The sequence below is a fragment of the Adlercreutzia sp. ZJ141 genome, from assembly GCF_011038965.1.
Lineage (GTDB): Bacteria > Actinomycetota > Coriobacteriia > Coriobacteriales > Eggerthellaceae > ZJ141.
Genome location: NZ_JAAKEB010000001.1, coordinates 115343 through 277049 on the forward strand (window position 1 = coordinate 115343; position 161707 = coordinate 277049).

150 protein-coding genes, 2 tRNA genes and 1 other RNA gene (1 of these 153 only partly in view) are annotated in these 161707 nt (G+C 55.5%); 85 read left to right on the forward strand and 68 right to left on the reverse strand.

What is annotated here, in order from left to right:
• On the forward strand, nucleotides 1-292 hold the 3' portion of the coding sequence (gene metK / locus G7Y44_RS00500) for a methionine adenosyltransferase (protein ID WP_165246678.1). Its footprint begins 974 nt before the window's first position; the window shows 292 of its 1266 coding nt (coding positions 975-1266); the start codon falls outside the window, past its left edge; it ends in the stop codon at nucleotides 290-292.
• 47 nt (nucleotides 293-339) lie between these two features.
• Nucleotides 340-1599 carry a putative ABC transporter permease gene (locus tag G7Y44_RS00505; RefSeq protein ID WP_165045279.1) on the forward strand — a complete coding sequence of 420 codons (1260 nt, stop codon included), beginning with the start codon at nucleotides 340-342 and terminating at the stop codon, nucleotides 1597-1599.
• On the opposite strand, the gene G7Y44_RS00510 is transcribed toward G7Y44_RS00505, so the two are convergent.
• The 4 genes from G7Y44_RS00510 to rnpB all read right to left on the reverse strand — a co-directional run bounded on the left by G7Y44_RS00510 (nucleotide 1571) and on the right by rnpB (nucleotide 4980).
• Nucleotides 1571-2257, reverse strand: coding sequence for an MBL fold metallo-hydrolase (locus tag G7Y44_RS00510; RefSeq protein ID WP_165246680.1), 687 nt, complete (start codon nucleotides 2255-2257; stop codon nucleotides 1571-1573). The genes G7Y44_RS00505 and G7Y44_RS00510 overlap by 29 nt on opposite strands.
• A gap of 126 nt (nucleotides 2258-2383) precedes the next feature.
• A complete protein-coding gene (locus G7Y44_RS00515) occupies nucleotides 2384-2992 on the reverse strand; it encodes an RloB family protein (RefSeq protein ID WP_165246682.1) in 609 nt (202 codons plus the stop codon).
• A 1-nt stretch (nucleotide 2993) separates the two neighbouring features.
• Nucleotides 2994-4202, reverse strand: a complete 1209-nt coding sequence (locus tag G7Y44_RS00520) for an AAA family ATPase (protein ID WP_165246684.1) — start codon at nucleotides 4200-4202, stop codon at nucleotides 2994-2996.
• Between the two features lie 416 nt (nucleotides 4203-4618).
• Nucleotides 4619-4980: RNase P RNA component class A (gene rnpB, locus G7Y44_RS00525), an RNA gene on the reverse strand.
• Between the two features lie 147 nt (nucleotides 4981-5127).
• On the opposite strand from rnpB, the gene G7Y44_RS00530 reads away from it, so the two are divergent.
• From G7Y44_RS00530 to G7Y44_RS00550, 5 genes are all read left to right on the forward strand, one after another.
• Nucleotides 5128-6279, forward strand: a complete 1152-nt coding sequence (locus G7Y44_RS00530) for a PDDEXK nuclease domain-containing protein (protein ID WP_165246686.1) — start codon at nucleotides 5128-5130, stop codon at nucleotides 6277-6279.
• 167 nt (nucleotides 6280-6446) lie between these two features.
• Nucleotides 6447-7091 carry a thiamine diphosphokinase gene (locus G7Y44_RS00535; protein ID WP_165246688.1) on the forward strand — a complete coding sequence of 215 codons (645 nt, stop codon included), beginning with the start codon at nucleotides 6447-6449 and terminating at the stop codon, nucleotides 7089-7091.
• 168 nt (nucleotides 7092-7259) lie between these two features.
• Nucleotides 7260-8000, forward strand: coding sequence for a hypothetical protein (locus G7Y44_RS00540; RefSeq protein WP_165246690.1), 741 nt, complete (start codon nucleotides 7260-7262; stop codon nucleotides 7998-8000).
• A gap of 405 nt (nucleotides 8001-8405) precedes the next feature.
• Entirely contained in the window at nucleotides 8406-8618 is a 213-nt protein-coding gene (locus tag G7Y44_RS00545) for a hypothetical protein (RefSeq protein WP_165246692.1), read from the forward strand.
• Between the two features lie 124 nt (nucleotides 8619-8742).
• Nucleotides 8743-10782, forward strand: coding sequence for a protein kinase domain-containing protein (locus G7Y44_RS00550; protein WP_165246693.1), 2040 nt, complete (start codon nucleotides 8743-8745; stop codon nucleotides 10780-10782).
• Nucleotides 10783-10799: 17 nt separating this feature from the next.
• Here the strand turns inward: G7Y44_RS00550 and G7Y44_RS00555 are convergent, their stop codons facing one another.
• Nucleotides 10800-12185, reverse strand: coding sequence for a hypothetical protein (locus G7Y44_RS00555; RefSeq protein ID WP_165246694.1), 1386 nt, complete (start codon nucleotides 12183-12185; stop codon nucleotides 10800-10802).
• 640 nt (nucleotides 12186-12825) lie between these two features.
• Between G7Y44_RS00555 and G7Y44_RS00560 the strand changes: the two genes are divergently transcribed.
• Entirely contained in the window at nucleotides 12826-13275 is a 450-nt protein-coding gene (locus tag G7Y44_RS00560; RefSeq protein WP_165246695.1) for a hypothetical protein, read from the forward strand.
• A 538-nt stretch (nucleotides 13276-13813) separates the two neighbouring features.
• On the opposite strand, the gene G7Y44_RS00565 is transcribed toward G7Y44_RS00560, so the two are convergent.
• On the reverse strand, nucleotides 13814-14371 hold the full coding sequence (locus G7Y44_RS00565) for a hypothetical protein (RefSeq protein WP_165246696.1): 558 nt from the start codon (nucleotides 14369-14371) through the stop codon (nucleotides 13814-13816).
• A gap of 7 nt (nucleotides 14372-14378) precedes the next feature.
• Nucleotides 14379-15989, reverse strand: coding sequence for a protein kinase domain-containing protein (locus G7Y44_RS00570; protein WP_165246697.1), 1611 nt, complete (start codon nucleotides 15987-15989; stop codon nucleotides 14379-14381).
• Nucleotides 15990-16154: 165 nt separating this feature from the next.
• Here G7Y44_RS00570 and G7Y44_RS00575 point away from each other — a divergent pair, with 165 nt between their 5' ends.
• From G7Y44_RS00575 to thiD, 7 genes are all read left to right on the forward strand, one after another.
• Nucleotides 16155-17354 (forward strand): hypothetical protein, encoded by a 1200-nt coding sequence (locus G7Y44_RS00575; RefSeq protein WP_165246698.1) that lies wholly within the window; start codon nucleotides 16155-16157, stop codon nucleotides 17352-17354.
• Nucleotides 17355-17629: 275 nt separating this feature from the next.
• The gene (locus G7Y44_RS00580) at nucleotides 17630-18196 is read left to right on the forward strand and encodes a hypothetical protein (RefSeq protein ID WP_165246699.1); all 567 of its coding nucleotides are present in this window, start codon (nucleotides 17630-17632) and stop codon (nucleotides 18194-18196) included.
• 248 nt (nucleotides 18197-18444) lie between these two features.
• Nucleotides 18445-18753 carry a hypothetical protein gene (locus tag G7Y44_RS00585; RefSeq protein WP_165246700.1) on the forward strand — a complete coding sequence of 103 codons (309 nt, stop codon included), beginning with the start codon at nucleotides 18445-18447 and terminating at the stop codon, nucleotides 18751-18753.
• Between the two features lie 188 nt (nucleotides 18754-18941).
• A complete protein-coding gene (locus tag G7Y44_RS00590) occupies nucleotides 18942-20111 on the forward strand; it encodes an ATP-binding protein (protein WP_165246701.1) in 1170 nt (389 codons plus the stop codon).
• Between the two features lie 287 nt (nucleotides 20112-20398).
• Entirely contained in the window at nucleotides 20399-21889 is a 1491-nt protein-coding gene (gene thiC, locus G7Y44_RS00595; protein WP_165246702.1) for a phosphomethylpyrimidine synthase ThiC, read from the forward strand.
• Nucleotides 21890-22031: 142 nt separating this feature from the next.
• Nucleotides 22032-22631: a cysteine hydrolase family protein gene (locus tag G7Y44_RS00600; protein WP_165045293.1), complete on the forward strand. Its 600-nt coding sequence runs from the start codon at nucleotides 22032-22034 to the stop codon at nucleotides 22629-22631.
• A 72-nt stretch (nucleotides 22632-22703) separates the two neighbouring features.
• Nucleotides 22704-23495, forward strand: coding sequence for a bifunctional hydroxymethylpyrimidine kinase/phosphomethylpyrimidine kinase (gene thiD / locus G7Y44_RS00605; protein ID WP_165246912.1), 792 nt, complete (start codon nucleotides 22704-22706; stop codon nucleotides 23493-23495).
• 101 nt (nucleotides 23496-23596) lie between these two features.
• On the opposite strand, the gene G7Y44_RS00610 is transcribed toward thiD, so the two are convergent.
• A complete protein-coding gene (locus G7Y44_RS00610) occupies nucleotides 23597-24214 on the reverse strand; it encodes a response regulator (protein WP_165246703.1) in 618 nt (205 codons plus the stop codon).
• Nucleotides 24211-25380, reverse strand: a complete 1170-nt coding sequence (locus G7Y44_RS00615; protein ID WP_165246704.1) for a sensor histidine kinase — start codon at nucleotides 25378-25380, stop codon at nucleotides 24211-24213. Before G7Y44_RS00615 ends, G7Y44_RS00610 begins: the two co-directional genes overlap by 4 nt.
• Nucleotides 25381-25551: 171 nt before the next feature.
• On the opposite strand from G7Y44_RS00615, the gene G7Y44_RS00620 reads away from it, so the two are divergent.
• Genes G7Y44_RS00620 through G7Y44_RS00630 form a run of 3 tightly spaced genes read left to right on the forward strand, consistent with a single transcriptional unit; the run spans nucleotide 25552 to nucleotide 29216 of the window.
• Nucleotides 25552-26592 carry an ABC transporter ATP-binding protein gene (locus G7Y44_RS00620; RefSeq protein WP_165246705.1) on the forward strand — a complete coding sequence of 347 codons (1041 nt, stop codon included), beginning with the start codon at nucleotides 25552-25554 and terminating at the stop codon, nucleotides 26590-26592.
• Nucleotides 26593-26611: 19 nt separating this feature from the next.
• Nucleotides 26612-27967, forward strand: coding sequence for an ABC transporter permease (locus G7Y44_RS00625; RefSeq protein WP_165246706.1), 1356 nt, complete (start codon nucleotides 26612-26614; stop codon nucleotides 27965-27967).
• The gene (locus G7Y44_RS00630) at nucleotides 27954-29216 is read left to right on the forward strand and encodes an ABC transporter permease (RefSeq protein WP_165246707.1); all 1263 of its coding nucleotides are present in this window, start codon (nucleotides 27954-27956) and stop codon (nucleotides 29214-29216) included. Before G7Y44_RS00625 ends, G7Y44_RS00630 begins: the two co-directional genes overlap by 14 nt.
• Nucleotides 29217-29303: 87 nt before the next feature.
• On the opposite strand, the gene G7Y44_RS00635 is transcribed toward G7Y44_RS00630, so the two are convergent.
• The 3 genes from G7Y44_RS00635 to ahcY form a co-directional block, all read right to left on the reverse strand.
• Nucleotides 29304-30962, reverse strand: a complete 1659-nt coding sequence (locus G7Y44_RS00635; RefSeq protein WP_165246709.1) for an amidohydrolase — start codon at nucleotides 30960-30962, stop codon at nucleotides 29304-29306.
• A 136-nt stretch (nucleotides 30963-31098) separates the two neighbouring features.
• The gene (locus tag G7Y44_RS00640) at nucleotides 31099-32064 is read right to left on the reverse strand and encodes an alpha/beta hydrolase (RefSeq protein ID WP_165246711.1); all 966 of its coding nucleotides are present in this window, start codon (nucleotides 32062-32064) and stop codon (nucleotides 31099-31101) included.
• A 36-nt stretch (nucleotides 32065-32100) separates the two neighbouring features.
• The gene (ahcY, locus tag G7Y44_RS00645; RefSeq protein ID WP_165246713.1) at nucleotides 32101-33387 is read right to left on the reverse strand and encodes an adenosylhomocysteinase; all 1287 of its coding nucleotides are present in this window, start codon (nucleotides 33385-33387) and stop codon (nucleotides 32101-32103) included.
• A gap of 213 nt (nucleotides 33388-33600) precedes the next feature.
• Between ahcY and G7Y44_RS00650 the strand changes: the two genes are divergently transcribed.
• Complete coding sequence (locus tag G7Y44_RS00650) at nucleotides 33601-34944, forward strand: glycosyltransferase family 2 protein (RefSeq protein ID WP_165246715.1); 1344 nt, start codon at nucleotides 33601-33603, stop codon at nucleotides 34942-34944.
• A 201-nt stretch (nucleotides 34945-35145) separates the two neighbouring features.
• Here G7Y44_RS00650 and G7Y44_RS00655 read toward each other — a convergent pair whose 3' ends face one another.
• Complete coding sequence (locus tag G7Y44_RS00655; RefSeq protein WP_165246717.1) at nucleotides 35146-35898, reverse strand: double zinc ribbon domain-containing protein; 753 nt, start codon at nucleotides 35896-35898, stop codon at nucleotides 35146-35148.
• A 425-nt stretch (nucleotides 35899-36323) separates the two neighbouring features.
• Between G7Y44_RS00655 and G7Y44_RS00660 the strand changes: the two genes are divergently transcribed.
• Nucleotides 36324-37361, forward strand: coding sequence for a substrate-binding periplasmic protein (locus G7Y44_RS00660; protein WP_165246719.1), 1038 nt, complete (start codon nucleotides 36324-36326; stop codon nucleotides 37359-37361).
• 190 nt (nucleotides 37362-37551) lie between these two features.
• Here G7Y44_RS00660 and G7Y44_RS00665 read toward each other — a convergent pair whose 3' ends face one another.
• The 3 genes from G7Y44_RS00665 to G7Y44_RS00675 form a co-directional block, all read right to left on the reverse strand.
• A complete protein-coding gene (locus G7Y44_RS00665; RefSeq protein WP_165246721.1) occupies nucleotides 37552-38481 on the reverse strand; it encodes a SufB/SufD family protein in 930 nt (309 codons plus the stop codon).
• A 17-nt stretch (nucleotides 38482-38498) separates the two neighbouring features.
• Nucleotides 38499-39275: an ABC transporter ATP-binding protein gene (locus G7Y44_RS00670; RefSeq protein WP_165246723.1), complete on the reverse strand. Its 777-nt coding sequence runs from the start codon at nucleotides 39273-39275 to the stop codon at nucleotides 38499-38501.
• A 101-nt stretch (nucleotides 39276-39376) separates the two neighbouring features.
• The gene (locus tag G7Y44_RS00675) at nucleotides 39377-42382 is read right to left on the reverse strand and encodes an insulinase family protein (RefSeq protein ID WP_165246725.1); all 3006 of its coding nucleotides are present in this window, start codon (nucleotides 42380-42382) and stop codon (nucleotides 39377-39379) included.
• A gap of 103 nt (nucleotides 42383-42485) precedes the next feature.
• Between G7Y44_RS00675 and G7Y44_RS10360 the strand changes: the two genes are divergently transcribed.
• The 5 genes from G7Y44_RS10360 to rplT all read left to right on the forward strand — a co-directional run bounded on the left by G7Y44_RS10360 (nucleotide 42486) and on the right by rplT (nucleotide 45511).
• Nucleotides 42486-42956, forward strand: a complete 471-nt coding sequence (locus G7Y44_RS10360; RefSeq protein WP_241159110.1) for a hypothetical protein — start codon at nucleotides 42486-42488, stop codon at nucleotides 42954-42956.
• An 88-nt stretch (nucleotides 42957-43044) separates the two neighbouring features.
• On the forward strand, nucleotides 43045-44166 hold the full coding sequence (locus G7Y44_RS00685; protein WP_241159111.1) for a histone-lysine N-methyltransferase: 1122 nt from the start codon (nucleotides 43045-43047) through the stop codon (nucleotides 44164-44166).
• A gap of 202 nt (nucleotides 44167-44368) precedes the next feature.
• Entirely contained in the window at nucleotides 44369-44941 is a 573-nt protein-coding gene (infC, locus tag G7Y44_RS00690) for a translation initiation factor IF-3 (RefSeq protein WP_241159113.1), read from the forward strand.
• Complete coding sequence (gene rpmI / locus G7Y44_RS00695; RefSeq protein WP_165045330.1) at nucleotides 44941-45138, forward strand: 50S ribosomal protein L35; 198 nt, start codon at nucleotides 44941-44943, stop codon at nucleotides 45136-45138. Before infC ends, rpmI begins: the two co-directional genes overlap by 1 nt.
• A gap of 19 nt (nucleotides 45139-45157) precedes the next feature.
• Nucleotides 45158-45511, forward strand: a complete 354-nt coding sequence (gene rplT, locus G7Y44_RS00700) for a 50S ribosomal protein L20 (protein WP_165246729.1) — start codon at nucleotides 45158-45160, stop codon at nucleotides 45509-45511.
• 178 nt (nucleotides 45512-45689) lie between these two features.
• Here rplT and G7Y44_RS00705 read toward each other — a convergent pair whose 3' ends face one another.
• Nucleotides 45690-46484, reverse strand: a complete 795-nt coding sequence (locus G7Y44_RS00705) for a teichoic acid transporter (RefSeq protein ID WP_165246731.1) — start codon at nucleotides 46482-46484, stop codon at nucleotides 45690-45692.
• A gap of 268 nt (nucleotides 46485-46752) precedes the next feature.
• Here G7Y44_RS00705 and G7Y44_RS00710 point away from each other — a divergent pair, with 268 nt between their 5' ends.
• The gene (locus G7Y44_RS00710) at nucleotides 46753-47841 is read left to right on the forward strand and encodes a TerC family protein (RefSeq protein ID WP_165246733.1); all 1089 of its coding nucleotides are present in this window, start codon (nucleotides 46753-46755) and stop codon (nucleotides 47839-47841) included.
• Here G7Y44_RS00710 and G7Y44_RS00715 read toward each other — a convergent pair.
• Nucleotides 47838-48911 carry a diacylglycerol/lipid kinase family protein gene (locus tag G7Y44_RS00715; protein ID WP_165246735.1) on the reverse strand — a complete coding sequence of 358 codons (1074 nt, stop codon included), beginning with the start codon at nucleotides 48909-48911 and terminating at the stop codon, nucleotides 47838-47840. The genes G7Y44_RS00710 and G7Y44_RS00715 overlap by 4 nt on opposite strands.
• A gap of 78 nt (nucleotides 48912-48989) precedes the next feature.
• On the opposite strand from G7Y44_RS00715, the gene rnd reads away from it, so the two are divergent.
• The 4 genes from rnd (at nucleotide 48990) to xseB (ending at nucleotide 52661) form a co-directional block, all read left to right on the forward strand.
• Nucleotides 48990-50147: a ribonuclease D gene (rnd, locus tag G7Y44_RS00720; protein ID WP_165045339.1), complete on the forward strand. Its 1158-nt coding sequence runs from the start codon at nucleotides 48990-48992 to the stop codon at nucleotides 50145-50147.
• Between the two features lie 110 nt (nucleotides 50148-50257).
• Nucleotides 50258-50923, forward strand: a complete 666-nt coding sequence (locus tag G7Y44_RS00725) for a zinc metallopeptidase (protein ID WP_165246737.1) — start codon at nucleotides 50258-50260, stop codon at nucleotides 50921-50923.
• Nucleotides 50924-50952: 29 nt separating this feature from the next.
• On the forward strand, nucleotides 50953-52425 hold the full coding sequence (gene xseA / locus G7Y44_RS00730; RefSeq protein ID WP_241159114.1) for an exodeoxyribonuclease VII large subunit: 1473 nt from the start codon (nucleotides 50953-50955) through the stop codon (nucleotides 52423-52425).
• Nucleotides 52413-52661 (forward strand): exodeoxyribonuclease VII small subunit, encoded by a 249-nt coding sequence (gene xseB / locus G7Y44_RS00735; protein WP_165045345.1) that lies wholly within the window; start codon nucleotides 52413-52415, stop codon nucleotides 52659-52661. The genes xseA and xseB overlap by 13 nt, the downstream gene beginning before the upstream one ends.
• Nucleotides 52662-52742: 81 nt before the next feature.
• On the opposite strand, the gene pta is transcribed toward xseB, so the two are convergent.
• Nucleotides 52743-53756 carry a phosphate acetyltransferase gene (gene pta, locus G7Y44_RS00740; protein WP_165045347.1) on the reverse strand — a complete coding sequence of 338 codons (1014 nt, stop codon included), beginning with the start codon at nucleotides 53754-53756 and terminating at the stop codon, nucleotides 52743-52745.
• Nucleotides 53757-53904: 148 nt separating this feature from the next.
• On the opposite strand from pta, the gene glf reads away from it, so the two are divergent.
• Both glf and G7Y44_RS00750 read left to right on the forward strand, forming a co-directional pair.
• Entirely contained in the window at nucleotides 53905-55119 is a 1215-nt protein-coding gene (gene glf, locus G7Y44_RS00745) for a UDP-galactopyranose mutase (RefSeq protein WP_165045349.1), read from the forward strand.
• 13 nt (nucleotides 55120-55132) lie between these two features.
• Nucleotides 55133-56155, forward strand: a complete 1023-nt coding sequence (locus G7Y44_RS00750) for a glycosyltransferase (RefSeq protein WP_165246741.1) — start codon at nucleotides 55133-55135, stop codon at nucleotides 56153-56155.
• 15 nt (nucleotides 56156-56170) lie between these two features.
• Here the strand turns inward: G7Y44_RS00750 and G7Y44_RS00755 are convergent, their stop codons facing one another.
• Nucleotides 56171-57490: a deoxyguanosinetriphosphate triphosphohydrolase family protein gene (locus G7Y44_RS00755; RefSeq protein ID WP_241159124.1), complete on the reverse strand. Its 1320-nt coding sequence runs from the start codon at nucleotides 57488-57490 to the stop codon at nucleotides 56171-56173.
• Nucleotides 57491-57561: 71 nt separating this feature from the next.
• On the opposite strand from G7Y44_RS00755, the gene dnaG reads away from it, so the two are divergent.
• The 3 genes from dnaG to trpS all read left to right on the forward strand — a co-directional run bounded on the left by dnaG (nucleotide 57562) and on the right by trpS (nucleotide 62172).
• Nucleotides 57562-59391 carry a DNA primase gene (gene dnaG / locus G7Y44_RS00760; protein WP_165246743.1) on the forward strand — a complete coding sequence of 610 codons (1830 nt, stop codon included), beginning with the start codon at nucleotides 57562-57564 and terminating at the stop codon, nucleotides 59389-59391.
• Between the two features lie 24 nt (nucleotides 59392-59415).
• Nucleotides 59416-60993, forward strand: coding sequence for a phospholipase D-like domain-containing protein (locus G7Y44_RS00765; protein WP_165246745.1), 1578 nt, complete (start codon nucleotides 59416-59418; stop codon nucleotides 60991-60993).
• Nucleotides 60994-61116: 123 nt separating this feature from the next.
• The gene (gene trpS, locus G7Y44_RS00770; protein ID WP_165246747.1) at nucleotides 61117-62172 is read left to right on the forward strand and encodes a tryptophan--tRNA ligase; all 1056 of its coding nucleotides are present in this window, start codon (nucleotides 61117-61119) and stop codon (nucleotides 62170-62172) included.
• A 126-nt stretch (nucleotides 62173-62298) separates the two neighbouring features.
• Here the strand turns inward: trpS and G7Y44_RS00775 are convergent, their stop codons facing one another.
• The 4 genes from G7Y44_RS00775 to G7Y44_RS00790 form a co-directional block, all read right to left on the reverse strand.
• Complete coding sequence (locus tag G7Y44_RS00775) at nucleotides 62299-62895, reverse strand: Asp23/Gls24 family envelope stress response protein (RefSeq protein ID WP_165246749.1); 597 nt, start codon at nucleotides 62893-62895, stop codon at nucleotides 62299-62301.
• Between the two features lie 86 nt (nucleotides 62896-62981).
• Complete coding sequence (locus tag G7Y44_RS00780; protein ID WP_165246751.1) at nucleotides 62982-63440, reverse strand: DUF2273 domain-containing protein; 459 nt, start codon at nucleotides 63438-63440, stop codon at nucleotides 62982-62984.
• 49 nt (nucleotides 63441-63489) lie between these two features.
• Nucleotides 63490-64101: an alkaline shock response membrane anchor protein AmaP gene (gene amaP / locus G7Y44_RS00785; RefSeq protein ID WP_165246753.1), complete on the reverse strand. Its 612-nt coding sequence runs from the start codon at nucleotides 64099-64101 to the stop codon at nucleotides 63490-63492.
• Nucleotides 64102-64514: 413 nt separating this feature from the next.
• Complete coding sequence (locus G7Y44_RS00790; protein WP_165246755.1) at nucleotides 64515-65618, reverse strand: glycosyltransferase family 4 protein; 1104 nt, start codon at nucleotides 65616-65618, stop codon at nucleotides 64515-64517.
• Between the two features lie 150 nt (nucleotides 65619-65768).
• On the opposite strand from G7Y44_RS00790, the gene G7Y44_RS00795 reads away from it, so the two are divergent.
• From G7Y44_RS00795 to G7Y44_RS00830, 8 genes are all read left to right on the forward strand, one after another.
• Nucleotides 65769-66746, forward strand: a complete 978-nt coding sequence (locus G7Y44_RS00795) for a glycosyltransferase family 2 protein (RefSeq protein ID WP_165246757.1) — start codon at nucleotides 65769-65771, stop codon at nucleotides 66744-66746.
• A 128-nt stretch (nucleotides 66747-66874) separates the two neighbouring features.
• Nucleotides 66875-68218 (forward strand): immunoglobulin-like domain-containing protein, encoded by a 1344-nt coding sequence (locus G7Y44_RS00800; RefSeq protein ID WP_165246759.1) that lies wholly within the window; start codon nucleotides 66875-66877, stop codon nucleotides 68216-68218.
• 194 nt (nucleotides 68219-68412) lie between these two features.
• Nucleotides 68413-69756, forward strand: a complete 1344-nt coding sequence (locus G7Y44_RS00805) for an OFA family MFS transporter (protein ID WP_165246761.1) — start codon at nucleotides 68413-68415, stop codon at nucleotides 69754-69756.
• Between the two features lie 160 nt (nucleotides 69757-69916).
• Entirely contained in the window at nucleotides 69917-70726 is an 810-nt protein-coding gene (locus G7Y44_RS00810) for a lantibiotic protection ABC transporter ATP-binding protein (protein ID WP_165246763.1), read from the forward strand.
• Nucleotides 70727-70804: 78 nt separating this feature from the next.
• Nucleotides 70805-71566, forward strand: a complete 762-nt coding sequence (locus G7Y44_RS00815) for a hypothetical protein (protein ID WP_165246765.1) — start codon at nucleotides 70805-70807, stop codon at nucleotides 71564-71566.
• Nucleotides 71563-72375 carry an ABC transporter permease gene (locus G7Y44_RS00820; RefSeq protein ID WP_165246767.1) on the forward strand — a complete coding sequence of 271 codons (813 nt, stop codon included), beginning with the start codon at nucleotides 71563-71565 and terminating at the stop codon, nucleotides 72373-72375. Before G7Y44_RS00815 ends, G7Y44_RS00820 begins: the two co-directional genes overlap by 4 nt.
• Before the next feature lie 184 nt (nucleotides 72376-72559).
• On the forward strand, nucleotides 72560-73222 hold the full coding sequence (locus G7Y44_RS00825; protein WP_165246769.1) for a response regulator transcription factor: 663 nt from the start codon (nucleotides 72560-72562) through the stop codon (nucleotides 73220-73222).
• Nucleotides 73210-74802: a HAMP domain-containing sensor histidine kinase gene (locus tag G7Y44_RS00830; RefSeq protein WP_165246771.1), complete on the forward strand. Its 1593-nt coding sequence runs from the start codon at nucleotides 73210-73212 to the stop codon at nucleotides 74800-74802. The genes G7Y44_RS00825 and G7Y44_RS00830 overlap by 13 nt, the downstream gene beginning before the upstream one ends.
• Nucleotides 74803-74909: 107 nt before the next feature.
• On the opposite strand, the gene G7Y44_RS00835 is transcribed toward G7Y44_RS00830, so the two are convergent.
• A tRNA-Ile gene (locus tag G7Y44_RS00835) sits at nucleotides 74910-74984 on the reverse strand.
• Nucleotides 74985-75116: 132 nt separating this feature from the next.
• Here G7Y44_RS00835 and G7Y44_RS00840 point away from each other — a divergent pair.
• The 34 genes from G7Y44_RS00840 (at nucleotide 75117) to gluQRS (ending at nucleotide 112339) form a co-directional block, all read left to right on the forward strand.
• A tRNA-Asn gene (locus G7Y44_RS00840) sits at nucleotides 75117-75191 on the forward strand.
• Nucleotides 75192-75251: 60 nt separating this feature from the next.
• Nucleotides 75252-76322, forward strand: coding sequence for a peptide chain release factor 1 (gene prfA / locus G7Y44_RS00845; RefSeq protein WP_165044258.1), 1071 nt, complete (start codon nucleotides 75252-75254; stop codon nucleotides 76320-76322).
• The gene (locus G7Y44_RS00850; protein WP_165246773.1) at nucleotides 76315-77403 is read left to right on the forward strand and encodes a N5-glutamine methyltransferase family protein; all 1089 of its coding nucleotides are present in this window, start codon (nucleotides 76315-76317) and stop codon (nucleotides 77401-77403) included. Before prfA ends, G7Y44_RS00850 begins: the two co-directional genes overlap by 8 nt.
• 140 nt (nucleotides 77404-77543) lie before the next feature.
• Nucleotides 77544-78380 (forward strand): purine-nucleoside phosphorylase, encoded by an 837-nt coding sequence (locus tag G7Y44_RS00855; protein ID WP_165246775.1) that lies wholly within the window; start codon nucleotides 77544-77546, stop codon nucleotides 78378-78380.
• Between the two features lie 50 nt (nucleotides 78381-78430).
• Complete coding sequence (locus tag G7Y44_RS00860; RefSeq protein ID WP_165246777.1) at nucleotides 78431-78973, forward strand: gamma carbonic anhydrase family protein; 543 nt, start codon at nucleotides 78431-78433, stop codon at nucleotides 78971-78973.
• A 399-nt stretch (nucleotides 78974-79372) separates the two neighbouring features.
• Complete coding sequence (gene ilvD, locus G7Y44_RS00865) at nucleotides 79373-81046, forward strand: dihydroxy-acid dehydratase (RefSeq protein ID WP_165246779.1); 1674 nt, start codon at nucleotides 79373-79375, stop codon at nucleotides 81044-81046.
• Nucleotides 81043-83061, forward strand: a complete 2019-nt coding sequence (ilvB, locus tag G7Y44_RS00870) for a biosynthetic-type acetolactate synthase large subunit (RefSeq protein WP_305793579.1) — start codon at nucleotides 81043-81045, stop codon at nucleotides 83059-83061. Before ilvD ends, ilvB begins: the two co-directional genes overlap by 4 nt.
• 2 nt (nucleotides 83062-83063) lie before the next feature.
• Nucleotides 83064-83546, forward strand: a complete 483-nt coding sequence (ilvN, locus tag G7Y44_RS00875; protein ID WP_165044097.1) for an acetolactate synthase small subunit — start codon at nucleotides 83064-83066, stop codon at nucleotides 83544-83546.
• Nucleotides 83547-83642: 96 nt separating this feature from the next.
• Complete coding sequence (ilvC, locus tag G7Y44_RS00880) at nucleotides 83643-84638, forward strand: ketol-acid reductoisomerase (RefSeq protein ID WP_165044099.1); 996 nt, start codon at nucleotides 83643-83645, stop codon at nucleotides 84636-84638.
• A 112-nt stretch (nucleotides 84639-84750) separates the two neighbouring features.
• Nucleotides 84751-85125 carry a fluoride efflux transporter CrcB gene (gene crcB / locus G7Y44_RS00885; RefSeq protein ID WP_241158135.1) on the forward strand — a complete coding sequence of 125 codons (375 nt, stop codon included), beginning with the start codon at nucleotides 84751-84753 and terminating at the stop codon, nucleotides 85123-85125.
• A 186-nt stretch (nucleotides 85126-85311) separates the two neighbouring features.
• Nucleotides 85312-86892, forward strand: a complete 1581-nt coding sequence (gene serA, locus G7Y44_RS00890) for a phosphoglycerate dehydrogenase (RefSeq protein WP_165246781.1) — start codon at nucleotides 85312-85314, stop codon at nucleotides 86890-86892.
• 78 nt (nucleotides 86893-86970) lie between these two features.
• Nucleotides 86971-88509 (forward strand): 2-isopropylmalate synthase, encoded by a 1539-nt coding sequence (locus G7Y44_RS00895; protein ID WP_165044103.1) that lies wholly within the window; start codon nucleotides 86971-86973, stop codon nucleotides 88507-88509.
• Between the two features lie 94 nt (nucleotides 88510-88603).
• Entirely contained in the window at nucleotides 88604-89569 is a 966-nt protein-coding gene (murB, locus tag G7Y44_RS00900) for a UDP-N-acetylmuramate dehydrogenase (protein WP_165246783.1), read from the forward strand.
• A gap of 263 nt (nucleotides 89570-89832) precedes the next feature.
• Nucleotides 89833-90303: a ribosome maturation factor RimP gene (rimP, locus tag G7Y44_RS00905; protein WP_165246785.1), complete on the forward strand. Its 471-nt coding sequence runs from the start codon at nucleotides 89833-89835 to the stop codon at nucleotides 90301-90303.
• Between the two features lie 43 nt (nucleotides 90304-90346).
• Nucleotides 90347-91573 (forward strand): transcription termination factor NusA, encoded by a 1227-nt coding sequence (gene nusA, locus G7Y44_RS00910; RefSeq protein ID WP_165044108.1) that lies wholly within the window; start codon nucleotides 90347-90349, stop codon nucleotides 91571-91573.
• Nucleotides 91574-91586: 13 nt separating this feature from the next.
• Nucleotides 91587-91865: a YlxR family protein gene (locus tag G7Y44_RS00915; RefSeq protein WP_165044110.1), complete on the forward strand. Its 279-nt coding sequence runs from the start codon at nucleotides 91587-91589 to the stop codon at nucleotides 91863-91865.
• Between the two features lie 14 nt (nucleotides 91866-91879).
• Nucleotides 91880-94642 carry a translation initiation factor IF-2 gene (infB, locus tag G7Y44_RS00920; RefSeq protein WP_165246787.1) on the forward strand — a complete coding sequence of 921 codons (2763 nt, stop codon included), beginning with the start codon at nucleotides 91880-91882 and terminating at the stop codon, nucleotides 94640-94642.
• Between the two features lie 238 nt (nucleotides 94643-94880).
• Nucleotides 94881-95264, forward strand: a complete 384-nt coding sequence (gene rbfA / locus G7Y44_RS00925) for a 30S ribosome-binding factor RbfA (protein WP_165246789.1) — start codon at nucleotides 94881-94883, stop codon at nucleotides 95262-95264.
• 8 nt (nucleotides 95265-95272) lie between these two features.
• The gene (locus G7Y44_RS00930) at nucleotides 95273-96280 is read left to right on the forward strand and encodes a DHH family phosphoesterase (RefSeq protein ID WP_165246791.1); all 1008 of its coding nucleotides are present in this window, start codon (nucleotides 95273-95275) and stop codon (nucleotides 96278-96280) included.
• A 5-nt stretch (nucleotides 96281-96285) separates the two neighbouring features.
• Complete coding sequence (gene truB, locus G7Y44_RS00935; RefSeq protein WP_165246793.1) at nucleotides 96286-97284, forward strand: tRNA pseudouridine(55) synthase TruB; 999 nt, start codon at nucleotides 96286-96288, stop codon at nucleotides 97282-97284.
• Nucleotides 97277-98200 carry a riboflavin biosynthesis protein RibF gene (gene ribF, locus G7Y44_RS00940; protein ID WP_165246795.1) on the forward strand — a complete coding sequence of 308 codons (924 nt, stop codon included), beginning with the start codon at nucleotides 97277-97279 and terminating at the stop codon, nucleotides 98198-98200. The genes truB and ribF overlap by 8 nt, the downstream gene beginning before the upstream one ends.
• A gap of 116 nt (nucleotides 98201-98316) precedes the next feature.
• Complete coding sequence (locus G7Y44_RS00945; RefSeq protein WP_165246797.1) at nucleotides 98317-100272, forward strand: NADH-quinone oxidoreductase subunit 5 family protein; 1956 nt, start codon at nucleotides 98317-98319, stop codon at nucleotides 100270-100272.
• A gap of 15 nt (nucleotides 100273-100287) precedes the next feature.
• The gene (locus G7Y44_RS00950) at nucleotides 100288-101157 is read left to right on the forward strand and encodes a complex I subunit 1 family protein (protein WP_165246799.1); all 870 of its coding nucleotides are present in this window, start codon (nucleotides 100288-100290) and stop codon (nucleotides 101155-101157) included.
• Nucleotides 101158-101168: 11 nt separating this feature from the next.
• Nucleotides 101169-101612, forward strand: a complete 444-nt coding sequence (locus tag G7Y44_RS00955) for an NADH-quinone oxidoreductase subunit B family protein (protein ID WP_241158136.1) — start codon at nucleotides 101169-101171, stop codon at nucleotides 101610-101612.
• Nucleotides 101613-101616: 4 nt separating this feature from the next.
• The gene (locus G7Y44_RS00960; protein ID WP_165246801.1) at nucleotides 101617-102300 is read left to right on the forward strand and encodes an NADH-quinone oxidoreductase subunit C; all 684 of its coding nucleotides are present in this window, start codon (nucleotides 101617-101619) and stop codon (nucleotides 102298-102300) included.
• Nucleotide 102301: 1 nt separating this feature from the next.
• On the forward strand, nucleotides 102302-103390 hold the full coding sequence (locus tag G7Y44_RS00965) for a hydrogenase large subunit (RefSeq protein ID WP_165246803.1): 1089 nt from the start codon (nucleotides 102302-102304) through the stop codon (nucleotides 103388-103390).
• Nucleotides 103391-103396: 6 nt separating this feature from the next.
• Complete coding sequence (locus tag G7Y44_RS00970; RefSeq protein ID WP_165044132.1) at nucleotides 103397-103771, forward strand: 4Fe-4S binding protein; 375 nt, start codon at nucleotides 103397-103399, stop codon at nucleotides 103769-103771.
• 149 nt (nucleotides 103772-103920) lie between these two features.
• On the forward strand, nucleotides 103921-104583 hold the full coding sequence (locus tag G7Y44_RS00975; protein ID WP_165246804.1) for a CDP-alcohol phosphatidyltransferase family protein: 663 nt from the start codon (nucleotides 103921-103923) through the stop codon (nucleotides 104581-104583).
• A gap of 202 nt (nucleotides 104584-104785) precedes the next feature.
• Entirely contained in the window at nucleotides 104786-107002 is a 2217-nt protein-coding gene (locus G7Y44_RS00980) for a VanW family protein (RefSeq protein WP_165246806.1), read from the forward strand.
• A 9-nt stretch (nucleotides 107003-107011) separates the two neighbouring features.
• The gene (locus G7Y44_RS00985; RefSeq protein ID WP_241159115.1) at nucleotides 107012-108421 is read left to right on the forward strand and encodes a D-alanyl-D-alanine carboxypeptidase family protein; all 1410 of its coding nucleotides are present in this window, start codon (nucleotides 107012-107014) and stop codon (nucleotides 108419-108421) included.
• A 20-nt stretch (nucleotides 108422-108441) separates the two neighbouring features.
• Nucleotides 108442-108888, forward strand: a complete 447-nt coding sequence (locus tag G7Y44_RS00990; RefSeq protein ID WP_165246808.1) for an FHA domain-containing protein — start codon at nucleotides 108442-108444, stop codon at nucleotides 108886-108888.
• Between the two features lie 88 nt (nucleotides 108889-108976).
• A complete protein-coding gene (locus G7Y44_RS00995) occupies nucleotides 108977-110710 on the forward strand; it encodes a thiamine pyrophosphate-dependent enzyme (protein WP_165246810.1) in 1734 nt (577 codons plus the stop codon).
• 12 nt (nucleotides 110711-110722) lie between these two features.
• The gene (locus G7Y44_RS01000) at nucleotides 110723-111358 is read left to right on the forward strand and encodes an indolepyruvate oxidoreductase subunit beta (protein ID WP_241159116.1); all 636 of its coding nucleotides are present in this window, start codon (nucleotides 110723-110725) and stop codon (nucleotides 111356-111358) included.
• A gap of 24 nt (nucleotides 111359-111382) precedes the next feature.
• Nucleotides 111383-112339, forward strand: a complete 957-nt coding sequence (gene gluQRS / locus G7Y44_RS01005; RefSeq protein WP_165246812.1) for a tRNA glutamyl-Q(34) synthetase GluQRS — start codon at nucleotides 111383-111385, stop codon at nucleotides 112337-112339.
• Between the two features lie 8 nt (nucleotides 112340-112347).
• Here the strand turns inward: gluQRS and G7Y44_RS01010 are convergent, their stop codons facing one another.
• The 5 genes from G7Y44_RS01010 to G7Y44_RS01030 all read right to left on the reverse strand — a co-directional run bounded on the left by G7Y44_RS01010 (nucleotide 112348) and on the right by G7Y44_RS01030 (nucleotide 115571).
• Complete coding sequence (locus G7Y44_RS01010) at nucleotides 112348-113247, reverse strand: prenyltransferase (RefSeq protein WP_165246814.1); 900 nt, start codon at nucleotides 113245-113247, stop codon at nucleotides 112348-112350.
• Nucleotides 113248-113288: 41 nt separating this feature from the next.
• Nucleotides 113289-113795 carry a hypothetical protein gene (locus G7Y44_RS01015; RefSeq protein WP_165246816.1) on the reverse strand — a complete coding sequence of 169 codons (507 nt, stop codon included), beginning with the start codon at nucleotides 113793-113795 and terminating at the stop codon, nucleotides 113289-113291.
• Between the two features lie 425 nt (nucleotides 113796-114220).
• The gene (dut, locus tag G7Y44_RS01020) at nucleotides 114221-114697 is read right to left on the reverse strand and encodes a dUTP diphosphatase (RefSeq protein ID WP_165246818.1); all 477 of its coding nucleotides are present in this window, start codon (nucleotides 114695-114697) and stop codon (nucleotides 114221-114223) included.
• Between the two features lie 22 nt (nucleotides 114698-114719).
• Nucleotides 114720-115166, reverse strand: coding sequence for a transcriptional regulator NrdR (nrdR, locus tag G7Y44_RS01025; RefSeq protein WP_165044150.1), 447 nt, complete (start codon nucleotides 115164-115166; stop codon nucleotides 114720-114722).
• Nucleotides 115167-115244: 78 nt separating this feature from the next.
• On the reverse strand, nucleotides 115245-115571 hold the full coding sequence (locus G7Y44_RS01030) for a hypothetical protein (RefSeq protein WP_165246820.1): 327 nt from the start codon (nucleotides 115569-115571) through the stop codon (nucleotides 115245-115247).
• A 114-nt stretch (nucleotides 115572-115685) separates the two neighbouring features.
• On the opposite strand from G7Y44_RS01030, the gene lexA reads away from it, so the two are divergent.
• Nucleotides 115686-116324 carry a transcriptional repressor LexA gene (lexA, locus tag G7Y44_RS01035; RefSeq protein ID WP_165044151.1) on the forward strand — a complete coding sequence of 213 codons (639 nt, stop codon included), beginning with the start codon at nucleotides 115686-115688 and terminating at the stop codon, nucleotides 116322-116324.
• A 10-nt stretch (nucleotides 116325-116334) separates the two neighbouring features.
• On the opposite strand, the gene hflX is transcribed toward lexA, so the two are convergent.
• The 10 genes from hflX to G7Y44_RS01085 all read right to left on the reverse strand — a co-directional run bounded on the left by hflX (nucleotide 116335) and on the right by G7Y44_RS01085 (nucleotide 126706).
• Nucleotides 116335-117645: a GTPase HflX gene (hflX, locus tag G7Y44_RS01040; RefSeq protein WP_165246822.1), complete on the reverse strand. Its 1311-nt coding sequence runs from the start codon at nucleotides 117643-117645 to the stop codon at nucleotides 116335-116337.
• Nucleotides 117646-117847: 202 nt separating this feature from the next.
• Nucleotides 117848-118768, reverse strand: a complete 921-nt coding sequence (gene dapF / locus G7Y44_RS01045) for a diaminopimelate epimerase (protein WP_165246824.1) — start codon at nucleotides 118766-118768, stop codon at nucleotides 117848-117850.
• Between the two features lie 11 nt (nucleotides 118769-118779).
• Nucleotides 118780-119781 carry a tRNA (adenosine(37)-N6)-dimethylallyltransferase MiaA gene (gene miaA / locus G7Y44_RS01050; protein ID WP_165246826.1) on the reverse strand — a complete coding sequence of 334 codons (1002 nt, stop codon included), beginning with the start codon at nucleotides 119779-119781 and terminating at the stop codon, nucleotides 118780-118782.
• Between the two features lie 9 nt (nucleotides 119782-119790).
• On the reverse strand, nucleotides 119791-121152 hold the full coding sequence (gene miaB, locus G7Y44_RS01055; protein WP_165246828.1) for a tRNA (N6-isopentenyl adenosine(37)-C2)-methylthiotransferase MiaB: 1362 nt from the start codon (nucleotides 121150-121152) through the stop codon (nucleotides 119791-119793).
• Between the two features lie 8 nt (nucleotides 121153-121160).
• Entirely contained in the window at nucleotides 121161-121514 is a 354-nt protein-coding gene (locus G7Y44_RS01060) for a stage V sporulation protein S (protein ID WP_165246830.1), read from the reverse strand.
• 123 nt (nucleotides 121515-121637) lie between these two features.
• Nucleotides 121638-122753, reverse strand: a complete 1116-nt coding sequence (locus G7Y44_RS01065) for an ATP-binding protein (protein ID WP_165246832.1) — start codon at nucleotides 122751-122753, stop codon at nucleotides 121638-121640.
• Nucleotides 122754-122766: 13 nt separating this feature from the next.
• Nucleotides 122767-124299: a ribonuclease Y gene (rny, locus tag G7Y44_RS01070; RefSeq protein WP_165044165.1), complete on the reverse strand. Its 1533-nt coding sequence runs from the start codon at nucleotides 124297-124299 to the stop codon at nucleotides 122767-122769.
• A 237-nt stretch (nucleotides 124300-124536) separates the two neighbouring features.
• A complete protein-coding gene (locus G7Y44_RS01075) occupies nucleotides 124537-125178 on the reverse strand; it encodes a regulatory protein RecX (RefSeq protein ID WP_165246834.1) in 642 nt (213 codons plus the stop codon).
• A 5-nt stretch (nucleotides 125179-125183) separates the two neighbouring features.
• A complete protein-coding gene (gene recA / locus G7Y44_RS01080; protein ID WP_165246836.1) occupies nucleotides 125184-126242 on the reverse strand; it encodes a recombinase RecA in 1059 nt (352 codons plus the stop codon).
• 155 nt (nucleotides 126243-126397) lie between these two features.
• Nucleotides 126398-126706 carry a hypothetical protein gene (locus G7Y44_RS01085; RefSeq protein ID WP_165246838.1) on the reverse strand — a complete coding sequence of 103 codons (309 nt, stop codon included), beginning with the start codon at nucleotides 126704-126706 and terminating at the stop codon, nucleotides 126398-126400.
• Nucleotides 126707-126893: 187 nt separating this feature from the next.
• On the opposite strand from G7Y44_RS01085, the gene G7Y44_RS01090 reads away from it, so the two are divergent.
• The 3 genes from G7Y44_RS01090 (at nucleotide 126894) to nth (ending at nucleotide 128851) form a co-directional block, all read left to right on the forward strand.
• Nucleotides 126894-127523, forward strand: a complete 630-nt coding sequence (locus G7Y44_RS01090; RefSeq protein WP_165246840.1) for a TetR/AcrR family transcriptional regulator — start codon at nucleotides 126894-126896, stop codon at nucleotides 127521-127523.
• A gap of 123 nt (nucleotides 127524-127646) precedes the next feature.
• Nucleotides 127647-128177: a zinc ribbon domain-containing protein gene (locus tag G7Y44_RS01095; protein ID WP_241159117.1), complete on the forward strand. Its 531-nt coding sequence runs from the start codon at nucleotides 127647-127649 to the stop codon at nucleotides 128175-128177.
• A gap of 8 nt (nucleotides 128178-128185) precedes the next feature.
• Entirely contained in the window at nucleotides 128186-128851 is a 666-nt protein-coding gene (gene nth, locus G7Y44_RS01100) for an endonuclease III (protein ID WP_165246842.1), read from the forward strand.
• A gap of 112 nt (nucleotides 128852-128963) precedes the next feature.
• Here nth and G7Y44_RS10365 read toward each other — a convergent pair whose 3' ends face one another.
• Entirely contained in the window at nucleotides 128964-130067 is a 1104-nt protein-coding gene (locus G7Y44_RS10365) for a diacylglycerol/lipid kinase family protein (protein WP_241159118.1), read from the reverse strand.
• Nucleotides 130068-130283: 216 nt separating this feature from the next.
• Between G7Y44_RS10365 and panB the strand changes: the two genes are divergently transcribed.
• The 3 genes from panB to panD all read left to right on the forward strand — a co-directional run bounded on the left by panB (nucleotide 130284) and on the right by panD (nucleotide 132567).
• Nucleotides 130284-131114 (forward strand): 3-methyl-2-oxobutanoate hydroxymethyltransferase, encoded by an 831-nt coding sequence (panB, locus tag G7Y44_RS01115; protein ID WP_165246844.1) that lies wholly within the window; start codon nucleotides 130284-130286, stop codon nucleotides 131112-131114.
• A gap of 103 nt (nucleotides 131115-131217) precedes the next feature.
• A complete protein-coding gene (gene panC, locus G7Y44_RS01120) occupies nucleotides 131218-132072 on the forward strand; it encodes a pantoate--beta-alanine ligase (RefSeq protein ID WP_165246845.1) in 855 nt (284 codons plus the stop codon).
• Nucleotides 132073-132183: 111 nt separating this feature from the next.
• Entirely contained in the window at nucleotides 132184-132567 is a 384-nt protein-coding gene (gene panD / locus G7Y44_RS01125; protein WP_165044181.1) for an aspartate 1-decarboxylase, read from the forward strand.
• A 53-nt stretch (nucleotides 132568-132620) separates the two neighbouring features.
• On the opposite strand, the gene pgsA is transcribed toward panD, so the two are convergent.
• The 11 genes from pgsA to lepA form a co-directional block, all read right to left on the reverse strand.
• Nucleotides 132621-133883, reverse strand: a complete 1263-nt coding sequence (pgsA, locus tag G7Y44_RS01130; protein ID WP_165246847.1) for a CDP-diacylglycerol--glycerol-3-phosphate 3-phosphatidyltransferase — start codon at nucleotides 133881-133883, stop codon at nucleotides 132621-132623.
• Nucleotides 133884-133885: 2 nt separating this feature from the next.
• Nucleotides 133886-135268, reverse strand: coding sequence for a 30S ribosomal protein S12 methylthiotransferase RimO (rimO, locus tag G7Y44_RS01135; RefSeq protein WP_165246849.1), 1383 nt, complete (start codon nucleotides 135266-135268; stop codon nucleotides 133886-133888).
• A 9-nt stretch (nucleotides 135269-135277) separates the two neighbouring features.
• Nucleotides 135278-135775 (reverse strand): YajQ family cyclic di-GMP-binding protein, encoded by a 498-nt coding sequence (locus G7Y44_RS01140; protein ID WP_165246851.1) that lies wholly within the window; start codon nucleotides 135773-135775, stop codon nucleotides 135278-135280.
• Nucleotides 135776-135990: 215 nt separating this feature from the next.
• The gene (gene mtaB / locus G7Y44_RS01145; RefSeq protein ID WP_165246853.1) at nucleotides 135991-137325 is read right to left on the reverse strand and encodes a tRNA (N(6)-L-threonylcarbamoyladenosine(37)-C(2))-methylthiotransferase MtaB; all 1335 of its coding nucleotides are present in this window, start codon (nucleotides 137323-137325) and stop codon (nucleotides 135991-135993) included.
• A complete protein-coding gene (locus G7Y44_RS01150; RefSeq protein WP_165246855.1) occupies nucleotides 137322-138125 on the reverse strand; it encodes an RsmE family RNA methyltransferase in 804 nt (267 codons plus the stop codon). The genes mtaB and G7Y44_RS01150 overlap by 4 nt, the downstream gene beginning before the upstream one ends.
• Before the next feature lie 28 nt (nucleotides 138126-138153).
• A complete protein-coding gene (gene dnaJ, locus G7Y44_RS01155) occupies nucleotides 138154-139287 on the reverse strand; it encodes a molecular chaperone DnaJ (RefSeq protein WP_165246857.1) in 1134 nt (377 codons plus the stop codon).
• 35 nt (nucleotides 139288-139322) lie between these two features.
• Complete coding sequence (gene hrcA / locus G7Y44_RS01160; protein ID WP_165246859.1) at nucleotides 139323-140336, reverse strand: heat-inducible transcriptional repressor HrcA; 1014 nt, start codon at nucleotides 140334-140336, stop codon at nucleotides 139323-139325.
• Nucleotides 140337-140612: 276 nt separating this feature from the next.
• Nucleotides 140613-141725 (reverse strand): radical SAM family heme chaperone HemW, encoded by a 1113-nt coding sequence (hemW, locus tag G7Y44_RS01165; protein WP_165246861.1) that lies wholly within the window; start codon nucleotides 141723-141725, stop codon nucleotides 140613-140615.
• Between the two features lie 69 nt (nucleotides 141726-141794).
• On the reverse strand, nucleotides 141795-142775 hold the full coding sequence (gene dusB, locus G7Y44_RS01170) for a tRNA dihydrouridine synthase DusB (RefSeq protein WP_256367708.1): 981 nt from the start codon (nucleotides 142773-142775) through the stop codon (nucleotides 141795-141797).
• 12 nt (nucleotides 142776-142787) lie between these two features.
• Nucleotides 142788-142985 carry a hypothetical protein gene (locus G7Y44_RS01175; protein WP_165246863.1) on the reverse strand — a complete coding sequence of 66 codons (198 nt, stop codon included), beginning with the start codon at nucleotides 142983-142985 and terminating at the stop codon, nucleotides 142788-142790.
• Between the two features lie 3 nt (nucleotides 142986-142988).
• Nucleotides 142989-144794, reverse strand: a complete 1806-nt coding sequence (lepA, locus tag G7Y44_RS01180; RefSeq protein ID WP_165246865.1) for a translation elongation factor 4 — start codon at nucleotides 144792-144794, stop codon at nucleotides 142989-142991.
• A gap of 492 nt (nucleotides 144795-145286) precedes the next feature.
• Between lepA and rpsT the strand changes: the two genes are divergently transcribed.
• Nucleotides 145287-145775: a 30S ribosomal protein S20 gene (gene rpsT / locus G7Y44_RS01185; RefSeq protein WP_165246867.1), complete on the forward strand. Its 489-nt coding sequence runs from the start codon at nucleotides 145287-145289 to the stop codon at nucleotides 145773-145775.
• 134 nt (nucleotides 145776-145909) lie between these two features.
• Here rpsT and holA read toward each other — a convergent pair whose 3' ends face one another.
• The 16 genes from holA to G7Y44_RS01265 all read right to left on the reverse strand — a co-directional run bounded on the left by holA (nucleotide 145910) and on the right by G7Y44_RS01265 (nucleotide 161315).
• The gene (gene holA, locus G7Y44_RS01190) at nucleotides 145910-146884 is read right to left on the reverse strand and encodes a DNA polymerase III subunit delta (protein ID WP_165246869.1); all 975 of its coding nucleotides are present in this window, start codon (nucleotides 146882-146884) and stop codon (nucleotides 145910-145912) included.
• Nucleotides 146885-146894: 10 nt separating this feature from the next.
• A complete protein-coding gene (locus G7Y44_RS01195) occupies nucleotides 146895-149246 on the reverse strand; it encodes a DNA internalization-related competence protein ComEC/Rec2 (RefSeq protein ID WP_165246871.1) in 2352 nt (783 codons plus the stop codon).
• Nucleotides 149243-149998, reverse strand: coding sequence for a ComEA family DNA-binding protein (locus G7Y44_RS01200; RefSeq protein WP_165246873.1), 756 nt, complete (start codon nucleotides 149996-149998; stop codon nucleotides 149243-149245). The genes G7Y44_RS01195 and G7Y44_RS01200 overlap by 4 nt, the downstream gene beginning before the upstream one ends.
• 279 nt (nucleotides 149999-150277) lie before the next feature.
• A complete protein-coding gene (gene thiI, locus G7Y44_RS01205) occupies nucleotides 150278-151492 on the reverse strand; it encodes a tRNA uracil 4-sulfurtransferase ThiI (RefSeq protein WP_165246875.1) in 1215 nt (404 codons plus the stop codon).
• A gap of 56 nt (nucleotides 151493-151548) precedes the next feature.
• A complete protein-coding gene (locus G7Y44_RS01210) occupies nucleotides 151549-151809 on the reverse strand; it encodes a DNA-directed RNA polymerase subunit omega (RefSeq protein ID WP_165246877.1) in 261 nt (86 codons plus the stop codon).
• Between the two features lie 7 nt (nucleotides 151810-151816).
• Complete coding sequence (gene gmk, locus G7Y44_RS01215) at nucleotides 151817-152389, reverse strand: guanylate kinase (protein ID WP_165246879.1); 573 nt, start codon at nucleotides 152387-152389, stop codon at nucleotides 151817-151819.
• 5 nt (nucleotides 152390-152394) lie between these two features.
• Nucleotides 152395-152703, reverse strand: coding sequence for an integration host factor, actinobacterial type (gene mihF, locus G7Y44_RS01220; protein ID WP_165044217.1), 309 nt, complete (start codon nucleotides 152701-152703; stop codon nucleotides 152395-152397).
• A 173-nt stretch (nucleotides 152704-152876) separates the two neighbouring features.
• Complete coding sequence (pyrF, locus tag G7Y44_RS01225) at nucleotides 152877-153605, reverse strand: orotidine-5'-phosphate decarboxylase (RefSeq protein ID WP_165246881.1); 729 nt, start codon at nucleotides 153603-153605, stop codon at nucleotides 152877-152879.
• On the reverse strand, nucleotides 153599-154543 hold the full coding sequence (locus G7Y44_RS01230; RefSeq protein ID WP_206214371.1) for a dihydroorotate dehydrogenase: 945 nt from the start codon (nucleotides 154541-154543) through the stop codon (nucleotides 153599-153601). Before G7Y44_RS01230 ends, pyrF begins: the two co-directional genes overlap by 7 nt.
• The gene (locus G7Y44_RS01235; RefSeq protein ID WP_165246882.1) at nucleotides 154544-155341 is read right to left on the reverse strand and encodes a dihydroorotate dehydrogenase electron transfer subunit; all 798 of its coding nucleotides are present in this window, start codon (nucleotides 155339-155341) and stop codon (nucleotides 154544-154546) included.
• A gap of 113 nt (nucleotides 155342-155454) precedes the next feature.
• Complete coding sequence (locus tag G7Y44_RS01240; protein ID WP_165246884.1) at nucleotides 155455-156747, reverse strand: dihydroorotase; 1293 nt, start codon at nucleotides 156745-156747, stop codon at nucleotides 155455-155457.
• A complete protein-coding gene (locus G7Y44_RS01245; protein WP_165246886.1) occupies nucleotides 156731-157675 on the reverse strand; it encodes an aspartate carbamoyltransferase catalytic subunit in 945 nt (314 codons plus the stop codon). The genes G7Y44_RS01240 and G7Y44_RS01245 overlap by 17 nt, the downstream gene beginning before the upstream one ends.
• Before the next feature lie 3 nt (nucleotides 157676-157678).
• Nucleotides 157679-158266, reverse strand: a complete 588-nt coding sequence (pyrR, locus tag G7Y44_RS01250; protein ID WP_165044227.1) for a bifunctional pyr operon transcriptional regulator/uracil phosphoribosyltransferase PyrR — start codon at nucleotides 158264-158266, stop codon at nucleotides 157679-157681.
• Between the two features lie 397 nt (nucleotides 158267-158663).
• Nucleotides 158664-159944: a serine/threonine protein kinase gene (locus G7Y44_RS01255; RefSeq protein ID WP_165246888.1), complete on the reverse strand. Its 1281-nt coding sequence runs from the start codon at nucleotides 159942-159944 to the stop codon at nucleotides 158664-158666.
• A gap of 81 nt (nucleotides 159945-160025) precedes the next feature.
• A complete protein-coding gene (locus G7Y44_RS01260; protein WP_165246890.1) occupies nucleotides 160026-160445 on the reverse strand; it encodes an XRE family transcriptional regulator in 420 nt (139 codons plus the stop codon).
• 93 nt (nucleotides 160446-160538) lie between these two features.
• Nucleotides 160539-161315 (reverse strand): DUF5067 domain-containing protein, encoded by a 777-nt coding sequence (locus G7Y44_RS01265; RefSeq protein WP_165246892.1) that lies wholly within the window; start codon nucleotides 161313-161315, stop codon nucleotides 160539-160541.
• Between the last annotated feature and the right edge of the window lie 392 nt (nucleotides 161316-161707).

Below are 161707 nucleotides of genomic sequence, written 5' to 3' on the forward strand. Positions count from 1 at the left end.
AGGACTTGCCGATCGCTGCGAAGTGCAGGTTGCCTATGCTATCGGCGTGGCACGTCCGGTGAGTGTGATGGTGGACACGTTCGGTACGGCACATGTGCCTGAGGTTGACATCGAGCGTGCTGTTGATGAAGTGTTCGATCTGCGCCCTGGTGCTATCATCGACGCACTCGACTTGCGCAGGCCCATCTACCAGAAGACGGCGGCATACGGCCATTTCGGACGTGAGCTTCCCGAGTTCACCTGGGAGCGTACCGATCGCACTGAGGAATTACGCCGCGCCGTTGGATTGTAACAAATGCGCAGACTGGCTGCGCGAACTTGCCATGACAAGGAGATGCCATGACGAATAAAACGGTACGTGACGTGCAATGCGATACGCAATGTGAACCCGACCAAACTGACCCTTCCGCTGCTCACGCTGCAGCGCCTGACGAAGCTGTTGATCCCGCATCGAAGCGCTTCCCGTGGCCGTTCAAGTTGTTCGGTGTCTTGTGTTTGATTCTCGGTGCGAGCACCTTCGTCTTCTTGGGCGTGATCGTGACGGCATTGGTTCTGTTCTTGCTCGACGGATCCATTGATGGCACTGTCGATGCTACCGCTGTTACCATCATGTGTTTGCAGGTGGCTGTTGAGCTATTACTGTCGCTCATGCAGATTCGCATTGGGTATCGCCTGTTGCGCAACCACCGCCGCGATGTGGCACGCACGGCCTACGTCATCAGTGGCCTTTTGGCGGTATCGCTGGTGTTAAGTGTGATGACAAACGGGCCGTCAGAGGCGCTTATTCTGCCCACTATCAACCTTGGGGTATTCGTGCTGCTTTCTTCGTATGCCGATCCGGCCTTGCGCGAGGAACGGCAGCTGCGGCGTAAGCTGCGCTCGATGGAGGATCGGGCCGATGCCGAAGAGGGCGTGCTCGGACGCGACAAAACGGGCGAGGGCTATATTGCACTTGACTTCTTTAACCTGTTCTGGATTTTTGTGGTGTGCTGCTTCTTGGGGTTGGTGATCGAGCTCGTATACCACATGACCGTTGTCGATTTTGGGCACTATCAGGATCGCGCGGGATTACTGTATGGCCCGTTCAGTCCGATCTACGGCGTGGGTGCTACGCTGCTCACCATTGCACTCAACCGCTTCTACGATCGCAACGTGTTTATGATCTTTGTGGTAAGCGCTATCGTGGGTGGTGCGTTCGAGTTCTTCGTCAGCTGGTTCATGCAGTACGCATTCGGTATTCAGGCGTGGGACTATTCGGGCACGTTTTTGAATATCGACGGGCGCACGAACTTCAAGTTCATGTGCATGTGGGGCGTGCTCGGCGTGATATGGATCAAGTTGTGCCTGCCGCGCTTGCTGAAGCTGGTGAACTTGATTCCTTGGAATCTTCGCTACGTGGTTACTGCCGTGTGCGCGGCGCTTATGATTGTCGACTGCACGCTGACGCTGGTGGCATTCGATCGGTGGTACGGGCGCATTGCTGACAGGCCGGCGGAAACGGCGATCGAGTATTTCGTTGACGAACACTACGACAACGACTACATGGCCGAACGCTTCCAGACGATGACGATCAATCCCGACGAAGCGATTCGCGGCTAAGAGCGAAGCGCATGCGCTCAAGTGCCTGAATGTGAGGGTGCGCGCGTTTTACTTCATAAACGAAGCGCGCACCATCCTCGCGATGTCCCACGGCGGTGCCGTAGTGCGTGGGAATGGCTGCTTGCGTGCGTATCTTACCAACGAAATCGGCGGCTTCCTTGGTGTCAAACGTGTAGGTGCCACCAACGGGCACCAGCGCAACGTCGCAGCTGACGAATAGGTTTTCCGGGTGTGCATCGGTGTCGCCGGCTATGTAGTAGCGTGTGGCGTTTGTGGTCAGCACATAGCCAACCCAGTCGTATTCTCGCAGGTGATAGTTCTTACCCACGTTGTAGGCGCGCACGGTTTCTATTGTGGTGTCACCGATTTGCAGCGTTTCCCCGGGCGCCATGAAGTGGACGTTGTGCACAAGATGTCGCCGATGCATGTCGGTAAGCTCGCGATTCTCTTCCATGCTCTTCGGCACAACGAGCACCGTGTCATCGTGCAGTACGCGCCGCAGATCGTCGGGCGAGAAGTGGTCGTAGTGGTCGTGCGTAACGCACACGATGTCGGCGTCGTGGGGTGCATCCGGCATTTCGAATGGGTCGAAATATACCGTTACATCTCCCTGAATGCGGATACAACTATGGGATATGACGTCGATTTCTTCGTACATGCCGCTTCCTTTCTGTGGTTGGCGCACGATATGCGTAACACGATATGCGTAGAAGATTCGCTCTTTGGGCTGGGGAAGATTATAGCTGTTAGCTCGCCTGCGCGGTGGGCAGCGAGGTGCTGACTCTTACAGCGATAACTCCATAATTCGTTTGACAAGTTCTTGGACCGTAAGAAAAGGCCGCTTCGTGGTGTGGTTGCGTATCTCTGAGTTAATGATAGCCGTCTTTACGATCTTAGGCTTCTGGTCAATCGCATCGTTCATCCAAGCGAGATCAGCTTTGGTGTCATCGTCGTAATCGCCCTCGGATCCATGCTTTCTGCGATGAGCGCTGAGCTTCTGAAAGACAACGTTCTTGTCGGTATCGCCAGACTGCTCGAAATGCTGAAGAAGGTACATTTCGAACTGAGGGGCGGAGAACGCCAGGTGTACATCGTGGTCATCTGCGTACTTCAGTAATTCGGTATAGGTGTAAGGCATCTTGTCCTCATCGCATACCGCCCAGCATTCGATTTCGTGTTCGGTGTAGCCCATCTCATTGCAAAGCTCGTTGCGTTTGACAATTGTGTTATTAATGAGCGCGACGTGTTGGCCCTTCTGTCCATACACCTCGACCTCAACAAACGCAGGTGGACGGTAAAAGTCGAAGAGGATGTTGAAGTAAGCTTCCTCAGTCTTGCCCTCGCAATAGACCAGAAGAACGCGCGGTATCTTGAGCTGCCTCCTTGCTGTCATGCTATCTATTCCTTACGCGCGGGACGGCACCATAGAGGCCGCGCAGGTAGCGGCTCTCCAGCGGTTCGGTCGTGCGTGCGCCCCGGTCTTTGAGCGGGATAACGTGAGATTCCTCTGCCATATCCTTCTCGATAAACACAATGTCATCACGCTCAGCGACATCGCCCATCAGAGGGGTTCCTTGAGTGTTGAGGATCAGTCGCGCGCCGGTCTTGTTCTCTTTACTTCTGAAGAGTGATACAAGAGCCTTTGCGAGATTGGGGTGTAGGTACGTGCCATACTCATCGAGATACAGCGTATGTCCGTTATCCAACGCGCTCACGATGGGTACTGCCATTTCGAAGAACTTCCTCGTTCCATTAGACTCTTGCGTCCAAAAGTCCATCGCCCCCATGCCGATGATGCTGAGCTCGTCGTCACGCACCGCGTGGAGCGTGCTGAATGTGGTCCCGCCGTTTGCGGCAAGGGCCTGCTTCACCTCCATAGGGATAGGGAATGCGTTGAGAATCTCTTCGGAGAATTTTGTCTCTCCGATGGCGATGTCTCTGATAGAAAAGTCACAGTTCCTGAGTAGCTTCAGGATTTTGACTCGCAAGTCTTCATTCCGCTTGAGTATCTCGATGAATTGCGGTGTGAAGTTTGCGCCTTGGTCGAGCATGATTGGTGTCGACTCGATGAGATTGAACACCGCCGCCGAGAACGGATTGTTGTCCTCGCGAGCTTTTGTTATGAGGAGCGTTTCGGGTCTCGTCTTGTCCTCGAGTGTCTTGTTGAAGCCATTCTTACTGGCGGCTTTGGAATCCACACCATTCTCCCCGCGATGGAATATCAAGTTCATGCGCCCGGTCTTGGGCGACTCAGCCTTGAGTGTCTCTTCGGTTACTCTGTCTGCAACGTAGCTGAACGAGTAGCTGAACCGTCTCTCGCTATAGGAGAAAACCGCCTCGAAGGTCGTGGGTTTGCCCCTGGCCCCTTCCCTGAGCAGGAAGGGCATGTAGGGTGGCTGCCAGTTGGCGTTTGACGAGTTTATGATGCTTGCTCTAAAGTCCTGTAGAGCACAAGCACTGTTCGACTTGCCGCTTGAGTTTGGTCCATAGATAACCGTCAACGTCCTTGGTAGCCCATCATTGTCCGTGAAGTCAAAGGTCTGCGGGGTGTAGAAGGACCTATAGTTGGCAACAGTAAATGACAGGAGCTTGGCGACCTTCACACTGGCTCCTTTCCATGTAAAGTGACGTGATTGACATGAATTGTGGCATAAAGAACGCCCTATTTCAAGCGAATCTGTCGAAATGCGACACATAACGTCAATATGAGGCCTATTAAACTACCAATTCATCCACTGAAGTTCTCTCGGTGTTTGTAAGGCAGACCTGTATTATGTACTGGTCTCTCGAATGATGTAATAATGCCGCCCTGTTGTCGTTAGTCGCTATGCGTTATTATGTGATCCTTTGGTGCTCAACTTGGTTTTTTGGCCAGATAGAGTCCTGTTAACGCCGTCAACACGTGTTTTTTGGCCACTTTGGTTGTGAGGTGGCCAAAAAACATGCGGTGACGGTGTGCTACCAGTCGGGCCGGTGAGAAACGAGGTGAAAGGCGCTGGGAAAGGCGGCGGTTGGAAAGCATGCGAGTGGGCCGATAAGCCGGGTTCTGTCGAAGGACGATCATTTATCTCGAACGCATGTCGCCATGCGCCTCAAGCGCGCAACCCGAACGCTGGCAAGGGCGGCTTTAGTCGCGTTCCTATTTGCGTTTGCTCCAGATGGGGTTTGCCAAGCCACGCCGTTGCCGACGCGCTGGTGCGCTCTTACCGCACCGTTTCAGCTTTTCTCCTGGTTTGGCGGCACGCAGGCCGTTTCAGCAGGGGAGTCTTCTTTTCTGTGGCACTTTCCGTCGGGTCACCCCGCCCAGCTGTTAGCTGGCATCTTGCCCTTTGGAGCCCGGACTTTCCTCACGCCGAAGCGCGCGATCGCCTGGCCCACTCGCGCGTGCTATTCTAACGTTCCCGCTCATCGTACGCAACGAGCACCGCAAGAAAAGGTGAGGTGTTCAATGCGGCTGGCACGGCGATGTGGTCTGGCGGGTGAGACTAACGTACAATGGAATAGTGAGTTGGTAAGGAGTTGCCAAATATGAATAGAGTTTTAAATTACGGCGATGCTGTCTCCGTCATCAAACGTGCAATCCTTGAGGCGCAGGGTATTGCTGCCAGAAACGTCAACGAGGTTCAGCTCAAGCTTTACTATCTAATCGGTGGCTTCATTTCCAGGAATACTCGTGATGGCAAATGGGGTACAGGAGCTATTGAGGCAATCAGCGCTCAACTAAAAAAAGAGCTTCCTGGACTAAGAGGCTATTCGCCAACAAACTTAAAAAACATGAGGTTATTCTATGAGGCATGGAGTTATGTCTTTAACGATAGTCAGAGCTTGGTTGATATTTCGTCAGTTGCAACTGACGAAATAAAACTTGAATCTTTTCCGAATGATCCTTTGTCAATTCGTCAGTCGCAACTGACGAATTGTACAGAAGAATTTGGCATCGGATTTTTCTCTGTAAGTTTCACCGGCCACATGACGATTATAAATCAAACGAAAGACAAAGACGCCCGCATCTTCTACATCCAGGAAGCCGCACGAAACCACTTCTCTGTCGAAACGCTGAAACGGGCAATTCGAGAGGACGACTACCACCATCAAGGGGCATTACCCAATAACTTCCTGCAAGCCTTAACCTCGGAAGAACAAGCCTTCAGGGCGGTCAACGCATTCAAGGACGAGTACCTGCTTGACTTCATCAATATCGAGGAGCTTGGAGCCAGGGACAAAGATGTAGACGAGCGTCTGCTGGAGCAGCGCATCGTTCACAACATCCGCGACTTCATATTGAAATTCGGGCGTGATTTTGCCTTCTTGGGGAATCAATACCGCATAGAGGCGTTCGGGGAAGAGCAGTTCATCGACCTTCTTTTCTTCAATCGCGAGCTCAACTGTCTGGTTGCCATCGAGCTGAAGACCGGCCCCTTCAAAACCTCCTACCTTGGCCAACTGAACGGGTATTTGAGCCTTCTCGACGAATTCGTTCGCAAGCCCAACGAGAACCAGTCCGTGGGTATCGTGCTTTGCAAAGATGCGAACAAGGCGTTCGTCGATTTCGTCATCCGCGACTACGATAAGCCATTGGGAGTGGCAACCTACAAGACCTCCAAGGACATGCCCCGTGACATTCTGCAAGAGCTTCCGCCCATTGACGAACTGAGGAAGCTATTGGAAAGAAGTGAGTAATGTTTAGATCACGGTATTCAGAGGAAGCCGCCGTTCAGATTCCAGCTGGCGAACTATTGCGGAGCGAGCTGGGGTGGGAAGAATCGAGTGTTTGTTTTCGTAGTATGCGAAAGCAAACGCGAAAAGCATGTGCGAACGGGTGCTTAGACGGGGAAAGAGGTTGACGTATGGCATCGTGTGCGTTGGTGGGGGCAAGTGATTTCAATGAGGCGCACTTTCGTGCGTGCATTGCTGCGAACGGCTTCGATGCGGTGTTTGCAGTTGATGGGGGGCTTGCACACCTTACACGTGCGGGCTTTGATGCTGACGTTGCCGTTGGTGATTTCGACTCGCTGAACTACGTTCCCGAAGGGCTGCCGGTAGAGCGCCATCCTATGTTGAAAGATGCAAGCGATATGGAGCTTGCATTCGAGAGTGCACTTGCGGCTGGCTTCGATGATATTTCGGTATACGGGGGGCTCGGGCGCAGGCTCGATCACACGCTTGCGAACTTGCAGGTGTTCGCGCGCGCTGCCGAACGGGGTGCGCGCGTGCGCGCTATTGGTGATGACGTTGCTGTACAGCTGCTTGCCGGCCCCGGCGAGATTTCGCTTGCCGGTGAACCAGTGGGGGGTGTGGTGTCAGTGTTTTCGATGAGCGATGCGGCGCGTGGCGTGGTGGAGCAAGGGCTTAAGTGGGAACTTGACGGCATAACACTTTCGAACCGCACGTCACTTGGGTTATCGAACGAGTTTTTGGGACGTCCAGCTTCGGTATCGGTAGAAGTAGGCACAATCGTGATCATCACGCCTCTTTCCGCTTTACGGATGTAGCTGTATTAAAACGTGCCAAGGGATATGCTATGCACAAGCGACAAAGAGAACACCCGTCAACATATCCCCCCTCTTACAAAAGCATGAACATCCTGTATAAAATGACAAGTTCCGAGAAAAGCCGTCGCAATATACCACTCGCATCGCACAACGGGAAAGGGGACTAATATGGCAGGAAACGATTATGCACAGGCTGTTGATGCGGCGTTCGTTGTAGTTGAAGCCGTTGTGGATAAGCTTCCCGGCAGCAAAGCGCACGCGGTCGCTCACGCGATCAAGGCAGCGAAACCGGTTGCGAAGAAAGCAGCGAAGGCCGCACCGGCTGTTGCGGTTGTTGCGAAGCCCGCGTTCGACAAGGCAAAGCAGGCCGCCCCCGATGCCGCCCATAAAGCCGGACAAATCGCCGGACAGGCGGGACACGCCGCTGCGAATGCTGCTGGTATGGCAAAGAGAAACGTCGTTCGCGTGGCTTCATCCGCAAAAGGGAAAGCATATGAAGTCGTCAAGCGAGCAGCAGACAAACGCAAGAAAAAGCTCTCGCAGGCCGAGGCACTACAGCAGCTTCTTGAGCGTGCGCCCGTCAAGGTGTCAGCCACTGATCTTTCTCAATCAAACGACACCGATCTCGACATTGCCTTACAAAGGTTTCTGCACTATCCCGGATGTTATGCAGCCATCACGTATGGGGCGGCAAACAAGGAAAAAGGCTTGACCAACTACAACGAGGCTCATGTGCTCTATGCGGAGGATATGGGCAAAGCCATGGTCGCCGATATCGAGGGTCGAGGAAGCTACGATATCTATGCGGATGTTAAGCACGATCAGAACGTGATGTTCTTTCTCTACCCCTGCAACGCAGAAGACGCAGACGATCTTATGAACTCACTCACAAAGGTACTTATCGAATGAATATTACGCGCCAATCGGTGCATGATTCCACGGCGCATCGGTGCGCCGTTCCATAATCCATCGGTGCACACCGATGTACTTTCCTAGCCCGGTATCTCCGGGCTTTTTTCCTAGAATCGATCACAGAGACGCAAGGAGCGTCTCTTAGGTCATCGAGAGAAAGGCCGAGGCCGTTGAAGAGATAGCCCTCAGCGACGTGCTGGTTACCGTAGTGTCCATCAGAAAATGTCTCAGTCAACGACTCTCAGAAATCGCTCCGCAATTTCACTCCATCAAGCAGCCTTCTCTCGAAACTGCGTAAAAAACGAAAGTGGGGTTTCCAAAAACACCCGTGCCCTTTGAGACTATGTAGTCACAGCAAAGACGGCTCTGGAAGATGGGGCCGCAGAAGAGAAGGGATTAATCATGGGTTACGGAAAAGGTTCTTTCGGTGGTCGCTCTTCATACGGGCGCTCCTCTGGGCGCTCTGGATACTCCGGCGGCGGGTTCATCAACAGCCGCACGGGCAGTTATGTATCACCGGTCCGGGCTCACCAGCACGTTGGTCAGAGCTTCGGCGGCTACACCAAGTCTCAGAGCTCCTCAACGGGCAACTTCTACATGCACAAGAGCAGGTAAAGGACGTTGCGGGATGCTTGAGAATACGGACACTTCGCGCCAGATTGCAAGGAACACAATCCTCGCTCATACATCTAGCGAGGGCTTCCTAACTGGAATACTATATAGAGAGGTGGAATCGACAATGGGAAGTCGCATGTATCAGTATGAAAAGATTCCGAGAGTTCCCCTGGAGGGGTCGGCCTCGGCTGAAGGTTGCGTAACCTTGGCGTTTGAGGATTTCTCCTGCACGAACGTCAAGGTCTTGAGCGAAGACGGTGCAAGTGGAATCGTTTACGAAGCAGTATCAAAAGACTTCTACCATTCCGAGGGCATGCCATCGGCTAGGCTGATAGTGAAAGAATGCTATCCCGTTAAGATTGCCGATAGACTGAGACGGGAGAAGGGCGTTCTGTCTTTGTCGCCCGAAGCAGATGAGGACGACGTGCTCTACTTTAATAGGTTTCTCAAGCAGTACAAAGACGCTTTTTCGAGTCACGCCGCACTATATCAAAGCTCCGCGCGTGAGCAGATAGTCGTTCCCGACAAGTCATATTCGCTGAATGGGACGCAATACTTGGTTAGCGACGCGTCCAACGGCGATACGATGACATTTGCGTTTGAGCGCATGAGTCTGAAAGACAAAATCAAGACGCTCGTTCGTGTGTGTGAGGCAATCACCGCGATTCACGAGGCTGGCTACGTTTACCTCGACCTGAAACCTGACAACATCCTCTGCGTGAAGAACTCCGATGCGAGTTCGAACAGGTTGTACACGGGTGAAATCAAATTGTTTGACTTCGATACGGCAACCAAGATCTCGGATTTATCTAAAGCCGATACGCTGATATTTGGATCAGGCGGCTGGTCGGCACACGAGCAGACCCACGAAGGGTATCGCGACAAGATAGGTCCTCGGAGCGACATCTACTCCATTGGAGCGTTGTTGTTCTGGATAGCGGTCGGCCGTCCTCCGAAATCTAATGAAGTCATACATGCTGATGGTAAATGGCCGATTAGCGGTAGGGATTGTTCGAACGCTGAACTTATCAGGGCAGATGAACGCGCTCTCCAATGTGTTCGACATATCCTTAACAGCACGTTAACGGTCGATCCAGCCCTCCGTTATTCGACAACCAAACCATTAATAGACGATCTTTCAATTCTGGGTGATCTTATTTTGCCAGTAGGACCCACCCACGCAACAGATCATATGGCAATGAGAGCAGAACTCGAAAACCTGGCTACCAGCATTTCGGAAGTAAAAGCGCTGTTGGAATCATCGAGAGGGGCGGTTGACTCTACGCCAAACACAAGCGAATCCGAGGCGGAATCTGTCGGCACTGGGTTCGGCGATGCTGCGGACATGATCGCTCCGGCTGACGTTGATATAATAGAATCGGACTTGAGTGACGGAAACCCAGCTGTGGTGGGATATGCGGTATATCAGATCCTTACGTCCCTTACTGACAATTTCGAATATGACATCCAAGACGATATTCGCGCTGTCTTATCAAGTACCGCAGCGAAAATCAAAGACGTGCTGTCAGCTCGGAGTGCGGACGAATCTGAAGACCTTTTTGAAGTGGCAACCGAAATGGCAAACTCTGTTTTGCATCTGCTTGTCTGCAATATGGCCCTCGATATGCCTGAATACTACCATGTTCCGGCTAAAGTCACCCGTATCTGTAAAAGCGTGCTTTCCTCTCTTTCGCATGCGACTGCAGAAAAGGATGTAGATGAGATGCTCCGTTACTGCGCCGATGCGGTGCGCTGCACCTATGCCACTCAGCTCCTTGCCGTAGCAGGATCAATAAGAGGGAACCTCAGCAAGTATCTCTCTGACATCTATCTAGCCGCATTCGACGATGCAACAAACAACGTAGTCTCCGCGCTTGAGGGTGCTGACGCCGAAAAGATAGACGCTGCGGTTGAAGGACTAGAGCGCTGCACCCATGCCACTCAACTCCTTGCTGCAGCGGAGTCAACAAGGGAGAGCCTCGGCGAGTACTTCTCCGACAGTTATCTAGTCGCAATCGACGATGCGGTAGACAACGTGGTTTTCGTACTCGAGGGCGTTGACGTCGAAAAGATAGACGCTGCGGTTGAAGGACTAAATAGAATACTAGCGCAGGCTAATGAGAACGCAATGGCAGGTATGATTTCCAGGCAGCTCGATGACTAGGTTAGTTGCGGTGGTGCTCACATGGAGTAGAACTCGGTGAGCATCTGATTGAGATAGTCGATCGGATGTCTGTTACCCGACCCGGCAATGCTGCGAAGGAAAAGGCCGTCCAGGGGTTTTCTCGGATGCAACGGCATCATGCCGCATTCATCGGTAAGGATGATGTTAGTTTGCTGATAGAAAGAGTCGAAAAGAGTTTCCTTGAGAGCCCCGTTGGCCATCTGGGCGTCGTTTTCGAAGCAGAAGTGGAAGAAGAGCAGGGCCACCATATTGCCCCTTGGAATTCCGTTTTCTCGCATCCGCCCGACTGCGTGCTCCTCGGTTCTAATCTCGCGATCTTGTAAGACATCCAAATCTCGCTCGTTTTCCTCGAGCCAGGCTCTGCGGTTCATCGTCCCCCAAAGCAGACGCTTCCTCTGCGAGTCCTCTTGAACGTATGCGTTGTCGAGGTAGCTTGTCTCAGGGAGCGTGAGGCTGTATTTTTCCTTATACATCTCGACTAGCGAACGAATTCCGACGCCACCTTCTTTGAAGAAGAGATCGTATGTCTCAACCACAGAGCGTTGGATTCCGGTGAAAAGCCTGTGGTTGGATTTCAGGAAGGCACGAAACGCCTCTGCCGCATGGTTCTGGTCTGCGAAATCTGATTCAGAAAGCCCCCTGATCCTCCCGCCAAGCAAGCGGGTAAAGCCAGCCGCTGATTCCGTTTCTTTCGAACCACCCTGGAGGTGGTTTAGTGCTGAGCTTGCTTCGAGTTTATACCACTCAAGCATTTCGATCGCTTTTGCGTACGCATCGTTGCCGAAGATGTTTTGGCAACCGATAAAGAAGATGTATATAGCCTCTTCCGCAACTCTGTAGTTGAGCCAATTCTGATAGAGGCACTCAAAACAAAACCTTTGGGATTCGGCGAGATTAAGGTTCATTGCCAAACACAGCTTGAAGATGCTTCGGGGGCTAACGTATACCTCCCATTTCTCCTTCGTGATCCATTGGCTCAAGTTCGCAGAGGAGAAACCCAGCCCTTTTTCCTTCCCCGACTCGCGCAAGGCCTTCTTGACACCTTTCACGTCATCTGCAATACCAAAACGCCGCGCAACAAAGCTGGTGAGCCGCTCGTTGAACGGCACTATCTCCATCGTCAACTCATTAAGGGCATCTATTGTGGAAAGGGGTTCAATATCCTTGAGGCTTTCGAGCATTTCAACGGTGTACGCACCGTGCTTTTTGGGAAGCAATCGCAGCTCTTCTAAATTCTTATCCTCGGGTGTAATCATTATGTCTCGCAGTTTCCGTTTTAATAATGCTATCGCCTTAATGGTTGAAAACCCCAGGTTCTGTCCATAATGAGATAGCTGGTTTTCCAGGTCATCGTTGTTACATTCTAGCCCATACTCTATCATAGGGGTGGCTGAGGGTCGTAGCTGCTCCCGTGGCAAGCGCAAGCGCGAGGAAACGATAAACAGCAATATGAGTTTAGATCATACGAAGCGGCATTACATCTCATCGTGTGGATACCCAAACATAAGAGGAAGGTTGGCTGCAAGAAGAGTCGCACCGAGACCCGTCATATTTTGGCGAAGAACATGTTTATCTTCGATGACTTATGTGAAGCTCCACATAAGTCATCATTTGTAAGCAACCTGAACCGACAGAAACGGAAACCTAAGAAGTTGCAACGAAAACAGCGATAACGATTGTCTGTTTTTTACTTTACCGAACGGAACAAGCGCTGCGAGCAAAGGGACCATATCAGACAAAGATATAGTTTTCGAATACCATAAGAGTCTTCGAGTTTCGCTCTTTCAACAAGTTCGAATTTAATCCCACCCGACTTCTGCAGCTGATTAGCTGACCTATTTTCACATGTCCCCTAATCAAAGGACGTTCTAGGCCTTCATTTTTGCCGACTGAAATAAAAGCAGTGCTCAGACTATGTGGACACCAACCAATGATATTCTGTATAACTATGGTGATAAATACGTCTCAAAATAATCGATTGCAAGCTTGAATCCAAACCAGCTCCCACTGAAAGGGTAACAGTTGAAACGCTTTGTGCTCCTCTTTTTAACTATATTAGTTGCTATAGGGTTTTATGGCTGTGCTTTCACGGCAGATAAGAGTCTTTACGAGAATAATGTAATAAACAGCGCTCAATATCTTCTCGAGGGGAAGACTCCCGGAAAGTTTATTTCTGACGAATTGCATTTTAATACTATTGCAGACGGAGTGTATTATTCTGACGTGCACGTCAAATCTCATACTGTGGATGCAGTCAAGGATCAGACCTCGATATTTGATAAGGAATACAAGTATGTGATTGGCGGAAATGTGACTTTTACCGGGTCTTTTAACTATTACACAAATGGCGAGTTTGGCAGCAACGACTACGAAGAGGTACGGACTTACGGGCCGTATGAATACCATGCCTGGTGTACGGTTACCGCTGACGGGAAAGTGAATTGGACCGGTTTTCAAATGAACGATTTATAACGTTATTGAATGACGAATGCTTCTATTACTTGACTGTTGACGTACTTTATCGTGTGCTTTCGATACACATAGAAGGCTATAGTCAACATATCTACTGGCACCTAAGGTTAATACCGGTGGTTATGGAGAAAACCAAACTTTACCCATGATGGACTCATTCCTTTCCATTGCATCGGTGATTCGATAATCCTTTACCGTAAAGTCCCACGCTTTGTACGGTACCAATGCGCTAATGACTACTATGGCGATGATTACACCAATGACATACGGTGCTTTCGACTTTGACTGGGTTGACATCAACCCTCCGATGCTCGCACTGTTTTACAGCATTATAGACCAAATAGTTGATGCCTAAGACTTCCAATATGACACCCCCACCCCACTGCGTTTTGGTTAAGGACCTCAGAATGCCCTTGTGTAGTAAACTCATTCCCTGCAAGGGAAACATAGCTAGAATAGCAACATGACGCTCAAAGCCTGCTGTATTCTCGGCGTCTGAGAACCTGCCGGGCTATCGCGCATTGCAAAATGCCCGAACCTATTGCTTCTCAAAAACTATGTCGTAGCTTTCGTCATTAAAGTGGAGGTATAGCGTCCAGGGATCTGCTTCAGAGTTCATGTAGATGTAAAACTCACCAACTTGCATTCCGGATGCTTTCAGTGCGTATTTTAGATAAAGGTCAAGCGTTCCCCTGTCGATTTTATCTACGAGTGACCATTCGTATTTTCGCTCGGCTGTCTCTGTGGTAAGTATACAGCTTCCATCTTCACTGGCGCTAAATGTCATTTCTTTGAGAGTATTACCTGGTGCGGGCACGCTTTTCGTATCAACATGTGCGGTTGACATGAATGAGGTCCATTCCCCAATGACGGGATCGCTGGGAGAAATACCTTTGTCAAAGAACGCGCCGAATACGCCGGTCGTCCATGCAAAAACTGCTATGGCGACTATTGCCAGCATGATGATCACGGTGGCTGCGATACGTGTTCTACCCGTACCCTTTCCGTCTTTCGCGTGTACCTTGTCTGCGAGTTTATCGTCTAACGTCTTGTTAGCTACCTCTAGCTTTGCTTCAAAGGTGTCAACGTCTTCCATCTTGTTCCTATCTGACGAAATATACACCTGTTATGGTGGTGCCGTCGCTGGTGTAAAGGGTACATAACTTCGTGTAGCCCTCAAGAGCCTCGAGCATGCCGGTTTTTTCCGACTCGAGTTTAACTATGGTTTTGTAGTCGATGTCGGATACGACAAGCTTTGTAGTGGCTGTTCCGTTGTTTGTTCCGACGTACGTTCGCGTCAGGTGACCGTCTTCGTCAGCAACCTCCATGGAATACTTCCACGAGAAAGAGACTTCCGTCTGCTCTGTAGCAACGCTACCCGTTCCATCTGTTCTGATGGTAAGAAGGGTCGAGTCGCCTATCAAGAAAGAGTCTTTGTCGCTTATATTGCCCGAACCGTCATCTGGTGCGGTGAATGTCGCAATCGATTGCCAATGACCGACCAGAGGTTCGAGTGTGCTTTTTTGAAAGAAGGTAACTGTCGCAATCGCAACAGAGACGGCAACGATTGCGACCAGAATCGCACACCATCGTACGAGGCGGCTTCTGCGTGCTTCTATTTCTGCCTTACGTATTGCCTCGGCTGCGCTGCCCTCTATCTTCCCGAGCTCTTGCTTTGCTGCTTCTGAAATGGGAGAGACAAGCTCAAGCAACGTCTGGATGTTTAGCTTGAGGTCTTTTGCAGTGGGGTATCTTTTATCGGGGTCGATAACTAAGGTTTTGTCGAGTATTTCAGTTATTTTCTTTCTTGCGCGACTACCGAAGCACGAAAACGTTGGGTCTTTCAGCACCTCGTCGGTATTCCATGACCCGCAGGCGTGGATGACCTCGGTGGCGGTAGGGGGTCGACCGTAGGCCATCCAGAACAAGATGGCACCGATCGAGTACAGATCGGTTCGCATGTCGATGCCTTGCCGTTCTGGGCGAAACACCTCGTACCCCGACCAATTCTTGGTACCCAATACAGGCATTCCGTCTCCGAATCCCTTTTTCTCCGCCAGTGTGCTGTCGAAATCAAAAAGAACCACTTTTGTTCGTTTTCCGGCTGTGTCCTGAAACGTGATGATATTGGTTGGTTTGAGATCTAAGCAGTAGTAACCACAGCTGTGTATGGCTATGACAGCATCGCAAAGGGACGCCAACATCGCAATCCGTTCAGGTCCCGACATGTTGCCGATGGCCCTGTCGAGGGTGAGACCGTCAGATGCGTCACTAACAAGGTATGCTGTATTGTTTTCTTTTAGATAGTGAATGGGCGTGCTGACGAACTCCTTGGCTTTTCCCTGGTGGAGACTGGTGTGTACAGTTATTGCCCAGTCGAAGCGCTCAAGGTTCTGCTCGAAACTAAGTTTTGCGAACGTTGGTGCATCCTGCGTAAGCTGCAGGCACTTACCCAACCTTTGCAGGTAGGGGCTCGTGTCTAGCGGGTAGCACTCTTTGACAATAAGCCGCGCCGGTGTGGCCACTTCCGTACCGTAGAGATCGTGTGATATTGTCTCGTAGACGATTCCGCTTGCGCCATCTACGCTGAGCGTCTTTACCTGCTCGCATGTGAAGGAAGGGAATCGCAGTGTCGCCCCTTGCGTGCTGTTTGCATCGAGAGATATGCGGCTTGGCTTAGCGATGGGCTGGCCTTGCGCAATGGGGAGGTCCACTCGTTTTCTCCATTCATCCGTCGGGAAGGCTTTCAGGTTTGTCTTACTATTCTATACTTTATGAGCGATGAGGTAGCTTCGTTGCTTCGTTGAATGTGGGTAGTTGACGTGGCACAAGCGTGAGAATTGAACTGCTGCCAGCCACTCTGAAGGGATGATGTACGAATGGCAACCGATGCTGCGTTTCCTTACCAGTTCGGATCATTGACGGAAGGCGTACTCGAGGATTACCGATCAGCTTCTTTCATTAGCGCGAAAGCAGCCGCTCGAGAGCTTGCCGCCGAAATGATCCCGTTCAACGAACGCTTGTCATCGTATATTGCGCAACGGCTCGACATTCCCGACAACCCAAAGTCTATAAGGAGGGCTCTTCGAGCGGCAAGTAAGCACAAAGGGCTTGATCTATCCTCTGCGAACCTGAGTCAGTGGATCTCTGAGCCGAAGGGAGAGGTGACTCTGAGTCCAAAAAGCGCGTTTAAGCTATGTGTTGCGCTGGATCTGAACTTGTTAGAGGCCGAGCATTTTGTTTTTGATTGCCTGTACCAGGATTGGTTCAACTTCCGCGATAGGGAGCAGTGCGTTTACGGTTTGTGTTTGGGAGCTAAAGACATACTGAGGGATAACGTCTATCAGATTGCAAAGGAGCTTCTGCAGGAAGAGTCCTCTAGACACAGCACATTTCCTGTTGTATCAGATGATGCGACTAGTTGCACGCAACTCATCAACTGCGGCTTACGAGATTTCGCAGCGCGCAATTATGCATCCCAAAAAGAAGCTGTTTCTTGGATGCGAGACTATTTAAGCGAATGCGCACCTTTGTTCACAGGGGTAAGATTGTCGGCTGCACGTTGCTATCGAACTTACTTCGATGAGGGTGGAGCCGGTATAACTCCTCTGGTGGAACTCTACCGCAGAAAGACGGGCTTAACCCTCCCCTCTACAAGTTATCTGGATATGACAGACACGTGCGTTCTTCCCAACAAGAAGAGGCTTTTATGGGGTATCATCGGCCGCCCTGCATGGGTTGAACGAAACGGTAGAGATTGGGATATTCTTCACGACAGTACAATTAGAACCGAGCGTCATGCAGTGGAGCGAATGGCAAAAACGGGCTATCTGCGTGGAAACATCATTGCTGTACTGTTCTTCCATTTCTGCCTTGAGAATGCATTCTCGAACGATTCCGACCTATTCACTCGCTTCTATGAAACAACGAACCTCATCTTGGTCGACGAGTGTGCCATGGCACCCCTGCATCCACGAAAACCTTTCGACAGGCTGTTTCTAGCAGCGTTGTCAAAGCATGGCAACCAGGATCCCATCCAATACCTCAACGAGATTCTTGAACAATTCTACGCATCATAAGGATCTATGCGGTGGCGACATTAGTGGCTGAGTGCTCCGACAAACGAGATCCCCTTTATCGACGAGATTGCCGACTACCAATCGGAAGATGTACGGATTCTTTTTCCGAGCCCTCCCTCTTGAAGTGGCGTGTTGCCTTTTTGAAAGACGGGTTTCCAAAACTGCTCCATCTGCTCTGAGATAATGAAATAATGGGGATCAAGTTTTAGCGCCTTGTCAAAGGAAAGAAGTGCGTACTACGACAAGCTCCGCACCTTACACATTTAGGAGAAAAGATGAGTGGAAAAACCTGCACTACCTGTGGAGCCGTAATACATGAGGACGAAAAGAACTGTCCCCAGTGCGGAACAGCGCTCATTGCCACTAGCGTACCTACCATTAGTACACCGGATGAAGCAGGAACCGCTGCTCATAATATATCCTCTAGCAAAGCATCAACTCCTGCGATATCGCGCGTTCTTGCAAATTGGAAGACAAGCGTTGGAGCAAGCATCGGTGGCTTTTTTGCATTCTTAGCACTCGGTAGATCAATCGAACTCGTATCTTCCACTTCCTATGGCGGATTTCTCTTATACCTTATAGCTTCGTTTATATGGATCACCTGTAGCATTTGTTATGCATCATCATTCTACCCATCTCTCTTCAGGGCAGATAGTCAATACTCTGCCTCATCTGCCTTCATTTCTTTCATGAACTTGTTCTTTGGCGGTATCATCTTCGGATGCCTTTGGAATAGCAACCTCACGAAGGGTGCCAAAGGCATATCGTATATTGTCTATGTGATTATCGGTGTGATAGAGCTTGTCATAGGTTTTGTGGTTACCGCATCCGTTCTTCTCTAAAACAGTGAGGTTATCTTGACAGTTTCTGGCCTCCAGCTATCAAAGTGTTATACGAGAATCATGCCAAATGACACAAAACCCGGTGACAAGGATCATCTAATGTCAATCTTTGATGCTCAGCTATCTCTCATAACTTCCAGTCTGCAAGGTTGCGATTGATGCTGTGCAGAATATGAAAAGTGCAGGTCTACATACTACAAGGGGTTTAAAGTTTAGTTTCAAGAATAATAGTAGGAAGGGGAGCGATTATGTATAAAATGATAAAGGCAGCTCGGGAATATGAGTTGATGATAATCCAAGCGGAAATTGATCGCTACAGAAGACAAGCTGAAAAAAGCGCTCGGGAACTCGAAAGACTGAAAGAGATCGAAAGGACAGAACGTCAGCGTTATGAAGAAGAGTGTCGGCGACGCGAAGAAGAAATTCTACGTTATACTGAGCTGCGCAAAAGCGACAATGCAGACGATCAGCGTGAAGCTGATGCTATACTCGAAAGACTAGCGCAAGAAATCGAGAAAATCTTTGCCCAATGGGAAAGCGATAAGGGAAGAGTTTGACACGGGATTGCGCATCTTTCAAATGTCATATGGCTCGTGCATCGACGGCGTAACAGTCATGAAAATCATATCGCTATAAGCTCCGTTTGTATCTTCTAGATGTCTGTCCAGATAATCCAGATATTGCACTAGGTAAGTGCAGTATATGCTAAAATGTGCACTCTCATAGTGCACATGAAGGACTTACCATGGAACGACTTTACGAATACATGCAGCGCCAACTTGCTCATACGCCCAATGACTTTCTACGCTACCGTTACGGGCAGATCAACTGGGAAAACCCGATGCTCGGACTCGTGGGTCCGCGAGGTGTGGGTAAAACCACGCTGTTTCTCCAGCACATTGCCAACGAACGCTCGCTTGACGAAACGCTGTACGTTTCCGCAGATCACATGTATTTCGCCAACCATACGCTCTACGACACGGCAGAAACGTTTTACCACAACGGCGGACGTTTCCTCTACATCGACGAGGCTCACAAGTACGAAAACTGGTCGCGTGAGCTGAAGGCCATGTATGACACCTTCCCTGATTTTCACGTTTACTTCACCGGCTCATCGGTGCTCGACATCGAACGCGGTGAGGCCGACCTGAGCCGTCGCGCGCCAAAATACCTCATGCAGGGCCTTTCGTTTCGCGAGTACCTGGCTATACGCTACGGCATCGAAACTCCCGTTCGCAGCCTCGAACAGATTCTCGCCCATGACTACCGTATCGAGGGAATCGATCATCCGATTCCTTTTTTCAAAGACTACCTGTACCTTGGTTACTACCCCTTCGGAACCGATCATGATTTCGAGGTTGAGCTCGATCAAGTTATCACACGTACCTTGGAAGTTGATATCCCCCAATTCGCAAACATGACCACTGCAACTGGGCGCAAGCTCAAACGACTCATGGCTATTGTCAGCACGTTAGCACCTTTCAAACCCAACATGTCGCAGCTCGCGAGCAGAATCGGCGCAAGCCGCAATAACGTGGAGGATTACTTGCTTTACATGGAGAAAGCGGGGATGATCGCGCAGCTACGCACTGAGCGCACGAATCTTGGAGCCCTCGGCAAAACCGAGAAGATCTACCTAGACAACACCAACATTCTCGCGAATCTCAGTGAACAGACCGAGAATATTGGCACCGTTCGAGAAACTTTCTTCTACAACCAGATGCGTGTCAACCACCTGGTGACCGCCTCTACCATCTCCGATTTCGAAATCGACGGGATGACGTTCGAAATCGGTGGCAAGAACAAAGGGAAAGACCAGATAAAAGCGGCTGAACGCGGCTATATCGCAAAAGACGACATCGAGTACGGACACGGCAACGTTATCCCACTTTGGGCTTTCGGGTTGAACTACTGAGCGTGACGAGGGTCACACCAAAACACGAGGATTCCCCGGCAGGTGCCGTTTGTTGCATATGGGTGCGCCCGGTGCCGATTTTCTGCGGGATGTGCCCGTCTGTGCTTCCCGGTACCGTACAATGACCTCACCGGGGAGCTCGCACGCTTTCGTTGCGTTGTGGCAGTCGTTTGCGCTGCAGCATTGCTGTGCGGAAGGCGGTGGGCTGAGAGGAGGCGCGCGGTGTATACCTGTCGCCTCGACCCGAAGAACCTGATGCGGGTAATGCCAACGAAGGGAGAACCATCATGCCAAGTAAGCAGGCATGCGCCATTGCGCCCGAAACCACCGTAGCTCAATCCGTCACGTCCGAACTCACTGCGCTCGAATCTATTGCCTCCGAACCCACTACACCTGATTCTGCTGCCTCCGAACCCACTGCGCCGGAATTCGCCACATTCAAACGCACTGCACCCGAACCTGTCACGCAGATCGACTTCGCCCGCGCTGGTGTTATCACGCCAGCTATGCACATCGTAGCGGAAAAGGAGCATCGCGACCCCGAAACAATCCGCGCAGGCGTTGCTTCGGGACGCATCGCTATCCCCGCGAATATCCATCATACGTCGCTTTCGCCCGAGGGTGTGGGCACGTGCGCAGACGGCGCGGGGCTGCGCACGAAGGTGAATGTGAACCTGGGCATTTCGGGCGATGTTGCTGACGAAGCCGAAGAATGGAAAAAGGTCGACGTAGCGCTCGAACTTGGTGCCGAGGCCATTATGGATCTGTCGAATTCCGGCAAAACACGCGCTTTTCGCACGGCACTCATCGAAAAAAGCCCTGCCATGATTGGCACCGTGCCCATGTACGATGCTATCGGGCACTTAGATAAGGCGCTCGTGGACATTACAGCGGACGACTTTCTGCGTGTGGTGCGTGCGCATGCGGAAGACGGCGTTGATTTCGTTACCATTCATGCGGGTATGAACCGTCGTGTTATCGACAGCTTCAAGGAAACGGGGCGCCTTACCAACATTGTGAGTCGTGGCGGCTCGCTTATCTTTGCATGGATGGAAGCCACCGGCAACGAGAACCCCTTCTACGAACACTACGACGAGGTGCTTGAAATCCTGCACGATCATGACGTGACCATTTCCATTGGCGATGCCATGCGCCCCGGTTCAACGTATGACGCCACCGATGCGGCGCAGATTGCCGAGCTCATTGAAATTGGCAAGCTTACGCGGCGCGCGTGGGACGCTGGCGTACAGGTGATGGTGGAAGGACCGGGGCATATGGCGCTCGATGAAATTGCGGCCAATATGAAGCTGGAAAAGCGGCTGTGCCATAACGCGCCCTTCTATGTGTTGGGACCTTTGGTGACCGATATCGCGCCGGGCTATGATCACATCACCGCCGCCATTGGCGGGGCAATTGCCGCTTCGAGTGGTGCGGACTTTCTATGCTACGTAACGCCAGCGGAGCATTTGCGCCTGCCCGACGCCGACGACGTGCGCGAGGGGCTGGTAGCAACCAAGATAGCCGCACACGCTGCCGACATGGTACGCCGCGTGCCGGGAGCGCGCGATCGCGACAACCGCATGAGCGATGCCCGCCGCCGTGTTGACTGGGACGACATGTTCACCCTCGCGCTCGATCCCGCGAAAGCGCGTCGCTATTTCGAAAGTGCACCGCCTTCCACGGAGGGAACGTGCACCATGTGCGGTAAGATGTGCGCCATGCGAACGGTGAATCAGATCATGGATGGCCTTGTCATCGACTTAGGTGAAGAACGCTGACGAGGTGAGCTTGCGAAGAGCGCTGACGAAAAGCCTGACGAATCGCGCGAAACGAAGTGTGCGAAACGACGTGCGCGAAACGGACGGAAAGACCATTCGATAAGCTGCTCGCGTTTGGGAATCAGAAGAATTTGGAGGAACCATGCTAGGAGACGAGAAGAATACCGCGCTTGTTGACGTTGATGGATTGCGCGCGAGCGACTGCGCGCTGCTGGTCATTGACGAGCTGGGCGATCCGCGCGAAACGCCGTTGGAAGGTGTGCTGCTGCCCGCCATCCAGAACACGGCGCGTTTGTGTGAGGTAGCGCGCGAGCAGGGCATGCCCGTAATCTTTACGAACGACGCTCACCTTCCCGGGCTCGACCGTGAGCTTGAGCTGTGGGGGCCGCATGGCATTGCCAATACGCCCGAAGCACAAACGAGTCCGCTGCTCAATCCACAAAAGAGCGACTTCACAGTGGAGAAGCGCCGCTACAGCGCATTCTTCCAAACAGGGCTTCGTCTGCTGCTCGATGAGCTGGGCGTGCGAGCGCTCATTTGCTGTGGCATGGACACCAACATCTGCGTGCGGCACACGGTGGCTGATGCCTACTTCAACAACTTCGACGTTGTGGTGGTGTCTGACGCGACGGCAACTTTCTTGGTGGGCAACCAAGAGGAAGGTCTCGAGTATATGAAGGCGTGCTACGCGGCAGCGGTGATTAACACCGAGGAAGCGTGTGCGCTTATCGGTCGTGCGTAGGTGCGACACAGGATTGCCGCGCTGGAAAGCGGAATGGCGAGAAAGCAGGAAAGCGAAAGCGAAGGTGCGGGCATGAAGGCCGTTTTGAGCATTGCGGGGTCGGATTCAAGCGGGGGCGCGGGGATTCAGGCCGACATTAAGACCATCGAGGCACACCGGCTGTTCGCCGAGACGGCCATCACCGCACTTACCGCGCAGAATACCACAGGCGTGTTTGGGGTGGAGAATGTACCGCCGGCGTTCGTGGAGCAGCAGATCGACGTGGTGTTTGACGACATTCGACCCGATGCGGTGAAGGTTGGCATGGTGTCATCGGGCGACATTGCGGCTACCATCGCTCGCGCGCTTTCTCGGAACGGGGCTCGAAACATCGTGGTTGATCCGGTGATGGTAGCTACGAGCGGCAGTGCGCTTGCCGAAGGCGGGGCGGTTGCGACGTTAGTCGATAAGCTGTTCCCACTTGCCGCAGTAGTCACACCCAACATTCCCGAAGCATGCGCACTTGCTGGCTTTCCCGTTGAGAGTGAAGCCGACATGGAGCGTGCTGCTGTTGCTATTGCAAGCCTTACGCCGGGAGCCGTGCTGGTGAAAGGCGGTCATGGCAGTAGCGCCACGGCGAGCGATTATCTGCTTTTACCCGATGGGTCGGGTGTGTGGCTTCGCGCCGCGCGTGTGGATAATCCCAATACGCACGGCACTGGATGCACGCTGTCATCGGCTATCGCATGCGGGTTAGCGAAGGGGCTCAGTATAGAAGACGCCGTTCGTGCGGCAAAGGCATACCTGACACGTGCCCTTGAGGCGCAGCTCGATTTAGGGCGGGGAAGTGGCCCCCTCGATCATGGGGTTGAGCCGGGCTGTTAGCGCTGCTTAAAGCCGCCCCATCTGTGTAGACGGTACGTAGATGGGGCGGCAACGTCGCCTGTATGTGTGTCAAGGTTGGCAACGTTGGCTGGCGCTCCGTGTTACTGATGTTGGAAGTAGAAGATTGCGATCTGTGTGCGGTTCTTCAGCGTGAGCTTCTGCAAGATGACGCTAATGTGATTGCGTACGGTTCCTTCTCCCAAATAGAGGGCAGTGGCGATCTGTCGGTTATCAAGCCCCTCGGCGATCTTTTCCACAATGGCGCATTCCCGCTCGGTGAGATTGGGATGCGAAAAGGACGTCGGCGTACGACGCAAAAGGGTGCTTGCCCGCTCAACTACGTCTCCTGCCAGCACGCTTTGGCCAGCCATAACACTGCGAAGCGCTGGCGCTATCTTAGCGGCGTCCTGCTTAATCAGGTAGCCGCGCGCGCCTAACTGCAGTGCTCGCACAATGTACTCGTCGTCGGAAAACGTGGTCAAAAACACGATGCGCGCGCACGGCTGCTCACGCAGGATAGCTTCGGCGGCGGCCAGGCCATCGGTTCCAGGCATCTGAATGTCCATGAGCAGCACGTCGGGCGTAAGTGCGGCGAAGCGCTCGATCGCCTGTGCGCCGCCATGGGCGCGCTCTATTACGTCAATGTCGTTTTCCGCATTTAAGATGGTGCTGAGCGATTCGGTGATGAACGGATCGTCATCAACAATTATGACTTTCATACGGTGCGCCTTTCGTTTGAGGATGAAACGCGTTCTTTCGGAATGGAAGCGAACACGACAAATCCGTGTTTGTTCCGGTCAAACCCTGCGCGGAAGGTGCCGCCAAGCGCGCCGACACGCTCTTCCATGGTACGCAAGCCGATTCCCGCAGAGGTGGTAGTGCGCGCGGAGCCTTCTTCGTCACTGCCGTTGTCGGTGACGGTGAGGTTCCAAAGCGCCGGATACTCAGCTACTCGAACCTGCACGCGTGTCGCGTTGCTGTGTCGTGCCACGTTAGCCAGTGCTTCCCGCGTTACGGCGGCAAAGCAATACGCCACCGCGTTTGGTGCGTTGTCGATCTCGTAGCGCAAGCTAACATTTTCCAGCTCGCTTTGCTCAACCAATCGCTCAAGCTGCGAGCGCAGGTCGAAGGCGTCGTCGTGTAGTGCATGTACGCTTTTGCGCACGGCGTCGAGCGCCTCGCTCACGGTTGCTGCGATAGGGGCGAGCTGCGCCTGCAACTGTTCGTCTTTGGCGTGCGTTACCTGGAGGGCTTGCGTTTGCAGCACTGCCCGGGTAAGCAGGTGCCCTACGTTGTCGTGGATGTCGCGCGCAATACGCCCACGTTCGGTAAGGGTAGCCACGCGCACCTCGTAGTCTTGCCGGTCAAGTAGGTCGCGGTTGCGCGCTTCCAGGGAAAGCGAACGTTCACGCAGCTCATCGCGTGCGGTGCGTTGTTCGTCGTGCTGAAGTAATAGGCGGCTCGTGCGCCAGGCGAGCAAGAGAGATACGGCCATGACAACCGCGATTATGGCACACACGGCAAGCGACAGGCGCACTGCGACACCCACAAAAGCTACAGCACACAGAAGCTGCATGGCGCGTAAACCCCTCACTGCATCTGGCTTTGCTGGCGTGTGGCAATGCTCACCGCGTTTACTGAGTCCGTGAGGAAGGCAATCATAGGCAATCAGGGGCACGAACAGCGCGCAAGGAACCACCACGAGCGCCAGGGCGAGGTAGGCGATGGCTGCGGCGTACCTCGTTTTTTTCGGCAGTACTTCAAGCAGCGACGATGCAATGACGGCTGCAAGCAAGCCGACAACCGTAAGCGATGGGGGCGCAACAAAGCCGAGCGCAAGGCAACACCCCAAAAACACAATAAGCTTGTCGAGCACGCGTTCCATGCAAACATCATACGGCAAGACACCGCTGCACGCGGCGGCAATCGGCACCTCATGAGCGAGGATGGGAAACTCGTGACAAAAGTCACTTCCGCGATAAGCACCCGATGCGGATACTGAAAAAAACGAAGGAAGTGTGCGCAGGGTGCGCATGTGTACAGAAGGGGGACTCGTATGGGCGAAACCGCGCAGCGTACGCCAAACGACGTTGTCGTTGAAGTGTCGAGCTTGGTGAAGCGCTACAAGGAAACCATTGCGCTCGACCATTTCAACCTGTCGATACGTCGCGGCGAAGTATTCGGGCTTTTAGGCCCGAACGGCAGCGGCAAAACCACCGCTATCAACTGCATATTGCAGCTGCTCACCTACGACAAGGGTGCGGTTCGGTTGTTTGGCGAGGCCATGGCGCCAACGCGTTACGACATCAAGCGCCGGATAGGTGTGGTGCCGCAGAATTTGGCAGTGTTTGAAGAACTTACCGTGCGCGAAAATATCGACTACTTCTGTGCGCTGTACGTATCCGACAAACACCGTCGTCGCGAGCTGGTGGATGAGGCCATTTCGTTCGTGGGACTCGAGGGATATGAGCGCTTCCGGCCGAAGAAGCTTTCGGGTGGCTTAGCACGACGCCTGAACATTGCGTGCGGCATCGCGCACAAACCGGAGCTCATCATCTTAGACGAGCCTACGGTGGCGGTTGATCCGCAGAGTCGAAACGCTATTTTGGAGGGCATTCTGCGGCTGAACTCGGAAGGTTCCACCATCATCTATACCAGCCATTATATGGAAGAGGTGGAGGAAATCTGCTCGCGTATTATGATCATGGACAAGGGACGCGGTGTGGCAAACGGCACGAATGCCGAGCTGAAGGCCATGATTGGCACGGGTGAGAAGTTGCGTATCCAACTGGTGGGCGACACCGGTGCTCCCGCTTTCGTAGCGCCGCTTGTGCGGGGTGGTGCGGACGTTGGTGCAGATTCGCCCGCCGAAATGGAACCGGCGTTTATGGCACGTATCCGCAGGTTGCCGCACACGCTGCGCGCCAACATCGAAGGCGACGTGCTGGAAGTCGATTGTGCAGTGGGTGCACACAACCTGGCCGACGTTCTTGCCGTACTTAAGGAGGCGGACGTGGCGTTCGGGCGCATCTATGCCGAGCCGCCCACGTTAAACGACGTATTCCTCGAGATTACCGGCACCGAACTGCGCGACTAGCGCGGGCGGGAGGCACATCATGTGGAACACGTTCAAATATACGACGCTTTATATCTCGCGCGAGCGTGAGATCCTCATCTGGGCACTGGCGTTTCCTATCATCTTGTCCACGCTGTTCTCGCTTATGTTTTCTGGGATGGATGAGTCGGTGTATGCCACCGATTTAGGCGTGGTGGTTGTCGAAGATGAGGCGTGGGAGTCTGATGAAGCTGCCGTGCTGCGCGAGGTGATGGATGCGATAAGTGAGCCAGGCACCGCGGCTGACGAGGTGGGTAGTCTTGTGGCACCGCACTATGTTGAAAGCGAAGAGGATGCACGCCGCACACTCGCCGACACCGATGCCATTGCCTACCTGATAGTTGACGAACAAGGCGCGCCGCAGCTGCATATGAAGCTCGATCCAGCTGACTCGTCGCTCACGCAACGGCAAACCGTGGTGAAGACGGTGCTCGATGGCGCACTGCGTACCAAGGCAGCGGTGAGTGATGCGGTTGAGAGTCATGTTCGTGCCGATGTGGAGCAAGCTGCCCGTTCGGGCGCGTTTTCGCCGGAAACCTTCGACGTGCAGGCGCTGCCTACCTCTGTTGAAAACTGGGATCAGGAAGCTTCCCTTTCTCTCGATGATGCTTCTGCTGCCTCGGATGTGCTTATGTATGTGGGTATCGACGTCGAAGCGCTCGTTGAGCAAGCGCTTGCAGCAACCGATGCTGAGCTTACCGAGCGCGTGTCGATCACGCACAATAAGCCAATGGAATCGGAGCGCTACTACTACGCCCTTTTGGGCATGGCGACGCTGTTCACCGCAAACATTGGCATGCTTGGAATAAACCGGATGCTGGCGAACACGTCGAGTGTGGGTGCACGCCGCACGTTGGGCGCGGCGTCCCGTACTCGCGTAATGGTAGCGACGTGTGCGGCGACATGGGTGCTGTCCTTCGCCTGTCTGCTGGTGGCGTATGTCTATATCCGTTGCGCGATTGGTGTCACGTTTGGTGGGAAAGATGCGGCGTGTGTGCTTGCGTTGGCGGCGTCGTCGCTTGCAGGTTGCATGCTCGGCGCTTTCATCGGCGCGATTCCGGGCGTTTCGGAAGGCGGGAAAGGCGGCATCATTACGGTGATTGCATGCTTTGGGGCGCTGTTTGCAGGGTTGTATGGGCAGGCGTGTATGTCGTTGGCTGACCACATTGCTGCCGTAGCACCGTGGTCGGTGTACGTGAACCCGGCGAGTTTGATCGCTCGGACGTTCTACAGCTTGTACTACTACGACAGCATGGTTCCCTATGCAGAGTCACTCGCGATGCTGCTGGTAATGGCGGTAGTTTTCTTGGCAGGAACCGCACTTTTGGCAAGGAGGCAGCAGCATGAACATCTTTAAGGCCGCCTGTAAGATTTTATTGAACAACAAAATGTACTTTCTCATGTATGTGGTGTTCTTAGGAGCTATAGGTGTGTTCGTGGCGACGGGGAACACGCAGGGAGCCACCTCGGACGAGTTCGTGCAGAACCGCGCCGATGTAGCCGTGATCGACCGCGATGGTGGGGCGCTAGCCTCGGGTGTCACCGAGGCTATGGCTTCGAATGCCACCATGGTCGAGGTGGCCGACACCGAGCGCTCTTTGCAGGATGCGGTGGCGCAAGGCATGGTCGACTGCCTGATCATCGTGCCGGAAGGTTACGGGGAAACATTTGTGGAAGCGGTTCGCGCAGGTGACGAGCCACCATGCGTTCAAACAGTGGCGAGCTTCGACAACATGGCAGGGTTTGAGGTGGAAAACCAGCTGCAGATGTACCTGTCGTGTGTGGCTGCACGTACGGCTTTAAGTGGGGAAGAAACTGCACAAGAGGCTCTGTCTGAGGCTGCAACGGCTGCGCTTGACGATATGGCTGAGCAAACAACAGCGTCGTATGCTATCGAGGAGGGGAAGGCCTCTCCCTTACCCGACGATTTCCTCTTGTATAATCGCTGGTCGGTCTATCCGATCGTGTGCGCCATTGGCGTGCTGGTAACGGTTACTTTGGCGGGTTTCAACCGCACTGACGTGCGCCGGCGTAATTTGTCCGCGCCGGTGAGCAGCTTGTCGCTCAGCTTGGGATTATCCTTAGCGAGTGTGGTGTGCATGCTCATTACGTGGGTATGGTTCGCTGGATTGGGCCTTGTTGCCTTCGGTGGGTCGCTTGAGGGTACCGATACGTGGCGTGTGGTACTGTGCTTGGTTGATTTGTTTGCGTATGCCGTGTTCGCGCTTGCGTTCGGCTTCCTGTTAGCGCAGCTGGGTGCAAGTGTTGCGGTGGCGAACTCGGCGGCGAATATCGTGGGCCTGGTGCTGTCATTTCTGGGTGGCGCATGGATTGATATACGGCTTATGGGGCAAACCCTGGAAACAGTGGGGCACTTCACGCCATCGTACTGGCATGGCCAGGCGCTCGTGAGTATCGCGCAGGCCGATGGGGCAACGTGGGACGCGCTTGCACCTGCGATCGCCGATATGGGCATTGTGTTCCTGTTTGCGGCGGCGCTCTTCGCCGTGGCATTAGTGGTGGGGCGCGTGCGGCTGGGAAATGCGGGTACGAAGGAACGTGCGTCTTCTGACAAGTCGACGCCGAAGGAAGCTTCCGTGGCGTAAGACTATTCGCGCACACGTTCTGAAGAGAAATAAGTTACTGGCCCTGCGCTTACTCGTTTGCGCAGGGCCAGCGGCTCTTGTCGGTTCTTATGCAGTGTATATGCAGCGGCCGCCGGTGAAGGTGGCCAGGGTGCGCGTCTTCTGAATGTCGGCTGCGTCACTGATGAGCAGGTTGCGGTCAACTACAGTGATGTCGGCCAGCATGCCCGGCGCGATTGTTCCCAGTTCGTGCGCTCGGCTTGCTGCTGTGGCGCTTCCCAGCGTGTAGGCGCGGATGGCTTCGGCCATGGTCACACGTTCGGATGGCAGCCAGCCGCCGGCGGGTTCATGTGTGGCGGGGTCTTGTCGTGTGACGGCCACGTAGAGCATGTCCATCGACTTCACGTCGACTACCGGAGAGTCGGTGCCGAACGCCAGCGTGCCGCCGACGTCAAGCAAGGCGCGCAGCGGCCACATGTACGGTACGCGCTCGTTCCCTAAGTCGCGCTCGGGGCCGCCCGGATCAAGCGTGATATGCGGGGGCTGCACGGCAGCGACCACGTTCAGGCTGGCCAGACGGGCGATGTCGTCCGGCAGGAAGTTCTCCACGTGCTCGAGACAGTTCCTGCGCCCCTGCGGCAGCTCGCCGAAGCGTTCACGTGCTTCTTCGAAGAAGTTGAGTGCGGCATGGATGGCGGCATCGCCGATGGTGTGGATGCGCACCGGGTACCCCTTTTCGGCGGCGGCCAGTACATAGTCGCGCATGAGGGCGGGATCAATGGTGGGCCGCCCGCAATCGTCGGCAAAGCGTGCGTTTGTGTAGGGGTCGGTTACCCAGGCGGTGTGCTGACTGGACACTCCGTCGAAGAATTGCTTGAAGCCTCGCGTGCTTAAGAGCGGATGAGTGTAGTCGCGCAGCATGCGTTCAAAGCGGCTCTGGTCGGCTAGTAGCGTGGGGAACATGTGGATGCGCGCGGTTAGTTCGTCCTTTTCTAGCAGTCGAGCGAAGGAATCGTCGCGGATGAAGTCGAGCCCGGGCGACGCCATAAGCGACATATCACACACGCCGGTAATGCCCTCACGGGCTAGCCGGGCAAGGAAGCCCCGGTAGGCGTCATCGATTTCAGCGTCGGTGAAGGCACCCACAATCTTGGGCATGAGCTCCATAGCTGCTGCTTCGCGCACGATGCCGGTTAGCTCGCCGGTATCGTCACGATCGTAGCTGCCGCCGGCGGGTGCTACGCTGTCATTGTTTACGCCCAGCTCGCGCAGTGCGACCGAGTTGAGCCACAGCGTGTGTGCGTCACCTGAGTACAGCGCTACCGGACGGTCAGGGAAAGCGGCGTCGAGCGAATGCTTCGACGGCATGACCGGTGGGTTCCAACGGTATTCGCGCCAGCCCTGTGAGAGTAGCCAGCCGGTGGGTCTACGCAGGGAAAGCTCTTGCATACGCCGTACGCAGTCGGCTTCGTTTTCTCCCAGAAACATCTCGGCGAGGGGCGACGAGTACAGTGCCGAATGGAAAAAGTGCAGATGAGAGTCGTGAAAACCCGGCGTCACAAACGCGTCTTCGAAATCGAACACGCGTGCAGGGGTCTGTCCTGTATTCGCGTTTGCAGCCAAATCGCGCAGGTCACAGGCGTTGCCTACAGCAACTATGCGGTCGCCCGAGAGAGCGATGGCTGCGGGTTTTGCCTCGTCGTTTGTTCCCGTGAAAACGTTTTGACTGATGATGATCGCATCAATGCGTTTCGCTTCGCATCCCATACAAAACCTTCTCTCTTATGCGGTGTTTCCCAAAAGAAACGCTGACTGGCACCGTCTTGCCTTGCGAATTAAGGGCAGGCGGAAGTAACCGATGTTTCTCTCAAGCGGATTATAGCCCTGTTCGGGTGCTCATGTACTACGCGATGAACGCCACCACTTCTTCAAAAGCACGTTGGCTTTCGGGAAGGTGCTCAATGAACGGGAAGATGTGCCACATGCCCTCATACTCGCTCAACGTTACCTGACAGCCTTCTGTGCGGGCTTCAGCGGCAAACGCGCGCATACCCGAGAGCATGATCTCATGCTCGCCGCCGATAACGAGCATTGGCGGCAGCCCCCGCTTCGGCCCGTACAGAGGGTCGGGCGGGAAGCTTCTCGGATCGAGCCCCTCGGCCCAGATTTCGGCAATCTGTTGGCAGCTGTATCGTCCGATCAGTGGGTCGTGCGCGTTATATCCTGTGGCGAGATCAACGTCACCCATCATGTCGAAAAACGGCGAGATCGCCAGTATGCGGTCAGGCAGCGCCGCGTTGCGCTGTACGGCCAGCTGCGCCACGGCAACCGCTAGGCTGCCGCCCGCCGAGTCGCCAAACAACACCAGGCGCGCGACTTCCTGCTCCGCACGCGCGCAGGCAGCTTCATAGGCGGACGTGGTTGCGGCAAGTGTTTCGGCGCAGCGGTGCGTGGGTGCGAGCGGGTAGATGCAGGCAGTGAGTTCGCATCCCGTGCGTTCAACCAAACGCTGGCAAAAACGCCACTGGTCATCGCTGATCCGCTTGAAGAATGCGCCGCCGTGGAAGTAAAGTACGTGGGTGGGCGTGCAGGTGAGCTCGGCGCTTTCCGCATGCTCGTTACTGGCAGAACCTGCGCTAGCTGCCGACCGCACGGTGACAAGCAGTGTTCCGTCGGCTGCATGCGAGCGCTCAACGTGCATCGACTCGCGTAAGAAAGCGGGTGGCTCATACGCGCTTTCCAGCTCGATGCGCTGCTCTTCGCGGCACGCCTCAACCAATTGTGCGAAGGGCACTGGCTCTGACCAAGGAGCCTTCGCGTTCGTGCGAATGAACATGTCGTAGATCGCCGTTGCCTCGCTGCTGCGCATGTGAGAGCCCGCCTTTCGCTTGTTGCTTTGCTTGTTCTAGAAGTTCCAGCTGTTCATGTAGGCAATCTGCTCGTCGGTGAGCTCGTCGATAGCAACGCCTAAGGTTTCCAGTTTCACGCGCGCTACGCCGTCATCAATCTCGGCTGGCACGTCGTATACCCGGTTCTCAAGCTCGTTTTTGTGGTGGTACAAGTACTCGGCGGCAAGCACTTGGTTAGCAAAGCTCATGTCCATCACGCTGGCAGGGTGACCTTCGGCGCAGCTTAAGTTCACCAATCGGCCCTCGGCAAGCACGGTAATGGTGCGCCCGTCGGCAAGTACGTACTCATCGACTAAGTGTTTCAGCGTGCGTTTCTCGGCGGCGTTTTCTTCAAGCCACGTCATGTTGATTTCGGAATCAAAATGACCGGAGTTCGCCAGAATTGCGCCGTCTTTCATGTTCTCGAACGCGGGTGCGTCGATAACCTTGCAATCGCCGGTGACCGTCACCCACACGTCAGCATGTTTGGCTGCCTCAGCTGCGGGCATTACCTCGTAGCCTTCCATGTGCGCTTCAAGTGCCTTGCAGGCATCTACTTCGCACACGATCACGCGCATGCCCATGCCTTTCGCACGCAATGCCAAGCCGCTTCCGCAGTAGCCGTAGCCCGACACCACCATGGTGCGTCCGCACAGCAGGCGGTTCGTGGCGCGCACGATGCCATCAAGGGTGCTTTGACCTGTGCCGTAGTGGTTGTCGAAGCAGTGCTTGGTGTTTGCGTCGTTAATGTTGAACACGGGGTAGGCAAGTGTTCCTTCAGCGGCCATGGAAGCGAGGCGCATCACACCGGTGGTGGTTTCTTCGGTACCGCCGATGACGCCGGCCAGCTTGTCGGCATGGTGTGTATGCAGTGCAGTATCTAAGTCGGCGCCGTCATCCATCACAATCTGCGGGTTGGTGGCGATAACCGCTTCGATATGGGCGTTATAGGAGTCCATGCTCTCGCCGGCGATGGCGTACACATTTACGCCAAAGTCGCGCACAAGCGAGGCGGCGGTGTCGTCTTGCGTGGAAAGGGGGTTGCTCGCGCACAGGGTTACGCTCGCGCCGCCTGCCACTAGTGCTCGCATCAGATTGGCGGTTTCGGTGGTCACGTGCATGCAGGCGCCAACGTGTACGCCTTCTAAGGGGCGCTCTTCGGTGAAGCGCTCGCGAATGCGGCGCAGAACGGGCATATCGCGCTCGGCCCACAGGATGCGTGCCTTGCCCGCATCGGCCAACGTGATGTCTTTGATGTCGCAGCTTGTCGGTTCGGCCGTTTCGATGTCGCAGTTCTTCGGCATAGATGCCCCTATCTTCTCGTATCGTATGCATTTGTGGTTTGCCCGCAGCACAGCGGGCCGGTGAGTTTCGCGTTTGGTTATTATACGGTTCGCCTGTGTGGAGCGCTCAATCGTATTAAGGAAAGTTGACGAATCAGTGCGAAATCAACGGAATCGCGTCCATTTTCTGACAAGCGGCTATAATCATGCAGACTTCGGGGTGAAGGAGTATTCGTGATAGACCAATTGCTGGCCAACATATCGTTCGTTGACGTGATCAACACCTGCATGTTTATCGCGTTCTCCTGTTGCTATGCCTACCAGCTGTTTTACGTGCTTGTAGTGCTGACAAAAAAGCCGCCCGAAATCACGGCGCGGCGCAATCATAAGTACGCCGTTATCGTTGCCGCGCGCAATGAACGAGCTGTTATTGGCGATTTGATGCGCTCCATTCGCGCCCAGAACTACCCGCAAGAGCTCATCGATATCTTCGTGGTGGCCGACAACTGCACCGACGACACTGCGCAGGTGGCTCAAGCGGCGGGCGCGACCAAGGTGTTTACGCGCAAAAATGCCGAGAAGGTGGGAAAGGGTTACGCACTCGAGTACGGCATCGATCGTATTCGTTCCGAGCATGCCGAGGCGGGCTATGAGGCCTACTTCGTGTTCGACGCCGACAACGTGCTTGACGAGAATTACTTCCGCGAGATGAACAAAACGTTCGACGGTGGAGCGAAGGCTTCGACAAGTTACCGCAATTCGAAGAACTTTGCATCGAACTGGATATCGGCGGGTTATGCCGTATGGTTTTTACGCGAGGCGAAGTTCCTTTCTCAGGCGAGGTTGACCTTAAACACAAGCTGCGCCATTTCGGGAACGGGCTTCTTTATTGCTGCTGAAGTCATTGAGGCGCACGACGGTTGGCAGTGGTTTTTACTCACCGAGGACATCGAATTCTCAACTTCTACTATCCTTGACGGCGACCGCATATCGTACTGTCCCACAGCGGTGCTCTACGACGAACAACCCATTACCTTCCGCGATTCGTGGAATCAGCGTTTCCGTTGGGCAAAAGGCTTTTATCAGGTGTTTTGGCGCTACGGGGCGCGGCTTGCCAAAGGTATGGCGAAAAACCCGAAGGGTTCGCGCTTCGCGTGCTATGACATGCTGATGACCATATCGCCGGCGATGCTGGTCACGTTTATTGTCGCTATGTTCAACCTGGTTATTGTGATACTCGGGTGTTTGGGTGTCATGTCTATGGGCAACGTAGTGGCAAGTTCGCTCTCATGCGTGATTTTCTGCATTCTAAACTACGTCATGTTTATGTTTCTGTTCGGCGTGCTGACCACCATTATGGAATGGGACGTTATTCGAGCCTCGACGGCGATGAAAATCCGCTCGGTATTCACGTTCCCGCTGTTCATGCTTACCTACATTCCCATCGCATTCGTGGCGCTGTTTAAGCGGGCCGAATGGAAGCCCATTCGCCACAGCATTTCGGTTGACGTGTCGGAGTATTCAACCACAGCATCTACGGGAGCAGGCATTTCCGTTGACACGCCCGATCAGCGTTAATGCAAATCAGAGCCAACTTGTAACGCAGTATTGGTGAAGTCAACGAGTGTTTCTTGCACTCTTGGTTTGTGCGCCCAGGGACAACGGGGACGTAGGCTATTGTCCCATTTTGTTTCAAAATGGGACAATAGCCTACGTCCCCGTTGTCCCTGGGCGTGACAGAATGCCCTGACCCTATTGTCACATAATTGGTTTGTATTCCTACAACACGCGGGCGAAGGTGAGTGCCCATACGTTTTGTACGCCCGCAGCGTGGAGTGCGTCGGCTGCGGCGAAAAGGGTCGATCCGGTGGTGTGAACGTCGTCTACCAAAATGACGCTGGCTGCCTGGCGCACGATGTCTTGTGCCGCTTCGCTCATCGAGAAGCGCTCGCTCATGTTCGCGATGCGCCCGCGCCGCCCAAGCGTGCGCTGATCTAAACTGCGTGGATGATCGAGCGCGTATGCAACCGGTAGGTCAAGCTCGTGTGCGAGAGCTAAAGCGAGCTCAGCGCCATGGTCGAACCCGCGCGCCCTTCGGGCGGCACGTGATGCGGGAATGCCGACGATTACGGGCCGCTTTTCCAGCCAGGTGGGCAGCGCGTACGGTGCCATGATGCGTGCCATGGCGGCGGAAAGCGCGCGGTCGCCGGCGTCTTTCCAGGTGCGCACGATGCGCGCTGCCGCATCGCCGTAGAGCACGGCGCTCGCGCAGCCGTCGTAGCCAGGTGCGCTGCGCCCCGCTGCAGCGAGCATGACATCGTTACATTCGCAGCATTGAATAGCACCGAAGGGGGATCCGCATCGGGGGCAGGCACGCCACCAGTCAATGTAGGGCAATTCTCTTCGGCACTGATCACAGAGCACTTCTCCCGGCACGTCACATACGGCGCAGCGGGTCGGCCATATCGTTTCCGATACGACGTCGACCAAGGCTGTCCGGTACGATTCTATCGATGCAAGAAGGCTGTTCATGGGTCGATGGTATCACGGGGCTTGCAGCAAAAAGTTGAAGGAAATCTTGCGGAATTCTGTTGCCGATCTGTCATAGGCGCGAACGTGCCATGTGGCATGTGTGCCGTTTTTGGTAGAATGGGAAGGCTTCATTCGGGTCTGTAGTTGCGGATGCGTGTTCGCGATCGGTTTCGGTCGCTGCCTGCGTGTCCAAGTCCATGACAGATGCGGTCGAAGGGATCCACGTAAGTTCGCGCGTTTGCGTGGGCGATCATGGCGTATCCTAGAGGTAAGTCGCACCGTCCGTTCTACTGATAGCGGCATTCGGCCGCGCGGGCGAGAGGGCTACGGCGCAAGCTTAACCCCGGTGCGCGAGTGTGGGGGCAAAGACTAGGTCAGCCGATGAAGCAGCTCGTTTGAACCGTTCGAGACTAAGGATATCAGCAATGAAGCGTCTGCAAGCTCTTTTGGTCGGCTGCCTTGTGGCGGCGGGCCTTGTGGTTCTCATGACTGGCTGCACGTCGTCTGAGAGCTATGCTCCACCCGAGAAGACCCCCATGGTGTCCGCTCCTGCCATCATCCAAGATGGCGTTTTGAAGGTGGGTGTCGACGCGACGGCGGCTCCCTTGGCGGGGCAGCCCGCGAATTCCACGAAGATTGTGGGTATCGACGTTGATATAGCGGCAGCGCTTGCCGATCAGCTGGGATTGAAACTTGAGGTCATCGACGTGGGAAGTGACCCTGAAGCCGCGTTGGAAGAGGGCCGTGTTGATATCGTTATGGGCGTCGACGGCTCCGACGACTCGTATACGTTCTGGCGTTCTGAGAGTTATTTACCCACTGCTGTTGCGCTGTTCGCTACGACGCAAGGGCAAGCTCCGGCGGCTGACACCACCGCTAGTATCGCAGCACAGCTGTCATCGAAGAGCGCATGGGCTGCTGCCAACATATATAAGAGCGCGAGTCTGACCACCACTGACACACTGGAAAGCGCGTTCTCATCGCTTGCAACGGGTAAGGTCGATTATGTGGCGTCCGATATGGTTATCGGTACGTATGCAGCGCACAGCGCCGGTCAGGAAGTGCAGGCGGTCGCGCTGCTGCAGCCCGCGAGTGGCTACTGCATTGGTGTACTTGATGCGAACACCGAGCTGAAGCAGTGCGTGTCTGATGCGCTCGCTACGCTGTCGGGTTCAGGTGTGGTGTCTGTCATCGAATCGAAGTGGCTCGGCCAGGCACTCGACTTGACCAACATTCCGGTTGCTGAAGGTGCGACATCGGTATCGACCGACGATGAGGACGCAGAACAAAGTGCCGACGGTGAAGAAGCAGCCGACGGCTCTGCAGTTGATCCTGCTGTTGAGGAAGCGCTTGGCAGCGGGTCTGGAGCAGATGAGCCTTCCGCCACCGATGGTATTTCCGGCACTGACGGCACGCAAACCGAAGGGGTGTCGGGTGTCGCCAGCAATGCGGTAGTGCTGTAGGTTTCCACATGTTTCGTATACTCCGCTTGATGTGAGTGTTTGACGCAAGCACGGTTGTGCAATTGGATACAGCATAAAGAAGAGGGCTTTGGCGATTCGGTTCGTCAAAGCCCTCGGTCTCTGTATACCCTGCTTGTAAAGACGTTCTCGAGCGTGGGGCCGCGCGAACGCCGTATGCTCGGTTGAAGCGTTAGTTCAGGAAGTCCTCGAGAATCTCCTGTTCGGCTTCCTCTTCGGTAAGTCCGAGCGTCATGAGCTTGGTAATCTGGTCGCCAGCGATTTTGCCGATGGCGGCTTCGTGTACAAGCATAGCATCCTCGCTTGCGGCCTCGATGCCGGGGATAGCCGTTACGCGGGCATTGCCCATGATGATGGCGTCGCACTGCACATGGCCGCGGCACTTTGCATTGCCGATAACCAGCGGGTTGAACACTTGCTTCGAGTTGTCCTGTGCCACGCTGCGTGAAATCACCTGTACGCTCGCGTCATCGCCATTCAGTTCAATCTTCATGTTCGACGTGGCCATCTGATCATCGTGTGTCAGTAGCTTTTCGGTGAGTATCAGCTTCGATTTTGCGGCCAGCGTGGCGTTGGTATCGCGCACGGTAGAGGTAACACCGCGCAGCTGGATCATCTCCATCTCGCATATAGCTTTCTCATCCAATATCACGTTCGTCACCGGGTTTAAGATGCGCTCGCCGGTGCCTTCGCCTTCGCCGTAGTGTTTCTCGACGTACTTCACATGGCTGTTCTTGCCACAGTGGAAGGTGTGGATGCCGTCATGTTCGGAAGCTTCATGGCTTTCGTTATGGATGCCGCAGCCAGCGATGATGGTCACGTCGCAGTCTTCGCCAATGTAGAAGGTGTTATACACCACGTCCTTCAGCCCGGCCTGCGTAACGATGACCGGTATGTACACCGTTTCACCGCGCGTTCCTGGTGCGATGCGGATGTCGATGCCGGGGTTGTCGGTCTTCGTGGCTATTTCGATGTTGGCTGAGGAATGGCGCTCAACGAGCTTGCCGTCGCGGCGGATGTTGAAGGCTCCTTTCGGCATGCCATGGATGTTCGCTATCTCGGCGAGTAGGTTCTCGTCGATAGGGGAAAGGTCAACTGCCATCGTGAATGCCTCCTTGTCTAGCACGTCGTAGGAATTTCAGTGATATGCAGGCGTGTTGGCTGCGTGAGTTGGCAGTGGGGCATACCCTTTGCCACAAAGCCGAGCCTTGGCATGAGTTCGTCGGGTGTTCCGGTTTCTACCACCTTGCCGTCTTTGATAAGCACGATCTCGTCAGCCAGTTGAATGATGCGCTCTTGGTGCGAGATGATGATGATGGATCGGCCGTCGCGTGCCTCGTGGATGTCGCGGAACGTGTCGGTGAGACGGTCGAAGCTCCACAGATCGATGCCCGCCTCGGGTTCATCGTAGATGGCAAGCTTCGGATCGCGTGCCAAAATGGTGGCGATCTCGATGCGCTTCACCTCGCCACCCGACAAGTTCTTATCGACCTCGCGGGTGAGGTAGTCAGCCGAGCACAAGCCCACCTTTGACAGGTACTCGTTGCAGGAGAGCATGGGAAGTTTACGGCCTGCGGCGATGTCGAGCAGTTTCTTCACTTTCATACCCTTAAAGCGCGCCGGCTGCTGGAAGCCGTAGCCAATGCCTAAGCGTGCGCGCTCATCGATACTCATGGAGGTGATGTCGAGTCCGTTGAAGATAATGCTTCCTGACGTGGGGGTTTCCACGCCCATGATCAGTTTCGCCAGCGTGCTCTTGCCGCCTCCGTTCGGCCCGGTGATCACGGTGAAGCGATCGACGGGTATGGTGAGATTCAGTCCGTCGATGATCCGCTTCGTTTCCCGGGAGCCTTTGCTTACGGGCACTTCGAACACAAGATCTTTCAGTTCAAGCATTCGTATCGTTTCCTTTGTTTCGTTTCCATCGTCTCGTCTGACTATATGTCATAAGTTCGGCAACATATTATAGGAGTTTCTTGCAGGCGTACAACTCGAATTTAGTCGTTCATCAAGTCGATGACGTTCCATGAACGTTTCGACGACTCGATGATGCTGCGATTCCCGAACACGCACATTGCACCGTGCTTCATACCATCTTGCAGGGGTGTGGTGAGCGAGCGTACATCATTAAGCGTGGTGCCTACTACGCGCTTTCGGTCGTGTAGGCGATCATCCCACGTGCGGCCGGCAAACACGTCGGCAGCCTGGCGCTTGACGATCGCGCGGGGCTGAAGCGGATTGTCGATGGCTGCTACCGTGCTTACCACGTACCCCTCGAGCTCGTCAGCGTCGGGCTTATAGCTTTCAAGCCACTGGGCAGCGCTGTCGAAGCGCTCACACGTACGATCAAGGTGCGGATCGCGGTAGGAGTAGAAGCGCATTGCGCCAGCACGTGCGGCCTGAAAACCTGCTCCGTAGGCACCGCCCTTCACGCGCACCTCGTTCCACAGATAATCGTAGTTCAAAGCACGTGCGGCAACCGACCACGACGGCGAATAGTCGCAGTTGATCAGGCGGTGGTCGAACCCAGCTGCGGCGTAACACACGTCGGAAGCGACAATAAACGCTTCATTGCTCGTGTGCGGTTCGGGAATATGAAGACGCACATCGCGTACGGCGGCATGACCATCGGTTACATCCGGCACGTTTGTGTGGCCAAAAGCGACGTGCTTTTCGGCGAAGGTGCTCCAGGCGTCGTACGGCCCGGCGAAGCTGAGTGTCTGGTTGTTATCGGTGAAGATGCGCGCGGCAAGCTCGGTGAGCTTTGTGGGTAGGGTTGGAGCTGCTTGATCGAAGTTGCTTATGAGGTGTTTCACGAAGCGGTACATATCGGTGCCTGCCAGCTGTTCCTCAACCAGGCCAGCAGGCAGGTAGTACGATCGCAGGCGCGCCATAGCACACGTGTGTCCGGCATTCACAAAGGCGTTCTCCATAGCGGCCTTGCGCTGGCGCAGCACATCAAGGATACGGTCGGTGTTGGAGAAGTCGGTTTCCAGCATCACCTCGCGCGAGAGGTCACCCAGGTAATCGACGCGCGGCGCGAGTGCGCTTGCGCTGACAATAAACAAAGGGCGCACGACGGATGCGTCGAAAGCGTCCTCATGTACGCGCTGGTAAAACGATAAGTTGCCTAAACGCCCGTTGATCAGGGTGTCGAGTTCTTGCGCGGTGTGTCGTGCGGTATCCATCTTTCCCAAAAGCGACCCTAAAAGCGACACGTAGGGAAGCTCTTCGAAGCTCACGCAGTTGAGGTCAAAGTAGCGGTATGCGTACACGATGCCGTTCGTCTCAACGCTGTGACGGATGCAGGGGACGCTACCTGCGCGTACAAGCTCGTAGGCTGGCTCGCGGTCCGGCTCAGCGATGTCGGTTATCGCTAAGCGGGGAAGGGTCGCCACTGCTTGCGGGGTATCGGGGGTTTCCTGCATGGCGCGCAGGTGTTGTTCGTCTTGTTCAATGCGTTCGAAGTCGGATTCCGTCATAGTTGCGGCGATGTCGGCCAGGCGACGGGCTTCGTTCGCGCTCGTGTCATCTTCAGTGGGCACAATCTCAGCGAGGGCAGTATGCGCATTGTCGATGAATACCTCGCGAATAAGGTTTTCGAACCAATCATCGTCAAGGTGTTCGCGCAAGTAAGCGATGGCGTCCTCAAAGCGCAGGTAGGCGGTAGGCATATCGTCGTCATAAAGCCAGCCACTCATCGATGCGGTGGCATATGCTATGCCGTTGGGAATGCCGAAGTTCCCTTCGCGTAGGATGAATTCGTTGCGCGAGATTGCCGCTTCGAGCAATGCATGATCAAGTCCACCGTTTGCGAGTGCATGGATGGCTTCGTCGAACACGCGGCGGAATTCGTGCGTTTTTTCGGGATGGATGCCGCGCAGCTCCACCACGGCGAAGGGTTGCAGTAGCGAGTCGGCTACATAGGCGTTCGCGTCGGCCGCAAGGTTGGCGTCCAGCAAAGCACGCTTGAGCGGCGCTTCGTTTGAACCCATGATAGCGTCAAGCAAAACATCCACTGCAATCACGCGCACCCGGTCGCGGGCGCACCCGATGACACACCCAATGGCTGCGCAAGCGTTCTCGGGTGCGCATGCCATGTGCTTAGCGGCGTAGTCGGTGCGCACGGGTGCCTGAAGGCGCAGTTCGCGGGGCGTAAGCTCGCTGCCGCGTGTACGCGCGTGTTCGCGCTGTTCGATGGCCACAGGTGTGAGGTAGCGCGTATCGAGGAAGGTCAACATGCGAGCGATATCGAGGTTGCCATACAACATAATGTAGCTGTTGTCGGTGCGGTAATGCCGTTCGTGTTCTTCCAAGAAGCGTTCGTAGGTGAGCGTGGGGATAGCCTCTGGCGTACCGCCCGACTCGAAGCGGTAGGGTGTGTCGGGGAACAGCAGCTGCTGCAAGGTGTCGTAGAGCACCGATTCGGCGTCTGATAAGGCGCCTTTCATTTCGTTGAATACCACACCGTTCCAACGCAGCGTACGGGCTTCCACCGCAGCGTCGTCACTTTCGCACACATCGTCGGTTTCGGAACACGTGTTATCTACAAGCTCGTAGTGCCAGCCTTCTTGCTGAAAGATTGCTTTGTTGTGGTAGATGGCGGGATGGAATACCGCGTCGAGGTAGACGTCCATCAGGTTTATGAGGTCTTGCTCGTTCGTGCTCGCCACAGGATACATTGTCTTATCGGGAAACGTCATGGCGTTCAGGAAGGTTTGCATGGATGTTTTCAACAGGTTAACGAACGGCTCCTTCACGGGGAACCGGGACGAGCCGTTGAGTACCGAGTGCTCAAGGATGTGGAAAACCCCAGTGTCGTCGGCAGGTGGCGTGCGGAAGGCGATAGAGAACGCCTTGTTTGCATCATCGTTTTCCAGAAACAGCAATTTTGCCTGGCTTGCGTCGTGCAGCATGACGTGTGCCAGGCCGTGAATTTCGGGCAGCTGTTCGGTTGACTGCAAGGTGAACCCGCATGCGCGGGCAATGGATTCAAGTGACATGGCAATGCCTTTCCTGTGGTTCGGTGCGCTTGGTGCGCTGTCGTTTTGCGGCATGAATTATAATTCGAAACATCATTTCTGATCGATCGGCGGAAGGATTTCCATGACGCAGGGCTCACCGGGCTTCTCGTTCATAACTGTTCACGATGACGAAGATGATGTCGTTATCCAGGCAGGCATCCGCGAACCTCGCGAGGATGAGTGGGTTGAAGACGCGTCTGCTGCAAACGAACTCGCAGGTGAAAACGGGGTTGATGGTGCGAGTGGATCTGACGATGTTGTTGACGGTACTAACGATTCTGCCGAAGCTGACACAGATGCAGACATCGTTGTTGCTGACGTTGCTGACGCTGACCTCGACGCTGATACCGACGCCGATGAGTTGGTGGTTGAGACGGACGGCGAGCAGCAGGACGCAAGACTTGGCACTGATCAGTCTTTAGATGGTGGTCGGTATGTGACCACGGCTGCCGATCTTGAGGGCACTCCCATGCCGATTGCGCAGAAGGTAACCATTATCGCTGGCGTGATCTTGTGCGCAATCGCCATTATCTACTGCGCGTTGTGCCGGTAGGGGCGAAGAAGAAGGTTTTGTCCGCGCAACATATATGGTGCCGCAACGCGTGCGGCACCTCTTCGTGCGCGTGTTGAAAGGTGTGACTATGGCAAAGCATGCTGCTGATAGCAATTTCAAGGCACTGCGGGGGCGCAGGAGCGACTACGACGGCAACCACATGGGGCTCACCGAGGCGTTTGCGCCGGTTTCTCCTACCACGCCGCAACTCGATGACGATTCGGGTAATCGCATGGGCTTAACCGAGGCGTTCGCTCCGGTAACGGCGTCTGGTATGCCTGCGCGTACGCCCACAGACCCGCTTCAGGAAGAAGGCAGATTCGCCGCGGAAGCTGTGGATACGCCGCGTCACGGCCGCCACGGGCGTCACGGGCGCACAGATGAGCAGGTGCCGAACGTGGCATACCCTGTGTCCAATGCGGGTGCTGGACAGTATCAACACAAGTCGCGCCGCATGCGCAAGGTACTCATCGCTGTGATTGTGTTGTTGGTACTGTTAGTGATTGCTCTTGGGTACTTCTCGGTACAGCTTTTCACCGAGAGTAAAACGCTTGCTTCCCAGCAAACCCAAGAACAACAAAGTGCTCAAGAGGTTGGGGCCATGCAACAGGAGGGTACAAGCGATGTGGCGGCTGGGTCCACCAAAAAGACCGACGTCGTGAACCTGACGGGTTTGCTGGGGGTATCACTTGATGAAGCCATCGCGAAGGTGGGGCACGGCGCGTCAGTAACCGCCACGCGCGAGGTTGACCAAGAGGGAAGCGATGTTAAGACCGAGGTCACGCTTGCTTTAACCGATGAACCTGCCGACACACGTTCGGGTACGCCATCGGTGTTCTTAAGTTTAAATGCTGACGGTGCGGTTATCCGAGCGGGCTATTCGGCTGCAACGTCTGCTTTGGGGTACGGGTCCTTAAGCTTTGCTGATGCAGTGCAAAGCGAACACATCATCGAAAACGCGCTGCGTGAAGCGGGTTTGTCGGTTGATGACGGTGCGGCAGTGTTGCCTGAGAACAAGGGCGACTATTCCACATACGATACCGACGGCACGACGCTCATGAAGGAAACGTGCTCGTTCTCTGGGACGGGTACGGTTGATGGCGCCGAGCATTCGTGGGACGCGGTACTGCTATACGATTACGTTGCCGCGAATACATCCGGCAATTTGAACGACACAATACGTGTTCTCTACATATATGTGAATGCATAATTCATACTTGCATCGACACGTCAAGGCTGCTACAATGCAACGGCTGATAACAAGCGAGGGAGTTCCCTCCACCTGTTTTGGCGCTTCGGCAGCTGATGGGTCATTCTGAATAGCCTTTCGTGGCGTAATGCGAATGAGAACCGTCTGCCCGAAGCAGACGGTTTTTTTCGATAGGCGCTTGATAAGCGCCAAGGATTGGGAGGTGAGCGCCATAGCAGCGCAAGAACCACGGCTCAACGAGCAGATCACGGTACGTGAGTGCCGTTTGATCAGCTATGACGGAACGCAGATGGGCATCTATCCCACGCGCCAGGCTCAACAGATTGCCGATGACGAAGGGCTCGACCTGGTGGAGATCGCTCCGAACGCCACACCTCCCGTCTGCCGCATTATGGACTATGGGAAGTTCAAGTACGACCAGGCCATCAAGGCAAAGCAGGCTCGCAAGAACCAGAGCAAGATCGAGATTAAGGAAATGAAGTTCCGGCCCAAAATCGACGTGGGCGATTACACGACGAAGAAGAAGCACGTGCTGCGCTTCCTCGAGGCGGGGAATAAGGTGAAAATCACCATCATGTTCCGCGGTCGCGAAATGGCTCATCCGGAACAAGGTTTGACCATTCTGGAGCGCTTGGCTGACGACCTGAAAGACATTGCGGCCATCGAGAATCAGCCTAAGATGGAGGGGCGCAACATGCACATGCTCATCGCCCCGCTGCCGAATTCGGCGAAAAGGAAAAAGGAAGCAAACAAGACTGAAGGGAAGGACGAATAATGCCTAAGATGAAAACTCATCGCGGTACGGCGAAGCGTTTCCGCGTTACTGGAAGCGGCAAGATCATGCGCGCCAAGGGTTACAAGAGCCACATCCTCACCAAGAAGAGCCCGAAGCGTAAGCGTAACTTCCGTCATGAAACCGAACTGGCCAAGAGCGATCGCAAGGTGGTCGCCCGCAACCTCGGCCTTCGTTAATTGTTAGGAGTGATCATCAATGGCTCGTGTTAAGCGCGCACTCAACGCTCACAAGAAGCGTCGTACTGTTCTCACCCGTGCCAAGGGCTACTATGGTGCGAAGTCCCGTTCCTACCGGTCCGCGAAGGAGCAGGTGCAGCACTCTCTGCAGTACATGTACCGCGATCGCCGCAACAAGAAGCGCGAGATCCGTCGTCTGTGGATCACCCGTATCAACGCTGCCGCGCGTCTGAACGGCTTGTCTTACTCGAAGTTCATGAACGGCCTGAAGAAGGCTGGCGTCGAGCTTGACCGCAAGGTGCTCGCCGACATGGCCGTAAACGACGCTCAGGCGTTTGCCGCTGTGGTTGAGGTTGCCAAGAAGGCCCTGTAAAACCACGCATTTTAACGTGCACGCTGGCTTGTTCCAGCAATGTAAAAGCGCCCCGCCGACCACTCGGATTTGCGGGGCGCTTTACTATTCTGTGAGTGCCTGGGTTCTTGCGCAAGCACCTCCCTGCAAACGCAGGGATGGTGAAATCAATCAGCGTTTCCTTACGTCGCTGTTGTTTCTACGCTGTCAGGCGCACACCCACATACACGGCGTTTTCGGGCAAACCTGAGATACCGTACATGTCGGAGAGCGGCACGGCCGATACGCGCCACTGATAGATAACGCCATCGATGTCAAGAGTGCCTGCCTTGAACGTGTTACCCACCTCATCGACGCCGGAGCCGTTCTCAGCGAGCATGGTGTCGGCGGAAAGCCCCTGTTGCATCATGGCTGCATCAATGGCTGCGTCAAGCGACCCGCTTGCGAAATCAACGTAGCGCACACGCATGTCTAAGTATTCGGTGCGGTCGACCGAATACATCCACATCCCCTTGAGCAGTTTTGACGCCTCGACCGCATCAAGGCTTGCGATTCCCTGGTCAAAGAGTGCCACTGCTTCGTCGTAGTTCATGTCGGCGGGCATACGGGCCGATTCGAAGCCGCCATTAGGATAGTCGGCCGGATCGGAATACTCGTGCATGGCGTAGCCAGCGTCGGTGAATGTCTGGCGTATGGTGTTGTCGTCAAGGTATACAAGAGAGGAAATAACCGGTGCATCAAAGGCAATATCGCGGGCGAGGTTCGCGTCAATTTCCTGCTGCTTGCGCTCTGCTGCTCCGAATACGGCATCATCAATGTTGTTGTACAGCTGCCAGGCAATGATGGCACCTACGAGCACGAACGCAGCCATAATGGCAATTTGTACGCGTGGCATGCTGATGGGACGATCGATGTGGCCCGGATCAAGGTAGCGGATGGGGCCGTCCGATTCGACGTAGCGCTTGCTTTCGGGCTTCAGTTGAAAAAGCGACATGAGATTGCTTCCTTGCGAAGGGAGGTTTGTAAATTTATCGTGCTGCGGGCATTATATCATTGTCGCAGCGCGCACCCGTGATAGGATGCATGCAACCCATGAGGGAGTAGTTGGCATAGCGATATGCGGTGCGTTCAACATCATGGCGGATGCGATCATTCGCCTGGCGTACCTGAAATAACGAGACTCGTGGCGCATGGCTGCGCTGCGGGTCTTTTTTGTGGCCTGTATGCGTGGGTGGGCTGAGCGATGGAAGGAGCAATAACGCATGGATTTTTCGATATTCTTGACCCCAGAGGCATGGATCAGCTTGGTGACGCTCATGTTTTTAGAGATCGTGCTGGGTGTGGACAACCTGGTGTTTATCTCTATTACATCAGATCGTCTGCCCGAGGAAAAGCAGCATATCGGACGTAAGCTCGGTTTGGCTGGTGCGCTCGCGTCGCGTGTTATCTTCTTATGCTTCGCGTCGTATTTGGTGCATATGACCAATCCGCTGTTCACGATCGACCTAGGTGCTTTCTCTCATGGCTTCTCGGTGCGTGACATTGTGCTGTTCGCTGGTGGCGCGTACCTTATTTATAAGGGAATCATTGAAATGCGCGAAGTGTTGGCGCTCACCGAGCTGAAGGCCGAAACGAGTGGCGGGGAACATGCCACAAGGCGCATCGGGTTGCCCCAGGCGGTAGGAACCATTATGGTCATGGATATCGTGTTCTCCATCGACTCGGTGATCACCGCGGTGGGTTTGGCGAATCACCTGATCATCATGATTCTGGCGGTCATGATTGCTGTCATCCTGATGATGATCTTCATCGACCCGATATCCAATTTCATCAACAAGCACGCCGAAATGAAAATTCTGGCGCTGTGTTTCATTGTCGTTATCGGTGTGCTGCTTGTGCTTGACGGTATGGGTATCAATTCTGGCATTGAGGTGCTCGACATGCACGCCGAGAAGCTGATGGTGTACTTCGCCATGGTGTTCGCGTTCGTACTCGAACTCATTCAGATGCGTTACAACTCGGCGCTGCACGCATGGAGGAAGCAGCGGTGGGCATCTGATACCGACCGTCAGCTCGACGCCGTACGTGCCGAACTCGAGCAGCGGCTTGCAGAAGAACGTGAGGTTCTTCGTGAAGACGGCGAATCCAACCGCGCTCGCAAGGAAGGTGCACCTGAGCGTGAGCGCGTGCAGCCTGTCATTATCGGCAACAACGTGTACGTGATGATGCCTGTCGCTGGTGAGGATGCTGCTTCCTTCAAGCAGCTCATGGCCGCCTCTGACGGTGCCAGGGCAGCGCTTGATGATCCGCTTGAGATCGAGGTCGAAGGCGAGATCGTCGAAGAGAATTAGGCGAAGTTGGCGTGCGGCGCGCTCGCATTGTTGCCGGGCGCGCTGGCGTCACTGTTCAAGGTGTCGTTGCTGGTTTGCTGGGTCTTGTCAGCATCGGTACCTTCTGTATATTCGCTTTCGGTATTGCTAACCTGTTCGTCTTCGTCGCCTTCTTCGTCTTCAGCGCGTTTGAAGGTGCGGTAACCTTCTTCTGACATGATGAACGTTGCGGCTCCTTCGAGCACACGTGCGGTGAAGGGGGTGGTTGCATCGATCACTTCGCCGTCGAACTGGATGTTCATGGGAGGGTCGGCTTCAACACGAACCACCCGCGCTTTATGTACTTCCACTGAGTCGCTTCGGCCGGGGAAGTCGCCCTCGCGGTCGAGGATGCCGGCCAGCAGCGCGGGTATGAGTTCGAAGGCGTTTTGGGCCTTGAGTATTGCAACTTCAAACTTGCCGTCGCGTGGATTATTGCCATGGGTGAGGGGGATGTCGAACTGGATTCTCGAGAAGTTGACAATCAACACGCCAATACCGTCGCTTTCCACGGTGCGGCCGTCGAGGGTGAGCGTGAAGTGTGATACCTGCGGAAGGGGGTTCGCCAGTGCAGCGCCGGCATAAGCGATGGCGCCGAGCGCTTTCTTGTTGGGCTGTGCATCCTGCATGATTTTGGCGTCGTAGCCCGCGCCAGCGATCATGCCGAAGCCGACGGTGTGGCCATCGAACTCAAGCTCGCCGAGGTCGAATTCAAGACAGGTGCGCTGTCGTGTGATTTTGGCCAGCACGCGTGCCTCGTCGGGCTGAGCCAAGTTCATGGCGAGCAGGTTTGCTGTGCCTGCCGGGAAGGGTAGGATGGGGATGCCGGTGTTCGCAAGCGCGAAGCTAACGGCGGTCACCGTGCCGTCGCCGCCGCTGGCAACCACGGCATCGAAGTCGCTTGCGTTGGAAAGCAGGTTGGCGATCGGGGTTGCGCCGTCGGTTGCGCGCACCACCATTTCGTCACCGTCTTCGAGAAAAGCGCGGGCAAAATCATAAATGCCCCCATCGCCTGGACCGGATGCAAGGTTGTTAATCACAAGCAGTTTCACAGAACGCCTCCACTTGCTATCATAGTCGGGTTATAAACGTGTCTCAAGTAAAGCATACAGTACCGTGAGGATGGTTTGGTGTACATAATCGATCAGGATACTTTTTCGTTGTTTTTAAGGCGGGCCGAGCGTTCGAGTGTGCTCGCCATCGACACCGAGTTCCTACGGGAGAAGACGTATTACCCCCGATTGTGCCTGTTGCAGCTCGCAACTGACGACGAAATAGCCATTGTCGACCCGTTTGAAGTGCGTGATTTGTCGCCAATGCGCGATGTTTTGTTGAATGAACATGTGGTGAAGCTCTTTCATGCCGGGTCACAGGACCTCGAGATTCTGCTGCATGCGGTGGGCGTGCTACCCACTCCCGTGTTCGATACGCAGGCGGCCTCTGCCGTGCTAGGGCATACGCAGCAGATCGGGTATGCGGCGCTCGTGCATATGCGCTGCGGTGTGGCGCTAAAGAAAGCCGACTCGTTCACCGATTGGTCGCGCCGCCCGCTTTCCGAATCGCAGCTTGAGTATGCCGCTGACGATGTTCGCTACCTACCTGCGATGTATCGCAGTATGTGCGACGAGCTGCGGGACAAAGGGCGCGCGTCATGGCTCAACCATGAATTCGAAGAGATGTCGGATCCGGCGAAGTACGAAATTGACGTGCGGGAACGCTTCCGCCGTTTGAAGCGAGTGTCGCAGCTGTCTCATCGGCAGCTCAGTGCAGCGCGCGAGGTTGCTGCATGGCGCGAGCTCGAGGCGCAACGCCGCGACGTTCCCCGTAAGTGGGTGCTCACTGACGAACAAATCGTAGAGGCGTGTCGACGTGAGGCTCGCACATGCGATCAGCTGTTCATGGTGCGCGGGGTGCAGGAGCGTTTGTCAATGTCGGATGCTCGTACGGTTGCTGACCTCATGGCTTCGGCGTTTGATGCTCCGCCCGAAACGTGGCCTGATTTGGGAAGATCCGCGAAGAGCGAGCCGAATGTCGACATTGAGCTCGATTTGTTAAACGCGCTTGTGCGCTTGCGCGCCCGGGAAAACGATATCGCGTTTCAGACGCTTGCTTCCCACGACGACCTGGTACGGCTTGCGCGTGGCTACCGCACGCGGGTTGACGTATTGCGTGGATGGCGCCGCACTATTGTTGGAGACGAGCTGGTTGATTTGTTGGAAGGACGCGTGTGCTTGCAGGTTGGCAAGAACGGCGTGGAGGTTCGCCGTATTGACGCGCCCGGCGAGTAACGCTTCGGCGACGCTTTTGCGGATGTTTCTTACAACTTTTCGCTCTGCTTTGAAAACGCACAGACGTTCGATATAATGCGAACGAAACAGAACGGACGGAGGAACACATCATGCTATCATCAAGCTATTTACTGCTCATTCTCGTGACGCTCGCTATTGGCGGTGTTGCCACCTGGTGGGTGAACTCGAGTCTGAAGCGCTATTCAAACGTGCCCGTATCAAACGGTCTGACCGGCGCGGAAGCTGCCCGTCAGATGCTTGCATACTACGGAATCAGTGGCGTGCAAGTGTTGCGCGGCGGCCCAGGGCAAGATTTTTTCGATCCTCGAAGCAATTCGGTTACGCTGTCACCCGATGCTTATGACGGCCGCAGTGTCACCGCAACGGCTACCGCATGCCACGAGGTGGGGCATGCTTATCAGTTCGCCGAGGGGTATGCGCCTATGAAGGTGCGCTCTGCCATGGTGCCGGTGGTGAACTTGGCGTCAAATTCTTGGATGTTTCTTTTGCTTTTGGGCATTATGCTGAACCTTGCGGGGTTTGTGACTCTTGCAATCGTGCTCTATTCATTTGCGGTGTTGTTTCAGCTGGTCACCCTACCGGTTGAATTCAACGCGTCGCATCGTGCGATGACGTACATGTCGGCGCGCGCGCTGCCAGAAGCCGAGCGTGCGGGGTCGTGGAAGGTACTGCGCGCCTGCGCGTTCACCTACGTTGCCGCAGCGCTTACGAGCATTCTGCAGCTGCTATGGCTGCTCGGGCAGCGTCAGGATTAGCGGCGTCGCACATGGGAGAGTCACAGGCAATGCGTGCAGGTAATGTGCGCGAGCAGCAGGAGACCGAGCCGACGCGCGAGGCAATGTCGGTGTCGTCTGCTATGGCACTGGCGAAAGGTGCGCTTGAAGGTGTGACTGTGCGCCTGGTGGGCGAAGTGTCCGAGGTATCCGATAAACCTGGCTATAAAGCGGTGTACTTTACGGTGAAAGACGAGCATGCGGCGCTTCCGTGTCTTATGTGGAACAACCGCTACCGCAAAACGGACGTTGAGCTTGCCGTCGGCCAGAAGGTAGAGTTGTCGGGTCAGTTCACGCTGTACGCGGCGCGTGGCACTATGAATTTCAACGTGTTTGCCTTATCGCTTGTGGGCGAGGGCTATCTGCGCATGCGTGTCGCGCAAATACAGCGGCGTCTTGCGGCTGAAGGGCTTACCAGCGACGCACGTAAGCGTCCGTTGCCGGCTTACCCGGAAACGATCGGGCTGGTTACGTCGCCTAGAGGCGACACGGTGCATGACGTGCTACGCACTTTGCGGCATCGTTATCCGCTGGCGTGTGTGAAGCTTGCCGGTGTGGCGGTTGAGGGAAAGGATGCTCCTGCGGGCATTATGCAGGGGATTGACGCCGTTGTTGCTGCAGGTGCCGAGGTGGTGCTCATCGTGCGTGGCGGTGGGTCATATGAGAATCTGATGCCCTTTAACGATGAGGTGCTTGCTCGCGCTATTGCCGCCTGTCCGGTTCCCGTGGTCACGGGTATTGGTCACGAACCTGATACCACCATGGCAGATTTAGTGGCTGACGTGCGTGCTTCGGTGCCTGCACGCGCGGCTGACGCCGTATCGCCTTCATTTGCCGACGTGTATGCACTGCTTAGCATGCGGGGGCGCGCCATGCACGCCACGCTCGCGCGCAGGTTGGAGCTTTCCTCGGCCCGGCTTGCCGCTTTGGCTGCCCGCCCATCGTTATCGGATGCCTCTTATGCGTTAGCTCCCGCCCTCCAAGCAGTTGACCTCTATGCTGATCGTTTGTCGCGGGCACTTCCCGATGCGCTTCGTCGCGACGAGCAACGCGTGCTCGCGATGCATCTTCGTTTCCAGCATTTGCTCACAGCGCCCTTTGCGGACCAAGGTCGTGCGATGGCGGCTCTGCGTGCCCGCATGGCAGGTGCGGCAAGTGATGGGTTACGGGACGAGCACGCGCGACTGCACTTGGCTGGCAAGCGGCTTGCAATTGCTGGTCCGGGGTTGTGTGATCGGTTTCGCGCACAGATGGGCGTAGCCGCTGCTCGGTTGAATGATCTGTCGCCATTAACAGTTCTTGCTCGCGGGTACGCCATCGCACGCGATGAGAACGGCGCAATTCTGAAGAGCGTGCGTCATGTTGCGCGTGGGTCGAGTGTACGTGTTGATATCTCCGATGGCCAGTTGCATTGTGTGGTTGAAGACGTACGTGTCGTTGATTCAGGATTCGAGAAATGGGAGGAAGAGCCATGTCGGAAGTGAAGCCCATCGAAGAGTTGTCGTTTCGCGAGGCGATGGCCGAGCTGGAAAGCATCGTCTCGGTGCTCGAGAGCAACACACTTGAGCTCGAGGAAAGCCTGGTGAGCTATGAGCGCGGCGTACGGTTGCTCGGTAGCTTGCAGGGGCGTCTTGCCAATGCTCAGCAGAAGGTTGACGTGCTTATGGGCGAGTTGTCTGGTTCTGTTGATGACGAGGTACGCGACACTACGTTGTCGTAAGGTTACTTTCACCCGAACGGCAAAAATGAACCGGTACCAATAAGGCGCCGGTTCATTTTCTGAAAACCGTTTATGCCTACGCTATTCGCCTTCGGCAAGCTTCTTCTTGCGATCTTGTGATTGCACGCAGGTGATGGCAACCACGCCAACGATGTCGTCGGGGCTGCATCCACGTGACAGGTCGTTTACCGGGGCTGCCAAACCTTGTGTGATGGCACCGTAGGCCTCGGCCTTCGCCAGGCGCTGTACCAGCTTGTAGCCGATGTTGCCCGAATCGAGGTCGGGGAATACCAGCACGTTTGCGCGCCCTGCCACAGGGGATTCCGGTGCTTTCGAGGCGGCTACGCTCGGCACGATGGCGGCGTCAAGCTGCAGCTCGCCATCGATAATCAGGTCGGGGGCAAGTTCCTTGGCTATCTTGTAGGTTTCGTACACCTTGCCGGCATCCGGGTTGTTTGCGCTGCCCCAGGTGGAGTGCGACAGGAGTGCAACAACAGGCTGAGTGCCAATAAGCGAGCGCCACGAGCGTGCGGAGTTCACAGCAATGTGTGCCAGGTTCTCCGCCGTTGGCTGGACTTCCAGCGAGCAGTCGGAGAACAAGAAGCGACCGTTTTCACCCATGTCGCAGTCGGGTACGTCCATGATGAACAGCGAGCTGACCAGCTTTACGCCAGGAGCTGTTTTGATAATCTGCAGGCTTGCGCGGTGCACGTCGCCGGTGGAGTGACAGGCGCCAGCAACCATGCCATCAGCATCGCCTGCTTTCACCATCATCACGCCGAAGTATAAGCAGTTATCTAGCAGCTCGAGTGCCTTGGCAGGTGTGACGCCCTTATGCTTGCGCAGGTCGTGCAGCATTTTGGCGTAGCCTTCGCGCAAATCGGACGTGCGGTAATCGATGACGCGCGCATCGTCGAGCGCGTATCCGCTTGAGCGGATTTCATCAACATCTCCTAAGATGACCAGGTTGGCAATGCCGCTTGCAAGAATCTTTTCTGCTGCGATGAGTGTGCGCTCGTCGTTTCCCTCAGGCAGGACGATGGTCTGCTTGTCGGATTGCGCCCTCTCGATCATGCTGTCCAAAAACGTACTCATGGGGAAATCCTTTCTCATTTATCCGTTTACTATGATAAGCATCCGTCGAAACGCGAACATCGGTAAAATGGCAGTCGGCATTTCCGACTGGGCGAGCGTGTTTTCGCGCTTTCGCAAGGCTTGTAAACACACGAAAGGGTGTAAGGCTATGGGTGTGAAGTACTCTTCCTTCGCTGACGTTGACATTCGGGCGTTTGACGCTGTCGTTGTCGGTTGCGGATTCGCGGGTGCTACGGTGGCGCGCGAATTAGCGGAGCGCGGCGGTAAGAACGTGCTCGTCATCGAGAAGCGTGCGCAGATCGCGGGCAATATGTACGACGAGTTCGATGACGCTGGCATTCTCGTACACCGGTATGGGCCGCATATCTTCCACACCAACGACAAGCGCGCATTCGACTATATACGTCGTTTCACTGATTGGCGCGACTATGAACACGTTGTGTTGGCCGATTGGTACGGAACGTATATGCCGGTTCCTTTCAACAAGAATTCGATGGAGATCGCCTTCGGGAAAGAGCGCGCGGCTCATCTGACCGACAAGCTCATTGCTACGTTCGGCGATGAACGTAAGGTGACCATCAACGAACTACGCGAGCAGGACGATCCGGAATTGTCGGAGATCGCCGATTTCGTGTACAAGAACGTGTTCTTGTACTACACGCAGAAGCAGTGGGGTTTGACTCCCGAAGAGGTTGACCCGAGCGTTACGGCGCGCGTGCCCGTGTTTATCTCGCGCGACAACCGTTATTTCCAAGATGCCTACCAAGGAATGCCGGCGAATGGCTATACGGCGCTGTTTGAGCGTATGCTCGATCATGAAGGCATTGTTGTGTGCTTGAATACCGAGGCCGAAAGTGTGTTTGACCTGCGTTTCTTTAGCGACGATGAGGATGCTCCGCTTGAATCTATCTTTATCAAGGACCGCCGTTTCGACGGACCCATCGTATACACGGGCCCGCTCGATGAGCTGTTTTTGTCGCGCTTCGGGCGCCTGCCGTACCGCAGCCTCGACTTCGTGTATGAGACGCATGATCAGAAGCACGTGCTGCCCTGCGGCACGGTAAACTTCACCGTTACCGAAGACTACACACGCATCACGGAGTTCACGTATCTGACCGGTCAGGAGTCCGACAAGACCTCCATCATGAAGGAGTACAGCCACTCCTACGATGATCCTAAGACGCAAATTCCGTACTACGCTATTCTCAGCGAGAAAAACAACGCGCATTACGAGCGCTATCGTTTATTGGTAAGCCCCCTTGAGAACTTCTACCCGTTAGGTCGTTTGGCTGAGTACCGTTACTACAACATGGATGTCATCATCGGGCGTGCGTTGGCGCTTGCCGATACGTTGGTTGGTTAGCGGAGGGTAGTGCATGAAAACCGTGACGTTTGCTGTGCCTTGCTACAATTCGGCCGCCTACATGGATACGTGCATTGAGTCGCTGCTTACGTGCGGCGATGATATTGAGATACTCATCGTTGATGATGGGTCATTTAAGGATGACACAGCGGCCAAAGCCGACGAATGGCAGGCTCGTTTCCCGCATATCGTGCGCGCGATTCATCAGAAAAATGGGGGTCATGGCGCTGCGGTGAACACCGGTCTTGCCAACGCAAGCGGGCTGTACTTTAAGGTAGTCGATTCAGACGACTGGCTCGATGAGCAGGCTGCGGGCAAGCTCATGGCGTATTTGCGCTCGCAGGCGGCTGCTTGTGATCCCACCGATCTGGTGGTTGCGAACTACGTATACGAGAAGGTGCATGAAAACACGCGCACGGCAATCGGCTACCGAAACGTGTTTCCGGTGGGCCGCCGCTTTGGATGGGATGAGGTCGGTCGCTTCATGCCCAGCCAATACCTGCTCATGCATTCCGTGACGTATCGAACCGAACTTTTACGCGAGACGAAGCTGCAACTTCCCGAGCATTGTTTCTACGTGGACAACATTTTCGTGTACGTGCCGCTGCCATTCGTCGATTCGATCTATTACCTCGATGAGGACCTCTATCGTTACTACATCGGACGCGAGGGGCAATCGGTTAACGAGGACGTTATGATGTCGCGCATCGATCAGCAGCTGCGCATCACACGCTTCATGATCGACGCAGTGTCGTTGCCCGACGATGTTCCTCAGCCTAAGTTGCGACGCTACATGCAAAGCTACCTGTCCATGATGATGTGCATTTGTACCATTTTCCTGCGCATGATCAATACGCCGGAAGCTGAGGTAAATCGTGCGGGCATTTGGGCATACCTGCGCGAACACAACCCGCGTGCGTATGGGCCGGTGCGTCGCGCTGTGGTGAACGTGAGTACGGGGCTGCCGGGCGAATGGGGCCGACGCGTGGGCATTGCTGGGTATCACCTGGCGCAGCGCATCTTCAAGTTCAACTGACGTTTGAGGGCTTTATCAGGGCTTTATCGTGTGGCCGCATGCCACCCGAGCTGAGTGAAGGTTGCTGCAGTAGGTTCGGGTGAACAGCGGCCGCTCGTCGTCAGGGAACAGGTGGCGGTAGAGTGCGATGAAGTAGCTATCGGTCATGCTGGCCAAGAAATCTACCACGATGGTATCGGGGTCACCTTGCAGATAGGTTTGTGCGTCGATAGAACGCGACTGCTGGGCGAGGTAGTCGGCATGATGCACGACAAGTGGCGACGATTCATCGCCGCGTTGCGCGTCGGTAAGCAAGCGATCGTACATACGCTCAAACATCGAGGCGATCATCGTTTCGTCGTTGCCGTTCATGCCTTCTTTGCCGTAAATGATCTCGTAGTTCTGGCGTTTTGCACGGCGCAGGTCGTCAAAGGCCCGTTTACTCATACAAATGCGGTCGGTACCGTAGCTGTTGTTTACAATATCAACCGTGAGGTTATTAATGATCTGCGCGTTTGAGGTGCCAATGTAGTCGGATTCGAAAGCGTCAAGCGAGTCGATGCCACCTACTACCAGCGCGTCTTGCCGATCTTTTCCCAGGTAAGCAATCATGTCGGCCACACGCACCACACACCCTTCCAGCGTTGAGGGGCGAAGGCTCGCGATAACGCGCTCATCGGCACTACAAGCCTCAACTGCGGCGTCGAGTTCGGCGAAGCTGCTCACGTTTCCCATTTGCAGCTCTTGCTGGGCAAACTCGCCATTGTGGCACAATACGCCGTCGAGTGTTTGCAAACTCACGTTTCGCTGAAAGAGCTGGTCGAGTACGCGCACCGAATGCACGTTGTGGTTGAAGTAGCGTCCGCGTCTGCGGTTGAGACAGGCTGACAGGTAGCGCTCGCCCGCGTGCCCAAAGGGCGTGTGTCCCACGTCGTGTCCGAGCGCGATGGCCTCAATAAGGTCGGTGTTTAACCCCAGCAGTCGTCCGATATTGCGTGCTACCTTGCTCACCAGCTGCACATGCAGCCCGCGTCGACAGATATCGTCGTTTTCGGTGAACGAGAACACCTGCGTCTTGCCGGCATAGCGCGCATAGGCAGGCACGTTCATAATCTTCTCGATGTCGCGCACGAAAGCAGGGCGAAGTACCGTAGCAGTGTCATTGGAAAGGTCGTGGCGGCGGACGACGGCCTCATCGGGGCACGCGAGCGGGTGCCGCCGTGCGCAGGCAAGGTCGTTACGGATGGATTCTTCCACGTCGGTTTCAAGCGTCAGGTAGGGAACCTCGCTCATACACACCGCCTTCTCCATGATTTCCGCCCGTTTGCGGGCATCGCGTTCGCTGGCACGTCGCACGAGCAACCAAACGCCTATCTTGCAAGGCGGCGGCGCTTATCTGCGAGTGCGGTTGGGGTATACTCTCAACCATGATAACCGATGAAGACATAGCGAAGGTTCGTGAAGCGAGCGATTTGGTGGTGCTTATAGGAGAGCGCACGCCGGTGCGGCAGCGTGGCCGCGATTTTTGGTGCTGCTGTCCTATCCACAGCGAGAAAACCCCTTCGTGTAAGATCGATCCTGCGCTGCAGCTGTGGCATTGTTTCGGGTGTGGCGAAGGAGGCGACGTGTTCGCTTATGTCATGAAGACGGAAGACTTGTCGTTTCCCGATGCCGTTCGCTATCTTGCCGATAAGGCGCACATCGAGGTGTCTGACAACAGCGCCCGAGGCAATCACGTGGGCAGTGGACAGAAGGCGCGGCTGAAGGCCGTGTGTCGCGAGACAGCCGACTTTTACCACCTGAACCTGATGCGTGGTAAGGGAGCTGACGCCGCTGCAGCGCGGTCGTATCTGGCTTCTCGGTCTATGGGTGGTTCTGTTCCGAAGTCGTGGGGGCTCGGTTTTGCTCCAGGACACGGCGAGTTAGTGCGGCATCTGATGGCGAAGGGGTTTACGCCCGATGAGCTTGTGATGGCCAACGTTGCCGCTACGGGAAATGGTGATCGTTTGCGCGACCGGTTCTTTAACCGGGTGATGTTTCCCATCTGCGATGAGGCAGGCGAGGTGATCGCTTTCGGCGGGCGCGTGGTGGGCAAAGGTGAGCCGAAGTATTTGAACTCGCAGGAAACACCGCTATTCCATAAGTCAAGCGTATTGTACGGCATGGACAAGGCGAAGGCTGCCATGGCATCAACTGGCGTGGCCATTGTCGTGGAGGGTTACACCGACGTGATCGCTCTTCACGAAGCGGGCGTGCGCAACGCTGTGGCAACGCTGGGAACAGCGCTGACGTTGCGCCACATACGCCAGCTGTCGCGTCATGCCAGCAGCAAAATAGTGTATTTGTTCGATGGTGACGAGGCTGGTCAGCGTGCCGCCGACCGTGCGCTCCAGTTTATTGATTCGTCGATGACGCCCGAGGCGGGCCGCAGTCGTGTGGAACTGTTTTCGGTAACGCTGCCTGATAACTTGGACCCAGCCGACTTCGTGCAACAGCGCGGTGCCGACGAATTGCGGCGCATGGTTGACGAGGCGCAACCGCTGTTGAAATACGGCATCGAACGGCGCTTGGCCGCGCACGACTTGTCGCGTGCGGAAGGCCGAGCTGCCGCGCTTGCCGATGCGTTGTCGGTTCTAGCTCCCATTAAGGATTCCCTGCTTGCACACGATTACGCTATTCAGATTGCCGGGCGCGTGCGGGCGCGGGAAGACGACGCACTGGCTGCACTGGCGCGCTTGAAGCCGCCGCGTGTGCTGCAAGGTGCTACTACTGAGCCTGTCGTGCGGCAGGCAGTGAGCGAACAAGAGCGCAACCGCTTGCAAGTTGAGCAGGAGTTTTTGGCATTGCTTGCGCACTACCCTCAGCTGGCGCTTTCTCATTCCGACAGCTTGGCGCAGGTGCAGTGGCACGACGCTGCGCATGCGGCTATCGCGCAGTGTATGCTCGATGAGTTGGCTGGCAACGTGAACACCGACGCCGCTTCGCTTGTAGCGTCAGTAACTCGCAACGTTGCGCAGGCGGCGGGCGTGCTTGCCGGAGCGCGCAGTAGGGGAAACGTCAACGCAGCCGATCTTGCTCGCTTCTTGGGCGAAGAGTTGGCGATCGGCGATGTGGAAGACGTGCTCGAAGCGTATAAGGGGCAGCTTTCCGACCCAGCGGCGCTCGACGCAGACGAATTCGACCTACTGTTCGAAAGTGTGGTCGCCATGCAGAAAGATTTGCTCGCGCGCAAACGGGCGCACAAGCTTCACGTGTAAGGTGCGGGGGAGGGAAGGGTTGCCATGGAGAAGCTGATCGGGCGGATTCTTGCCATTATCCCGGCAGCCATCGTACAGGTCGGCGTGATCGTACTTATCACGCGTTGGTTGGCTCCTTGGTCGGCATCGGTCAACGTGGTGCTGTCTATTCTGGCGATAGTGTTCGCGCTCTACATCATTACCAAACACGACGAGAGTACGTATAAGATCCTCTGGCTGCTGATCATCCTGCCGTTTCCGGTATTCGGGGCGCTGCTGTACCTGTTGTTCGGAAACCGACGTACGGTCAAACCGTTAAGCAATAGAATCGAGCGCAGCAGAAAGGGTATGCCACCCGTGTCGGCTTTCGGCGGCGAACCAACACCTGCATGCCGCGAGATCGCGCGCGTTGATGAGCGGCTTGCGCAGACGTTTCGTTATGTGGAGCGCTTCAGCGGGTATCCGACGCTTAAAAACGTTCGCACGACATATTACCCGATTGGCGAGCAGCTCTACGATGCTATGCTCGAGGCTGTGCGTGGGGCTAAGCAGTATGTGTTCGCGGAGTATTTCATTTTGAAGCCGGGGGTGATGCTCGACACGTTGGTTGCTCTTCTTGAGCAGAAGGCGGCGGCGGGTGTTGACGTGCGTATCATGTACGATGACTGGGGCTGTTTCAGCTCGTTTTCCCAGGCGAACGCTGATATGCTGCATGATCGCGGCATCAAGTGTATCCGGTTCAACCCGCTGTGGTACTTAAGTGGCACCATCAACTATCGCGATCATCGAAAGATACTCGTGGTGGATGGCGTGGTGGCGTTTAGTGGCGGAGTGAATCTTGCTGACGAGTACATCAACCGCTGCGAGCGCTTTGGGCATTGGAAAGATGGCGGCTTTATGGTGGAAGGCGCACCTGCTCGCGTCTACACGCGCATGTTTGCGGAGTTCTGGAATGCGTTTTCCGACGAGCCGGTTTCGCGCGCTCTCCTACAGCCGCTAGCTGACGAGATGCCAGATGACGAGATGCCGGAGACGGGCATGTCGATGGAGAAGGCGGCGGCACTGACATCGATGTATGACGGGTATGTGCTGTCATACTACGATTCGCCGGTACATCGTATTGCCATTACGAACGATTTATATCGCGAGCTGGTAGGGCAGGCAAAGCACACCGCATGGTTCTTCACACCCTACCTGCTGCCGAGCGAAAGCTTGCTCGATTCGTGCATGCGGGCTGCGCAGCGTGGAGTTGACGTGCGCATTATCTTGCCGGGCATTCCCGACAAACGAATTGTCTATCGTATGTCGCGCAGCTACTACCAACCACTTCTTCAAGCGGGGGTGCGCATTTTCGAATATGTGCCAGGTTTCGTGCATGCGAAGGGCTGTGTAATAGATGGAAAGGTGGGAGCTATTGGTACGGTGAACCTCGATTACCGCAGTCTGTTTTTGAACTTCGAGAACAATGCGCTGCTGTACGGCGCATCTGCTCTGCGCGACTTCGAAGCTGACTTCGTGGCAACGCAGCGGCTGTGTCGCGAACGCACACTCGATGACATCGGATCGGGCCCTGCCACGTGGTTGGTTGACAGCGTGTTGCGTATCGTGTCGCCTTTGTGCTAACGGGAGGGCAAGCGGGAGCATCCTCTTCCGTCCCTTTCGCGGGCGGAGCACAGTGCTATACTTGTCCGACCGTGAAAACACGTGTTTCCCTGGGTGCAGGGCGAGACGATAGGGGTTTGACGCATGACCACGAGAAGCGACAGTTTTGAGGCGAGCCGCCGCCGCAGCGATGAGATTCAAGCCGATCTGGCGGTGCATCCGCAAAACTACACCATGCTCACAGGCGACCGTCCTACGGGGCGTTTGCACATGGGGCACTACTTCGGCACGATTCGCGAGCGCGTGGCCTTGCAGAATGCCGGCATTACCACCCGTATCGTTATTGCCGACTATCAGGTGATTACCGACCGTGACACGACGGCTAACATTCAGGACAACGTGCGCAACATGGTCATCGACTACCTGGCGTGCGGTATCGATCCGGAAAAGACCATCATCTTCACGCATTCGGCCGTGCCAGCCTTAAACCAGCTCATGTTGCCGTTTCTGTCACTCGTGTCTGAAGCCGAACTACTACGCAACCCCACGGTAAAGTCCGAACAGGAAGCCAGCGGGCACGCGCTTACGGGGCTGTTGCTCACCTATCCGGTGCATCAAGCGTGCGACATTCTGTTCTGTAAGGGAAATATTGTGCCGGTTGGGAAAGACCAGCTGCCACATATCGAGCAAACGCGCCTGATCGCGCGCCGCTTCAACGAACGCTATGGGCGTGTGTTTCCCGAGCCTGAAGGCATTTTGAATGATGCGCCCGAAATTCCCGGACTTGACGGTCGCAAGATGTCGAAGAGCTACGGCAACGCTATCAGTTTGTCGGCGACCGACGAGGAAACGGCAAAGGTAATCAAGAAGTCAAAGACCGATTCCGAGCGTCTGATTACGTTTGACAAGGAAAACCGGCCGGGCGTGTCGGCGTTGCTGACCACGGCAGCGCTGTGCACAGGGCGTACGGAAGTTGACATTGCCGCCGAAATTGCAGACGCCGGATCAGGAGCGCTGAAGAAATACGTCACTGAGTCGGTGAATGCGTATTTGGCACCCATTCGCGAGCGTCGGCGCGAACTGGAGTCACAGCCCGACTACATTGTTGACGTGTTGTGCGAGGGTAATCGTCGCGCGAATGAGATCGCCAACGCGACACTTGCTGAAGTGCGCGAAGCGATGAGTATGGTGTACTGCTAGGGAGATCGGTGGCGCAGCGGTGCAGAGGTGCAGCGGTGCGAGAAGCATTTCTGTGAGCACGGCGGATTGAGACTTGAAAGGCGCGGGCACCCATAATAGGGTGCCCGCATTGCGATTGGTGTGAAGCTAACTTTGCGCCAGGGTTACGTGCGTGCGTCGGTCGGTATCCTCGGTTGATCGAGTGTCTGCGTGTTCGGCTTCCCAGGCAGCACGGTCTGCCACGTCGACCACGTTTACGATAATCTCGGTAACAGTAAGGCCGGTCATATCCTTCACCTGTTCGGTAACCGAATCCTTGATACCCTCGAACACGTCGATAGCCGATTTGCCATATTCCAATATGATCGACAACTCAACCCTTGCGGTTCCATCTCCGACATCGGCTTGCACGCCCTTCTTGTCGTCGCTGCCACCAAGACCCTCCTGAATGCGGGAGAAAACGCTGCCTTTCATGTCGATAATACCGTCGACTTTACGGGCGGCGATGAGCGATATCTTCTCCACAACATCTTCGTTGATGGTGAGGATGTACTTCGGTTCGGGTGTATCAGGCATGTTGTAGCTGTGTTCGTTGTGGTCGTTGTGCTCGTCGTGGCCCGCGGCAACAGACCTCAGAGCATCAGAGACCTTACTTACCGGTGTGTCGGGCGACGTGATGTTCGGGGAGGAGTTGTCCTTCATGTTGTCGTTGTCGGTGCGAATGGGGTTCATGGTGTCATTCATGATGAGTCCTCTTTCTGATGGGTAGTTTGCGGAATTCGCCCGTTTAGGGCACACCTAAAACAAGGGGGGTATGCGTGGCTGCGCAGCTATTTCCCTATACGTGCGGTTAGGTTTGCGGCCATGCGCTGCATGCGCGCGTCGCCATCGCGATAGCGGCCAATGGCAACGCCGATGGCAGCGAAGGCGACCAGCAACGCTGTGGGCCAAAAGCCGATAATCAGCATCAGTATGGCTATGCCGAGACCAGTAAGTCCATAGGTGAGTGCACGGCCGTGCTTGTCGGCGTAGGCTTTTGCGAGAGAACCGATGCTGTGTAGAGTACCCTGCGGCGACTCGGCGTGGTTGTCATCTTGTTCAGCGCGGTGGCTATCTTGACCTTCTTGGGTAGTGTGGTTGTCTGTCAACGCGGCGTTACGTACGGAGCGCGGGGGAGGTGTGCGGCTCGCATTAGCGGCTGCTGCGCGCACGGCGGGACCCGATGGCCGCTTATAAGGAGCTTGGTATTTCGTGGGTGTTGGTATTGTTGTACTGGGTGTTTTCGACATGGGGTTTCCCTCCTTTCAAGGGTGGCTCTTCTGATGTGAGTTGGTTACGCTAGGCTTGAGCTGGGGCGCTTATAACAGTGCGCGTTGCAGGGGTGTTGGCGGCGGCAGTGGTGGCGGCGGCAGTGGTGGTGGTAGCCGCTTCGGCACCGCCGGTGAATGTGATATCCACGTGTTTCACGGGGCAGCCGGTAAAAAAGCTCACGTTTGCGGCTATTTCGTGCTGCAGGCGTGCACCGAGCACTGCCAGGTTTGCGTTGTTGCCGGCATTGACGTTTGTGTGAATCGATATGCGCGGGTCGTGTCCGCCGCGAATGCTCACGCGAGTGCGCTTACACGTTAGGCCGCGGAAGCGTTCGACGGTGTGCTTTGTGGAGGATCGGATAGCGTCCTTCGTAATGGATACGGTGCCGCCCTTGCGTTCGATAGCAATGCTTCCATCCTTACCCGGCGCGGCGATAGCAGCGATAATCATAGCGATGGCTCCTGCGGCGATAATACCGAGCATCACCAGAAGTGCGATGTTAAACCAATCCATACCCATCAGCCAAACGCTGAAGGGAAACAGTGGGCCCCATGCGAACCAAAGCGTTGCAAACAGGCCTAAGGTTGTTACGGTCGCAAGGGCGAACGCGACAAGTCCGATACGGGTGATCTTCCTCATGATTGCCACCTCTCTCTTCGGTGTATGCTGCGTGCCGAGCGGGATGCAAAGAGACACCTACGGATAGGGCACTTTCTGCGCGTCACGCAGCATGCGGTTTTCATGTCGTGGCTTACTTTACGCAGCGCCACACAGAAGAAAAAGGCCCTGTACCAATCTGAGACAACCTAGATGAACAGGCGTAACGAGTAAACGACACCGTTACCGCACCGTTGCAGCGCAGGAGATGTAGCGTTGCAACGGGGTAAACTTACCAGTATCGTTATTCGGGTATGGAAGTATGAGGCTTTGATCGTGAAACTTGCGAAGTAATGGATTCGTAGAAGAGCCAAGAAGATAGTCACTCAGAAGCTTCAGAGGACATTGTGGGTTCGGTTCTCGTCAATGGAGGCAAAGATGCCCGGCGGCCTTCGCTATTTCTTGATGCGGGGGTTGTAGTGGTGGGTAAGAACGGGGCCGAGAAGCTGTAGCTTTATAATGGCGAACCCAGTGATAACAGCAACGATGGTAATGGCAACAACGCGGGGAAACCCGTCAGATTCGGCAAGAACGATGCTGCATATTGCCAATGCGGCTGTCCAAGTCCACATGATGAAAACGGTTGCTCGTTGAGAAAAACCTGCTTTCATCAGGCGATGGTGGATATGTCCGGTGTCGGGGGCATCCACTGGTTGATGAGCCCGCTTTCTGCGAATGATCGCCATTGCCGTATCGGTAACCGGAACCCCTGCCGCTAGAATAGGAACAAGTAGTGAGATGAATAGTGTGGATCGAGCAACGGCGAATAGCGAAATCACACCAAGCGATAACCCGAGCAGTAGGGAACCCGAATCGCCCATGAAAATCGATGCGGGATGTAAGTTCGACTTAAGGAAGCCAATACACACGCCCACGACAATAATGCCCATAATGGCCGCCGAAAACCTGCCCGCAAGAATGGCGAAAATGAAGATAGTGCTGGCTGATATTGCGCTGATACCCGCAGCCAACCCATCAAGCCCATCAATGAGGTTGATAATGTTCGCAAACGCCACCAGGTAAAACACCGTTATAGGGTAGGAGAAAACTCCGAATTGGATAAAGGCATCTTCAACAAAGGGGTTTTGGATGTTGGACAGCAGTAACCCCGAACTGGCGACAATGCATGCGGCAACAATTTGACCTGCGAGTTTCACTCGAGCGGTAAGGTTGAAGATGTCATCGAGAGCACCTACGGCAAACATTGCTGTTATTCCTATACCCAGAAGGACGTAATTAACGTCTTCTCCCAGATACGATTGGAATGGGTTGATCCAGCCCCACGCATTGACGCCGATAATAAGCACGACGCAGCTTGCTGCGATGCCTCCAAAAATTGCAACGCCCCCCATACGGGGAATGGGTTCGGTGTTTACACGCCGCTGGTCAGGATAGTCGATGGCGTCGAAGCGTTTTGCGATCAACTTCGCAACAGGCGTGAGCGCTATGGTTACAATGACGGCGGTAAGCAACAGTGCGCCGCACTCGAGCCAGTTCATTGGCTTGTTACCAATCCTTCCGTCATTCGCTCAGCTGGAATTGCATAATCGTTGATATTATAGCGCTCGCTTTTTGGGCCGAGTGCTGGTTCATGTGCTAGGGTAAAATCAACATCATTCAAATACGCTGCACTATGAAGGGATTCTCCGGTGGAAAAAGTCGCCATCGTCGTCGTAACATACAAGCGCCAGCAGCTTCTCGAGCGGTTGCTAGAGTCGTTTTCTCAGATGACAACGGCTCCTTGGCGCATCATTGTTGTTGATAATGAGAATTCCCCCGAAACGGCAGAAGTTGTGAAGCGCTACCAGAAACGTTTGGAGCAAGGGGAAACAGCGTGCCGATGGGCTGATTCAGCCGATTCGGTTGTGTACGAGTCTCAAGTCGAGAACACAGGTGGTTCTGGCGGCTTCTATGCGGGCATGAAACGAGCGTACGAGTTGGGAGCCGATTGGTTTTGGCTCATGGACGACGATGTGGTTGTTTTGCCTGATGCGTTGGAAAAGCTGTCGAAGTGGATGCCAAACCATGGTGTGGTTCAGGGGAGTCGCCTTGATTACGACGGAGGTCCATTCTACTGGCAGTATCGCTTCCTTTCCGCTTTAGGTATTTACAATCCTATCGCGTCGGCGAAGTTTGATTCTGCAGGCTGCAAGCCAACAAACACGGCGTGCTTTGAGGGCGGTTTGTTCAGGCGCGACGTTGTTGAACAAGTGGGGTTGCCTGACAAGCGATTCTTCATCTATTGGGACGATTGTGTGTACGGGTACCTAGCAAGTAAGGTGACCGACTCCGTTGTGGTGTCTGATGTTATTCTGCAGCGCTCGCGTGAGGTTAAGAACTGGGAAGTGACAGGGGTTCGCCAGCTGAATTCTTCCTCGGATATGACGCGGTTCTACATTATGCGTAATCGCGGCTATATGGCGCGCTACCTTATGCTGTATGGTGATTACAACCCAGTCGGCTTCGCGTTGGGTACCATTTTGAGCTTTGCGAAGGAATTTATCCGTTTGCTTACGGTTGATCGTGCGTCGTTTGGTAGCGGAGCGAAACGCCTTGTGGCCGGATGGAAGGAATCGCGCAAGCTTATACACGATCCTAGTTGGGAGCCGATGCCGAATTTGAAATAGGTGCGCGATGTGAAGGCGTGGTTTTATTAAGGTGTCAAAGCCGTAAGATAAGGTGAAACGACCGGGGGTTTTGTTTCGCGCGACGCTGCGTGGGGCAAGCATTTTGAAGAAAGGCAGCGTGAAGAATCGTGAATGGTAATGCTCGGTATGACTATGATCCGTATGGTGCGGATCAAGATCAGGCACGCAGACGCGAACAGGCACGGCGCCGTCTTGAGACAAGGCAGCGGGGAGGTGGTGCACCAACATCAAATGAGCACGGCTTTTCGTACTATGACATGCCTTCGAACCGAATGCATGAGTCTGCATCGCAATATTCGCGGACTCGTGGGAGCTACACTGCGTCTTCTCGTCGGAGGCGGCTGCCGCTTGTTGCTGCGGCGATCGCGCTTGTTCTTGTTGTCGTAGGTGTGGGCGTTGCGGGAGCTGCGCTGCTGAAATCGGGTGATTCTACGACGGAAAGCCAGGAAAGCACGCATTCGCTTCTCGGGTTCTCAGACGCCAAGGCGCCTTCGGAGGCATCTTCTGAAGCACCGGTCGCCGACGGGGTAACAATGACGCTTGGAGGCAGTAAAGACACGTATGTGCTGGTAGGAGAGGATTATCTTGAAGCGGGGTGTCATGCGGTCGATACCGAAGAAGGCAACATAACATCAACGGTGCAGGTGTCGGGAGAGGTTGACACGTCAAAACCCGGCGACTATACGGTTACGTACGCGGCTACAACCTCAGATGGCGCGGTGGCTAAAGCCGAACGTACTGTTCACGTAGTTGAATCGTTTGATCAGACTGCAACTAGCTTGCCGGTGCTTATGTATCACTACGTGTACACCGAAAACGACCAACCCGAAGCACTCGATGGCAACTTCCTTCTCGATACCGCGCTCGATGGTCATCTTCGTTATCTTACGGATAATGGGTACTACTACCCGTCGTTTCAGGAAGTGAAGGCGTTTGTCGAGGGAACCCATACGCTTCCGGCAAAGAGCGTGGTGCTAACGTTTGACGACTGCGAGATAGGTTTTCTGAAATACGGCATTCCAGTGCTCGAACGTTATGGGGTTCCGGCAACGTCGTTTGTTATCTGCTCTGATGGCGATGCGTCGGAGAAAATACGAAACTATGCAAGTGAGTATGTGTCGTTCCAGTCGCATTCCTATGCTATGCATCAGGCGGGGTCAAACGTGGGGCGAGGCGGGCGCATTCATGCCATGACAAAAGACGAGATTGTTGAGGATTTACGCCTCGCGCAGGGAGTGTTAGGAACAACCGAGGCGTTCGCGTATCCGTTTGGTGACATGAATGAAAATGCCCAGGCCGCTATGGGGGAGGCAGGCGTACTCTGCGCATTCACCATTATCAACGATCGAGTGCGCCCAGGTGATGACCCAACAGCACTCAACCGCGTTCGCATTTCGGGCGAATACACGCAGGAAAGCTTCGAATACCTTGTTGCCCCAAATGCCGGGTAGGTCGGAGTGTGTAGCAGAACAGAGTACGCAAAACTAATCTTTCCATGCCAGCTGCGAAATCCTCATCTTATTGTTGAGAAATCGGCATCCATGGTGCGTTCTTGCGTGTGTTTCCGAAGGACTATACTGGCTAGGTGGTATGGGAGGGTGACCTGTATCGTGTTGCGAAGGCTTTTAAGGAAAGGGACGTCGCTATGGTTGGGTTCGCAACTTCTTGTTCAGAATCGCGTGGTGGCACCGAGCATGCTGCCGTACCTGAAACCCTCACGTCGTCTGCTGCTCATCGTACACCGCATCGATTGCTGTACTTCGCCGTTGCGTTCGTGCTGCTGTTGTTCTTCGGACTTATCTACGCGTGGTCACTATTTGTTGAGCCGCTTGAAGCCGAATTCGGCTGGCAGCGCTCCGAAACGTCGGTCATTTTCACGTTGTCTATCATCACTTTCTGTGTGGGTATGCTGGTAGCTGGCGTGCTCGAGCAGCGCTTCTCGCCGCGCGTGCTGTTGTTGGCAACCGCCGCATGTATCGGCATTGGTTTTGTCGCCTCGACGTTCGCGGAAACGTTGCCGCACATCTACCTTACTTACGGCGTGCTGGTGGGTACGGGCGTGGGGATTGGTGCCGACTGCGTCATGAGTGCCACGCTTAAATGGTTCCCTGATCGGCAGGGCGTTGCAAACGGAGCGATGCTTATGGGGTTCGGTATGGGCACCATGGTGTTAAGCCCGGCGGTTACCGCTATGCTCGGTGCGCTAGGTTGGCGCACGACGCTTGGGGTGCTTGGTGTGGCATTTGCTCTTATTGTTGCTGTTGGCGCACTCATTATGCGCCTTCCCGACGAAGAGTACGTGAAGCCGCTGATGGCGAAAGCACACGAGGCCGACATCGTGTCGGCGGTTGACATGAGCGGCACCCAGATGATGAAAACGCCGTCGTTTTGGGTGTTTATGCTGTGGCTGATGCTCGTCACCTGCGGCGGCTTGGCGCTCATTAGCCAAGCAGTGCCGGCTGCAATGGAGCTGCTTGGTTCTGCGTCGGGCGCTACCGGAGGCGAAACGGGCGACGCCGCATTGCTGATGGCCACTGCGGCCATGGGTAGCGTGTCGGCTTTCAACGGCTTGGGGCGCTTGCTGAACGGCTTTATTTGGGACAAGCTTGGCTACCGCGTGTCGCTGCTCTGGGTGTCTATTGCCTTTGCAGTTGGTATGCTCTGCTGTGCAATTGCTATGAGCGTTGGTAGCTTCCCGCTACTGGTAGTGGGGTTCGTGCTGCTGGGTCTCATGTACGGCGGCAATATGTGTACGATGTCAACTATGGTAAGCACGTTCTATGGCACGCGCTACTTTGGTATCAACTACGCCATCGCCACCTGCCAGATGATCCCCGCCGCTGTTATTGGCCCGCAGGTTCTGGCTGCGGCACAAATGGGTTCGGGCAGCTATCTGCAAGCGTTCTGGGTGTTTCTCGGTATCGCGCTTGCCGCATTGGTGGTGTCGTTCTTTATCCATCGTCCGAAAGAGAGCATGAACCGCGCGTAGCTGATTGTGCGCGTAGCTGATTGTCTTTGCATGCGCTACATCGCTGGGGCCATTTGAGCCATGAGCCCCAGAGAATCAAAAAACTGCCGCGTCCTTGAGAATTCCTTGAGAAACGCTTCCTAAGCTGTAGACATAAGGAAGCGAGAGAAGGGAATTCATCATGGGAAACGTGCTTGAGACGAGAAATCTCACGAAGCGTTTCGGACGTCGTGCCTGTCGCTTCAGTCGCAATAGCGAACACAACTCTGATGTTACCTACGCAGTTCAGGGTGTGAGCTTGCACGTGCCTGAAGGTGCGGTCTATGGCCTGCTCGGACCAAACGGCGCAGGAAAGTCAACCACGCTCAAAATGATCGCAGGCATGCTTCACCCCACGTCGGGCACCATCGTCTTCGACGGGCATCCGTGGCAGCGTGCCGATTTGTACCGTATTGGGGCGCTCATCGAAAACCCGCCGCTGTACCCCAACCTCACCGCGCGCGAGAACTTGCGGGTGCGCACCATGATGCTGGGCATTCCTGAAGCGCGGATCGACGACGTGTTACGTATGGTTGACTTAACCGATACGGGCTCGAAGCGCACTGCGCAATTCTCCATGGGTATGAAACAGCGTCTTGGCATCGCGCTTGCCCTGTTGGGGCAGCCAAAACTGCTCATTTTAGACGAGCCGACCAACGGCCTTGACCCAATGGGTGTCGAGGACATGCGGTACCTTATTCGTGCCCTTCCCGAGCGCGGCATCTCCGTTATCGTGTCGAGCCATATTCTGGCCGAGGTGTCACACGTTGCCGATAAGGTGGGCATCATAACCGAAGGGAAACTGGCGTTTGAGGGCTTACTTGCCCCAGGAACCGACCTGGAACACCTGTTCATGAGCGTGTGTCGCCGTGCTGCGTGCGAGCGCAGGCAGGGTGGGCACGGGAAAGCGGAACGCGAAGAAAACGAGGCGGCCAACGAAACCGTTGCGTGAGGCAAAAGCTGCGGAAACCGCAGAAACCGTGGAAACCGCAAAATGAACCGAGGAAAGAATCGAGGAAGGGAGTAGGCTATGGCAACGAAAGCGCTCGCAACATTTCGCGCGGAAACCCTCAAAGGCCACCGAGGCGCCGCGCGCAAAATAGCGGTTCTCACGCCGCTGCCGTTTTGCTTGTTGGGCATGATGGCAGGTGGCGCGTTCGGTGGAGGTGCTGTTGGTTCGTTTTCCACCTACGGATGGAACTGGTGGTACTCGCTCATGCTGCCGGTCGCATGCGCGCTCATAACGGCATCGATTGCGAGCATTGATGCACGTCAGAAGCTGAAACCCGTGCTGGGGTTGCCAGTGCAGCTTGCACGTGTGTGGTGCGCGAAAGTCGCATATGCGCTCGTACTTGTGGCGGGTGTAAACACAGTGGTGTATGTTGCTTCCGTTGCGACAACGCTTCTGGGTGCCAGTGCGCCATCATTACTTGAAGGGCTTGCGACTGTTGCTATTCTCACCATTGCATCGGCTTGGATGGTGCCGGTAGGGTTGGCGCTTACCATGCGGTTTGGCACGCTTGCGGGTATCGCTGTGCCCGCTCTCCTGCAAATTGGCGTAGGAATCAGCATGTGGACAGGAGAATTGTGGTTTTTGTTCCCACCGGCAACGTTACTTTGCGCGGTTGCTCCGTTTGTTGGTGTGGAGCCATCGGGTATACCGCTTGCCGCTGGCGATGCGCTGGGTGTGTTCGGTTGGCAAGCGGTAGCGGGCATCGCCGTGGCCGCGTTGTTCTTTGTCGTGCTGTCGGTTGCTGGTGCGAAGTGGTTCGAAGGAAGGGGGGCGGCATGATGGCATTTATTCGTGCTTTGCGATCAGAGGCTGTAAAGTTACGACGCTCGTCATTAGTGGCGCTTCATGTGGTGCTTGCAGTAATACTCGGCGGGTGTGCTGGGGCATACTTCGCGGTAAGCGCGTGGGATACCCTGCTTGGCACCGATGCGTTTTTCCAGCTGCTCGGCGCTGGTGCACCGTTGCTCGCAGGGTTGGCATGCGGGCTTTCGGCGGATGCCGAACACGAAGCGGGCAGGTTTGCAAACGTGCTGGGCGTACCCTGCCGGCGCGCGGCTCTTGCTGCGAAAGTGACTTCGCTTTTGATGCTGGGGTTCGGTGCGGCGCTTATCGCGATGACGCTGTTTCTCTGCATTGTTGCGGCTGCCGGTTGTGCGACGCCTTCGGTTGGCGCATGTGTGATGGCTGCGCTGGGTATTGTGGTAGGAAGTGCTGCTCTTTATGTTGTGTTGTTCTGGGTTGCGATGCGATTCGGGCGCAATGCCAGCATCGCCGTAGGTGCACTTGGTTTCATCGCAGCTACGGCACTCCTCGGAGGACTGGCGAACGGCCTGGTAACGGGCACGTTGAGCGGCCAGTTTGCGGTGGGTATCGCGGCGCTTATTCCCTTTGCATGGCCTTCGCGCCTTTCGTCGCTTGCCATTGAGCTTTCCATAGCGCCTTCACTTGCGGGTGATGCGGCACTTGGCGCGTTGTGGGCGGCGCTGAACGTTGTCGGCGTGGCTTGCGCCGTGGGTACTGTATTTGTTTTCGCATGCTATTTCTGTGGTGCGAACCGCTTCGAAGGACGACGTGGCGGTGGGGAATGAAGTGAGGGCTGCAGGCGCCGAGTGGTTTGACACAGATGAGCCTACAGCTGAGAAGGGCCATACTGTCTTGGCGGCAAGTATACTAACAAGCATACAGGGAAGCGTCGGGGTGGCTTATCGGGCAGAAATGGCCTGCCCCCAGAAAGCGTGATTGGACGAAAGAACCGGCAAGGAGGTGTGATGCGTGGCGAACGTACTGGTGATTGACGACGAGCCCGCTATCGTTGACGTGCTTGATTGCGTGCTCAAATGCGACGGGCATACGGTGCGTGGCGTTACCGACCCGACGTCGGTGGAAACGCTTGACCTCGCGCGCTTCGATCTGGTGCTCTGCGACGTGATGATGCCCGGCATGGATGGGTTTGAGCTGGTAAGCCGCATTCGCAGTCGAGTTGATTGTCCTATTCTTTTCCTCACTGCTAAAGTGGAGGAAGCCGATGCGGTGGTGGGTTATGGCCTTGGCGCCGACGACTATATCCGAAAACCCTGTGGTGCCGCCGAGTTGCGTGCGAAGGTGGCAGCTCATGTGCGCCGAGAGCATCGCCAACGTCACGCGTCGCTCGATTTCGGTCGCGTGCGGGTTGACCTTGCGGCTCGGGAAGTGTTGGTGGATGGAGCAGCCGTGCACCTCACTCCAACCGAATATGCCATCTGTGAGCATATGGCGCGTCACCGTGGTCAGGTGTTCTCCAAGGAGTTGCTGCTCGAGCAGGCGTGCGGATGGGACAGCGCGGCCGGTAGTGAAACCATCACCGCGCACGTGCGCAATATCCGTATGAAATTCAAGGAACGTGGCGTGAACCCGGTGGCAACGGTGTGGGGAGTGGGCTACAAATGGGAGCTGTAGCACACGGAGAAAGGCAAGCTGCTCATTCGATGCGGCACGGCATGCCATTGGCGCTTGTTATCGTGCGGTATTTCGCCTACGTGCTTGCGGCGGCGGTGGTGCTTCTGGTAGTTGCGTTTGGAGCGTTCGCCATCATGAATGGCAGTGGGCTCGTGTATACAGCGAATTACGCTGAGAATAACGTCGAAGCTACGGTGGCAGCGCTTGAGGCCGGTCAGCTTGATCCTGCGGAAACCCCTGCGTGTTATCGATGGGCGGTGTTCGACAAACAAGGCTCATTCGTGGCGTCTGACCTATCCGATGACGGCGTGCGTGAGCTTCGTTCGGCGCTCGAACGTGCGGGTGTGTTCGAGCGTGAAGCGACGACCATACGCCTTGACGGTAACGCGAGCCGCTGCACGTTTGCGACGTTACCCGATGGTTCTCTTTGTGTGTTGCAGTACGATTTTCTGCCCGATTTTGCATCTCGTTCACTGCGCGATGCGTTGCCAAACCCGCAGAACCTGATCATCGCTGCGTATTGCGCGCTGTTCGCGTTGTCAGTGGTACTTGTGGCCATGCGGGCATCGCGGGTGATCTCGCGCAAGATGCGCCCGCTCGTTCAGGTAGCTGAACGTATCGAGCATCAAGAGCTCGATTTCTCCGTGACACCTGCCTCTGTGCGCGAGGTGAACGACGTGCTGGTGGCTATGGATCGCATGCGCGCGGCACTGAGCGAGTCGCTGAAGGCTCAGTGGGCCGCCGACGAGGCACAACGCCGACAGGTGGCGGCACTTGCGCACGATGTGAAAACACCGCTTTCCATCGCTCGCTGGAACGCCGATCTGCTTGCCGAGAGCAATCTCGATGCCAGTCAGCGGGCATGTGTGGAAGGTGTGCGTTTGGGGGTGGAGCGCATGGAAAGCTATGTACGAACGATGCTGGAGGTGTCGCGCAGCACGGCAAACGTTTCATCACGAACAAGTTACCCTGTGCAGAGCGCTGTTGACGTTGGGGCGTTTGTGCAGGTTATCGAACGTGAAGCTCGTGTGTTGTGCGATACACGCGGGGTGGCGCTCGATTTTACCTGTTTGATCGACGGCGGGTTGAAGACGACAGCATATTCTTATCGTGGGGTACCTTCTGTAAGCAACGCAACGCGAAGTGACGGGGAAGGGGAAGATCTCGTGCGGGCTGTTATGAACTTAGTGGGAAACGCGGTTGAGCATGCGCCAACGCATACAACAGTTCATGTGAGCATAAGCGCTACTGAGCCCGCTATTGTCGCAGGTTCGCTTACCGAAAACGAACAAACTGATGTCGTTGATTCGGTTATTACGTCTGCCGTTGCCACAGGTTTGCTTACCATTGTTGTAGAGGACGAAGGCCCGGGCTTCTCGCGTGATGCACTCGCGCATGCTACCGAGCGTTTCTTCACCGAGTGGTCCGATCGCAACCACGCAAGTGGCCATTACGGTTTAGGGTTGTCCATTGCAAGCGACATCATACGTGCGCATGGTGGGAAACTCACACTCGAAAACGCTCCATTGGGAGGCGCGCGTTGTACCATGGAAGTTCCGGTATGTACGCGCTACGAATAAAGTGACGCCTGTGGCGTGAAAGAGCAAGCGGAAGGGGAGGACTGAGAAGAGGGGCTACCAAGGGGATAGTAAGAACTATCAGGAACCACCTGCGACGGGACGAAATGTGGTGGGCCCGGCCGGATTCGAACCGACAACCAAAGGATTATGAGTCCCCTGCTCCACCGTTGAGCTACAGGCCCGCGCTCGCGCTGCTCTATTTTAGCGAACCGCCGTGAAAACGCCAGAAGGAATCGCAATTTTTTCGAAAATTCCCCCTTGCGCTTAAGGGGGGAATGCTTATAATACAGTCTTGCGCGATTGAGGCGCGATATTCCTCGGTAGCTCAACGGCAGAGCATCCGGCTGTTAACCGGAGGGTTGTAGGTTCGAAACCTACCCGAGGAGCCAGACATGATAAGGCTCGTCCGCGGACGAGCCTTTTTGCTGCGATATGAAGGTGGGAAGCGAATGCGCGAGAAGCTCGAGAAGATCATCAAAGCCTACGAGGACCTTCAAATGAAGATGGGTGACCCTGCGGTGCTCGCCGATCAGAAGGAGTACAACCGCCTAGCTAAGGAATACGCCAATCAAGGCCCGTTGGCGGCGAAGGCGCGCGAGTACGTGCAGGCTTCCGACGATTTATCGGCCGCCAAGGAAATGCTTGACGATGCCGATATGAAGGAGTTTGCGCAAGAGGAAATCGCCTCCATCGAAGAGCGGCTTCCCCAGCTGGAAGAGGATATCAAGTTCATGCTCATACCGTCCGATCCGGCTGACGAGAAGGACATCATCGTGGAAATCCGCGCGGCTGCCGGCGGCGACGAGGCAGCCATCTTTGCGGGCGATCTGTACAAGATGTACATGCGTTTCGCAACTGAACAGGGCTGGAAGACCGAAACCATGGATGTGTCGGCATCCGAAGCTGGTGGTTACAAGGAAATCCAGTTCAAGGTGAAGGGCGATCACGTGTACTCGGTCATGAAGTTTGAAAGTGGCGTGCATCGCGTGCAGCGCGTTCCCAAAACCGAAAGCCAGGGCCGCATTCACACCTCCACCGCAACCGTTGCAGTGCTGCCCGAAGCCGATGAGGTTGAAGTGGAAATTAACGAGAACGACCTGCGTATTGATGTGTATCGAGCCGGGGGCCCCGGTGGTCAGTGTGTGAACACCACTGACTCTGCAGTGCGTATCACGCATATTCCTTCCGGCTTAGTGGTGCAGTCGCAAGACCAGAAGAGCCAGCTACAGAACAAGATTGCGGCAATGAGCGTGCTGCGTGCGCGCCTGTACGAGAAGATGCTCGCCGAGCAGCAAGCCGCCGAAGGTGCCGAGCGCCTGGCGCAGATTGGATCGGGCGACCGCGCCGAGAAGATTCGCACCTACAATGGCCCGCAGGACCGCGTGACCGACCATCGCATTGGCTACAACGGCACGTATAACGGGGTGCTTTTGGGAGCGGGCGGCGCGGGCTTATCCGAGCTGATCACGGCGTTGCAGGCAGCCGATCGTGCGCGGAAGTTGGAACAGGCCGTTGACTAACGACGTGTGGACCGTCCGTGCTGCCCTCGACTGGACGGTTGGCTATCTGGGGCGCAAGGGCGACGAAAACCCGCGGTTGTCGGCCGAGTGGCTCGTCTGCGAAGCGTGTAACATGAGTCGCGTTGAACTGTACGTGAACTTCGATCGGCCGCTTTCCCCTGACGAACGCGCGGTACTGCGCGGTTTTGTGTCGCGCCGTGGCGCGGGTGAGCCTTTGCAGTACATAACGGGGGAAGTGGCATTTCGCTACATTACGCTTGCGGTCGAACCAGGCGTGCTTATTCCCCGGCCTGAAACCGAGGTGCTTGTAAGCGTGGCACTTGCCATGCTGCCGCCCGAGCCGCGCCGACGTGCTGTCGACTCAACGATGACCCCCGATGAAACGGCTGCAATGCTGGTGGCAGCTGCTGCAAAGTTGCAGGGTGAAGTTGCGGCTGACTCGCAGGGGCTTGGTGTGGTGACGAGTGTTGACAGTGTGTCACTGTCAGATAGTGTGTCTCTATCCGGCAGTGCGTCCTTGGACGCGGCGAATGCAGCGCACGCAGCGGACCGAGTCGTACCGCTGCTGGTAGCCGATATTTGCACAGGTTCAGGCTGTATTGCTTGCTCGCTTGCGCACGAGCGCTCCGATGTGCACGTTATTGCGACCGATATCGCCCCTGAAGCTGTGTCGCTTGCGACGCGTAATGCTTCGCGGCTTGATCTACAGGATCGTGTGGGCATCATCGCGTGTGATCTGGGCGAAGGCGTCGACGTTGATCTTGCGGGATCGTTTGACCTTGTTGTGTCGAACCCGCCGTATGTTCCCACGAACGTGCTACGCGATATTCCCCGTGAGGTTTCTGATTTCGAGCCGGCGCTTGCACTTGATGGAGGTACCGATGGCTTGTATGTGTTTCGTCGGCTGGCGGCGTGGTGTATGATTGCGCTTAAACCGGGTGGCGCGTTTGCGTTTGAGCTGCATGAAACCTGCCTAGACGCTGCACGGGATTATGCGTACGACCTGGGGTTTGAACACCTTGCGATAGATGTCGACCTGGCGGGCCGTCCGCGCGTTCTATCAGGCAGAAAGCCCGCGTAGTGCCAAGTGGGAAAGCATTCGGGGGATACGATGATTAATTTCGCCACCCCTGCGCAAGGTTAGACGGCACGAGCCAGCATTTTTGAGAGTACGGTTTCGGCACATACCAGCACAGTGGCAACGTGAGGAAGGTTCACATTATGAACTCTGTGGAAAATGTCTTACAAACTCACCTCGAAGCGTCGTTGAACGTGCTGCAAAAGCGGCTCGACGGTCGTACCCCGCGTATCGGCATTATCCTCGGGTCGGGCTTGAACCCGTTTGCCGACAGCATTGCCGATGCAGTGCGTATTCCGTTTGCCGAGGTACCACACATGAAAGTTTCCACTGCCAATGGCCATGTGGGCCAGTTCGTGTGTGGTAACGTTGCCGGCACGTGCGTACTCGCCATGCAGGGCAGGCTGCACGGTTACGAGGGTGTGAGTTCGCAGGATGTGGCGTATCCGGTGTGGCTTATGGAAAAGCTCGGGGTAGGCATACTCATCACCACAAACGCCGCCGGTGCGCTGAACTCGGCATATCATGTGGGCGACTTCTGCATCATGTCCGACCAGATCAACTTCACGGGACGAAATCCCATAGCGGACGCAGACCCAGCGCGCATGGCCGATCGGTTCGTGTCTATGCTTGATGCGTTTGACCCCAGCCTGCGCGCCATTGCACACCGCGTGGCGAATGCGCATGGTATCCGCGTACAGGAGGGCGTGTACGTGGGTCTGCTTGGACCGAGTTTTGAAACGCCGGCGGAAATACGTATGCTGCAGGCGTGGGGCGGCGACACGGTTGCCATGAGCGTGTGCGAGGAAGTTATCGCCGCGCGACATGTGTGCATGCGTGTGTTGGGTATCTCGCTTGTGTCGAATATGGGCTGCGGTATTGATGGTGCTAACCCATCTGATTTAGGAGTCATTGACGTAGCTGCCACGCGTGCCGACGATTTCAGTCGCTTGATCTGCGGTATCGTGGAGCAGCTGTAAGCGTTCGAGTACTGCGTACGGGCGGCTACGAGCAAGGAAAGAGGACATCTATGAATGGGCGCGGCGTGCGTGTACACGAAACGGCATCCATTGCGAACACCGCCGTCATCATTGGCGATGTGTCGGTGGGAAAGGATGCGTCGGTACTGCCTGGTGCCACGTTGCGTGGTGATTCAGGGAGTCGTGTTGTCGTAGGCGAACGGACAAACGTACAGGAAGGGGCGTGTCTTCACGTGAGTGAAGGGCACGACACGATAGTGGGCCAAGGTGTGACGATCGGCCACGGTGCCATCGTGCACGGTTGTACGGTTGGAGACAACACGCTTATTGGTATGGGCGCCATCATCTTAGACGGAGCACGCGTAGGCGCAAACTGCATCGTAGGGGCAGGTTCTCTTGTGACCGGCGGGAAGGTGATTCCCGATGGCATGTTGGCGTTAGGCAGTCCCGCAAAGCCAGTTCGCCAGCTAACGTCTGACGAAGTGGAGACAAACCGTCGCAATGCCGATGAGTACGTGCACATCGGTCGCGAGCTCGCCGAAGCCGGTCATGCTGTTCTCGCTTCGCCTAAGTGTGCTGATTGCGCGAATTGATGCCGTCTGGCGAAACCCGACGGCGGCACGCAATTTGCAAGAGTATACTTATCGCTCAACAAGTTCATACATGAAATGCGTTGAAGAGGAAGAGTAGGGAACAATCCCATTCACAGAGAGCCACCGGATGGTGAAAGGTGGCAGTGGGACGGTCCGAACGCCCCCTCCGAGCAGTTCAGGGTGAACACCACGTGCCGATGTGGACGATCTCCGCAGATGGCACATGGTAAGTAAGCTGAACCGGTGACTCCGTTATCCGTCACGCCCGCAAGGGGTGGTAAGTCGATCGAGGTCCTGGTGCAGCGCATCGGGATTTTTTGTTTTCGGCGAGCGCTCGAGTGTTGGTGTGGCGCGAGAGTGTCGGAGGCATGGACACGAGCAGGGAAGGAAGGCAAGCTTATGGAGCTGAAAAGCGACTCCGTCAGATGCGGCGTAGCCCGCGCACCGCATCGCAGCCTGTTGAAGGCAGACGGCGTAACTGATGAGGAGATGAAGCGACCGCTCATTGCTGTATTCAACTCAAGAAACGACATTATCCCCGGTCACAACAACCTGGACAAGATAGCAGATGCGGTGAAAGCTGGCATTTATATGGCTGGCGGCGTCCCATTCGAGGTATCAACCATTGGCGTGTGCGACGGCATTGCTATGAACCATTTGGGTATGCACTACTCGCTCGTGTCGCGCGAAACTATCGCCGACTCTTTCGAGATTATCATGAACGGTCATGCCTTCGATGCGGCCGTATGTATTCCCAACTGCGACAAGATTGTGCCAGGCATGGTACTTGGCGCTTTGCGCGTGAACGTTCCCACTGTCTTCGTGTCGGGCGGGCCTATGCTCGCTGGCAAGCAGAAGGGGGGATGCGGCCCCACCACCGACCTGAACACGCTGTTCGACGGCGCGGCGGCGGTGATGAATGGCACCATGACCGAAGAAGAACTCGCTTATTTCGAAAACACCGCGTGCCCCACGTGCGGCAGTTGCTCGGGCCTGTTCACGGCGAACTCCATGAACTGCTTGTGTGAAGCATTAGGTATTGCGCTTCCAGGAAACGGCACCATTCCTGCCGTGTATTCCGAGCGCATTCGCCTGGCTAAGCACGCTGGCATGAAGGTGATGGAGCTTCTCGAGAAAAACGTGCGCATCCGTGACATCGTGTCTGCGGCCGCTATTCACAACGCCATGGAATGCGACATGGCCTTTGGCGGCTCCACAAACACCGTGCTGCACCTCACGGCAATCGCACAAGAGGCGGGGCATCCCATCACTATGGACGACTGGGACGCTGCAAGCGCTCGTACGCCTCACTTGTTGAAGCTGCAGCCGTCTGGCCCGCGCCCGCTCTCCGACTTGTACGAGGTAGGAGGTGTGCCGGTAGTCATGCATGAACTGGCCGAACTTGGTTTGCTCGACGAAAGTGCGCTTACGTGCATGGGTCCTTTGCCCGAATACCTAGAAGCGTGCTGTCCGCCGGCCGACGGTGAGGTGTGCCGCACGCATGACAACCCGCTTTCGCCGCAAGGTGCCTTGCGCGTGCTGCACGGCAACATTGCACCTGACGGTGCTATCGTGAAGAAGAGCGCGGTGGCGCCAGAGATGATGAAGCACACGGGCCCTGCCAAGTGCTTCGATTCTGAAGAGGCAGCGTGCGATGCCATCAACTCCGGCAAGATTGTCGCTGGCGACGTGGTAGTTATTCGCTACGAAGGTCCTAAGGGCGGGCCGGGAATGCGCGAGATGCTCACGCCTACGAGCTCTATCTGCGGCATGGGTCTTTCGTCAAGCGTGGCACTTATTACCGACGGGCGTTTCTCCGGCGCCACAAAGGGTCCGGCCGTTGGACACGTGAGTCCTGAAGCTGCAGCCGGTGGCCCCATTGCACTCATCCAAGACGGCGACTTGGTAACTGTCGATATTGAGGGTGGAGCACTCACGCTCAATATCAGCGACGAAGAACTCGAAGCCCGTTGTGCCGCGTGGACGGCACCCGAACCGAAGCACAATCATGGCGTGCTCGCCAAGTACGCGCGCATGGTCACTTCAGCAGATAAGGGGGCGTATTGCTCGTGAGCAAGAAGAATCAAACTGTCGCCGCCGATGCGTGTCTCATAGGCACGCCACGGGGGTTGGGCAGCAAAACCGACAAGCAGGGTACGCGCATGACCGGCGCGCAGGCCATCATAGCATCGCTTGAAGCTGAGGGTGTCGACCTCGTGTTCGGTTATCCTGGCGGTCAGGCTATCAAAATCTATGACGCGCTGTACGACAGCACGCAGATCACGCACGTGCTTGCACGCCACGAGCAAGGCGCGGTGCACGAGGCCGACGGTTACGCGCGTGCCACGGGTAACGTGGGCGTGGTGCTGGTCACGTCCGGTCCTGGTGCTACCAACACGGTTACCGGTATTGCCACCGCTTACATGGACAGCGTGCCGTTGGTGGTGGTGACCGGTCAGGTTCCCCGCGGTGCTATTGGTACCGACTCCTTCCAGGAATCCGACATTGTGGGCATCACCATGCCCATCGTGAAGCACAGCTACTTGCTGCAAAACGTCGAGGACATTCCCCGCACGTTCCGCGAGGCGTTCCATATCGCCAGTACAGGGCGTCCTGGTCCGGTGCTTATCGACGTGCCGAGCGACCTAAACAGCGAGATGATCACCTTCGAGTATCCCGACGAGGTGAACCTGCCATCGTACAAGCCGAATTACCGTGGCAACGCCAAGCAGATTCGTGCAGCGGTAAATGCCATCCGTGAAGCACACAAGCCTATTCTGTATGCCGGCGGTGGCGCCATCACCTCCGGTGCGTCGGCTGAGCTTATTGAGCTTGCCGAACGCATGCAGATTCCTGTGGTCACGACGCTTATCGGCAAAGGCGTGTTTCCGGCCAGCCATCCGCTGAACATGGGAGCAGTCGGCATGCACGGTTCGAAGTACTCGAATTTGGCCATGACCGAAAGTGACCTGATCATCGCTGCAGGTGCGCGCTTCTCGGATCGCGTGACGGGCAAGCTCTCCGAGTTTGCGCCGCATGCTAAGGTGGTGCATATCGATATTGATCCGGCAGAGATCGGTAAGGTGCGCGAAGCACAGGTGCCTATCGTGGGTGATTTGAAGGGTGTGCTCGCGGGTATCAACGCTGCGCTTGCGAAGGAAGGGGCAACTCCCAACGATGAGGAATGGATCGCGCAATTAAGCGAATGGCGTGAGCGCTTCCCATACTATCATCCGAGCATTGATGAGTCGGAGGGTGGCATCGTTCCAGAAATCGTCATGCAACAGCTTTCCGCCAAGCTCGATCCCGCGGGAAGTGTTGTGGTTACCGAGGTGGGCCAGCACCAGATGTGGGCACATCAGTACATCGACCGTGAGTTGCCGCGCACGTTTGTGTCGAGCGGTGGCGCGGGAACCATGGGGTTCGGCTTCCCGGCTGCCATTGGTGCGGCCATCGGGTGCCCCGGCAAGCAAGTGGTGTGCATTGCTGGTGACGGGTCGTTCCAGATGAACAGCCAGGAAATGGCCACTGCCGCCATCAACGGCGTGCCGGTGAAGGTGCTAATTTTGGACAACCGTTGCCTTGGTATGGTGCATCAGTGGCAAAAACTCTTCTATGAGGGACGCTATTCATCCACCGAACTTGCTGCGAACCCCGATTTCGTGAAGCTTGCCGATGCGTACAGCTGGCGTGCCGAGCGTGTAAGTGCTCCAGAAGAGGTTGACGAAGCGCTCGATCGCATGCTTGCTGCGGACGGTCCGTACCTGCTTGACGTGGCTATTTCGCGCGATCAAAACGTGTATCCCATGGTTGCTCCGGGCAAGGCGCTTGACGACGTGATGGGTGCCATTGACGTTGCGGTGGGCGCGGTTCGCACGGAAATGCCAGCAAGTGCGCAACCTTCACCCGAGGCATCACCTTGCGCTCGCGTGGACGCGCAGTTCGGCGGACGTTGGAACAGCGACCCGAGTGATACGAAGCCTCGTATGTCAGCAAGCCAAGCTGCTATCGATCTAGCGCCGAGCACGTTGGGCTCAAAGCCGGATGCATCGCTTGTCGATGCGTCCGATGCGAAGGAAGGGGAGTAGTCATGAAGCACATTCTCTCTGTTCTAGTTGAGAACAAGCCAGGCGTGCTGTCGCGCGTGACCGGTCTGGTGTCGCGCCGCGGGTTCAACATCGAGTCGCTGTCTGTTGGCCCAACGGAAGATCCCACCATGTCGCGCGTGACCGCCATCGTGAACGCCGACGACGTAGGTTATGAGCAGATTACTAAGCAGCTGCACAAGCTCATCAGCGTGTACAAGATTAACGACCTCACCGACGAGCGGGCGATCGAGCGCGAGCTGGCGCTGTTCAAGGTGAACGCCGCACCTGAGCGCCGCAGCGAGATCATCGAGATCTCGAATATCTTCCGCGCTAATATCGTGGATGTGGGTCGCGGGTCGCTGACTATCGAGGCAACCGGCGACGAGGACAAGCTGAAGGGTTTGGAGGACTTGCTGCGTGCGTACGGCATCAAAGAGATCGTGCGCACCGGTAAGATCGCTATGAGCCGCAATGCGAAGGAATAGCGCAACACCGCCGCGCGCAGACAAAGGAATGGCAGGTAGGTCACTATCTGTTACTATAAGGGAACGAACAGCTGACACGAAAGGAACGAGATAATCATGGCTGTTACTATCTACTACGAAGAGGATTGTAATCCGCAGATCATCCAAAACAAGAAGATCGCCGTTATCGGCTATGGCTCCCAGGGTCATGCTCATGCGCTGAACCTGAAGGACTCGGGTTGCGACGTGCGCGTTGGTTTGCGCGAGGGTTCCAAATCGGCCGCTGCTGCTGAGGAAGCGGGCCTGAAGGTGATGTCTACGGCCGACGCCGCCAAGGAAGCCGATCTTATCATGATCCTCGTTCCCGACGAGCTGCAGGCACAGGTGTACGAAGAGTCCATTGCTCCCAACCTGAACCCGGGCGACACGCTGGCCTTCGCTCACGGCTTCAACATTCACTTCGGCTACATCAAGGCACCCGAGGACGTGAACGTCATCATGTGCGCCCCGAAGGGTCCGGGTCACATTGTGCGCCGTCAGTACACCGAAGGCTCTGGTGTGCCTGATCTCGCGTGCGTGGCACAGGACGCCACGGGTGATGCGTGGGATATCGCCATGTCGTACTGCTGGGGCGTGGGCGGTGCCCGTTCTGGCATCATCAAGGCCACGTTTGCACAGGAGACTGAAGAAGACCTGTTCGGCGAGCAGGCCGTGCTTTGCGGCGGTTTGGTTGAGCTGGTGAAGGCAGGATTTGAGACGCTGGTGGACGCAGGATACCCGCCTGAGCTTGCCTACTTCGAGTGCTACCATGAAATGAAGATGATCGTTGACCTTATGTATGAGAGCGGCATCCACTTCATGAATTACTCCATTTCCAATACTGCCGAGTACGGCGAGTACTACGCTGGCCCGAAGGTTATCAACGAGCAGAGCCGCGAAGCCATGAAGCTCATCCTTGAGCGCATCCAGAACGGCGAGTTTGCGCGTGAGTTTGTTGCCGACTGCAAGAACGACCACAAATGGCTCGTTGAGCAGCGCGAAGCCATCAACGACCACCTCATCGAGCAGACCGGCGAGAAGATTCGCTCGATGTTCAGCTGGATCAAAAAATAGGTTCGCTTTCGGACGTAGGCACTTTTGTGTGCTTGCGTGAATTTGCGTGAACGAAAAAGGAAAGCCGCCTTGTGCGGCTTTCCTACTAGATGGGGAAAGGAATGGTTGCGTCATGCTGCTGAATTGTCTGCTCGTAGGCGCTGGTGGGTTTGTGGGTTCGATTGCTCGCTACCTGCTTGGGCTTCTGTCGGTAACCGACACCGCTGCGGGTTCTTTTCCTGTTGCGACGTTTGGTGTCAACGTTGCGGGCGCCTTCCTCATCGGTTTTGTAATGGCGCTGTTCACTAAAGGAACGGGTATGAGTCCGCAGCTGCTGCTGTTTTTGAAGGTGGGCATGTGTGGCGGTTTCACTACGTTCTCAACGTTTAGCTTAGAGTCGTTGTCGCTTATCGAGAGTGGGCATGTGGGCATGGCTGCGGTATACATGGCCGCTAGTGTGGCTGCATGTCTTGTTTCCGTTGCGCTTGGCTCGTGGGTAGCGCGCTAAGGAAACGCTGTGTCGTCATATACTCTGCACCCTCTGTGCACCCTTTCGTGCTTGAACGACCGGTTGCGTGAAATTTCGCTGCCGTGCGACGCTGCTGTGCGGTTTCGCCCTATCATAGGGGCATTATGCTTCGTGCGGTGCCGCGCGCCGCACTCAACCGATTCCGAAGCAAAGGTGGTTGCCGCTATGACGAAGAAGATTCTCGTTGCCGATCGCATGGCCGATGAGGGGATTGAGGTTCTGCGAAACGCTGGATACGAGGTTGACGTAAAACTCGATATGACCCCTGACGAGCTTGTCGCTACGATTCCGCCCTATGATGCGCTCATCGTGCGCTCGGCCACGCCGGTCACGCGCGAAGCAATTGAAGCAGCTCAGAACCTGAAAATCATTGGGCGGGCGGGCGTGACGGTCGACCGCATCGACGTTGAGGCTGCAACCGAGCATGACATCATCGTGTGTAATGCGCCCACGAGCAATATCGTGTCGGCCGCCGAACACACCATGGCACTCATGCTGGCCTGCGCTCATAACCTCGCACAGGCTAACGCCAGCATGCACGCTCATAAGTGGGAACAAACCGGTTTCATGGGGGTAGAGCTCTACGGCAAGACGCTTGCTATCTACGGGCTGGGTCGCGTGGGTGGCTTGGTTGCTGAGCGTGCGAAGGCCTTCGGCATGAAGATCGTCGGGCATGACCCGTTCTGTAGCCGCGAGCGTGCCGAGGCGCTTGGCGTTGAACTGCGTGAAACCGTGCTTGAGGCACTTGCCGATGCCGACTTTATTACCGTGCACGTGCCGCGCACCAGAAATACTGTCGGCATGTTTGGTCCGAACGAGTTCGCTGCCATGAAAGACGGTGTCATCTTGCTGAATGCTGCAAGTGGCGGTATTTTCGATACCGAGTCGATGGCCGATTTCATCGCTGCGGGCAAGATTAGTGCGGTAGGCGTGGACATGCACGATCAGGAGCCGTGTTTTGACTCGCCGCTGCACGAGTTTCCTAACGCCATTCTTACGCCGCGTTTGGCGTCGGCAAGTATCGAAGCGCAGCGTCGTGCCGGCACGCAGATAGCCGAGTATGTGATGGCGGGTCTTGAAGGGTCGCTTGTGGTTACCGCAGTAAACGCGGCACCTCTGTCGGCTGAGGTAATTGGGTTGGTTGGCCCGTACGTGAACGCCTGCGAGATGATGGGTCGTATCATCGCTCAAATCAAGGGCGGCATTCCCCGCAACATTCATGTGACCACGGCAGGTCTTATCTCAGAAAGCGATCCCACTGCACTGGTGGCTGGTGCCTTGAACGGTATTCTGTCGTATCGTCGTGCGGGTACGGTGTCGGTCATTAACGCGGCGTCAGTGGCGCAACGTCACGGCATCAAGGTGTCGACGTCGACTATGGTTGACGCCGGTGAGTATGCCTCAACGGTGAGTATTTCTGCGGCGGGGGTGGAGGCTGGTACCACGTTGTACGGATCGTCGCAAGCGCCACGCATCGTGTCACTGCTTGGGTATAAGATCGACATTATCCCTGGTAAAAACATGCTTGTGTTTGAGTACCTGGATGCGCCGGGTCGTATTGGTGTTATTGGAACCGTGCTTGGAGAAGCGGGTGTGAATATTACTACTATGCAGATCGGCACGAAGGTAGACCAAGACACTGCGCTCGTGGTTATGAACGTGGAAGGCGATGTGCCTGATGAAGTGCTTGAGCGCCTCCGTGCGGCGATTGATGACCTGAAGAGCCTTATGCATATTAAGCTGTAAAACTGTATATAACTGTGGTATTATGGCCCGAATTTGATTGAACCGAATCGAGGCGACAGGGAAGGAAAGGTGAGCCATATGACTCGAAAAATTAACATTTTCGACACCACATTGCGCGATGGCGAGCAGTCGCCAGGAGCGTCGATGAACACCGAGGAAAAGCTGGTTGTCGCGCGTCAGCTGCTGCGTTTGAACGTGGATGTCATCGAGGCTGGCTTTCCCATATCGAGTCCTGGCGATTTTGAAAGCGTGCGTCGCATCGCTGAACTTGCAGGTGACGACGCTACGGTCGCTGGTCTCACCCGTGCGGTACACAAGGACATTGATGTGGCTGCCGACGCGCTGAAATATGCCAAGCGTCCTCGTATTCACACCGGCATCGGCGTGTCGCCCTCACACTTACATGACAAGCTTCGTATCACCGAAGAGCAGTGCATCGAACGCGCCGTTGACGCAGTGAAGTACGCTAAGGGTTATGTGGAGGACGTACAGTTCTACGCTGAAGACGCGGGTCGTTCTGACTACGACTTTCTCGTAAAGGTTATCCAGGCAGTCGTTGACGCAGGCGCCACAGTGGTAAACATTCCCGACACTACGGGTTACTCGCTGCCCGAGGAATTCGGTGCCCGCATCGCGTACCTTATGGAGAACGTGCGCGGCATCGAAAATGTTACGGTGTCGGTGCACTGCCATAACGACCTTGGTATGGCCACCGCACTTGCCATGGCGGGTGTGAAAAACGGCGCTACGCAGGTGGAATGCACCATCAACGGTTTGGGTGAGCGTGCAGGCAATACCGCCATGGAAGAAGTGGTCATGGCCATTCGCATGCATGAGGCCGAGCTTGATGCGCATACCGACATCAACACGCGTGAGTTCATTAAGGCAAGCCGTCTGGTGAGTTCTATTACGGGCATGAACGTGCAGCCCAATAAGGCCATTGTGGGCGCGAACGCGTTCGCTCATTCTTCAGGCATCCATCAAGATGGCGTGCTTAAGAAGCGCGATACCTACGAGATTATCGATCCGGCCGATGTGGGCGCGGGGACAAGCCAGATTGTACTCACGGCACGTAGTGGGCATGCAGCGCTGAAACATCGCTTGGAAGAGCTTGGTTATGAGCTTGAAGGTGAGCAGCTCGATCAGGTGTATGAGGCGTTCTTGAACCTCGCCGACAAGAAGAAAGAAGTTTACGACGAGGATCTGGAAAGCTTGGTACAGGAGCGCGACCGCGTTGAGCAAAGTTCGGCATACACGCTGGTAGGCGTGCAGACGAGCTGTGGTACCGACATGATTCCTACGGCAACGGTAACGCTGCGTAACGCTGCCGACCAGACAGTGACTGCGTGCGACTTCGGCACCGGTCCGGTAGATGCAATGTATAAGGCGGTAAATAAGATCGTCCAGGTGGAGAACGACCTCACCGAGTTCAGCGTGCAATCGGTTACCCGTGGCATTGACGCGCTGGGTGAAGTAACCATTCGCGTGATGGCACCCGATGGAGAGGTGTATTCGGGTCGCGGCGCTGACAACGACATCACCGTGTCGTCGGCAAAGGCGTACGTGAACGCATTGAACCGCCTGATCAACGACAAGGCACAAGCGCACGCGAGGTAACCACGCCGTGTAACTGGCATATGTTTCACAAAGCCCCGGCAAGCAGGTGTCGCGCCGGGGCTTTGTGTGTAGTAATGCAGTAAGGGAGAAGCTCATGTTCGATAAGTACGCGCTTGCGAGTGTCATCAATGATGCCTTGGGCGATAATATTGCTATGGTTGACGAACCTCTGTCTGCGCACACTACGTTTCGCATCGGGGGGCCAGCGGCTGTGTACGCGCGTCCGGCTAGCGTTGATGCGGTCGCGCAAATCGTGCACATCTGCGCGCAGGCGGGCGTAGAACTTCGTTGCATTGGTTGCGGCAGTGACCTGTTGGTCAGCGATGATGGCATCGATTGCGTGGTCATGGAGATAGCCGACGCTCTGTTAGACGTGCGTGTGGAAGGGTGTCGCATCATCGCGCAGGCGGGTGCCACGAACAAGGTTGTGGCCGATGTGGCGTGCAAAGCGGGCCTTTCCGGCTATGAGTTTGCCAGCGGTATCCCGGGAACCGTTGGGGGAGCAGCTATTATGAACGCGGGCGCGTACGGTGGCGAGTTCAAGGACGTGTGTGTGTTGGTTCGCTGTGTCATGCCCGATGGAACACTGCGTGACTATACCCACGACGAGGCGCGATGGGCTTATCGTACGAGTGCGTTTGATGCTGATAGTTGCGTGGTCGTGCAGGTTGAACTGGAGTTATGTGAAGCTGATGCGGCCGTGGTGTGTGCGCGCATGAACGATCTTGAAGCACAGCGTGCGAGTAAGCAGCCGCTTGATGTGCCCAGTGCTGGTAGCACGTTCAAGCGGCCCGTTGGGTACTTCGTTGGCAAGCTTGTGCAGGATGCCGGTCTTGCCGGCTACCGCGTGGGCGGTGCGCAGGTGTCCGAAAAGCACACCGGCTTTGTGGTGAACGCTGGCGGTGCTACGGCGGCTGATGTGCGCGCGCTTATTGATCACGTGCAGCGCGTCGTGTACGAGCGCTTTGGCGTACAGCTCGAGCCCGAAGTGCGCATGTGGGGTTTTGACGTGCTCGATGCGCCGGATACGCCGGATACACCAAACGGGCGCTCGTCGTAGCGCTTGCAGCTCTGTTCGGTAGTGTTACGAACAGCTATTTCTCGCAGTTTTGGTGGGTGGTTTGGAATTCTTCGAGCATTTCCTGCCCTTTTTGCGGATTTTATGGTATAAACAATCAACCGTGCGCAGCAGCCGCGCGCCATACTTTCGATTCTCGTGAGAAAGTGGGAGTTTTCCCGCTTTCTTTTGTTATGAGGGCATGGCTGCGCTAATGGGCGCAATCTGAAAAGATGTGAAACGTACGATGAGGAATGGAGGTGCGTATGCTTACCGCGAAAGAACAGCAGCTGCTTGATGCGTTGTCGCCGAAGGCGGAGAGCGAACAGGTTGAGATCGTCACCGTTGAAGTCGTTGGAGCGAGTAAGGCGCCCACTATCCGTGTCTTCATCGACACCGAAGACGGCGTGAGTTTCGACGTGCTGTCGTCGGCGCAAGCGTGGATCAACGACATTATGGACGAACTCGATCCGTTCCCTGGTGCTTACACGCTTGAAGTGTCATCCCCGGGTATCGATCGTCCGTTGCGCACACGCGAGCATTTCGAACGCTTCGCCGGCGAGAACGTGTCGGTGAAGACCGCAGGCAAAATCGAGGGACGTTCGACGTTTTCCGGCAAGCTTTGTGGCATAGACGGCGATGACGTACTCGTTGATGTTGACGGACAGCGCATGCGCGTTCCGTTTAATGCCATCAAGCGAGCTCGCATTAAGGGAACTATTAATTTTAATTCGTAACGATACAGTTTCACGAAAGCATACGACGTCGAAAGGAAGCACAGTGGCAACTTCTGAACTAATCGAAGCGCTCCAAGCGTTGGCTCATGAGCGCAAGATTGATGAATTCTACCTCATCGAGCGTCTTGAGCAGTCGTTGGCGAAAAGCTACGAACGCATTCTCGATTTGGAATGGGACGCCCGCGTTACCATTGACCGCCAAACAGGGAAGATTTACGTGTACGAGATGATTCCCGTGGGTGAGCCCGACGAGGAAACTGGCGAGTACGCCGAGTTTGAAGAGCGTGACGTTACGCCGAACGACGTGAGTCGCATTGCCGCCCAAAACGCCAAGGGCGTCATTGCGAGCTTGGTTCGCGAGGCGGGTCGTCAGTCTATCTACGAGGAATTCTCTGGGCGCGTGGGCGATCTGGTGACCGGCACGGTATTGCAGGGCACATCCGACTTTACCATCATCAAGATTCGCGAGGGTGTTGAAGCAGAGTTGCCCCACTACGATGCGAAGCGCGCAACTGATGAGCGCAACGAACGTCCGGCTGGTGAACACTATCGCCACAACCAGCGCTTGAAAGTGCTCATCATTGACGTGCGCGACCCTTCCGCTGACACACCACGCATGCGCGGTGACCAGGCACGTCCGGCCATTATTGTATCCAGGACGCACCCCGACCTCATTCGTCGTCTCTTCGAGATAGAGGTTCCGGAAATCTACGATGGCATGGTGGAAATCAAGTCCATCGCCCGCGAACCCGGCGCTCGCAGCAAGGTGGCTGTGGCATCACGCGAGGCGAATCTTGATCCGGTGGGTGCGTGCGTTGGTCCTAAGGGCAGTCGTGTGCGCATGGTGGTTGAAGAGCTGCGCAACGAACGTGTCGATGTTATTCAGTGGAACGAGGATCCGGCCATCTATGTGGCCAACGCCTTGTCGCCTGCCAAGGTGACGCGCGTGATTGTCGACGAAGAAAGCCACTACGCGACGGTGGTCGTGCCCGACGATCAACTGTCGTTAGCCATCGGCAAGGAAGGTCAGAACGCCCGACTCGCTGCGCGGTTGACCGGTTGGCATATCGACATCAAGTCAACGAGCTTTGCCGGTGAGCCTCTGCGTGCGCAGGATAACATGCTCATTGACGAGGACGAGCTTGAAGAGGACGAGGAAACGTGCGTGTTCGTGAACGACGAGGGCGTGCGCTGCCGCAACCATCGACGCCCGAACAGCAGGTACTGCGGTATTCATGCCTCGCAGGATGAAGTTGTCGACGAGGCGTAAAGGAAAGACAACCATGGACGTGCAAAAACGGGTGCGCACTTGCATATCTTGCGGAGCGAAGAGCGACAAAACGTTGCTGTATCGCATCGTGCGCGCATCCGATGGAAGCACGTCGTTTGATAGCACCGGCCGTGCTGCCGGCAGAGGAGCATATGTGTGCTCGTGGGCGTGCTATGTTGAAGCTGCTCGGAAGGGTAAGCTCGATAAAGCGCTGAAAACCAAAGTCAGCCAGGAAGATTACGGTCGGATAGGCGCCGAGCTCGCTGCGGTTTGTGGCGACTCGGAAGCTTAAGTGAGGAGTGGTATATGGCAAGTATGCGCGTACATGAGTTGGCGAAGGAATTCGATATGTCCAGCAAGGACCTGTTAGCCAAACTCCGCGAAATGAAAATTCCCGCTAAGAGCCATGCGAGCGTGCTCGCGGATGCCTATGTCGACAAGATCAGGAAGAACCTTGAGCCCGAGATCAGGCAGCGTGCTGGACAGCTGGCTGACGAAGAGGCCCAAAAACTTGCCGAGCAGCAGGCTGAAGCGGAGCGTCAGAAGGTCGAGGAAGAACGCGCACGCCGCGAAGCGGTGGAAAAGGAGCGCGCGTTGCGCGAGGCCGAGCGCGCACGCCGTGCGGATTCTACACAGTCAGACGTCGCGGAAGATGCTGACGCTCGCACCGCACCGCATAAGGTGATAAGCACCCCCTCGCCGTTCGAGAGCCTGGCCCACCAGATCGAAAGCGAGAAAGAGCGCGTTGCTCGCGAGGCTGCCGAGAAGAAAGCCCGCGAGCGTGCTGAGCGAGCACGCCGCGAAGTGGCGAAAAAGCAAGCGGTTGAGGCGGCGTTGCGCAATCGTGGCCGCAAGAGTGGTAAGGCTGCTGTATCGCATACCCCTGCACCGCATCGCCCGTCGGCACCCGCTCCTGCGGCAACGAGGACGAAGAGCAACTTCGATTCGCTGCTTTCCCAGATTGAGGCTGAGCAGCAGCGTATACAGGCGCAAAAGCAGCAAGCGCCCTCGCCCGCACCTGAGCAGCGCGCAGGCGGACGCCGAAAAGGGAAGAAGGGGCATGCCGGAAAGCAGTATGTGCCGGAGCTTGAAACGCCGGTACAGTCACACTCCGAAGATCGCTACGCTCAAATGGCCGTGCAGGCTGAAAAGCTTCAGCGCGACAAGGTGCTCGAAGAGGCTCGTGCCGCTGTTGCAGCCGCCAGCACGCACGAAGGTGAAGGGCGCCGTAAAAAGCGTAAGCAGAAACGCGAGCAGGAACAGCGCGAACGGCTTGAGCAGCAGGCTATCGAGAAGGGTCTCGACCCGGCACTCGTACTTGATGACTCCGTGGTGGAGATTCCCCAGGGAGCCACTGTCGCCAAGTTCTCCGAGCTTTTGGGTGTGCAACCCAACGATGTTATCAAGCGTTTGTTCTTGCTGGGACAGGTGCTCACTCTCACACAGTCGATGAGCGATGACATGGTGGAGCTCATCGCTGACGACATGGGTCGTAAGGTGCGCGTGGTGTCTCCTGAAGAGGAATACGCTGTTGTGTATAACGACAGAGAAGAAGACTTAAAGCCTCGTCCTCCTGTAGTTACCGTTATGGGACACGTTGATCACGGCAAGACGTCACTGCTCGACGCCATTCGCGACACCGGTGTGGCGCTGGGCGAGGCTGGTGGCATTACTCAGCACATTGGCGCGTCGGTAGTAAACATTAACGACCGTCAGATTACCTTCATCGATACCCCTGGTCACGAGGCGTTTACCGCCATGCGTGCCCGTGGTGCTCAGGTAACCGACGTCATCGTGCTCGTGGTGGCGGCTGACGACGGCGTTATGCCCCAAACCATTGAGGCTATCAACCACGCGAAAGCAGCCAACGTTCCAATCGTGGTTGCGGTGAATAAGATTGATAAGGACGGCGCGAATCCCGACCGCGTGCGCCAGGAACTCACTGAATACGGCGTGATCCCTGAGGAATGGGGCGGTTCGAACATGTTCGTGAATGTGTCAGCCAAACGACGCCTACACATTGACGATCTGTTGGAAACAATTCTTTTGCAGGCTGACGTGCTGGAGCTTAAGGCAAATCCTGACGCTGAGGCTTCGGGATTTGTTATCGAGGCGAACCTCGACAAGGGTCGCGGTCCGGTTGCAACTGTTCTCGTGCACCGCGGTACGCTGCATCCTGGCGATGTGGTGGTTGCGGGTATGTCGCATGGCCGTGTGCGCGCGTTGGTTGACCCGCGCGGGGCTCACGTTGACGCCGCTGGTCCGGCCGATCCCGTTGAGATTTTGGGTTTGAGTTCGGTGCCGGTTGCCGGCGACGAGTTCAGGGTGTTTGCAGATGAGCGCGATGCGAGGAAGCTCGCCGAAGAACGTGCGTTGCGCGCCCGCTTAGCCGAGCAGGAGCAACGCTCCCACATGAGCTTGGATGACCTGTTCAGTCGCATCGAAGAGGGTAAGCAGACCGACCTTAACCTCATCGTGAAGGCCGACGTGCAGGGCTCTATCGAGGCGCTGCGCGATGCATTCGAGAAGATGGATCAGTCCGAGGTGCGCATCAATATCGTTCACTCGGCGGTTGGTGGCATCACCGAAACCGACGTCACACTGGCTGCGGCATCTGATGCTATGATCATCGGCTTCAACGTGCGTCCGACCGGCAAGTCGAAGAGCCAGGCCGAGAAGGAGAGGGTGAGTATTCGCCTGTATCGTGTCATCTATGAGGCTATCGAGGAAATCAACGCCGCGCGTGTGGGATTGTTGTCCCCCGATATTATCGAAGAAGACACCGGCATCGCCGAGGTGCGCGAGACGTTCAAGGTACCGAAGGTTGGCACCATTGCGGGTTGCTACATTACAGAAGGCGAGATTAGCCGCGACAACAAGGTGCGTATCGTGCGCGAGGGAACGGTTGTCTTCGAGGGAACCATTGCGAGCTTACGCAGGTTCAAAGACGACGTGAAGTCGGTGAAGCAGGGCTACGAATGCGGCATTGGCGTAACCGGTTACCAGGACCTGAAGGTAGGGGATACCATCGAAGGTTACGTGGTGAAGGAAGTCGAGCGCACCGAATAACGTTGTTCCGCCGTGCTAGCGCAACGGCGGAACAACTCGATGCTGCGGGCTTTGAGCATTGTCTGTTCGCGAAGAGAGACGGGCAATGCTCAGTCGCTCAAGCAGTCCTGCTCGCGTGCCATGTCAACCTCGTCTGACCAGACAGGGCAAACTTGACCGGACGTAACAAACTTGTAAGGCTATCGGGCCACATGACCTGATAGCCTTCTTCTGTACAAAACAAAAAAGGAGGTGCACCATGAAACAGGGTGCTTCTAACCGTAAGGTGAACGAGCAGGCGCGCGAAACCATTGCGAGCATTCTACTGTTCGATATATCTGATCCACGCCTTTCGTTGGTTACCATTACTGGGTGTGAAGTCAGCTTCGATCGCAGCGCGTGTAACGTGTTTTATACAGCTGAGCCCGACCAATACGATGACGTAGCGGCTGCATTCGAGAAAGCGTCGGGGCGCATCCGTTCGCTTATGGCACACCGGTTGTCGTGGCGCGTTACACCCGTGTTACGCTTTCTTTTGGACACGAGTATCGATGAAGCCGAACGCATCGCGAACGCACTGGCAAGCGACGCCCAGCGAAACGCTGAGTCGCATGGCACCGATGAGAATTTAGCATCTTCGTAGGAGGTTTCATGGCATCTGAAACACAACCGGTGTCAACACTTGCAGACATTGCTGCCATGCTTTCAGAAAGCAAGACAGTGGCTATCTGCGGGCACGTGAGCCCCGATGGTGACTGTATTGGCTCGCAGTTAGCACTTCAGCTTGCTTTAGAATCGCTTGGTAAGCGCGTAATTGGCTTGCTCGCACAAGATGAGCCTATCGATGAATCGCTTTCCTTTTTACCAGGAGTCGATCGGCTGATTCCGGCTGCTTGTTACGATGGCGCAGAACTCGACGCCTTTGTGGCGGTTGACGTACCAACGACCAAGCGTATGGGAGAAGCCGCAACGACTATCATGCGTGCAGCACACCACGCTGCCGTCATTGATCATCATGCTGCTGATGAGTCATTAGTGGCACTGGCTCACATTGACCCGCAAGCACCTTCGGCATCCACGCTTGTTTGGCAGTTGGTATGTACACTCGGTGCTGAACGTGTTCGCGGGGTTGCTGAGTGCTGCTATGTCGGGTTGCTTACCGATACCGGCCGCTTCCAGTTCCAAAACACCACACCTATGGCGTTTGCCTGCGCCTCCGAGATGGTTGCAGCAGGGGCTGATCCCGCCTATATTGCGCGTGAGGTGTATCAGAATCGAAGCTTGGCTTCGCTTGCGCTTGAGGATCGAGTCATCGAGCATCTTAAGTTCTCTGACGATGGCGCATGTGTTCTCAGCTGGCTTTCTGCGACGGATTTTGAGCAAACAGGTGCGGTAAAAACTGACGCCGATGCACTTATTGGTACGATCCGAAGCTTGCGCGGTGTGAGAATTGCCTGCATGCTGCGTGAGCAGGAGGGTGCGGTGCGAGGAAACCTGCGCGCCAAAGACAACACCGATGTGTCGGCCATCGCGCGCCGCTACGGCGGCGGCGGACATAGGGCGGCAGCTGGTTTCACACTCGAATGCTCGCTTGACCAAGCACGTATAACAGTTATGGAAGATATGCAGGCAGCCTTGGTCAGTTCCGAGGAAGGCTAAAGCCGATGAAGCGTGGGCAATCGGGGCACTGCTTCGTGCTGGGAATCGACAAGCCAAGCGGCATGAGTTCCCATGATGTGGTGAACGCGTGTCGCAGGGCATTCAGTGAGCGGCGGGTGGGTCATACCGGAACGCTCGATCCTTTGGCAAGTGGCGTGCTTCCCATTTGTGTGGGAGCAGCAACTCGGCTTGACCAATACCTGACTGGGCATGATAAAACCTATGAGGTTGACATCCGTTTTGGCGTGGGCACTGACACCGATGACGCTGCCGGAAATGTAGTGAAGCGAGGCGTGCCCGCACGTGCGCTTTTCGACGAAAACGTCGCCGAAACCTATCTTCATTCAATCGTCGGCCCGCAAAAGCAGCTTCCTCCCGCGTATTCGGCTATTAAGGTTCAGGGTAAGCGAGCTTACGCCGCCGCGCGGGAAGGGACCATTATCGATTTGGCGCCGCGCGACATAGTCGTACGTGACGCCCGTCTTATGAGTATAACCGAGGCTCCTGACAGCTTCGATCCGGTGTGGACGGTGTTGTTTTCCGTGTCAAAAGGAACCTATATCCGCTCGCTCGCGCGCGATGCCGGCATTGCGCTGGGATGTCCGGCGCACGTAGCCGCGCTGCGTAGAATCCGCTGCGGCAACGTAGGGTTGGATGATTGTATGCAGCTTGACGCGCTGGGATCGGTCGAACCTGTGCTGCTCGATCCCATAAAAATGCTGGGGTTTCGGTTCGTGTTTTGCTCAGAAAACCTGTCAGCTAAAGTGGCGAGTGGTATGAGTATGCGATGCGACGCCGTGGAACTATTCGAATATAGCAGGGTTACGACGATGCTCGGGTGTGCGTGCACGTCGGGGGTGGTAGCGTCGTGCGAACCTTTGCACGATGGCGAGCGTATCTGCATGATAGCGGACAATCGGCTGAAGGCCATCTATCGCTATGATGCCACGCGCCGGGGTTTGCGGCCGGATTGTGTGTTTCAGGTGGGGGTGCAGCGTGGCTGACGTGTTGGTAGCCGACGATTCCTTTGACCGGACGGTGTTTAAGGGCGCTTCGTGCGCCTTCGGAGTGTTTGATGGTGTTCATCGGGGACACCGCTTTCTCATTGATGCAGCTTGTAAGACTGCTTATCAGTCGGGCGGCACCTCTGTCGTGATCACCTTTGATCGCGATCCTGATGAGCTATTTCGCCGTGCCTTTCTGAAAAAGCTTATGACAAACAACCAGCGCATCGATATGCTTGCTTCGCTTCCCATTGACTATGTAGTTGTGTTGCCGTTCACGCCCGAGTTTGCAGCGGAGTCACCGGAAGCCTTCCTGCGAAGCGCGTTTCGCGGCACGCCTCCCGCTTTTCTGCACGTAGGATGCGATTTCCGTTTCGGAGCAAAGGCGGCGGGCACAGTTGACGATCTGTGTGCCTGGGCAAATGCAGGTGTAACGCACATCTGCCCGCACGACCTTAAAAGTGCCGACGGACTGCCTATATCGGCTACGCGCATTCGCGGCTTGCTTGCCGAGGGTCGTGTGTTCGAGGCGAACGCCCTGCTTGGCCGACCTTACCTTATGAGCGGTTCGGTACTGCACGGGCGAGGCGAAGGTGCCGACATGGGGTTCGCGACGGCGAATTTGTTCGTTGACCCGCTGTTGCAGGCGATTGGTGACGGGGTGTATGCTGCGTGGGTAACCGTAGGCGGTGTGCGCTACCGCGCGGCTGTGTCGGTGGGTGTTGCCCCTACGTTTGCTCATAGCGCAACGGCGACTTGTGAAGTGCATATTCTCGATTTTGCTGGCAACCTGTACGGCCACGTTATCGACATTGAGTTTATGGAATGGTTGCGACCCATGATGACGTTTTCCTCTACCGATGCGCTCATTGCCTGCGTGAAAGGCAACATTGACTGGGTGCGAGCCAACCTGTAGCCCCTTTCACCGAGCGTATCTCCGCATGCGTGAATAAGCTAATCTTGATTTGCTCATGTTTTGCTAGAGTGGTCTTCGTACATTTGTTGGAAGCATTGGAAGAAGGAGGGTGACGAGTGGCTACATTGGGGTTTCTCATCTTGTTTCCCCTGTGCGTGGGCATCGTGCTGTTCGCGGTGCGCGGCGAACAGGCCAGGAAAGCGATTGTGATCGGTTCGTCCGTAATCATCGCCGCCTGCTCGCTGTGGCTCATCGCAACGAATTTGGGGAGTTCATGGACCGGTTTCAGGTTCTCTTCGACAGTCGTTGATTACTGCTGCACGGCAATTGGTGTGCTCATTGCGGGTATCATCTTGTATTACGGCGTTCGCTACAAGAATGTTCTGGCATGCGTACTCGCCGTCATTCAGGTGGTGGGATCGCTCATCTTCGAGTTTGTATTCGCCCATGGTGTCGATGTTGTGTTTGGACTGTACTTCGACTCGCTTTCGCTGATCATGACGTTCATCATTGGCGTCGTGGGCACGGGTATCTGCGTGTATGCTCTTGGCTATATGGAAGATTTCCAGGCTCACGAACCCGAAGATGCACCTGATCGCAGACCGTTCTTCTTCGGCGTTATGTTTATCTTCCTGTCGGCGATGTACCTCATCGTGTTCTCTAACAACATGGTGTGGATGTTCACTGGCTGGGAGGTGACCACGCTGTCATCGTTTTTGCTCATTGGCTATACGCGAACCGAAGAAGCTATTGCGAACGCTTTTAGGCAAATCATTATGAACCTATTGGGCGGCATTGGTTTTTTGGTTGCGCTGTTCTCCGTGGTGGTGCTGTTCAATACGTTGTCGCTGCAGGAGTTTATTCGTCTCGGCGGTGCGTATCCGATGCTTGCAGCTCTGCCGTTGGCGGCGCTAGCGTTTGCGGGCATTACCAAGGCGGCACAGATGCCGTTCCATACCTGGCTGCTTGGTGCCATGGTTGCTCCTACGCCCACCAGTGCTTTGCTCCATTCGTCAACCATGGTGAAGGCTGCGGTATTCTTGCTGTTGAAGCTCGCTCCGCTTATGCTCGTGTCTCCTGTTCCGGCGGCCATGACTGTGCTCGTTGGTGGCGTCACCTTCATGATGTGCTCGTTTATGGCTATCTCGCAGAGCAATGCTAAACGCGTTCTGGCATACTCCACCATCGCGAACCTGGGCCTGATCGTGGCCTGTGCGGGCGTAGGCACGCCTGAAGCGGTGTGGGCTGGCGCATTCTTGATGGTGTTCCATGCGGTTGCCAAGTCGCTCCTGTTCCTGTGTGTGGGCACGGCTGAGCATCATATCGGCAGCCGCGACATTGAGGACATGGACCTGTTGTTTGAGCGTATGCCGCGTTTGGCTCGCTTCATGATGCTTGGCATTATGGTCATGTTCGTAGCACCGTTTGGTATGCTGGTGGCGAAATGGGCTACGCTCATCTCGTTCGCCGATATGGGGCAGCTTGCACTCATCTTATTGCTCGGGTTTGGGTCGGCTGCAACGTTTATGTTCTGGGCGAAGTGGCTCGGCAAGCTTGCTGGTGTCGCGCAGCGGGTAGAAAACGTGGAAGGCAGCGTGCATCGTTCAGAATGGTCAGCTATTCTGGTCATGGCAGCACTGTCGGTACTGGCGTGTATCAATCTGCCCCTACTTTCGCGCTGGCTCGTTGAGCCGTACGTTGTCGGCATCTACGGCATCGCAGGGCAAAGCATCCCGATGGTTGATCTACTCATAGCCGCCGCACTTACAACCGTTATCGTCATTGTGCTGTTTGCTGGGCTTGGAAAGAGCCGCCGCCGTCAGGTGAGCGTGTATCTTGCAGGCGCTTCGGCCGACAATGAAAACCGCATTTTCCGCAACTCGATGTCGGGCGAAACCGAAGCAACGGCTCATAACTGGTATCTGACCGACGTGTTTGGCGAGAAGAGTATGGCGCCTATCGGTTCAGTATGCTGCATCATCGTCATGATTCTGGGCGTGGTTGTATCCGCTGCGTTCACGACCAAGGGCTTCGGCCTTCTTTCGGCCGTGCTCTCGCTCTTTGGTCTGTAAGGGAGGGGTGCAAGCATGAATCTGCTTTTCACTCTCATCGGCATCGTTGCCTTCGCCGTTTTAGCGCCGTGCGTCGGCTGTTTGTTGGCAGGTCTTGACCGCGTCATCAGTGCACGCATGCAGGGTCGCGTTGGCCCGCCGTTGCTGCAGCCCTACTACGACGTGCGCAAGCTTTTGCAGAAGGAAGCCGCGTCGGTGAACAAAGTTGAGGACACCTATATCACCTGCGCATTGGTGCTGTCCATCGTTGCCGGCGGCATCTTCTTCTCGGGTGGTAACCTGCTGTTCAGTATTTTCATCATCACGCTTTCAGGGCTGTTCTTTATCGTGGCTGCGTACTCATCGCGTTCGCCCTATGCCGAGGTTGGTGCCCACCGTGAGACGCTGCAGGTGATGGCCTACGAGCCCATGATGTTGTTCATGGCTGTAGCGTTCTACCTGGCTTCTGGTACGTTTAATTCAGCAGGTGCTCTGTTCTTCGCTGTTCCAGCGGTCACCGTACTCTGGCCGGTGTTTCTGGGCTTTATGTTCGTACTCACCATTAAGTTGCGTAAGTCGCCGTTCGATCTGTCGTACTCGCACCATGCTCATCAGGATCTTGTGAAGGGCATCACTACCGAAATGAGCGGACCAACGCTTGCCAAGGTTGAGATTATGCACTGGTGTGAGAACGTATTGTTCCTCGGCTGGACGGGGCTGTTCTTCATCTGGGCGAACCCTGCTTCTATCGTACTGGCGATCGTGGTGGTACTTGCTGTGTACTTCCTTGAAATCTGGATCGACAACAATTTTGCCCGTGTGAAGTGGCAGTTCCTGCTGCGGTCGGCCTGGATCGTTGCTCTGGTGTGCGGTCTGGTCAACATCGGGTTCCTCATGTATCTGTAAAGGAGATGGTCATGTCTTTTGCATCTAAATCTCCCTGGGTTATCCATTACGACGCTTCGAGCTGCAATGGCTGCGACATCGAGGTGCTGGCTACGCTGTGCCCCGGCTTTGACGCTGAGCGATTCGGCGTGATAAACACCGGCAATCCCAAGCATGCCGACATCTTTTTGGTGACTGGTTCGGTTAACGAGCGCAATATTAAGGTGATCCAGGAAATCTACGACCAGATGCTCGAGCCTAAGGTGGTTGTCGCGTGCGGCATCTGCGCGTGCTCGGGCGGCATCTTCCACGATTGTTACAACGTACTTGGCGGAGTGGATAAGGCTATTCCGGTTGATGTGTACGCTCCAGGGTGCGCCATTCGCCCGGAAACTATCATCGATGCAGTGGTCGAGGCAGTGGGTGTTCTCGAAGAGAAGGCTCGTGCTATGAAAGAAAAAGAACAGGGGGAGTAGCGCTATGGAATACCGTTCCGATTTTTCTCGCTGCACCATCGACGAGCTGCCTGCGCTCTCCTCGCGCCTTAAGGCTGAGGGTTGGCGGTTCGTGCAGATGCTGTGTGCGAACACCGACGACGGCATCGACATGGTGTACTCGTTCATGAAGGATGGTCATCTGGTGAACTATGAGATCAAGGGCGTTACGAAAGGCGATGTGGTTCCCAGCATCACGAATGATTTTATCGCCGCCTTTGTGTTTGAAAACGAATCGCACGATCTATTCGGTGTCAACATTTCAGACATTGCTATAGACTTCAAAGGCCACTTCTACGATCTTGCCCAAGCCGAGCCTATGACCATCATCTCGCCTGCCCAGAAAGCAGCGAAGGAAAAGGCAGCTAAGCTCGCGGCAGCAAAGGCTGCCAAGGAGAAAGCGGCCGCCGCACCACAGGAAGACGATGCAGCGGCGAAGCAGGCAGAGCTTGAGGCAAAGCTTGCCGCCATGGATCCCGAGAAAGCTGCCAAGGTGCGTGCGGCCATGGAAGCCAAGGCGAAGAAGGAGGCAGCCGCGCTCGCGCAGGCCAAGGAGAAGGCACTCGAGGAAAAGCTCGCGGGTATGGACCCCGAAAAGGCCGCGAAGGTTCGTGCCGCTATGGCGGCAAAGGCTGCTCAGGCTGCGAGTGCGAAGAAGGGAGGGGAGTAGTATGGGAAAGGCAACCGTTATCCCGTTCGGGCCGCAGCATCCTGTTTTACCCGAACCACTCCATCTCGACCTTGTGGTCGAGGACGAGAAGGTTATCGAAGCGATTCCCCAGATCGGCTTCGTTCACCGTGGCTTAGAGAAGCTCGTTGAGACGCGCGACTACAACCAGTTCATCTACGTTGCCGAGCGCATCTGTGGCATTTGCGCTTTCGGGCATTCGCTTGGTTACGCCGAAACGGTTGAGTCGCTCATGGGTGTTGAGGTTCCCGAGCGTGCCGAGTATCTGCGTGGTATTTGGCATGAACTCTCGCGAATTCACTCCCACATTCTTTGGTTGGGGCTTGCGGCTGACGCATTCGGCTTCGAGAGCTTGTTCATGCATTGCTGGCGTTTGCGCGAACGTGTGTTGTCTATCTTTGAGGCAACCACTGGCGGGCGTGTCATCTTCTCTGTTGTGAAAGTCGGCGGCGTTACACGCGATATCAGTGCCGACCAGTTCGCCGAGATCAAGATGACGCTTGAGGGTATTAAGGACGAGTACCGTCAGATCGTGAACACCTTCATGAAGGACACCTCGGTGAAGAACCGCACGGTTGGCGTTGGATACTTGAGCACCGAAGCAGCTTTGAATGCGAGTATGGTAGGTCCGTTCGCTCGCGCTTCGAACGTACCATACGACGTTCGCTCGCTTGGTCGAGGTGCCTACGGTAAGCTATCTGACTTCCAGCCCATCGTTGACACGCAGGGCGACTGCTACGCCCGCGTGAAAGTGCGCGCGAATGAAGTACTGCAGTCGATCGACATCATCGAAGAGCTGATCGCTGGCATTCCTACTGGTGACATTAGTGTTCCGGTGAAAGGGTCGCCCGCTGCGGGCGCGCAGGCGAGTAATGTGGTAGAGCAGCCGCGTGGCGAGTGTTACTACTTTGCGCGCGGAAACGGCACGAAGTACCTCGACCGCATGCGCATGCGCACACCGACCTCTCAGAACCTCGCAGGCATGGTCAAGGCGCTCGAAGGGTGCGAGCTGTCCGACGTCAATATGATCATTCTGACGATCGATCCGTGCATTAGCTGCACCGAAAGGTAGACGACAATGGGTGGATTCAAACTCGGAAAAATGACGTTGGGCTCGCTGTTTAAGAAGCCTGAAACCGTGATGTACCCGCTCGAGACGAAGCCTGTGCCAAAAGGCTTGAAGGGTTGTGTAGAAAACAATGTGAGCGCATGTATCCTCTGTGGCATTTGCGCGAAGCGCTGCCCCTGTGGAGCCATCGTGGTGGACAAGAAGGCTCGCACGTGGACGATCGATCGTTTCCGCTGTGTGCAGTGTGGTACGTGTGTGGCAGAGTGCCCGAAAAGCTGCCTTGAGATGAACCCCACACGTCCGAAGGTGGCCAAGGAAAAAAGCCTTGTTGAGCTGCATGTCCCCGAGCCGATTGCCGAGCCTTTGCAAAACCCTAACGGTTAGGTTACCGTCTTGCGATTTAGCTGTGTCAATCGCGCTGCCACTACACTTACGGGTAAACGGGTGGTGTGAAAACTGATAAAATTTTTCCCGTATAACAGATCCGGGCGCGAAAGCGCCCGGTTTTCAACGAAGCAGGGGAGAAGGCTATCATGCCAAGGCATGTCGATACGGTACTCAATACTGTGTCAAACAAGGTTCTGACGGTACCGAATGTTATTTCGGCCATCAGACTATGCCTGATCCCTGTGTTTTTTGCAGTGCTGCTGAGTGGGCATGACGTTGCAGCGGCTATTATCTTTGCTATCGCGGCGGGCACTGACTGTATTGACGGTCAGATCGCTCGGCGTACAAATGCGGTAACGCGCCTAGGCCAGTTGCTTGACCCCGCGGTCGACCGTTTGCTCATGATCTCCGGAGTACTCGGAGTTTTTTTGGTTGGTCGCTTGCCGCTGTGGATCATTCTCTTCGTGCTGGTGCGCGATCTCTTCTTACTGGTGGGAAGTTTCTATCTGTTGCGGAGCCGTCATATTCGCATCCCTGTGGTTTTCGCGGGTAAAGCATCAACCACGTTTCTGTTCATCGGGTTTGCTGGCTTGCTGCTGAATGCTCCGCTTATCTCTGGGTTGGGCTGGGTTTCTTTCGATTGGCTACCAGGGTTTAACGCCGATCCCTGCTCGTGGTCGATCTGGTTTCTGTATGTTGGGCTGGTACTCAGCGCCGTGACGGCGGTGTACTACGCGTACTCAGCGCTACGCGAACTGCGAGAACACCCTTCTGCTGCACGCATGCAACGGGAGTTGGGACATGAGTGATACAAAAAAGCCACGCTGGGGTGCACACGCATCACCCACACGGCGAGGCCAAGCGATGCAGGGAACGAATCGAACAACCAGGCGCCCACGTGGCGCCTGGTCGCGTCGCACCGAATCCGCTTACAATCCTTCTTCGGAACGTCGTGGTAGTCATAGTGCCGAACACGACTTCCAGCGCTCTTCGCAGGACGCTTCCACTCGTGTGAGATCTGAGCGTTCGGTGGCCCATACGCACTTTCCGCGTGAACACAGGAACCGCGCAGCCGCGCGCAGGAAAGCTGAGTACGCACAGCCGACGCGTGGCGTTGCGCTGTGGACGAAGGGTGAGCCACGTGCTACCTCACGAGCGGGGGCTGCGTCTCGTGTTATAGGCGTTCTCAAAGCGCTTGCTCACGGTATCGTTTCTCTTGTTGCTGTAGCTGCTAAGGCTGCATGTGCGGGAGTGGTTGCCCTTGCACACCGTAGCAAAATTGCAGCGGTAGTGCTGGTGCTCGTCTGTGCGGTAGCGCTCCTAGGTGCAGGCGATGCGTTTGTTCACCTGGGCCGCGCTTACGGTGGCGTGAGCGTGGGCGGCATTGATGTTTCGGGTATGACACAAGATGAGATTGCGTCGATGCTGGATGAAACCTACGCCGATACGGTTTCTCAAGGGCAGGTTTCAATTTACGCGAACGACGAGGCACAACAACGTGTGAACGACGCTGCTGCCTCAGCTCAGGATGCAGCACTTGCCGAGCAGCTTGCTGTTGAAGAGGCGCGTGAGAACAAGCAGATATGGGAAGCCACATCCAGCTCGCTTTCCGCATCGGTTCCCGCTCATTCGCTGGCTCAGGCGGCGTTGGCGGTCGGCCGCGACGACGGGGGTATCATCGGGCGTCTTGGTGCGCGCCTGCTCGGCCACGACATTCCCTTTCTGCTTGAGTTTAATGAGGAAGAACTGGAAGGGCTTGCGCTCGATATCGACAAAACCATCGGCACGCCGCGGGTTGATTTCAACATTGCCGTCGATGATGGCGTAGCCAGTGTTTCGCCAGGCAACGACGGTAACATCATCGACCGCGACGATTTGCGCCAACGCCTCACAAATGCGTTTGCTGGGACGAATGGCGGCGAGACATCATTTGTCGCTGAGGTGTCGTATGCTCCCGTGCGTATCGATGAAAAGGAAGCACAGAAGGCCTGTGATACGGTAAACGCTGCCATCGAGCATGGCGCTACCGTTTTATGTGAGGGAACGATATGGGAGGTTAATCGATCCGATCTGGGAGAATGGGTGAGTGCGCGGCCGGTTGAGAAACGGGAAGGGCATTGGGAGCTTCTTCCTTGCTTTGACGCCGATGTGGTGAAGCCGGCCATTTTGCAAAATATCGAAATGGATCAGGAGGGTGGCTCGATCACGGTGTCGTTCTCGACGTCTGAAGATGGTGAGGTCGGCGTCGCAGCGCAAGGCGTGGCAAAAATTCCTCTGGTTGCTCAAACGGTGAGCGCGATGAACGAAGTTGTGTTCGGTGAGGCATCGCGAGCTGCCGCCGCAGAGGAAGAGGGCGATGTTGCACCGGATGCGGCCTCAATGGTTTCTGCCGAAGAAGGGCAACCGATCAAGGTTAGCGTAGCGACTGGGGAAATGCCTGGTTCCATGACGTTTGATGAAGCGCTTGATTACGGCATTATCGAGCTTGTTTCCTCGTATACCACCGAGTACACGTCGGGTGCGGGTACCGAGAACCGCAATCACAACATTCACCTTGCTGCCGATCTGATTAGCGATTCTGTTGCGAAAGCGGGTGGCACGTGGTCGTTTATCGAAAATGTGGGAGAATGCGACGAAAGTCAGGGCTTTGCCTCAGCAGGTGCTATTGTGGGAGACGAGTATACCGACGAAATCGGCGGTGGGGTTTGCCAAGTTGCCACCACCGTGTTCAATGCAGTGTATGAAGCGGGTTATCCGGTGCTCGAACGGCGCAACCATTCGCTTTACATAGCTAGCTACCAAGCAGGGAGGGATGCTGCTGTTGCTTGGCCTGATCTCGATCTGGTATGGGAGAACGACAGCGATTCTGATGTGCTTCTTCGAGCATCGTACACCGAAACTTCGATAACCGTATCCTTGTACGGTATTGATCCTGGTTATGAGGTTACATCAGAAGATGGCGTGTGGGAAGAAGGCGAGAAGTACATAACCCGCGTGGTCATCAACGATCAGCTTGATCCGAGTACCGTGTTTTTGAAGTCGTCTGGTGCTGACGGAAGCAGCTTCTGGGTAACCCGAACCGTAACAAATGCGGCGGGCGAAGTATTGCACGTCGATCGCTTCGATTCGGTATACCAGCCGAAAAACGAGGTGTATGAAGCGGGTTCGCAAGAAGCAGCCCAGAGTGTGACACTACGTCAGAACGTAATGAGTGAATCTGAGGGGTAGGAACGTCGTATGGCAACGCAAGAAAAGCACAATCGCAACGGTATGAGCTTCTTGGCGCGCTCACTGTTGTCTGCTGCGCTTGCAATAGCGCTTGTGCTGCCTGCAACAGCGTTCGCCGATGTGCGGAAGGCTGATGTTGTCTGTGGTGAAACCGTTGAGGCTCGGGGGCTTTCGGTTGCGCAATGTCCGAACATCGATGCAGAATATGCTCTTGTTATGGGTGCTGATGGAACAGTGTACTTCGAGCGCAACGCGATTACAGCAACCAAAATCGCCTCAATTACGAAGATTATGACGGCAATTGTTGCCCTTGACGCTGTGGGTAGTGATTCGAACGGTGTTGTGGTTACGGTTAGTGAGAACGCCGCTACCGTAGGCGAATCGTCGGCTGGTCTGGCGGAAGGCGACACCATGGACTTCGAATCGGCCTTGAAGGCTTTGATGGTCCCCTCAGGAAACGACGCCGCAGTAGCGCTGGCCGAAAGCCTTGGCGACCGGTGCGCAAGTTCGAACGAATCGCTGTCGGGCTACGACCGATTCGTGCAGGCTATGAACGACAAAGCGGCAGCGCTCGGCTGTACCGACACGCTATTCACGAACCCCCATGGCCTGGACTTCGGCGAGTTTGAGGGAGACCTGCATAGCTGCGCGCTCGACGTTGCTAAGATTACCCAACATGCAATGACCAACGATTTGTTCCGTAGTATCGTTTCTGGGGGGAGTACTGCGATTACGGTCACGCACGCAGATGGCACGGTGGGTGAGGTCTTTCTCGAAACCACCGATGAGTTCTTAGAACTCTACGAATACGCATGTGGCGTAAAAACCGGCGTTACCGAGTATGCCGGCCCCTCGTTCGTTGGTGCGGCGAACAAAGACGGCCGTGAGTTGTACGCTGTTGCTATTGGGTCAAGTTCGGAAGCGCAACGCTTCGTTGATTGTCAACAGCTGTGTGAATGGGTGTATGAGCATGAGATCTCTTATCCGCTTGCGACAAGCGACGAAATGATGCGAGCAAACGTGAGCGGTGAACAAGCAGAGGTTCCGGTGGTTGCTCGGGTGGCTCATCAAGATTGGATTGATCGCACGGTAGCAGCGACGCTTTCCGACCCCGATGCCGCGGTGACGATCTTCGATCTGAACGGAAACGTTAGTCAGTCGGTAACCTACGACAATCTGACGGGCAACGTGCATGTAGGCGATAAGGTTGGTACGATTACCTTCAAGCAGCGTAACAACGTCATTGCCGAATATGATCTCGTTGCGTGTGAGGACGTGTACGCACCGACATTTATTGAGGGTGTTAAAATATGGTGGACGAGGTTGTTTAACGGTTTTACCGGCAAGCCCAAGGTAGCTGAATCTGTTACGTTGAACGAATTGCCCTACGTTATCGACAAAACTTCGAACACCCAATAGGGAAGGAAAGCGCGATATCCATGAACGTTCTTTGCCCGGTATGCAACAACGAATTTGATGCGGCCTTAAACGGTGCGTGTCCGTTTTGCGGGTTCAAGCTCGCCGAGTCGACGCAGCGTTTCGAGCCGATTGTTTTAACGGACGTAACGAATACGCGTATGGCGCCGGTGCGCTCATCGGCCTCGCTGCGCGTGGTGCGCGGTCCGCAGACCGGCATCGAGTTTCGCTTGGAAGGGGATCGCATTCGGCTCGGTCGCAATCCCCATTGCGAAATCTTTCTGAACGATATGACCGTTTCGCGCGATCATGCCACCATCGAGCATTCTAATTCCGGTTCTTATGACATCGTTGACAATCATTCCTATAATGGTTTGTGGGTTAACAACGAAAACGTTGATGCCGCCGAGCTGAAATCGGGCGATTTCATTCAAATCGGGTCGTTCTGCTTGGTCTACCAAGAGGATTAGGCTCTATCAAAAATAATGATGCGCACAGCGTTTTAGTAGGTCATCCTGAGACACTGTGCGCAGTGCTGTGAACTTAAGGGGGTTTCGTATGATACTCATGTCGGGAAACGAGGCTATCGCTCAAGGGGCATGGGAAGCTGGTGCTACCATTGGCGTCGCGTACCCTGGTACGCCCTCAACCGAAACGCTTGAGAATTTTGCGCTGAAAAACGGCGTATACGCCGAGTGGTGTGTAAACGAGAAGGTTGCGGTCGAGGTGGGTGTCGGTGCGTCCGCAGCTGGTGCTCGCGTACTTGCTACGATGAAGCACGTGGGCGTGAACGTTGCTGCTGACCCGCTGTTTACTGCTGCTTACACGGGTGTGAATGGTGGTCTGGTGGTGCTTGCTGCCGATGACCCAGGCATGTATTCGTCGCAAAACGAGCAGGACTCGCACTGGTACGCGCGTGCGGCGTGCATTCCCATGTTCGATCCTGCTGATTCGGCCGAGGCGCTCGCCTTTACCCGCGATGCGTTCGACGTGTCCGAACGGTTCGACGTGCCGGTGTTCATCCGCTCGACTGTGCGCGTGTCTCATACGAAGACCCCGGTTGAGATTGGCGAGCGCAACGAATATGTGCGCAAGCCGTATGAATCCAATCCAGCGAAGTACGTCATGATGCCCGCATATGCAAAACCCCGTCGTATCGACCAGCTGAAGCGCGTCGCTGACCTGAAAGAATGGGTTGAAACGTGTCAGTACAACGTGCGCTTTGACCGTTCGAACGAGATTGGGATTATCTGCGCTGGGGCAACGTATCAGCATGTTGAAGAAGCGCTGGCGGATGCTTCTGTATTCAAATTGGGTGTCACGTGGCCGTTACCCGAACGTGCCTTGCGCGATTTCGCCAGCTCTGTTGACCGCGTGTATGTGGTGGAGGAAGGCTCGCGCTTCCTTACCGAGTCGGTTTCTGCACTGGGTATTTCGCTTGCGAGTCCGCTTCATCCCGTGCCAGAAGCTGGCGAGCTTTCTCCGGGCATCATTCGCGCTTCCTTTGGCCGTGAGTTGCCAACGCACCAAGATGCGCCAGAAAACCTGCCCGGTCGTCCACCGGCGCTATGCGCTGGATGCCCGCACCGTGTCGTATTCAAGGAGCTTTCACGTATGCGTGCCATCGTCACAGGCGATATCGGCTGCTACACGCTCGCAGCATTGCCTCCGCTTGCCGCTATGGATACGTGTCTCGATATGGGAGCGTCAGTTTCCATGGCACATGGCTTTGAGCTGGCCATGGCGGACAAGGAACACCGCCCGGTTGTTGCGGTTATTGGCGACTCAACATTCGCACATTCCGGATTGTCGTCGCTGATTTCAACGGTGTACAACAAAGGGTGCGGCACGGTGTGCGTGCTGGATAACCGCACCACAGCGATGACCGGTCGGCAGGGGAACCCCTTCAATGGTGAAACCTTGCAGCACCGTCCTTCGCGTGAGCTCGATTTGGAAGGCGTGGTACGGGCGATTGGTGTCGAGGACGTGCAGGTGATTGACCCGAACGACATGAGAGCCGTGCGCGGTGCCCTGAAGCGTGCCACGCAAACCGACGATATCAGTGTTCTTATCTTCCGCTCGCCTTGTATTCTTATCGACCGGGTGCGCAAGCCCGCATACGAAGTGACGGACGCCTGCCGTGCATGCGGCGTGTGTCCAACGTTGGGCTGCCCTGCCATCTCGACAGACGAGCAGACGGGGGTTGCCAGCATCGATCCGAACCAGTGTATCGGATGCGGCCAGTGTTCGCAGTACTGTGGTTTTTCCGCTATCCGTCAGACGCAGGCTTAGGAGGGATTACTCATGACTCAGGAAGAAATGCAGCAAGCTGCGCCCGACGCGATAACCGTGCTACTGTGCGGCGTGGGCGGGCAGGGCACCATCCTCGCCGCCGATCTGCTTGCGAAAGCGGCACTTGAAGCAGGCTATGTCGTGAAGGTATCCGAAATCCACGGCATGTCGCAGCGTGGCGGCGCGGTGACCACGGTAGTACGCTTTGGGCGTGGTCGTGTGGCGTCGATGGTTGCCGACGCTGGTACGGCGGACTGCGTCGTTTCGTTCGAGCGCATGGAAGCGCTGCGTAACCTTGCCTATGTGAAGGAGGGCGGCTACTTGCTGGTGGCCGATGAGCGCATCAAGCCGCTTCCCGTGGCTGCTGGTCTTGTGAAAGCGCCAACTGATCTTGACAAGCGGTTAGAGGCTACGGAAGCAACTATCATTCCTGCGGGTCAGATAGCTCGTGCTGCTGGCTCTCCGAAGTCGGCGAATGTAGTGCTGCTCGGAGCGCTCGCCACAAGGCTCGATTTCCCGTTGGATGTGTGGAAAGATGTTATCGCGAAGCGCGTGCCGCCTAAAACGGTTGAGGCGAATCTGGCAGCCTTCGATGAAGGCTACAACTTTGCTCGTGAAGCTGCTCTTGGCGCGCCTGATCAGGCGTAGCGAACATGGGAACGCGGCGAAGCGATGAGTGAAGCTGCAATAAGCCAAGAAAAGTGCCGTCCCGTGGTCGGCAGATTCGCTCCGTCGCCCACGGGTCGCATGCATGCGGGTAACGTGTATGCGGCACTGATGGCTTGGCTTATCGCTAAGAGTCAAGGTGGTCGTATTGCGCTGCGCATCGAGGATCTCGATGCGCAGCGTTCGAAGAGTGAATACGTAAGTGCCATCATGCGCGATTTTGAGGCGCTGGGGCTTACGTGGGACACTGGTCCGCTCTACCAAAGCGAGCGTGGCGAGGCATACCGCGCGGCGCTTGACGAGCTGAAACAGACGTGCCGCGTGTACCCGTGCTTCTGCTCGCGTGCCGATTTACATGCGGCATCGGCACCGCATCGTGGTGAAAAGCTCGTGTATGCGGGAACGTGTCGGAATTTGAGTGAGGGGGAGGTTGCTGCGAAACGGCTGCAGAAAGCCCCTGCTGAGCGGATTGAAGTTCCTGCCATGCACATCGATCTTATTGACGTCATTCAGGGTCCGTATGGGCAGAATCTGGCAACCGAATGCGGCGATTTCTTGGTGCGGCGTGCGGACGGGGCGTTCGCTTATCAACTGGCTGTTGTGGTTGACGATGCTGAACAGGGCGTAACGTCGGTAGTGCGTGGTGTTGACCTTTTGTGTTCAACACCGCAGCAGATGTTTCTGCAGCGCTGCCTCGGTATGTCCTCGCCTGTATATGCACACATTCCCCTGCTTGTTGCCGAAGAGGGGAGGCGTCTCTCGAAGCGCGATCGTGATGCGGCGCTGCCCGAACTCCTCGAGCGTTACCGCACGCCGCAGGGCGTGGTGGGACACATTGCATACGTGGTTGGCTTACAATCAGTCGATGAGCCGGCAACACCCGAAGAGCTGCTTGAAACGTTTGATCTCAATCGCTTTAAGGGTGGTATTTCTGATTTCATTCAGATAGCGTGGCGCGCGTAACAGACGAGCTATAGCGAAAACGTTAGTGCGTAACCACTTGTCACAATGCATAGCGCGTAGAAGCTACCCAGTACCACGTTCACGCTGCATACTTGTGCCATGGCACCGATGCGTGTGCGCGGCTCTAAGGGGTTTGCATATAGGGCCTTGAGCAGGGGATATGCCGCCGCAAATAAGAAGGGAAGCACGATAGCTCCACGTGGGAAGAATAAAAAAACGATAACCACGATACAGACAAGCCAGGTGATCAGTACGGCGGAATAAAGCTTGCGAGCTTTCGCGCGACCGAGACAGACTGGCATGGTGCGACGCCCTGCAAGTTGGTCTTTCTCGATGTCACATTGGTTATTGGTGAACATAATGAGTCCGATACCGATGATTTCCGGCACCGTCCACGCGAATACCCAAGGATTAAGCCATCCGGTGAGCACCTGGTAACAGGCAAGGGGAATAAGTCCACCCATCACCACGCCGCTGACAAGTTCGCCAATAGGTAGGTATGAAATAGGGGTTTTGCCAGCGGAATACGCTACTACGAAAAGAGCACCTACAAGCGCGATAAAAAGCGGCATGAATCCAGCATGCACGATGATGACCAAACCCAGCGCAAAGGCGGTTGCTAGAAACCCGATCGCAAGTATGAGCGCCTCTCGTGGGTTTACGTTGTTATACACGAGCACAGCATCACTCGTTTCAACGTTGTCGTTGGCGGAGTCCGATCCTTTTACGTAGTCGTAGTAGTCGTTGAAGGTATTCACCGACGACTGCATGAGCACACAGATGACGAGCAGCAGTATCGCATCGAGCACAGCTAGCTGGCCAGTGTGTGCAAGTGTCAGCGCGCAAGCAACAAGCACCGGCAATACCGATGCAGGCCAAGTATGCGGTGCTGCTAGTTGCACCGCCATTCGCAGCGAAAGATGCTGGTTTACATAACACATATTATCAATTAACCCCAGGTGGAATTTGAGGGGCTGGGGGACGCACCTTCTAAGTTGAGGTTTCCTGAGTTCAGCATATCCATGATCATCGGCATCATTTGCCAAGCGGCAAATGCGTTCAATGCGAACGACATCGCACAAAACATCGCAGATACCACAGCGGTACGCTTCAAAGCTATAGCGAATGTGCCGCCGTCTCCTGGATCGTTGAAATGTGGCTTTAACGTTCGATAACACAAGAATGCGCATACCAAGCCCGCAGTACTGAGCAACATGCCGCCGAAGAACAGCGAAACAACGGCGCACAGCATGGCAATACTACTTAGACGTCGCGCTTTTTTGAAGCTTGTTTCTTGCGCGCTCGTAAGGTTAATACGCGGGCCGTTTGGGCTTCCTGTAGGATTACGTTGCTCATTGAGTTTGTTTGGAGCTCCTGTGGGCTCATTTGTCTTGTTTGGACATTCGTTCGAATTGCGTTCTGGCTCGTTGGGTTGTATTTCGTTTTGCTGATCCACGGTTGTCTCCATGCCTTTGCGTGATGACGTACACGGTTGTGCCATAAGTCTGCTGTGAAATATGCTGCGTGCACAGCCTGCGAAGCTTACAAAACCTTCTTAGGGAAACACTGATTAATTCCGCCAGCCTTGCACTGACGAACCGGTATCTGAGAATTACAGACCTCATTTACGCACGTCAGTGCGCGCATTCGGTCTTCAATCCTCAGGTATCCGCCTCGCCAGCGCAAGGCAAGACGGCTTTAATCAGTGTTTCCCTGGAACGCTATTTTCTCACACCATGCAACGGAGCGGTCAAGTCTGGAAAAAACGCATATGATATGTTACCCATGAGTTGAAGCCTGCTGTTGTAGGTCATATGCTCAATACGAATATATGACAAAAACGAACGTACATTCGTATTTGAGGTTGAATACGGAAAAGAGTTAACGTCCGCTGCTACCGAAACCTCCGATGCCACGCTCTGTGGTATCGAGTTGATCGGTTTCAGCAAGGCAAACCGCTGGCACCTTGATAATGACCAGCTGTGCGATGCGGTCGCCCGCTTGTGCTGCAAAGGGTTCAGTTGGATCGAGGTTAACAAGTATAGCTTTGATTTCCCCGCGATAGTTCGAGTCGATGAGACCGGGTGAGTTTACGAGCGAAATACCGTGCTTAGCGGCAAGGCCGCTTCGGGGTAACACCAGTCCTGCGTATCCGTGTGGTATAGCTAGTGCCATGCCGCACGGTACCGCCATACGTTCAAACGGTGCGAGTTTGAAATCGCAGGCGGCGCGCAAATCCATGCCGGCGTCTCCAACGTACGCGAACCGCGGAAGTGGATTGCTCGGTTCGAGCCGCTGGATAGGAATGATAATCGGACTGTGGTCGTCGTTGTACGACGTATTGCTTTCATATGACATGGGGCGAATTCTTTCGTACAAATTAACGCAACCGCTCAAGCGCTTCGGCGAATTCGCTCGCGCTTTGGAAGTCTTGGTACACGCTTGCGAAACGAACGAAGGCAACCTCATCAATGCTGGCTAAACGCTCAAGCGCCATATCGCCAAGTTCTTTCGAAGTCACTTCGTACTTTGGCTTGTTGCGCAGTTCAGCTTCGATGTCGGCAACCAATGATGAAAGATCGTCGGGTGAAACCGAACGTTTCGCACAAGCGATGGTGAGGCCTCGCATGAGCTTTTCGCGGTCATATACTTCAGTTGATCCGTTTGTTTTCATCACCATGACAGGATTGTCTCCCAGTCGTTCGTACGTGGTGAACCGATGCCCACATTCAAGGCATTCGCGACGGCGTCGGATGGAAGTTCCATCTTCAGACGGTCGGGAGTCGACGACTTTCGACTCAAGGTTGCCGCAGCTTGGACAATACATGCGCACTCCCCTCTCAGCTGAGTGCGCTTAGGCTACCATACAATATATTGTGGTTCAATGGTTATGGTGTCTTAATGATCACACCAATGCAACGAGATACGACACAGCAGTGAACAGTACGGCACTCACCGCGATCTGCTTGCGTGTAAACAGATTAAATGGACACCCTTCGCTGGTTCCGTATGTGAGCTGACGTACGAGAGGCACGTTTTCAAGCCTTATGCGATTGCTACACTGTTGAAGCGATGGACAAGGTATCTGGTGACGCAAATCGCCTTCCAAACGTGTGCGTTGGCAGTGATCGAACGGTATCACGTTGCCTGTGGCTGCGGATGGAGCGACATGGGGTGCGCGAGCGAGTGCTGCCGTGCCGGATACCGCCCACATTGTATCTTCTATTCTCATTTTCAGCCCCTTTGCTCTTGCATAGAACCTTTGTTCGTGTTTATAATAGACCGAACAAAGGTTCACGTCAATAGAATTTGAAACAAATGTTCGCTTTTCTTAAAGGAGTTGGCTATGGACGAGAAGATCACCAAACGGCAACAAGCCGTACTGGACTGCATCGAGGAATGCATCCGGGAAAAGGGCTATGGGCCCACCGTTCGGGAGATCTGCCAATCGCTCGGCCTGTCCTCCCCTTCCACGGTTCACGTACATCTTAAGGCGCTTGAGCAGAAAAACCTTATTAAGCGCGACCCCTTAAAGTCGCGCTCTATTGCCTTAGCGCATCCGATCGACGCGGCTCCTGCTGCTGTTGCAACCTCGCCTATGGGATTCAGCAAAACTATCAACGTTCCGCTCGTTGGAAATGTAGCTGCTGGCACACCGATCCTCGCTGAAGAGAACATCACTGAAACCATCACGCTTCCCACCGACATCGTTGGCGATGCGCCGTCGTTCATGTTGTCAGTGCGCGGCGACTCGATGATTGAGGTGGGCATCAACGATGGAGACTACGTGGTCGTGAAGGAGCAGCCGGTTGCCAACAATGGTGACATCGTGGTTGCAATCATCGACGATGGAGCGACTGTCAAAACGTTCTATCGCGAAAAGGATCACGTTCGCTTGCAACCAGAGAATTCCTCCATGGATCCCATTATCACGAGAGACTGCTCCATTGCAGGAAAAGTTGTAGCCGTGTTCAGACGGTTGTGAACAAAGCTATTTACTGGTTACTCTTCGGACAGAACGTCGAAACATACGATGTCGGAACAAGCATCGTCAAGTGTGTGCCGTCTGCTTCGTAGTATTCGGAGAGAATGTGACAGCGCTCATGCGCAAGTGACACGAGATTACCGTTATTGTAGGGAATAACCGTCTCAATGTGAACGTCGCTTGATGCGGCGGCTTGCGCCAGACGGTTAACCAAATCGTCTATGCCTTGTCCCGTGCTCGCCGAAACAAGCACACTGTCGGGACGCCGTGCGCGCAGCGCTTCTACTTGCGCGCTATCGAGCAAGTCGGTTTTGTTTAGCACCTCAATGCGTGGAATGTTCTCGGCATGGATTTGCCCCAGCACATCTTGCACTGCTTCAATCTGCGAATCTCGGTCGGGTGACGAAGCGTCGATCACGTGCAGTACCAAATCGGCACCGGATATCTCGTCAAGCGTCGACTTGAACGCTTCCACGAGTGTGGTCGGAAGCTTTTGGATAAAACCAACCGTGTCGGTTATGGTGATTTCACGGCCTTGTTCAAGTTCAAACTTGCGTGTGGTGGAATCAAGCGTGGCAAACAGCTGGTCGTAGCTGAGCACGTCAGCGCCGGTTAAACGGTTGAGTAGACTTGACTTTCCGGCATTTGTATACCCAGCAAGCGCGACTTTGAACATACCGCTCGCGTATCTGCTCTCGCGTTGTACGTTTCGTACGTTTGCAAGATGGGCAAGCTCAGCGCGTATGGAAGTGATGCGCTTACGTACCAGTCGGCGGTCTACTTCAAGCTGGCTTTCACCTTCGCCAAATCGTGACCCTACGCCGCCACCCATGCGGTTCGAGGCTAAATGTGCCCACATGCCGCGCAAACGTGGCAGCAGGTACTGATTCTGTGCGAGCTTGACTTGAAGGCGGCCTTCTTTGCTGGTTGCATGCAATGCGAATATATCCAAGATCAGTGCCGTACGGTCGATTACTTTCACCGTCTGTCCGACCGCTTTCTCCAGGTTCGACTGCTGTGATGGTGTGAGCTCGTCATCGAATACCACCAAGTCAGCCTCAAGACTGCGGCATAGTTCGGCAATTTTTTCTGCTTTTCCGGTTCCAACAAACGTACGCGGGTTGGGAGATGTAAGCTTTTGAGTTGTGGTGGCCACTACGTCGGCACCGGCGGTATCAGCCAACCGTTCGAGCTCAGCGAGTGATGAATCGAGTGACCAGCTCATATTTGGTCGTTCAACACCAACGAGAACCGCACGTTCGCGGCGTTGTTCGGAAAACAGATGCGGGCCACGCGTAATAACGGGTTCGAATTCAGACATAAATGAGCTCCTTTGCCTACGATGACTGGCACACGCGTTCGCATGTGACCATTATGATGTAACGGAGGGGTATCGCCTGTGCGATGAGCGCACAGAGATGACTAGATCGCGAACATCGTTGTCATCACATCAATAGAGCTCCTTTTTGTTTCGTGATCGTATGGATCGACCCATGATAGCATAGCGCACCGACGCCTTCGCTCTACAAGCGAACCGTACCTGTGAAGCTTTCCTTCGCCGGCCCCGTCATCATAACGTGATTGTTGTTTGCCCAGGTAATGTGCAGCGTACCGCCGCGCAGTATTACGTCGTTCTCGCACCCGGCTCGTCCGGTTAGGCATGCAGCGACATTCGTGGCGCACGCCCCTGTTCCGCACGCAAGTGTTTCGGCACACCCACGCTCGTATACGCGCATGTGGATACCGTCTGCTTCAACGCAAGCAAATTCAACGTTTGTTTTCTCGGGAAACGCAGTGTGGCTTTCGAAGTACGCACCAACCGTATTCACATCAAATGTAGCAAGGCGCTTGTCGCCTGGATGAGTGAATAGAGCGTCGGGCAGCGCGTCGAATGAATCGATAAAGCAGATGGTATGCGGGTTGCCCATAGAAACACACGTGAAAGCAAAGTCACCCCATGGGGAGGTTAGAGCTGCTTCGCGTACGTAAGGAACCCCGTGTGGCGTTTGCGCATTTGCGTCTACGGCGACCGGAACCTTGCTCGGTTCGAGAATCGGCTCACCCATGTCGACTGTAGCGGTTGTCATCTTCCCTGCTTCGTCGACAGAGAAGCGGATCGGTTTCGGGCCTGCTAGGGTGTCGGCTACTAATTCGCCTGCAGAAGCATCGACTAAACCACGATCAACCAGGTACTTTGCGAAGCAGCGTACGCCGTTGCCGCACATTTGTGCGAGCGTTCCGTCGGCGTTGATGTAATGCATGTACGCCGCGCATTCCTCGCGCGCAGACGGGCGCACCATGATGACGCCATCGGCTCCAATGCCAAAGTAGCGATCGCATAGGTATGCGACCTGTTCATCGGTGAGCGAAAGTTCATTCGTCAAGTCATCAATGAAGACAAAGTCGTTTCCTAAGCCATTCAGTTTTGCAAAATTGATGTTCATGTGTGTCCAATCTATCGTGCGAGTTTTCTTGAGTTCTCTGATGATTGATAAGTCGCATCCATGCTAGCAACGATGTGTAACGCCTCTGTTAACAGGGCGTCGGTGAAACCGTCGTCTGCATTGATCCACCGGATACGCGAATCCTTACGAAACCAGGTGCGCTGTCGCTTCGCATAGCGTCTCGTTGCTGTTTTGATGCTTATGATTGCTTCTTCAAGCGTGATGCGCCCGTCAAGTGCATCAACGATCTCCTTATAACCAATTGCCTGAGGTGAGGTAATACCATCTCGAAAACCGTTTTTAAGCAGGCACGTAACTTCTTCCACCAGCCCTCGTTCGACCATGGTATCAACGCGGGCGTCTATGCGTGTGCGTAGTATGTCGGGCGTAACTGCAAGCCCAATAAACGTTGCCGGCACCACCTGAGGAATACTTGCCAGTCGCGTTTTCTGCTGCGCATAGGTAAGCCCCTCATCAAGCAGTTCAAACGCGCGTACCACACGTTTTACGTCGTTGGGAGCAATAATGCGGGCGCTTTCCTCGTCGCGTTCGCAAAGCTGTTCCCAAAGAGCATGAGCCCCGTACTTGCGGGCGAATTCCATCCAACACTCGCGAGTAGGATTATTCTGCTGTTCACCTTTTGGGAACTCATACCCGTCGATAGTGGCGCGTACGTAAAATCCCGTACCACCGCACAGCACAACGCGCTTGCCACGTGAACTGATGTCAACGAAGCGCTCGCGGGCGTAGGTTTGAAAGAGCGCAGCGGAGAATGGCTCTCCGGGGTCAGCGATATCGAAACCATGGTGCGCAACCACGCGATCGACTTCTGGAATCTTTCCCGTACCAATATCCATGCCACGGTAGATCTGCATCGAGTCAGCACTAACCACTTCCCCATCGATATGTTGCGCGATGGCTTGTGCCAGGTCGGTTTTACCCGATGCGGTAGGCCCCACCACGCAGATGACCGGCGTGGTAAGGTTAAGGATGTTGATGGAGCTGTCAACCATAGGAAGCGGTTAGCGAACGACCTGGCCGGAGAGATACCAGGTTTTCGCCTGATCAACGCGAACGTTCTGGATTGAACCTGCAAGGCTTTCTGCTGAAGTCCCCTGCGGGATGGGAGCGTGTACCGTCTGATTTTTGGGGCTCTTCCCCACGAGCAGTCGTGCATCGCGTCTCGATGCTCCTTCAACAAGCACGGGTACAGTGCGTCCGGCATCAGCCTGGTTGCGCTCGAACGCTTGGTGTTGCACGAGATCGACCAGGCGGTCAAAGCGATCTTGAATGACTTCACGCGGAGTGTCATCGGGTATCGAAGCGGCAGGTGTCCCTTCACGTTTGGAATAGATGAACGTGAATACTTGATGGTATCCAACTTGTTTCACCAAGTCGTATGTTTGTTGGAAATCATCTTCCGTTTCTCCAGGAAACCCGACGATGATGTCGGTCGACAGCGCAATGTCAGGTACTGCCTTACGCAGCTTGCGTACAAGCTCAAGATAATGTGCGGAAGTATAACGGCGGTTCATGGCTTCGAGTATCTTATCGGAACCCGATTGAGCGGGTAGGTGGAGCGCTGGCATAAGTGAGCGAAGCGTAGCGAACTTCCCGATAACCTCGTCAGTCAGATCCTTTGGGTGACTCGTTGCGAAACGGAGCCGCTCGATTCCTGTCGCGTCGATTGCATCGAGTACGTCGGCGAATCGTGGTTCTCCGTACAGATCGCGGCCGTAGGAGTTCACGTTTTGCCCCAGCAGCGTGATCTCCTTTACACCGGCGGCGACATAGGAACGTGCCTCGCTAACGATGTCGTCCATCGCACGTGACTTCTCACGGCCACGCACGTACGGCACGATGCAGTACGTGCAGAAGTTGTTGCAGCCGATGGTGATGGGCAACCACGCCGCCCAGGCATGCTCGCGGGAAGTCGGCAGTTCGGTTGGGAAGCTGTTCGCCGAATCGAGCACCTCAACATGGTGTCCACAATCGGCAATCGCTTCACCCAACAGGCTTGGCAGCGAGGCGAGGTTGTGTGTACCGAACACTACATCGAGATGTGGTAGCTTCTGTATGAGTTTTTCGCCATCGCGTTGGCCGATGCAGCCTCCCACGGCAACGATGCGTTTCGTAAGCGGAGATTCTTTTCGCAAGGGCACGTTTTTCAGCGATGCCACCTGGCCGTATAGGCGTACATCGGCCGCTTCGCGCACGCAACACGTCATGTAGATGACTATATCAGCTTCAGGGATGGAGTTGACCGGCAGCGAACCTAAGCCTTCGAGCATGCCCGAAATGCGCTCGGAATCGTGTTTGTTCATTTGACAGCCGAATGTGACAACATGGAAAGTCGTTCCAAAGAAAGGCGTAGATGTCGTCATGAGGTACCTCAGTTCGAAGCAAGGTGGCCATTGTCTGCATACTGCGTACCATGTGTTGTTGCAGTGCCGTGCAGGTAGCGAGGCTCGACCGAAAAGCGAATGGCGGTGCGATACTCTCCGTCGATAACGATGTCGGCAAACGAGGGAACGCAGGCGATTTCAATGCCGATAGGTGCAAGAAAGCCGCGCGATATAGCGATGGCCTTCACTGCTTGGTTTACTGCGCCAGCGCCCACCGACTGGATTTCAACACAAGCGCCATCTTTGATCATACCTGCAATGGCACCCGCAACTGATGCAGGGGATGACTTTGATGAAACCTTCAAACAGCCGATATCGGCTTTGCGATCATGATCGGACATGGAATTCCTTTGGTTTGTGCTTCGTTTAAACTGCGTGTAGGCTCAAGCGATGGTGTATATGCGCAACGCGCGAGCAATAGACAGCATTCTACCATTTCATAGTGCACAATCAATCGGTTTCGCCTAATCAACGGGACGAAACGGAATGAATACGCGAATGCCGTCTTTTCCAACCGTCACTTGAGGATCGACGTCGGGTTCCAGATAGTAGCGCGCTGCTATGTCGTCGTAGGCTACTCGTACGGCTTCTTCAAGCATGTGTCGGTCATTGTCGTGGAGTTTGAGCCCCTTGAGCACGTGATCACTCGTATGATTTGAGGCTTTTGTGTTTGACTCCTTGTGTGACGTGTGAGTGTCGTGCTTGTTTTGTCGAGTAAGCTCGGCAGCGACGATGCTTGCCAAGTTGGCAGGGGCTGCTATTTCGCCGTTGAGGATGCGCCGTGCCGATCGAACCGACAGATCGAGCCCGATCGCTTGCGCGTTGGCGGCGAAATGTTCCGGGCTAGCACTTGCCGCTAAACGTTCGCAGAGGGGAAGGCTGCTTGAGTCTGCGTGGAAGATACGCCTTTCCGCCGACATCGCATGTAAGCCACGTTGGTATAAACACGATGCGATTTCGGTCGACGAACCTGCGAACACAAGACACTGATGATGAGAATCAAGCGCAAATTCGCAGGCGGTGCGCACGATGTTGCGTGGGCCGAGTACTTTCACCGAGGATGCTTCGCGGTGAAACGAAGGAAACGTTGACTGGTCGGCCTTCTCCCCCACACGCTGCACGTCAGTTTCAACGAGCAGTGCCGTGCCTAACCCCTTATCCGATGCAAGTACTGAAGCTATTTCGGCGTTCTCGCGGATGGAGAAAAGAGCCATGCCCCTTCCGTGCACACCCCACGTATCGATATGCATGGTGTCGAGTTTCGAGGTCACCCGAGGTTCGAACACTGCATCGTGTAAATGGGGCGGAATGCCGCATCCGTTGTCGATCACGCAGATTCGCCGTCTGGTGCCCTCACGCGATGTTGCGAGATAGATTTCGGTTGCATCAGCGTCGCGGGCGTTTCTGAGCATCTCAATGACAATGTCCTCGCTTGATCTGATGTCGTGAACAGCCTGGCGTCGCTCCGCCTCTTCCGACCTGAGACGAACAAAGCCATCTCCAAGATCGTCTTCGATCCGGAGATGGCTCGTTGCGCAAACAGCGTCGATGAATTGTTCGAGCGATGCGGAATCAGACATCGTGATACGCAGGTTATTTGGCGATGCCGATGGCGCGGCTCTCGCGAATGACCACGACCTTCACTTGTCCGGGGTACTGCATCTCGCTTTCAATGCGCTGGGCGATGTCGTGTGCAAGCACTGTGGTGGTAGCCTCGTCAACCACATCGGGCTCAACCATCACGCGAACCTCACGTCCCGCCTGGATGGCATATGTGCGCTCGACACCTTTGTAAGAATTCGCGATTTCCTCGAGCTTTTCGAGACGCTTGATGTACGCGTCAAGGGTTTCCTTGCGTGCACCAGGACGAGCGGCAGAAACTGCATCAGCGGCCTGAACCAACACTGCGAGTACACTTTGCGGATCGATGTCATTGTGATGTGCTTCGATAGCATGCACGATCTCAGGCTTTTCGCCGAAGCGCCGTGCAAGGTCGGCGCCAATGACAGCGTGGCTACCCTCGACTTCGTGGTCAACTGCTTTTCCTAAGTCGTGCAGAAGACCGGCACGCTTGGCAGGAATGGGATCAAGCCCCAGCTCGGATGCCATTACGCCAGAAAGGTAGGCAACCTCAAGAGAATGATTGAGCACGTTTTGCCCGTATGAGGTGCGGTACAACAAGCGACCAAGTGTACGCACGAGCTCGGGGTGCAGGTCGTGAATTCCCGTGTCGAACGTGGCTTGCTCGCCGGCTTCCTGGACGCGCTGATTCACGAACGTTTCGGCCTTTCCGAACATCTCTTCGATGCGAGCCGGATGGATTCGACCGTCAGCAATGAGGTTTTCCATGGTGACACGGCCGATTTCACGGCGAACCGGATCGAAACACGAAATGGTTACGCACTCCGGCGTGTCGTCGATGATGAGATTCGTGCCAGTTAACTGCTCAAATGAGCGAATGTTGCGGCCTTCACGTCCGATAATGCGGCCCTTCAGGTCGTCCGACGGTATGCTGATGGAAGAAACCGTGGTTTCAGCCGAATGATCGGCGGCTACACGCTGAATAGCAAGACTCAAGATAGAGCGGGCGCGCTTATCTGATTCGGCTTTCACGCGGGCTTCCGCATCGCGGATGATAGCGGCGGACTCATGAGCAACGTCATCCTTGAGCGAAGATAGTAGCTCTGCTTTCGCCTCTTCTGAGGTCATGCCAGCCACGCGCTCAAGGTGTTGTCCCACTTCGGCTTCTGCCTGATCGAGCTTGCGAGAACGGCTTTCTAGCTGACCTTGTAATGATGAAATCTGATGTTCGCGGGCATCGAGAGTTTCAACTCGCTTGTCAAGTGACTGTTCACGCTGGCTGAGGCGCGATTCAGCGACGCGTACTTCCTTCAGGCGTTCTTTACTTTCAGCTTGGGCTTCTTGCTTGAGCTTGAGAGCCTCATCCTTTGCTTCAACAATAGCTTCGCGTTTGAGTGTCTCGGCTTGCCGCTTCGCCTCGGCAACGACGCTTTCCGCCTCTTGAGCGGCGCGTTTCGTGGATGCGTTGACCAGGTAACGAGCGATTACGAAGCCGAGGGCGATGCCGATGGCAGCGCCGATGAGCAACCATAGATAACTTGGCATGTTATGCCCCCTTTCATGTATGGGTTTACTTATCCAATCGAGTTTGCTTTCCATGAAAAAACCCGGGTTAACCGGGCATGAGTAAGCGCACGTATGATGAGACGCCTTATACGATTGTATATATAAAGCACCTGCAATAGGCGCGATCACTCAAGCTCCCCTAATGATAAAGGTTTGGCAAGCATTTGTAAAAAACTCCCTGCGAAAAAACACTCAGGATCTTATGTTCCTGTTGTCCTATTGTGTCCCTTGGGTAACTATGCTCTGCTCGCTCCATTCGCGGGCAACCACGGCGGATATATGTGAGTCGAAGCCCTTGCGCATGAGAAAGCGATATGCACCTTCACGTTGGTTCTTTGAACGGGGTGGATGCGCAAGCAACGCAGTGCGAGCACGCTTGAACTCATGACTATCCCCTAAATCGGTTTCCGCGAACGCCTCCACCGTAGCTGGATCGATGTCTTCGCTCTCAAGTTCTCGTGCGATGCCTGCGCGGCCCTTTCCCTGAGCAAGACGACTTCGCACGAGTACGTCGGCAAAACGTGTGTCGTCAAGAAGGCCGCAACGTACTGCACGGTCTACTGCACTATGTGCAACATCAGAGGAAAACCCTTCGTGTTCAAGTTTACGTAGCATGCCTGCAGTGGACTGCTCCCGCCGCACCGAAACTCGTGTAATTCTACGAAAGGCGTCTTCTTCGGTATACGTGCGCTCTGCCTTTCGGGAGACTTCACTTCGGGTATTGCAGCTCTGACGGTTGTAGACACCTTTCCCTATGCTATTTGTACGCGTGATGGATGCTTGTTTGTAATGGTTAGAGCCCGATTCCATTGCCGCTATACGAGCGCGCAGCTCTTCGATCGTCGCATTGTTCGCCATACGCGTTACTTCTTACCCTTCGGTTTTGCCGCAGGTGTAAGCGCGTCAGCCTGTGCCGCCTCGCGTGTGATAATGGGCACGCCGTAGTATTCGCGAACCTTCACTTCAATTTCGTCGCGTAGATCGGGGTTGTCACGCAGCGTCTGCTTCGCAGCTTCTCGGCCCTGCCCAAGGCGGTCTTCGCCATAGGTGTACCAGGCGCCACTTTTCTTCACAACACCGCTTTCGGCGGCCATGTCGATGATGCTACCTTCGCGCGAGATGCCCTCACCGAACATGAGATCGAATTCTGCTTGGCGGAACGGCGGCGCTACCTTATTCTTCACGACTTTAGCGCGCACGCGATTACCAATGCTCTCGCCATCTTTCTTTATGCTGTCGATGCGTCGGATATCGATGCGCACGCTCGAGAAAAACTTAAGTGCCCGTCCACCCGTGGTGGTTTCGGGATTACCGAACATAACACCAATCTTTTCACGAAGCTGATTAATGAAAATGCACGTGGTTTTTGATTTCGACAGTGAACCTGCCAGCTTGCGCAGCGCTTGCGACATCAGCCTCGCTTGCAGGCCAACCGTCGTGTCGCCAATTTCCCCTTCGATTTCAGCACGGGGAACAAGTGCTGCTACCGAGTCGACAACGATAGCATCAATAGCACCGGATCGCACAAGCATGTCACAGATCTCAAGTGCTTGTTCGCCGGTGTCGGGCTGAGAAATGAGCACTTCATCGATATCGACACCTAAGCGAGCCGCATATACGGGATCGAGCGCGTGCTCGGCATCAATAAAGGCAACAACTCCTCCGAGCGCCTGCGCCTCGGCGAGGATCTGTAACGCGAGCGTGGTTTTGCCGCTTGATTCAGGCCCGTAGATCTCAACGATGCGACCGCGAGGAACGCCACCAATGCCGAGCGCAGCGTCAAGCGGTAGTGCACCGGTGGGTATGGCCTCTACGATTAGATTCTGCCCGTTGTCTCCGAACTTCATGATCGAACCCTTGCCGAACTTCGATTCGATCTGATCGGTGGTGACTTTTAGCATCTTCGCTTTCTCGTCGTTCATGCGAGTCCTTCCCCGTCGCGCTGCGAGCGTTTCCTGTTGATAATCGAATCCTATACGAACATCTGTTTGGAATCAAGCTCTTTCATTGAATTTTGATGCAACGACACGATAACCGAAATGAACTCGCTGTTTGTAGCGGAAACCTTGCAGGAATCTTAGAGGTTCTTGCAAATAACGCTACGAATCACATGCTCGTTTTTGTCAAAACGCATTCGGATAACACGGCGAATACTCGCGATGTCCTGATTTGATACACAAACAAGAAAGGAGCCCTTTGAGGCCCCTTCCTGTCGCATCCAGTCACGCTTTGCTTTCGCGCGGTTGTACTTCGTGTCGCCATGTGTGCCATGCCCGCACGCGAATCCGTTGTAGTGTGGCTTTTTTGCCAGAGTGGCCTCTTCGGCCGATTGCCGCCACACCACGTTGCCGCTTCCATGAGCTAACATATTCCGTTTTTTCGACATACGCCTCACCTCCTTCAATGCATTGCTGACGTTCTTCCACATCATAGCACAGACGTTCTTGAGAGTGTTCTTTCGATTCATTCATACCTGTTATCAGGTTATTTACTGCAAAAAACTAGTAAATACTCGTTACCTGTAGTAGACTAGTAAGGACTAGTTATTAACCGTGTAGAAACTAGGATAAACTATGGTACGACCATCGAACCAGACGCGCAACACGCGCGAGGAAATTCTGAATGCGTCTATGACGTTGTTTGCATCAAGAGGCTTTAAGGCAACCACCGTAAAGGAAATTGCTGCCACTGTGGGCATTAAGGACGCTTCGTTGTACAACCATTTTCCAGGTAAGCAAGCTATTTTCGACGCTATTATTGAGCGCGAACTTACACGGATTGAGCATGCGTTTCAAGATTCGAATGCCATGTTCGATATGAGTGACAGCTCAAGCATATCCATTGCACACAGCATTGATCAGCTTGAAGATGCTCTTATGAAAAGCTACGAATCCTTTTTCACTGATGCGGGAATGATTGCGCTTCGTAAGATGCTTACTGTTAACCAATTTGAAAGCGAGCAAGCAGGAATGCTCTATCGCAGGATCTTTCTCGATCAGCCACTCGCGTTTCAAACGTCTGTCTTTGAGCGTCTCATTGCGATGCGTGCGTTCGCTCAGGGTAATGCGCGTATCGACGCATATGAATCATATGGACCTGTGTTCGTTATGCTTTCCCAAGGGCTTAGCTGGAAGGAAGCTCAACCGAAGATCCGTGCCCTTCTTCGGGCGTTCGAGCGCTCACATAATGCGCAAGTCCAATAGCAACATGCTGTTGCTTTACGTGTCTATGGTATACGTGTTTCAATGGAATTGTTTGGAAGTATCATGCCTGTCGAGCAAATAACGGTATCTTTAACTGACAACCCACATCAAGCAAGGAGCATCATGAACGAATCTATGCAATCTGCAGTAACTAACGCAGCTGTTGACACTTCCCGACCGTTTGACGACGACGAAACCTCGCTGGGAGCATCTATTGCCAAGCATCGAAAGCTTCGAGGCCTTACCCAGGAAGAGCTGGCGCGGAAGCTTTACGTTACTCGACAGGCGGTGTCGCGCTGGGAAACCGGTGAAACGATGCCCGGCATTGACATGCTCAAGCTTATTGCCATAACGCTCAATGTGCCCATTGCACATCTGCTTGAAGCACCCGCCAGCGTCGACGGCTACTGCCAAAGCTGTGGCATGGGATTTTTCGGTCAGCCGGAAAACCATGGCACCAATGCTGATGGAACACCGTCTGCTGACTACTGTACCTGGTGCTACCAGAATGGTGAGTATGAGCGTGAGGAAACCATGGACGACCTTATTGAGCGTTGTGCGCCGTATATGATGGAATCGACGCATGTTTCTCATGACGAGGCTGTCTCGATCATGGGAGCCATTCTCCCCAACCTGAAACGCTGGAAGGATTAGGAGCTGCTATGCCGCGGGAGAGCCTGACCACACAGCGTGAGCGTGCCGGCGCTATCGAAGAACGCATGTTTTCGCACTACGGTGAGGGTGCGTGCTCTCTTGAGCACGAAACCCCTTTTCAGTTGACCGTTGCTGTGGTGTTGTCAGCACAATGCACTGATGCTGCCGTAAACAAGGTGACACCAACGCTGTTTATGCGTTATGGCACCCCAGAACGCATGGCGGCTGCAAGCCCCGCAGATATCGAAGCAATCATTCATTCGCTGGGGTTCTTCCGTACCAAGTCGAAGAATCTCATCGCGCTCGCACAAACTGTGCTCGCCGAGTTCGGGGGCGAGATTCCCAATGATATCGACAAGCTACAGAAACTTCCAGGCGTTGGCCGCAAAACCGCCAACGTGGTCATGTGCCAAGCGTTTCGCAACCCGCAAGGCATCGCTGTTGACACACATGTGTTCCGTATTGCCCATCGGCTGCGTTTCGCCACGCGCAATGACGATACCCCAGCGAAAACTGAGGCAAAGTTGCTGAAAGTCCACCCGCGGCAAACCTGGCTCTACATCAACCACCAATGGGTGCATTTCGGGCGTGATTATTGCCGCGCACGCAACCCGAAGTGTGCAGAGTGCTTCATTTCTGACCTTTGCCCGAGCTTCGGCTGTGAAGCGCGTTAAGGGAACAGTGGTTTATTCTGCCAGTTCTGGCGTCAGGAACCTTCAAACCCAGAACAAGACAGCCTATGTTTAGTGTTTCCTTAAACGGATACGAGAACACCGCTACTTAAGCCTAAGCTTGACGGCCAGTCAACACCGATAGCGCGTGCTTGTGCATACGAATGTCGAATTCCCGTCCGCGTATGCGTTCGCCATCGGCCTGAGCTGGCAGCTCGCTTTCGAAGCGTACGTGCACGCCACTCGCCTGTGCGAGGTGGATCTGGCGAAACCTTGTATGATGTCCGCCCTTGGCAAGCAACAGAATGCCTGTGGCAGAAAGCGAGCTCAGTGGTGGTGTCGCTAAACACACATCGAAGAGTCCGTCATCGATGCGGGCACTCGGACACACTTTAAAGCCGCCTCCATACGTAGGTCCTATTTGCACGGCGAACAGATGGGTTTCACCAGAAAAACGCTGTGGAGCTGCAACGGATGCGCTATCGTGTACAACTTCTGCAGCATCCATGAGATCGGTGGCGTTTGCGTGTTCAAGTTCGACATCTACTTCAACGACAGGGTGGTTATTTCGAGCGCTCACATCGTTAGCACTCTCTGTGCCGCTTAATTCTAGGCTTTCCCATCTATCGGCAGTACCGGTAAAGCCGGTCATATCGGCGCCGAACTGGAAGGGACGTAGGGCTCCAAACAGCTGCGCGATTGCGCTTTCCAGATACAGAAGCGTACCGGTACGCCCTGTTCGTTGCCGGCGCTCAACCGTATCGAGCGCGATGGCGGCATCCAGCCCAAATGAGAGCGTTTCGGCGAAGTATTCTCCGTTCACGCATCCAACATCGGCAGGTGTAATGTTGAATTCAAGGAGCTGTTTGAGGGCGCGGTCGGGTTTTGCTGACATACCAAGTGTTGCCGCATAGTCGTTTCCCGACCCGAAGGGAATAAGCCCAAAACGAGGACGATCCGTTTCGTTGCGAGCCATCAGCCCGTTAACCACTTCGTGTACCGTTCCATCACCTCCCACAGCGATTACGGTGCGGTATGTTGGATGAAGCGTTCGTACGATATCGATGGCGTGCTGAGCATACTCGGTTGGGAATAAATCACATGCGTCTGCTCCCATTGCACTACGCAGCTCACACACGATGCGCTGAGCAACGTCTATCCCTGCGCCGCTTCGTGCTGCTGGGTTCGCGATAACGGCAATTCTCGCAAACTGATGCACGGTTTCTCCTTTACATGATGGATGGCGGCGTGTACTTGATCGAGCCGCTCTGCGACATAATCGGCTACTTTGTCGCGTTTTGCAAGGGTAAACGCAACAGTGTCGTTTCACGTCACCGCTCACCGCTTGTCGGCGTCTTTCCCCCGGTAATATGGGTTTTCTTGTTGCTTTTGTCGCGCATCGCTACAATGCAGGCATACAGCGAAAGGGGCATCAATGAAAAAGCAGACCGTAGCCACGTTTCGCGCGGCGAAGCAGGCAGGCACCAAGCTGGCCATGCTTACTGCGTACGACTATTCAACCGCAAAATTGGTTGATGAGGCAGGTATTGAAGGCATTTTGGTGGGTGATTCGCTGGGCATGACCATGCTCGGATACGATGACACGCTGCCCGTAACCATGGACGACATGGTGCATCACACGCGCGCAGTTACGCGCGGTGCCGAGCATGCGCTCGTGGTTGCCGACATGCCGTTCATGTCGTACCATCTTTCACCCGCTCAAGCGGTGGAAAATGCTGGGCGACTGGTGAAGGAAGGCGGCGCGCAGGCGGTTAAGATTGAAGGAGGCGCACAGTTCGCATCCGAGATACAGGCCATCACTCGCGCATCAATTCCCGTGATGGGGCATTTGGGTCTCACACCACAATCTATCAATGCGTTTGGCGGCTTTAAGGTACAGGGTAAGACCACGCAGGCTGCACAGCGTCTGGTTGACGACGCCCGCGCAATCGAAGCGGCGGGTGCGTTTTCTATCGTACTCGAGTGTATTCCATCTGAACTTGCGGCTATTATCACAGAAGCAGTGGATGTTCCAACTATCGGCATTGGTTCGGGTGCGGGATGCGATGGGCAAATTCTGGTGTATCAGGACATGTTGGGTATGTACGGAAACATGGCACCGAAATTTGTTCGTCGGTTTGCCGAAGTGGGCGACATGATGAAAACGGCGTTTGCCGACTACCGTACTGCCGTGCAGGATGGGAGCTTTCCTGCCCCCGAGCATACGTTCGCCGCGCCTTCGGGCACGTTCGACGGCGTGAACTAGCTGTTCATTACCCAAACCGCTGAAGAGACGCAATTAACAACGAGCAATACGGGTGCGGACGGGTTCAGCCAAGACTGCATCCGTACATAGAAAAGGATCATTCATGACGCAGATCATCACCACTATAAGCGAAATGCGTGCGCAGGTGCGCGCTTGGAGAAGCGCTGGCGAATGTGTTGGCCTTGTTCCCACCATGGGCTACCTGCACGAAGGGCATAAAAGCCTCATTGAACGCTCTGTTGCTGACAACGATCGCACGGTGGTGAGCGTGTTTGTAAATCCCACGCAGTTTGGTCCGAACGAAGACCTCGAAAGCTACCCGCGTGACCTCGACCGCGATGTTGCGCTCGTTGCGCATGCCGGTGCCGATGTGGTGTTTCATCCCGAACCTGAAGAGATGTACTTCCCTGACCGCTCCACCACCGTACACGTGGAGGGCTTGGGAAACGAGCTTTGTGGTAAGAGCCGCCCGATTCATTTCGACGGCGTGTGCTTGGTGGTAAGTAAACTCTTAAACATCACCACGCCCGTTCGTGCGTATTTCGGACAGAAGGACGCCCAACAGCTGCTTATCGTGCGGCGCATGGTGCGCGATTTGAGCATCGGTACAGACATCGTGGGCTGCCCCATTGTGCGCGAAGCTGATGGGTTGGCGAAAAGCTCGCGCAACACGTATCTTTCGCCTGCTGAGCGGGCTGCGGCCGTTGTGTTATCCCGTTCGCTTGCGTGTGGCCGCGCGGTAGTTGAATCTGGCGAGCGTAGTGCTGAGGCCGTGCGTGCGGCCATACGCGCCGAACTGGCAACCGAACCGCTTGCCGAACCTGAATACGTCGAAGTTGTTGACACGAATACGGTAAGTCCCGTCGACGTTATAGCTGGTGAAGTGCTGGTGGCTATTGCGGTACGCATCGGCACCACGCGCCTGATCGACAATTTCTTCTTCGATCCAGACGCATAGGCGTTGTCTATCACCTTTGATTGAGATACCGCTTGGTTTATAAACCAGTAACACGTACGTAAGCCCATAGGTGTTTAGAGAACGTTCGAGAAAGGACCATAAAACCCCATCATGCAGCTGACTATGTTGAAGGGAAAGATCCACCGCGCCATCATACAACAAGCCGACGTGGACTACGTCGGATCTATCACTGTTGACCCGGTACTGCTTGATGCGGCTGGCATTCTCGAGTACGAGCGTGTGCAGGTGGTCGATGTGAGTAATGGCGCACGCTTCGAAACCTACACCATCGCTGGCGAAGCAGGAAGTGGCATGGTGTGCGTGAATGGCGCTGCGGCGCATCTGGTTACGCCGGGAGACCTTTGTATCATCATGTGCTACTGCCAAATGACACCTGTTGAGGCACGCGAACATCGCCCACGCGTGGTGTTCGTTGACGATAAGAACGCCATTGCCAAAGTTGCGCGCTACGAGCGTCACGGCGAAATTCACTGACTCGCTGGCGTATTCCGAATATAACGTGACGAAGTGTGATTCTCGTCACGTTATTACTTTTCGGTAACCTCGCTTGCAAGCGTCTCTAATGCGGCGCGCACTGTCAATCGTCGCACCTGACTGCGATCGCCTGGTACGAACAGCCGCATCGCTTGTGCTTCGTGTGCATTGGCCCAACCAATCCATACGGTTCCCACTGGCTTGCTCGGCTCCGCTCCTGTAGGTCCGGCAATTCCTGTTACCGACACCGCAACGTCGCAGCCAAGTGCTTGACGAGCGCCGCGAGCCATATCAAGCGCCACTTGTTTGCTTACTGCCCCATCGTCGGCGAGTGTGCGGGAACCGACATGCAGCGCCGCATACTTCACTTCGTTCATATAACTGGCAATGCCACCACGAACCACCGTTGAGCTGCCGGGCACTGCTGTCAACGCCGCACAGATTCCACCGCCTGTCAGGCTTTCGGCTGTGCCTATGGTCACACCGCGCTTGGCGGCTGCGGTAATCACGCTGCTCGCCGTTTCAACCAAGGCGCGGTCTTGCGCCAACGCAAGCTCAGCTTCGGTCGCCGCGCGTGTATACGTTTCATCTTCGGCGCGCGTCGCATCGAGGTTTTGCGCTAGTAGTTCGATTAACGATTCGGACACAGGCTGCGCTGCTGTGTCCGGGTCTGCTGTGGCTCGCTTGCCCGACGGCGCAAAGCCCAGCAGTTGCTTCGCCTTCACAAAGTAATCGAGCATGCTCACAATGGTCAGCACTAACGCTACGATCATTACAAGCCAGGCAATAATATAAAGCGGGTTTTGGAGTGGATTGTCGCCGCTTTCAAAAGGTACGCCGTCCATCAAGATAAACAACACAATCGCCACCATCTGGGTGACCGTTTTTGCCTTTCCATACCAGCTTGCGGCAATCACCGTACCTTGATTCGCCGCGATCATGCGGATACCCGACACGATAAACTCACGCGACATGATGATCAGTGTCACCCATGCAGGCAGTACGCCCAGCTCGGTGAGCGACAACAACGCTGCTAGCACGAGTATCTTATCGGCGAGCGGGTCCATAAACTTACCGAAGTTGGTCACTTCGCCGCGACTGCGGGCTAAATATCCGTCGAGTGCATCGGTAGCTGCGATCAGCACAAACACCGCCGCCGCAACCCAGGGCTTCCACACTTCGCCGCCATCAAGAAAGGGGAACCAATCGAACCAGGGAGCCAAAAACACTACTACAAACACCGGCACGAAGCAGATGCGCGTAAGCGTCACGATGTTCGCCGGCGTCCAGAGCCGTTCTTGTGGTTCCTGAGCCATGTTTATTCACCTTCCATTTCGTACAGCAGCGTATCGGTGATGGTAACCCGCCGCACGTCGCCGACGTTTCCTTCGCTCACATACACCACACCGTCGACCTCGGGTGCTTGGCACATGGCACGCCCGAACAGTTGGCCATCCTCTTCAATACCTTCGATCAGCACGTCAAAGGTACGCCCAATGCGTGCAGCAATAATCTGGGAGCACACACTGTCGGCAATGTCGCGCACACGTTGGGCACGATCGCGCTTCTCATCTTCATCAATTTGGTCAGCCAGCGCCGCCGCACGCGTTCCTTCTTCGCGCGAGTACGGGAATACACCCACGTAATCGAAGTAGCCTTCCTCCACAAACGAGCACAAATCCTCGAACTGCTCATCGGTTTCACCGGGAAATCCGGCAATGAGTGTGGTCCGCAGCACCACATCGGGAAGCATGCAGCGAATCCTATCAACCAACTGCACGAACTCGTGTCTGTTACCGTGGCGATTCATCGCCTGCAGCAAGTTTTCATCAACGTGTTGCAAGGGAATATCAAGGTAGTTACAGATGTTATCGTGCTTTGCGAATACATGGAGCAGCTCGTCGGTTATTCCTTCGGGTTGCAGGTACATCACCCGAAACCACATGTGGGCGAACTCATCAGCGAGGCGATCCATCAAACTTGCGAGCGTATCGTCGGAACCTAAGTCGGAGCCCCATCGCCCAGTATCCTGCGCGATAAGCACAATCTCTCGTGCGCCGGCAGCTATGCTACGCGACACCTCTTGGCGGATGTCGCTGTACGTGAAGCTGTGATAGCGCCCTCGGATGTACGGGATCGTACAGTACGAACAGAAGCGATCGCACCCGTCGGAAATCTTCACGTATGCCGATACAGCGCTCATCTCCTGGTCAGACAACGTATAATCGGCAGCTTCGATGGTAAGGGCGCTGGTACCTGCGGCGTTCGCTTTGCCGTATGAGGCATCATCGTCAATCGGTCCCACGGTGCGATCAATGCCAAACAGGTAGCACAGGATGCTCACAATGTCGTCTTCCCTACTGCACGGCACAAACATGCTTGCTTCGGTTAGCTCGGCGGCAAGATCGTCCCCGTAGCGCGCCGGCATGCAGCCCGCCACCACAAGCTTCGTGTGGCCACAACGCACAGCATCAAGAGCCGCCACGTCGAGAATTGCCTCAATGCTTTCCTCGGTTGCGCTTTGAATAAACGAGCAGGTGTTCACCACCACAGCGTCGGCGTCAGCAATCTCATTAACAATGGAGAAGCCTGCATGCGCGAGCCGCTCCTGCATATGTGCGGTGTCGACCTCGTTCTTCGCACAACCAAGCGTGAGAAACGACACTGCCAACGGCAATGTTTCGTGTGAAGGGTGCGTCATGGGATGCGCCTAGCGATAGTTCACGTACTGAAGGGGCTGACCGTAGTCTTTCTCCTTCAAAAACGCGATAACCTCTTGCAGTGTGTCGCGGGAAGCTGAGCTTACGCGCAGCTTGTCACCTTCGATGGTTACCTTCACCTTCATCTTGGTGCCGCGAATGTCCTTCGATATGGTGCTGGCGGTATCACGGTCGATACCTTCGACGATAGTTGCCACCTGACGTACGCTTTGTCCTGCCGCGGGCTGTGGGTCACCCCACTTCACGGCGGAAAGCTCAATGCCGCGGCGAACAAGCTTTGAGCCCAACACGTCGATGACTTGCTTTGCTACGAAATCGGCGGGAGCCGATACGGTAAAGGTCTTCTTTGCTTTGTCAAGCGTTATTTCCGCGCCGGAACCTTTGAGGTCGTAGCGCTGGGAAAGCTCCTTGCGAGCCTGCTGGAACGCATTGTCTATCTCTTGCATGTCGACGGTGGAAACCACGTCAAAGCTTGATTCCTTAGCCATGGAAGCATCCTTTCTCGCATTGCGATGCGCGTTGGTACAGCCACGATGTTATCCGTATAGGATACCTTACCTTTTCCTTATGAAAGGGCGTAACGCGCAATCAGCGCGCACGCGCACGATAAAAGCGACATATTGGAAAGCAAGCAAGATTCGCGAGAGATAGTTGTTCAAAGCCACCTGCGCAGGGCTGAATGTTATCAGCAGTTCGCTCGCTCCTACGACAGGAACCGCTTGGGTAGCGGTAGGCGTACAAGGCTGCCACTTTCAAGGCTTTCGGGCACGGCGATCTCGTAGTAGCTCTCCGTTGTCGCATGACCGGCACCTTCGACGAGCACTCGTTCCTCAGACCCCGCCCGGGCTGCATAATCTTGTTCGCGCAGGTGGTCGCTTAGCTGACGCAGGTGTGCCGCTCGTTCAAACCGCAACGCATGTGGAACTTGGTCGCTACGTTGTGCCGCTGGCGTACCTTTGCGAAGTGAATAGGGAAACACATGCAGTTTCGAGAACTCGCAGGTAGTACATACGGCGCACGTTTCTAAAAACTCTGTTTCTGACTCGCCAGGAAACCCGGCAATCACGTCGGTTGTGAGCGACAGACTGGGCACCTGAACTCGCAAGTCATCGACAATTTCACAGAATCGTTCTGCGGAATACGGGCGAGCCATCTCGCGCAATACCTTCGAACTTCCCGATTGCAATGGCAGGTGCAAATGCCGACAGATACGCCCCTGAGTGCTTGACAGTAACTGCACGAAATCGGGCGCGACATCGCGCGGCTCGATACTCGACACGCGGAAACGAATGAGTTCCTGCGTACCGCGCGCACTACGGTCGGTAGCCTCGAGCAGGATCTTCAGTAGTCCCGCAAGGCGCACCTCACTCGCCGATCCCGTGGACGCGTGGTACGACCCCAAGTTGATACCGGTCAGTACCACTTCTTTCGCACCCGCCTGTGCCAGCTCGAGCACTTCGTCGACAATCGACGTGACCGGACGGCTCCAAGCGGGTCCGCGAGCTACGTGAACGATGCAATAGGTGCAGGCGTTGTCGCAGCCATCCTGTACTTTTACGCCGACACGCGTGCGAAAGCTCTCGCCAATACGCAATGCGGTTGCATGCGTGTGCGTAGTGTTCTCAAAACCATGCAGCTCCATGCGATCGAGCAGATGCACAATCTCACCAGCTGAGGCATCCTTATCACCAGCCAAGACATCTTCGATGATGCTCGATTGACCCTCAAGCACTTGCAGCAGTGTGCCTTTTGGTGCCACAACCACACGGTCACTCATGTCGGTATACGTTTTCGCGTCGATTGCTGCAGCGCAGCCAGTCACTACCACCAACGCATCGGGGTTCGCGCGCAGCGCCTGATGGGTTGCCTTGCGCGTTTTCCGTTCGGCCTGACCCGTGACCGTACACGTGTTCACTACCATCAACGCCGCATCGCCTGCATCGGTTGGGACGTGTCCGCGCGCCAGCAGCGCCGCTGCAAATGAATCGGATTCGACGCGATTCACCTTGCAACCGAGATTGACCACCTGAAACTTCATCGGATACCCCTTGCGCCTAAGCATCCCAGCTCGTAAAGCACAAGCGCCGGAGCAACCACGCCAGCGGTTTCGGTGCGCAGGATACTCGGCCCAAGCGATACAGTAAACCCGCGTTTAACACCTTCCACGATGCGGCTGACTTCACGATCAGCAAGCCCTCCTTCCGGGCCGACCACCACAGCTACACGTGCATCGGCAACCTGGCTGCAGGCGCAGCGCTTCATCCCTTCCCACAGAGCTTCATCAATGGCGGCTGACCCCGGCGCCTCTTCCCAGCACACAAGCACAGCTGTTGCTTCGCATATAAGCTCAATTGCCTGATCGAGTGTTGCAACTGGGGCAACATCGGGCACGAAGGGCTGCCCTGACTGCATGGCGGCCGACTTCGCAATAGTCTGCCAGCGCTCGCGTCGGGAAGCCGCCTTCTTCGCATCCAGCTTTACGATTGCGCGTTCGCAGGCAAGTGGCACAAACGCTGCCACACCTAACTCGGTGGCATGGCGTACGACTGAGTCCATCTTGTCGCCTTTTGCCAGACCCTGTACGAGTATCACCTGCGGTCGCGACACCTTCGCGTCTTCGCGACGAGCAATGCGCACAATTGGAATCGCATCGTCAATGCGAACGATCTCGCATTCGAAGTAGTCGCTTGCGGCGTCTACTACAGCAACATGTTCGCCGGGTGTAAGACGCAGCACGCGGGCATGCTTAGCATCGCCTGGCGCAAGACGCAGCGGAAACACCTCGTTGGTTTCCGCTGCAAGTACCTGATTATCCAAAAAGAACCGATGAAGAGACAAATGATCTCCTTTTACAACGGTGGAGCTGCTAGTTGAAGGCGTCGCGCAACTTCTGGAAAGGCGTGCGCGCATCCGCTACGTCTTCACCCATCTCAGCTGCCAGTTGCTCAAGGATCTCGCGCTGACGCTTCGTCAGCTTCTTCGGCACCACTACGTTTACGTGCACATACATGTCGCCGCGTGCGTCGCTGCGGAAGCGCGGCATGCCGTAGTTCCTCACGCGAATGACCTGTTCGTTTTGACATCCTTCGGGGATACGCACGCTAATGCGTTCGTCTTCCATGATGCCGTCGATCTCAATTTCGGCACCCAGTGAAGCTTGTGCGATAGACACGTTTACGCGAGTATGCAGGCTGTCGCCTTCACGCTCGAAGTATTCATGCTGTTGAATACGGCACGTGACAATAAGGTCACCCGATCGAGCCGCATGCATGCCGGCCTCTCCGAATCCGGTAATGCGCAGCTGCTGGCCGTCGCGGATGCCGGCTGGAACTTCCACGGTGACGCGCTGGCGATCGGGTACCCTGCCCTGCCCGTCGCATTCGGGGCACGGGTTTTCGATCGACTTGCCCGTGCCGCCGCATGTCTGGCACGGTGATGCTGTTTGCATGTCGCCCAAGAACGTGTGTTGCACGGTAACTACCCGGCCGCGCCCGTTACAGTCGGGACACACAACCTCGCGGCCGTTCTCACCCAAGCCCGTACCATCACAATCGGCGCACGGTGCCAAGCGGTCGTAAACAATTTCCTTCTTCACGCCTGACGCAACCTCTTCAAGAGTCAGCCGCAAACCGACTCCCATGTCGCGGCCTTCCGTGCGCGTGGTCGTCCGTCCGCCACTACCGCCGAAAAACGAGCTGAAGATATCGCCCATGCCGAAGCCGCCGCCGAACAGGTCCTCGAAATCGACATAGCCGCCGCCGAAGGGTGAACCACTCGACGCCGCACCGGGAATTGTGCCGAAGCGATCGTACTGGGCGCGCTTCGCAGGGTCGGATAGCACATCATAGGCTTCGTTGAGTTCCTTGAAGCGATCTTCGGCATCGGGTGCCTTGTTGATGTCGGGATGCAGCTGGCGCGCCTTGCGACGGAACGCCTTTTTTATCTCGTCGTCAGACGCATCGCGCGCGACGCCTATCACCTCATAAAGATCCTGAGCCATGAAACGTTACCTTTCCTTGCCGTGTGAAGATTCGGCTATCTATCCTGTAAAGCGGCGCTTGCAACCTGCACCGCGTGAATGACCTTCGAATAGTCCATGCGTGTAGGGCCAACAACTGCCACAACGCCGGTTGCCGCGCCTTCGCCGTAACTACTGGCAACCACCGATACGCCCGAGAGACCCGCCGCCACGTTTTCGCTTCCGATATGCACCGTTGGTAACGCACTTCCTGCATGTGCCGCATCATCAAAAATTTGCAGAAGCACAGTGTCATCCTCGAGTACTTCCATCACCGGAATGAGCGATTGCGAGCAGCTGAACTCGGGTTTCGACAAAAGTGAACTTACACCGAGTCTGCGAGCGCGCGAGAGTTCGCCCTCTTGCAGGCATGAGAGTACTTCTTCGAGAACCATGCGCACGAGTGGGTCGGCAACTGCCGTGCTGAAGCCATGTGCCAGGCGCTCTTCCATTTCGTGAAGCGAGCGCTCCGAGAACATTTCGGCGAGCAGGGTTTGTACTCGAGCAAGATCATCAGGTGAAATGTCGGTTGAGAACTCCATCTGGCGGTTAAATACACGCGCGTCTTCAGTGACCACCACTACAAGTGCTTTGCGCGGCGACAGTGAGATCACCGATATCTGCTTGATGCGCATGTCCATAACACTTGGCGCAATAACAATAGAAAGGCAGTCGGTGAAGCGAGAAAGCGCAAGCGAGGTTTGTTCAAGTAGCGAATCGAGCTCGGCGGCGCTGGCGCGCATGCGTTCAACCGCTGCGGCATACGGAGACTCCTGTGGCAGAAGACCCTGCTGAAACAGGCGGTCAACAAAGGCGCGATATCCGTAGTCGGTAGGAATGCGACCCGCCGAGGTGTGCGGCTGCGTGATGTAGCCGTCTTCTTCGAGCACCGATAGCTCGTTTCTCACCGTTGCTGAACTCACACCCAGCTGGTATTGCTCCACGAGTGTGCGCGACCCAACGGGAAGCGCGCGGGCCACGTATTCCTCTATAAGCGCTGCTAGAACGCGTTGTCTCCGGTCAGAAAGCATGGCACCTCCCTTTGCGTCGAATCCAAAACATGCCACGACCGCCCGCAGCGTCCCTCCGTTAAGACACTGGCGCGATCGACGTTGTATGTGAAACGCTATTTTAGCAGCCGACAAGCGCGAGTGCTAATATGAATGGTCAGCGAGGAAAAATTCAACGCGAGCGCCACATTCGGGCTTGAAACGCGCGAATTCGACATGAATATGAATGGGGTTTCTAAAGGGTTGCCAGCGGGATTGCCAGAACCCAGCGAGATGAATGTAGCCCCAGGTAATGCTTTACGGTGCAAGGTCGAACAAACGGCCGTATAATTCGTTGCCGCAAAGCCACCCTGTTTTGGTTGGCTTCCAACGCCCGTGCTCGTGCACAGCCAAACCATCGCGAGCAAGCTCTTCAAATGTTGTACGCACGTCGGGCAGAAGTTCGCTTGCCGCAGCAACGCGCTCGTCGCTTACTCCACGTGACATACGCATGCCAAGCATCAGGTCTTCTGCCGCCATCTGCCGCGCGTCAAGATCATCGGTAACCTGCCCGTCCTGCATGCGCATCCGTCGGTTTGAATTCTGCGTCATAGTGGTGGCCGCAAGCCCGAGTCCTAAATACGGCACGCCTGTCCAGTATGCCGTATTGTGCCTGCTCTCGAAACCTGGACGAGCGTAACTGGCAACCTCGTAGCGCGTAAACCCCGCTTGTCCGAGTACCTTTTCTGCTAGCTCCATGTGCTCAGCTTCTACATCATCGTCGGGTTCTTCCAACTGACCACACGCGACCATGCGCGCGAATGGCGTATGTTTTTCAATAGTAAGTGGATACACGCTTATATGTGTAACGCCCAACGAGACGGCTTCCTCCAAGCTTGCGCGGAAGTTATTGGCGCTCTGACCAGGAAGTCCGCACATAAGATCGATACTCACGTTCTCGAAGCGCTCTTGCGCCGCCACAATGGCGCGCCGGGCATCGTCGGCGCTGTGTGCGCGACCAAGCGTTTCCAATAAGCTGTCATTAAAGCTTTGCACGCCGATAGATAAGCGGTTTACGCCCAGCGCCCAGATGTCGCGCACCATACGCTCGGTTAGACTATCGGGGTTCGCTTCCATGGTGCACTCTACGTCTGGCTCAAGCCGTAGGGAAAGCGACAAGGTGTACAGCAGCATAGACAACCTTGAGGTGCCAACATGGCTCGGTGTGCCACCCCCAATGTATATTGTTTTCACCTCGGCGAGCTCGCCTTCTTTCGCCTTACGGCGGATTTGCAAGCACAAATCCTCCACGTACTCGTCGATCTCGGTCGAACCGGTTGGAACAGCGCGCGTCGTGAAATCACAGTAGCCGCAGCGCTGCACACAAAACGGCAGATGAAGGTAGAGCGCCTTATACGGATCATGCGGCATGTGTGGGTCCTTTCTGTTAACGCGGTGCTTTTCGGTAAGCTTAGGGCTGGCGAAACCAGCTAGCGTTTCTTACCTGCGCTCCGCGTTGCTTCCCTCAGCGATTTCTAGCAGCTCATCGAACACAGCGTCGAAATCCGAAAGCGTTGAGCAGTGGTTGATGCGCTCGCGCGCGCACGCCGCGCCCGGCAGGCCCGCCACGTACCACATGGCATGCTTGCGCATACGCACGATGTTTCGACCCTCACGTTGTGACAGTAACTGGGCATGGCGACGCGCCATGCGTAAGCGCTGCTCGACGGTTGGTGTACATGGTTCGCTGTTGCCCGCAAGCGCCGCTTTTACCTGGGAGAACAACCAGGGGTTCCCCTCAGCAGCACGCGCAATCATAATGGCGTCGCAGCCGGTCACGTCACGCATGCGCACGGCGTCGGCACCGCTTCGCACGTCTCCGTTGCCAATAACCGGTACGCGAACTGCATCCTTCACACGCGCGATGGTGTCCCAATCGGCACTGCCGCGGTACAGCTGCTCGGCGTAGCGCCCATGCACAGCAAGCGCGTCGGCACCGGCATCTTCCATGCGCTGTGCGAACTGTGGTGCCGTTTCGTCGCCTATCGACCAGCCACGCCGGAATTTCACCGTCACCGGATGGCTGACAGCCTTCTTTACCGCCCGCACGATGCTGGCCGCAAGATCGGGTTCGCGCATGAGTGCACTGCCGTCACCCTTGCTTACGATTTTGCGCGCGGGGCAGCCCATATTGATATCCAAGTACGCAAGCGTCTGACCCATCACGTCTTCAATCCACGCCGCTTGACTTGCCATAGTGTCGGGTTCATGGCCGAATAATTGCACACCAACGCTTTTCTCCCCTGCGGCCAGCGCCAGCAGGTTGCGGGTTTTCTCGTTGGCGTACGATAGCCCCTTCGCTGACACCATTTCGGTAAACGCCAGATCGGCTCCTTGTTCCAGACACAGCGTGCGAAACGCGATGTCACTCACGCCCGCCATGGGCGCGAGCAGCACATTGTATTTCCCAAACAACGTCACGCGTCGCGTTCCCTAGAAACTAAGCCCGCTACTCAGCGCGCCAATAACGCCCATACCGAGCGCGACGAGCAGCGCAACCGCCACTACGGCGACGAAGGCAACCAGGCATCCCGTTGCCTTTGATCCACGGGCGCGCTGAAGCTCTTCGGCGCATTTTTTCTCGTCGAAGGGGTCGTTGAGCCAGTCGTATTCTTCGCGTTTTCTTGTCATGGGCTAATCGTCCACCTTTAGAATCGCCATGAACGCCTCTTGGGGCACTTCCACATTGCCGATGGCCTTCATGCGCTTTTTACCGGCTTTCTGCTTTTCTAACAGCTTACGTTTACGACTAATGTCGCCGCCGTAGCATTTCGCAAGCACGTCTTTACGCTTCGCCTTCACCGTTTGGCGCGCCAGCACGCGCCCGCCGATAGCAGCTTGAATGGGCACTTCGAAGAGTTGCCGCGGAATGATCTCCTTCAGCTTCTCGCACAGTACCCGTCCGCGATCGTACGCCTTGTCTTTGTGCACGATAAACGACAGCGCATCGATTGGTTTTCCCGACAATAGAATATCTAGTTTCACCAGCTTGGATGGCTTGTATCCTGCGAAATCGTAGTCGAGGCTGGCGTAGCCTTTCGTACTCGACTTGAGCTTGTCGAAGTAGTCCAAGATAAGCTCGGATAGCGGAATCTCCCACAGCATCTCCACTGTGGTTTGTGAAAGGTAGTTCATCGTAACGAAGGTGCCGCGGCGCTGTACGGTAAGGTCCATCACCGCGCCCACGTAGTCGGGCGGAATGAGAATCTTCGCCTTCAGATACGGTTCTTCCACCATCACGATCTCGCCAGGATCAGGCATTTCTTGGGGCGAATGAATCGTGATTATTTCACCTGCCTGCTTGTGTATACGGTATTCAACACTCGGCGCGGTGGCCAGCAAGTCAAGCCCAAACTCGCGCTCGAGGCGCTCCTTGATAACTTCCATGTGCAATAGCCCTAAGAAGCCCACGCGGAAGCCAAAGCCCAGTGCATGTGACTTTTCGGGTTCCCAGACAAGTGCCGGATCGTTCAGCGATAGCTTCTCAAGTGCTTCTTTTAATGGCTCGTACTGGTCGCCATCAATGGGGAACAAACCCGTGTACACCATTGGTTTCGCCTCGCGATAGCCCGGCAGTGGCTCGTCGACGCCACCGTGCAGGGCGGTTACGGTGTCACCCACCTTCACCTGACGGACGTCTTTAAGGCCCGTGACCAGATATCCCACCTCGCCCACAGTTAGCTCGGGTAATGGCGTTTCGGCAGGGCGGCGCGCGCCAACTTCCTCAACTAACACCTCGGCACCGGTGGCCATCATACGCACGCGATCGCCTTTCGCAATGTGACCGTCAACCACGCGTATAAGTGCTACCACGCCGCGGTAGGCATCGAAGTAGCTGTCGAAGATGAGCGCGCGTAAGGGGGCATGTTCCTTCCCAGTTGGTGCAGGGATGCCGTAGACCACCGCTTCGAGCATGTCGTGTACGCCCTCGCCTGTCTTGCCGCTTGCAAGTACCGCATCGTCGGCGGGAATGGCCAGGCCATCCTCGATTTCGGCCCGCACGCGGTCGGGGTCGGCAGCAGGCAGATCGATCTTGTTGATGAGCGGAATAATCTCCAAGTTCGCGTTCATAGCCATCATGGCGTTAGCCACCGTTTGCGCCTCAACACCCTGTGTCGCATCGACTACAAGTACAGCGCCCTCGCATGCGGCCAAACTTCGGCTCACCTCATAGGTGAAGTCGACATGACCGGGCGTGTCGATAAGGTTGAACTGGTATTCCTCACCATCATCGGCTGTGTAATTCACACGCACCGCCTGGCTTTTGATGGTGATGCCGCGCTCGCGTTCGATGTCCATGGAGTCGAGCAGCTGCGCTTGCATGTCGCGTGCGGCCACGGTGCCTGTAAGTTCCAACACGCGGTCGGACAACGTCGACTTACCGTGGTCGATGTGCGCAATGATGGAAAAGTTTCTAATATGCGTTGGGTCGTTCGCCATAACCTTATCTTTCGATCAACTCTATTCATGTAACCAGCCGATGACGAAATCTTCGGCGGCGCAAAGCGTCAATGTTGCGATATTCTAACCTATGGATTGCGTGCGGTTCCGTTTTCAATATGGAAAAACGTTGATTCGGAAGAATAAATGGATTTTTCCCGTTCAGTTTGATAATCTATCGACTTGCGTAAACCAGCGACACCTGCGCGCGATATTCCCTATCCGCGAATCCGCAGACATGGCTGCATGAAGGATGTGCGTTGCTGGAGGGCCGAAGGCCTGCGGTGAGTCGGAAAACCAGTGGCTTGCCAACGAGATCGCGCGCACGTGCATTCGCTGTAGGGCGGCTGTTCACGTTGTGGTTGCGCGTTCTTTGCCTTCCTTCACCTCCACACACTGCATATGCTTTCGCTCTGCCGGTTCTCGGATGGGGAAACGACACGCGTCGACGGTTCGCACGTATTGTTCCGCATCGTTTCGAAGGAGAACGACATGGCAAATATTAAGAGCCAGAAGAAGCGTATTATCACCAACGAGAAGCGCCGCATGCGCAACCGCGCCGTCAAGTCGCAGCTGAAGACCGCTACCCGTCGCGTGAAGGACGCTGTGGCCGCCGGCAATGGTGCCGAGGCGTATGCTGCCGCACTGGCCGCTTGCCGTTTGATGGATAAGGCCGCTTCCAAGGGTGTTATCCACAAGAACCAGGCCGCCAACCGTAAGTCGGGCATCATGATGCTCGCAAACACCGTGGTTACCGACGCCGATCGTGCCGCGTATGTGAAGCCGGAGCCGAAGCCGCAGAAGACCGGTTCGAAGAAGGCCGCCCGCAAGGCTGCTAAGCATGCTGCCGTAGTCGCTGCTGCCGAGGAAAAGGCTGTTCGTCGTGAGAAGCAGCTGAAGATGGAGGCTGAGGCTGCTGCCCGCAAGGCGAAGGAAGCCGCTGAGGCCGAAGCTGCCGAAGGCGAAGAGGCTGCCGAATAGCGTTTATAGGTGAGACGAGGGCTGAATAACGTCGTTTACGGCAGTCACGAGAGGCTCGAAAGACCACGCACACATTCAAAGCGTTACAGAGATATCCTATGAAAGTAATTGGCGTCGACACAAGTCGGCGCCAATTACTTTCGGACAATTACCGAAAGCGCCCAATCAAGAAACGCCGTGCGCGCGTCGGCTCCGCTTTTCATGGCGCGCTCTGCATCGCATGCCGATATGAGAGCACACCTCAGCTCGCGCTCTGTGAAGCCCCGCGCCCACGCGGCATGATGTTTCACTTTCCAGTCAGGCATACCAAGAGCATCGGCAACGCTTATGCCCTGCCCGCGCTTAGTGAGCGATTGGACGCAGATTAGCTCGCGCACCCGTGCCGTGCACGCTGCCATGAGCGCATAAGGCGACGCAGAACTCATCCGTCCGAACAAATCCATACAAGCACGAATGTCGCGCGAAGCGAAGGCGTCTACAAACTCCCAAGGTTTCGCTTCCGCAGTACGCTGCACAACTGCCGTTACGTCGCGCTCGTCAACCGTTCGTTTGCCAAAATGTGCGAGCGCGATCTTGCGAACCTCGGCATCGAGATGAACCGTGTCCTCACCAACAAGATCAACGAGCAGCCTTGCCGCGCGATCGGTCATAGTAAAACCATGCGACACTGCCATGGAGCGCACGGTTTTGGGCAGCTCGTAGCGCTTCAATGGCGTACATTCGATGACTGAGCTCTTCCCTACGGCAGCAACCGCCTTGCGCAACCGCCTGTTCTTGGCCATCTTGTCGGCAACAAGGGCGAGCACCGTGGTGGCACACGGATTCTTCACGTAAGATACCAGCGCGTCGATATCTGCCTCTTTAAGGTGATCTGCGGCTTTCACCTCTACCAAGCGAACATCACTGGCAAATGGAACTGTGTTGCAGGCAGAAACGATGTCGGTGCCCACCGCTGTGGAACCGTCGAATGTATCGGAGTTGAACGCCAGGTCACCCTTCGACTCAAGTCGCGTGCGTAACCGTTTCAGTACCGCATCGCGCTTCAAAGCGTCCTCACCAACAATGAGGTACACAGGAAGCAGCGGAGTGTCTTTGGAAGCATTGGCCATGGCAGCGATTCTATCCCACCTGAACCCGCACTGTGCCATCGTTTTCGAACGTGCACGAAACATCTTCCTGTTCGTCGGTGCGAAACACCTGTGCGCCAACACCGTCAAGTATGGCAAGGCACTCGTCGGCTGGATGCCCGTACCGATTACCTTCGCCTACGCTTATGAGTGCGATGTTCGGCGAAAGTTCACGTGCTACCTCGTCGGTCAGCGACGCACGCGAACCGTGATGGCCAACCTTGAGGACATCAACGTTTCCTATATGCTCTTCATCGATCATGTATTCGAGCTGCTCAGCTTCAGCATCTCCTGTGAATAACATTGTTGCTGAGCGCGTGGCGTCGGTGGAGCTTACGTTATGCGTCATTAACAAGCACAGACTGTCAGCATTGCCCCCTTCATCGGAAAATGAGTCGGGCCATATTACCGACAAGGAGAAATTGCCTACCTCGATCTCGTCTCCTGGCGAAAGTCCTAAAACCGAGCCATCACGTGCCGCCAAGCTTGCTGCATGAAGCAGACGCTCACAGGAATCGCAAGCACAGGAAAAGGCGTCGTTTGCCACCAGCACGTTGTCGATTTCTACCACGTTCGCTACATCCTCGAGTGATCCCATGTGATCGTCGTCCCCGTGCGAGATAATAACCGCATCAAGCGAGAGAACCCGATGCCGGGCAAGTGCCTCGCGCAACATTGCGTCGTTGGTTCCCGTGTCGATGAGTACCGCGCTTCCTTTACTTCTCACCAGAAATGCGTCGCCCTGTCCCACATCAAGCATGACAACTTCGTCAGAGCATCGCGCAGACACCGCCCACGGCACCACGCAGAGCACAACTGCGCCGGCAAGAAGCGCTGATGCCGTGCGCGCCGAAACCCTCGTTGGCCAGGCCATCCATAGTGCCGCAGCAAAAGCGCCCGAAACCGCCAAACACACCGCCGGATTTGCGTATATCGGAATGGCTGCATGAGGTATGGCGGCACATGCTTGAACCAAATTGTTGAACCATGTTGCCGCAACACACGCTGCTCCCACGCAGGCATGTGCTGTGAAAGGAAACGCGAGTCCGGCCGCACAGCTTACGTACCCACCAACGCACAACACCGGGAAAAACGGCGCAGTAAGCACGTTGGCAAGTGGGCCGACAAGCGACGTCTGCGAGAAGAGTGCCGCCGAATACGCACCGGTGAGTACCGATGATGCAAGCGTAATAACAACCGGGCCACAAGCGACACGAATCGGTGCGAATTGCACGCGGTCAACCCACCCTGAAAACAGCGGCGCGAACATGACAATGCCAGCAGTACTCAACGCTGACAACGTGAACGACACCGATACCGCATTCTTCGCATCCAGTAGAATGAACGCCACTACTGCCAAGCCCACTGCCGCAAGCGATGCATGCCGTTTGCCCGCAAAAAACGACAGAAGCGACGCACCTGCCATAATGGCAGCTCGCACTGACGAAGGAGAACAGCCGGTCAGAACAAGAAACGACGCCAGAAACAGCACCTGCGCTCCGATAAGCACACCTCGTCCTGTGCGAAGCTTCCGTAACACGATGCCGAACGCCATCGAAGCAATACTGAGGTGGGCACCGGAAACAGCCACCAGGTGCGCAAGGCCGGTTGTCTTGAACGCATCGTACAGAGCACTGTCGGATAAGTTACCCCGATACCCACACAAGAGCGCTTGAAGCAGCGCAGAACCCGATTCCGTGCCAGGTTCTGCTTGTACGTTGAGCATCGAAATCGCACGGGTGCGAACCGTTGATATGGCTGAGAAAACCCCTTGCTCTTGTTTGATTTCACATGAGCTCAGTTTTATGTCGTGCGACAGACCAGCCGACCATGCGCGATCTTTCCCCGACTCTCCAACATTGCTCCATGAAGCGTCGCCCACCACCCGATTACCATACAACGGCGTTTGCGCGCCTTCGGGCAGGCACGCTCGCACATGTAAACCGGCTCCGTCCCCAGTGAGCACCTCGGCTGCGAACACAGGACCAAAGCCAAAGTCGCGTGCGTCTTCTATCGCGCGCAGCTCGATTGTGCCACCAGTGGGCGTGCGAGCTTCGTCTCCATGCAGTAAACCACCGCACGAGAGAGCCCACCCCGCACCGCCGAGCAAGCCCGCAACAAGCAACATTGGTAACGCCCGCACCGCCTTCCAATGTATAAGCAGCGCCACCAGGCAAAGTACCGCGCTTACTATGGCTACAACAAAGCAGCTTCGCGCGGTCGCGGCTTGAGCGCCGTTGTAGGCAAGCGCAGCACCGAGCCAGAGGGCAAGCGAGAACGACAGCAATGGCGGCACGTCGGGCCGCGGAGCGGATGCAGTGGGCAGCTGAGATGTGTCACTCACACGCATACAAATTCCCGAATGGCCTCAAGCTTCTTTTCACCGATACCCGACACACGCGTCAGGTCGTCAACCGAAGCGAAGGGGCCATTCGCTTCGCGATCATCTACGATGCGCTGCGCTGTTTTTTCGCCGATACCTGGAAGTGATTCTAATTCGGTTACATCAGCTGAATTCAGGTTCACCAGTGTCCCCTGCGCTGCCGATGCAGAAGGATTTGAGCTCTTTGCCGCCCCGCCACCCGATGTGCTCGGAGCTCCGCCTGGTGCCCCCTGTACCGCTTCCTCAAGGCTTGCGACGTACAACTGCTCCCCATCTTGCAGCACACGCGCAAGGTTCACCGAGGACGTGGCCGCGTTTTCGGTAAAACCGCCTGCCGCTTCCACCGCGTCAAACACTCGTGCGCCTTCTGCGAGTTCGATCACACCTGGTTGAGTAACTTCACCACTCACGTGGACATAAATGAAGGCTGGTTGAGTGTCATTGGCGGAATAACCGGCTGAAGAAGCGTCTTTGGCGTTTTCTGTGCCGTTTTTGTCGTTGGTGTTCTGTTCGGGTGCTTGCGCTTCTGGGGCGGTCGCTCCTTCTGCAACGTTGATGGAAAACGCATCGTTCGTGCATGCGCGCAACAGCCCAAACGATACGAGTGTTACCACACACAGCGCGATCGCCGTGATACCCACGAGCACTGGCAGCTTTGTTCCCGTTAGATGGGCTTTTGCCCGAATGCTTTCCGCTTGCTCTTGAAACGACATGTGCGCAGCTCCTTTCCGTACTGTCAGGAGCTTATCTGTCAAGTACTCGCGATGCGTAGCAGATTTCTACATTACGAAGAACGTTATTCTGTCGCGAATTTGTACAAACGCATGAAAAAGCCTGCCAAAAACAGCAGGCTTCCAACGGTTTTCTTGCAGAAATCTTGCAGGAATCTAATATCCCAGATCACACAAGCAATCGACAAAGATCATTGCTTCACGAACGAGCGTTTCAGGTCGTACAGATGATGTACGGAGAATAAGAACTCATATAATGTGCTAACGCGCAGCGCTCTTCGGTGAGCAGGCGGGACAGTGGTATTCCCGGCATTCTACCTTCTCTAAGATTTCCTCTATCCACTCATCAATCGGAAGCGCCGCCTCAGCGAGACGTACCGCATCAAGCTTCGCGTGAGTTTCGGGGTTTCGCGGCATAAACAACGTGCAGCAGTCAGGGGCATCCTGCGACGAAATATCGAAGGTACCCAAGCGTTTTGCCTCTGCGATGATTTCCAGCTTATCGGTGCCAATCAGCGGGCGAAACACCGGCATATCAACGGCATCGTCGGTTGCGCGGATGTTGTCGAGTGTCTGCGACGCCACCTGACCGAGGCTTTCTCCCGTAACCAGTGCTCCTGCACGCTGGCGTTTTGCCACGCGTTCGGCAATTTTAAACATGAGCCGTCGGTACATAATAATGCGCAGCTCAGGCGGTGCCGATAGTGCGATTTTGCGCTGGTAGTCGCCAAATGGCACCACAAACACGCGCGCTACACATCCCGTGTGTTCGAGCACCTGTGCGATGTCATCAACCAAATACTCACTCGCGTCGGAGGTTTGAGGACGCCCCGAAAAGTGGATACCCATACACAGCGCGCCGCGTCGAGCAAGCTTCCACAGGGCCACCGGCGAATCGATGCCCGACGAAAGCAGGCACATCACACGCCCCGAGCTGCCAACTGGCAGACCACCAATACCCGGCACGCTTTTCGCATACACGTATGAAGCGTTTTGCACCACTTCCACACCTACGGTTACGTCGGGGTCTTTCATCTGCACGCGCTTTTCGGGGAACGCATCGCACAGTGCGGCCCCAATCAGGCGATTCATGTCCATGGAGCACGTAGGGAAATCAGTGTGGTTACGTCGGGCAGCCACCTTAAACGAGCAGAAGCTTTTCACCTCGCCAAGTGCCGTGCACGCCGCCTCGGCCATAAGAGCCATATCTCGCTCGCACTTGTACCCGCATGATACACGCGCAACACCTGGTACCGCCGTTATCAAATCCGTTGCCGCAAGTGCGGTTTCGCGATTAGTGCCTTCGCGTAGAAATACTAATAGCCGACCAGAAATGCGGTGAATAGTCACCACAGGATAGTCGGCGAGTAATGCTTCAAGGTTTTTCAACAGGCGCATTTCAAACGACGCGCGGTTGTGGCCTTTGAGCCCGATCTCGTGGTAATGCACGAGAATAATGCGTTGGAATTCAGTCATGACGGTTCAAGCGACAGAGTGTGCGCGAACGCTCATTCGCGCACACTGTCGTTATCCTAGTGATAGGTGACGTCGATCGAAGCGGAGTCGTAGGAAACGTCACCACGGGCGATTTCGCCGAATGCGATAGCCAGTGGCTTCTTGTCGGCGGCGCGAGCGATCTCCACCGCGGTCTGCAGCTTGATGGCTCGATCGCGCTGACCGCGCATCATGTCATTGATGTCGTGTGCGCGCTTCGATGCGAGCGTGCACAGCAGGAAGCGGTCATTGTCTGTCTGGTCGAGAAGAACGTCAATCTTCGGATCGATAATACTCATTTATGCATCAACCTCTGTCAGTCTCAGCTTGCTGATTGACGAAAGCAACCAAATAGTCAGCTGCTTCGTCCAGCTTGTCATTCACAAGCTGTATATCATACTCCATTTTGCGCGAAAGTTCCAGTTCGGCTGCACGAAGACGCTTTTGAATGCTCTCTTCCGATTCGGTCCCCCTACCGCGAAGGCGCCGCTCGAGCTCTTCCATTGATGGGGGTTCGATGAACACCAGATGAGCTTCGGGCAGCTTTTCACGCACTTGGAAGGCACCCTGCACGTCAATTTCGAGAATAACCTGCACGCCTTGTTCCATATGGCGTACGGCTGGCTCACGTGGTGTTCCGTAGTAGCTGCCGCTGTAGCACGCCCATTCAAGAAAACCATCCTGCGCGATGAGTTCTTCAAAGCGCTCGTTCGTCAGAAAATGATAGTGCACGCCGTCCACTTCACCATCGCGCGGATCGCGTGTGGTAGCGGAAACGGAAAGCCAAGCGTCAGGAACGCGTTGCATAAGTTGGGCCACCAAGGTGCCCTTGCCGGCACCTGATGGCCCTGAAATAACGAACAGGTTGCCGTTACGCATGGAACCTAGCCCAAACGCTCCAGCAAAGCAGCTTGCTGACGCTCACCCAAGCCGCGAAGGCGACGGCTTTCTGCAATCTGCAACTCCTTCATAACCTTCTCAGCCTTTGCCTTGCCATAGCCAGGCAACGTTTCAATAAGCGTGGAAACCTTCATACGGCCAACCACAGCGTCTTCCTTCATGTCAAGCACCTGAGCAAGGCTGAGCTTGCCAGTCTTCAGTTCCTCGCGAACCTCGGCACGCTTGATGCGGGCAGCCTTCGCCTTCTCGAGCGCGGCCTGACGCTCTTCAGGACTGAGTTGGGGAATAGCCATTGTGTATCTCTCCTTCTATTGCAAACGATTGCCAGATAATAGCATTTCAACCTGCAATTTCTTGAAAAGTTTAAGCAATTTCAGAAAATCTCGCCGCTCATCACAATTACTCAGAGAAAACAACGCCGGAAAGTCCCGAGCATGCGGCTTTCCGGCGAGAAAACGCAGATCAGTTATGCAAGTTCAGCGGCAATTGCCTCGAATGCTGCAGCGGGATCGGCGGCCTGTGTAATAGGACGGCCCACCACGATGTGCGATGCGCCGGCAGCAAAGGCATCGGCAGGCGTTGCAACACGGCTTTGATCGCCCTTGTCGGCACCCGCAGGACGCACGCCCGGTGTGACGATGTAGGCTTCAGGACCCAAGATCTCACGCAAGCGAGCTGCTTCTTTCGGGGAAGCGACCACACCGGATATACCCGACCGCTTCGCTTGTTCAGCAAGAACTACCACCTGGTCGGCCATGCTGCGGCTCACGCCGGTTTCGGCAAGCGCGGCATCGTTCATGCTGGTGAGTACCGTGATGCCCAACGTTGCCGGCACCTCATGCCCGTACTCGGCTGCTGATCGCTCAGCACCGCGCTGCGCCGCCATCATCATATCGACGCCGCCAACAGTGTGCATGGTCAGCATGTCTGCGCCGCTCGCCGCCGCTGAATACGCAGCGCCTTCCACCTGATGTGGGATATCGTGGAACTTCAGGTCGAGGAACACCTTAAACCCGCGCTCCTTCAGCGCATACACAATAGCGGGGCCATTCGCGTAGAACAGCGTCATGCCCACCTTCATCCACACTGCCTTGCCCTGAAGCTTGTCGGCGAGGTCGAATGCTTCTTCGATGCCGCAGTCAAGCGCAACAATAATGCGCTCGCGTGCCGGGATGTTGTCGAAAACCGTTAGCATTCCAGTGCTCCAATCAGTTCCGTGACGTCTTTGACGCCGTTGTCTTCACAGTATGTTGCGATGCCGTCGATAACGTCTATTGTCGCAGCGGGGTTGACGAAGTTCGCCGTTCCCACCGACACCGCCGTTGCACCCGCCAGCATGAACTCAACCGCATCGGTTCCGGTGCTGATGCCGCCCATACCAATGAGTGGCACACGCACGGCCTTCGAGCATTCCCACACCAAGCGCAACGCGACCGGCTTCACGCACGGGCCAGACAAGCCGCCCACCACACGAGCGAGCAAGGGCTTGCGCGTGTGTGCGTCGATAGCCATGCCCAGAAGCGTGTTAATGAGCGAGATGGCATCGGCTCCGCTCGCTTCGGCAGCAACCGCAATCTCGGCGATGTTGGTCACGTTCGGGGTGAGCTTGACAATCAGTGGGCGCTTCGTGGCCGCACGACAACGCGATACCACCGCTTCAACGCTTTTCGGGTCGGTGCCGATAGTCATGCCACCTGCATCAACGTTCGGACACGATATGTTCACCTCATAGGCGTCAACGGGAGCTCCCTCGAGTGCTTCAATGACTGCCACGTATTCGTCGAAGCTGTGCCCCGACACGTTGGCGATAACTGTTGCCCCTACCTGAGAAAGCCATGGCAGATCGTGTTCTTTCAGGTGTGCAACGCCAGGGTTTTGTAGACCAATGGAATTCAGCATGCCCGAAGGTGTTTCGGCAATGCGAGGGCTCGCGTTGCCTTCCCAGCCGTGAAGCGACACACCCTTCGTGGTTACTGCACCGAGTGTGCTTACGTCAACGAAGTCGTGGTACTCGCGCCCTGCGGCGAAGGTGCCCGATGCTACCGTTACGGGGTTTTTCATTTCCAAGCCGCCCACGTTGACCGACATGCGTACACTCGTTGCGCGCGGCTTGCGCTGAAAATTGCAAGTCATTTAAGCCCACACCACCTTTCTCGCATCGAATACCGGACCGTCAACACACGAGCGACGACGACCATCGACCGTCTCGACCACGCACGACAAGCACGCACCCACGCCGCATGCCATTCGGCGCTCCATGGAAACCTGGCAGTGCACGTTCGCATCGGCCGCCATGCGGGCAACAATGCGCATGAGCGGCTCAGGACCACACACGGCAACATAGTCGTACGGCTGACCTGCGGCGTTCGCTCCTTCGAGTGCCTCTTCCACAAGCGAGGTGCAGAAACCCGCACGTCCGTAGGTTCCGTCGTCGGTAGCGCAGCGCGGTTCATGCCCTAGCAGCGCCTCGTAGCGGCTCTTGCACACAAGGGCGTCGCGCGTAGCGGCACCAAGCACAACAGTAAGGTCAACATCGGAAGCAAGCAGGTGCTCGCACAGCATAAACACCGGCGCAGCCCCCACGCCACCGCCAACAACGAGCGCGCGATGCGTACCTGTAGGCGGCTGCCATGGCGTGCCAATTGGGCCGATGAACTCGCAGTTTGCACCGGCAGCCATGTCGGTCATGCGGGCTGATCCCGTGCCCACAACCTGATAAAGCACATCGAAGGTTCCCTCTTCAGCATTGCGTGCGTATACCGAAAACGGACGGCGCAGGATATGGTCATCCATGCCCGCTATCTTCATGTGGACGAACTGCCCTGGCAAGATCGACCGCGCGATTTCGGGCGATTCGACCCGCATAAGGTAGAGCTTTGCCGCAAGCTGCTCATTTGAGACAACCCGGGCGCATTCGTTGACAAGCGCCACATTCTTCCTTTCCCTTTGGGTGCCGCCTTACTGACAGCACCCTGCGTTTGTGCTTGTGCGTAACGGATGCGAGCGCATTGCAAGCGCGACAACCGCCGCACGTTATTCGACGATTATTCGACGATCTGGCCATCCTCCAACGTTGCATAGCCGCCAACATAGACATCGGTGGCCCGTCCGGTGAGCTGATCGCCAATAAACCCGGAGTTTCCCGCTTTCGAAACGAAGCTATCGGCTTCCACCGTCCAAGCTATGTCAGGATCGAACATCGTCAGGTCGGCCGTGCTGCCAACTTCAAGCTTTACGGGCTCAACGCGCAGGATAGCGCGCGGCGCTACCGCCATCAGCTCGACCATACGCTCGAGCGTGATCGTGCCCGCCGCCACCAAGTTAGTAAGCACTAACGCCAGCGAGGTTTCCAAGCCTGTCATGCCGAAGGGAGCCAGCTCAAATTCGCGGTCCTTTTCAAACGGGGTGTGCGGCGCATGGTCGGTAACAATGGCGTCAACCGTGCCGTCGGCAACGCCTTCGATGAGCGCTTGCGCGTCGGCAGCCGTTCGTAGCGGCGGATTTACTTTCAGGAAGGTGTTGTAGTCGTCACCGATAGCATCCTCGGTGAGGAACATATGATGCGGGGTAACCTCGCAGGTGACCGGCAGTCCTTCGGCTTTCGCGGCGCGCACCAGTTCAAGGCCGCGAGCAGTGGAAAGGTGCTGAACATGCAGCGGACAGCCTGTCAGACGACATAGTGCGATATCGCGTGCGATCTGGATTTCTTCGCCTTCCGCCGGCCAGCCGAGCATGCCAAGGCGCGTGGACGCCACACCTTCGTTCACCTGACCCTCGCCCACTAAGTCCTCATCTTGGCAGTGGCTCATCACCGCGCAATCGAATTGGCTGGCGTAGTCCATCACGCGACGCATCATGCCCGCGCCCTGAACGCCGCGGCCGTCATCGGTAAACGCAACAGCACCGTGCGCACGCATGTCGCCCATCTCAGAAAGCGTTTCGCCGGCAAGCCCCTGGCTGCAAGCACCCGCCACGTGAACGCGGCACTTGCCAACCGCTGCAGCACGCGCCTGCACATATTCCACGCCAAGCGCGTTGTCGATAACCGGCTTCGTGTTCGGCATGCAGCACACGGCAGTGAAGCCACCTTTGGCTGCCGCACGCGTTTCACTGGCGATATCACCCTTTTGCTCGAAGCCAGGTTCACGCAGATGTACGTGCATATCAACCAGACCAGGCACAACGATCTTGCCAGCAAGATCGCGCTCGACACCCTTTTCCATGGTAAGGTCGCGCCCTACACCCGCGATCTTACCGTCGCGGATCAGGATGTCGGTTGTTTCGTTTCGACCAACCTGCGGGTCGATCACATGGGCATTCTTAAGCAGCAAAGCCATCTTCGCTCCCTCCAAGCAGCAGGTACAGTGCAGCCATGCGGGTTAAGATACCCGCATAGACCTGGTTCAGAATGACCGAGCGCTTCGGATGGTCGGCCATGAAGCTGTCAAGTTCGACGCCGCGATTAATAGGACCGGGATGACAGATGATAGCGTCGGACTTCATAAGGTGCTCGCGCTCCTGTGTGAGGCCGTAGAGCATGTTGTACTCGCGCAAGCTTGGATACGGCGCACCTTCCAGACGTTCGCGCTGGATACGCAGCATGTACACCACGTCGAGTTCGGGCAGCGCTTCGTCGATGTTGCTGGTCACATGATCGGCGCCCAGCACGTCGGGGCGAGCCGGCATGAGGGTAGGCGGTGCGATAACGGTCACCTCGCACCCCATGATCTTGAGTGCCGGAATCAGGCTGCCGCACACGCGAGAATGTCCGATGTCGCCCACGATGCCAACTTTCAGCCCCGTGAAGTCGCCCTTTGCTTCCCAAATGCTGAACAGGTCGAGCAACGCCTGCGTGGGATGCTGATGCTTGCCGTCGCCTGCGTCGATGACGTGTGCGCCCGAAACGTCTGCAATCTTGCGCGGCACGCCCGCATGACGGTCGCGAACGATAATCATGTCAATCTTGTAAGAGCACAGCGTGGCCACCGTGTCGACCAAGCTTTCGCCCTTCACTGTAGAGGTTGAGCTGCCGCCGAAGTTTAGGCTGTCGCACGACAGGCGCTTTTCGGCGATCTCAAACGACGAGCGCGTGCGCGTGGAGGGCTCGTTAAACATGTTCACCACCGTGAAGCCCTTCAGCATAGGAACCTTCTTGATGCGGCGCTCGTTCACCTCCTTGAAACGGGCCGCCGTCTCGAGGATGGTCATGATGTCGTCAGCCGAGTATTCGGTGATGTCGATCAGATGCTTATGATCGAAAGCCATAGTCTATTCGCCTCCCAAGGGAGCGGAACCTGCACGCACTCCCGGCTTGTTCTCTGAGATAACCACTTCGGAACGCCCGTCGACTTCCTCCAGGTAGAGCTTTACGCTCTCGCTTGAGGAAGAGGGCACGTTCTTCCCCACGTAGTCGGCACGAATGGGCAGCTGCCGATGCCCGCGGTCGACCAGTACGGCCAGCTGAACGCATTCCGGGCGCCCGATGTCCATGAGTGCGTCGAGTGCGGCGCGGATGGTGCGGCCTGAATACAGCACGTCATCGACAAGTACGATGTCAAGCCCGTCGATGTCGAACAGAATGTCGGTGGAATGTACCTCGGGAGAGAGATACGTCGCGAAATCGTCGCGATAGAAGCTGATGTCGAGCTTGCCGAGTGGCACCTTGGTGCCCTCAATCTGCTCGATTTTTTCGGCAAGGCGCTTGGCGAGAAGATCGCCGCGCGTGACGATGCCGACAAGCGCGATTTTGCTCGCGCCCTTGTTGGTCTCGAGGATCTGATGCGCTATGCGCGTCAACGACCGCTCGATCTCGCCTGCGTCCATGCAGACGTTTTTGACCGTACTTGCGTCGCTCATACACACCCCTTCATGCATCGAGTGCGTACAGACTGACCAGTTCGAACGGGATGGCGTGCGGGTTTGCGTTACCGTTTGCCCAGCATATCGAACAAAACACTGAGCGCAATCACGTGCTTGCATCCCTCTTGTTCGACCTTCTGCCGCCGAGGCATGAAAAAAGCCTCCGCGGCAGACAAAGGCTTCATCGCTTCGCGCTCTTGTTCCGCGAGCGCTCGGGTGCTCCCTTGTCGGCCTCTCTGTACCGCTTTTAAAGGACGCTTGCAGTATAGACGCAAACCGTCCGATGCTCGCGAGAAAACGTATATTTGCGAAAAAACTTCCGTTTGCAGCGGTGACCGGTTGGCCGGGGTTTGGTTGCGGTACAGAATCCAGCTCCAATACGCAACGCCTGCGCCTATACTCCAGTCATTTCGAGGACGCACATGACAACTACCAACGCAATAAATCCTGCTACGACGAGAAGCGCATCGATGCCGCGCGAAAATTGAGGTAGCTTTGGAAACACACGAGAGATGGGTCGCCGGTCACGAAGTGCGTAGATCACAGGGGCGAACACGAAGAATAACAACGATGCGGAGCCGACAATGCGGTAGGCAAGCGTTTCGCTCGCGATAGGTTCATTGGGATCAGGCGCTACGGCAACCGATACCGAAGCCGCAGCGAACAACAGAAATGTCAATAGTAGCAGCACGTCCCACACAACACCTGCCGCAAAGGGAACTTTCGATATAGGTTTGCGAAGAATTTCACTTCCCCGTGTAAGCGCATTCCGCACGACAGCTACCACGTCTAAATGAGCGGGCGGCACCACCCTCGGCGCGGACGAAGCAGCTACCGCCGATGGCACAGACGTGGCAGCCACCGCTGATGCCGCTTGCTGAAACTCTTCCTTTAGTTCGCGAACCGTTGCGTAGCGGGCGGCCGGATCAAACGCCGCCGCTCGTTCGATGATGCGTCGTATTGCTTCGGGAACGCGCGCATCAGCAAAGCTGGCGCCTCGCGCAGTAGCGTCGGGCATGCGTTCGGTGAGACAGAAAAACAGCAGCAAGCCAAGCGCGTACACGTCGGAGCGCACATCGGTTTGGCCATAGCCAAACTGCTCGGGAGGTGCGAACCCCCTCGTGCCAAAGTGGCAGGTGTCGGATTCAGCATCTGTCTTGTATTCACGCGCGATGCCGAAATCAATCAGGAACACACACGATGCCGACACAATAACATTCGATGGCTTTAAGTCGCGATGAATGAGCGGTGGCGAAAACCCCTCGTGAAGCTCGATGAGCGCGTCGCAGATGCGCGGGAACAAGTCGGTCGCAAGCGCAAGTGAAGGATCGCAGCGATACACCACGTCGTTAAGGGTTTCGCCTCCAACATACTCCATAATAACAACGCGCTGCTCTCCTGCCTGATAGCAATCGAGTACGCAAGGAATGTGCATGAAGCGCCGTCCCTGCATGTGTGCCTCATGCAGAATGCCGTATGCGCTTCCCAAACCAGAATCATCCTGAAAACGCTTGCGAATGTATGGACCTTGCTCGCTTCCGTTTTCGCCTTTAAACCACACGCGCTCTGTTGTCTCGAAGGCACTTTTCTTCAACACAGCATCCACGCGGTAGCAATCGTCGCGCGCAAGGGAATCGAGATATCGGGAAATCTGCTCAGACATAATGGCGTTCATGGTAGCAGATTGCCCGCTTCTCTTTCCCTTATTCCCTGATTCAGTTAGCTTTGAGTGGTCAAAAACGCTACTGCCCACGCATTAGCAGATAGTGTCTTCCCCGAATCGGTAGAGTTCGTCATCGGTTTCGCGCAGCGAGCACCCGTTTGTCAGGCAGAAGATAATAATGGCGTCGCGGCGGTTCTTGCAATAGAGCTCATTTGAACTAGCAAGCTTCAGCAGGCGATTTGTCTCTCGAAGCGTCAAGCGCATGGCGAAGGCAAGCTGTAGCACCTTGTCGCGTCCTGCTTTGCGCGCCCCGGTGAATATTTGGTAGCCGAATGTTTCGTTGAGCCCGGCTGCATGAATGACGTCGATGCGGCGCAGACCCTTTTCGTCAAGGAGCTGCTGTAGATAGTCGGAAAGCGAGCGAGCATGCAAACGGTGTCCTCGCATGAACGTGTGAGGGTCGGGCGCGCTCAAAAGCTCTTCGAGTAGCTCATCAGTTAAAGGCTCTTTCACGCGCCGTTTCCTTCTCTTCCGTTTAGGGTTACGCGCACTCACGACGCTAGACTGTGGTACGTATGATGAATGTACCTGCCATCAGTTAAGCACCTACGCTACCGAGAACGTCTTTTCGGCAATGATCGTGTTGTCAAAGCTGAAAAGCTCGGTGCATTCGATCGTAACATCCGATTGGTCATCGAGCAAGAACGCTTGCTGTACTGTGTTTGTCGAACCAGGCTTGACTTCGTTCCACGATGCCGAGGCATCCATGCCGTCCACCACGGCGAAATCGAGCTGCACGCCGTTCTGGAAAGCCTTATCGTCGATTGCTACATCAAAAGCTTGGGCGTTTTCGCTGTTGTTGGTCCAGGTGTAGGTAACAACAATTGCCGGGTTGCCTTCATAGTCGGTTGTGAGTTCGCAATTGTCGATGCTCACCACATAAGGCACCTCAGCAGAGGCTGCTTCGTTCTTTTGCGCTTCGGTGGGCGCGCCTACACCAGACGCATCGTCGGTGCTTTCGACAGGAGCTGAATTATTCGTATCGGTATCAAAAGCTTCATCTATCGCTGCACTGTAAAAGCTCTGCGAAGCGAGTACGACAACAACCGCAAGCGCGGAAACAATCAGCGCCGCGATGGATAGCGCCTTTCCCCTGCGCTTTCCCTTGCTTGAGGAAACGATTCCCACTATGGCAAAGACAGCCCCAATGAGCGCAACGAAGAACGATATGTTGTTGATAATCGGCATAAAAGACGTAGCGAGAGCAACAATGCCCGCAATAAGTCCAACCACGCCTGCGATCGTCATCGAAGGAGGTGCCGCCTGCTGCTGAGCAGGTTGGTATCCCGTTTGATCCGTCTGATAGTTCGAATTTGTACCCATTTCTTCCCTCTTTCGTATCATGAAGCCAACTGTATGCAAGGCGTATGGTACGCATCATCGCGGCCGTTTTCATTAGCTGCCAGCTAATGATGAGGGTTGTTGTATGGGTGATTGATGTGGCGTGGCTGTGTTGCACAGCATGCGATTTCTGCAATTTGTGAAACACCTCAGCGCTAAGTCATGACCACCGGCATAGCCGGTGGCTTGATTGGGCGACCCTGTAAGGGTCGCGAATGCCGGCGGCGGCAAGCCGCGATGGCCCAGCGCACTCTTGCCGGCCGCCCCTAAAGGGGCTGCGTTCGCACCTTACCGGTCGAACCCGCCGCCGTCCTCCTGATCTTTTATGTACTTCTTTATCGTGGCCTCGTTCAGCCCGACGGTGCTCACGTAGT

Bases quoted from the DNA above. Each gene is read 5' to 3' on its own strand.
- G7Y44_RS01065 (WP_165246832.1), bottom strand. From the start codon at position 122,753: ATGTCTGATTCCGCATCGCTCGAACAATTCATCGACGCTGTTTGCGCA.
- G7Y44_RS00810 (WP_165246763.1), top strand. From the start codon at position 69,917: ATGGGAAACGTGCTTGAGACGAGAAATCTCACGAAGCGTTTCGGACGT.
- G7Y44_RS00675 (WP_165246725.1), bottom strand. From the start codon at position 42,382: ATGTCACTTGAATCCATTGCCCGCGCATGCGGGTTCACCTTGCAGTCA.
- G7Y44_RS00915 (WP_165044110.1), top strand. From the start codon at position 91,587: ATGGACGTGCAAAAACGGGTGCGCACTTGCATATCTTGCGGAGCGAAG.
- glf (WP_165045349.1), top strand. From the start codon at position 53,905: ATGGGTGTGAAGTACTCTTCCTTCGCTGACGTTGACATTCGGGCGTTT.
- prfA (WP_165044258.1), top strand. From the start codon at position 75,252: ATGCGCGAGAAGCTCGAGAAGATCATCAAAGCCTACGAGGACCTTCAA.
- G7Y44_RS00620 (WP_165246705.1), top strand. From the start codon at position 25,552: ATGGGCGAAACCGCGCAGCGTACGCCAAACGACGTTGTCGTTGAAGTG.
- G7Y44_RS00965 (WP_165246803.1), top strand. From the start codon at position 102,302: ATGGGAAAGGCAACCGTTATCCCGTTCGGGCCGCAGCATCCTGTTTTA.
- G7Y44_RS00955 (WP_241158136.1), top strand. From the start codon at position 101,169: ATGTCTTTTGCATCTAAATCTCCCTGGGTTATCCATTACGACGCTTCG.
- G7Y44_RS00705 (WP_165246731.1), bottom strand. From the start codon at position 46,484: ATGTCGCTTTTTCAACTGAAGCCCGAAAGCAAGCGCTACGTCGAATCG.
- G7Y44_RS01175 (WP_165246863.1), bottom strand. From the start codon at position 142,985: ATGACAAGAAAACGCGAAGAATACGACTGGCTCAACGACCCCTTCGAC.
- xseA (WP_241159114.1), top strand. From the start codon at position 50,953: ATGCGTGCAGGTAATGTGCGCGAGCAGCAGGAGACCGAGCCGACGCGC.
- G7Y44_RS00655 (WP_165246717.1), bottom strand. From the start codon at position 35,898: ATGAACAGCCTTCTTGCATCGATAGAATCGTACCGGACAGCCTTGGTC.
- G7Y44_RS00635 (WP_165246709.1), bottom strand. From the start codon at position 30,962: ATGGGATGCGAAGCGAAACGCATTGATGCGATCATCATCAGTCAAAAC.
- G7Y44_RS01255 (WP_165246888.1), bottom strand. From the start codon at position 159,944: ATGAACGCCATTATGTCTGAGCAGATTTCCCGATATCTCGATTCCCTT.
- G7Y44_RS00510 (WP_165246680.1), bottom strand. From the start codon at position 2,257: ATGTACGAAGAAATCGACGTCATATCCCATAGTTGTATCCGCATTCAG.
- G7Y44_RS00990 (WP_165246808.1), top strand. From the start codon at position 108,442: ATGAACGTTCTTTGCCCGGTATGCAACAACGAATTTGATGCGGCCTTA.
- G7Y44_RS01075 (WP_165246834.1), bottom strand. From the start codon at position 125,178: ATGGCGAACAATGCGACGATCGAAGAGCTGCGCGCTCGTATAGCGGCA.
- G7Y44_RS01030 (WP_165246820.1), bottom strand. From the start codon at position 115,571: ATGAGAATAGAAGATACAATGTGGGCGGTATCCGGCACGGCAGCACTC.
- pgsA (WP_165246847.1), bottom strand. From the start codon at position 133,883: ATGGCTCAGGAACCACAAGAACGGCTCTGGACGCCGGCGAACATCGTG.
- G7Y44_RS00895 (WP_165044103.1), top strand. From the start codon at position 86,971: ATGACTCGAAAAATTAACATTTTCGACACCACATTGCGCGATGGCGAG.
- dapF (WP_165246824.1), bottom strand. From the start codon at position 118,768: ATGAACATCAATTTTGCAAAACTGAATGGCTTAGGAAACGACTTTGTC.
- G7Y44_RS00505 (WP_165045279.1), top strand. From the start codon at position 340: ATGACGAATAAAACGGTACGTGACGTGCAATGCGATACGCAATGTGAA.
- G7Y44_RS01245 (WP_165246886.1), bottom strand. From the start codon at position 157,675: ATGGCTTTCGATCATAAGCATCTGATCGACATCACCGAATACTCGGCT.
- lexA (WP_165044151.1), top strand. From the start codon at position 115,686: ATGGACGAGAAGATCACCAAACGGCAACAAGCCGTACTGGACTGCATC.
- rimP (WP_165246785.1), top strand. From the start codon at position 89,833: ATGCTTACCGCGAAAGAACAGCAGCTGCTTGATGCGTTGTCGCCGAAG.
- G7Y44_RS00960 (WP_165246801.1), top strand. From the start codon at position 101,617: ATGGAATACCGTTCCGATTTTTCTCGCTGCACCATCGACGAGCTGCCT.
- G7Y44_RS01090 (WP_165246840.1), top strand. From the start codon at position 126,894: ATGGTACGACCATCGAACCAGACGCGCAACACGCGCGAGGAAATTCTG.
- G7Y44_RS00815 (WP_165246765.1), top strand. From the start codon at position 70,805: ATGGCAACGAAAGCGCTCGCAACATTTCGCGCGGAAACCCTCAAAGGC.
- G7Y44_RS01095 (WP_241159117.1), top strand. From the start codon at position 127,647: ATGAACGAATCTATGCAATCTGCAGTAACTAACGCAGCTGTTGACACT.
- rpmI (WP_165045330.1), top strand. From the start codon at position 44,941: ATGCCTAAGATGAAAACTCATCGCGGTACGGCGAAGCGTTTCCGCGTT.
- G7Y44_RS00930 (WP_165246791.1), top strand. From the start codon at position 95,273: ATGGCATCTGAAACACAACCGGTGTCAACACTTGCAGACATTGCTGCC.
- G7Y44_RS01240 (WP_165246884.1), bottom strand. From the start codon at position 156,747: ATGGCTTTGCTGCTTAAGAATGCCCATGTGATCGACCCGCAGGTTGGT.
- G7Y44_RS00950 (WP_165246799.1), top strand. From the start codon at position 100,288: ATGAATCTGCTTTTCACTCTCATCGGCATCGTTGCCTTCGCCGTTTTA.
- G7Y44_RS00765 (WP_165246745.1), top strand. From the start codon at position 59,416: ATGGAGAAGCTGATCGGGCGGATTCTTGCCATTATCCCGGCAGCCATC.
- panB (WP_165246844.1), top strand. From the start codon at position 130,284: ATGAAAAAGCAGACCGTAGCCACGTTTCGCGCGGCGAAGCAGGCAGGC.
- G7Y44_RS00805 (WP_165246761.1), top strand. From the start codon at position 68,413: ATGGTTGGGTTCGCAACTTCTTGTTCAGAATCGCGTGGTGGCACCGAG.
- rbfA (WP_165246789.1), top strand. From the start codon at position 94,881: ATGAAACAGGGTGCTTCTAACCGTAAGGTGAACGAGCAGGCGCGCGAA.
- ilvN (WP_165044097.1), top strand. From the start codon at position 83,064: ATGAAGCACATTCTCTCTGTTCTAGTTGAGAACAAGCCAGGCGTGCTG.
- G7Y44_RS00535 (WP_165246688.1), top strand. From the start codon at position 6,447: ATGGCATCGTGTGCGTTGGTGGGGGCAAGTGATTTCAATGAGGCGCAC.
- G7Y44_RS00600 (WP_165045293.1), top strand. From the start codon at position 22,032: ATGCTAGGAGACGAGAAGAATACCGCGCTTGTTGACGTTGATGGATTG.
- G7Y44_RS10360 (WP_241159110.1), top strand. From the start codon at position 42,486: ATGACGCAGGGCTCACCGGGCTTCTCGTTCATAACTGTTCACGATGAC.
- truB (WP_165246793.1), top strand. From the start codon at position 96,286: ATGAAGCGTGGGCAATCGGGGCACTGCTTCGTGCTGGGAATCGACAAG.
- thiD (WP_165246912.1), top strand. From the start codon at position 22,704: ATGAAGGCCGTTTTGAGCATTGCGGGGTCGGATTCAAGCGGGGGCGCG.
- pyrF (WP_165246881.1), bottom strand. From the start codon at position 153,605: ATGCTAACGGTTTTCGACAACATCCCGGCACGCGAGCGCATTATTGTT.
- miaB (WP_165246828.1), bottom strand. From the start codon at position 121,152: ATGACGACATCTACGCCTTTCTTTGGAACGACTTTCCATGTTGTCACA.
- trpS (WP_165246747.1), top strand. From the start codon at position 61,117: ATGACCACGAGAAGCGACAGTTTTGAGGCGAGCCGCCGCCGCAGCGAT.
- G7Y44_RS00775 (WP_165246749.1), bottom strand. From the start codon at position 62,895: ATGAATGACACCATGAACCCCATTCGCACCGACAACGACAACATGAAG.
- infB (WP_165246787.1), top strand. From the start codon at position 91,880: ATGGCAAGTATGCGCGTACATGAGTTGGCGAAGGAATTCGATATGTCC.
- nth (WP_165246842.1), top strand. From the start codon at position 128,186: ATGCCGCGGGAGAGCCTGACCACACAGCGTGAGCGTGCCGGCGCTATC.
- G7Y44_RS01230 (WP_206214371.1), bottom strand. From the start codon at position 154,543: ATGACTTGCAATTTTCAGCGCAAGCCGCGCGCAACGAGTGTACGCATG.
- G7Y44_RS00575 (WP_165246698.1), top strand. From the start codon at position 16,155: ATGGCAACCGATGCTGCGTTTCCTTACCAGTTCGGATCATTGACGGAA.
- ahcY (WP_165246713.1), bottom strand. From the start codon at position 33,387: ATGCCGAAGAACTGCGACATCGAAACGGCCGAACCGACAAGCTGCGAC.
- gmk (WP_165246879.1), bottom strand. From the start codon at position 152,389: ATGCGTAACGGCAACCTGTTCGTTATTTCAGGGCCATCAGGTGCCGGC.
- G7Y44_RS01210 (WP_165246877.1), bottom strand. From the start codon at position 151,809: ATGAGTATTATCGATCCGAAGATTGACGTTCTTCTCGACCAGACAGAC.
- xseB (WP_165045345.1), top strand. From the start codon at position 52,413: ATGTCGGAAGTGAAGCCCATCGAAGAGTTGTCGTTTCGCGAGGCGATG.
- gluQRS (WP_165246812.1), top strand. From the start codon at position 111,383: ATGAGTGAAGCTGCAATAAGCCAAGAAAAGTGCCGTCCCGTGGTCGGC.
- rny (WP_165044165.1), bottom strand. From the start codon at position 124,299: ATGCCAAGTTATCTATGGTTGCTCATCGGCGCTGCCATCGGCATCGCC.
- G7Y44_RS00970 (WP_165044132.1), top strand. From the start codon at position 103,397: ATGGGTGGATTCAAACTCGGAAAAATGACGTTGGGCTCGCTGTTTAAG.
- crcB (WP_241158135.1), top strand. From the start codon at position 84,751: ATGCTGCTGAATTGTCTGCTCGTAGGCGCTGGTGGGTTTGTGGGTTCG.
- G7Y44_RS00985 (WP_241159115.1), top strand. From the start codon at position 107,012: ATGGCAACGCAAGAAAAGCACAATCGCAACGGTATGAGCTTCTTGGCG.
- G7Y44_RS01085 (WP_165246838.1), bottom strand. From the start codon at position 126,706: ATGTCGAAAAAACGGAATATGTTAGCTCATGGAAGCGGCAACGTGGTG.
- murB (WP_165246783.1), top strand. From the start codon at position 88,604: ATGTTCGATAAGTACGCGCTTGCGAGTGTCATCAATGATGCCTTGGGC.
- G7Y44_RS00685 (WP_241159111.1), top strand. From the start codon at position 43,045: ATGGCAAAGCATGCTGCTGATAGCAATTTCAAGGCACTGCGGGGGCGC.
- G7Y44_RS00540 (WP_165246690.1), top strand. From the start codon at position 7,260: ATGGCAGGAAACGATTATGCACAGGCTGTTGATGCGGCGTTCGTTGTA.
- lepA (WP_165246865.1), bottom strand. From the start codon at position 144,794: ATGGCGAACGACCCAACGCATATTAGAAACTTTTCCATCATTGCGCAC.
- G7Y44_RS01140 (WP_165246851.1), bottom strand. From the start codon at position 135,775: ATGGCTAAGGAATCAAGCTTTGACGTGGTTTCCACCGTCGACATGCAA.
- rpsT (WP_165246867.1), top strand. From the start codon at position 145,287: ATGGCAAATATTAAGAGCCAGAAGAAGCGTATTATCACCAACGAGAAG.
- G7Y44_RS00640 (WP_165246711.1), bottom strand. From the start codon at position 32,064: ATGCGCAGCAGCGAGGCAACGGCGATCTACGACATGTTCATTCGCACG.
- rimO (WP_165246849.1), bottom strand. From the start codon at position 135,268: ATGACGCACCCTTCACACGAAACATTGCCGTTGGCAGTGTCGTTTCTC.
- recA (WP_165246836.1), bottom strand. From the start codon at position 126,242: ATGAACGACGAGAAAGCGAAGATGCTAAAAGTCACCACCGATCAGATC.
- dnaG (WP_165246743.1), top strand. From the start codon at position 57,562: ATGATAACCGATGAAGACATAGCGAAGGTTCGTGAAGCGAGCGATTTG.
- G7Y44_RS01010 (WP_165246814.1), bottom strand. From the start codon at position 113,247: ATGGCGGTGCAACTAGCAGCACCGCATACTTGGCCTGCATCGGTATTG.
- G7Y44_RS00860 (WP_165246777.1), top strand. From the start codon at position 78,431: ATGAATGGGCGCGGCGTGCGTGTACACGAAACGGCATCCATTGCGAAC.
- G7Y44_RS00780 (WP_165246751.1), bottom strand. From the start codon at position 63,440: ATGTCGAAAACACCCAGTACAACAATACCAACACCCACGAAATACCAA.
- dut (WP_165246818.1), bottom strand. From the start codon at position 114,697: ATGTCATATGAAAGCAATACGTCGTACAACGACGACCACAGTCCGATT.
- G7Y44_RS00790 (WP_165246755.1), bottom strand. From the start codon at position 65,618: ATGAACTGGCTCGAGTGCGGCGCACTGTTGCTTACCGCCGTCATTGTA.
- pyrR (WP_165044227.1), bottom strand. From the start codon at position 158,266: ATGAGCGACGCAAGTACGGTCAAAAACGTCTGCATGGACGCAGGCGAG.
- holA (WP_165246869.1), bottom strand. From the start codon at position 146,884: ATGGCCAATGCTTCCAAAGACACTCCGCTGCTTCCTGTGTACCTCATT.
- G7Y44_RS00530 (WP_165246686.1), top strand. From the start codon at position 5,128: ATGAATAGAGTTTTAAATTACGGCGATGCTGTCTCCGTCATCAAACGT.
- G7Y44_RS00670 (WP_165246723.1), bottom strand. From the start codon at position 39,275: ATGCTTGAACTGAAAGATCTTGTGTTCGAAGTGCCCGTAAGCAAAGGC.
- G7Y44_RS01000 (WP_241159116.1), top strand. From the start codon at position 110,723: ATGACTCAGGAAGAAATGCAGCAAGCTGCGCCCGACGCGATAACCGTG.
- G7Y44_RS00615 (WP_165246704.1), bottom strand. From the start codon at position 25,380: ATGGAACGCGTGCTCGACAAGCTTATTGTGTTTTTGGGGTGTTGCCTT.
- G7Y44_RS00585 (WP_165246700.1), top strand. From the start codon at position 18,445: ATGTATAAAATGATAAAGGCAGCTCGGGAATATGAGTTGATGATAATC.
- serA (WP_165246781.1), top strand. From the start codon at position 85,312: ATGACGAAGAAGATTCTCGTTGCCGATCGCATGGCCGATGAGGGGATT.
- dnaJ (WP_165246857.1), bottom strand. From the start codon at position 139,287: ATGGCTCAGGATCTTTATGAGGTGATAGGCGTCGCGCGCGATGCGTCT.
- ilvC (WP_165044099.1), top strand. From the start codon at position 83,643: ATGGCTGTTACTATCTACTACGAAGAGGATTGTAATCCGCAGATCATC.
- G7Y44_RS01060 (WP_165246830.1), bottom strand. From the start codon at position 121,514: ATGTCCGATCATGATCGCAAAGCCGATATCGGCTGTTTGAAGGTTTCA.
- rplT (WP_165246729.1), top strand. From the start codon at position 45,158: ATGGCTCGTGTTAAGCGCGCACTCAACGCTCACAAGAAGCGTCGTACT.
- G7Y44_RS00610 (WP_165246703.1), bottom strand. From the start codon at position 24,214: ATGAAAGTCATAATTGTTGATGACGATCCGTTCATCACCGAATCGCTC.
- G7Y44_RS00625 (WP_165246706.1), top strand. From the start codon at position 26,612: ATGTGGAACACGTTCAAATATACGACGCTTTATATCTCGCGCGAGCGT.
- G7Y44_RS00565 (WP_165246696.1), bottom strand. From the start codon at position 14,371: ATGGAAGACGTTGACACCTTTGAAGCAAAGCTAGAGGTAGCTAACAAG.
- nrdR (WP_165044150.1), bottom strand. From the start codon at position 115,166: ATGTATTGTCCAAGCTGCGGCAACCTTGAGTCGAAAGTCGTCGACTCC.
- G7Y44_RS00665 (WP_165246721.1), bottom strand. From the start codon at position 38,481: ATGGCAGTTGACCTTTCCCCTATCGACGAGAACCTACTCGCCGAGATA.
- G7Y44_RS01265 (WP_165246892.1), bottom strand. From the start codon at position 161,315: ATGGGTACAAATTCGAACTATCAGACGGATCAAACGGGATACCAACCT.
- mihF (WP_165044217.1), bottom strand. From the start codon at position 152,703: ATGGCTATTCCCCAACTCAGTCCTGAAGAGCGTCAGGCCGCGCTCGAG.
- thiI (WP_165246875.1), bottom strand. From the start codon at position 151,492: ATGACTGAATTCCAACGCATTATTCTCGTGCATTACCACGAGATCGGG.
- thiC (WP_165246702.1), top strand. From the start codon at position 20,399: ATGCCAAGTAAGCAGGCATGCGCCATTGCGCCCGAAACCACCGTAGCT.
- G7Y44_RS00580 (WP_165246699.1), top strand. From the start codon at position 17,630: ATGAGTGGAAAAACCTGCACTACCTGTGGAGCCGTAATACATGAGGAC.
- G7Y44_RS00555 (WP_165246694.1), bottom strand. From the start codon at position 12,185: ATGATAGAGTATGGGCTAGAATGTAACAACGATGACCTGGAAAACCAG.
- G7Y44_RS00515 (WP_165246682.1), bottom strand. From the start codon at position 2,992: ATGACAGCAAGGAGGCAGCTCAAGATACCGCGCGTTCTTCTGGTCTAT.
- G7Y44_RS00660 (WP_165246719.1), top strand. From the start codon at position 36,324: ATGAAGCGTCTGCAAGCTCTTTTGGTCGGCTGCCTTGTGGCGGCGGGC.
- G7Y44_RS00550 (WP_165246693.1), top strand. From the start codon at position 8,743: ATGGGAAGTCGCATGTATCAGTATGAAAAGATTCCGAGAGTTCCCCTG.
- G7Y44_RS00710 (WP_165246733.1), top strand. From the start codon at position 46,753: ATGGATTTTTCGATATTCTTGACCCCAGAGGCATGGATCAGCTTGGTG.
- amaP (WP_165246753.1), bottom strand. From the start codon at position 64,101: ATGAGGAAGATCACCCGTATCGGACTTGTCGCGTTCGCCCTTGCGACC.
- G7Y44_RS00820 (WP_165246767.1), top strand. From the start codon at position 71,563: ATGATGGCATTTATTCGTGCTTTGCGATCAGAGGCTGTAAAGTTACGA.
- G7Y44_RS00545 (WP_165246692.1), top strand. From the start codon at position 8,406: ATGGGTTACGGAAAAGGTTCTTTCGGTGGTCGCTCTTCATACGGGCGC.
- panD (WP_165044181.1), top strand. From the start codon at position 132,184: ATGCAGCTGACTATGTTGAAGGGAAAGATCCACCGCGCCATCATACAA.
- panC (WP_165246845.1), top strand. From the start codon at position 131,218: ATGACGCAGATCATCACCACTATAAGCGAAATGCGTGCGCAGGTGCGC.
- G7Y44_RS00590 (WP_165246701.1), top strand. From the start codon at position 18,942: ATGGAACGACTTTACGAATACATGCAGCGCCAACTTGCTCATACGCCC.
- G7Y44_RS01200 (WP_165246873.1), bottom strand. From the start codon at position 149,998: ATGTCGTTTCAAGAGCAAGCGGAAAGCATTCGGGCAAAAGCCCATCTA.
- miaA (WP_165246826.1), bottom strand. From the start codon at position 119,781: ATGGTTGACAGCTCCATCAACATCCTTAACCTTACCACGCCGGTCATC.
- G7Y44_RS00975 (WP_165246804.1), top strand. From the start codon at position 103,921: ATGCCAAGGCATGTCGATACGGTACTCAATACTGTGTCAAACAAGGTT.
- G7Y44_RS00750 (WP_165246741.1), top strand. From the start codon at position 55,133: ATGAAAACCGTGACGTTTGCTGTGCCTTGCTACAATTCGGCCGCCTAC.
- mtaB (WP_165246853.1), bottom strand. From the start codon at position 137,325: ATGAAGTTTCAGGTGGTCAATCTCGGTTGCAAGGTGAATCGCGTCGAA.
- hflX (WP_165246822.1), bottom strand. From the start codon at position 117,645: ATGTCTGAATTCGAACCCGTTATTACGCGTGGCCCGCATCTGTTTTCC.
- G7Y44_RS00630 (WP_165246707.1), top strand. From the start codon at position 27,954: ATGAACATCTTTAAGGCCGCCTGTAAGATTTTATTGAACAACAAAATG.
- G7Y44_RS00830 (WP_165246771.1), top strand. From the start codon at position 73,210: ATGGGAGCTGTAGCACACGGAGAAAGGCAAGCTGCTCATTCGATGCGG.
- G7Y44_RS00855 (WP_165246775.1), top strand. From the start codon at position 77,544: ATGAACTCTGTGGAAAATGTCTTACAAACTCACCTCGAAGCGTCGTTG.
- hemW (WP_165246861.1), bottom strand. From the start codon at position 141,725: ATGCCGCATGATCCGTATAAGGCGCTCTACCTTCATCTGCCGTTTTGT.
- pta (WP_165045347.1), bottom strand. From the start codon at position 53,756: ATGAGTACGTTTTTGGACAGCATGATCGAGAGGGCGCAATCCGACAAG.
- hrcA (WP_165246859.1), bottom strand. From the start codon at position 140,336: ATGCTTTCTGACCGGAGACAACGCGTTCTAGCAGCGCTTATAGAGGAA.
- ilvD (WP_165246779.1), top strand. From the start codon at position 79,373: ATGGAGCTGAAAAGCGACTCCGTCAGATGCGGCGTAGCCCGCGCACCG.
- G7Y44_RS00995 (WP_165246810.1), top strand. From the start codon at position 108,977: ATGATACTCATGTCGGGAAACGAGGCTATCGCTCAAGGGGCATGGGAA.
- G7Y44_RS00725 (WP_165246737.1), top strand. From the start codon at position 50,258: ATGCTATCATCAAGCTATTTACTGCTCATTCTCGTGACGCTCGCTATT.